At 70.4% G+C, this 230686-nt stretch carries 180 protein-coding genes, 1 tRNA gene, 9 pseudogenes and 1 riboswitch (1 of these 191 running past the window's edge); of the genes and pseudogenes, 86 read left to right on the top strand and 104 right to left on the bottom strand.

Annotation, left to right across the window (positions count from 1 at the left end; translation table 11 throughout):
• From JNO44_RS42210 to JNO44_RS42195, 4 genes are all read left to right on the top strand, one after another.
• Positions 1 to 9101, top strand: the 3' portion of a protein-coding gene (locus JNO44_RS42210; RefSeq protein ID WP_205369207.1) for a type I polyketide synthase. The gene continues 1726 nt to the left of window position 1, outside the view; the window shows 9101 of its 10827 coding nt (coding positions 1727-10827); the start codon falls outside the window, past its left edge; it ends in the stop codon at positions 9099 to 9101.
• A 5-nt stretch (positions 9102 to 9106) separates the two neighbouring features.
• Entirely contained in the window at positions 9107 to 13684 is a 4578-nt protein-coding gene (locus tag JNO44_RS42205) for a type I polyketide synthase (RefSeq protein ID WP_205369206.1), read from the top strand.
• Positions 13685 to 13767: 83 nt separating this feature from the next.
• Positions 13768 to 15006, top strand: a complete 1239-nt coding sequence (locus tag JNO44_RS42200) for an MFS transporter (RefSeq protein ID WP_240167906.1) — start codon at positions 13768 to 13770, stop codon at positions 15004 to 15006.
• Positions 15007 to 15207: 201 nt separating this feature from the next.
• Positions 15208 to 16401: an MFS transporter gene (locus JNO44_RS42195; protein WP_205369204.1), complete on the top strand. Its 1194-nt coding sequence runs from the start codon at positions 15208 to 15210 to the stop codon at positions 16399 to 16401.
• Between the two features lie 64 nt (positions 16402 to 16465).
• Here the strand turns inward: JNO44_RS42195 and JNO44_RS42190 are convergent, their stop codons facing one another.
• On the bottom strand, positions 16466 to 19300 hold the full coding sequence (locus tag JNO44_RS42190; RefSeq protein WP_205369203.1) for an ATP-binding protein: 2835 nt from the start codon (positions 19298 to 19300) through the stop codon (positions 16466 to 16468).
• A gap of 543 nt (positions 19301 to 19843) precedes the next feature.
• On the opposite strand from JNO44_RS42190, the gene JNO44_RS42185 reads away from it, so the two are divergent.
• Positions 19844 to 20548 (top strand): AfsR/SARP family transcriptional regulator, encoded by a 705-nt coding sequence (locus JNO44_RS42185; protein WP_240167905.1) that lies wholly within the window; start codon positions 19844 to 19846, stop codon positions 20546 to 20548.
• 313 nt (positions 20549 to 20861) lie between these two features.
• On the opposite strand, the gene JNO44_RS44285 is transcribed toward JNO44_RS42185, so the two are convergent.
• Both JNO44_RS44285 and JNO44_RS44280 read right to left on the bottom strand, forming a co-directional pair.
• Positions 20862 to 21329, bottom strand: a complete 468-nt coding sequence (locus JNO44_RS44285; RefSeq protein WP_275695794.1) for an HNH endonuclease family protein — start codon at positions 21327 to 21329, stop codon at positions 20862 to 20864.
• A gap of 227 nt (positions 21330 to 21556) precedes the next feature.
• Positions 21557 to 21820: a hypothetical protein gene (locus JNO44_RS44280; protein WP_240167904.1), complete on the bottom strand. Its 264-nt coding sequence runs from the start codon at positions 21818 to 21820 to the stop codon at positions 21557 to 21559.
• A 400-nt stretch (positions 21821 to 22220) separates the two neighbouring features.
• Here JNO44_RS44280 and JNO44_RS44275 point away from each other — a divergent pair, with 400 nt between their 5' ends.
• From JNO44_RS44275 to JNO44_RS42140, 9 genes and pseudogenes are all read left to right on the top strand, one after another.
• Entirely contained in the window at positions 22221 to 22373 is a 153-nt protein-coding gene (locus JNO44_RS44275; RefSeq protein ID WP_240167903.1) for a DUF427 domain-containing protein, read from the top strand.
• A 304-nt stretch (positions 22374 to 22677) separates the two neighbouring features.
• Positions 22678 to 22854, top strand: coding sequence for a macro domain-containing protein (locus JNO44_RS45435; RefSeq protein WP_420882731.1), 177 nt, complete (start codon positions 22678 to 22680; stop codon positions 22852 to 22854).
• A complete protein-coding gene (locus JNO44_RS45430; protein WP_420882777.1) occupies positions 22818 to 22940 on the top strand; it encodes a macro domain-containing protein in 123 nt (40 codons plus the stop codon). The genes JNO44_RS45435 and JNO44_RS45430 overlap by 37 nt, the downstream gene beginning before the upstream one ends.
• Before the next feature lie 342 nt (positions 22941 to 23282).
• Positions 23283 to 23507 (top strand): annotated as a pseudogene (locus JNO44_RS42165) (DUF475 domain-containing protein); the annotation flags it as partial.
• Between the two features lie 71 nt (positions 23508 to 23578).
• Positions 23579 to 23751: riboswitch (M-box (ykoK) riboswitch) on the top strand.
• Positions 23752 to 24095: 344 nt separating this feature from the next.
• Positions 24096 to 25442, top strand: coding sequence for a magnesium transporter MgtE N-terminal domain-containing protein (locus JNO44_RS42160; protein ID WP_205369201.1), 1347 nt, complete (start codon positions 24096 to 24098; stop codon positions 25440 to 25442).
• Positions 25439 to 26743 carry an NRAMP family divalent metal transporter gene (locus tag JNO44_RS42155; protein WP_235094786.1) on the top strand — a complete coding sequence of 435 codons (1305 nt, stop codon included), beginning with the start codon at positions 25439 to 25441 and terminating at the stop codon, positions 26741 to 26743. The genes JNO44_RS42160 and JNO44_RS42155 overlap by 4 nt, the downstream gene beginning before the upstream one ends.
• A gap of 47 nt (positions 26744 to 26790) precedes the next feature.
• Positions 26791 to 27255, top strand: a complete 465-nt coding sequence (locus JNO44_RS42150; protein ID WP_240167902.1) for a macro domain-containing protein — start codon at positions 26791 to 26793, stop codon at positions 27253 to 27255.
• 107 nt (positions 27256 to 27362) lie between these two features.
• Positions 27363 to 28835 carry a DNA-3-methyladenine glycosylase 2 family protein gene (locus JNO44_RS42145; RefSeq protein ID WP_205369200.1) on the top strand — a complete coding sequence of 491 codons (1473 nt, stop codon included), beginning with the start codon at positions 27363 to 27365 and terminating at the stop codon, positions 28833 to 28835.
• A gap of 8 nt (positions 28836 to 28843) precedes the next feature.
• Positions 28844 to 29407 carry a methylated-DNA--[protein]-cysteine S-methyltransferase gene (locus JNO44_RS42140; protein ID WP_205369199.1) on the top strand — a complete coding sequence of 188 codons (564 nt, stop codon included), beginning with the start codon at positions 28844 to 28846 and terminating at the stop codon, positions 29405 to 29407.
• A 50-nt stretch (positions 29408 to 29457) separates the two neighbouring features.
• On the opposite strand, the gene JNO44_RS42135 is transcribed toward JNO44_RS42140, so the two are convergent.
• A complete protein-coding gene (locus tag JNO44_RS42135) occupies positions 29458 to 30117 on the bottom strand; it encodes a TetR/AcrR family transcriptional regulator (protein ID WP_205369198.1) in 660 nt (219 codons plus the stop codon).
• 145 nt (positions 30118 to 30262) lie between these two features.
• Here JNO44_RS42135 and JNO44_RS42130 point away from each other — a divergent pair, with 145 nt between their 5' ends.
• The gene (locus JNO44_RS42130) at positions 30263 to 30898 is read left to right on the top strand and encodes an NAD(P)-dependent oxidoreductase (RefSeq protein WP_205369197.1); all 636 of its coding nucleotides are present in this window, start codon (positions 30263 to 30265) and stop codon (positions 30896 to 30898) included.
• Between the two features lie 227 nt (positions 30899 to 31125).
• On the opposite strand, the gene JNO44_RS44270 is transcribed toward JNO44_RS42130, so the two are convergent.
• The gene (locus tag JNO44_RS44270) at positions 31126 to 31335 is read right to left on the bottom strand and encodes a hypothetical protein (RefSeq protein ID WP_240167901.1); all 210 of its coding nucleotides are present in this window, start codon (positions 31333 to 31335) and stop codon (positions 31126 to 31128) included.
• A complete protein-coding gene (locus tag JNO44_RS44265) occupies positions 31332 to 31721 on the bottom strand; it encodes a lipoprotein (protein WP_240167900.1) in 390 nt (129 codons plus the stop codon). Before JNO44_RS44265 ends, JNO44_RS44270 begins: the two co-directional genes overlap by 4 nt.
• A gap of 258 nt (positions 31722 to 31979) precedes the next feature.
• Here JNO44_RS44265 and JNO44_RS42120 point away from each other — a divergent pair, with 258 nt between their 5' ends.
• Positions 31980 to 33020: an aldo/keto reductase gene (locus tag JNO44_RS42120; protein WP_205369196.1), complete on the top strand. Its 1041-nt coding sequence runs from the start codon at positions 31980 to 31982 to the stop codon at positions 33018 to 33020.
• 38 nt (positions 33021 to 33058) lie between these two features.
• On the opposite strand, the gene JNO44_RS42115 is transcribed toward JNO44_RS42120, so the two are convergent.
• Both JNO44_RS42115 and JNO44_RS42110 read right to left on the bottom strand, forming a co-directional pair.
• The gene (locus JNO44_RS42115; RefSeq protein WP_205369195.1) at positions 33059 to 33874 is read right to left on the bottom strand and encodes a nucleotidyltransferase domain-containing protein; all 816 of its coding nucleotides are present in this window, start codon (positions 33872 to 33874) and stop codon (positions 33059 to 33061) included.
• A gap of 245 nt (positions 33875 to 34119) precedes the next feature.
• Positions 34120 to 34617 (bottom strand): NUDIX domain-containing protein, encoded by a 498-nt coding sequence (locus tag JNO44_RS42110; protein WP_205369194.1) that lies wholly within the window; start codon positions 34615 to 34617, stop codon positions 34120 to 34122.
• Between the two features lie 209 nt (positions 34618 to 34826).
• On the opposite strand from JNO44_RS42110, the gene JNO44_RS42105 reads away from it, so the two are divergent.
• Positions 34827 to 35951 (top strand): glycerate kinase, encoded by a 1125-nt coding sequence (locus JNO44_RS42105; protein ID WP_205371415.1) that lies wholly within the window; start codon positions 34827 to 34829, stop codon positions 35949 to 35951.
• A gap of 180 nt (positions 35952 to 36131) precedes the next feature.
• Here the strand turns inward: JNO44_RS42105 and pssA are convergent, their stop codons facing one another.
• The 10 genes from pssA to JNO44_RS42055 form a co-directional block, all read right to left on the bottom strand.
• Positions 36132 to 36992, bottom strand: a complete 861-nt coding sequence (gene pssA, locus JNO44_RS42100; RefSeq protein WP_174717860.1) for a CDP-diacylglycerol--serine O-phosphatidyltransferase — start codon at positions 36990 to 36992, stop codon at positions 36132 to 36134.
• Positions 36979 to 37626: a phosphatidylserine decarboxylase gene (locus JNO44_RS42095; protein ID WP_067345825.1), complete on the bottom strand. Its 648-nt coding sequence runs from the start codon at positions 37624 to 37626 to the stop codon at positions 36979 to 36981. Before JNO44_RS42095 ends, pssA begins: the two co-directional genes overlap by 14 nt.
• A gap of 170 nt (positions 37627 to 37796) precedes the next feature.
• Positions 37797 to 39002: an acyl-CoA dehydrogenase family protein gene (locus tag JNO44_RS42090; protein WP_205369193.1), complete on the bottom strand. Its 1206-nt coding sequence runs from the start codon at positions 39000 to 39002 to the stop codon at positions 37797 to 37799.
• Positions 39003 to 39006: 4 nt separating this feature from the next.
• Positions 39007 to 39531 carry a MaoC family dehydratase gene (locus JNO44_RS42085; RefSeq protein WP_020963637.1) on the bottom strand — a complete coding sequence of 175 codons (525 nt, stop codon included), beginning with the start codon at positions 39529 to 39531 and terminating at the stop codon, positions 39007 to 39009.
• Between the two features lie 5 nt (positions 39532 to 39536).
• On the bottom strand, positions 39537 to 40502 hold the full coding sequence (locus tag JNO44_RS42080; protein WP_205369192.1) for an HpcH/HpaI aldolase/citrate lyase family protein: 966 nt from the start codon (positions 40500 to 40502) through the stop codon (positions 39537 to 39539).
• Positions 40499 to 42520, bottom strand: coding sequence for a protein meaA (locus JNO44_RS42075; protein WP_205369191.1), 2022 nt, complete (start codon positions 42518 to 42520; stop codon positions 40499 to 40501). The genes JNO44_RS42080 and JNO44_RS42075 overlap by 4 nt, the downstream gene beginning before the upstream one ends.
• Before the next feature lie 13 nt (positions 42521 to 42533).
• Positions 42534 to 43979: a crotonyl-CoA carboxylase/reductase gene (gene ccrA / locus JNO44_RS42070; protein ID WP_205369190.1), complete on the bottom strand. Its 1446-nt coding sequence runs from the start codon at positions 43977 to 43979 to the stop codon at positions 42534 to 42536.
• 418 nt (positions 43980 to 44397) lie between these two features.
• Positions 44398 to 46893: an NB-ARC domain-containing protein gene (locus tag JNO44_RS42065; RefSeq protein WP_205369189.1), complete on the bottom strand. Its 2496-nt coding sequence runs from the start codon at positions 46891 to 46893 to the stop codon at positions 44398 to 44400.
• 79 nt (positions 46894 to 46972) lie between these two features.
• Positions 46973 to 47782 carry a TetR family transcriptional regulator gene (locus JNO44_RS42060; protein WP_205369188.1) on the bottom strand — a complete coding sequence of 270 codons (810 nt, stop codon included), beginning with the start codon at positions 47780 to 47782 and terminating at the stop codon, positions 46973 to 46975.
• A 145-nt stretch (positions 47783 to 47927) separates the two neighbouring features.
• Positions 47928 to 49760: a 3-hydroxyacyl-CoA dehydrogenase family protein gene (locus JNO44_RS42055; RefSeq protein ID WP_205369187.1), complete on the bottom strand. Its 1833-nt coding sequence runs from the start codon at positions 49758 to 49760 to the stop codon at positions 47928 to 47930.
• A gap of 441 nt (positions 49761 to 50201) precedes the next feature.
• On the opposite strand from JNO44_RS42055, the gene JNO44_RS42050 reads away from it, so the two are divergent.
• Positions 50202 to 50882 (top strand): HEAT repeat domain-containing protein, encoded by a 681-nt coding sequence (locus tag JNO44_RS42050; RefSeq protein ID WP_073444735.1) that lies wholly within the window; start codon positions 50202 to 50204, stop codon positions 50880 to 50882.
• Positions 50883 to 51362: 480 nt separating this feature from the next.
• Here the strand turns inward: JNO44_RS42050 and JNO44_RS42045 are convergent, their stop codons facing one another.
• Positions 51363 to 52400, bottom strand: coding sequence for an Rv2578c family radical SAM protein (locus JNO44_RS42045; RefSeq protein WP_205369186.1), 1038 nt, complete (start codon positions 52398 to 52400; stop codon positions 51363 to 51365).
• Between the two features lie 175 nt (positions 52401 to 52575).
• Between JNO44_RS42045 and JNO44_RS42040 the strand changes: the two genes are divergently transcribed.
• The 4 genes and pseudogenes from JNO44_RS42040 (at position 52576) to JNO44_RS42025 (ending at position 57984) form a co-directional block, all read left to right on the top strand.
• On the top strand, positions 52576 to 53019 hold the full coding sequence (locus tag JNO44_RS42040; RefSeq protein WP_067345800.1) for an SRPBCC family protein: 444 nt from the start codon (positions 52576 to 52578) through the stop codon (positions 53017 to 53019).
• A 252-nt stretch (positions 53020 to 53271) separates the two neighbouring features.
• Positions 53272 to 55755 carry an MFS transporter gene (locus JNO44_RS42035; protein ID WP_205369185.1) on the top strand — a complete coding sequence of 828 codons (2484 nt, stop codon included), beginning with the start codon at positions 53272 to 53274 and terminating at the stop codon, positions 55753 to 55755.
• 124 nt (positions 55756 to 55879) lie between these two features.
• A pseudogene (locus JNO44_RS42030) lies at positions 55880 to 57305 on the top strand (PAS domain-containing protein); the annotation flags it as partial.
• A complete protein-coding gene (locus JNO44_RS42025; protein ID WP_205369184.1) occupies positions 57268 to 57984 on the top strand; it encodes a methyltransferase domain-containing protein in 717 nt (238 codons plus the stop codon). The pseudogene JNO44_RS42030 and the gene JNO44_RS42025, both read left to right, overlap by 38 nt.
• Positions 57985 to 58056: 72 nt before the next feature.
• Here JNO44_RS42025 and JNO44_RS42020 read toward each other — a convergent pair whose 3' ends face one another.
• The 3 genes from JNO44_RS42020 to JNO44_RS42010 form a co-directional block, all read right to left on the bottom strand.
• Positions 58057 to 58797, bottom strand: coding sequence for a Clp protease N-terminal domain-containing protein (locus JNO44_RS42020; protein WP_205369183.1), 741 nt, complete (start codon positions 58795 to 58797; stop codon positions 58057 to 58059).
• A 120-nt stretch (positions 58798 to 58917) separates the two neighbouring features.
• Positions 58918 to 59826, bottom strand: a complete 909-nt coding sequence (locus JNO44_RS42015; protein WP_205369182.1) for a serine hydrolase — start codon at positions 59824 to 59826, stop codon at positions 58918 to 58920.
• Between the two features lie 401 nt (positions 59827 to 60227).
• Complete coding sequence (locus JNO44_RS42010) at positions 60228 to 61910, bottom strand: glycoside hydrolase family 13 protein (protein ID WP_205369181.1); 1683 nt, start codon at positions 61908 to 61910, stop codon at positions 60228 to 60230.
• Between the two features lie 540 nt (positions 61911 to 62450).
• Here JNO44_RS42010 and JNO44_RS42005 point away from each other — a divergent pair.
• The 4 genes from JNO44_RS42005 to JNO44_RS41990 all read left to right on the top strand — a co-directional run bounded on the left by JNO44_RS42005 (position 62451) and on the right by JNO44_RS41990 (position 67472).
• On the top strand, positions 62451 to 62957 hold the full coding sequence (locus JNO44_RS42005; RefSeq protein ID WP_205369180.1) for a PadR family transcriptional regulator: 507 nt from the start codon (positions 62451 to 62453) through the stop codon (positions 62955 to 62957).
• 142 nt (positions 62958 to 63099) lie between these two features.
• Positions 63100 to 63933, top strand: a complete 834-nt coding sequence (locus tag JNO44_RS42000) for a M55 family metallopeptidase (protein ID WP_205369179.1) — start codon at positions 63100 to 63102, stop codon at positions 63931 to 63933.
• Positions 63926 to 65314: a M20/M25/M40 family metallo-hydrolase gene (locus JNO44_RS41995; RefSeq protein WP_205369178.1), complete on the top strand. Its 1389-nt coding sequence runs from the start codon at positions 63926 to 63928 to the stop codon at positions 65312 to 65314. The genes JNO44_RS42000 and JNO44_RS41995 overlap by 8 nt, the downstream gene beginning before the upstream one ends.
• 367 nt (positions 65315 to 65681) lie before the next feature.
• On the top strand, positions 65682 to 67472 hold the full coding sequence (locus JNO44_RS41990; RefSeq protein ID WP_205371413.1) for a CocE/NonD family hydrolase: 1791 nt from the start codon (positions 65682 to 65684) through the stop codon (positions 67470 to 67472).
• 103 nt (positions 67473 to 67575) lie between these two features.
• Here the strand turns inward: JNO44_RS41990 and JNO44_RS41985 are convergent, their stop codons facing one another.
• The 3 genes from JNO44_RS41985 to JNO44_RS41975 form a co-directional block, all read right to left on the bottom strand.
• Positions 67576 to 67770: a ferredoxin gene (locus tag JNO44_RS41985; protein WP_039631207.1), complete on the bottom strand. Its 195-nt coding sequence runs from the start codon at positions 67768 to 67770 to the stop codon at positions 67576 to 67578.
• Positions 67771 to 67819: 49 nt separating this feature from the next.
• The gene (locus JNO44_RS41980) at positions 67820 to 69007 is read right to left on the bottom strand and encodes a cytochrome P450 (protein WP_205369177.1); all 1188 of its coding nucleotides are present in this window, start codon (positions 69005 to 69007) and stop codon (positions 67820 to 67822) included.
• A gap of 227 nt (positions 69008 to 69234) precedes the next feature.
• A complete protein-coding gene (locus JNO44_RS41975) occupies positions 69235 to 69912 on the bottom strand; it encodes a TetR/AcrR family transcriptional regulator (protein ID WP_205369176.1) in 678 nt (225 codons plus the stop codon).
• A gap of 52 nt (positions 69913 to 69964) precedes the next feature.
• On the opposite strand from JNO44_RS41975, the gene JNO44_RS41970 reads away from it, so the two are divergent.
• The 4 genes from JNO44_RS41970 (at position 69965) to JNO44_RS41955 (ending at position 73572) form a co-directional block, all read left to right on the top strand.
• Positions 69965 to 70900, top strand: coding sequence for a DUF2867 domain-containing protein (locus JNO44_RS41970; RefSeq protein WP_205369175.1), 936 nt, complete (start codon positions 69965 to 69967; stop codon positions 70898 to 70900).
• Between the two features lie 32 nt (positions 70901 to 70932).
• Positions 70933 to 72375, top strand: a complete 1443-nt coding sequence (locus tag JNO44_RS41965) for a CoA transferase (RefSeq protein WP_205369174.1) — start codon at positions 70933 to 70935, stop codon at positions 72373 to 72375.
• 148 nt (positions 72376 to 72523) lie between these two features.
• Positions 72524 to 73138 carry a GNAT family N-acetyltransferase gene (locus tag JNO44_RS41960; RefSeq protein ID WP_205369173.1) on the top strand — a complete coding sequence of 205 codons (615 nt, stop codon included), beginning with the start codon at positions 72524 to 72526 and terminating at the stop codon, positions 73136 to 73138.
• Between the two features lie 80 nt (positions 73139 to 73218).
• Complete coding sequence (locus JNO44_RS41955; RefSeq protein ID WP_174717953.1) at positions 73219 to 73572, top strand: glyoxalase superfamily protein; 354 nt, start codon at positions 73219 to 73221, stop codon at positions 73570 to 73572.
• Positions 73573 to 73600: 28 nt separating this feature from the next.
• Here JNO44_RS41955 and JNO44_RS41950 read toward each other — a convergent pair whose 3' ends face one another.
• Positions 73601 to 73936, bottom strand: coding sequence for a DUF6204 family protein (locus JNO44_RS41950; RefSeq protein WP_205369172.1), 336 nt, complete (start codon positions 73934 to 73936; stop codon positions 73601 to 73603).
• 138 nt (positions 73937 to 74074) lie between these two features.
• Here JNO44_RS41950 and JNO44_RS41945 point away from each other — a divergent pair, with 138 nt between their 5' ends.
• The 4 genes from JNO44_RS41945 (at position 74075) to JNO44_RS41930 (ending at position 79022) form a co-directional block, all read left to right on the top strand.
• Positions 74075 to 74980, top strand: a complete 906-nt coding sequence (locus tag JNO44_RS41945) for an arginase family protein (RefSeq protein WP_205369171.1) — start codon at positions 74075 to 74077, stop codon at positions 74978 to 74980.
• Between the two features lie 108 nt (positions 74981 to 75088).
• Positions 75089 to 77128, top strand: a complete 2040-nt coding sequence (locus JNO44_RS41940) for a DUF5107 domain-containing protein (protein ID WP_205369170.1) — start codon at positions 75089 to 75091, stop codon at positions 77126 to 77128.
• 129 nt (positions 77129 to 77257) lie between these two features.
• Positions 77258 to 78178: an NADP-dependent oxidoreductase gene (locus JNO44_RS41935; RefSeq protein ID WP_205369169.1), complete on the top strand. Its 921-nt coding sequence runs from the start codon at positions 77258 to 77260 to the stop codon at positions 78176 to 78178.
• A gap of 43 nt (positions 78179 to 78221) precedes the next feature.
• Positions 78222 to 79022 carry an IS5 family transposase gene (locus JNO44_RS41930; RefSeq protein ID WP_240167899.1) on the top strand — a complete coding sequence of 267 codons (801 nt, stop codon included), beginning with the start codon at positions 78222 to 78224 and terminating at the stop codon, positions 79020 to 79022.
• A gap of 148 nt (positions 79023 to 79170) precedes the next feature.
• Here the strand turns inward: JNO44_RS41930 and JNO44_RS41925 are convergent, their stop codons facing one another.
• The 4 genes from JNO44_RS41925 to JNO44_RS41910 all read right to left on the bottom strand — a co-directional run bounded on the left by JNO44_RS41925 (position 79171) and on the right by JNO44_RS41910 (position 82718).
• Positions 79171 to 79581 carry a RidA family protein gene (locus JNO44_RS41925; RefSeq protein WP_205369168.1) on the bottom strand — a complete coding sequence of 137 codons (411 nt, stop codon included), beginning with the start codon at positions 79579 to 79581 and terminating at the stop codon, positions 79171 to 79173.
• Positions 79582 to 79773: 192 nt separating this feature from the next.
• A complete protein-coding gene (locus JNO44_RS41920) occupies positions 79774 to 80127 on the bottom strand; it encodes a VOC family protein (RefSeq protein WP_205369167.1) in 354 nt (117 codons plus the stop codon).
• 112 nt (positions 80128 to 80239) lie between these two features.
• The gene (locus JNO44_RS41915; RefSeq protein ID WP_205369166.1) at positions 80240 to 81055 is read right to left on the bottom strand and encodes a methyltransferase domain-containing protein; all 816 of its coding nucleotides are present in this window, start codon (positions 81053 to 81055) and stop codon (positions 80240 to 80242) included.
• Positions 81056 to 81230: 175 nt separating this feature from the next.
• Positions 81231 to 82718 (bottom strand): bifunctional phosphatase PAP2/diacylglycerol kinase family protein, encoded by a 1488-nt coding sequence (locus tag JNO44_RS41910; protein WP_205369165.1) that lies wholly within the window; start codon positions 82716 to 82718, stop codon positions 81231 to 81233.
• A 196-nt stretch (positions 82719 to 82914) separates the two neighbouring features.
• Here JNO44_RS41910 and JNO44_RS41905 point away from each other — a divergent pair, with 196 nt between their 5' ends.
• From JNO44_RS41905 to JNO44_RS41895, 3 genes are all read left to right on the top strand, one after another.
• Positions 82915 to 83364, top strand: coding sequence for a GNAT family N-acetyltransferase (locus tag JNO44_RS41905; protein WP_240167898.1), 450 nt, complete (start codon positions 82915 to 82917; stop codon positions 83362 to 83364).
• Positions 83365 to 83621: 257 nt separating this feature from the next.
• Positions 83622 to 84893, top strand: a complete 1272-nt coding sequence (locus tag JNO44_RS41900) for an aminotransferase class I/II-fold pyridoxal phosphate-dependent enzyme (protein WP_205369163.1) — start codon at positions 83622 to 83624, stop codon at positions 84891 to 84893.
• A 368-nt stretch (positions 84894 to 85261) separates the two neighbouring features.
• Complete coding sequence (locus JNO44_RS41895; RefSeq protein WP_205371411.1) at positions 85262 to 86290, top strand: MBL fold metallo-hydrolase; 1029 nt, start codon at positions 85262 to 85264, stop codon at positions 86288 to 86290.
• A 94-nt stretch (positions 86291 to 86384) separates the two neighbouring features.
• Here JNO44_RS41895 and JNO44_RS41890 read toward each other — a convergent pair whose 3' ends face one another.
• Together JNO44_RS41890 and JNO44_RS41885 are read right to left on the bottom strand one after the other, a co-directional pair.
• Positions 86385 to 87059 carry a DedA family protein gene (locus tag JNO44_RS41890; protein ID WP_205369162.1) on the bottom strand — a complete coding sequence of 225 codons (675 nt, stop codon included), beginning with the start codon at positions 87057 to 87059 and terminating at the stop codon, positions 86385 to 86387.
• Positions 87060 to 87105: 46 nt separating this feature from the next.
• Entirely contained in the window at positions 87106 to 87906 is an 801-nt protein-coding gene (locus tag JNO44_RS41885; RefSeq protein WP_205369161.1) for an MBL fold metallo-hydrolase, read from the bottom strand.
• Positions 87907 to 88257: 351 nt separating this feature from the next.
• On the opposite strand from JNO44_RS41885, the gene JNO44_RS41880 reads away from it, so the two are divergent.
• The 3 genes from JNO44_RS41880 to JNO44_RS41870 all read left to right on the top strand — a co-directional run bounded on the left by JNO44_RS41880 (position 88258) and on the right by JNO44_RS41870 (position 92553).
• Positions 88258 to 90351 (top strand): phage holin family protein, encoded by a 2094-nt coding sequence (locus tag JNO44_RS41880; protein WP_205369160.1) that lies wholly within the window; start codon positions 88258 to 88260, stop codon positions 90349 to 90351.
• A gap of 144 nt (positions 90352 to 90495) precedes the next feature.
• Positions 90496 to 91935, top strand: coding sequence for an amino acid permease (locus JNO44_RS41875; RefSeq protein WP_205371409.1), 1440 nt, complete (start codon positions 90496 to 90498; stop codon positions 91933 to 91935).
• A gap of 216 nt (positions 91936 to 92151) precedes the next feature.
• Positions 92152 to 92553, top strand: a complete 402-nt coding sequence (locus tag JNO44_RS41870) for a nuclear transport factor 2 family protein (protein ID WP_205369159.1) — start codon at positions 92152 to 92154, stop codon at positions 92551 to 92553.
• A 7-nt stretch (positions 92554 to 92560) separates the two neighbouring features.
• Here the strand turns inward: JNO44_RS41870 and JNO44_RS41865 are convergent, their stop codons facing one another.
• On the bottom strand, positions 92561 to 93373 hold the full coding sequence (locus tag JNO44_RS41865) for a helix-turn-helix domain-containing protein (RefSeq protein WP_205369158.1): 813 nt from the start codon (positions 93371 to 93373) through the stop codon (positions 92561 to 92563).
• Between the two features lie 193 nt (positions 93374 to 93566).
• On the opposite strand from JNO44_RS41865, the gene JNO44_RS41860 reads away from it, so the two are divergent.
• Entirely contained in the window at positions 93567 to 93878 is a 312-nt protein-coding gene (locus JNO44_RS41860) for a 4a-hydroxytetrahydrobiopterin dehydratase (RefSeq protein ID WP_205369157.1), read from the top strand.
• A gap of 43 nt (positions 93879 to 93921) precedes the next feature.
• Here the strand turns inward: JNO44_RS41860 and JNO44_RS41855 are convergent, their stop codons facing one another.
• Entirely contained in the window at positions 93922 to 94842 is a 921-nt protein-coding gene (locus tag JNO44_RS41855) for a YihY/virulence factor BrkB family protein (protein WP_205369156.1), read from the bottom strand.
• A gap of 190 nt (positions 94843 to 95032) precedes the next feature.
• Positions 95033 to 96109, bottom strand: a complete 1077-nt coding sequence (locus JNO44_RS41850) for a DUF1266 domain-containing protein (protein ID WP_205369155.1) — start codon at positions 96107 to 96109, stop codon at positions 95033 to 95035.
• A gap of 131 nt (positions 96110 to 96240) precedes the next feature.
• Between JNO44_RS41850 and JNO44_RS41845 the strand changes: the two genes are divergently transcribed.
• Positions 96241 to 97251: a class I SAM-dependent methyltransferase gene (locus JNO44_RS41845; protein ID WP_205369154.1), complete on the top strand. Its 1011-nt coding sequence runs from the start codon at positions 96241 to 96243 to the stop codon at positions 97249 to 97251.
• 90 nt (positions 97252 to 97341) lie between these two features.
• On the opposite strand, the gene JNO44_RS41840 is transcribed toward JNO44_RS41845, so the two are convergent.
• The 4 genes from JNO44_RS41840 to JNO44_RS41825 all read right to left on the bottom strand — a co-directional run bounded on the left by JNO44_RS41840 (position 97342) and on the right by JNO44_RS41825 (position 102484).
• On the bottom strand, positions 97342 to 98127 hold the full coding sequence (locus tag JNO44_RS41840) for a VOC family protein (protein WP_205369153.1): 786 nt from the start codon (positions 98125 to 98127) through the stop codon (positions 97342 to 97344).
• Positions 98128 to 98434: 307 nt separating this feature from the next.
• Entirely contained in the window at positions 98435 to 99268 is an 834-nt protein-coding gene (locus JNO44_RS41835; protein ID WP_205369152.1) for an aldo/keto reductase, read from the bottom strand.
• A gap of 133 nt (positions 99269 to 99401) precedes the next feature.
• Positions 99402 to 101228 (bottom strand): AMP-dependent synthetase/ligase, encoded by a 1827-nt coding sequence (locus tag JNO44_RS41830; protein ID WP_205369151.1) that lies wholly within the window; start codon positions 101226 to 101228, stop codon positions 99402 to 99404.
• A 392-nt stretch (positions 101229 to 101620) separates the two neighbouring features.
• Entirely contained in the window at positions 101621 to 102484 is an 864-nt protein-coding gene (locus JNO44_RS41825) for a LysR family transcriptional regulator (RefSeq protein ID WP_205371408.1), read from the bottom strand.
• A gap of 171 nt (positions 102485 to 102655) precedes the next feature.
• Here JNO44_RS41825 and JNO44_RS41820 point away from each other — a divergent pair, with 171 nt between their 5' ends.
• A complete protein-coding gene (locus JNO44_RS41820; protein ID WP_205369150.1) occupies positions 102656 to 103798 on the top strand; it encodes a bile acid:sodium symporter family protein in 1143 nt (380 codons plus the stop codon).
• On the opposite strand, the gene JNO44_RS41815 is transcribed toward JNO44_RS41820, so the two are convergent.
• Both JNO44_RS41815 and JNO44_RS41810 read right to left on the bottom strand, forming a co-directional pair.
• Positions 103739 to 105676 (bottom strand): sialidase family protein, encoded by a 1938-nt coding sequence (locus JNO44_RS41815; protein WP_205369149.1) that lies wholly within the window; start codon positions 105674 to 105676, stop codon positions 103739 to 103741. The genes JNO44_RS41820 and JNO44_RS41815 overlap by 60 nt on opposite strands.
• Positions 105677 to 105896: 220 nt before the next feature.
• A complete protein-coding gene (locus tag JNO44_RS41810) occupies positions 105897 to 106838 on the bottom strand; it encodes a quinone oxidoreductase family protein (protein ID WP_205369148.1) in 942 nt (313 codons plus the stop codon).
• 151 nt (positions 106839 to 106989) lie between these two features.
• Here JNO44_RS41810 and JNO44_RS41805 point away from each other — a divergent pair, with 151 nt between their 5' ends.
• A complete protein-coding gene (locus JNO44_RS41805; RefSeq protein WP_102925677.1) occupies positions 106990 to 107433 on the top strand; it encodes a MarR family winged helix-turn-helix transcriptional regulator in 444 nt (147 codons plus the stop codon).
• A gap of 33 nt (positions 107434 to 107466) precedes the next feature.
• Here JNO44_RS41805 and fdhD read toward each other — a convergent pair whose 3' ends face one another.
• The gene (fdhD, locus tag JNO44_RS41800; protein ID WP_205369147.1) at positions 107467 to 108342 is read right to left on the bottom strand and encodes a formate dehydrogenase accessory sulfurtransferase FdhD; all 876 of its coding nucleotides are present in this window, start codon (positions 108340 to 108342) and stop codon (positions 107467 to 107469) included.
• A 176-nt stretch (positions 108343 to 108518) separates the two neighbouring features.
• Here fdhD and JNO44_RS41795 point away from each other — a divergent pair, with 176 nt between their 5' ends.
• Both JNO44_RS41795 and JNO44_RS41790 read left to right on the top strand, forming a co-directional pair.
• Positions 108519 to 109202, top strand: a complete 684-nt coding sequence (locus tag JNO44_RS41795; protein ID WP_205369146.1) for a GntR family transcriptional regulator — start codon at positions 108519 to 108521, stop codon at positions 109200 to 109202.
• A 172-nt stretch (positions 109203 to 109374) separates the two neighbouring features.
• Positions 109375 to 109761 carry a chorismate mutase gene (locus JNO44_RS41790; protein ID WP_205369145.1) on the top strand — a complete coding sequence of 129 codons (387 nt, stop codon included), beginning with the start codon at positions 109375 to 109377 and terminating at the stop codon, positions 109759 to 109761.
• Between the two features lie 163 nt (positions 109762 to 109924).
• Here JNO44_RS41790 and JNO44_RS41785 read toward each other — a convergent pair whose 3' ends face one another.
• The 5 genes from JNO44_RS41785 to JNO44_RS41765 all read right to left on the bottom strand — a co-directional run bounded on the left by JNO44_RS41785 (position 109925) and on the right by JNO44_RS41765 (position 116935).
• Positions 109925 to 110209 (bottom strand): hypothetical protein, encoded by a 285-nt coding sequence (locus JNO44_RS41785; RefSeq protein WP_073444770.1) that lies wholly within the window; start codon positions 110207 to 110209, stop codon positions 109925 to 109927.
• A 184-nt stretch (positions 110210 to 110393) separates the two neighbouring features.
• Positions 110394 to 111797 (bottom strand): OFA family MFS transporter, encoded by a 1404-nt coding sequence (locus JNO44_RS41780; RefSeq protein WP_205369144.1) that lies wholly within the window; start codon positions 111795 to 111797, stop codon positions 110394 to 110396.
• Positions 111798 to 111877: 80 nt separating this feature from the next.
• Positions 111878 to 114013, bottom strand: coding sequence for an acetate--CoA ligase family protein (locus JNO44_RS41775; RefSeq protein ID WP_420882730.1), 2136 nt, complete (start codon positions 114011 to 114013; stop codon positions 111878 to 111880).
• A gap of 35 nt (positions 114014 to 114048) precedes the next feature.
• Complete coding sequence (frc, locus tag JNO44_RS41770; RefSeq protein WP_205369143.1) at positions 114049 to 115278, bottom strand: formyl-CoA transferase; 1230 nt, start codon at positions 115276 to 115278, stop codon at positions 114049 to 114051.
• A 13-nt stretch (positions 115279 to 115291) separates the two neighbouring features.
• The gene (locus JNO44_RS41765) at positions 115292 to 116935 is read right to left on the bottom strand and encodes a thiamine pyrophosphate-binding protein (RefSeq protein WP_205369142.1); all 1644 of its coding nucleotides are present in this window, start codon (positions 116933 to 116935) and stop codon (positions 115292 to 115294) included.
• 770 nt (positions 116936 to 117705) lie between these two features.
• Between JNO44_RS41765 and JNO44_RS41760 the strand changes: the two genes are divergently transcribed.
• Positions 117706 to 117790: transfer RNA gene (locus JNO44_RS41760), tRNA-Leu, on the top strand.
• A gap of 573 nt (positions 117791 to 118363) precedes the next feature.
• Positions 118364 to 118621, top strand: coding sequence for a hypothetical protein (locus tag JNO44_RS41755; RefSeq protein WP_205369141.1), 258 nt, complete (start codon positions 118364 to 118366; stop codon positions 118619 to 118621).
• 287 nt (positions 118622 to 118908) lie between these two features.
• On the opposite strand, the gene JNO44_RS41750 is transcribed toward JNO44_RS41755, so the two are convergent.
• The 8 genes from JNO44_RS41750 to JNO44_RS41715 form a co-directional block, all read right to left on the bottom strand.
• Positions 118909 to 120555, bottom strand: a complete 1647-nt coding sequence (locus tag JNO44_RS41750; RefSeq protein ID WP_205369140.1) for a PfaD family polyunsaturated fatty acid/polyketide biosynthesis protein — start codon at positions 120553 to 120555, stop codon at positions 118909 to 118911.
• On the bottom strand, positions 120552 to 122723 hold the full coding sequence (locus JNO44_RS41745; protein ID WP_205369139.1) for a 3-hydroxyacyl-ACP dehydratase: 2172 nt from the start codon (positions 122721 to 122723) through the stop codon (positions 120552 to 120554). Before JNO44_RS41745 ends, JNO44_RS41750 begins: the two co-directional genes overlap by 4 nt.
• Positions 122724 to 122869: 146 nt before the next feature.
• Positions 122870 to 129088, bottom strand: coding sequence for a type I polyketide synthase (locus JNO44_RS41740; protein ID WP_205369138.1), 6219 nt, complete (start codon positions 129086 to 129088; stop codon positions 122870 to 122872).
• A 534-nt stretch (positions 129089 to 129622) separates the two neighbouring features.
• A complete protein-coding gene (locus JNO44_RS41735) occupies positions 129623 to 131755 on the bottom strand; it encodes an MMPL family transporter (protein ID WP_205369137.1) in 2133 nt (710 codons plus the stop codon).
• 476 nt (positions 131756 to 132231) lie between these two features.
• Positions 132232 to 132849 (bottom strand): hypothetical protein, encoded by a 618-nt coding sequence (locus tag JNO44_RS41730; RefSeq protein ID WP_205369136.1) that lies wholly within the window; start codon positions 132847 to 132849, stop codon positions 132232 to 132234.
• Positions 132850 to 134149: 1300 nt separating this feature from the next.
• Entirely contained in the window at positions 134150 to 134611 is a 462-nt protein-coding gene (locus JNO44_RS41725) for an SUKH-3 domain-containing protein (RefSeq protein ID WP_205369135.1), read from the bottom strand.
• Entirely contained in the window at positions 134608 to 138447 is a 3840-nt protein-coding gene (locus tag JNO44_RS41720) for an RHS repeat-associated core domain-containing protein (protein WP_205369134.1), read from the bottom strand. Before JNO44_RS41720 ends, JNO44_RS41725 begins: the two co-directional genes overlap by 4 nt.
• Positions 138444 to 139175, bottom strand: a complete 732-nt coding sequence (locus JNO44_RS41715) for a WXG100 family type VII secretion target (protein WP_205369133.1) — start codon at positions 139173 to 139175, stop codon at positions 138444 to 138446. The genes JNO44_RS41720 and JNO44_RS41715 overlap by 4 nt, the downstream gene beginning before the upstream one ends.
• Positions 139176 to 139295: 120 nt before the next feature.
• On the opposite strand from JNO44_RS41715, the gene JNO44_RS44720 reads away from it, so the two are divergent.
• The 4 genes from JNO44_RS44720 (at position 139296) to JNO44_RS41700 (ending at position 142633) form a co-directional block, all read left to right on the top strand.
• Positions 139296 to 139430: a hypothetical protein gene (locus tag JNO44_RS44720; protein WP_268826591.1), complete on the top strand. Its 135-nt coding sequence runs from the start codon at positions 139296 to 139298 to the stop codon at positions 139428 to 139430.
• 370 nt (positions 139431 to 139800) lie between these two features.
• Positions 139801 to 140160: a hypothetical protein gene (locus tag JNO44_RS41710; RefSeq protein ID WP_205369132.1), complete on the top strand. Its 360-nt coding sequence runs from the start codon at positions 139801 to 139803 to the stop codon at positions 140158 to 140160.
• The gene (locus JNO44_RS41705; protein ID WP_205369131.1) at positions 140157 to 141251 is read left to right on the top strand and encodes a WXG100 family type VII secretion target; all 1095 of its coding nucleotides are present in this window, start codon (positions 140157 to 140159) and stop codon (positions 141249 to 141251) included. Before JNO44_RS41710 ends, JNO44_RS41705 begins: the two co-directional genes overlap by 4 nt.
• The gene (locus tag JNO44_RS41700) at positions 141248 to 142633 is read left to right on the top strand and encodes a hypothetical protein (protein ID WP_205369130.1); all 1386 of its coding nucleotides are present in this window, start codon (positions 141248 to 141250) and stop codon (positions 142631 to 142633) included. The genes JNO44_RS41705 and JNO44_RS41700 overlap by 4 nt, the downstream gene beginning before the upstream one ends.
• A 324-nt stretch (positions 142634 to 142957) precedes the next feature.
• Here JNO44_RS41700 and JNO44_RS44255 read toward each other — a convergent pair.
• Positions 142958 to 143134: pseudogene (locus JNO44_RS44255) on the bottom strand (DUF5713 family protein); the annotation flags it as partial.
• A 928-nt stretch (positions 143135 to 144062) separates the two neighbouring features.
• Between JNO44_RS44255 and JNO44_RS41695 the strand changes: the two are divergent.
• The 4 genes from JNO44_RS41695 to JNO44_RS41680 all read left to right on the top strand — a co-directional run bounded on the left by JNO44_RS41695 (position 144063) and on the right by JNO44_RS41680 (position 158006).
• A complete protein-coding gene (locus tag JNO44_RS41695; RefSeq protein ID WP_420882729.1) occupies positions 144063 to 154358 on the top strand; it encodes a LamG-like jellyroll fold domain-containing protein in 10296 nt (3431 codons plus the stop codon).
• Between the two features lie 31 nt (positions 154359 to 154389).
• Positions 154390 to 155010 (top strand): SMI1/KNR4 family protein, encoded by a 621-nt coding sequence (locus tag JNO44_RS41690; RefSeq protein ID WP_205369129.1) that lies wholly within the window; start codon positions 154390 to 154392, stop codon positions 155008 to 155010.
• Positions 155011 to 155058: 48 nt separating this feature from the next.
• Positions 155059 to 155640 carry an SMI1/KNR4 family protein gene (locus JNO44_RS41685; RefSeq protein WP_205369128.1) on the top strand — a complete coding sequence of 194 codons (582 nt, stop codon included), beginning with the start codon at positions 155059 to 155061 and terminating at the stop codon, positions 155638 to 155640.
• A 713-nt stretch (positions 155641 to 156353) separates the two neighbouring features.
• Positions 156354 to 158006 carry a lytic transglycosylase domain-containing protein gene (locus tag JNO44_RS41680; RefSeq protein ID WP_240167895.1) on the top strand — a complete coding sequence of 551 codons (1653 nt, stop codon included), beginning with the start codon at positions 156354 to 156356 and terminating at the stop codon, positions 158004 to 158006.
• A gap of 229 nt (positions 158007 to 158235) precedes the next feature.
• On the opposite strand, the gene JNO44_RS41675 is transcribed toward JNO44_RS41680, so the two are convergent.
• The 6 genes from JNO44_RS41675 to JNO44_RS41650 form a co-directional block, all read right to left on the bottom strand.
• Positions 158236 to 162090: a wHTH domain-containing protein gene (locus JNO44_RS41675; RefSeq protein WP_205369127.1), complete on the bottom strand. Its 3855-nt coding sequence runs from the start codon at positions 162088 to 162090 to the stop codon at positions 158236 to 158238.
• A gap of 893 nt (positions 162091 to 162983) precedes the next feature.
• Entirely contained in the window at positions 162984 to 163424 is a 441-nt protein-coding gene (locus JNO44_RS41670) for a hypothetical protein (RefSeq protein ID WP_205369126.1), read from the bottom strand.
• Positions 163424 to 163708 carry an MDR/zinc-dependent alcohol dehydrogenase-like family protein gene (locus JNO44_RS41665; protein ID WP_205369125.1) on the bottom strand — a complete coding sequence of 95 codons (285 nt, stop codon included), beginning with the start codon at positions 163706 to 163708 and terminating at the stop codon, positions 163424 to 163426. Before JNO44_RS41665 ends, JNO44_RS41670 begins: the two co-directional genes overlap by 1 nt.
• A 325-nt stretch (positions 163709 to 164033) precedes the next feature.
• Complete coding sequence (locus JNO44_RS41660) at positions 164034 to 164477, bottom strand: DUF2267 domain-containing protein (protein ID WP_205369124.1); 444 nt, start codon at positions 164475 to 164477, stop codon at positions 164034 to 164036.
• Between the two features lie 62 nt (positions 164478 to 164539).
• The gene (locus tag JNO44_RS41655) at positions 164540 to 164935 is read right to left on the bottom strand and encodes a DUF2267 domain-containing protein (protein ID WP_205369123.1); all 396 of its coding nucleotides are present in this window, start codon (positions 164933 to 164935) and stop codon (positions 164540 to 164542) included.
• Between the two features lie 101 nt (positions 164936 to 165036).
• Positions 165037 to 165468, bottom strand: a complete 432-nt coding sequence (locus JNO44_RS41650) for an Hsp20/alpha crystallin family protein (protein WP_205369122.1) — start codon at positions 165466 to 165468, stop codon at positions 165037 to 165039.
• Between the two features lie 128 nt (positions 165469 to 165596).
• Between JNO44_RS41650 and JNO44_RS41645 the strand changes: the two genes are divergently transcribed.
• Positions 165597 to 166226, top strand: coding sequence for a type III effector protein (locus tag JNO44_RS41645; RefSeq protein WP_205369121.1), 630 nt, complete (start codon positions 165597 to 165599; stop codon positions 166224 to 166226).
• 31 nt (positions 166227 to 166257) lie between these two features.
• Here the strand turns inward: JNO44_RS41645 and JNO44_RS41640 are convergent, their stop codons facing one another.
• Together JNO44_RS41640 and JNO44_RS41635 are read right to left on the bottom strand one after the other, a co-directional pair.
• Complete coding sequence (locus JNO44_RS41640) at positions 166258 to 166479, bottom strand: Tn3 family transposase (protein WP_205369120.1); 222 nt, start codon at positions 166477 to 166479, stop codon at positions 166258 to 166260.
• A gap of 60 nt (positions 166480 to 166539) precedes the next feature.
• Positions 166540 to 167883, bottom strand: a complete 1344-nt coding sequence (locus tag JNO44_RS41635; RefSeq protein WP_240167428.1) for an IS630 family transposase — start codon at positions 167881 to 167883, stop codon at positions 166540 to 166542.
• Positions 167884 to 168015: 132 nt separating this feature from the next.
• Between JNO44_RS41635 and JNO44_RS41630 the strand changes: the two are divergent.
• Positions 168016 to 168450, top strand: a pseudogene (locus tag JNO44_RS41630) (helix-turn-helix domain-containing protein); the annotation flags it as partial.
• A 326-nt stretch (positions 168451 to 168776) separates the two neighbouring features.
• On the opposite strand, the gene JNO44_RS41625 reads toward JNO44_RS41630, so the two are convergent.
• Positions 168777 to 168947, bottom strand: a complete 171-nt coding sequence (locus JNO44_RS41625) for a hypothetical protein (protein WP_205369119.1) — start codon at positions 168945 to 168947, stop codon at positions 168777 to 168779.
• Between the two features lie 185 nt (positions 168948 to 169132).
• On the opposite strand from JNO44_RS41625, the gene JNO44_RS45425 reads away from it, so the two are divergent.
• The 3 genes from JNO44_RS45425 (at position 169133) to JNO44_RS41610 (ending at position 171317) form a co-directional block, all read left to right on the top strand.
• Positions 169133 to 169741, top strand: a complete 609-nt coding sequence (locus JNO44_RS45425; protein ID WP_275695792.1) for a glycosyltransferase — start codon at positions 169133 to 169135, stop codon at positions 169739 to 169741.
• 528 nt (positions 169742 to 170269) lie between these two features.
• On the top strand, positions 170270 to 170812 hold the full coding sequence (locus JNO44_RS41615) for a TetR/AcrR family transcriptional regulator (protein WP_205369118.1): 543 nt from the start codon (positions 170270 to 170272) through the stop codon (positions 170810 to 170812).
• Between the two features lie 49 nt (positions 170813 to 170861).
• Complete coding sequence (locus JNO44_RS41610) at positions 170862 to 171317, top strand: DUF6463 family protein (RefSeq protein ID WP_205369117.1); 456 nt, start codon at positions 170862 to 170864, stop codon at positions 171315 to 171317.
• A gap of 82 nt (positions 171318 to 171399) precedes the next feature.
• Here JNO44_RS41610 and JNO44_RS41605 read toward each other — a convergent pair whose 3' ends face one another.
• Together JNO44_RS41605 and JNO44_RS41600 are read right to left on the bottom strand one after the other, a co-directional pair.
• Complete coding sequence (locus tag JNO44_RS41605; RefSeq protein ID WP_205369116.1) at positions 171400 to 171579, bottom strand: DegT/DnrJ/EryC1/StrS family aminotransferase; 180 nt, start codon at positions 171577 to 171579, stop codon at positions 171400 to 171402.
• A 123-nt stretch (positions 171580 to 171702) separates the two neighbouring features.
• Positions 171703 to 172386: a Gfo/Idh/MocA family protein gene (locus tag JNO44_RS41600; RefSeq protein ID WP_205369115.1), complete on the bottom strand. Its 684-nt coding sequence runs from the start codon at positions 172384 to 172386 to the stop codon at positions 171703 to 171705.
• 206 nt (positions 172387 to 172592) lie between these two features.
• Here JNO44_RS41600 and JNO44_RS41595 point away from each other — a divergent pair, with 206 nt between their 5' ends.
• Positions 172593 to 173252, top strand: a complete 660-nt coding sequence (locus JNO44_RS41595; protein ID WP_205369114.1) for a hypothetical protein — start codon at positions 172593 to 172595, stop codon at positions 173250 to 173252.
• Positions 173253 to 173672: 420 nt separating this feature from the next.
• On the opposite strand, the gene JNO44_RS41590 is transcribed toward JNO44_RS41595, so the two are convergent.
• Complete coding sequence (locus JNO44_RS41590) at positions 173673 to 174653, bottom strand: GlxA family transcriptional regulator (RefSeq protein ID WP_205369113.1); 981 nt, start codon at positions 174651 to 174653, stop codon at positions 173673 to 173675.
• 71 nt (positions 174654 to 174724) lie between these two features.
• Between JNO44_RS41590 and JNO44_RS41585 the strand changes: the two genes are divergently transcribed.
• The 4 genes from JNO44_RS41585 (at position 174725) to JNO44_RS41570 (ending at position 177823) form a co-directional block, all read left to right on the top strand.
• Positions 174725 to 175399, top strand: coding sequence for an HD domain-containing protein (locus tag JNO44_RS41585; RefSeq protein WP_205369112.1), 675 nt, complete (start codon positions 174725 to 174727; stop codon positions 175397 to 175399).
• 47 nt (positions 175400 to 175446) lie between these two features.
• Positions 175447 to 175869, top strand: coding sequence for a Rid family hydrolase (locus JNO44_RS41580; RefSeq protein ID WP_073449814.1), 423 nt, complete (start codon positions 175447 to 175449; stop codon positions 175867 to 175869).
• Positions 175870 to 176052: 183 nt separating this feature from the next.
• Positions 176053 to 177012 carry a hypothetical protein gene (locus tag JNO44_RS41575; protein WP_205369111.1) on the top strand — a complete coding sequence of 320 codons (960 nt, stop codon included), beginning with the start codon at positions 176053 to 176055 and terminating at the stop codon, positions 177010 to 177012.
• A gap of 37 nt (positions 177013 to 177049) precedes the next feature.
• Positions 177050 to 177823: a glycosyltransferase family 2 protein gene (locus JNO44_RS41570; protein ID WP_205369110.1), complete on the top strand. Its 774-nt coding sequence runs from the start codon at positions 177050 to 177052 to the stop codon at positions 177821 to 177823.
• Between the two features lie 240 nt (positions 177824 to 178063).
• On the opposite strand, the gene JNO44_RS41565 is transcribed toward JNO44_RS41570, so the two are convergent.
• From JNO44_RS41565 to JNO44_RS41545, 4 genes and pseudogenes are all read right to left on the bottom strand, one after another.
• Positions 178064 to 178489, bottom strand: a complete 426-nt coding sequence (locus JNO44_RS41565; RefSeq protein WP_205369109.1) for a hypothetical protein — start codon at positions 178487 to 178489, stop codon at positions 178064 to 178066.
• Positions 178486 to 179259 (bottom strand): hypothetical protein, encoded by a 774-nt coding sequence (locus tag JNO44_RS41560; RefSeq protein ID WP_205369108.1) that lies wholly within the window; start codon positions 179257 to 179259, stop codon positions 178486 to 178488. The genes JNO44_RS41565 and JNO44_RS41560 overlap by 4 nt, the downstream gene beginning before the upstream one ends.
• 230 nt (positions 179260 to 179489) lie before the next feature.
• Positions 179490 to 180196 (bottom strand): annotated as a pseudogene (locus JNO44_RS41555) (IS5 family transposase); the annotation flags it as partial.
• Positions 180133 to 180339, bottom strand: a complete 207-nt coding sequence (locus JNO44_RS41545) for a hypothetical protein (protein ID WP_205369106.1) — start codon at positions 180337 to 180339, stop codon at positions 180133 to 180135. The gene JNO44_RS41545 and the pseudogene JNO44_RS41555, both read right to left, overlap by 64 nt.
• A 564-nt stretch (positions 180340 to 180903) precedes the next feature.
• Between JNO44_RS41545 and JNO44_RS41540 the strand changes: the two genes are divergently transcribed.
• A complete protein-coding gene (locus JNO44_RS41540) occupies positions 180904 to 181179 on the top strand; it encodes a hypothetical protein (protein WP_205369105.1) in 276 nt (91 codons plus the stop codon).
• Between the two features lie 226 nt (positions 181180 to 181405).
• Here the strand turns inward: JNO44_RS41540 and JNO44_RS41535 are convergent, their stop codons facing one another.
• Entirely contained in the window at positions 181406 to 182071 is a 666-nt protein-coding gene (locus JNO44_RS41535) for a nitroreductase (protein WP_205369104.1), read from the bottom strand.
• 94 nt (positions 182072 to 182165) lie between these two features.
• On the opposite strand from JNO44_RS41535, the gene JNO44_RS41530 reads away from it, so the two are divergent.
• The 3 genes from JNO44_RS41530 (at position 182166) to JNO44_RS44710 (ending at position 183838) form a co-directional block, all read left to right on the top strand.
• On the top strand, positions 182166 to 183068 hold the full coding sequence (locus JNO44_RS41530) for a sigma-70 family RNA polymerase sigma factor (protein ID WP_205369103.1): 903 nt from the start codon (positions 182166 to 182168) through the stop codon (positions 183066 to 183068).
• A gap of 182 nt (positions 183069 to 183250) precedes the next feature.
• Positions 183251 to 183661, top strand: coding sequence for an HNH endonuclease family protein (locus tag JNO44_RS41525; RefSeq protein ID WP_240167893.1), 411 nt, complete (start codon positions 183251 to 183253; stop codon positions 183659 to 183661).
• A gap of 51 nt (positions 183662 to 183712) precedes the next feature.
• Entirely contained in the window at positions 183713 to 183838 is a 126-nt protein-coding gene (locus JNO44_RS44710) for a hypothetical protein (RefSeq protein ID WP_275695791.1), read from the top strand.
• Positions 183839 to 184142: 304 nt separating this feature from the next.
• Here JNO44_RS44710 and JNO44_RS41520 read toward each other — a convergent pair whose 3' ends face one another.
• The 5 genes from JNO44_RS41520 to JNO44_RS44250 all read right to left on the bottom strand — a co-directional run bounded on the left by JNO44_RS41520 (position 184143) and on the right by JNO44_RS44250 (position 189171).
• Complete coding sequence (locus JNO44_RS41520) at positions 184143 to 184955, bottom strand: ALF repeat-containing protein (RefSeq protein ID WP_205369102.1); 813 nt, start codon at positions 184953 to 184955, stop codon at positions 184143 to 184145.
• A gap of 118 nt (positions 184956 to 185073) precedes the next feature.
• Positions 185074 to 186528 (bottom strand): phytoene desaturase family protein, encoded by a 1455-nt coding sequence (locus JNO44_RS41515; protein ID WP_205369101.1) that lies wholly within the window; start codon positions 186526 to 186528, stop codon positions 185074 to 185076.
• A complete protein-coding gene (locus JNO44_RS41510; protein WP_205369100.1) occupies positions 186525 to 188225 on the bottom strand; it encodes an ABC transporter ATP-binding protein in 1701 nt (566 codons plus the stop codon). Before JNO44_RS41510 ends, JNO44_RS41515 begins: the two co-directional genes overlap by 4 nt.
• Positions 188222 to 189013, bottom strand: coding sequence for a class I SAM-dependent methyltransferase (locus JNO44_RS41505; RefSeq protein ID WP_235094865.1), 792 nt, complete (start codon positions 189011 to 189013; stop codon positions 188222 to 188224). Before JNO44_RS41505 ends, JNO44_RS41510 begins: the two co-directional genes overlap by 4 nt.
• Entirely contained in the window at positions 189010 to 189171 is a 162-nt protein-coding gene (locus JNO44_RS44250; protein ID WP_235094866.1) for a hypothetical protein, read from the bottom strand. Before JNO44_RS44250 ends, JNO44_RS41505 begins: the two co-directional genes overlap by 4 nt.
• On the opposite strand from JNO44_RS44250, the gene JNO44_RS44705 reads away from it, so the two are divergent.
• Positions 189170 to 189298: a hypothetical protein gene (locus tag JNO44_RS44705; protein WP_268826603.1), complete on the top strand. Its 129-nt coding sequence runs from the start codon at positions 189170 to 189172 to the stop codon at positions 189296 to 189298. The genes JNO44_RS44250 and JNO44_RS44705 overlap by 2 nt on opposite strands.
• A gap of 10 nt (positions 189299 to 189308) precedes the next feature.
• Here JNO44_RS44705 and JNO44_RS41500 read toward each other — a convergent pair whose 3' ends face one another.
• From JNO44_RS41500 to JNO44_RS41485, 4 genes are all read right to left on the bottom strand, one after another.
• Positions 189309 to 189920: a hypothetical protein gene (locus JNO44_RS41500; protein WP_205369098.1), complete on the bottom strand. Its 612-nt coding sequence runs from the start codon at positions 189918 to 189920 to the stop codon at positions 189309 to 189311.
• The gene (locus JNO44_RS41495) at positions 189917 to 191806 is read right to left on the bottom strand and encodes an alpha/beta fold hydrolase (protein WP_205369097.1); all 1890 of its coding nucleotides are present in this window, start codon (positions 191804 to 191806) and stop codon (positions 189917 to 189919) included. The genes JNO44_RS41500 and JNO44_RS41495 overlap by 4 nt, the downstream gene beginning before the upstream one ends.
• 139 nt (positions 191807 to 191945) lie before the next feature.
• On the bottom strand, positions 191946 to 192107 hold the full coding sequence (locus tag JNO44_RS41490) for a hypothetical protein (RefSeq protein WP_180990269.1): 162 nt from the start codon (positions 192105 to 192107) through the stop codon (positions 191946 to 191948).
• A 115-nt stretch (positions 192108 to 192222) separates the two neighbouring features.
• Positions 192223 to 192423 carry a hypothetical protein gene (locus JNO44_RS41485; RefSeq protein ID WP_205369096.1) on the bottom strand — a complete coding sequence of 67 codons (201 nt, stop codon included), beginning with the start codon at positions 192421 to 192423 and terminating at the stop codon, positions 192223 to 192225.
• Between the two features lie 239 nt (positions 192424 to 192662).
• On the opposite strand from JNO44_RS41485, the gene JNO44_RS41480 reads away from it, so the two are divergent.
• Genes JNO44_RS41480 through JNO44_RS41465 form a run of 4 tightly spaced genes read left to right on the top strand, consistent with a single transcriptional unit; the run spans position 192663 to position 196190 of the window.
• On the top strand, positions 192663 to 193616 hold the full coding sequence (locus JNO44_RS41480; protein WP_205369095.1) for an ABC transporter ATP-binding protein: 954 nt from the start codon (positions 192663 to 192665) through the stop codon (positions 193614 to 193616).
• On the top strand, positions 193613 to 194380 hold the full coding sequence (locus JNO44_RS41475) for an ABC transporter permease (RefSeq protein WP_205369094.1): 768 nt from the start codon (positions 193613 to 193615) through the stop codon (positions 194378 to 194380). The genes JNO44_RS41480 and JNO44_RS41475 overlap by 4 nt, the downstream gene beginning before the upstream one ends.
• A complete protein-coding gene (locus JNO44_RS41470) occupies positions 194377 to 195588 on the top strand; it encodes a sensor histidine kinase (protein ID WP_205369093.1) in 1212 nt (403 codons plus the stop codon). Before JNO44_RS41475 ends, JNO44_RS41470 begins: the two co-directional genes overlap by 4 nt.
• Positions 195585 to 196190 carry a response regulator transcription factor gene (locus tag JNO44_RS41465; protein WP_205369092.1) on the top strand — a complete coding sequence of 202 codons (606 nt, stop codon included), beginning with the start codon at positions 195585 to 195587 and terminating at the stop codon, positions 196188 to 196190. The genes JNO44_RS41470 and JNO44_RS41465 overlap by 4 nt, the downstream gene beginning before the upstream one ends.
• A 559-nt stretch (positions 196191 to 196749) precedes the next feature.
• Here the strand turns inward: JNO44_RS41465 and JNO44_RS41460 are convergent.
• The 5 genes and pseudogenes from JNO44_RS41460 to JNO44_RS44245 form a co-directional block, all read right to left on the bottom strand.
• Positions 196750 to 197148 (bottom strand): hypothetical protein, encoded by a 399-nt coding sequence (locus JNO44_RS41460; protein ID WP_039631487.1) that lies wholly within the window; start codon positions 197146 to 197148, stop codon positions 196750 to 196752.
• Positions 197145 to 197989 (bottom strand): annotated as a pseudogene (locus tag JNO44_RS41455) (IS5 family transposase). The gene JNO44_RS41460 and the pseudogene JNO44_RS41455 overlap by 4 nt, the downstream one beginning before the upstream one ends.
• Positions 197990 to 198198: 209 nt before the next feature.
• Positions 198199 to 199005: a HalD/BesD family halogenase gene (locus JNO44_RS41450; protein ID WP_205369091.1), complete on the bottom strand. Its 807-nt coding sequence runs from the start codon at positions 199003 to 199005 to the stop codon at positions 198199 to 198201.
• A 191-nt stretch (positions 199006 to 199196) separates the two neighbouring features.
• On the bottom strand, positions 199197 to 199844 hold the full coding sequence (locus JNO44_RS45420) for a hypothetical protein (protein ID WP_420882728.1): 648 nt from the start codon (positions 199842 to 199844) through the stop codon (positions 199197 to 199199).
• Between the two features lie 304 nt (positions 199845 to 200148).
• Positions 200149 to 200447, bottom strand: a pseudogene (locus tag JNO44_RS44245) (leucine zipper domain-containing protein); the annotation flags it as partial.
• 166 nt (positions 200448 to 200613) lie between these two features.
• On the opposite strand from JNO44_RS44245, the gene JNO44_RS41440 reads away from it, so the two are divergent.
• Positions 200614 to 200991 (top strand): nuclear transport factor 2 family protein, encoded by a 378-nt coding sequence (locus JNO44_RS41440; RefSeq protein ID WP_205369089.1) that lies wholly within the window; start codon positions 200614 to 200616, stop codon positions 200989 to 200991.
• Positions 200992 to 201248: 257 nt separating this feature from the next.
• On the opposite strand, the gene JNO44_RS41435 is transcribed toward JNO44_RS41440, so the two are convergent.
• The 4 genes from JNO44_RS41435 to JNO44_RS41420 are packed head-to-tail and all read right to left on the bottom strand — an operon-like array spanning position 201249 to position 209717.
• Positions 201249 to 202517: a TIGR02679 family protein gene (locus tag JNO44_RS41435; protein ID WP_205369088.1), complete on the bottom strand. Its 1269-nt coding sequence runs from the start codon at positions 202515 to 202517 to the stop codon at positions 201249 to 201251.
• Entirely contained in the window at positions 202514 to 206794 is a 4281-nt protein-coding gene (locus JNO44_RS41430) for a TIGR02680 family protein (protein ID WP_205369087.1), read from the bottom strand. Before JNO44_RS41430 ends, JNO44_RS41435 begins: the two co-directional genes overlap by 4 nt.
• Entirely contained in the window at positions 206791 to 208167 is a 1377-nt protein-coding gene (locus JNO44_RS41425; RefSeq protein WP_205369086.1) for a TIGR02678 family protein, read from the bottom strand. The genes JNO44_RS41430 and JNO44_RS41425 overlap by 4 nt, the downstream gene beginning before the upstream one ends.
• On the bottom strand, positions 208164 to 209717 hold the full coding sequence (locus JNO44_RS41420; RefSeq protein ID WP_205369085.1) for a TIGR02677 family protein: 1554 nt from the start codon (positions 209715 to 209717) through the stop codon (positions 208164 to 208166). The genes JNO44_RS41425 and JNO44_RS41420 overlap by 4 nt, the downstream gene beginning before the upstream one ends.
• Before the next feature lie 675 nt (positions 209718 to 210392).
• On the opposite strand from JNO44_RS41420, the gene JNO44_RS41415 reads away from it, so the two are divergent.
• On the top strand, positions 210393 to 210905 hold the full coding sequence (locus JNO44_RS41415) for a hypothetical protein (RefSeq protein WP_240167892.1): 513 nt from the start codon (positions 210393 to 210395) through the stop codon (positions 210903 to 210905).
• 52 nt (positions 210906 to 210957) lie between these two features.
• Here the strand turns inward: JNO44_RS41415 and JNO44_RS41410 are convergent, their stop codons facing one another.
• The gene (locus tag JNO44_RS41410; RefSeq protein WP_205369084.1) at positions 210958 to 211350 is read right to left on the bottom strand and encodes a helix-turn-helix domain-containing protein; all 393 of its coding nucleotides are present in this window, start codon (positions 211348 to 211350) and stop codon (positions 210958 to 210960) included.
• A 452-nt stretch (positions 211351 to 211802) separates the two neighbouring features.
• On the opposite strand from JNO44_RS41410, the gene JNO44_RS41405 reads away from it, so the two are divergent.
• Positions 211803 to 211946 carry a hypothetical protein gene (locus JNO44_RS41405; protein ID WP_205369083.1) on the top strand — a complete coding sequence of 48 codons (144 nt, stop codon included), beginning with the start codon at positions 211803 to 211805 and terminating at the stop codon, positions 211944 to 211946.
• A 104-nt stretch (positions 211947 to 212050) separates the two neighbouring features.
• Here the strand turns inward: JNO44_RS41405 and JNO44_RS41400 are convergent, their stop codons facing one another.
• A complete protein-coding gene (locus tag JNO44_RS41400) occupies positions 212051 to 212713 on the bottom strand; it encodes a DUF4097 family beta strand repeat-containing protein (protein WP_205369082.1) in 663 nt (220 codons plus the stop codon).
• A gap of 565 nt (positions 212714 to 213278) precedes the next feature.
• On the opposite strand from JNO44_RS41400, the gene JNO44_RS41395 reads away from it, so the two are divergent.
• The 3 genes from JNO44_RS41395 (at position 213279) to JNO44_RS41385 (ending at position 214893) form a co-directional block, all read left to right on the top strand.
• Positions 213279 to 214220 (top strand): ferritin family protein, encoded by a 942-nt coding sequence (locus JNO44_RS41395; RefSeq protein WP_205369081.1) that lies wholly within the window; start codon positions 213279 to 213281, stop codon positions 214218 to 214220.
• Positions 214221 to 214494: 274 nt separating this feature from the next.
• Complete coding sequence (locus JNO44_RS45415) at positions 214495 to 214662, top strand: ATP-binding cassette domain-containing protein (RefSeq protein WP_205369080.1); 168 nt, start codon at positions 214495 to 214497, stop codon at positions 214660 to 214662.
• Between the two features lie 75 nt (positions 214663 to 214737).
• Entirely contained in the window at positions 214738 to 214893 is a 156-nt protein-coding gene (locus tag JNO44_RS41385; RefSeq protein ID WP_205369079.1) for a hypothetical protein, read from the top strand.
• Between the two features lie 97 nt (positions 214894 to 214990).
• Here the strand turns inward: JNO44_RS41385 and JNO44_RS41380 are convergent, their stop codons facing one another.
• Positions 214991 to 215848, bottom strand: a complete 858-nt coding sequence (locus tag JNO44_RS41380; RefSeq protein ID WP_205369078.1) for an SDR family oxidoreductase — start codon at positions 215846 to 215848, stop codon at positions 214991 to 214993.
• A 113-nt stretch (positions 215849 to 215961) separates the two neighbouring features.
• Here JNO44_RS41380 and JNO44_RS41375 point away from each other — a divergent pair, with 113 nt between their 5' ends.
• Positions 215962 to 216375 (top strand): winged helix-turn-helix transcriptional regulator, encoded by a 414-nt coding sequence (locus tag JNO44_RS41375; RefSeq protein WP_205369077.1) that lies wholly within the window; start codon positions 215962 to 215964, stop codon positions 216373 to 216375.
• A 144-nt stretch (positions 216376 to 216519) separates the two neighbouring features.
• Here JNO44_RS41375 and JNO44_RS45410 read toward each other — a convergent pair.
• From JNO44_RS45410 to JNO44_RS41345, 8 genes and pseudogenes are all read right to left on the bottom strand, one after another.
• Positions 216520 to 216726, bottom strand: a pseudogene (locus JNO44_RS45410) (CPBP family glutamic-type intramembrane protease); the annotation flags it as partial.
• Between the two features lie 176 nt (positions 216727 to 216902).
• A pseudogene (locus tag JNO44_RS44240) lies at positions 216903 to 216989 on the bottom strand (IS5/IS1182 family transposase); the annotation flags it as partial.
• 204 nt (positions 216990 to 217193) lie between these two features.
• Positions 217194 to 218015, bottom strand: coding sequence for a polyphosphate polymerase domain-containing protein (locus tag JNO44_RS41370; protein ID WP_240167891.1), 822 nt, complete (start codon positions 218013 to 218015; stop codon positions 217194 to 217196).
• A complete protein-coding gene (locus JNO44_RS41365) occupies positions 218012 to 218644 on the bottom strand; it encodes a DUF4956 domain-containing protein (protein ID WP_205369076.1) in 633 nt (210 codons plus the stop codon). Before JNO44_RS41365 ends, JNO44_RS41370 begins: the two co-directional genes overlap by 4 nt.
• A 654-nt stretch (positions 218645 to 219298) precedes the next feature.
• The gene (locus tag JNO44_RS41360) at positions 219299 to 220762 is read right to left on the bottom strand and encodes an amino acid permease (protein ID WP_205369075.1); all 1464 of its coding nucleotides are present in this window, start codon (positions 220760 to 220762) and stop codon (positions 219299 to 219301) included.
• A 64-nt stretch (positions 220763 to 220826) separates the two neighbouring features.
• Positions 220827 to 222344: an MFS transporter gene (locus JNO44_RS41355; protein ID WP_205369074.1), complete on the bottom strand. Its 1518-nt coding sequence runs from the start codon at positions 222342 to 222344 to the stop codon at positions 220827 to 220829.
• 57 nt (positions 222345 to 222401) lie between these two features.
• Positions 222402 to 223007, bottom strand: a complete 606-nt coding sequence (locus tag JNO44_RS41350; RefSeq protein WP_205369073.1) for a flavin reductase family protein — start codon at positions 223005 to 223007, stop codon at positions 222402 to 222404.
• A 205-nt stretch (positions 223008 to 223212) separates the two neighbouring features.
• Positions 223213 to 224433, bottom strand: coding sequence for an acyl-CoA dehydrogenase family protein (locus tag JNO44_RS41345; protein ID WP_205369072.1), 1221 nt, complete (start codon positions 224431 to 224433; stop codon positions 223213 to 223215).
• A gap of 340 nt (positions 224434 to 224773) precedes the next feature.
• Here JNO44_RS41345 and JNO44_RS41340 point away from each other — a divergent pair, with 340 nt between their 5' ends.
• Positions 224774 to 226222, top strand: coding sequence for a pyridoxal phosphate-dependent decarboxylase family protein (locus JNO44_RS41340; RefSeq protein WP_205369071.1), 1449 nt, complete (start codon positions 224774 to 224776; stop codon positions 226220 to 226222).
• A 24-nt stretch (positions 226223 to 226246) separates the two neighbouring features.
• Here the strand turns inward: JNO44_RS41340 and JNO44_RS41335 are convergent, their stop codons facing one another.
• Both JNO44_RS41335 and JNO44_RS41330 read right to left on the bottom strand, forming a co-directional pair.
• Positions 226247 to 226924 (bottom strand): LuxR C-terminal-related transcriptional regulator, encoded by a 678-nt coding sequence (locus tag JNO44_RS41335; protein WP_235096156.1) that lies wholly within the window; start codon positions 226922 to 226924, stop codon positions 226247 to 226249.
• A gap of 234 nt (positions 226925 to 227158) precedes the next feature.
• Positions 227159 to 227740, bottom strand: coding sequence for a TetR/AcrR family transcriptional regulator (locus tag JNO44_RS41330; protein WP_205369069.1), 582 nt, complete (start codon positions 227738 to 227740; stop codon positions 227159 to 227161).
• 279 nt (positions 227741 to 228019) lie between these two features.
• Here JNO44_RS41330 and JNO44_RS41325 point away from each other — a divergent pair, with 279 nt between their 5' ends.
• The 3 genes from JNO44_RS41325 to JNO44_RS41315 all read left to right on the top strand — a co-directional run bounded on the left by JNO44_RS41325 (position 228020) and on the right by JNO44_RS41315 (position 230560).
• The gene (locus JNO44_RS41325) at positions 228020 to 229264 is read left to right on the top strand and encodes an MFS transporter (RefSeq protein WP_205369068.1); all 1245 of its coding nucleotides are present in this window, start codon (positions 228020 to 228022) and stop codon (positions 229262 to 229264) included.
• A 67-nt stretch (positions 229265 to 229331) separates the two neighbouring features.
• Positions 229332 to 229544 (top strand): hypothetical protein, encoded by a 213-nt coding sequence (locus JNO44_RS41320; RefSeq protein WP_205371469.1) that lies wholly within the window; start codon positions 229332 to 229334, stop codon positions 229542 to 229544.
• Complete coding sequence (locus JNO44_RS41315) at positions 229541 to 230560, top strand: hypothetical protein (RefSeq protein ID WP_205369067.1); 1020 nt, start codon at positions 229541 to 229543, stop codon at positions 230558 to 230560. Before JNO44_RS41320 ends, JNO44_RS41315 begins: the two co-directional genes overlap by 4 nt.
• The last annotated feature ends 126 nt before the right edge of the window (positions 230561 to 230686 follow it).

Below are 230686 nucleotides of genomic sequence, written 5' to 3'. Positions count from 1 at the left end.
GGTTGGGGATGGGGCGGGAGTTGTATGAGTCTTCGCCGGTTTTTGCGGAGGCTTTTGATGAGGTGTGCGGTTTGTTGGACGGGCAGTTGGGCTGTTCGTTGCGTGCGGTGGTGTTTGCGGAGCCGGGTTCTTCCGAGGCCGAGTTGTTGGGGCGGACGCGTTATACGCAGGCGGCGTTGTTCGCTTTGGAGGTGGCGCTTTTCCGGCTGATGGAGCATGGGGGTGTGCGTCCTGATTTTGTGTTGGGGCATTCCATCGGTGAGGTGGTTGCGGCGCATGTGGCGGGGGTGTTGTCGCTGGCGGATGCCTGTGTGTTGGTGGGGCATCGTGGGCGGTTGATGGGGTCGGTGGACGAGCCGGGTGCGATGTTCGCTGTGGAGGCGAGTGAGGAGGAAGTCCGCGGGGTTTTGGTGGAGGGTGCGTGGGGTCGGTTGGGTGTGGCGGCGGTCAATGGTCCCCGGGCGGTGGTGGTTTCGGGTGATGTGGTGGCAGCGGGGGAGTTGGCTGCGGTTTTCGCTGAGCGGGGGCGGCGGACGCGTCGTCTGGCGGTCAGTCATGCGTTTCATTCGTGCCACATGGATGCGGTGTTGGCGGAGTTCGAGGGAATTGTTGCCGGGTTGACGTTGCGGGAGCCGGTGATTCCTGTGGTGTCGAATGTCACCGGTGAGGTGGCGACGGCGGCGGAAATGTGTTCGGCGGGGTATTGGGCGCGGCACATCCGGGAGGCGGTGCGGTTCGCCGACGGGATCCAGTGGCTGTACGACAACGGGACCCGGACCTTCCTCGAACTCGGCCCCGACAGCGCCCTCAGCGCCACAGGCCAGATATGCCTGGCCGAGCGGTCAGATGTACAACTCCTGTCCCTTCTGCGCCGCCAGGGGGACGACGGCGCCACCGCGGCCCGCGCACTGGGAGCGCTGCACGTACGCGGTGCGGTGGTCGACTGGCAGGCGCTCTTCTCCGCATCCCGCGCGCATCGCATCGAGCTCCCGACTTACGCGTTCCAGCGCCGGCGCTACTGGCTCGACCCCGCCCCTGGTGCGGTGGGCAGGCAGTCCGGCCTGCTGCCGGTCGAGCACCCGGTGCTCCTCGCCTCGGTCCGCGTGGCCAATGACGACGGGCTGCTGTTGACCGGCCGGATCTCGCTCAATGACCAGCCGTGGATCGCTGACCACGCCATCGACGGGACCGTGCTGCTGCCCGGCACCTCCTTTGTCGAGCTCGCCGCCTACGCCGGCGAGCAGGTCGGCTATGGAACCGTCGCCGACCTGACCATCGAAGCTCCGCTGCCCCTCGTGCCCGGCCCGGGAGCCGACCTGCAGATTTCCGTCGGACGGCTGGACGACGACGGGAACCTACCGGTCAGCATCCACTCCAGGTACCTCGGTGACTCCCAGGAAACGGACCTCGGCGAGGAGTGGACCTGCCACGCCCGCGGCAGCCTCGCTCCCTCGCCCGCTGCTGTGCCGACCGCCCGCACCGGGTCGTGGCTGCCGCACGGCGCGCAGAGCCTGGAGACCGATGCCCTCTACGACCGGCTGGAGGACATTGGCTACCACTATGGTCCAGCCTTCCGGGGCGTGCGCGCGGCCTGGCGACTGGGAGACGAACTCTACGTCGACCTCGCCGCCGGCGGCGGTGGCGAGGACGGGGAGACGGGGGCAGGGTTCGCTGTCGATCCCGCACTGCTCGACGCCGCCCTGCATGCAGTCGCCCTGAAGGAGGGAGCGCTGGCCGACGACCGGGTGAGCGTCCCCTTCCACTGGGCGGGAGTGCGACTGTTCCCCACGGCGGGGCGGCCGGCGCACGCGCGCCTGAAGTTCGCCGACGACGCCACCCTCTCTCTGCTCATCACTGACTCCACCGGGGCCCCGGTGGCCGCGGTGGAAGCCCTGACGCTGCGCAACATGGCGCTGTCCGCCGCACAAGCCGGTTCCCCCGTACCGCCGCTGTACCGCGTCGACTGGTCGCGGCTGCCCGAATCCGGTCCGGCCGGCGAACCTGGGGACGCCGCCCCCATCGCCGTCCTCGGCACCGACGATCTCGGCATCCCCGGCGCTCGCACCTACGCCGACCTGCGTGCCCTGACGCAGGCGGTGGACGCCGGCCTGCCCACCCCCAGCTGGGTGCTCGCCACGTGCGGTGCACGATCCGAGGTCGGCGAGGGGGCCGCCGCCGAGGACGGTCGCGCCGTGGCCGAACTCGCCCTGGACCGGGTGCGCGAGTGGCTGATCGCCGACGGATTGGCGGCGGCCCGCCTCGTGCTGCTCACCGAGGACGCCCTGGCGGTGCGGGACGGCGATCGGGTGGACGGGCTCGCCCAGGCGCCGGTGTGGGGACTGGTACGCAGTGCGCAGAACGAGCATCCCGACCGCCTGGTCCTGCTCGACACCGATGCGGACACGGCATCTCGACAGCGGATCGCGGCAGCCCTGGCGCTCGGCGAGCCCCAACTCGCCCTGCGCGGCGGATCCGTGTACGTACCGCGGTTGGCACGGATGGCCCCCCACCGAGGAGCTGCTGCGGACACCGCCGCAACGACGGCCGGCCCGGCCGCCTTCGATCGCGACGGCACTGTGCTCATCACCGGTGGTACGGGCGCCCTCGGCGCCCTGGTGGCCCGACATCTGGCCACCGCACACGGCGTGCGACACCTGCTGCTGGTCGGCCGGCGGGGAGACGACGCGCCGGGCGCCGCGGAACTAGTCCGCGAGCTGGCCGAGTGCGGTGCGACGGCGCACATTGTCGCCTGCGACGTGGCGGACCGTGACGCGCTCGCCGGTCTGTTGGCCTCGGTCTCCGCGGACCGGCCGATCAGCGCCGTTATCCACACCGCTGGCGTGGTCGATGACACTGTCGTCTCCGGGCTCGACGCGGAACGGCTGCGGCGCGTACTGCGCCCGAAGATGGACGCCGCCTGGAACCTCCACCGCCTCACGGCGGAGCTGGACGTCAAGGAGTTCATCCTGTTTTCCTCGCTCGCCGGAGTGATCGGCAACGCGGGCCAGGCGAACTACGCGGCCGGCAACGCATTCCTCGATGCCCTGGCGCAGCACCGCAGGGCCCGCGGGCTACCGGCCACTTCAATGGCCTGGGGCTTGTGGAGCCGATCCAGCGGGCTGACGGGAAACCTCGGCGCTGCCGACCTCGCCCGGTTGGAGCGCAGCGGGCTGCCGGCACTCTCCGACCACCAGGGCACGGCGCTGTTCGACGCGGCCCGCGCCACCGTGGAGCCGCTGCTGATCACCGCGCGGTTCGACGTCGCCCGGATACGCGCCGCAGCCGAGGCCGTCCCGCCGCTCCTACGCCAACTGGCCGGCGGAGCACGGGCCGACGCAGGCGGCGGGACGGCACGCGTTCCGCAACTCGCCGATCGACTGCGCGCGCTGGATCCCGAGCAGCGGAGGCGGGAACTGCTTGCCCTGGTGCGTTCGCGGGTCGCCGAGGTCCTCGGCCACGAGACGCTGGAGAGCGTGGCGGCCGACCGCACCTTCCGTGACGCCGGTTTCGATTCGCTGACCGCGGTCGAACTGCGCAACCGGCTGAACACCGCCACCGGGCTGAAGCTGCCTGCGACCTTGGTCTTCGACCACCCCACGCCTTCCGCACTCGGTGCGTTCCTCCACGCGACGCTCTTCGCTGACGAGGAGTCAACAGCCACCCCTGAGACCGGTCGCACCGGCGTCGTCGATGCTGCGGAGCCGATTGCGGTGGTGGGGATGGCGTGTCGGTTCCCGGGTGGGATTGCGGGGCCGGAGGATTTGTGGCGTTTTGTTGTGGGTGGTGGTGATGCGGTGTCGGGGTTTCCTGTGAATAGGGGGTGGGATTTGGGGGGGTTGTTTGATGCGGATCCGGATTGTGTGGGGACGTCGTATGTGCGTCATGGTGGGTTTTTGCATGATGCGGATGAGTTTGATGCCGGGTTTTTTGGTGTGAGTCCGCGTGAGGCGGCGGCGATTGATCCGCAGCAGCGGTTGTTGTTGGAGGTGGCGTGGGAGGCGTTTGAGGGTGCGGGTATTGATGTGGGGGGTGTGCGGGGTTCGGATACGGGTGTTTTTGTTGGGGTGATGTACAACGATTATGCGTCGCGGTTGCGTCCTGTTCCGGCGGCGTATGAGGGGTATATGGGGACGGGTAGTGCGGGGAGTGTGGCGTCGGGGCGTTTGGCTTATTCGTTTGGTTTTGAGGGGCCGGCGGTGACGGTGGATACGGCGTGTTCTTCGTCGTTGGTGTCGTTGCATTTGGCGGCGGGGGCGTTGCGTGGGGGTGAGTGTTCGCTGGCGTTGGCGGGTGGTGTGACGGTGATGTCGACGCCGAATACTTTTGTGGAGTTTAGTCGGCAGCGGGGTTTGGCGCCTGATGGTCGTTGTAAGGCGTTTGCGCGGGGGGCGGATGGTACGGGGTGGTCTGAGGGTGTGGGGTTGGTGCTTTTGGAGCGTCTTTCTGATGCGCGGCGGCGGGGGCATCGGGTGTTGGCGTTGTTGCGTGGTTCTGCGGTGAATCAGGATGGTGCGAGTAATGGTTTGACTGCTCCGAATGGTCCGTCGCAGGAGCGGGTGGTGCGTTTGGCGTTGGCGTCTGCTGGGGTGTCGGCGGGTGAGGTCGATGCGGTGGAGGCGCATGGTACGGGGACGGCGTTGGGTGATCCGGTTGAGGCGCAGGCGTTGTTGGCGACGTATGGGCGGGATCGTGAGCGGCCGTTGTGGTTGGGGTCGGTGAAGTCGAATCTTGGGCATACGCAGGCCGCTGCGGGGGTGGCGGGTGTGATCAAGATGGTGATGGCGATGGAGCGGGGGTGGTTGCCGGCTTCTTTGCATGTGGATGAGGTGTCTGAGCATGTGGATTGGTCGTCGGGTGCGGTGCGGGTGTTGCAGGAGGGGGTGGCGTGGCCTGAGACGGGTGGGCCGCGGCGGGTGGGGGTGTCCGCGTTCGGGATCAGCGGGACGAATGCGCATGTGATCCTTGAACAGGCGCCGTCGGAGGAGCTGGTCGGGGGCGTGGCGGAGCCGGAGCGGGCTGGCCTGGTGGGTGAGTTTCCCTGGTTGTTGTCCGCGCGTTCGGAGGCGGCTTTGCGTGCCCAGGCCGCCCGCCTCCTCACCCATCTCGACACCCACCCGGAAGCCAACCCGGCCGACATCGGATACTCCCTCGCCACCACGCGCACCGCACTTGACCTGCGCGTCGCAGCCGTGGGCCGGGACCTGGCCGACTTCCGACGTGGCCTGGCTGCCCTCGCAGACGGCGAGCAACAGCCGACCGGTACGGTGCGCGGCACCGCCGACCCTGCCGCCAAGCTTGCTTTTGTGTTCAGTGGGCAGGGGAGTCAGCGGTTGGGGATGGGGCGGGAGTTGTATGAGTCTTCGCCGGTTTTTGCGGAGGCTTTTGATGAGGTGTGCGGTTTGTTGGACGGGCAGTTGGGCTGTTCGTTGCGTGCGGTGGTGTTTGCGGAGCCGGGTTCTTCCGAGGCCGAGTTGTTGGGGCGGACGCGTTATACGCAGGCGGCGTTGTTCGCTTTGGAGGTGGCGCTTTTCCGGCTGATGGAGCATGGGGGTGTGCGTCCTGATTTTGTGTTGGGGCATTCCATCGGTGAGGTGGTTGCGGCGCATGTGGCGGGGGTGTTGTCGCTGGCGGATGCCTGTGTGTTGGTGGGGCATCGTGGGCGGTTGATGGGGTCGGTGGACGAGCCGGGTGCGATGTTCGCTGTGGAGGCGAGTGAGGAGGAAGTCCGCGGGGTTTTGGTGGAGGGTGCGTGGGGTCGGTTGGGTGTGGCGGCGGTCAATGGTCCCCGGGCGGTGGTGGTTTCGGGTGATGTGGTGGCAGCGGGGGAGTTGGCTGCGGTTTTCGCTGAGCGGGGGCGGCGGACGCGTCGTCTGGCGGTCAGTCATGCGTTTCATTCGTGCCACATGGATGCGGTGTTGGCGGAGTTCGAGGGAATTGTTGCCGGGTTGACGTTGCGGGAGCCGGTGATTCCTGTGGTGTCGAATGTCACCGGTGAGGTGGCGACGGCGGCGGAAATGTGTTCGGCGGGGTATTGGGCGCGGCACATCCGGGAGGCGGTGCGGTTCGCCGACGGGATCCAGTGGCTGTACGACAACGGGACCCGGACCTTCCTCGAACTCGGCCCCGACAGCGCCCTCAGCGCCATGGTGCAAAACGTCCTCACCAGTCCGGAGGACCAGATAGCGGCTGCAGCGGCGCTGCGGCGCGATAAACCGGAGCACCGGACCGTGGCAACGGCTCTGTCCGAAGCCGCACTAGGCGGCCGAGAGTTGAACTGGGACAAGGTGTTCCCCGGGGCCCGCGTCGTCCCTCTGCCGACGTACCCCTTCCAGCGCACCCGCCACTGGCTGGACGCGCCTGCCCCGGCCATCGGGGCTGGCGCCCTGGGGCTCGACACCGTCGACCATCCGCTGCTGACCGCCGCACTCGACCTCTCCGACGAGGGCAGAACGGTGCTGACCGGCCTGGTGTCCCTCGACACCCACCCGTGGCTCGCCGACCACTCGGTCGCCGGCACGGCCCTCGTCCCGGCCTCCGCCCTGCTGGACCTCGCCCTCTGCGCTGGCGACCGCGTCGGCTGCCCTTCTGTAGACGCCTTGCTCCTTGAGGAGCCGCTGCCGCTGCCGGAACGAGCAGCCGTCCGGCTGCGCGTCACCGTGGGGCCGTCTCAGGACAACGGGGCGCGCGCGGTCGCGGTTCACTCCAGCAGCCGCGAGGGTGAGTGGACCCAGCACGCCACGGGCACGCTCGCCCCGCTGCCGCAGCCGGCTTTCCACGCGACGGAGACCTGGCCGCCCGTCGACGCGGCCCCCGTCGACCTGACTGGCCTGTACGAGCGGCTTGCCGACCGGGGTTACGAATACGGGCCGGCCTTCCGCGGACTGCGTGCCGCGTGGCAGCTCGACGACGCGTACTACGTCGAGGTGACCGCGACCGAGGAGCGCGACCGCCCGGCTGTCTTCGGCGTGCATCCTGCGGCACTCGACGCGGCACTGCACGTGCTCGCGGACGCGACCGCGGGCGGTGCGGAGGAAAACCTGCGGCTGCCCTACTCGTGGTCCGGGGCCCGGCTCTGGTCCGCCGGGGCGACGAGCCTGCGGGTGAGGCTCACCACGGGTGGTGACGAGATCTCCTTGGAGATCGCCGACGAACAGGGTGAACCGGTCGCCTCCATAGCGTCGTTGTCGCTGGCGGAGGTGCCTGCCGAACGACTGAGGCGGCTTACCCGGGCCGGTACCACCGGCCTGCTGCTTGACTGGCAATTGGCCGAGCCGGCGAACGGTAGGGGCGGTTCCGATTCCGGGTACACCGTGCTCGGCGACGACCCCCTCTCACTCGCCGAACGTGCCGACGGGCCTGTTGCACGGAGCGCGTCGCTGGATGACGCCCCGAACTCGGGGATACTGATGGTCTCGTGCGTGTCCCCGGGCACCACAGTCGAAGACCCGATCGCCCCGATGCACTCCACCGTCCGCCGCACTGCCGAGCTGTGCGCGCGTTGGCTGGCCGACGACCGACTGTCGGACACCCGCATGGCGGTGGTCACCCGGCGCGCCGTCGCCGGCGCATCGGAGGAGGACGTCGAGGACCTGGCGGCCGCAGCTGTGTGGGGGCTGCTCCGGTCCGCCCAGAATGAACACCCTGGCCGCCTCGTCCTGGTGGATACCGACGAGGGCTCGCTGGACGCGGTGCCCGCCGCGCTCGCCACGGGCCGTCCGCAGATGGTGCTCCGCGACGGCCGGGTGCGTGTACCCCGCCTCGTGCGCCCGGACTCCTCGGGAAACGGCCGGCAGCGGATCACCTCCGACGGCACCGTCCTGATCACCGGCGGCACCGGTGCCCTCGGCGTACTCCTCGCCCGGCATCTGGTGAGCGAACACGGGGCACGCCACCTGTTGCTTGTGAGCCGCCGAGGGCCGGCGGCTCCGGGCGCGGAAGAACTGGTCCGTGACCTCTCCGAACTCGGCGCCCAAGTGGATGTCGCTGCCTGCGACGTTGCGGACCCGGATGCCCTGGCCGCTCTGCTGCGCCAGATACCCGACGAGCGACCGCTGACCGCCGTCATCCACGCGGCCGGAGTCGTCGAGGACGCCACCGTCGGGTCGCTGCGGCCGGAGCAGCTTGACCGGGTGCTTCGGGCCAAGGCCGACGCAGCGTGGCACCTGCACCGCCTCACTGAGGGCCTGCCGCTGGAGAGCTTCGTCCTGTTCTCCTCCTTCGCGGCGATCGCCGGAAATCCTGGCCAGGGCGCTTACGCGGCGGCGAACGCCTTCCTCGACGCGTTGAGCCAGCGACGGCACGCCGCCGGGCTGCCCGCCGTGTCCCTTGCATGGGGCGTATGGGCTGGCGAAGGCATGGCCGAGCGGCTGGGCGACGACGACCTCGCCCGGCTGAGCCGGACCGGGCTGCGGCCCGCCGAGACCTCCGACGCGCTCGCCCGCTTCGACGCCGCGCTCGGCGCGTCCACACCACACCTGGCTCCCGTCGAGCTGGTACCGAGGGCACTGGCGTCGCTGGCCGAAGCGGGCCAATTGCCGGAAATCTTCCGACAATTGACGCCCGCCGTACGCCGGCGGACTGGCGACACGAGTGGCGTCCTGAGCCTGCCGCGCCGCCTGGCTTCGTTGGAGACCAGCGCCGAACGCGAGGCGCTGCTGCTCGATCACGTCCGATCGATCGTGGGGATGGTGCTCGGCTACGCCACGACGCATCCCGGCCCTGAACCCGACCGCGCCTTCAGCGAACTCGGCTTTGATTCGCTGACCGCCGTCGAGCTGCGCAACCGGTTCGCCGGCAGCACGGGCCTGGAGCTTCCCGCCACGCTCGTCTTCGACCATCCAACACCAGCCGCGGTGGCCGGCTACCTGAGGGACCGGATGGCCCCCGCGGAACCCGAACCCGTCGTGGCTGCGGCGCCCACCGCGCTCAGCCGGGCCCCCCGCCCGCCCGTCGACCAAAACGACCGGGCGGAGGCGTCTGTTGAGGTCGCCGACCTCATCCGGGAGTCCAGCGTGGCGGGCGTCCTGGAATTCATCGATCGGCAATTGGGACGCGCCACTGAGATCGCGTCGCACACTGCCTCCGCGACCGAAGGGAGTTGATCCGCATGACGGACACGGATCAGGAGCAGATCGTCGAATACCTGAAATGGGTGACCACGCGGCTCCACGACACCCAGCAGCAGCTGGCGGATGTCGAGGCCGCGCGCCACGAGCCGATCGCCATCGTGGGCATGGGATGCCGGTTCCCCGGAGGCGTGAGCCACCCCGACGACCTGTGGCGCGTGGTCGCCGGGCAGGTGGACGCGATCTCGGCTTTCCCCTCCGACCGCGGCTGGAACACGGAGACCCTCTATCACCCCGACCCCGACCATCCGGGGACCTCCTACGTCCGCACCGGCGGCTTCCTGTACGACGCGGCCGACTTCGACGCGGCGTTCTTCGGCATGAGCCCCAGGGAAGCACTGTCGACCGACCCGCAGCAGCGACTCCTGCTGGAGACCGCGTGGGAAGTTCTCGAATCGTCCGGCCTCAACCCCGAGGAGATGCACGGCAGTTCCACCGGCGTGTTCGTCGGCCTGATGTACAGCGACTACGGCACGCGGCTGCAGCAAGTACCCGAGGAGTGCGAGGGGTTCGTCGGCAACGGCACCACCGCGAGCGTCGCCTCGGGCCGCATCGCCTACACCTTCGGCCTGGAGGGCCCGGCGGTTACGGTGGACACCGCCTGTTCCTCCTCACTGGTCTCGCTTCACCTGGCCGCCGCCTCACTGCGCCGCGGCGAATGCTCCCTGGCCCTGGCCGGTGGTGCCACCGTCCTGTCCACGCCGACGCTGTTCACCGAGTTCAGCCGGCAGCGCGGACTGTCGCCCGACGGTCGGTGCAAGTCCTTCTCGGCGGACGCTGATGGTGTCGGCTTCGCCGAGGGCGTCGGGTTGCTGGCCCTCGAACGGTTGTCGGACGCTCGCCGCAACGGGCATCCCGTCCTCGCGGTCATCCGGGGCACCGCGGTGAACCAGGACGGCGCTACCAACGGCCTGACCGCACCGAACGGTGCCGCTCAGCAGCGGGCGATCCGGGACGCTCTCGCCGACGCCGGACTCGAACCGGACGACATCGACGCGATCGAGGCGCACGGCACCGGCACTCCGCTCGGCGACCCGGTTGAGGCACAAGCCCTCCGAGAGGTGTTCGGTGCGGGACGCACCCGTCCGCTCTGGCTGGGATCGGTGAAGTCCAACATCGGGCACACCCAGGCCGCCGCCGGAGTCGCCGGCGTGATCAAGATGGTGATGGCGATGCGCCACGCCACCCTGCCGGCCACGCTGCACTGCGCGCGGCCATCCGCGCACCTCGACTGGTCCACCGGCCCGCTGTCGCTCCTCCAGGAGCCCGTCCCCTGGCCGGACGGCCAGGGCATGCAGAGGGCAGGCGTCTCGTCCTTCGGCATCAGCGGGACCAACGCCCACCTCGTGCTGGAACAGGCCCCACCGAAGGCCGAGGAGCCGGCTGGCCGCGAACCGGCTGTCCACACCTGGGCGTTGTCCGCACGCGACATCGGCGCCCTCCGCGCTGCGGCGCAACGGCTTGCGGCTGAGGTCGAAGGCCACCCCGAGCTGCGCGCCGTGGATGTCGGATACTCGCTGGCCGGCCGGCAGGCACTGCCGGTGCGGGCCGTGGTGGTCGGCGAGGACCGTGCGGAGCTGTGCTCCGGTCTTCGGGCCGTGGCTCATGGCAGGACCGGCAGCGGTGTGCTCACCGGCCAGGCCCGAAGCAGTGGGCGGACCGCCTTCCTGTTCTCCGGCCAGGGCAGTCAACGGATCGGTATGGGGCAGCAGCTGCACCGTGAACTACCTGGGTATGCCCAGGCGTTCGATGAGACGTGCAGCTTGCTGGACCCTCATCTGGAACTTCCGCTGCGTGAGGTGCTGTTCGCCGAGGCCGGCTCTCCGCTCGCCGCGCTCCTGGAAGGGACGCTGTATACCCAGGCGGGTCTGTTCGCCGTGGAGGTCGCCCTCTTCCGGCTGGTGGAGCGGTGGGGGCTGCGGCCCGACTATCTGATGGGGCACTCCATCGGGGAGATCTCCGCGGCGCATGCCGCCGGGGTGCTGTCGCTGCCCGACGCTGCCGCGCTGGTCGCCGCCCGGGGCCGGCTCATGCAGAGCACGCCGACAACCGGAGCTATGGTCTCGATCCGGGCTGGCGCCGAGGAGGTGGAAGAGTCACTGATCGGCCTGGCGGACCGGGTCGCGATCGCCGCCGTAAACGGCCCCGCTTCTACCGTGGTCTCCGGGGACGAACGAACGGTTATGGAGGTGGCTGCCCTGTGGCGTTCTCGGGGACACCGTGCCAAGCGGCTGAAGGTCAGCCATGCCTTCCACTCCCCGCACATGGACGTCGTACTGGAGAGCTTCCGTGAAGAAGTCTCCCGACTGTCGTTCCATCCCCCGGCCATCCCGGTGGTGTCGAACGAGACCGGCGCCGTGGCTGCCGTGGAAGAACTGCGTTCGCCGGACTACTGGGCGCGCCATATCCGGGGCACCGTGCGCTTCAGCGACGGCATCGCCTGGCTCGCCGACCACGGCGTCGACACCTTCCTCGAACTGGGCCCGCAGGCCGTCCTTACACCGCTGGTGGAGGAATGCCTGGACGCGGCCAGGGTGCGCGAACGCAGTAACGGGCGGCCGACGCGGCAGTTCCGGACCGCGGCGACCCTGCGTGGGAACCAGCCCGAGACACGCGCGATGCTGACCGCAGCGGCCACGCTGCACGTCGCCGGGACACCGGTGCGCTGGCCCGCGGTGTCCGAGGGCAGCGGGGCCCGGCGGGTCGAGCTGCCTGGCTATCCGTTCCAGCGTCGCCGGTACTGGTTGGAAGCCCCCGAAGCGGCACCGGTGCCTTCGGAAGAGCGCCGTTTCTGGGAGGCGGTGGACCGGCAGGACGTCGGTGATCTTGCGCGCACGCTGGGCATGGGCGCCGGCGCCGAATCCTGGCTGACCGCACTCCTGCCCGCGCTCGCCGGTCTGCGCGGCCGGGGCCGTCACTGGTACCGGTCGGTGTGGCAGGCCATATCAGAGGGCAACGGCATCGTCCCACCCGGTACCTGGCTGGTGGTGGCGCCCGAGGGGCGGGATGGGGATACGGCCGCGGCTGCCGTCAAGGCGTTGGCCGACCGAGCCGAGCGCGTGATCCGCGCCGACATCGACATGGCCGCCGCCGAGGGCCTGTTGCTGACCGAGCGGCTCGCCGGAGCTTTGGGCGGCGAGCGCCCCGCGGGCGTACTCTCGCTGCTGTCCCTGGCTGGCACCGCGTCCCCCATCGACCCGACCGCGGCGCTGGTCCGGGCTCTCGCCGACGCCGGGGTGTCAGCGCCCACGTGGGTCCTCACCCGTAACGCGGTGGCGGTGGAGCCGGCTGAGGCCGCACTCCTGGACCCCGTGCAGGCCGGGCTGTTCGCCCTGGCCGGGTCACCGGCCGGAGAAGCCGTGGCGACCGGTGGCGGTGTGATGGACCTGCCGCCGGTCGTCGAAAGCCGGACCTGGCGGCGGGTGATCGACGTGCTGACGGCATCGGGCGGCTCGCCGCGGTGTGCGGTACGGCCGTCGGCGACGTTCGTGCGGCGACTCGCGAAAACGGACGGTGGGGACGTGACGGACTGGTCGCCTACTGCAGCGGTGCTGCTCACCGGCGCCGACACGCCCCTTGGAGAGCAGGCTGCGCGCTGGCTGGCCGGCGGAGCCACACGACTGATTCTCGCGGATAGTCCGGGAACGGCCGAACTGCAGGCGGAACTGGCGGCACTTGGCCTTCACGTGGAGACGCTCGACGGTGTCCCGGGGCCCAAGGCGGAGTCAGCCCTGGCTGCGGCACTCGGCGGAGAACCGCTGACCGCGGTGGTCCATGCCGCGGCCTCCCGCCCTTGCCAGGACGCTGCATCGGTGTGCGCAGCCGTTGAGGGCCTGGATGCCCTGGTCCGCGACCGGACACTGTCCGCCTTCGTCATCCTCACCGGCCTCCCGGAGACGCTGGACAGCCCGCTGCGGAACTCCTGTGACGCGCTCGTCCGGCGGCGGAGGGCCACGGGCCGGCCGGCCCGCCTGGTGAGCTGGGCGTCGGCCCTCGACGACGCGGCGCGGGAGGCCGGGCTGCGCCCGCTACCGCCGACGGTGCCGCTACTTTCCCGAGCCCTGAGCTGCCGGGAGGAAAGCCTGATCGTGGCGGACGTGGACGCGGAGCGCCTCGTCCGGTGCTTCCCGGACCTGGCAGCCGAGTTGGACGGCACCGGCGTGGAGCAGGGCGCGCTGCGCCGCGTCGGGACGACGACCACCCCGGCCCCCGAGGAGGAGGCAGCCGCGCTGCGGGGCCGGATCGTGGCCGCCGCCGAGGCGGACCGCCCCGGAATCATGTTGGATGTGGTGCTGGACCGTGCCTGCCGGGTGCTCGGACTCGACGCCGTGCCCCGCAGCGAGGCGGAAGCCGAATTCCTGGCCATGGGCTTCACATCGTTGACCACGCTGGAACTGCGCAATGCGCTGTGCCAGGCCCTGGACCTCGACTTGCCGCTGACAGCACTGCTCGACCATCCCACCCCCGCCGCCCTTGTCGACCACCTGCTGAGCGTGGTGGGAGAGGACGGCGAGTCCCCGACCGCAAGCCACCGACCGGTCGAGAGAGCCCATTCATGACGACACGACAGTCGGTGCGGGGCGCCACGGAACCTCGGACGTGCACGCACCCCGCTGCTCCCCGCTCGCGTACACCGTGGGTCATGGCCGGGCTACTGTTCGGCTTCACCTTGGTCGCCTACCTGGACAAGGTGGTGCTCGGGCTGGTGGCCCAGCCGGTGATCCACGAACTGCACCTGTCCTCCACCCAGTTTGGGTTCATCGGGACCGCCGCGGGCCTGCTGGGCCCGCCGGCGGCGCTGCTCTACAGCTTCGTAGCCGACAGGCTTCCCACCAGAGCGGCACTGTGCGTGCTGGCGGTGCTGTGGTCCCTCACCCAACTCCCCCTCTACTTCGCCGGGTCGGCGACCGTGCTGCTCGCTACGCGGTTCGCCCTCGGGGCCGGTGAGGGGCCGGGCTTCCCGGCCGCTCACACGACCCTCTACACCTGGTTCCCCAACGAGCGGCGCGGGTTGCCGGCGGCCCTGTTGACCTCCGGCGCCTCGGTATCCAAGCTGGCCCTCGCTCCCCTCCTGACCGTGGTCATCATCGCTTTCGGGTGGCAGACCGGCTTTCTCGTCGTCGGCTTGGCGGGGCTGGTATGGGCCGCCGTGTGGGCGTTGGCCGGCCGAAGGGGGCCGTACGGGCACGAAGTCACGCATCGGCAGGGAGCCGCCGGCCCGCTCGCCGGGCCGCGCGCGCCGCTGCGGACCATCCTGCTCACCCGGACCTTCATCGGCAGTGTGATCGGCCTGTTCGTGTCCAACATGCTCATCGCGGTCGTCCTCACCTGGCTGCCCTCCTACTTCCAGACGACGCTCGGCTTCTCCGAGGCCACGGCGGGGTCCCTCTTCGGCCTTCCGAATGTCGCCGGGCTGGTCTTCCTGTTCGGACTGGGGTGGTGGAGTGACCGCCGACTGCGGAGGGGAACGCCCTCCCGAGGCAGTCGCGGGCTGGCCGGTGGGGCGGTGCTGCTCGCTGGGGGAGTGCTGCTGGCCTTGATCCCCCTGTCCGACACCGTTCCCATGGCGCTGCTGCTGGTGGTCCTCGGCTACGGACTGACCCTGGCGATTCAGAGCGTGGCCAACCCCGCCGCAGCGGAGATCGCACCGGTCGGCCAGCGGGCCCGGGTGCTGGCGGTGGCGCTCGCCTTCGGAGCCGTGGGCGGCATTCTGAGCCCCTGGCTGAGTGGTGTCGTGCTGGACGCCGCCAAGACTCCCGCTGAGGGGTATTCCCACGCCTTTCTGCTGCTCGGTGTGGTGATTTCCGCCGGTGGCCTTCTTTACGGGTTCCTCGTCGACCCGGACCGGGATCGCCAGCGCGTCATGGCCGCCGCGACGTAAGTACCCGTCGAGTCACGTTTCCGGCACCACGGCGGACGGAAACGAGGCTATGTACTACCGCCGGTGTACGTAATTTCCACTGGACGTACGGGAATTCACGCACGCGATTAAGCATGGCGCACCGGCCGGCACTGCCCTAGCATCTCCCTCGCCCGCGGACTTTCCTTTTCTAGTCCCCCAGCCTACGGAGCAAGTACTGGCATGATTCGCCGCCTCCTTCCCCTTACATTCGCCGTATTCGCGATCGGCACGGACAGCTTTGTGGTGGCCGGAGTTCTACCGGACGTCGCACACACACTTCAGGTGAGTGTCGGCTCGGCCGGACAATTGGTGACGGCATATTCCCTTGCCTACGCCGTATGTTCGCCACTCATCGCCGTTCTGGCCGCCAACTGGTCCCGTAACCGTGTCCTGCTGACCGGCTTGGCCGTCTTCGTGGTGGCCAATGTCTGCACCGCCCTGGTGCCCAATTTCACCCTGGTGATTCTTTGCCGGATCTTGGCAGGTATCGGGGCCGCGGCGGTGACCCCGGGGGCGACCGTCGCCGGCGCCTCGCTCGCGCCCCCCGAGAAGCGGGCGGCGGCACTCTCCATCGTGACCGCCGGTCTGTCCGTGGCGACGGCTCTGGGAGCCCCGCTCGGCACTGCCATCGGCAGCAACTACGGATGGCGTTCGACGATGTGGTTCGTCGCCGCCGTCGGCGCCGTCGCCGGGATCGGCATCGCCCTCTTCCTGCAGAAGATCCCGGCGCCTCCCGCGGTGCCGTGGACCCGCCGGTTGGCCCCGCTCGGCAACCCGCGCCTCGCCCTCACCCTGGGCAGCACCCTGCTGTTCTTCACCGGGAACTACGTACTCAACACCTACATCAGCCAGACCTTCGACCGGGCGACCGGTGGGGCGGGGAGCACGCTCGCCGTCCTGCTGCTGGTCTCCGGCATCGCCGGTGCCATCGGCAGCTTCGGCTCCGGGCCGCTGACGGACCGCTACGGCAACCGCCGCATCATCGTTATCGCGGCGACGGTCGCGGCCATCGACTTCGCGGTCACCCCGTGGTCCGGCGCTCTCCTCTCCACCGCGTTCGCGGCGGTAGCGGTCTGGGGACTGTCCGGATTCTCGCTGGTGGTGCCGTTGCAGCACCGGCTGATATCCATCTCGCCGCAGGACGCGCAGCTGTCGATCTCTCTCAACAGCTCGATGATCTTCATCGGTGCCTCGCTGGCCGGAGTGGTCGGCGCCGCGGGGCTGGATCTGATCGGCGGGAGGTACCTCGGAATCATCGGCGGTGCTTTCTTCGCTGTCGGCCTGATCGTCGCTGAGCTCACCCAGCGCTTGATCCGGAGGCAGGCCGCCGCTCAGCAGGAGGCCGTGTCGGAGCCACAGGCCGCCCGCACTTGAGTCCGACGCCGCAGTTCCGTGGCCCGCCGCACAGCCATCTGTGCGGCGGGCCACGGTCGTACGGCTAAGGGAGGACCGCCAGCAGACCGGCCAAAGCCACCCGCGACTTGACGCCGAGTTTGCGATAGACACGGGTGAGGTGGACGTCGATGGTGCGCGGACTGAGCGTCAGTCGCTCGGCTATCTCACGGGTCCGCACACCGGAAGCGGCTAGTTCGGCGACCTCGCGCTCTCGGGTGGTCAACTCCGCGAGTTTCTCCAGGACCGACGCTCCGCCGACGGCCGGCAGCCCCTCCAACTGTCGGCGTCGCTCACCGACTTCGAGCGTGAACCGCGAGGACTCGCACTGCCCCGCCACGTACTCGGCCTCGGCGAGCAGCTCTATTGCATCCTCTGGTCGACTGTCCTCTGCTGCGCACTGTGCCGCCGGCAGTAGTGCACGAGCCTGTGCGCACAACATGCCCGCCGTGGAGAACAGCGCGGCCGCATTGCGATAGAGCACTGCCGCCGTCCGGTAGTCCTGGCTGCCCTTGGCCACATGGGCCTGCGCCAGAAGCACATGGGCGCGGTGGTTCGACAGTGTCGTCGACATCCGCGCGTCCGCGCTCCACTGCGGCACCGGCACCTGGATGTGCAGCGACGCAGCTGTGAGGGCTTCGAAGGCGATGGGGAGCAATGCAGTGGGCAGCTCCGGAAGGTCGGGGCCGCCGCCCGCGCGCAGGACCAGAGCAGCGCTCGGCTCGAAGCGTCCGGCCAGCCGTGCCGCATCCGCCAGGCACAGCGCCGCCAGCCGGTTCCAGTCGGACGACTGAGGGTCGATCGCACCGGCGGCCTCCCCATGACCGGTGGCATCCTCCGGGCCAATGTAGTGCGCACCCTCCGCCAGGACGCCGACACGCTCCTTCAACGCCGTGGCCAGGGTCCGCTGAGGCTCAGCGGCGCAGGTTTCGAACACCTCCTGATGGCTGACCAGCACCTTCCGGGCCTCGATCAGCCTGCCAATTTGCTGATAGGCGTAGCTCAGGCCGTTGATGACCACGGGCAGCAGGTGACTACCACCCCGCTGACGCATCACCGCAGCGCTGCGGGAGAGATGCCGCAGGGCATCGTCGAACTGCCAGTTGAGGATCTCTGACCAGCCGAGGATGGCGAGGTACTCCGGGTGCGCGGCCAACGTGATGTCGGGGGAGGCGTCGAGGATGGCTCTACCGGGAGCCAGCGCCCGCTCGGCCTCGTCGATCTCGTTGTTGAGGATGTGGTAGAAGCCGCGCAACACCAGCGCCCCGGCTTCAGCCACGGACATGTGGTGCTTACGGGCCAGCCGCAGCGCGATCGCCAGATCGTCCGAGTCGTCGAGGCGGCCGCTAAGGAAGGCGACCGTGCTTCGGGCCAGCAGCAGGGGCACCACTTCGGCCTGCTTTTCGGCGGGCAGCGTGTCCAACTCGACGACGAGTTGGTCACTGGCAGTGGAATCGTGCCCGCACGCGGCTTCCAAGATGGCGCAGAAGGCGATGACTTCGACCCGGACCGGGCAGGACGCGCACCGTGCCCGTTCGATGATGTCGTGCACCAACTCCAGTGCCGGACCGGTGCGGCCGGCGGAGATGTGGGCGCGTGCCAGCGCGACGAGCAACTCGACGCGTTGGTCGTTGCTGTTGCCGGAGCGGGGCAACCGGCGGAGCGCGGCCTTGAGCCAGCGGGCCGCGGAATCGGCGTCGGACGACATCCGTTCTGCGGCTGCCTGCGCGAGCACGGCGACATCCTCGGCGTCGGCCACGGCCGGGCCGCGCTCGATGTGCCAGGCACGTTCGGCGGCGGTTGCCCCTTGGACAGCCAGCATCGTGCCGACCCTGCGGTGGGCATGGGCTCGCCGGTGCCAGCCGATCTGGTCGTACATCAGCCGCCCGATGAGGGGGTGGCGGAAGCGCAGGCTCGCCGGGTCCTCCGCCGGCCGCAGTAGGTCGCGGTGGCAGAGACCGTCGATCGCCTGGCCCGTGACCTCCGGGCTCAACTGAGCGACATGAGCCAGCATGTCCAGATCGAATCGGTCGCCGAGTACGGAACCCGCATGCACGACCGCCGTCTCCTGCTCCGTGAGCGTCTCGATCTCCGGCATCAGCCGGGCAGCGAGCCGGTCGGCGACCTTGCGGGGCAGCATGCCGTCGTACGGCACATCGGCAAGCAGTTGCAGATACAGCGGGATGCCGTGGCTCTCCCGGTGCAGCCGCCCGGCGCGTTCGTCACCGGCGGTAAGCCCTAGCAGTTGGGCGGACTCGTCTGGGCTGAGTGGCCCGAGTTCGATGGTGCGTACGTACCCCAGCCCTGCACGGTCGGCGATTGACCCGCGTAGGCGGAATGACGCCTGGCGCGGCCGCTGCGCGATCACGAGGTGCAGTGGGGCGGTATCCATCGGTCGGCGCAGCAAGTGATCGACGATCTCCCTGGACCCCGCGTCGGCCCAGTGGAAGTCGTCGAGGAGTACGACCAATGGCTGACGGGACCATTCATGCAACAGCGTGCGGACGGCAGCCGGCAGTCCCTCTCGCCCGGCCGGGCCGCTCCACTCGGCGGCGGACGGGGCGGTGAGCTCTCCTAGTACTGGCAGCGCGTCCGCACGTACCTCGGCAGGCATGGTGTCGAGACCGGTGGAGATGACCTGGGTGAAGAGATCGAACATCTTGGCGCGGCCGAACTCGGTGCCTCGCGCTGTCAGTGTCTGGATCCCTCGTGACTTCGCCTCGCCGGCGAGGTCAGCAAGCATCCGAGTCTTGCCACTGCCGGGATCGCCGACTAGCTCTGTGATTGAACCAGCCCCCGCGGCCAGGCTATGTAACAGAACGTCAACTTCCTTACGCCGCACGCCGCTGGGTCGTACGTACACCCCGTTCGTCACATGCATCTGCGCCGCAGCTCCCTCCGCCGTTGTGCCCTGCAGGCTCTCGCACTCGACCACTCGACGCACTGATCACAGAGCTAGGAGCCTACTCCTCGCCTGTTGTTCCCAGCAGTTGTGACCACGATCACGTCCGCATATTTGACCTACGTATGAACTGTTGTTTGTGCCTCGACGTCCTCGCTGACCTGGGCCTTCGGTATCGCCGGGACGGCTCTGCGGCAAGGGCTGCGCGAAGCGCGTAAGCGGTTTCCCTGATGTCCCCTCTGCAGGGGCTGGAACATACTTGGGGAACTGAGTCGAAGATTTCAGTTTTTGCGCATGCTCGGAGGGGGTGTGCGCTAAGCAGTTAACTAGGGGGAATCCGGCCGCCGCTTACGGCGAACCGTTCTCCAGTTGACATAGGTGGTGCTCCGGCCCGCAGGCAAGGCCGGAACGGGCAAGTCGGCCCAACGGGGGGTATTCGTGAAGTATTGTCTGCTCGGTCCGCTCTGGGTAGATGGAATGGAAGGCGTCGGCTCTCCTGCAGTGGAGAAGGTGCCTCGCAAAGTGCAGGTCCTGCTGGCCACCTTGTTGGTCCAGAGAAATCGTGTGGTCTCCGCAGAGCGGATCATCGAGGAGATTTGGGGGGAGAGCCCGCCGCGCCGAGCCACCGCCGCACTGCACGTCTACATATCGCAGTTGCGCAAGTTGCTGGCCGTGGCGGACGGTGGGACTCATCCAGTTGTCACGAGAGCTCCCGGCTATCTCATGCAACTCCACGGCGAGGAGACCGATGTTGAATTCTTCAGCGGGCTGCTGAGTCGAGGGCGGGCGTGCATGGCGGTCGGCAACCATCAGGAGGCGTCCGAGCGCTTTGAGGCAGCGTTGGGTCTCTGGCGCGGTCCTGTGCTCAGCGGTCTGCGGGAGGGCCCCATCGTCAACGGCTTCGCCGCCTGGGCCGAGGAGCTTCGGCTGGAGTGCGTTGAACTACTCGTCGAGGTCAACTTCATGCTGGGACGTCACCGGGAGTTGGTCAGTTTCCTGCAGTCCGTGGTATCCGAGCATCCGCTCCACGAGACGTTCTACCGGCAGCTCATGCTCGCGCTCTATCGCTGCAACAGACGTGCGGAGGCTCTGGAGATCTACCAGCGGGCGCGTAATACCCTCAAGGCGGAGCTGGGGTTGGAGCCGTGCCGCGCCCTGCATGATATGCACAGCGCCATTCTGACTTCCGACGACCGACTCGAAGCGGGGCAGCCGGTCGCCTTCTGACCGCCGGGCCCATGTCGGGGAGTGGACCGCCAGGGCGCACTCTTTGACACGTGAGCAGGAAGCCGCCGATCTGCTCGGCGCTGGACGCTCAGGTGGTATCCCGGCCGTCCCAGCGATCCCGGAACCACGGCAGGGTCTCAGCAAGCAGTTCGCGGTTGTGGTCCTTCTAGCAGTGACAGGCGGAAGCTGGGACGCAGCTCCAGCTAGCCCTCCTGGATGTCGACCCCCTGCCCGTTGGTTGAGGCGCTTGAGGAGTTCGACACGCAGCAGGCGGTCGGTGAACGGCTCGCGTGCGGCGGAGGTGCTTGGAACATCACCTCCGCCGTCCCACCGCGCCGCTGCCCGAGCAGAGCGCCAGCGGCCAGATGTGGCGGCCCGGCGCGCCGGCCGCGCCGAGCATGAGGAACGCGTTGGTGATGACATGTCTCGCCCCGTAGCCGATCCAGCCGCCGAGCTCATCCCAGCGGGCGAAGAGCGCACGTACCGCCTCCACCGTGTCGAGGGAGTCGCCCGTGGCGAGCTGGCGGAAGAACTGCTCGGCGCGCGTCTCCTCGCCCTGGCCTACCAGGCTGTGCTGCGCCGTGTCTTCGCCGTCCGTCTGGTCGTCGTCGGCCCCAGAGACCAGCAGGGCGAGGTCGTCGGCACGAGCGCGGATCTCTTTCGCGCCCCAGCGCTCGGTGGCGGCAATGCGGCGGTTCATCTCCAGGTGGCTGCCCTGCAACAGGTCCTGTTTGCGCTCGAAGGGCTGATTGGACAGCTTGGAGCTGATCGCGGTGAGCATCAGGTTCCCGAGAGTGTGCTGCAGCTGGGCGGGCGTGCCGGTCCTCCGCGCGTGCACCGTCGACCGCGTCTTCGTGCCGCATCCCGAGTCACTCGCCGCCGGGCGGCTGCGGCATGACATGCTCGATGGTGAGCTGAGCGGCGGTAAAGTCCACCGGCTCGGCATGCTCGTAGCTCTCCTCCAGCCGCTGCAGCACCATGTTGCGCTGGTGCCAGCGCTCGTACTGGTTAGAAGGGCGCCGTCTGGATCTTCTTGCGCAACTCGTCGTCGGGCCAGAAGCGGTTGTCGGCGGAGAGGAGCTGGTGTAGGCCGTCGGCTACGGGCACGTCGAGCGGAAGCTGTTCGGGAACGGCCTGGAAGATCCGGTTGCGGTTGTTCGTCGGCACCCGGCAGATCATCCGGCGCACCAGGAAGTTCTCGATGTACGACATCGCGCGGGCAGTGTCCGCGGAGTCGAGCTCCCCGCGCTCGCGCCGGTCGAGCAGCAGCATCGGGGCGGAGTAGGTGACCTGGGCCTGCCAGGTGTCCAGACGGTGCAGATGGGCGCGGACTGCTGCGTCTGACCAAGCACTCGCTGCGCGGCGGGCCCCAGCGCGCTCCCGTCTCCCTGGCCGCGACCCGCATGCTCCGCTTCGCCTGCAGACTGGCCACCACCCCCGGCACCCAGGCGGACCTGGCCCGTGAGCCCGACAGGCTCCGTCCATCGAGCCCGCGCCCGTACCGCCCTACCGAAACGGCGAACGGCAAGGAGTGAGCCGCGATAATGCACGCGATGTGGAACGGCATGGTACTCGCTCGGACGCCCCGCACGAAGGTGGTGGCCCCCCGGAGTCGCTGCACCGCGAGTGCTTCAGCGACAGTCCGACCAAGTCCGTGTAACCGTGGAGGGGCATGGCCCGCTATTACCCGGTCACCGTCGACGGCGTACTCAACCCCCACGCTGCCTGGTACTACCCTCACCCCACCTTCCTCGCCCGCCGGATCAAGAACCATGTCGCCTTCTGGAACGGTGTCACCGTCGAAGGCACCCTGGAAAAGAAGTGACTGAGCGTGGGGCGGTTGCCTTTACCCCCCGTTAGCGTAGATGTTCCCGGGGTGCTGCCCCGGCCTGCCGCGAAAGCCACACTGCCACCGACCAAGGGTGCCTCCGCACAACATCTGGAACACCTGGACGCCGCTCAATCGTGCTGACGCCGTATTGGCTCGGAGGGCGACGGCCCGTCGTCGGGAACGCCGGGTCAGGAGCTACCGCAGAGCAGGGACTACCGTGCCGTCCGCGACCGGCATGGTGTCCTTGCGGCACCATCGGTAGGTATGCACCAGTCAGAGTGGAGGAACCCTTCACGCCGTGGGTCCGCGTTTTACCCACGAGGAGGACAGATCGGAGCTGCTGGCCTCCTGCTATCGGGAGTCGCTGCGGGTCGCGGATGAACTCGGTGCCGTACGGTCGCGTTCCCTGCCGTCTCCGCCGGTATCTACGGGTGGCCCTTGGAGGACGCCGCCCGGATCGCGGTGGAGACGGTGAGGGGTGCGGAGACGGCCGTCGAAGAGGTCCGGTTCGTGCTCTTCGACGAGCGGGCGTACGAGGCGTTCGCCGCACAACTCCGATAGCGAGCCACGGTTCCGGTTTGCCTCAGGTGCCTGAGTCCCCAGCCTTGCAGCGCCCGGTGTACAGCCGTCTCTTCTGAGGCGCCCGTACACCGGGCGTGAATGTCCGGCTTCATGGACGTGTTTCCGATGACGCATCATGTGGAGTGCGTCGCATCCTTGAACGTCCGTGAAGGGGTCCTGACCTGCGCCTTTGCGAGTGTGCGTTATGTGCGCTGTGGGCGTTATGGAAGGTAATCCGACGCTGTAGTGACGCTCGTGACGCCTATTTGACGCTCATTCTGATGGGGTGTCACCTGTGAGCAGGTGCAGACGGTGAGTGAGTATCGGGAGGCGGGCTCGAACGGCACCCTCGACGACCACGCCTACCCGGAGCGCGGCGTCCACTGCGCCATCGGCGCCCTGGCCGTGATCCTCATGGTCGCCATCCAGTACGAGATCAACGAGGTCATCACCGGCCTGGTGGGCGTCGTGCTGATCGCCTGGTCCTTCTGGTCCTCTGCCCGCCGCAACCGCGCACTCGCGGCGCATGCCGGGGAGACGGAGACGGCCGAGACCGTCACGGCCTAGTGCCGTAGGTCAAGGACTGGTCATGGATTAGGGCCACGGTGCGCGCGGGCGTACTCTTTGGACGGTTTGAACGGACACCTCGTTCGGTGAGGCGTCTTCACGGACACAGGCCACTGATCCCACCCGTCGAGAGACGCTCCGGATCAGGACAGGTCTCCCCGGCCCAAGGGGTGACCCCAAGTGGCTTCCCCCGCAAGGGGATTACGCCGTGGAGTGCCAAAGCTCTGACGAGTTGGGGTGTGCCGGGAGCGAACATGCCCGGCTGCCCCTTGCCGCACGACCGCGACGCCCAGTGCGCGGCTGGACCGGGAGGAGGTGACATGGACAGTAGTCCGGGCCATAGTCGGCCCCTCTTCGTGTTGTCCGCGTCGTCCTTCCGTGGCCCGAGGCAGCCCGCTCTCCCTTGAACCGCTCGGCTCCTAAGTCGGCGGTTCGCCCAGCTCACCGGCCTCGGCGGGCCGCGCACCGGCGTATGCGCGGTGGGCCTGCCGCCGCCGGTTCGGGGAGGAAGTGCGCCGCCGTGGGCCGCTTGATGCCCCGCCATGCCGGGGCAAGGGGGTGTTCACCTTGGCTGCCCACACTCTGCTCATGTCCACCACCGCTCGCCTGCGCGACCGCCGGGTCGACCTGGAGCGGCGTGTAACCGCCTCCAAGGCGGTGCGCACCTCCCTGGTCTCGCTCGCTGGCCTGATCGGCGGCCCCGTCACGAACCAGTCCGGCGACGAGGTCGGCCGTGTCGTCGATGTCGTGGCCCGGCTCTACGGAGCGGACTCGTACCCCCCGGTCACCGGCCTGATCCTGCGCATCGGCCGACGCCGTACCTTTCTCGCCTCGGACGCCATAGGCAAGGTCCATGCAGGGCACGTGCGGCTGAGCACCGCCCGGGTCGACCTGCGCGACTTCGCCCGCCGCCCCGGCGAGGTGCTGCTGGGCAAGGACGTGCTCGACCATCAGCTCGTTGACGTGGACGGCGTCCAGGTCACCCGGGCCGCCGATCTGTATCTGGCGCCGCTGGTCGACAAGGTGGTGCTGGTCGGCGTGGACGTCTCCCTGCCCACGCTGCTGCGCCGGCTCGGCCCGCGCCGGTGGCAGGCTCGGCCCACTCCGGAGCGGGTACTGGACTGGCAGGCGGTGGCCCCCTTCGCCGAGCAGGCGACCGAGGGCCCGCCGGAGGTACGGCTGCGCGCCTCTCGGGCCGCGCTGCACCGGCTGCGTCCGGCTGATCTGGCCGACATCCTCGAAGACCTGGGCCGTGCCGAGCGGCAGCAGCTGCTGGGCTGGCTGGAGCCGGAGCACGCCGCCGACGCGCTGGAGGAGATGGAACCGGCCGAACTGGAGAACCTGCTGCGCGAGGCGAAGCCGGAGCACGCGGCCCGGCTGGTCGACGAGATGGAGCCGGACGAGGCCACCGACGCGCTGCGCGACCTCACCCGTGAGGAGCGTGAGGCGCTGCTGACACGCATGCCGTCCGGCGAGGCCGCGGAGCTGCGGCGGCTGCTGGCGCACCGGGAGGGCACCGCGGGCGGCGCCATGACCACCTTGCTGATCACCGCCGGTCGGGACGAGACCGTCGCTCAGGTGCGGGCCCGGCTGGCCGAGCAGGCCGAGCACCGCACCGAGATCGACGCCGTCGCCGTCGTGGACGAGGAGGGCCGTCTTGTCACCGACATCGCGCTGTTCGACCTCGCCGTAGCGGAGGACACCACCCTTGTGGCCGACCTGGCCGCCTGGCGGGCGCAGTTCGGCCCGCCCATCACCGTCCGTCCGGACACGGCGCTGGCCGCTGCCGCCGATGAGCTGGTCGCCGCCCGCGCCTCCTCCCTGCTGGTGGTCGACGACACCGACCGCCCGCTCGGCCGGATCCTGGCCGACGACCTGCTCGACAACCTGCTGCCCGAGCGCGGGCGGCTGCACTTCCGGAGGTTCCTGCAGTGACCCGCGACCTCGACACCACCGCGGGGACTCCGGCGGCTCCCACGGCCACTACAACCCCCGCACGCCGCACCGGTTGGCGGCGCATCACCATGATCGCGGCGATCGCCGGCCCCGGCCTGGTCGCCGCGAACGCGGGCAACGACGCCGCCGGCATCGCTACCTACGCCTCGGCCGGATCGCAATTCACGTACGGCACGCTGTTCTTCATGGTGCTGGTCACCATCGCACTGGTGATGGTGCAGGAGATGGCCGTACGCCTGGGCGCGCACACCGGTAAGGGCCTCGGGGCGCTGATCCGCGAACAGTTCAGCCTGCGCCTGACCGGACTCGCGGTGTTCTGCCTGCTGCTGGCCAACACCGGCCTGGTCGTCAGCGAGTTCGCCGGCATCGGCGCCGCGTTCGAACTCCTCGGCGTGCCCAAGTGGGCGGTCATCCCGCCGGCCGCGATCCTGCTGTGGTCACTCGTTCTGTTCGGCTCCTACCGGTGGGCCGAACGCATCTTCCTGATCATGTCGCTGGCGTTCTTCGCCTACCCGATCGCGATGATCCTCGGCCACCCGCACTGGGGCGAGGTCAGCAAACACCTGGTCGTCCCGCACGTCGAGCCGAGCAAGGACTTCATCCTCCTCGCGGTCGCCCTGATCGGCACCACGGTCAGCCCCTACATGCAGTTCTACGCCGCCGCCGGGGTCGTGGACCGCGGTGCCAAGCCGGAGGACTACCGGCTGATCAGGCTGGACGCGGTGACGGGGGCGGTCTTCGCCTGCATCATCAGCCTGACCATCATCATCGCCACCGCCTCCGCCATCGGCGGCACCGGCCCGCTCGACTCCGCCGCCCAGGCCGCCGAGGCCCTCAAACCGGTGGCCGGCCAGAACGCCGAACTCCTCTTCGCCCTCGGCCTGATCGGTGCCTCCGCTCTCGCGGGCGCGGTGGTCCCGCTGTCCGCGAGCTACGCCATAGGCGAGGCCGCCGGCGTGGAACGCTCCGTCTCCCGCAGCTTCCGCGACGCGCCCCTGTTCCTGGGCCTGTTCACCGCCCAGATCGTCCTCGGCGCGGTGGTCGCCATGACCCCGGTCGACGTCATCCAGCTCCTCATCGGCACCCAGGTCCTCCAGGGCCTGATCAGCCCCATCGTCCTGGTCTACCTGCTGGTCCTGACCAACCGCCGATCCGTGCTCGGCGCGGCGGCCAACGGCCCGCGCTATCGCATCGCGGCCACCGCAGTGGTTGTCGGCGTGGCCGCCATGTCCACCATCCTGCTCGTCCAGACGGTCCTGGGCTGGTTCGGCCTCGCCTGAACACCCCCCATGCCACGTCAGACACCTGGCTACCGGGCGTCCTCGCCGTGAGTAAGGAGGATCCACGCCGTGTTCAGGCGGTTGAGGCTGGGCGCGTCCTCGCCCAGCAGGTACGGGCGTACGGCCTCCATGGGGAAGCCGTCCAGCGTACGGGCCGTGAACCACGAGTCGTCGACCGTCTCGTACAGGCGCTGCCGGGCCTGTCGGGACGTGGGTCGATCCTTCACACCGTCGGCCCCGTCCACTCCACCTGCGAGGACCGCAGCGAACTCCTGGCCTCCTGCTACCGCGAATCCCTACGGATCGCCGAGGAACTGGGCGCCCGCACCCTCGCCTTCCCCGCCATCCCCACCGGCGTCTACCGCTGGCCGATCGACGGCGCCGCCCGCATCGCCGTGGCCACCGTCCGCGCCGCGCTCGCCGCCGCCCCGGACGCCTTCGACGAGATCCGCTTAGTGGACTTCGACAACCGCGCCCGCACCGCCTGTGAGGCCGCCCTCGCCGAGGAATGAACGCGCCGCCCGGGCCCGCCGAGGTCGCGGACGTCCGGGCTGATGAGCCGAGGTTGATGTCGGATTTCCGCCAGCCCACCCCGGTCGGCTGAGGAATCCTGGAGGACATGCACACCGACACCGAGCGCTGTCTGCGCGCCGTGCAATCCAAGGACGCCCGCTTCGACGGATGGTTCTACATCGCCGTCGTCACCACCGGCATCTACTGCCGACCCAGCTGCCCGGTAGTGCCCCCCAAGCCCCAGAACATGCGCTTCTACCCCAGCGCCGCAGCCGCCCAGCAGGCCGGATTCCGGGCCTGCAAACGCTGCCGCCCGGACGCCAGCCCCGGCTCCCCGCAGTGGGACGAACGCGCCGACCTCGTCGCGCGCGCCATGCGACTGATCGCCGACGGCATCGTCGACCGCGACGGCGTCCCCGGCCTGGCCGCCCGCCTCGGCTACAGCCCCCGCCAGATCGAACGCCAACTGCGTGCCGAACTCGGCGCCGGACCCCTCGCCCTGGCCCGCGCCCAGCGCGCCCAGACCGCCCGGCTCCTGATCGAGACCACCGCACTCCCCATGGCCGAGATCGCCTTCGCCGCCGGCTTCGCCAGCATCCGCTCCTTCAACGAGACCGTCCGCGAGGTCTTCGCCCTCTCCCCGACCGAACTCCGCGGACGCGCCCGCCCCGGCCCCCGCCCCACCACCCCCGGCACCCTCACCCTGCGGCTCCCCTTCCGGCAGCCGCTCAACCCTGACAACCTCTTCGGCCACCTCGCCGCCACCGCCGTCCCCGGCGTCGAGGAATGGCGCGACGGCGCCTACCGCCGCACCCTCGACCTCCCCTATGGCCACGGCATCGTCGCCCTCGCCCCCCGCCCCGACCACATCGACTGCCGACTCTCCCTCACCGACCTCCGCGACCTGGCCGGCGCCATCGCCCGCTGCCGCCGGATGCTCGACCTCGACGCCGACCCGGAGGCCGTCGACGGCCTCCTGCGCACCGACCCGCAGCTCGCCCCGCTCGTCGACAAGGCCCCCGGCCGCCGAGTGCCGCGCACCACCGACGCCGACGAGTTCGCGGTCCGCGCCGTCCTCGGCCAGCAGGTCTCCACCGCCGCCGCCCGCACCCACGCCGGCCGCCTGGTCCGCGCCCACGGCGAACCGATCGACGACCCCGGCGGCGGCCTCACCCACCTCTTCCCCACCCCCACCGCGCTCGCCGCACTCGACCCGGACACCCTCGCCATGCCCCGCACCCGCCGCGCCACCCTCACCGGCGTCGTCGCGGCGCTCGCCTCCGGCACCCTCCAGCTCGACGTCGGCAGCGACCGGGACGAGGCCCGCGCCCGCCTCGCCGCGCTCCCCGGCATCGGCCCCTGGACCGTCGAATGCATCGCCATGCGCGCCCTCGGCGACCCTGACGCCTTCACCCCCACCGACCTCGGCCTGCGCCGCGCCGCCGCCGGCCTCGGCCTGCCCGCCACCCCCGCGGCCCTGACCCGGCACTCCGCCCGCTGGCGCCCCTGGCGCGCCTACGCCGTCCAGTACCTCTGGGCGACCGACGACCACCCCATCAACCACCTCCCGACGAATTGAGCCCCACGATGCCCACCCGCACCACGGCGACCACGGCCACCAGGGTCCCCACCGAGTCCGTCACCCACACCGTCCTCGACGACACCCCCGTCGGCCCGCTCACCCTCGTCGCCCGCGGCGACGCGCTCAGCGGCCTCTACATGACCGATCAGCGCCACCGCCCACCACAGGAGACCTTCGGCACCCCCGCCGACCCCGACGAACCGCCCTTCGCCGCAACCATCGCCCAGCTCCGCGCCTACTTCCGGGGCGAACTGACCACCTTCGACCTGCCGCTCGCCCTGCACGGCACCCCGTTCCAGCGCCGTGTCTGGGCCGCCCTGTGCACCATCCCGTACGGCGAGACGCTCTCCTACGGGCAACTCGCCGAACGGCTCGGCAACCCGACCGCCTCCCGCGCCGTCGGACTGGCCAACGGCCGCAACCCGATCGGCATCATCGTCCCCTGCCACCGCGTCGTCGGCGCCAACGGCAGCCTCACCGGCTACGGCGGCGGCCTCGACCGCAAGCGCCGCCTCCTCGCCTTCGAACGCACCGCTGACGGCCTCTTCCCGCCGGAGGCATGGGCCTGAGACCACCCAGGGACGCGGCGAGCGCCACCGCCCCGGCGCCCGCCGACCCGTCAGGCGCCGCCCGACGGCGAGAGTCCGCCCAGCAGCGCCCGCACCGTCTCCGCCACGAACTCCTGCTCGCCCGCCGGCCGCAGCCCACCCGCGGGCGCCTCCCCGTCGAAGAACAGGTCGAGGAACGCCCGGTGGAAGCAGGCCCCGATCAGGAGATTGGCCGCCGCGTCTGGATCGGCCCCGGCGGAGATCCGCCCCAACTCCTGCTCCGCTGCCAGATACGCAGCCAGCTGCCGGCTCGCGTTGTGCGGCCCGAGGCCACCCAGCGCGTCCAACTTGCGCCGATGCGTCGCCAGCAGCTCCGGACTGGCGAACAGCGACGCCGCGATCGGGAACGACCGCCGGTAGAACCGCAGGGCCGAGCGCACCACCTCCTCCAGGTGCCCGGCCGGGCCGCGTTCGTCACCCGCCCGATCCGGCAGCTCCGCCAGCGCGTCCGCGAACTGCGGCACCCGCTCGTGCAGCACCTGCACGAAGATCTCTTCCTTGCTCCGGAAGTGCTTGTACAGGGCGGCCTCGGAGCATCCCGCCTCCTTGGCGATCTGCTTGGTCGTCGTATGCGTCAGCCCCACGCTGGTCATGAGCGCGGCGGCGGCGTCGAGGATGCGGGAGCGCGTCAAGGCGCCTCCGGACAGCGGGGCGGCGGCTTCGTGGCTCATGGGACGACCCTACATTGACAGGTGAGTGAGCACTCACCCACACTGCTGGGTAAGTGCTCACTCACCCCTGTTCGTCGCGGTGTCCCGCTGCGTTCCACGGTGCTCCGCCGCGCGGGGGTGGCCAGGAAGGATCACCGGAGGAGCCATGAACATCACCGTCGTCGGAGCCTCGGGAGGCATCGGCCGGCACCTCGTCGGCCAGGCACTCGCCGACGGGCACGACGTGACCGCCGCACTGCGCAGCCCCGAGAAACTGACCGTGCGTCACCCGCGCCTGACGGTCGTCCGCGTCGACGCCCTCGACGCCGCCTCCCTCAAACCCGCCATCGAGGGCGCCGACGCGGTCCTCTCCGGCATCGGCCAGTTGGGCCGCCACGACCCGCTGCGCCCCGCCTCCACCTCGGCCCGCGCAGTGACGGAGGCCATGGCGGCGACCGGCGTGCGCCGCCTCCTCGTGGTCAGCGCCGGCCCGCTCAACCGCACCGGCGCCGGCCAGCCGTTCCTCACCCACCGGGTCTTCGGCCCCCTGCTCTGGGCCGTCCTCAGGGAGCTCTACACCGACCTGGAACGCATGGAGGCCGTCCTGCGCGCGACCGACCTCGACTGGACCTCCGTACGCCCGCCCCGCCTGCTCGACAAGCCGGGCACCGGCCGCTACCGCCACGCCGTCGAAGGCGGCCCGTCCGGCAGCTCCGTTCCCCGCGCCGACGTCGCCCGCGCCATGCTCGACCTCATCCCGGACCCCCGCACATACGCCCACGCGGTCGGCGTCAGCAGCTAGGTGGTGCCCGCAAAGTCTCGTCGTCCGCCCGGCAGGCGGGACTTCGCGGACCCGCCCCAGGCCCTGTCCACAGGGTGGGTCGGTGACGAGCCGGGCCGCCGCCCCTTCAGGGCCGTGTAGGACGCGGCGATCCGGCCGAGTCCGAACGGGGGCGACGGGAGCCGCACTTGCCCCAGAACGCCGGTCGGGGCGGACGGGGGAAGGACCGCCGACAGGTCGTCAAAGGGTCAGGAGGCAAACCGGAGGGAGGACTTCACCCGGTCGTAGAGCGCGCGGGTGCGCTCGTCGGCGCCGGGGTTGTCGCCGCCCACCCCCACCATGATCGTGGCGTCGGGCGTGACCACGGCGAACATCCGCCTCCGGAAGGACTCGTCGTGGGCGGTCGGCGGGCTGACCGTGTAGCCCATCTCCGCGGCGGGGTGCCCCGCGATCGTCAACCGGTTCTCGTACTCGCTGCCGTAGTACTCGCGTAGTTGGACATGCCCTGGCCGTCGTAGTCGAGCAGCGCCTTGAGCGGATCGGCGCTCGTCTTTGTCCTGCCCTTGTCGTAGACGTCGACCCAGAAGGCGAGCGCCGTCTTCCCGGTCCCGAGCTCAAGGCGGCAGCGGGCGTACCGGGACCGCTTCTTGTCGGCCGCGTCCTCGTCCAGCGACTTCTTCCACGGCGTCGGAATCTCCAACGTCACCGGCAGCTCGCACGCCGAACGGGCACCGCCCACCGACACGACGTGCTCACCCTCGTCCCGTGCACAGCCCAGGACCGCCCCGGCCAGCAGCGCGGCACCCAGCACCCCCGCGGTCCGTCGTCGTATACGGCTCGGCACCCGGATCCCCCTCCCTCTGGTTTCGCCGAGCCGTAGCCGACTGCCGGGACCGGCGGCCGGGAGACGACCCCACTGATGCGGCACAGGGGAGAACAACGCATCGCGCCCGCGGCAGTGGCTGCCCGCCGACCCGTCGGACGCGACCTGGTCATGGCGTGCCTAGGCAGAGCCGAGCACTGCCCGCCCCGGCGTGCATCGCCGAAAGTCGAATCCGCCGGAACGGTTCCGGCTTTTCCGATTCACAGGAGCGCATCACTCATGACTGTCACGCTTGGCCGTACCGGCATGGAGATCACCCGGTTGGGCTTCGGTTCGTGGGCCGTGTCCGGCTCGGGCTGGACCTTCAGCTGGGGTGCCACGGACGACGCCGAGTCGGTCGCCGCGATCCGCCACGCGCTGGACGCGGGCGTCAACTGGATCGACACCGCCGCGGTGTACGGCCTGGGCCACTCGGAGGAACTGGTCGGCAAGGCCATCGCCGGCCTGCCGCAGGCCGACCGCCCGTACATCTTCACCAAGGTCGGCCTGGTCTGGGACCCGGAGAATCCGGCGGCCGCACCTCGGCGGATCATGAAGCCCGCCAGCGTCCGCCGCGAGGTCGAAGACTCCCTGCGACGGCTGGGCGTCGACCACATCGACCTGTACCAGGTGCACTATCCCGACACCGGCGAATCGCTGGAGTACGCCGGTGGCGGCTTCGGCGCCGTATCACCCAACGCCACCCCGCTGGAGGAGTACTGGCAGGTCATGGCCGACCTGAAGGCCGAGGGCAAGGTCCGGGCCATCGGGCTGTCCAATCACACGCCGGATCTGCTCGACACGGCCGAGCAGATCGCCCATGTCGACGTCATCCAGCCGCCGTTCTCGGCGATCAACCGGTCGGCCGCCGCTGAGATCGCCTGGGCACACGCCCACGAGACCGGCGTGATCGTCTACTCGCCACTGCAGTCCGGCCTGCTCACCGGGGCCTTCTCCACCGAGCGTGTGGCCGGCCTGCCCGCCGAGGACTGGCGGACCGCCCACCACGACTTCACGACCGGCCTGACCGCCAACCTCCAACTCGCCGAGGCGCTGCGGCCGATCGCCGAACGCCATGGGCGCAGTGTGGCCGAGGTCGCCATCGCCTGGGCGCTCGCCTGGCCCGGCATCACCGGGGCGATCGTGGGCGCGCGCAAGTCCGCCCAGGTGGACGGCTGGATCGGCGCGGGCTCGCTGGAGCTGACACCGGCCGACATCGAGGAGATCGCCACCGCCATCACGGTCTCCGGTGCGGGCAGCGGCCCGGCCCGCCATGCATGAAGGAGGCCGGCCCATTGCGCCTCCGCCCTCCCCTCGTGTCACCGCTCCCCAGTGACCACCCCCTGTACCTCCGCCACCAGGTGTTCCGCCCGGGTGACGGAGGAACGCAACTGGGCCTGGGTGCGGCCGAGTTCGCCGAGCAGGGCGCTGGCGCGGGCGGCGAAGTCCGGTGGGGTGTGGGCAAGGGTGGCAGCCGTCGCCAGGGCGCCCTTCTCGTTCAGGCACCAGACGCGGTGGTGGGCGTGCAGGGCCTGGACGAGGGCGCCTATGGCCCGGGAAAGACACAGGGAGGCATGCAGGACGTCCGTGGCCGCGGACGACTTGGCCGCCAACGCCACCGAGAAGCCCGCGTCCCAGACGGCGGCAGCGGTCAGTGCCTCGCGCAGCGGCTCGGGATACGTGCCGGTCGCCTCCTTGAGGCGGCCCAACTCCCCGGAGCCGTCTGCCAGGATCTGGCCGAGGGCCACTTCGCCCGGATAGGCGGGGGACCAGAAGCCCAGGGGATGGCCGGCCTGTATGCCGGTCTCGAAGCGGCCGGCGCGGCAGTCCTCCCACACCCGCCGTACCCGGTCGATGTCCCGGAAGATCCAGTCCACATGGCTGCCGTCGGGCAGGACTAGCCACGCCCCGCCGTTCACCCAGGGGCCCCAGGCGCCCGGTGGGTGTATCTCGACCGGGCCGCCGGTCACGTCCGCCGCCAGCGCCGCCAGTGCGGGCAGGTCCGGTGTGCCTCGGTAGTAGACGCCCAGGTCCCAGTCGGAATCCGGGCGGTTGGTTCCTCGTGCGCGGCTGCCCCCGAGCATGACCCCGACGACTCCCGGCACCCGCGCGATGCGTGCCGCGATCTCTTCCATGGGAACGAGGCTAGGGGGCGGGCGGCGGCAAGGAATCAACCCACGGTTCTCACACTGAGGGTTGAGGTTGAGAAACCGTGCTGCGGTCTGCGGTCTGCGGTCTGCGGTCTGCGGTCTGTGGTCTGTGTGGCGTGCGACGGGAGCGAGTCGGATTCCGGGGAGGGGCGGTGGCAGGAATCGGAGGCGGGTCGGCCCCGCTCGCCCTCTCCCTCCTCTCCCTCCTCTCCCCATCCGGCGCCGCCCGGTCAGGCCGGTGGCAGGCCGTCCTCCAGTTCCGCCGGGCCGTGGCCGGCTTCCAGGACGTCCAGGGCGGCGCGGACCCGCAGCCGCAGGTCCTTGGCCAGCAGCGTTTCGGCCTCGTCCCAGTGGGCGAGGCGCCAGGACAGGAGTTCCTCCTCCTGCACGCGGATCGCCGCGAGCTGGGCCGCGTCCAGCACTCCGCCGTCGAAGAGGTAGGACACCAGCGGGGGCCGCGCCTCGCCACGCACCCAGTCGACGGCGAGCAGTCGGCTCGGTGCCACGTCGAGGCCGATCTCCTCCAGGGTCTCCCGGCGGGCGGCCTGGCGGGGAGATTCGCCGGTGTCGGATTCGATGGTGCCGCCGGGCAGGACCCAGGTGTCGCGGTAGTTGGGTTCCACGAGCAGCAGGCGGCCTTCCGCATCGCGGAAGATGACTCCGGCGCCCGCCAGCACACGGGGCAGGCCGGCGATGTAGGTGGCGTAGTCGTCGTCCATGGTCGTCACGGCGCGAGCCTAGGGGGTGCCCGGCAGGAGGGAGAAGCACGTCCAGGGGGCGGACTGGTGCAGACGGGTGCGGACCGGTGTGGCGGGGTGATCCTCTGTCGCTCTGTTCGGCGGGGGCGTCGTGCGGATAAGGTCGCAGCGGCGCGACTGCCAGTTCGAAAGCAAGGGGAAACACGGTGGCGGACGCAGCAAGGACACACACAGCACATGTGCTGATCGCCGCGGACAAGTTCAAGGGCTCGCTCACGGCCGTCGAGGTCGCCGAGCACGTCACGGCCGGTCTGCGGCGCGTGGTCCCCGGCCTGGACGTGGCGGCAGTGCCGGTCGCGGACGGCGGCGACGGGACGACGGCGGCGGCCCTCGCGGCCGGTTTCACCCGGCACGAGGCGCGGGTCACCGGGCCCACCGGCGAGCCGGTGACGGCCACCTTCGCGCTGCGCGAGGACGGCACGGCGGTGGTGGAGATGGCCGAGGCATCCGGCCTCCAGCACCTCCCGAAGGGCGTTTTCGCGCCGCTCACCGCCACCACGTACGGCACCGGTGAGCTGCTGCTCGCGGCGCTGGACGCGGGGGCGACCTCGATCGTCTTCGGCGTCGGCGGCAGCGCCACGACGGACGGCGGCGCGGGCATGCTGGCGGCGCTGGGCGCGCGGTTCCTGGACGCCGGCGGGGCGCCGGTGGGGCCGGGCGGTGGCGGGCTGCGGGAGCTGGCCACGGCCGATCTGTCAGGGCTCGACCCGCGGCTGGCCGGTACGGACATCGTGCTCGCCAGTGACGTCGACAATCCGCTGACCGGCCCCAAGGGCGCGCCGGCGGTCTACGGGCCGCAGAAGGGCGCGAGCCCGGAGGACGTGGCCGTCCTGGATGCCGCGCTGGCGCACTTCGCCGAGGTGCTGGAGCGCGCCGTCGGCCCGAAGGCGGCCGAGCACGCGCTGGCCCCCGGGGCCGGGGCCGCGGGCGGCATCGGCTATGGCGCGCTGGTCGGCCTGGACGCCGCGTTCCGGCCGGGCATCGACGTGATGCTGGACGTGCTGGGGTTCGCGCCGGCGCTCGCCCGGGCCACGTTCGTGATCACCGGCGAGGGGTCGCTGGACGAGCAGACCCTGCACGGCAAGGCGCCGGCCGGGGTCGCTGCGGCGGCGCGGGCGGCCGGCATCGAGGTGGTCGCGGTCTGCGGGCGGCTGCAGCTGCCGCAGGAGGCGCTGGCCGCGGCCGGTATCCGGCGGGCGTATGCGCTGACGGACCTGGAGTCCGATCCGGCCCGCTGCATGGCCGAGGCGGGCCCGCTGCTGGAGCGGGCGGCGGAGAGCCTGGCGCGGGACTTCCTGGTCTGACGACGTCGCGGCGGGGTGCCGCGAGCCGCCCGCGAAGGGTCCCGCCGCACACGACGGTTTTCGCCGCACACCACGGCTCCCGTCACAAGCAAGGCTTCCGCCGCATGCGAAGAGGCCCCGAGCGGAACGTTCCGCTCGGGGCCTCTCGGCGTTCTTCGTGGGCGCCGCCGCCCGGGTCCGCTAGGGCTGGTGGGCGGCGCGCGACTCGGCGCGCGACTCGCGGCGGTTGTCACGGAAGGTGTTGACCCTCCGGGCCGTCGCGAAGACCGGGATCATGGCGCCCAGGACGATCTGCAGGGAGCAGCCGGTCTGGAGCAGCAGCTGGCCGCCGGGGGCGTCCAGCGCCCAGGCGGCGAGCATGCCCATGCTGAGCACGATCCAGCTGAGCATCGCCACCGCGAGTCGGCCCCGCGGCTTGGGGTACTCGACCCGGCTCACCATCAGCCAGGCCACCCCGATGATCGCCAGCAGCGTCGGCAGGAACGGCAGCTCCAGCAGGACGATGGCGACGACGGTCAGGGCGCCGAAGGGACTCGGCATGCCCTGGAAGATGCCGTCGCGCAGCGTGACGCAGGAGAAGCGGGCGAGTCGCAGCACGACCGCCAGCAGCACCACCACCGCTGCGACCACCGACACCCGCTGGTGTGCGTCCTGGGCGACCATGCCCCAGGTCACGACGAAGTACGCGGGTGCCAGCCCGAAGCTGATCAGGTCGGAGAGGTTGTCGAGCTCGGCCCCCATCGCCGAGGCCCGCAGCTTGCGCGCCACCAGCCCGTCGAAGAGGTCGAAGACCGACGCCAGGAGCATCAGGATCACGGCCATCGCCGCGCTGTGCCGCGCCATCCCGCCGTCCTCGGTCCCCGTCAGGTGGGGGATGAGGACGCCGGTGGTGGTGAAGTACACCGCCATGAAGCCGCAGATGGCGTTGCCGAGCGTGAGGGTGTCCGCTATTGACAGCCGCGTCGACAGCGGCATGTCATCGTCGTCCTCGTCGTTCTCCGGCGCCCAGCCCGCCTGGGTCTCGGGATCAATCACGGTCAAGGCGAGTCACCCCCGCGGTAGTGGCCTGGCCGACCTCGACCGCCGGCTCGACACCCTCCGGGAGGTAGACGTCCACCCGCGAGCCGAAGCGGATCAGGCCGATGCGCTCGCCCTGCTCGACCTTGGTGCCCTGGGGCACGTAGGGGACGATGCGGCGGGCGACGGCGCCGGCGATCTGCACCATCTCGATGTCGCCCAGCTCGGTGTCGAAGTGCCAGACGACCCGCTCGTTGTTCTCGCTCTCCTTGTTGAACGCCGGGACGAATCCGCCGGGGATGTGCTCCACGGACGTCACCGTGCCGGCCAGCGGCGCGCGGTTGACGTGGACGTTCAACGGGCTCATGAAGATCGCGACGCGGGTGCGACCGTCCTTCCACGGCATGATGCTCTGCACCACGCCGTCGGCCGGAGAGATGACACGCCCCTGAGCGATCTCTCGCTCGGGGTCGCGGAAGAACCACAGCATGCCCGCCGCGAGTGCGGTGGTGGGCACGGCGACGGCGGCCCAGCGTCCGGACCGGCGGGCACGGGCCAGGCTGACCGCCGCCGTTGCCACGGTCGGGAGGAGCCACGGCGATGCTCCGCGCGCGAGGCGGACGCGACCGCGTTGTGCAGAGGATTGGCTGTGGGGCATGAATGACCTTCGTAGCGGAGGATGCCGCGTATGGATACGGGGGACGGCGGCTTTCCAGGGATGCTATCGGTTGCGAGCGGCAACTGGCCAAGAGCCAGAGCCAATCCGTGGCCGAAGAACGATGACGCGGTGTGATCTTTATCTACCGGTAAACGACCCAAAGGGGACGTTCAGTCCTGGATCCGGTACTCCTCAAGTAGCCGGCGGCCGATGATCATTTTCTGGATCTCGGCCGTTCCCTCGCCGATCAGGAGCATCGGGGCCTCCCGGTAGAGGCGCTCGATCTCGTACTCCTTGGAGAAGCCGTAGCCGCCATGGATACGGAAGGCGTCCTCGACCACCTCCTTGCAGTACTCGGAGGCCAGGTACTTCGCCATGCCCGCTTCAAGGTCGTTTCGTTGTCCGGAGTCCTTTTTGCGTGCTGCATTAACCATCATGGCATGGGCCGCCTCCACCTTTGTCGCCATTTCGGCAAGTTTGAACTGGATCGCCTGGTGCTGGGCGATCGGCTTGCCGAAGGTCTGCCGCTGCTGCGCGTACGCCACGCCCAGCTCGAAAGCACGCTGGGCGACCCCGCAGCCACGCGCGGCCACATTGACCCGGCCCACCTCGACGCCGTCCATCATGTGATAGAAGCCACGCCCCGTCTCGCCGCCGAGGACCCGGTCCGCCGGAATGCGCAGACCGTCCATGATCAGCTCGGTGGTGTCGACCCCCTTGTAGCCCATCTTCTCGATCTTGCCCGGAATGGTCAGGCCCGGCCGGACCTCGCCGAAGCCCGCCTCCTTCTCCACCAGGAAGGTCGTCATCGACTTGTGCGGAGCGGTGCCCTCCGGGTGGCCCTCTTCCGTCCGGCACAGCACCGCCACGAGGGTGGACGAGCCGCCGTTGGTGAGCCACATCTTCTGGCCGGTGAGGACGAATTCCTCGCCGTCCCGCACGCCCTTGGAGGAGATGGCCGAGACATCGGAACCCAGCGCCGGTTCCGACATCGAGAAGGCGCCGCGGATCTCGCCCGCCGCCATCTTCGGAAGGAAATAGTCCTTCTGCTCCTGCGTGCCGTGCTGCTTGAGCATGTACGCCACGATGAAGTGCGTGTTGATGATGCCGGAGACGCTCATCCAGCCGCGGGCGATCTCCTCGACCGTCAACGCATAGGTGAGCAGCGACTCGCCGAGCCCGCCGTACTCCTCGGGAATCATCAGCCCGAACACGCCGAGGTCCTTGAGGCCCTCGACGATCTGCGTGGGGTATTCGTCGCGGTGCTCCAGCTCCGTGGCGACCGGAATGATTTCCTTGTCCACGAAGTCGCGGACGGTGGAGAGGATTTCCTGCTGGATGTCGGTCAGACCGTCGGTCTGTGCGAGACGCGCCATCAGGTCACTTCTCCTTCCGGGCCGCGGGGGCCTTGAGCTCGGGGCGGCCGGGCTGCTCGCCGCCGCGCTCCTCGATGTACGTGGCGGTGGGAACCATCACCTTGCGCCGGAAGACGCAGACCAGGGTCCCGTCCTGCTTGTAGCCCTTGGTCTCGACGTGGACGATGCCGCGGTCGGACTTGGACTTCGACGGCGTCTTGTCGAGCACGGTGGTCTCGCCGTAGAGCGTGTCGCCGTGGAACGTCGGCGCCACGTGCTTCAGCGACTCGATCTCCAGATTGGCGATGGCCTTTCCGGAGACGTCCGGCACCGACATGCCCAGCAACAGGGAGTAGATGTAATTGCCGACGACCACGTTCTTCCCGAAATCGGTGGTCCGCTCGGCGTAGTTGCTGTCCATGTGCAGCGGATGGTGGTTCATGGTCAGCAGGCAGAAGAGGTGGTCGTCGTATTCGGTCACCGTCTTTCCCGGCCAGTGCTTGTACACATCGCCGACGGTGAACTCTTCGTAGGTGCGGCCGAACTGCATCGTGCTCATGCCTCCGGGGCTTCGAAAGTGGTGGTACGGGCCATGCCGGCTGCCCGGCCCTTTCCGGCGATGACCAGCGCCATTTTGCGGCTCGCCTCGTCGATCATCTCGTCGCCGAGCATCGCCGAACCCTTCTTCCCGCCCGCCTCGGACGTGCACCATTCGTAGGCGTCGAGGATCAGCTCGGCGTGGTCGTAGTCCTCCTGGGACGGCGAGAACACCTCGTTGGCGGCCTCCACCTGGCCCGGGTGCAGCACCCACTTGCCGTCGAAGCCCAGCGCGGCCGCCCGGCCGGCCACCTCGCGGAACCCGTCCACGTTCTTGATCTGGAGATAGGGGCCGTCGATGGCCTGGAGGTTGTGCGTGCGGGCCGCCATCAGGATCCGCATCAGGATGTAGTGGTAGGCGTCCGCCGGGTAGCCGGGCGGCTGCTCGCCGACCACCAGGGACTTCATGTTGATGGACGCCATGAAGTCCGCCGGACCGAAGATGATGGTCTCCAGGCGGGGCGAGGCGGCGGCGATCGCGTCGACGTTCACCAGGCCCTTGGCGTTCTCGATCTGCGCCTCGATGCCGATCCGGCCGACCTCGAAGCCCATGGTCTTCTCGATCTGGGTCAGCAGCAGGTCCAGGGCGGTCACCTGCGCGGCGTCCTGCACCTTCGGCAGCATGATGCAGTCGAGGTTCGGGCCGGCGCCCTCGACGACGGTGACGACGTCCCGGTAGGTCCACTCGGTGGTCCAGTCGTTGACCCGCACCACCCGCGTCTTGCCCGTCCAGTCGCCCTCGTTGAGGAACTTGACGATGGTGTGCCGGGCCTCCGGCTTGGCCAGCGGCGCGCAGGCGTCCTCCAGGTCCAGGAAGACCTGGTCGGCCGGCAGGCCCTGGGCCTTCTCCAGGAAGCGGGGGTTGCTGCCCGGCACCGCCAGACACGAACGGCGCGGACGCAGCCGCTGCACGGGCGCACTCATGCGGGGACCTCCAGGGGGTCGAGTTTGTTCGCGGTGCGGATCTCGTCGACGATACGGCCGATGATCTCCGTGATCCCGAAGTCCTTCGGGGTGAAGACGGCGGCGACGCCGGCCCGGCGCAGCTCCGCGGCGTCCGCGGACGGGATGATGCCGCCGACGATGACCGGCAGGTCGGGGGCCCCGGCGCGACGCAGCCGCTCCAGCACGTCCGGCACCAGCGCGGCGTGCGACCCCGACAGGATCGACAGCCCCACGCAGTGCACGTCCTCCGCGACCGCCGCCGCCACGATCTGCTCCGGGGTGAGCCGGATGCCCTGGTAGACCACCTCGAAGCCGGCGTCCCTGGCCCGCACGGCGATCTGCTCGGCGCCGTTGCTGTGCCCGTCCAGACCGGGCTTGCCGACCAGCAGCCGCAGTCGGCCGCCGCCCAGATCGGCCGCGGTCCTGGCGACCTTCTCGCGGACCACGGCGAGCGGCGAGCCGGTCTCCGCGGTCACCGCGACCGGCGCGCCCGAGACGCCGGTGGGAGCCCGGAACTCGCCGAAGACGTCCCGCAGCGCCCAGGCCCACTCACCGGTCGTCACCCCGGCCCGGGCGCACTCCAGCGTCGCCGGGAAGAGGTTGGTGTCGCCCGCCGCGGCCTTCTTCAGGGCCGAGAGCGCGTCCTGGGCCCGCACCTCGTCGCGGTTGTCCCGCCAGTCGTGCAGGGACCGTACGACGCGGTCCTCGTTGGCCGGGTCCACCGTCATGATCGCGGTGTCCAGGTCGGCGGTCAGCGGATTGGGCTCGGTGCCCTCGAAGCAGTTGACGCCGACGATCTTCTCCTCGCCGGACTCGATCCGGGCCCGCCGCTCGGCGTGCGCCGACACCAACTGCGACTTCAGGTAGCCGGACTCCACGGCCGCCATCGCGCCGCCCATCTCCTGGATCCGGTCGATCTCGGCCAGGCAGTCGGTCACCAGGGCGTCCACCTTGGCCTCGATGACGTGCGACCCGGCGAAGATGTCCTCGTACTCCAGCAGGTCCGACTCGTGCGCGAGGACCTGCTGGATGCGCAGCGACCACTGCTGGTCCCAGGGGCGGGGCAGCCCCAACGCCTCGTTCCACGCGGGAAGTTGGACGGCGCGGGCGCGGGCGTCCTTGGAGAGCGTGACGGCCAGCATCTCCAGGACTATCCGCTGGACGTTGTTCTCCGGCTGCGCCTCGGTCAGCCCCAGGGAGTTGACCTGGACGCCGTAGCGGAAGCGGCGCTGCTTGGGGTCCTCGATGCCGTAGCGCTCGCGGGTGATCTTGTCCCAGATGCGGCCGAAGGCGCGCATCTTGCACATCTCCTCGACGAAGCGGACGCCCGCGTTCACGAAGAACGAGATCCGGGCCACGACATCGCCCCGCCGCTCGTCGGGCACCTGGCCGGAGGCGAACACCGCGTCGAGCACGGCGATCGCGGTGGACATCGCGTACGAGATCTCCTGCACCGGCGTGGCGCCCGCCTCCTGCAGGTGGTAGCTGCAGATGTTGATCGGGTTCCACTTGGGGATGTGGTTGACCGTGTACGTGATCATGTCCGTGGTCAGCCGCAGCGAAGGGCCCGGCGGGAAGACGTGCGTCCCGCGCGAGAGGTACTCCTTCACGATGTCGTTCTGCGTGGTGCCCGACAGTTTGGCGATGGCCTCCTCGTCGAGACCTTGCTCCTCTGCGACCACCTGGTAGAGCGCCAGCAGCCACATGGCGGTGGCGTTGATGGTCATCGAGGTGTTCATCTGCTCCAGCGGGATGTCCTGGAACAGGCGTCGCATGTCACCGAGGTGGGACACCGGGACCCCGACCCGGCCGACCTCGCCGCGGGCCAGGACGTGGTCGGGGTCGTATCCGGTCTGCGTCGGGAGGTCGAACGCGACCGACAGGCCGGTCTGGCCCTTGGCGAGGTTGCGCCGGTACAGCTCGTTGGACGCCTCGGCGGTGGAGTGCCCGGCGTACGTCCGCATCAGCCACGGACGATCCTTCTGACGCTCAGTCATGTAGTCCCGATCCTCAGGCGTTCCGGTCCGGCGCGCCGGCGTGCGGCGCCGCGGTGTCGCGGCTGGCCTTGTTGGTCCGCTCCGCTGGCGCGTCGCGGCTGGCCTTGTCGGTCCGCTCCGCTGGCGCGTCGCGGAACAGGTTGATCGCGTCGATGTGCTTCGCGCGCTTCTCCTCGTCGCGTACCCCCATGCCCTCCTCGGGGGCCAGGCACAGCACGCCGACCTTGCCCTGGTGGAGGTTGCGGTGCACGTCGTGGGCGGCCTGGCCAGTGTCCTCCAGGCGGTACGTCTTCGAGAGCGTCGGGTGGATCTTGCCCTTGGCAATCAGCCGGTTGGCCTCCCACGCCTCCCGGTAGTTGGCGAAGTGCGAGCCGACGATCCGCTTCAGCGACATCCACAGGTAGCGGTTGTCGTACTCGTGCTGGTAGCCGGAGGTCGAGGCACAGGTGACGATGGTGCCGCCCTTACGGGTGACGTACACCGAGGCGCCGAAGGTCTCCCGGCCCGGGTGCTCGAAGACGATGTCCACGTCCTCGCCGCCGGTCAGCTCGCGGATCCGCTTGCCGAAGCGCTTCCACTCCCGGGGGTCCTGGTTCTGCTCGTCCTTCCAGAACTTGTACCCCTCGGCATTGCGGTCGATGATCGCCTCGGCGCCCATCTTCCGGCAGATCTCCGCCTTCTGGTCGCTGGAGACCACACAGATCGGGTTGGCGCCGCCGGCCAGCGCGAACTGGGTCGCGTACGAGCCGAGGCCACCGCTGGCGCCCCAGATCAGGACGTTGTCGCCCTGCTTCATCGCCGCGCCGTTCTGCGAGACCAGCTGCCGGTACGCGGTGGAGTTGACCAGACCCGGCGCCGCCGCCTCCTCCCAGCTCAGGTGCTGGGGCTTGGGCATCAGCTGGTTCGACTTGACCAGCGCGATCTCCGCCAGGCCACCGAAGTTGGTCTCGAAGCCCCAGATCCGCTGCTCGGGGTCGAGCATGGTGTCGTTGTGGCCGTCGGAGGACTCCAGCTCCACCGAGAGGCAGTGCGCGACGACCTCGTCGCCGGGGTGCCAGGCGTTGACGCCGGGGCCGGTGCGCAGCACCACGCCGGCCAGGTCCGAGCCGATGACGTGGTACGGCAGGTCGTGGCGCTTGGCGAGCGGCGAGAGCCGCCCGTAGCGCTCCAGGAAGCCGAAGGTCGACATCGGCTCGAAGATCGAGGTCCAGACCGAGTTGTAGTTCACCGAAGAGGCCATCACGGCCACCAGCGCCTCGCCCGGCCCGAGTTCGGGCACCGGCACGTCCTCGACGTGCAGCGATTTGCGCGGGTCCTTCTCTCGGGTGGACAGGCCGGCGAACATCTCGACCTCGTCCTTGTGCACGGTGACCGCGCGGTACGACTCGGGGAGGGGAAGGGCGGCGAAGTCTTCGCGCGTACTGTCCGGCGCGAGGATCGCATCGAGTATGTGGTTCACGGTATGCCTCCGGCGAAGCACGTATGGAACGGCTTGAGGGAACGTCGGGGGTGGTGCGAGGAGGTGCCGTCGGTTCGGCCGGTGGTGCTCGGCATTGCGCGGGTGGGCGCGGTTTGGGGTACCCCCGGCGGTGGCTGGGGGGAGTGCCTGTGACGCAGGCGTCCGGGCGCACAAAGTGATTGCGGGGACAGTCGGCACGCCCACGGTTGGATGGGTGCGCCGGCCGCCCGGACACCCCCAACGTATGACACCGCGTGCCAGCCGACAAGACACTGAGTGCCAAGAATTTCTCTCAGATGTCATTTGGTCGGCACGCATGAGCAACGGGTGGGCCGATGGGGGGAGGGTTCGTTCCGGTGCGTGGTGGGTTGTGCGCGGGTGGTGTGCGCAGGGCCGATTACGCCATTCGGGTGAGGCGTCAGGCGGATCCCGGGCGACGCAGGCGGAGCCGCCGGGTCCGGAACGCCGGCCACAGTTGCGCGGTGGAGTGCAGTGCCAGCAGGGCCACGGAGCCGGCAGCGGCCCACTGTGTGCCGGCCCGGGCCCCCAAGGGGAGCAGGCCGGCGGCCGCCACTGCGTGCCACCGGTGAGCCATGAGCGCGATGAGATCACCCAGCCGTCTGCCCTGGTCGCGCAGCCACACCCGCCGGGCGGCCCATGCGGTGACTCCGGCCAGCGCCAGCTGCGTCAGGCATAGGGCGACGGCGCCTGGCCTGCCTCCGGGCACCACCACCGCGAGGCACCCGGTGGCCCACAGAGCGGCACAGAGCGGGAGCGCGAAGAGCCGGACGAGTACCGGACGGACGTGGCGCGAAGCGTGGTCGATGGGGGGAGGGGGGACCTCGGGCGGAGACGGCGGGCCGGACTTGTTCCTGCGGGCTGCCAGCTCTCGCACGCCCTTCTCGTCCGCAGCCAGTTTCCGTCGCTCCAGCTCTCTTTCGAGCAGCGCGTCGTGGAGCAACGGAAGCTGGTTCTCGTCGGCCAGGCCGAGGGCCTCGTGCAACAGGGGTGCAGCCTCCGCCAGCTGACCCGACTCGATCAGCGTGGTGGAGGCCAGGACCAGCGCTTCGACCGTGATGCGGGCATCCTTGGCCTCGCGCGCCGAGCGCAGGCCGCGCTCGCTCAGTTCCAGGCGGTCGGCGTGCGTGGCGGCAAGGGGGGCGAGCTTCAGGCACGTCCTTGCCTCGACCGTGGCGTTTCCCGTCGCCTCGGACATCACCATCGCCGACCAGTACAACTCCACCGCTTCGTCCGACTGCCCCAGCTGCGCCAACGCGTCCCCCAAGGCACTCAGGGACGCTGCGGCCCGCTGCCCGTCGCCGTGACGTGACCACCGAGCCGTCGCTCGCCCGAGGTGGTGCGCGGCCCCCGCGAAGTCTTCCCGCTCCGCCGCCTGTTCCCCCAGGTCGTCGTCGAGCTCGGCAGATCGCATGCCGGCCCGGATTCGTGCCAGATGGCCTGGCTCCTGGCAAGCCGCGGCCTCTGCCGGCCGTCCCACCGCGCGGTACTGGTGCCGCATCTCCCGCAGTAGCTCCGCTTCCTGGCCGGCATCCCCGCGCAGCTGCGCGGCCAGTGCTCCATATCGGAGGGCGATCAGCGCGTCCACTGCTCGGCCGCGGCGGCCGAGCGAGTTCCCCAACGGTCCCGCGACCGGCCCCACCTGTCGGTGCAGCCCGTGTTCCACGGCTTGTTCCAGCGCGGCCGTCAGCGTCGACCGTTCCTGGAGGAACCAGCCGTCGTCGGCTTCGGCGGCGCACCGTCCGTAGTGGTCCAGCAGCCGCCCCAGCGCCGCCGAACGGGCGGACTCCGCTTCTCCGGCGGCCAGTTCGCCTGCGTAGAGCCGAAGCAGGTCGTGGAAGCGGACCCGGCCCTCCGGTCCGGCGGGGCGGAGCAGGTGCGCCCGGGCGAGGCGGCGCAGCGCACGGTCGGCGTCGGCCTCCGGGACGCCGGCCAGGGCTGCGGCGGACCCGGCGTCGATCCGGGTACCGGGGTGCAAGCCCAGATGGCACAGCATCCGCCGGTCCTCGGCGCCCAGTGCCTCGTATGAGGCGGTGAACGCCCTCAGGACAGGCTTGAGTTCCTCCAGCCGTTGATCCGGCGGCCGTAACGAGGCCAGCACCCGGCCGGCGCCGTCGGAAGGGTCCCGCAGCCGGCCCGCCACGACGTCCAGGGCGAGTGGCAGGTGGCCGCACAACTCGGCGATTTCGGCGAGCTCGGCCGGCGGCACCGGGGCGGCGGACGAGGACGCCAGCAACTCCAAGGAGTGCTCCGGGGCAAGGGAGTCCAGCGGCAGGACGGTGACCGCCCCCGCGGTGGGTGCGGCGCGGAGCGTGACCAGCAGGCGGTGGCGGCCGTCGGACGGTATCAGCGGGGCGAGGTCGTCCTCGGTCACGGCGTCGTCGAGAAGGAGCAGCACCGGGCCGGCCGCCTTGCGCAACGTGTTGCGGAACTGGGCCTGCAGGCCGCTCAGGTGTGGCGCGAACTGATCGTCGGGGATGCCGAATTGACGCAGATAACTGCGCAGCAGTTCCTCGGTGCTCAGCGGAGTCCGACCACTGTGCGCGCCCACGTCCTCGGCGAGCACCCCGCCGGGGAAGAGCGCCTGTGCCTCATGGGCGACGAACGCCATCAGGGCGGACTTGCCGATTCCGCCCTCGCCGGTGAGCGCGAGGACCTGGACGGGCTCGTTGGGCTGCCCGGGCGTCAGCCGCTCCAGGAGGACGGCGACGGCATCGCGGCGTCCGTAGAAACGGGTAGGGCGGGGCGGCAGCGAGTCGGGGGGTGTGGAAGGAGCGGGAGCGGCACCGGAGGAACCGATGAAGATCTGGTCGGCCTGGTAGACGTTCCGCGCCCACCCGCCACTGAACCTGTTGTGCGTGCCCGGAGTTGGCCCCGCCCCGCTCGCGTCCTCCACGTTCCCGTGGATAGCACGAGCGGGGCGGGGGCGTCAGGCGCTCCGCGGATCTTGCTCGGGGCGGCCGGTGCGGGCCGGGTCAGTGCCGTTGATCCTTGAGGGCCTTGCGGATGGTGCGCATGACCTCGTCGAGCGGCGCGTCCGTGCGGGCGACCGCCACCAGGACCTCGCCCTGCCGGGAGACCGTCGCCGGCGCCGCGGACTCCCCGGTGGCGGCCCGGCCCGCGCCGATCCCCGCGCCGAAGGTCTCCCGGACGATCTCGAAGGCATGGTCGAGCTGGGCCTCGACGTCGCCCTCCGCGCCGGCCCGCAGCCAGCGGCGCAGCACGTGGTTGTGCGCGGTGACCACGGCGGACGCGGCGACCTCGGCGAGCAGCGGATCGTCGTCGCCCTCGCGGTGTGCGCCCTCGTCGAAGTGGCCCAGGAGATAGCGGGTGAACAGTCGCTCGTAGCGGGCCACCGAGGCGATCTCGGCCTCCCGGAGGGTGGGTACCTCGCGGGTGAGGCGGTAACGGGCCACGGACACCGCCGGAGCGGACGCGTACATCCGCATGACTTCCTTGATGCCGCGGCAGACCGTGTCGAGGGGGTTCTCGTGCGGCGGGGCGGCGTCCAGGACCGCCTCGGCGCGTACCAGCGTGTCGTCGTGGTCGGGGAAGATCGCCTCTTCCTTGGAGCGGAAGTGGCGGAAGAAGGTGCGCCGGGCGACGCCCGCGGCGGCCGCGATCTCGTCGACCGTGGTCGCCTCGTAGCCCTTCGTCGCGAACAGCTCCATGGCGGCGGCCGACAGTTCGCGGCGCATTTTGAGGCGTTGGGCGGCCGCCCGGCGGGTGCCGGGAGTGGGCGGGTCGGAGGCGTCGGAGGACTGCGGGCGAGCGGGCTGGGACATGTGGGGAAGGTACTGCATATTCTCGCGGCCCGCGGCATGAGGTACCGCTCCGGCCCCGGTGACCTGGGGCGGGCTGCTGAAACCACCGTGCGACGGCTCCAGCAGCCCGCCCCAGCCGCCCCCGGCCCCAGGACGCCGCCGCGCGTCAGCGCCGGGCGTACTCACGGAAGCCGCGGCCGGTCTTGCGACCGAGGCAGCCGGCCGCGACGAGGTGCTCCAGCAGCGGCGCCGGCGCCAGCCCGGGGTCGCGGAACTCGGCGTGCAGCACCTTCTCGATGGCGAGCGAGACGTCCAGGCCGACCACGTCCAGCAGCTCGAACGGCCCCATCGGGTAGCCGCCGCCCAGCTTCATCGCGGCGTCGATGTCGTCCAGCGAGGCGTAGTGCTCCTGGACCATCTTGATCGCGTTGTTCAGGTACGGGAACAGCAGCGCGTTGACGATGAAACCGGCCCGGTCGCCGCAGTCCACCGGGTGCTTGCGGACCTTGGCGCAGACCGCGCGCACCGTGGCGTGCACGTCGTCGCCGGTGAGGACGGTGCGGACCACCTCCACCAGCTTCATGGCCGGCGCCGGGTTGAAGAAGTGCATCCCGATGACGTCCTGCGGGCGCGAGGTGGCGCGGGCGCAGGCGACGACCGGCAGCGACGAGGTGGTGGTGGCCAGCACGGCGCCCGGCTTGCAGACCTTGTCCAGCGTCCGGAACAGCTGCTGCTTGACGGCCAGGTCCTCGGCCACCGCCTCCACCGCCAGATCGACGTCCGCGAAGGCGTCCAGCGAACCGGCCGGGGTGATCGCGGCCAGCGTCGCGTCGCGCGCCTCGGCGGTCAGCCGGCCCTTGTCCACCGAGCGGGCCAGCGACTTGGCGATCCGGTCCTTGGCCCGCTCCGCCTTCTCCTGGCTGCGGGCGGCCAGCACGACCGTGAAGCCCGCCTTGGCGAACACCTCGGCGATGCCGCTGGCCATCGTCCCGGAGCCGGCGACCCCGACGCTGCGGACCGGCCGGCCGGCCGCCGCGCCGTCGCCGGTTCCCTCCGCCGGGGTCTGGGCGTCCGACACGACCGTCGCGGAGCCGGGCGCCTCATAGGTGTAGAAGCCGCGACCCGCCTTGCGGCCGGTCAGCCCCGCGTCCGCGAGCTGGCCCAGGATCGGCGCGGGGGCGTGCAACCGGTCGCGGGACTCGGCGTACATCGCCTCCAGGACCGTGCGGGCGGTGTCCACGCCGATCAGGTCGAGCAGCGCCAGCGGGCCCATCGGCAGGCCGCAGCCGAGCCGCATCGCGGCGTCGATGTCCTCACGGGTCGCGTACTTCGACTCGTACATCGCCGCGGCCTGGTTGAGGTAGCCGAAGAGCAGGCCGTCGGCGACGAAACCGGGGCGGTCGCCCACCGCGATCGGGTCCTTGCCCAGCTCACGGGCGAGGTCGGTGACGGCGGCGACCGCGACCGGCGCGGTCAGCACCGACGAGACCACCTCGACCAGCTTCATGGCCGGTGCCGGGTTGAAGAAGTGGACGCCGAGCACCCGCTCGGGGCGCTGGGAGTCGGCGGCGAGCCGGGTCACCGACAGCGCGTTGGTGCCGGTGGCGAGGATGGTGTCCGGGCGGACGATGCCGTCCAGCGCGACGAACACCTCCCGCTTGAGTTCGTAGTCCTCCGGCACCACTTCGATCACCAGGTCGGCGTCCCGGGCCGCCGCCAGTTCGCCGAACGTGCGGAACCGGGACAGCGCGTCCTGGCGCTCCCGCTCGGTGATCCGCTCGCGCCGCACGGCGCGGGCGGTGGAGGCTTCGAGGGCGGCGCGGGCCCGCCGCACCGCGGCCTCGTCGATGTCGATGCCGACGACCTCGCGGCCGGCCAGGGTCAGCACCTCGGCGATACCGGTGCCCATGGTGCCCAGGCCGACGACGGCGATGGTGGAGAGCGCCGGGGAGGCGGCTGCGGATGCAGTGGAGAGATCGGGGGTGGACTGACGGCCCATCGCGAGACTCCTGAAGGTGTTCCCCTGAGGGCAGGGGAGAACGTGACGACTGAGGGGTTGACGCACGTGCGGGGCTGCGGCAACGCGCGGCCGACCGGCGGCGGAAGGGCCGCGGCGAGCCACGGCACTGCGGGCAGCGCCTGCGGTGGAGGAGCGCGGCGGGCCCTGTCCCGGGGCCGTGGCGCTTCCCCCCTGAGGGGCGTGCTGTGAGGATGTCGCCACACGGGGCTGCGGTGCCCGTGCGGCGGTGGTGCTGGGTGGTGTGCCGAACCGACGTCACACTCCGGCGGCTGCGTCACCAGGCCGCCCGAGCAGGGGTGCTGCTCGTTCCAGCAGGTTAACCGGTGGGTAACCGAAGCGCCAGGGGTAAGGCGGGTCATTAGGTTGTGGTGCCGGTCATGCCCTGCGAACCAGGGCGGCCGGCAGGGAGGGGAGCGGCAAATGGAAGACGAATTCCACGAGTTGACGGACCGGGTGCGGGCCGAACTCCGCTCCCCGCAGGATCTCGTCGCCTACGAGCGGCTGCTCGGACTGGCCCGCAAGAACACCCCCGCCGGGCGCGAGGAACTGGCCCGGATGCTGATCGCGGTGGAGCGCCCCCTGTGGGCCCGGGAGATCGCCGCCTTCATCCTCGGCTGCGCTGGCGACAAGCGCGCCTTCGAGACCCTGGTGCTCCTGCTGAACTACCGCGAACCGGTCCGCTGCGCCACCGCCGCGCACGCGCTGGGCAGGCTCAACGACCCGCGCACCGCCCGCGCCGCCGCCGCCCTCGCCACCAACCCGCTGCGCACCGCCTACGCCCTGCACCCCGTCCGCCTGCTGGTCGAACTCCGCGCCCCGCAGTCCGTCCCCGCCCTGATCGCCACCCTGGAACGGCTGTTGACCCCGCACACCCCCTACTGGCGGGTGGCGCTGGCCTGTGTGGAGGGGCTGGGTGCACTCGGCGACAAACGGGCGGTCCCGGCGCTGCGGGCGGCCGCCGTCCACCCCCGGCTCGCCGCGGCGGCCGCCGCCTCGCTGGCCCGGCTGGGCGTCCACGAGGACCCGCCCGCGCCGGCCGAGGACGGTGCGCCGGCCAAGGGGGCGAGGGGGGACGGCAGCGGCACCGGCCCGGCGGGCTGACGGGCCGGGCGCGGACCCGACGACAGGGCACGACCGGCGCCGGCCGGCGGACGGGACTTCACGGACACGCCCCAGGGCCGGCGGCGCGCGAACCGCTCCCGGTGCTGCCGGGCGCCCTCCACCGCGCCCATCGCGTCCAGATACGCCTGCGGCATGAGCCCCGGGTACGCCGCCTGCCAGCCGCGGACCCGCACCGCCGCGACCGCGTCGATATCCGCCTCCATCATCTCCCGTATGCCAACTTCGTACGACGGCTGCTCGGCGGTCCCCCCGAAAGCGCCGTCCGTTCCCCGTGCATCGGCTCCTGTCATATCCGCTCCCCGGTCCGGTTCCCATGGCAGAGGGCCGGATCCGTTGTGGACACCGGTCAACCGGGTTCCCCACGGGATTTCCCCCCGGCCGATCACCCTCCGGGCGGGGGCGGTGAGCGATCGGTGATCGCCCGGACGGCGACCCGGTCGTCGCCGCGCCGCCCCGTCCTCACAGCAGCGTCAACTGGGTGGCCCCCGGGCCGGGTTCGGCGGTGGGAGCGGGCGTGGCGGGCTCGGCGGGCCGCGGCGGGATCCGGCGTGCCCGGCCCGGCCGGAACGGCCCGAGGTCGTACTCGGCGGCCAGCTCGTGGACCTGCCGGGTGATCCGGCGCTGGTACCACGTCGGGGCGTAGGACCCGCCGGCGTAGAGCGCCTCGTAGCGGCGCACCAGGTGCGGATGGTGGTGGCTCAGCCAGGTGAGGAACCACTCGCGGGCGCCGGGCCGCAGATGGAGCACCAGCGGGGTGACCGAGTCGGCGCCCGCCTCCGCGATGGCCCGGACCGTGGCCCGCAGCTGCTCCGGCGCATCGGACAGGAACGGGATCACCGGCGCCATCAGTACCCCGCAGGGGATGCCGTGGGCGGTGAGGGTGCGCACCACGTCGAGGCGCCGCCCGGGCGCGGGCGTGCCGGGCTCGACGGTCCGCCACAGCGCCTGGTCCAGGAAACCGACGGAGACCGAGATGCCGATGTCGGTGACCTCGGCCGCCTGCCGCAACAACTCCAGGTCGCGCAGGATCAGCGTGCCCTTGGTGAGGATCGAGAAGGGATTGGCGTGGTCGCGCAGGGCCGCGATGATGCCGGGCATCAGCGCGTAGCGGCCCTCGGCCCGTTGGTAGCAGTCGACGTTGGTGCCCATCGCGATGTGGTCGCCGCGCCAGCGGGGCCCGGCCAGCTCTCGGCGCAGCAGGTCCGGGGCGTTGACCTTGACCACGATCTGGGAGTCGAAGTCGAGGCCGGTGTCCAGGTCGAGATAGCTGTGTGTCTTGCGCGCGAAGCAGTAGACGCAGGCGTGACTGCACCCGCGGTACGGGTTCACGGTCCATTCGAACGGCATGCGGGAGGCGCCCGGGACGCGATTGACGATCGAGCGGGCCCGCACCTCGTGGAAAGTGATGCCGCGGAATTCGGGGGTGTCCACCGTTCGGGTGACGGCATCCCTGCCGAACAGCGCGGATGGGCTTTCTCCCAGATTGTCCCAGCGCATCGGGCCTCCTGTTGTGATCCTGTCGAGCCCCCACCTCGACAATAGAACACCTGTTCGCATCCGGGGTGTCAACCCGGATTTGGGTGCACTGCCCAGTGGTGGTTGGCTTGGCCGCGCGCACCGCAGGTTGGCGGCGCACCCAGGTCCGGCAGCCGACTACTGGAGGAAGACACACATGGGGCAGGTAGAGGCCACCACGCAGCGCGAGATCGCGGCGGATCCGGAGGACGTGTTCGACGCGCTCGCCGACTACACCGGCACGCGTCGGCAGCTGCTGCCCGAGCACTTCAGCGAGTACGAGGTCCGCGAGGGCGGCGACGGCAAGGGCACCCTCGTCCACTGGAAGCTCCAGGCCACCAGCAAGCGGGTGCGCGACTGCCTGCTGGAGGTGGACGAGCCGACCGACGGCCAGCTGGTGGAGAAGGACCGCAACTCTTCGATGGTGACCACCTGGGTCGTCACTCCGGCCGGGGAGAACCGCGCCAGGGTCGTCGTCACCACCACCTGGCAGGGTGCCGGCGGCATCGGCGGGTTCTTCGAGCGGACCTTCGCGCCCAAGGGGCTCGGCCGCATCTACGACGCGATCCTCGCCAACCTCGCGGCCCATATGGAGAAGTGAGGGAGCGTCGTCCCGTAAACCGTTCGGGGCGCCGACATGCTCACCGATTCGGGTGGTTTTCCTTACGCGGAGATGTCCGGTCCTCCGGGCGGCACACCGTCGGAAACCCCTGATGGGAGCCCAAGAGGCGCCCCTGGCACGGCACTTGACGTCCGTTCCCGCCCACCCTGTTCCGATTCACCTCGCTTGATCGCCGTTGTCGCCCGGTGCGAGAAATGGGCGCCCGCAGCAGCGTGACGAGGGGAGCAGAACGTGGGCGGGACCACCCTGAGCGAACCGGACCGACCGACCGGGCCGCCCGCCGTCGAAGCGGTCGCGGACCCGGATCCGGAGCCGGCCGAACCGGCACTCCCCGACGAACCGGCACTCCCCGACGAACCGTCCGTCCCACCCGGCCCCCGCCCGGTGCGGCCCGCCCTCCCGGTCCTGCTGGCGGCACTGCTGGCCGCGGCCCTCGGCCAGACCGCCGCCCTCCCGGCGCTCCCGGCGATCGCCGCCGAACTGCCCGGAGGCCCCCCGGTTTCCTGGGTGGCGACCGCCCACCTCGTGGCGTCGGCCCTCGGACTGCCGCTCAACGGGGCGCTCGGCGACCGCATCGGCCGCAAGGCCGGCCTCCTCCTCGCCCTGCTGGTCTTCACCGCCGGCGCGGGACTGGCCGGAACGACACATTCCCCGACCGCCCTGGTGGCCTTCCGGGCCGTCCAGGGCCTCGGCGCCGGCGGCCTGCTGGCCGGCGTCCACGCGCTCCTCGCCGAGTCCGCCCCGCCCCGGGCGCGCGGCCGACGCACGGCCGCGGCCGGTGCGACCTACGCCGCGGGCCTGCTGGCCGGCCCGCTGGTGGGCGGCTACTGCGTCGACCACGGTGCCTGGCGCTGGTGCCTGACCCTCGACGTCCCGCTCGGCCTGCTGGTCCTCTTCGCCGCCGCGGCCACCCTCCGGCTGCCCCGACCCGCCGCCCGCCCGCGGCCGGACCTCGCCGGCGCCCTGCTGCTCGCCGCGTTCGCCACGTGCCTTGCGCTGCCGGCAGGTTGGGGTGGCGGCCGCTATGCCTGGGACTCCGCGATGATCCTCGGGCCGGCCGCCGGCGCGCCGGTCGCCGCGGCCCTCTTCGTCCTCGTCGAGCACCGCGCCGCCGCACCGCTGATCCCGCCGCGGCTGCTCCGCGAGGTGCTCTTCGGGCGCACCGGACTCGTCGGCGCCGCTCTGGCCCTCGCCCTCTACGGGGCGGTGCGCCACCTCCCGGCCTTCGTCCAGGCGGCCGGTGGCGCCACCGCCACCGCCTCCGGGCTGTTGATGCTGCCTCTGGCGGGGACGCTGGCGCTGGCCGCGCTCACCACCGGCGGGCTGATCCACCGCACCGGCCACGTCACGGTCTTCCCGATCCTGGGCTGCGTGGTGGCCGCGCAGGGCATGTGGCTGCTGTGCCACCTGCGGCCGGACACCGCCCGCCCGGTCTTCGCCCTCTGGACCGGCATCCTCGGGCTCGGCCTCGGACTGGTGCTGCCGGTGCTGGTGCTTGCCGTCCGGGCCTGCGTACCCGTCCCGGACCCGGCCGGCGCGATCGCCTGCCTGCGGCGGCTCGCCGGCAGTGTCGGCGCCGCCCTCGCCGGCGCGCTGCTCGTCGGCCACCTCGCCGCCCGGTTGCCGGACCCCGGTCCGCTCGCCCCACAGGTGGTCGCGGCGCTGCCCGCCGCGCTGCGGCACGCCCCCGCCGCCTACGCGCAGGCCGTGCCGGGGAGCTGCCTCTTCCTCGCGCCGGTCCTCGTCCTGGGCTCCCTGCTCGCCCTCTTCCGGAAAGAGAACCTCCTGGTGCCCGATGCCCCGCAGGCCCCGCACCCGCCGTACGGCGACCAGGCCGCCCCCACCACCGTCCCGCCGGCCCGCGCCACGCCCGACCCCGCAGGCAACGCCCTTGCTGTCATGGAGTGTTGTGCCACCGAGCCCGTCCCCTGCGCCGCGCCGGCCGCGCCCGCCCCGGGCGGCGTCCCGGTGTGCGGCACGGTCCGGTACCACGACGGCAGCGTCGTGCCGCGCACCGCGCTCACCCTCATCGACGCCGCCGGCCGGCAGGTCGGCCGCGGCGCCACCGGGGAGGACGGCCGGTACGCGCTGAGCACCCCCGGAGTCGGCGCGTACGTCCTGATCGCGGCGGCCGGCGGGCACCAGCCGCAGGCCGTCACGGTGACCGTCGGCGAACGCCCGGTGGAGCTGGACGTGGTGCTCGGCGGCGCCGGGCGCCTGGTCGGCACGGTCACCACCGCCGAGGGCACGCCCGTCCGGGATGCGACGGTCACCCTCACCGACGTCCGCGGCGAGGTGGTGGCGACCGCCCGCAGCGGACGCGAAGGCGGCTATGCCATGGGGGAGTTGGTGGCCGGCGAGTACACGCTCGCCGGCAGCGCCCCGGCCTTCCGGCCGGTCGCGCTCCCGGTGGCCGTCCAGGCGTCCCGCGAGATCCGGCAGGACGTCGAACTCGCCGGCGGCGCGGTGCTGCGCGGCACCGTGCGGGCCGGCGACGGACACCGCGTCGAGGACGCCCGGGTCACCCTCCTCGACGCCGGCGGCAACGTCGTCGACACCGCGACCACCGGCACCGACGGGCTGTTCCGCTTCGTGGACCTCTCGGCCGGCGAGTACACCGTGATCGCCGCCGGGTACCCGCCGGTCGCCACCGTCCTGCGGCTGGCGGGCGGCGGTCGGACCGAGCGGGATCTCCAACTGGGGTACGAGGACTGACGCGCCATCAGATGGGGAGTGCGCCCGCGCACGCCCTCTTGGCGCATTGCCGCCCGCCGGGTCCGCCCGCGGTCGTACCGTGGTAGCGGTGGCGCCACATCGGTGTACGAAGGAGCAACCGCCCATGGAGCGTGGCCCGACGCACGGCGATGACCTCTCCGGCCCGGTGTTCCGGGCGTCCGGGCCACGGGCGGCGGTGCCCGGACGGATCCCGCTCGCGGTCGTGGTGGTGGACTCCCGAGGGCTGGTCTCCCACTGGAGCACCGGCGCACGCCGGCTGTTCGGTGCCGCCCGCGAGGAGGCGGTGGGCGCCCCCGCGGTCGATCTGCTGCCGGTCGGCGGCGGGCCCCGCCGGCCGGCAGCGCCACGCGCCCGGTTTCGCGCTGCACACCGACTTCCCCGGAGCCGGGGAGCTGGCCCGCCGCCTGCCCGAGATCCTGCCGAGCATGAGCCCCCGGGAGAGCGCCCGGATCGTCGCGCAGGTACTCGAACTCGGCTATCCCGTACTGGAGATCAGCCAGCAGGAGCGCGTCCCGGTGACCCCGGACTGGGGCGTGCCGCGCCGGGTGGAGCGGCGCGCCCGGCTGCTGCGGGCGGTGCGGGCGGCGGAGCACGACCCGCGGGCCGCCGCGGCGGCCGCCGCCGACCTGGAGTCGGACCTCGAATACGCCGCGGTCCGCGAACGCCTGGAGTTCCTCAACGAGGTCAGCGGCCGGATCGGCTCCTCGCTCGACCTGACCCGGACGATCCAGGAGGTCAGCGAGGCCGTCGTGCCCCGCTTCACCGACGTCGCCGGCACCTATCTGCGCGAACAGGTCGTCGCCGGCGAGGGGTTCCCCGACGGCGCCCCGGACGCCACCACCGTGGCACCGGGTCGCGGTCGAGCACAACGACGAGCCGGGCCGCTGGGACGACGTCGTCCCGGTCGGCGAGTCGATGCCGTTCCCCGTCCACACGCCGTTCTTCCAGTGTATGACCACCGGGCAGCCGGTGCTGATCCCGCGGCTCACCGAGGAGTTGGGCAACGCCATCGCCGCACAGTTCGAGAAGCGGGACATCAGCCCGCTGATCAACGACCGGTCGCTGCTGGTCGTCCCGCTCAAGGCGCGCACCGTGGTGCTCGGCTTCATGATCCTGCTGCGGCATCCGGAGCGCGCGGAGTTCAACGACATGGACCGGGTGACCGGCGCGGAACTCGCCGCCCGCGCCGGGCTCGTACTGGACAACGCCCGGATGTACACCACCCCGCGGCCTCGATGGACGACGCCTGCGACGCCGTCATCCGGGCGCTGAACGTCACCGACGACCGCAAGGACGACGTGGCGCTGCTGATGGCCCGGCTCAACGGCATCCCGCCGGAGTCGGTCGCCGAGTGGCGGTTGCGGCTCGATCCCCGGGAGGTCGGCCGGGCCCGCCGGCTGGCCGCGGGGCAGCTCACCGCCTGGGGCCTGGCGTCGGCCGTCGAGACGGCCCGGCTGCTGGTCAGCGAGGTTGTCACCAACGCCGTGCAGCATGCGCACACCGCGGGCGTGGGAAGGCTTCTGGCGCGCGGCGCCGACCGGCGCGGGCCAGGTCTTCTGGGACGCCGACCCGGCACTGACCGCCGCGCGCCACCTCCCGCTCCTCGTCGAACACGCCGACACCGGGCTGCCGTTGGTCGATCTGGGCTGCCGCAACGGCACCCAGACCCGCTATCTGGCCGGCCACTTCGGGCGCGTGCTGGGCCTGGACCTCTCCGCCGCGGCCGTTGCCCGGGCCCGGGCCGAGGACGTGGCCGGGGTGGCGGAGTTCCGTCGGCTGGACGCCGCCGACGGGGCGGCCGTCGGGGCGCTCCACGCCGAACTGGGCGACTGCAACGTCTACCTGCGCGGGGTGCTGCACCAGTGCGCCGCCGGCGAACGGTTTCGGATCGTCGGGCACATCGCCGCGCTGCTGGGTGCCCGCGGCCGGCTCTTCGCCGTCGAACCGTCCGCGTCCGCGAAGGAGGTGCTGCGCACCCTGGCGCAGGGCCCGGCCGGGCCGCCGGCCACGGTGCGCGCCGTCCTCGCCCACGGCATCACCCCCGGCGAGCTGCCCGACGCCGAGGTGCCCGGGCTGGTGCGCGCCCACGGGCTACGGATCGCCACCTGTGGCCAACTGCCGCTGGCCACAACGGAATACGGGCCCGACGGGTCCCGCCTCGACCTGCCCTCGCGCTGGGGGGCGGGCCCGGACGCGGAGACCGGCTGAGGGGCGGCGGGTCGGTGGCCGGACCCCGCGGCTCCCGCCGTCGAGCCCGGCCCCGCCCCTCCGGCCGCCCCGCTACTGTTGCTGCTGGGCGGCGAGGATCTTGGCCAGCTCCTTGCCGATGAACGCCTCGGTGGCCGTCTTGTCGATGCCGAGGGCGGTGAGCGGCCCGGAGCCGTTCTCCTGCTCCAGCAGGGCCAGCAGGATGTGTTCGGTGCCGATGTAGTTGTGGCCCAGTCGCAGGGACTCGCGGTAGGTGAGCTCCAGCGCCTTTCGCGACTGGGCGTCGAACGGGGTGAGGGCGGGCAGGGAGTCGACGGCGGGCGGCAGCAGCGCGGTCACCGACTCGCGGAGCGTCTCCGCGGTCACGCCCTGGGCGACGATGGCCCGGAGGGCCAGCGCCTCCGGCTCGCGGAGCAGACCGAGGATCAGGTGCTCGGGGCGGATCTCGTCGTTCCGGGCCGTGTGGGCCTCGTTCTGGGCCCCTATCACGACGTTCCGGGCCCGTGCGGTGAACCGGCTGAAGCCCTGGTTGGGGCTCAGGTCGGAGCCGCCGCCCGGGTCCTTGGGGACGAAGCGCTTCTGGGCGGCCTGCTTGGTGACCCCCATGCTCTTGCCGATGTCGGTCCAGGAAGCGCCCGAACGCCGCGCCTGGTCCACGAAGTGCCCGATGAGGTGGTCGGCCACCTCGCCGAGATGGTCCGCGGCGATCACGGCGTCGGAGAGCTGTTCCAGGACGTCCGAACGGTTGTTCTTGATGGCCTCGATCAGATCGTCGAGGCGGACGGGATGCGTCATACGGACGGGTTCTGTCATGCGTCAACCATAAGTTGACGATCTCGCGATCGTCAACCATGGGTTGACGATGGGGTGCCGTTTTTCGCCCGGCTGCGCGCCCGCCGCCGGGCCGCTCGGCCCGCTCGCCCCGGCTGGCCCTTATGTGGCATCACCGGCCGCCGCCAGGTCCCGATGGATGACCTTGGCCGCTGCCTCCACCGTGGCCACCCCGTAGCCCATGGTGTCGCTGCCGCTGGAGAGGACGGCCATCGCGTAGTCGGTGCCGCTGCCGTCGAAGGTGCCGACGCTGTGCACCCGCCAGCCCTTCTCCGCGCGCGGCAGCCAGCCGTTCTTCAGGTGGGCGGTCGTCGAGGCGGGCGCCCCGGCCGGCACGCCCCACCGCTGCTCGGGGACGACCCGCTGCATGAGGTCGAGGGCGTAGTCCCGGGACTCCTGGTCGAGCGCGCCGTTCTCCGCCGTCAGCAGCCGCATCAGGGTGAGCTGGTCGGCGGCGGTGATCTGGGTCAGGCCCCAGGCACCGCCGGGCCCGGGCACCGTGTTCCGCATGCCGGCCAGGTCCAGGAAGTGCTGGATCCCGCTCCGCCCGACCTGATGCCACAGGGTGTCGGTCGACGCGTTGTCCGACTTGGTGATCATGTCGGTGGTCAGCTTGACCTCCTGCGACGTCAGCGCGCGGTGCGCCTCCTCGGTCTGCCGCAGCAGCGCCCCGAGGACGGTGACCTTGACCACGCTCGCGGAGTCGAAGGGTGTGCCCGCCTGGAACGTGCAGTTGGTCCCCGAGGTGCGGTCGTAGAGGGCGAGCGCCGAGGTGCCCTGGCGCCCGTTGAGCGCCGCGGCGATGTCGTGGGACAGGGTGGGGGCCAGGCCCGGCCGGGCGGAGGTGCAGACGACCTTGGCGTCGCCCACGGTGTCGCCGCCGGTGCTCGCCGGGTCGTCGGTGCCGGCCGCGGCGGGGGGCGCCGTGCTCCATACGGCGAGCGCCGCTCCGGCGGCCACCAGGGCGGCCAGTCCGCGACGGGTGCAACGTGTCGTGCGTGATCCGTGCATGAAGGTGCTGTCCTGTCCCACTGTGCGCGCCGCCCGCCTGGCATCCACAGGGGAGCCCGTCCGGTATCCCACCGGCTACGGCGATCAAGCGACGGCCCGTGCCCGCTCTCGGGCACTTCGGCAGAATATGGGGCCGATCGACCTATGGGAAAAGAGCGAACGGGTGTGATATTCGCCAAACGGGCATAGGTGCCATCCTGTTCGATGCCTCCGCCGGGCCCATGGGTTCCCGCGCCGCCGGCCGCCCCGTCCGTGCGCCCCCTCCGCGCTTCCCCTGCCCGAAGCGCGCCCACGCATCCGTGCACTGGCACGGTCGCGCTATCGGGGCAACGGCACACGCCACCACCCCGATACCGCTCGGCCCCCGCACTGCCCGGACACCGCGATGAACTGCCGCCCGCCTACGGCAACAACGGCTGCTCCGGGTCCATCCACCACGCGGCGGTGGCCCCCGGAAGCGTCCCGGCCGGACAGGCACCACTGGCAAGCAGCGGGTCACCGGCCACCGGTGCGGGCGCCGACTCGGTGCCGAAGTTCACCGCGCACACCAGGCCGTCACCGCGTACGAACGCCAACACCTGCGGCGGCGACTCCAACCAGCGCAGCGTGCCGTTCCCGAGCTGCGGCAGGCCCCGGCGCAGCTGGAGCGCCTCGCGGTACAGGTGCCAGAACGACCCGGTGTCGGCCACCGCGCGGTCGGCGGTGTGCCCGGCGAACGACGCGGGCTGCGGCAGCCAGGTCCGTGCCGCCTCCGCCGTGCTGAAGCCGTACGGGGCGGCGTCCCCGGACCACGGCAGCGGCACCCGGCAGCCGTCCCGGATGTGCTGCCGACTGCCCGTGCGGTGGAAGATCGGGTCGGTGAGCACCTCGTCCGGGAGGTCGTCGACCTCGGGCAGGCCCAGCTCCTCGCCCTGGTAGATGTAGGCCGCGCCGGGGAGCGCCAGCATCAGCAGTGCCGCGGCACGGGCCCGGGCCGGGCCCGAAGCGCCCTCCGGCGTGCCCGGTTCGCCCGCGTAACGGGTGACCGTCCGGACCTGGTCGTGGTTGTTGAGCACCCAGGTCACGGTGGACCCGGTGTCCGCGATGTCGGTCAGCGCCTCGGAGACGACCTTGCGGAAGAGGTCGATGTCCCAGCGCGCGGTCAACAGGTGGAAGAAGAACGCCTGGTGCAGCTCGTCCGGCCGGACGTACGCGGCCTGCTCGCCCGGGGTCCGCACCGAGACCTCGCCCACCAGCAGCCGGTCGTGGCCGTCCCGGGCGGTGTACTCCTCGCACAGCGCCCGCCAGTCCCGCCACACCTGGTGCACCTCGGGCTGGTTCCAGGCCAACGGGTTGACCGAGTCGCGGGTGCGCTCATCGGCCGCCGGGTCGGGGGAGTCGGGGAGCTCGGGGTGCTTGAAGAGCCCCGCGGCCACATCGATGCGGAAGCCGTCCACCCCGCGGTCCAGCCAGAAGCGCAGCACCTTGTCGAAGTCGGCCGCCACATCGGGGTTGCGCCAGTTCAGGTCGGGCTGCTCGGGCGTGAACATGTGGAGGTACCACTGTCCCGGAGTGCCGTCCTCCTCGGCGATGCGGGACCAGGCGGGCCCGCCGAACATCGCCCGCCAGTTGTTGGGCGGCAGCTCGCCGTGCTCCCCGCGCCCGTCCGCGAAGTGGAAGAGCCGCCGCGACGGCCCGTCCGGCCCTTCCTCCAACGCGGCCTGGAACCAGGGGTGTTCACTGGAGCAGTGGTTGGGGACGATGTCCAACAGGACCTTCAGCCCGAGCCGGTGGGCATCGGCCATCAACCGGTCGAACTCGTTGAGATCGCCGTACGCCGGGTCCACGTCGCGGTAGTCCGCCACGTCGTACCCGTGGTCGTGCTGCGGTGACGGGAAGAACGGGCTGAGCCAGATCCCGTCCACACCGAGCCTCTTGAGGTAGGGCAGCCCGGCACGGACCCCGGCCAGGTCTCCGGTACCGTCTCCGGTGGTGTCGCGGAAGCTGCGCACGTAGACCTGGTAGATGACCGCATCGCGCCACCAGCGCTGGGCCGTGTCCTGGGCGGGGGTCGGAAGGCCGCGATCTGCGGTGGCTGTGAACATCTGCCGGATCCACTTCTTACGGAGCAAGTCGGCGTGGCGCCTTGCGAGTTGCTGTGATGCATGCATGTTAGGTAGCCGTATCTTTTCGGTGTCAACAGAATGACGAAAGTCGAACGGTACGTGCCCGGATTTGTGGGGTATGGCGTCGGGATGCTGCACCGAACCGCGCCGGTGTCTGCCATGAATCGTCCGCCTGGATTCGTCAACTCCCTTACGAGGAAAGCGAGTACGGGCGGTAGCGAGTGGGTGATGGTGTGTGCGGGCGGCTGCGGACGACTGCGGGTGACCGCAGAACTACCGCAGAACGACTCCGGGCGAGCGCGGTCGAGTGGAGGAGTGCGGCTTGGCGAAGGTGATGACCCCGCCCTCCGCCCTCCCCATGTCCCGTTCGTGACCGCACCTTTGCGTACCTGTTAGCCATGCGGGAGTGGGGAAGTGGGGAGCCTGGAGAAAGGATTTCCCTACGAGGTCCCGAAGGTGGGGCCGCGACTGCGGACGACGGCATGCAACGGGCGACGAGGGCACAGGGAGAGGAAAGGCGTGCGGCTGCCACTCCTGGCGCTGCTGGTCGGCGCACCCGCGCACGGCTATGAGCTGAAACAGGCCCTGGAGGCGCTCCTGGGCGCGGCCTACCCCCGGCCGAACATCGGGCAGATCTACGTCACCCTGGGGCGGCTGGAGAGGGCGGGCCTCATCGAGGGCGAGGAGGTCGAACAGTCGGACCGGCCGAACAAGCGGATCTACCGGATCACCGCGGCCGGCCGGGAGGCGGTGGAGGCGTGGTTCGAGGAGTCCACCGTCGGGCCGCGGCTCCGCGACGAGTTCTTCATGAAGCTGGCGCTCGCCTCCCGGGTCGGGGCGGTCGACCGGACCCGCCTCATCAACAGGCAACGCCGGCACTACCTCAAGAGCATGCGGGAGCTGTCCAGGTTGGCGGCGTCCGAAGACCGGGGCAACCGGGTCGCGCGCCTGCTGGTGGAGGGCGCGATGCTGCATCTGCAGGCAGACCTCGAATGGCTGGAGCGCTGCCAGGAGGAACTGGAATGAGCGGGAGGGGCGACGTAAACGATCTTCAGTGGTCTGGACCTCCGGAGTTGTCCACAGCCCTGGCAGGGGCGTTCGCCGCCGCGTAACGTGACGGGTCGAGGGCCCTGCACACGCCCTCTCACCTGCGATGGGACTGATTGACGTGAAGATCTTGATCTCCGCGGACATGGAGGGTGCGACGGGAGTGACGTGGCCCGCCGATGTGCTGCCGGGCACACCGCAGTGGGAGCGCTGCCGCCAGATGTTCACCTCCGATGTGAACGCCGCCATCGCCGGCTTCTTCGACGGCGGGGCGGACGAGGTCGTCGTCAACGAGGCCCACTGGACGATGCGCAACCTGCTGCTGGAGCAGCTCGACGAGCGGGCCACGATGCTGACGGGGCGTCATAAGGCGCTGAGCATGGTCGAGGGCGTGCAGCACGGCGACGTCGACGGCATCGCGTTCGTCGGCTACCACACCGGGGCCGGGACGGAGGGCGTACTGGCCCACACCTATCTCGCCAACACCCTCACCGGCGTCTGGGTCAACGGCATACGCGCCAGCGAGGGGTATCTCAACTCCCTCGTCGTGGCCGAGTACGGGGTGCCCGTGGTGCTGGTGACGGGCGACGACCGGACCTGCGAGGATGCCAAGGGATACGCGCCGCGGGCGCCCGGCGTGGCGGTCAAGGACCATGTGTCGCGCTATGCGGCGGTGTGCCGGCCGCCGGCCCGTACGGCGGCCGAGATCCGGGCCGCGGCCCGCGAGGGCGCGGCGCTCGCGGTGCGTCACGATCCGGTCCGCGGCGGCCCGTTCCGGTTCGAGTTGGAGTTCGACGCCGAACACCTGGTGGGGGCGTCGACATGCGTGCCCGGCGTGGAGCGCTGCGGCGAGCGCCGCGTCGCGTATACCAGTCAGAACATGTACGAAGCCATCCGGTGTTTCAAGGCGGTCACCACGGTCGTCTCGTCCGCCGTGGAGGAGCAGTATGGCTGAGAGGGAGCTGGCGGAGCACGGGCCCGGCCCGGCCGCCGAGACGGTCGATCAGCAGGCGCTCGACGAGGTCGTGCGGTTCACCTCGGAGCTGATCCGCATCGACACCAGCAACGCCGGCGACGGCAGCTGCCGGGAGCGTCCGGCCGCCGAGTACGTCGCCGAGCGGCTGACCGAGGTGGGCATCGAACCGGTTCTGCTGGAGCGCACCCCGGGGCGGACGAACGTCGTCGCCCGCATCGAGGGCAGCGACCCGTCCGCCGACGCCCTGCTGGTGCACGGGCACCTGGACGTGGTCCCCGCCGAGCCCGCCGACTGGCAGGTGCACCCCTTCTCGGGGGAAGTCCGGGACGGTGTGGTCTGGGGCCGGGGCGCCATCGACATGAAGAACATGGACGCGATGATGCTCGCCGTCGTCCGGCAGTGGGCCCGCGGCGGGGCGCGGCCCCGGCGCGACATCGTGCTGGCATTCACCGCGGACGAGGAGGCGAGCGCCGAGGACGGCTCCGGCTTCCTGGCCGACCACCACGCCGACCTCTTCGAGGGCTGCACCGAGGGCATCAGCGAATCGGGCGCCTTCACCTTCCACGCTGGCGGCGGGATGCGGATCTATCCGATCGCGGCCGGGGAGCGCGGCACCGCCTGGCTGAAGCTGACGGCCCGGGGCCGGGCCGGGCACGGTTCGAAGGTCAACCGCGACAACGCGGTCAGCAGGCTGGCCGACGCGGTGTCCCGGATCGGCGCGCACGCCTGGCCGGTGCGGCTCACCCCCACCGTCCGGGCCGCGCTGCGCGAACTCGCCGCGCTGCACGGCATCGACATCGACCCCGAGCGGCCCGACTTCGACGTCGACGCCCTGCTCGACAAGCTCGGTCCGTCCGCCAAGCTGGTGGAGTCGACGGTCCGCAACAGCGCCAATCCGACGATGCTGTCGGCCGGTTACAAGGTCAATGTGATCCCGGGCTCCGCCGTCGCCCATGTGGACGGCAGGGTCGTCCCCGGTGGCGAGGCCGAGTTCCGCACGACCATGGACGAGCTCACCGGGCCCCAGGTCACCTGGGACTACCACCACGGAGAGGTCGCGCTCCAGGCCCCGGTGGATTCCCCGTCGTTCGCCGCGATGCGGGCCGCGATCGAGCGGTTCGACCCGGACGGCCACACCGTGCCGTACTGCATGTCCGGCGGCACCGACGCCAAGCAGTTCTCCCGGCTGGGCATCGTCGGCTACGGCTTCTCGCCGCTGAAGCTGCCCGAGGGGTTCGACTACCAGGCGCTCTTCCACGGCGTGGACGAGCGGGTGCCGGTGGAGGGCCTGCACTTCGGCGTCCGGGTCCTCGACGACTTCCTGCGCGGTGTGCCCGGCCGCGGCCGGCCCGCCGTCTGACGACGGGTGCCCGGGCCGGCGGGCGCCGGCCGGGACACGGCGCACGGGGCGAGTGGGCGCGCGGGGTGACTGGGCGCGCGGGCGCACGCCGCGCGGTCGGACGAGCCGCGACGGTGCGGGTGACGAGGCGTGGCCATCGGTCGGACGATCGGCCCTACGGCGTCGTCCGAACGGACCCTCTCGCCCCCGTTTCCCGGTCGACCGAGGTGAACTGACGTCCTATCAGCGACTCGTGTCATGAGCGTTGACATGCTAGTTACTCGTGTCACAACATGAGCGCGCCGTTACCGACTGGTTGGTACGACGTGTCCTTGTGGAGGTCTGCGTGCTCAGCGTGTCCCGAGTCGTGTCCCGCCCCGTGCTCCGCATGTCGCTGGCCCTGCTGACCGGCACCGCCCTCACCGCGCCCCTCGTTCTGAGCGCCCCCGCTGCCGCCGTGGGCGACGCCGCCGAACCGTACACGGTCTCCGCGCTCAAGGTGAGCGTGCGGGCCGGCGACCGCAACTGCACGGTGGACGCCGACCTCTACCGCCCGCGGGGCGTCGACGCCGCGCACCCGGCGCCCGCCGTGCTGACCACCAACGGCTTCGGCGGCAGCAAGGCGGACGGCTCGACCGACGCCACCGCCCGGGCACTCGCCACCCGAGGCTATGTCGCACTCGCCTACTCCGGCCTGGGCTTCGGCCGGACCGGCTGCCCGATCTCGCTCGACGACCCCGCGATCGACGGCCGGGCGGCAAGCCAACTGATCGACGTGCTGGCCGGGTTGCGGGCCGCCGACGACGGCACCCGCGTCGACTTCGTCGCCGAGGACCGGCCCGGCGACCCCCGGGTCGGCATGATCGGAGGGTCGTACGGCGGGGCGATCCAGATGGCCACCGCCGCGGTCGACCATCGCGTCGACGCGCTGGTCCCGCTGATCACCTGGAACGACCTCGCGTACTCCCTGACCCCGAACAACATCGGCCGCACGGACGGCGTCGGCGGTGCGGTTCCCGGGGCGTACAAACACCAGTGGACGAACGGCTTCTTCCTCATCGGCGAGGCACAGGGGCTGCTCCATCCGAGGCTGGACCCGTCCCGGGCCGGGGAGCTCGGCTGCCTGCACTTCGTCGCGCGGGCCTGCCGCACCAAGCGACTGCTGGAGTCCCGCAAGTACCCGGCCGACGAGACCCGGGCGATGCTCCAGTACGCACGCAGCGTCTCCCCGGTGTCCTACCTGAAGTCGGTGAAGGCGCCGACCCTGTTGGTCCAGGGCCAGGCCGACACCCTCTTCAACCTCAACGAGGCCACGGCCACCTACCGCACGCTCGCCGCCCAGGGCACGCCGGTCAAGATGATCTGGCAGTCCTGGGGCCACAGCGGCGGGATGAAGGACCCCGTGAAGGGCGAACTCGACCTGGCGCGGGGCAACTTGGACACCAGTTACGTGGGGCGCAGGATCCTCGCCTGGTTCGACCGGTATCTGCGGCACCGGTCCGCCACCGACACCGGACCGGCCTTCGCGTACTACCGGGACTGGGTGACCAGTGGTCCCACCTACGCCACCTCGTCCGCCTTCCCGGCGGGCGGCAGCCGCCGGCTCTATCTCTCCGGGGACGGCAGGCTCGTGGACAGCCGTGCCGAAGTGGTCCGCGGGACCCGCGCGTACCGCAATCTGCGGGTGCCGACCAGCCACTCGGAGAGCTCGCTGGCCAGCCTTGTCGGGGTGCCCGACTTCCAGCCCTACGACATCAAGGGCACCTACCTGGACTGGACCTCGGCGCCGGTGAAGGGCGGGCCGCTGGACGTGGTCGGCGCGCCCAAGGTCACCCTGAGGGTGCATTCGCCCCACGCCGAGCGGGAGCAGAACTCCTCGGACGCGGCCGACAAACTGGTGCTCTTCGTCAAGCTCTACGATGTCGCGCCGGACGGCCGGAAGGCACTGGTGCACCGGTTGGTCGCCCCGGCCAGGGTGCCCGACGTGACCCGTGCGTTCACCGTGGAACTGCCGGGTATCGTGCACCGCTACCAGCCGGGGCACCAGTTGCGGCTGGTGATCGCCGCGAGTGACACCGCCTATGCGGGCAACCACGGGGTGAAGGGGGTGTCGGTCACCAGCGCGCCCGAGGACGGAGGAGTCCTCGAACTCCCCGTCACCCGGGGGGTCGTGCCGTAGCGGATGGGGTGGATGCCGTGGGTATCGACGTCAGGGGCGGCACGTGTCGGGCCTGCCGCGACCGCCCGGCGGCACCGGCCGGTCGGGGCGGGGTGTTCCGGCGTCACTCCTCCGTGATCTTGATGGCCTGCACCGGGCAGGCGCGGACGGCTTCCCGCACCAACGGGTCGCCCCCGCCGTCCTCCCGGCCCGGCAGCAGCGCGCTGAAGCCGTCGTCGTCCTGGGTGAAGACCGACGGCGCCGTCAGCGCACACTGGCCGGCGCCGATACAGACGTTCGTGTCAATGGTGATCCGCATTGTCGGGCCCCTTTCGTGGGCGTACCGCCTCCGGTGGCGCCGATCGGTGCTACCAGGCAAGCGGCAGTTCGATCATTCCTTGGAGAGTGTGCCCCGGCTTGAACGGAATCTCGGCAGCCGGCACGGCGAGTCGCAGATCGGGGATTCGCCTGAAGAGCGAGCGTAGCGCGATCTCCATCTCGGCGCGGGCCAGATTCTGCCCCAGGCACTGGTGGACGCCGAAGCCGAACGCGACGTGGTGGCGGGCCGAGCGGTCGAGGTCCAGTTCGTCCGGGGCCGGGTAGGCGGCCTCGTCCCGGTTGATCATCGACGTCGAGAACATCACGCCGTCGCCGGCGCGAATGGTCCGGCCGGCGATCTCGATGTCGTCGGTCGCCACCCGCAGCATGCCGTCGGCGATGGACAGGAACCGCAACAGCTCCTCGACCGCGGTCGGGATCAGGTTGTCGTCGGCTTTCAACTGCGCCAGCTGGTCGGGGTGTTCGAGCAGGGTGAAGGTGCCGAGCGAGATCATGTTGGCGGTGGTCTCGTGGCCGGCGACCAGCAGGACCATGGCCAGCCGGACCAGTTCCTCGTGTCGCAGCGAGCCGGTCCGCAGCCGCTCGGTGATCAGCTCGTCCAACAGGCCGTCGCCCGGGGTCTTTTCCTTGGTCGCGATCAGCCCTGCCAGATACCCCTCCAGTTCGAGCCGGGCCTCCTCGCTCTCTTCGGCCGACCGCCCGCGCAGCAGCCGATGGGACCGCTCCTCGAAGAACTCATGGTCCGCGTAGGGGACGCCGAGCAGCAGGCAGATCACCATCGAGGGGACCGGCAGGGCGAACGCGGAGACCAACTCGGCGGGCGGCCCCTGGGCCAGCATCCGGTCCAGCAGCTCGTCCACGATCCGCTGGATCTGCGGCCGGAGTGCGATGGTCCGCTTGACGCTGAAGCTGGGGATCAGCATGCGACGCTGGGTGTTGTGCTCCGGGTCGTCCACGCCGATCAGCGGGGTCCGCACGCGCCGCACGGCCTCGAACCGCTCCAACGTGATGGGGAACGCGGGATTCTGCCGGTCGGCCGACAGGCGCCCGTCGACCAGCAGTGCCCGTGCCTCGGTGTGGCCGGTCACCGCCCAGATCCTGCGGCCGTCGTAGAGGGCGACGTGGGAGAGCGGGCCGGACTCGCGCAGCGGCCGGTAGTTCGTCGGCGGGTGATAGGGGCAGGTGCGGTCCTGGGGGAAGGAGATGGTCTCGGTCACGGTTCCTCCCGTGCGGGTGGGGTGAGTTGCTCGTCACGGGGACGTCACCGGTGCCTGCCGTGTGACATGCCGCCCCGGCGGCGAGCCGTGTGCGCCGCGCTGATCTCCGTGGGTGTGCGGTGTGCGTGAGGTGTGCGTGAGGTGTGCGTGAGGTCTGCGTGAAGTGTGCGGGGTGTCACCACGCCAGGTCGCTCAACAGGGCGAGGCTGCCGTCCGGTTGGGTGCGATCACCCCCTCTCGGCCGCGGGTTCCGTAACTCGTCGCTGCGGGTTCGCTTGTCGAACGTCCGGGCCCGCGCCGGGCGTTCCCGCCGGACGCAACAAGGTTTCCAGCAGCGTGTCCAGATGCCGGTCGCGGGCGGGGCCGGCCGGCAGGGACCGCGGAACCGCGTGGCTGAGCTGGGTGTGCCCCAGATAGGCGGTGTACGCGAGCAGGCCGCGGCGGTGCGCCTCGTCCTCGGGGAAGCCCAACTCGGCGAAGAGCGCGGCGATATGGCCGATCCGGCGGTCGGTCACCCGGGCGAGCGCGGCGGCCACCCGCGGATCCGCGGCGGAGGCCAGCAGCGAGACCTCCAGTGGATCCTCGGCGGCCCGGCGGGTGGCACGCAGGAACAGCCGGCGGAGCCGCTCGCCCGGATCGGGCTCGTCGGCCAGCTCGGCGATCACGGTTTCGGTGCGGGTCTCGGCCCAGCGGTCCAGGGCGGCCTCGATCAGTGCGTCGCGGTTGGTGAAGTGCCAGTAGAAGCTGCCCTTGGTGGTGCCCAGGCGGACCGCCAGCGGCTCCACGGCGACCGCCGCCAGGCCGCCTTCCCCCATGGCCGCGAGGGCCGCGTCGGCCCAGTCCTGCACGGTCAGTCGCTGCCGTGCGGTACTGCCGCCGGTCTCCTTCGTCCGCTGTCGCACCATGACCGTACGCTACCGTACGGTAAAAACATACGCCACCGTATGGAGGTGCCCCGTGCACACGGTCCGCGACGCCCATACCCGCACCGTCCAGGCCCCGGCGGAGGTCGTGGGAGCCCTGATCGACCGGCTGGGCGGCCAGTCCGACCCGCTCTTCCCGACGCCCGTATGGCCACCCATGCGCTTCGACCGCCCCTTGGGGGTCGGCGCGGACGGCGGTCATGGATTCGTCCGCTACCGCGTCGCCGCCTACGAGCCGGGCCGCCGCATCCGCTTCGCCTTCACCCCCGGCCCGTCCGGCGAGGACACCGGTCACCACGAGGTCACCGTCCACCCTCTGGGAGCGGACCGCTGCCGGGTCGACCACGTCCTGGAGTCCCGGCTTCCCCTCGCCCGACGGGTCGCCTGGCACCTGGCGATCCGCGCCGTCCACGGCACCGTCGTCGAGGAACTCTTCGACAACCTCGAACGGGCCGCCACCGGTCGCCTCGGCGCCCCCGTCCGCCGGTCGCCCCGGGTGCGGCTGCTCAACCGCCTCCTGTGGGACCGGCCGACGGCCGTCGCCCTACCGGAAGGCGCGCATCTGGCACGCAGTGCCTTCTCGCGTACGGACTTCCAGGACGCCTGGCAGATGCCGCTGCGACCAGGTATGCCGCGCGAACCGGAAGCCTGGGAAGGGGTGTTGCGCGGGGCGTCGTTCCCCGTGCTCGCGCGGCGGGGCGGGGAGATCCTGTTGGGCAAGGACGCCGGTCACCTCGATTTCCGGGCCTCGCTCCTGGTCGCCGACGACCGGATCACGCTCGGCACCGTCGTGCGCACCCACCACCGCGGAGGGCGCCTCTACATGGCCGTCATACGCCGGATCCACCCCTTCGTGGTGCGCGGAGCACTGCGCCGGGCCCACCGCGAACTGGCGCTGGCGGCGCCCGGCGCGGCGGAGCGGTGGCGGCCCGCCGCCCTGGAGGAAGGTCGAGAACAGCCGTCCTGCTAGCCATAGATGGCACTCAGTGCCAGACTCGGCTCATGAAGCAACGAGACGACACGGGACGGCGGCAGAACCTCGGCACGGACCAGGCGTGGGCGGCGCTCGGCGGCGACCCCGGGCTCACGGAACGCATCTCCTACGACGGGCCGCCCGGCCTGCTGTCGGCCCGCCTCCCGGTCATGGCCCTGGCCCGCTCCACAGTGGCCGTCTGCGCGCTCGCCGCGGCCGAGCTGGCCGCACAGCGCGACGGCGGCCCGCTGCCCGCCGTACGGGTCGACGACGGAGCCGTGGCCACCGCCTTCGTCAGCGAACGGCATCTGCGGATCGACGGTCGCGCCCCCTCGACCTTCGCCCCGCTCTCCCGGTTCTGGCGCACCGCCGACGGCTGGCTGCGCACCCATGCCAACTACCCGCACCACCGCGCCCGTTTGCTCGGCGCGCTGGGCCTCCCGGACACCGCCGGGCCCGCGGACGCCGAGGCCGTGATCGCCGCACGGCGGGCCGAGGAACTCCAAGAGGCCGTCTACGCGGCCGGCGGGCTGGCCGTCGCCGCCCGCACCCCCGAGGAGTGGGCCGCCCACGAGCAGGGCGCCGCCCTCGCCCGGAAGCCACTGCTGACGCGCGAGCACCTGGGCGCCGGCACCCCGCCCCGGGTACTGCCGGCCCGAGCCGGCGACCCGGTGCTGCCCGCCGCCGGGCTGCGCGTGCTGGACCTGACCCGAGTGCTCGCCGGCCCGGTCGCCACCCGGACGCTGGCCCTTCTCGGCGCGGACGTCCTGCGCATCGATGCACCGCAGCTGCCGGAGAGTCAGGACGCCCACAGCGACACCGGTTTCGGCAAGCGCTCCACCGCGCTGGACCTGGGGTCGCCCGGTGGGCGCGCGTCCTTCGAGGCGCTGCTGGCCGAGGCGGACGTGGTGGTGACCGGCTACCGCCCCGGCGCCCTCGACCGCTTCGGGCTCACCCCCGAGGCCCTGGTGGAACGCCGCCCCGGGCTGGTGGTGGCCCGGCTCTCCGCCTGGGGCGACGACGGCCCCTGGGGCGGCCGGCGTGGCTTCGACAGCGTCGTACAGGTCGCGACCGGCATCGCCGCCGTCGAGGCGCACGACGACGGCACCCCGGGCGCGCTGCCCGCGCAGGCACTGGACCACGGCACCGGGTACCTGCTGGCCGCTGCGGTGCTGCGGGCACTGACCGAGCAGGCCCGGACCGGCGGTTCGCACCTGGCGACGCTGGCGCTGGGCCGTACGGCACGCTGGCTGGTGCACGACCTCGGGGACACGCCCGGCCGGCCCGCCGTCGAGGCGGCGACGGGGCCCGCCGTCACCACGGGCTACGACCCCGCCCACCACCTCCGCGAGACCGACAGCCCCGCGGGGCGACTGCGGCACGCACTGCCCCCGGTGTCCTTCGAGGGCGGACCCGTGAACTGGGCCGCACCGTCCGGGCGTTGGGGAACCGACGCGCCCGTGTGGCGCTGACGACCCCGCGCTCCCGTCCACCACGGGACGCACCCGCGGACTCAGGGCCGGCCGGTCAGCACCCGTCCGGAGCCCGCGGGCGGCCTGGCCGTCGGGAAACGGGGCAGTCGGCCCTCCCGCACGGCCCCCTCCCTCGTACGATCTGCCGATGACGAGCACCGACCACTACCTCGCCCGTGGCCCCAGGGTGGGCATCCGGCGCTTCACCGCCGACGATCGGCAGGAGTTCACCGCCCTCGTCCGGCAGAGCCTCGATCTGCACCGACCCTGGCTCTTCCCACCGGGCACCGACGCCGCGTACGACGGCTACCTGGCGCGACTTCAGGAACCCCTGCGCGAGGGCTTCCTGATCTGCGAGCACGACAGCGGACGGATCGCGGGCTACCTCACCGTCAACAACATCGTGCACGGCGCCTTCCTCAGCGGCGCCATCGGCTACGGCGTGTTCGCCCACGCCGCCGGCCGGGGCCTGATGAGTGAGGGGCTACGGCTGGTGCGCCGCTACGCCTTCGGCCCCCTGGGTCTGCACCGCTTGGAGGCCAACATCCAGCCGTCCAACGAGCAGTCGATCCGCCTGGTCGAGCGCGCGGGCTTCCGTCTGGAGGGCTTCTCGCCGGACTTCCTCTTCGTCGACGGCGCCTGGCGCGATCACGAACGCTGGGCCCTCACCCGTGAGATGGTCCACGAGGACGAAGAAGACCAGGCGGACCAGGAAGGCGACCGGGCGGACCGGGGCGCCCGGAGAGGCGGCGAGGCGGAGTGAGCGACCCCAAGGAGACGGGCAGGACCAACGGGGGCGACGGCACCCGGTCGGGGGAGGTCGTCGTCCGGAGCGCGGTACCGATCTTCCGGATCTTCGACGTGGCCAAGGCACACGAGTTCTACGTGGACTACCTCGGCTGCACCCTCGACTGGGAGCACCGCTTCGCACCCGGAATGCCGCTCTACACCCAGGTGTCCCGGAGCGGCCTGGTCCTCCACCTCTCGGAGCATCACGGCGATGCGACCCCGGGCTCGACCGTGTACGTCGAGCTGACGGGGGTGCGCGCCCTGCACGCCGAACTGACCGCCAAGGACTACCCGTACCTGCGTCCCGGCCTGGAGGAGGACGAGTTCGGCACCTGCCTCACCCTCACCGACCCGTTCGGCAACCGGCTGCGCTTCAACGAGCCGCTCCCGGAGGGACGGCAGGGATAGCGCGCGCCATCGGGCGGCCCGCGGCCCGCTACCGGTCCTTGTGGTTGATCTTCATGGTGTCCATGTCGGTGGCGGTGGCCCGCAGCTCCCGGTAGCCCAGTCCCGCGGCCTGCAGCGCGCCCTCCGCCTTCTCCTCGCCGAGCGCGGCGGCCATCTCCTCGCCGAGCGCGGCGTCCGAGACGATGACGTAGCGGTAGCTGAAGGCGTGCAGGGCGGCGTCGTAGGCCAGCGAGCCCTCGGGCGTGAACCTCATCTGGGCGAGTCCGTGGTCGTCGACCTCGGCGAGCAGCTGCGCCCGGGCCTCCGCAGTGAGGTGGTCCCACTTGCCGCGGACGATCACTCGGTAGGTGTGCTGCGTGGCCATCTCCACCGCTTCCGTTCTGGTCTGCGTTCCGGCGTGCAGCAGTAGAGGCTATGCGTGCGGACCCCCGACCGCCCGCGGTTTTCCCTGCAACCTCCTGCAACGACCGGCCGTTTACCGGCCGCCCGTTACGATCGCCGTATGCGCCGGAACGTGCTCATCGATGCCCCCTCCAACCTGGGACTGCGGCCGCCCGCACCCGGTGCGGTGCCCGGTTGCTACAAGCTCGCCGGAGCGCTGCGGGAACAGGGACTGCTGCGGCGGCTCGGCGCACTGGAGGGCGGGGTGGTGGTGCCGCCCCGTTACGGCCTGGGGGACTGGCGCGAGGGAGACGGGGACTTCCACGCCGCGGCGATCGCCGCCTACAGCGCGCGGCTCGCCCGCCGGGTGCAGGGCCATGTGCGCAGCGGCGACTTCCCGGTCGTCCTCGGTGGCGACTGCAGCATCCTGCTCGGCGCGGTGCTCGCGCTGCGGCGACTGGGGCGGTACGGCGTGGCCTATCTGGACGGACACGGCGACTTCCGGCATCCGGGGAACACCGAGGTGACCGGCCCCGTCGGCGCCGCGGCCGGAGAGGGCGTCGCCCAGATCACCGGCCGCGGTCAGGCCGGTCTGACGGACATCGAGGGGATGCGCCCGTATGTCCGCGACGAGGACGTGAGCCTCCTCGGGGTCCGCGACGCGGACGAGGACCAGGAGGAGCTCGCCCGACTGGGCATCAGCTGCACCAACGTCGGCGAGATCCGGCGGCGCGGCCCCGAAGCGGTCGCCCGGGCGGCGCTGCGGCACCTCCAGAACTCCCCGCTGGACGGCTTCTGGATCCATCTGGACGCGGACGTGCTGGACCCCTCCGTGATGCCCGCGGTGGACAGCCCCGACCCCGACGGCCTGTTCACCGACGAACTACGGTCGCTGCTTTCCCCGTTGGCCGCCTCCCCGCGCTGCGTGGGGATCACCGTGGCGATCTACGACCCGGACCGCGACCCCGACGGATCCGGGGCGGTACTGCTGGCCGACCTCCTGGAGGGCGTCTTTGCGCAACCCTGACCCCACCTGGCCAACAGGTGCCCTGTTCAGACGGCCGATCACGTTGTTCCATGGTCAACAGCGGGCCGCCGTAGCCGAGGGGGTCCGGTCCGATCCTGCGAGGCAGCCGTGGCCACGAGTGTGCGACGCACCACCCTGACCCTTCCCCTGGCCGCCTTCGGCCCGGACAACCCACTGCCCGCGCTGCGCGGCCCCGAAGACGCGCACCGCATCGAGATCCCCCGGGACACCGCGCTGCCGGCCGAGATGGCGCGGCAGATCGGCTATCGGCCGCTGCGCTCGATCCTGCCCACCCGGATGCGCGACGGCTACGGCCGGGACCGTCGTCGCACCGACCTCGACGCGCTGGTCATCGAGAACGACAAGCTGCGCGCCACCGTCCTGCCCGGCCTCGGCGGCCGGGTGTACTCCCTCCACCACAAGCCCACCGGCCGCGAACTGCTCTACCGCAACCCGGTGGTGCAGCCCGCCGCCTTCGCACTCAACGGGGCGTGGTTCTCCGGGGGCATCGAGTGGAACATCGGCGCCACGGGGCACACCACCCTCTCGTGCGCTCCGTTGCACGCCGCCCGGGTCCCGGCTCCCGATGGCGGCGAGATGCTGCGGCTGTGGGAGTGGGAGCGGCTGCGCGACCTGCCGTTCCAGGTGGACCTGTGGTTGCCCGACGGCGCGGAGTTCCTCTACGTGGGCGTGCGGATCCGCAATCCGCACCACCACACCGCCCCGGTGTACTGGTGGTCCAACACCGCCGTCCCCGAGGACGAGCACACCCGTGTACTGGCTCCGGCCGAGGCGGCCTGGCACTTCGGGTACGAGCGCACGCTGCGGCGCGTGCCGGTGCCGGAGTCCGCCGGAGCCGACCGGACCTACCCGTTGCGCAGCGAGTTCCCCGCGGACTACTTCTACGACCTGCCCGAGGACGCCCGCCCCTGGATCGCCTCCCTGGACCGGGACGGCCGCGGGCTGGTGCAGACCTCCACCGCCGCGCTCTCCGGCCGCAAGCTCTTCCTGTGGGGCGCCGGTCGGGCCGGACGGCGCTGGCAGCACTGGCTCACCGAACCGGGCACCGGCGGCTACGCGGAGATCCAAGCGGGCCTGGCCCGCACCCAACTGGAGCACGTCCCGCTCGACGCCGGTGGGGAGTTCAGCTGGCTGGAGGCGTACGGGCCGCTGGACGCCGACCCCGCCCAGGTCCACGGCGCGGACTGGACGGCGGCGCGCGGCACCGTGGAATCCCGGCTGGCGGCGGTGCTGCCCCGGGACGAGGTCGATGCGGCGTACGCGGCCTGGCTCCCGTACGCGGACGTGGAGCCGAAGGAGCAACTGGCCACCGGCTCCGGCTGGGGTGCCCTTGAAGTGGCCCGCGCGGGCCTGGACCTCCCCGGCACACCGTTCGCGCCGGCCACCCTGGGTGCCGAGCAGCAGCCCTGGCTGACGCTGATCAGAACGGGGGAACTGCCGGCTGCCGGCCCGGTCCCCGGACCCGCCCCGGTCGCCCCGGCCTGGCGCGACCTGCTGGAGTCCGCCCGTCCGGGGCCGGCCGTCGAGTATCACCTCGGGCTCGCCCAGTGGCACGCCGACGACCGCGCACAGGCCGTCCGCAGCTGGGAGCGCGCGCTGGCGCACGGCGCCGGCTGCCTGCCGCTGTACTGCCTGGCCGTCGCCGAGTCCGTGGCGGGCGAGACCGCGCACGCCGCCGACCGGTTCACGCAGGCTTTCGACTGTGCCGTCGGCTCGGCCGGGTCCGACGATCCGGCGGTGGCCCGGCCCTGGCGGGATGCTCTGCCGGCCCTCGTCCGGGAGGCGGTGCCCGTGCTGCTGGCGGTGGACCGGGCCGACGCCGCCGCCGGGATGCTGGCGGCGCTGCGCCCCGCCGAGCGCGCGGGCGGCCGCTTCCGCCTCCTGGCGGCGCAGGTCCTGCTCGCCCAGGGACAGCCGGCGGCGGCGCGCGAGATCTTCGACGAGGGCTTCGAGATCGCCGATCTGCGGGAGGGCGCCGAGGTCCTGAGCGACACCTGGTACGCCATCGCCGAGCGGCTGGTGGCGGGGGACGGTCCGATCACCACGGAAACCGCGGCCCGGGCCCGCGCGGAGCATCCGCTGCCGGAGCGGTACGAGTTCCGGATGCGGCCGGCGGAAACGGCATAGCGCAGGCGGGGCGCCCCGGGCAGGGAGGACGGCACCGCCCGGGGCGCCCCTGCGCAGGTTGGCATATGCCAGTTGGAAAAGATCGCAAGGGCGCGGAATCCTCGCGGATCATCACGCGTTGTGGCGAACATGAAGGCAATTACCGCGAACAGTTACGGCGGCCCTGAGGTTCTCACCTACTCAGAGCAACCCGACCCCAAGGTCGCGCCGGACTCGGTGCTGATCAGGGTGCACGCCGCCGGCGTCAATCCGGTCGACTGGAAGGTCGTCGCGGGCTATCTGGACGGCATGATGCACGTTCACTTCCCGCTCATTCCCGGGTGGGACGTGGCCGGAGTGGTCGAGGCGGTCGGCGCCGACGCGACCGAGTACGCGGTGGGCGACGAAGTCATCGGCTACGTCCGCAAGGACGAGGTGCAGCACGGCACGTACGCCGAGCTGGTCGCCGCGCCGGTGCGCACCCTGGCCCGCAAGCCCGACACACTCGGCTGGCAGCAGTCCGCCGGGCTCCCGCTCGCCGGGCTGACGGCCTATCAATCACTCAAGCGGGCGCGGACCAAGGCGGGCGATCTGGTGCTGGTGCACGCCGCCGCGGGCGGCGTCGGCTCGCTGGCCGTCCAGATCGCGGTCGCCGAGGGGGCCCGCGTGATCGGCACGGCCAGCGAGCGCAACCACGCCTTCCTGCGGTCCCTGGGCGCCGAACCGGTGACCTACGGCGACGGGCTCGCGGACCGGGTGCGCGCCCTGGCGCCCGAAGGCGTCGACGTCGCCCTGGACTTCGTCGGCGGCGGGGCCGTGGACGTCTCGCAGGAGGTGCTCAAGGACCGCAGCCGGGTGGTGTCGATCGCCGACGGCGAGGTCCGGGCGAAGGGCGGTCACATGGTGTGGGTCAGACCGGACACGGCCGACCTGACCGCCCTGGCCATCCTCGCGGACGCGGGGAAGCTGACCGTACCGGTCGATACGGCGCTCCCGCTGGAGGAGGCCGCCGAGGCGTTCCGGCTCAGCATGGCCGGCCGGACCCGAGGCAAGATCGTCCTGGAGGTGTGAGGGCCTGTCCGACGGATGTTGTGACCGTCGCGGTCTCGGGTCGTTGGCATGGTCACGGGGCGGGGAGAACTGTCGGACGCAGAGTGGTTCCGGGTGGTTCCGGCTGAGGCCGCACCTGCCGACGTCTGGGAGGCGCGGGGGCCGTTGGGTCAGCCACCGCAGGATCATCAATGGGGTCTTGTGCCGGCAGCGCACCGGGGCGCCCTGGCGGGATCCGCCCGCGCGTTTCGGTCCCTGGAAGACCGTGTACCAGCGGCACAGACGCTGGTCGGCGGACGGCACGTGGGACAGGGTCTTCGCGGCCGTCCTGGCCGACGCCGACGCGGAGGGCCGGATCGACTGGTCGATGGTTGAGTGTGGACTCCACCTCCTGCCGGGCCCACCAGCATGCCGCCGGGGCCCGCAGAACAGCGCCGCGAGTGCGGGGAAAAGGCACACGCGCACGCCCCGACAGCATCGCACTGACGAGGGACTCGGGGACTCGGACGTTCCCGGGGGCCTGACCTGCAAGATTCATTTCGCCGGTGAGGGCGGGTGCCGCCCTCTGGCGCTGCTGATCACTCCGGGCCAGTGGGGCGACGCCCCGCAGCTCATCCCGGTCATGGAACGCATCCGCGTCAGTCGCCTGGACGGCGGGCGTCCGCGCACCCGGCCCGACCACCTCGGTGGCGACAAGGCGTACTCGTCCCGCCGCAACCGTCGTTACCTGCGACGACGCCAGATCAAGCACACCATCCCCGAACCGAAGAACCAGCGGGCCAACCGCCAACGCCGGGGCAGCAGCAGGGGCGGCCGGCCCGCCGGCTTCGAACAAGACGATCTACAAGCGCAGGGTCGAAGTTGAGCGGACGATCAACGCGTTGAAGAACTTCCGGGTGGTGGCTACGAGGTTCGGCAAGAGGGCCTACACCTTTCATGGCACCGTGACCGTCGCAGCAATTCACCTGTGGCTTGGCTCTTGAACCCGCCGAAGAGCCTGTGAGTACCCGGCATCACCGGACGAGTCCGATGGCCTCAATCTCGATCATCCACTCAGGGTTGGCGAGTGAGGAGACCTCTACGAACGACTCCGCGAGGTGAGGCTTGTCCGGGAAGTGTTCCGCGCGCAACTTGGCAAAGATGTCCTGCTGCGCTATGTCCGTGACGAACACGGTCGCCTTGACCACGTCAGCGAGGCTGGAGCCCGCGTTGGTGAGGACCGTCGACAGATTCGCGAGCGCCTGACGGGCTTGCGTCTCGAAGTCCCCGGCGCCGACCGTGGCTCCCTGGGCATCGATCGGTGCCTGCCCTGACGTGAAGACCAAGTTCCCGACCCGGACGCCGAGCGAGATACCGGCCGACTCGTACCAGTCGGGATCCGCGGAGACGCGCACGCGCTCGGCGTCAGGCTGTGTAACGGACATGTTGCTGACACTCCCTCAAAACTGCACAAGTGGAGCCGGGCAGCTGTGATCACCCCGGCTTGATCGACAACCACGAGATACTGAGATTCATTCCCGACGGCTTGCAAGTTCGCCTCGGCGCAGCTCGGGTGACAGTCGCCCACCTGCGCGAGCGTGCCGCATCCCAGACGTGATCCGCAGAACAGACCCTGGCTAGGCGCCCTGTGCGCGATCGACGTACTCGAAGACCGAACCGTCGGGGTGACGGGCGATCAGATTGCGTCCGACGGGGGTGGACAGTGGCCCGGCGATGATGTCCGCGCCGACCGCGGTGAGGTCGGCCACCGCTTGGTCGACATCCTTGACGGCGAGGGTCGCGGTGATCTTCCGCAGCACCGACAGCTCCGCCTCGGGGCCGCTCATCAGGAAGAAGCATCCCACCGCGGCGACCGCCACCCCGCCGCGCTGGAAGCGGATCGCCTCGGCGCCGGTCAGTCGTTCGTACACCGTGACCGCGGCATCGAGGTCGCCGACACATACCCGAAGTGAGGTCCCCAGAATGTCCATATGAACCAGCCTAGTTGGGCTGCCGATGGCTGCGCGAACCTTGACCGTGGTGTGACTGCGATGTGCCGGCGCGGTGGAGGCGGGGTGGCGGAAGTATCGAGCTGACGCTACGTCAAACCCGGCACAGGATCTCGCCGTGCAGCATGCCGAACCAGCCGTCCTCCTCGGCGCCCCACTCCCGCCAGGCCGCGGCGATGCGGGTCAGGTCGTCCTCGGTGGCGTATCCGCCGTCGATCGCGATCTTGGCGTAGGAGGAGGCGACCGTGCGGTCCGCCCACAGTTCGGACCACCAGGAGCGCTCCTCGGGGGTCTGGTAGCACCAGGTGCCGGCCTTCGCGGTGATGTTCTCCGGCGCGAAGCCGGCCTGGCGTGCCCAGGCATGCAGTCGGCGCCCGGCGTCCGGCACGCCGCCGTTGCCGCGGGCCACCCGGCGGTAGAGGTCCAGCCAGTCGGCCATCCCCGCCACCTCCGGGTACCACGTGAAGGTGGCGTAGTCCGCATCGCGGACGGCGACGATGCCACCGGGCTTGGTGACGCGGCGCATCTCGCGCAGCGCCTGCACGGGATCGCCCACGTGCTGCAGGACTTGGTGGGCGTGCGTCACGCAGAAGGTGTCGTCGGGGAAGTCCAGTTCATGGACGTCGCCGACCGTGAAGCGGACGTTGTGCACTCCGCGGGCGGCGGCCGTCGCGCGGGCCTGCTCCAGGATGCCGGGCGTGTGGTCCAGGCCGATGACCTGACCGTCCGGTACCAGGGCCGCCAGGTCGGCGGTGATGGTGCCGGGGCCGCAGCCGATGTCGAGGATCTGCATGTGGGGCAGCAGTGAATCCAGTAGGTATCCGGCCGAGTTGGCGGCGGTGCGCCAGGTGTGCGAGCGCAGTACGGACTCGTGGTGGCCGTGGGTGTAGACGGCGGATTCCTGCGGCATGGATCGGCTCCTTCGCGGACATCGGGGGCTGCCGCACGAGGCCACGTCGGAACGCGGCCGGGGTGCGGATGCCCTACGGCGTACTGCCTCACACGGTACGCCGCTGTCTCGTATCGCGAGAGATGTGTCTTGCGATGTGGACGTGAGGTGTGGCTCCTGAAGGGTGTGGGGTTGGTCAGTTGGGGAGGAGGCGGTAGACGGTCAGGGCCTCGTTCCTCTTCTCCAGGGTCAACTCGCCGGGGACGGCGCTCACTTCGCCGTCGTAGGCGAGCGGGGTGCCGTTCGGGAGGCCGCCGATGCGCAGACGGGGGAGCCGGGCCTCGCCCACGAGCGGGGAACTGCGCGGGGTGCCCAGCAGGGCGGCGGTGAGCAGCCGGATGCCGGCCAGCCGACCGGCGTGCACCACGCGGACGTCGAGCACGCCGTCGGCCAGGTCGTGGCGCCGTACGGGCGCGGTGCCCAGGCCGCGGTACTGGCAGTTGCCGACGAACAGCAGCCAGACGGCGTGCCGTTCGCCGTTGATCTCGATGCTCAGAGGCGTGGAGGAGCGCAGCACTTCGCAGGCGGCGAGGATCCCGGCGGGCCAGGCGCCGATCCGATGCGCCCACCGCTCCCGGATCCGGACCAGCTCCGGATACGCGCCGACGGAGAAGGTGTTGAGGAAGTACTGGCCCTCTTGATGCGGCCCGACCCGGAAGCGCGCCAGGTCGACGGCCACGGCCTCGCCGCTCTCCACGGCACGCGCCGCGTCCGCGTAGGTCTCGACGCCCAGGTCGTAGGCGAAGTGGTTGAGGGTGCCACCGGGCAGGACCGCGAGCGGCAGTCCGTGGCGCACCGCGACCGTGGCCGCCGCGTTGACGGTGCCGTCGCCGCCGAGCACGCCCAGCGCACCGCCCCGCGCCAGGGCCTGCTCGGCCGCCTCCTCCAGCGCCTTGTCCATCGGCATGCCCTCGGGTCCGCCGCAGACCACCACCTCGGCCTGCGGGAGCGCTCCGTGCACCTCCGCGACCCGGTCGGGGCGCGGCCCCGAGCGTTGTCCGGAGGTCGCGTTGGCCACCACGTACAGTCCGCGTCCGCGGGGCAGTGCGGGCGCCTCGGCGCGGGGCCGGGCGGGCGGGGCCAGTTGGGCGCGGGTCGGCGCCATGCCGCGGACCGCGAAGGCCGCGCCCACGCCGAGCGCGGCGCCGGCCAGCACGTCACCCGGATAGTGCACACCCGTATAGACGCGGGAGAACGCCACGGAGGCGGCGAGCGGGGCGAGGGCCAGGCCCCACCACTTGTTCTCGAACCCGACACCGGTGGCGAAGGCCGCCGCCGAGGCCGCGTGCCCGGACGGAAAGGAGGAGGTGAAGGGCTGGCGGCCGAGCTGACGCATCAACGGGACAGCGTCCAGCAGCGGTCTGGCGCGGCGTACGGAGCGTTTGCCGAGGGTGTTCACCGTCGCGGACGCCAGGGCCAGCGAGGCCATACCGCGCAGGGCGGCCCGACGCGCGGGCCGCCCGCCCAGGGCCGCCGCCCCGGCCGCCACGCCGAACCACAGCAGCCCGTGATTGGCGCTGCGGGTCAGCCGGGGCAGTACGCGCTGAGCGCCCGGCCATTCGCGCGCGGCGATCCGATCGAAGGCCCACCGGTCGAGGTGCGGGAGGAGTTTTCGGCTTCGCATGGGTCACGTGTACCCGGGGAGGGGCGAGGCAGGCAGGGGGAGACACTGATGGTCGTTGTTCGTTGGCCGTTGCGGGCGTTGCGGGCGTTGCGGGCGTTGCGGGCGTTGCGGGTGGGGAAAGTGAGGGGTGGGAGTGGTGGAGGAACGGGAGGCGTGGGTGGTTCGGAGGCGGGGGGATGCTGATCTCGGTGCCTGTGTGGCGGTTCTCGCCGAGGTGCATGCCCACAGCGGCTACCCCCACCACTGGCCCGAGGAGCCGGGCCGGTGGCTCACCCCCGACGGGCTGACCGCCGCGTGGGTCGCCGAGGCGGGAGGCGCGGTGGCCGGCCATGCCGCGCTGTGCGGACGTGAAGTGAGCCGCCTTTATGTCGCGCCCGGCGCGCGGGGGCACGGCCTCGGCGCGCGGTTGATGGCCGCCGTCGAGGCGGAGGCCGCGGCCCGGGGGGTGCGGCCCGTCTTGGAGGTGAAGACGTCCGACACCTCGGCGGTCGCGCTGTACGAGCGCTGGGGATGGGTGCGGCGCGGCACCGAGCGCCAGGTGTGGGGCGCGGCAGGGGTGGAGGAAACGGTGGAGGTGCATCGGTACGAGGCGCCAACGGGCGGGCGGAGGGCGGAGGCGGCAGCCGAGGCGGAGGCGAAGGCGTAGCGGTCCGAGGCCGCGCGGCCGGGCGGGCGCGGTGCGGGGACGGTGCGGGGTCGGCGGGGTATGGCGGCGGGCCGGGGGAGGGCGCCCGGTCGGCGCCGTTCGGCCGGGCGGGCTCCGCGTTGGCCTCAGGAGGCAGTGGTCACCCTCCGCTGACGTGTCGCCCCCGGTCGCCACTCCCGTGATCTGCGAAGGTGGTCGGGGCCGTTCATCATGTGATGGGCCCACGATCGACCGGCCGCCGTGGAGTGGAGGTACGGATGCAGCGGACCGCCCCGGATCCGCAGCGGGAGCCGGATCCGGCCCCGCCGGTGGGCCTGCCGGTCCTTCCCGAACTCGCCGCGTACCTCTCCGCGGCAGCCGGCCGCACCGCCCCCGAACCCTCCGGCGGCTCCGCGCCGCTGCGCACCGCCGCCTGCGGCTACTGGGAGCGCCGCGGCCTGTTCACCCCCGCCGATCGGGTGCTGGCCGCCCCCGGGGCTGCCGCCCTGCTGCTCGCCCTTTATGCCGCGGTCGACGGTGCGGTGCTGCTGACGCGGCCGTGCGCCGAGTGGTACGCGCCGCCCGCCAGGTTGCTGGGGCGGTCGGTCCACCTGACGCCGGTACCGGCCGAATCGGGCGGGCTGCCGGACCCGTTCGCGCTGCTGGAGACCGTACGGCGAGCCAGGATGCACGGCGACACCCCGCGTGTCCTGGTCCTCTCCGTCGCCGACGACCCGACCGGCACCTGCCCGCCGCCGGAGCAACTGCACGAGGTGTGCGAGGCGGCGGCCGAGGAGGGGCTGTGGGTCGTCAGCGACGAATCGAGCCGGGACCTGCTGCACGACCCGCATGACACCGTGGTGCTCAGCCCCGCCGAGATGCTGCCGGGCGAGGTCGTGGTGCTGACCGATCTGCGGGCCGCGCTGCTGCCCGCCTCCTGGCCCGTCGCGCTGGCCCGTTTTCCGGGCACCCGTCGGGGCGCCCTCCTACGGGACGCGGTCCTGCAGACCCTCACCCGGATCCACACCCCGCTTCCCGGGCCGCTCGCCTGTGCGGTCACCCATGCGCTCGCCGAGCCCGACGCCGTACGGGAGCGGACCGCGGCCGCCGCGCGGGTGTACGGGGCACTCACCGGGGCGCTGTACCGCACGCTCACCGGGGCCGGTGCGCTCTGCCGTCCGCCGCATGCCGGCAGCTCCCTCTACGCCGACCTCGAACCGTTGCGGCGGTCGTTCGGCGCCCGTGCGCCCACCGGATCGGCGGCACTGGAAAGGGAGTTGGCGTCGTGGGCGGCCCGCGGCGCCCATCGTTTCGAGGACGATCCGGAGGCTCTACGGGTGCGGCTGGGAGCGGATGCCCTGCTCGGCGCCGACATGGAGCTGCGGCAGCGGGTGTTGAACACGGCTGACCCACTCCAACTTCCGCATGTGCGGGCGGGGTTGGGTGATCTGGATCGGGCGTTGGCCGAACTGGGCGCGGCTCCGGCGCGACTCGCCCGCCCGCCTCGTGACTCCGGTTCTGCCCGGCCCTCGAATGGAGCCCCTGGATGACCGAACAGACCGAGCGCTCTCTCGCCGGGCGCCCCCTCGATGAGACCTCTCTCGATGAGACCTCTCTCGATGGGACGTCCTTGGACGACACCTCATTGGAGGAAACGTCCCTGGACGAGACCTCCGTCGACGAGACCCTTCTCGATGAGACCTCCCCTGCCGAGACCTCCGGCGCCGAGCGGGGTTCACATGCCGACGACCGACGCGTTGGAGATCGTCACGACGGCGATCGTCACAGGGGGAGCGGCAGTGAGCGCGAGGGCGGGGGCGGGGGCGGCGGTGTTGCGGGCGGCCGTAACACCGTTGCAGAGGAGGTTGGTGGTGGCGCGGTCGCGGGCACGGTAGGCGGGCGTCTTGCCACCGCGGCGCTGCCGGAGACCGCGCCGCCCTCGCACCCGCTGGCCGAACCGCACCCGCTGGCCGAACCGCGCCCCCTGGGGGAGCCCCGTACCTGGCCCCGTGACTTCACCGACCGGTTGACCGCGCCGCTGCCCGGCGTTCGCGCGTTGGCCCGGATCGCGCGGGAGGGCAAGCTCCGCCCGGCGGCCGAGACGCTCCGGCAGATCCAGCAACTGCCCTTCGAGCCCGGCCCGATGCCCGAGGCCAGTCCCACGACCGTCGCGCTGACCTGGGCCGGGCACGCCAGTTGGGTCATCCGGATCGGTGGACTGACGGTCCTCACCGACCCGGTCTGGTCCCGCAAGATCCTCGGTACGCCCGCCCGGGTCACCCCCGTGGGGGTCCGCTGGGAGGACCTGCCACCGGTCGACGCCGTCGTCATCAGCCACAACCACTACGACCACCTGGACGCGCCGACGCTGAAGCGGCTGCCGCGCGACGTTCCGCTGCTGCTTCCCGCGGGACTGGCGCCCTGGGCCCGGCGGCGCGGCTTCACCCAGGTCACCGACCTGGACTGGTGGGAGGCGGTGGAGCTGGCCGGCCCCGCCGGCCCGGTGCGGATCGACTTCGTGCCCGCGCACCACTGGAGCAAGCGGACGCTGACCGACACCTGCCGTTCCCTGTGGGGCGGTTGGGTGCTCACCGCCCCCGACGGGCGGCGGATCCACTTCGCGGGGGACACCGGTCACGGCCACTGGTTCGAGGAGATCGGCCGCCGCTACCGGGACATCGACCTGGCGTTGCTGCCCATCGGGGCGTACGACCCGCGCTGGATGCTGCGGCCGGTGCACACCGACCCGGAGGAGGCGGTACGGGCCTGCCAGGACCTGGGGGCGCGGTGCCTGGCGCCGATGCACTGGTCGACGTTCCTGCTGTCGGCCGAGCCGCCGCTGGAGCCGCTGCACCGCATCCGGGCCGCCTGGGCGGCGACCGGCCGTCCGCGGTCGGACCTGTGGGATCTGCCGGTCGGGGCGTCGCGGGTGCTGGCGGAGCGCTGAGGCCCCGCCCGCACACCCACCGCCCTCTGCCCTTGCCCCTCTGCCCTTGCCCCTCCCGCGCGTCACCCCTCCGGCGCGTCACCCCTCCTGTCCGTTAGCCCTCCCCTTCCGCCGTCCGTTCCTCGCCGTCCGCCGGCGACGGGCGGAGGCGGCGCCACGCGACCGGGGCGGCACTGAAGAGCGCCGTCAGGCCGATCGCAGCGGCCACGCCCTGCCAGGGTTCGCGGAAGAGGGAGCCGCCCAGCAGGCCGATCAGCTGGTACGTGGCCGCCCAGGCCAGGCAGGCCGGGAGGTCGCCGCGGGCGAAGCGCCGGGGCGGCATCTCGGCGAGCAGGCAGGCCAGCATGACCGGGATCCGGCCGGCCGGAACCAGGCGGGAGAGCACCAGCACCAACACGCCGTGCTCCCGCAGCCTGTGCCGCGCCTGCGCCAGGCGTTCCGGTGCGGCGCGATCACGGAGCCGGGCGAGCCAGCGCGAGCCGTTGCGGGAGTGGACGCCGCGTCGCCCGAGCCCGTACAGGCCCAGGTCACCGAGGAACGCGGCGCCGGACGCGACCACGAAGACGAGCAGCAGGGCGAGCGGCGAACTGTGGTGGAAGGCGACCGCCGCCGCCGAGCTGACCACCGCACCGGTGGGCACCACGGGCACCAGCGAGCCCAGCACCACCAGCAGGAACAGCGACGGGTACCCGACCGCCTGCTGGGTCGATTCCGGCGGGACATGGGTGAGCACCTGGTGGAGGCCGTCGGCCAGCGTCGTACCGCTCATGGCCGTGCCGTTGATGGTCGTGCCGGCCGGCGGGGACCCGTGGGCATCACCGGGTGGTCCTCGGGTGCACCGACTCGCCGTGCCCGAGCCGGTGCACGGCGACCTTCGGCGCGAGGAGCCCGGCCTGTCGCTCGAACTCCTGACCCGGCGCGTGGAACTCGTGGGGCCGGACGGCGTCCAGACCGATCGGCCAGTACGTGCCGTAGTGGACCGGTACCGCGCTGCACGGTGCCAGGCGGGCCGCCGCCACCGCGGCCCGCCGGGCGTCGAGGTGGCCATGGCCGAGGAACGGTCCCCAGCCGCCCACCGGCAGCAGCGCCACTTCGCACGGCCCGACCTCGTCCGGCAGCTCCGGGAACAGCCCGGTGTCGCCGGCGAAGTAGGTGCGGGCCGTGCCACTGATGACGTAGCCGAGGGCGGGGACGCGGTGCGGTCCGCAGGGGAGTCGACGGCCGTCGTGGGCGGCCGGCACCGCGCGGACGGTCAGGGCGGCGGCGTCCCCGGGCGGTCCGATCCGGCACTCCTGGCCCGGCCGCAGCTCGCTCACCGGCAGGCCCCTGGCCGCGGCCACCCGGCGCAGTCCCGGTACGGCGGCCGGCGCGCCGTACGGCACGATCAGCCGGGTCCCGGGCGCGAGCCGGGCCAGCGAGGCCGGGTGCAGATGGTCGGCGTGCAGATGGGAGATCAGGACCGCGTCCGCGTGGGCCGCCTCGGGGGGTGGCAGTGCGCCGCGGCGGCGCCGCAGGTGGGCGAGCCGGGCGACGAACAGCGGGTCGGTCAGCACCCGCACCCCGGAGTCCTCGACGGTCACCGTGGCATGTCCCCACCAGGTGACTTTCACCGACATGCTCGGTCCACCTCCTTGCCCGGCCGGGCATCGCCCGACCGGGGCGCTCCGGCCGCGACGCCCTGCCCGGGCCGGGCAGGGGCGCTCATCGTCCAACCGTCCTGCCGCGTACCCGTTCCGATCGTTACCGATCCTCCCTCATCCGCCCCGCAGGCAGGTCCCGGGGACGCGTGCAGCGAGCGCCGGGCACATGCCCTGCCCCCTGCCCCCCTGCCCCGTCCACTCTCCCCGCCCACCATCCCCGCCCGCGCTCCGCGCCCGCTTTATGACACCCGCCCGCTTTGATGACACCCTTGGCCGGAATGCCCGCCCGGCTGGTGCGGCGGGCCCGAGCGGGGAGGACGGGACGGCGTGCGGACCGCGCGGTGGAAGGCCCTCGGCGGCGCCCTCCTGAGGGTGCTGGCCGTCTGGGCGGTCTCCAGCCTGACCCTGCTCGCCCTGGCCGCGGTGCTGCCCGACTTCCGACTGCAGGCCGTCGGCGGCGAGAGCCTCACCCGCACCGCACTCACCGCGGCGCTGGCCGCCGGCGCGTTCGGCCTGCTCAGCGCCCTGGTGTGGCCGCTGCTGGTGCGCGCGCTGCTGCTGGTGCCGGCGTTGGTGCTGGGGCTGCTGGTGTTCTTCCTCAACGGGTCGTTGCTGCTGGTCGCGTTGGACGTGGTCCCGGCGGGGCGGGGGCAGACCACGCCGGAGACCGCGGTGATCGTGGCGGCCGTGATGTCGGCGGCGTCCTCGGCGACCTCGACCTTCCTGGCGGTGCGCAACGACGAGGCGTACCGGCGTCGGCTGGTGCGGCTGGCCGGCCGGCGGGGGAGGCGGGCCGGCGCGGACCGCGGGCCGGCCACGCCCGGGACGGTCTTCCTGCAGCTCGACGGCGTCGGCCATGAGGTGCTGCGGGAGGCGACCCGCGGCGAGCGCCCGCTGATGCCGACCCTCGCCCAATGGATCGGCACCAGTCACCGGCTCGCCCCGTGGCGCACCGACTGGTCCAGCCAGACCGGCGCCAGCCAGCTCGCCATCCTGCACGGCAGCAACGAGGACCTGCCCGCCTTCCGCTGGTACGAGAAGGAGACCGGAGACCTCATCGTCAGCAACCGGCCCAGCAGCGCCGCCGAACTCCAGCGCCGGGCCGTCGCGCGCACCGGCGACGGCGGGCTGCTGGCCCACGACGGCGCCAGCCGCGGCAACCTCTTCAGCGGCGGCGCCGGCCAAGTCGCCCTGGTGATGTCGGTGGCCGCCCGGCGGGGCCGGTACAACCGCTCGCGGGCCGGCTACTTCGCCTACTTCTCCGACCCGGCCAACGCCACCCGGACCGCGGTCTCCTTCGTCGCCGAGGTCCTGCGGGAGATCGGCCAGGCGCTGCGCAGCCGCTGCCGCCGCGAGCGGCCACGGGTCAGGCGGGGCGGCCTCTACCCGGTCATCCGGGCCTTCGCCACCGTCGTCGAGCGCGATGTGGTGGTCGCCGCGGTGCTCGGCGACATGCTGGCCGGCCGCACCGCGGTCTACGCCGACCTGGTCGCCTACGACGAGGTGGCGCACCACTCGGGGCCCGTGCACCGCGACACCCGCCAGGTGCTGCGCCGCCTCGACCGCTGCATCGAGCTGATCGCCGAGGCCGGCCGGTACGCGCCCCGGCCGTACCGCATCGTGCTGCTCTCCGACCACGGCCAGAGCCCCGGCGCGACCTTCCGGGACCGCTACGGGCTGACCTTGAGCGACCTGGTCCGCGCCGGGTGCGGGCTGCCGGTCCGGCGGCGGGCCGGGCGCACCGTCAGCGGCGCCGAGGCCCGGGAGGCGGCGCGGGCGGCGCTGGGCCGGCCGGAGGGGACGGCGGACGCGGACCGGCCCGGCGCGCAGCCGGTCGTGCTGGCCTCCGGCAACCTCGGCCTGGTCTCGTTCCCGGACGTCCCCGACCGGATCACCCGTGAGGAGCTGGACCGCCGCCACCCGGCGCTGCTGGACACCCTCGCCGGTCACCCGGGCATCGGCTTCGTCCTGGTCCGCTCGGTCGCGCACGGTGCGGTGGTGCTGGGCCCGGACGGCGGCGAGCACCACCTCGACACCGGACGGGTCGTGGGCGCGGACCCGCTGGCGCCCTTCGGGCCCGGTGCGGCCGAAGCGGTCCGCCGCACCGACCGGTTCCCGCACGTCGCCGACCTCATGATCAATTCCGCCGGTGATCCGGCGACCGGTGCGGTGCACGCCTTCGAGGAGCAGATCGGCTCGCACGGCGGGCTGGGCGGCCCGCAGAGCCGGCCCTTCCTCCTGTGGCCCGCGGAGCTGTCCCCGCCGGTCCCGGACGGGACACCGCTGACCGGCGCCGAGCAGGTCCACCAGGTGCTGCGACGCTGGCTGCGGGAGGCGGACGGTCCGCAACCGCCCGTCGGCCCGGGGGCACAGGAGCCGTACGGGCGGCTCGGGCCGCAGGCGGACGACCTGCGGCGCTAGGCCGGGCAGCCCGAAGGTTTTTCCGGTCGCCTGACCCCTGGCGGGACAAAAACCGGTGATTTTGCGGGGGCCCTCCGGTCGCCCACCATGTCCTGGCCCGGCAATCCCGGGTGCACCGCGCACGACGAGAGGGCCCACCACGCCATGCACGACCGGCACACCCGCCGTTTCGGTCTGGGGACCGCTACCGCCCTGGTGATGGGGAACATCATCGGCGGCGGAATCTTCCTGCTGCCGGCTTCGGTCGCCCCCTTCGGCACCGTCAGTCTGGTCGCCTTCGGCGTCCTCACCCTCGGGGCGATCGCCCTGGCCCTGGTCTTCGGGCGGCTCGCCGAGCGCCATCCGGACACCGGCGGGCCCTACGTCTACGCGCGCGAGGCGTTCGGCGACTTCGCCGGCTTCCTCTCCGCCTGGTCGTACTGGACGATGACCTGGGTCAGCAACGCCGCGCTGGCGGTGGCCGCCGTCGGCTACGTCCATGTGCTCTTCCCCGGCCACGCGTCCCGGGGCGTCGATCTGATGGTGGCGCTGGGCGCGCTGTGGCTGCCGGCGCTCGCCAACTTCGCGGGCACCCGGTACGTCGGTGCCGTCCAGATGGTCTCCACGGTGCTGAAGTTCGTGCCGCTGCTGTTCATCGCGGTCGTGGGGCTGTTCTTCTTCGACCCGCACAAGCTCGGGGCGTTCCACGAGGGCGGCGGCAGCACCCTGGGCGGGCTGTCCGCGGCGGCCGCGATCCTCCTCTACAGCTACGTGGGCGTGGAGTCCGCCGCGATGAGTGCCGGCGAGGTCCGCGACCCCGAGCGCAACGTCGGTCGGGCCACCGTGCTGGGCACCATCGGTGCCGCCGTCGTCTACCTGCTGGGCACCCTGTCGGTGTTCGGCACCGTCGCCCACGACAAGCTGGTCAATTCGAAGGCGCCGTTCTCCGACGCGGTGGACGCGATGTTCGGCGGCCACTGGGGCGGCACGGTCATCGCGGCCGCCGCAGTGATCTCCATCATCGGCGCGCTCAACGGCTGGACGCTGATGAGCGCCCAGTCCCCGTACGCCGCCGCCAAGGACGGCCTCTTCCCGGCGGCCTTCCTCACCAAGCGGCGCGGGGTGCCGACCTTCGGCGTGCTGGCCGCCGCCGTGCTGGCCTCCGCCCTGACCGTGATCAACTACTTCCTCGGCACCGGCGGCGTCTTCGAGATCCTGGTCCTGATCACCACCTTCTCGGCCACCGTCCCCTACCTGCTGGCCGCCGGCGCCCAGATCTACTTCCTGCTCTCCGGCCGCCGCGACAAGGTCCGCCCGGCCCGCTTCGCCCGCGACCTGACCCTCGCGGTGCTCGCCTTCGGCTTCACCTTCTGGCTGGTGGCGGGCGCCGGCTACGCGGCGATCTACCAGGGCGTGCTGTTCCTGTTCGCCGGGATCCTGGTGTACGCGCTGATGGCGGCCCGCCGCGGGCGCCGGCCGGCCGTGTCCCAGGACGCGACGGAGGACGCGACGGAGGGTGCCCAGGGCGCCGGGACCGCTTCTGTGGAGGCGGCCGGGAACGCTTCGGCGGACGCGGCGGTGCCCCCCGTCCCCGCGGCGAGCTAGCCGCCCGCCCGCCGACCCCGATGCCCCCGGCCGCCTCGCTGCGACCGGGGGCATTACCTTGCGCGTAATCGACCCTCGTCCGCCGCTCCGGCAGAGTCGAGGCATCGGTTCACGGGCCGGCGCACTCCGGCCCGTGAACTGTTGCTGACGAACCGTCAGTCACCTGGCGGCCCGGGCCCCACCGGCCGCCGCGACGGATACCACGAGGAGTTCGCGATGTCGCAGAACGTGCAGCAGGGCGCCGCCGAGCGGACCGTCGACCACGCGGCCGCCGCCGAGCGGTACCTGGCGGCGTGGAACGCCACCGAGGAGGGCGCCCGGGCCAAGGCCGTCGCCGCGGCGTTCACCGAGGACGCCACCTACACCGACCCGCTGGCCGAGGTCGCCGGGCGCGACGGGCTGGCGGCGGCGATCGCCGGCGCGCACCAGCAGTTCCCGGGTTTCGCGTTCCGGCCGCTGGGTGTGGTGGACGGTCACCACGACATCGCCCGGTTCGGCTGGGAGCTGGTCGCGCCGGACGGGTCGGCGCCGGTCGCCGGCTTCGACGTGGTGCGGCTGGCCGAGGACGGTCGGATCCGGTCGGTGCTCGGCTTCCTGGACCGCGTACCGGCGAGGTGAGCCGCCCTCACTCCGCCGCTTTGCGCAGATGCTCGGCCGTTTCGGGGTCCGCGGGCAGGAACGCCTCCAGCGCCAGCTCCGAAACGGTCACATCCATCGGCGTGTTGAAGGTGGCGATGGTGGAGAGGAAGGAGAGCACCGTGCCGCGGTGCTCGATCACCAGCGGCAGGGCGAACGGCGGGTGGTCGCCCGGGGGCGCGGCCTCCCGCCCGGCGGCCGGCAGCGGGTAGGAGCGGAGCTCGTCGTGCAGTGCGCGCAGCGGTGCGGACCGCATCAGCGCCAACTGCCGGTCCAGCTGGGCGAAGAGGTGTTCCCGCCACTCCAGGAAGTTGCGGATGCGAGGGGCCATGCCGCGTGGGTGGAGCGTGATCCGCATGGCGTTCATCGGCGGCCTGAGCAGTTCCGGATCGACGCCGTCCAGCAGCACCTCGACGCCCCGGTTGGCCGCCAGCACGCGGTACATCCCGTCGACCACCAGGGCGGGGTACGGCTCGTAGCCCGCCAGCAGCCGGTCCATGCCGGCCCGGAGCTCGGACATCGACGGGTCGTCCAGCGGGGTCTCCGGGAAGGCGGGGGCGTAACCGGCCGAGATCAGCAGGGCGTTGCGCTCCCGGACGGGTATGTCGAGGTGCTCGGCCAGTCGCAGCACCATCTCCTGGCTCGGGCGGGCGCGGCCGGTCTCGATGAAGCTGATGTGGCGGGCGGAGGAGTCGGCGCGCAGCGCCAGTTCCAGCTGGCTTATGCGGCGCCGGTCCCGCCATTCTCGCAACAGGGTGCCGACACCCGTGGTTTCCGGCGCGGACGCCGTGGCAGTCGTCATGCCGGGGACGCTAGCCGACCGGCCAGGTATTACCTACGGTAACTTCTGGGTTCGCGGTGGCCCGGACGGGCCCTGGCCGCACCGGCCGTCCCCATTCGCCCCGCGTGGACGGGCGCGCGACCGCCCCGACGTGACAGGCTGGGACCGCCGCGCCCAGCGGCGGCGACCGGTACCCGGCGGGAAGGCGAGCGCGATGAACGCACAGGTGGCACCACTCGACGACGCGGAGATCGCGGACCGCCTCATCGAACTGCCGGGCTGGACCGTCGAGGGCGACCACCTGCACCGCCGCTACCGCTTCGACCGGCACTTCCAGGCCGCCGCGATGGTCGTGCACATCTCCCAGATCCAGGAGGAGTTGGGCCACCACGCCGAGCTGACCCTGGGCTACAACCACCTCGGCGTCTCGGTCAACACCCACAGCGTCGGCGGCCGGGTCACCCATCTCGACTTCGGCCTGGCCCGCCGCGTCGAGGAGATCGCCGCGGCGCACGGCGCCCGCTGACCGGCCCCGCCGTCGCCCGTTCCGGAGTCGGCCCGGTACGACGTCAGCTCGGGCGGCGCGGTCGGATGACCCGCCCGGCGCGCGCCAGCTCCACGTTGAACTGCGCCCCGGACAGCAGCGACAGATTGGAGAACCACAACCAGATCAGGAACACCACCGGGCCGGCCAGCGAGCCGTACAGCCGGTTGAAGGTGCCGACGTACGAGGCGTAGAAGGCGAAGCCCGCCGACGCCACCAGCCACAGCAGCACCGCCAGCACCCCGCCCGGCCCGGCCCGCCGTACCCCGCGCGAACTCGGCGGCCCCGACCGGAACAGCACCATCGCCAGCACGGTCGCCAGCACCAGCAGCAACGGCCACTGGAGCAGGTTCCACAGTGTCTCGCCCGCCTCGCCGAACCCCAGCGCCCGGCCCAGCGCGGTCGCCACCGGCCCGCTCACCAGCAGCGCCACCGCACTGCAGATCAGCAGCGCCATCAGCAGCAGCGCGGTCACCAGGATCCGCGGCGCCTTCCGCCACGGCGGCCGGTCGTCCTTCGTCCGGTGCATGGCGTGCAGTGCCCGCCGGAACACCGCCAGATAGCTGCACGACGACCACAGCGCGCTGACCGCCGCACCACCGACCACCACCCAGGCGGCCGTCCGTTGGTGCGCCATCACCACCAGCGCGTGCCGGACCGTCGCCCCCGACTCGGCCGGCGCGATCGAACTGAGGTGGTTGATCAGCTGCTCGGTGCCGGCCGGGTCGGCGAGCCCGATCAGTGAGATGGTGACGATCGCCGACGGAAGCAGCGCCAGTACCGAGTAGTACGTCAGGCTCGCTGCGTAGTCCGTCAGGTCGTCGTGCCAGACGGACAGCGGTGTACGGCGCAGCGCCGTGCGGTACCGCTGCCAGACCCGGCGGCGGGGCGGACGCTCCGGCCCGGTCCGCGCCGGGGCCACGGACGATGCGGTCTCAGCCTCCATGCCGGACCCCCGCCGTCCTGGCCCATCGCCGCGCGACGCTCCGCATACCGCTCCCGCCCATGTCGTATCCGTCCCCTGTGCCGTACTGGTCCGGCATCGTCCCGGTCCCCGGGCTGCATCATGCCCCGGCGCGGCCGGCGTCCGCGAGGGGCGGGTGACCGGCCCGCCCGGGGGCGGAGCCACGGGCCCGTCAGCCGAACGACAGGCCCCGCCAGGGGGACGCCGGGTCCTGCGTCAGCACCCGGTGGAGGTGCGCCGTCTCGGCGTAGGCCGGCCCGAACCAGCCGTTGTCGTACGCCAGTGCCCGCCCGAGCGCGTAGCCCGCGGCGAACTCCTCCCACGAGCCGTAGACCTCCTGCGCCCGCGCCGCCACCCGCATCACCGCCTGCTCCGCCTGCGGCGGCGCGCACAGCCGCGCGCCCAGGCCCCAGCGGACCAGGCCCACCGCGTGCGCCAGGTCCAGTGCGACCAGCGACACCACCCGGCCGTCGGCCGGCAGCAGCCCGTCCGTCCGGAACCGTTCCTCGTACCGGTCCACCAGCTCCGGAACCGCGGTGGGCGCACCGTCACCGGCCCCGGCGGGGGACCCGTCCTCGGACGTGCCACCGGACTCCCCGCCGGACGCCGTGGCCCGGGCGCGCAGCGCCGTCTCCGTCTCCGCTGGTACGAACTGCCCGTCGAGCAGCTGGTCGAACCGCTGCTGCCAGCTCACCGGATCGGCCACCGACCACTGCGCGCGCAGCGTCTCGGCGTCCTCCGAGTAGTCCAGGAACGCCGTGCCCAGCTCGTTCCACGGCACGCTGTGGTGCACCGCGAGCGGCGCGCCACAGGCCAGCCCCTGCGCCACCGGACCGTGCAGCGGCCCCACGTAGGAGGTGACCAGCAGCCCGCCCGGCCGGACCCCGACCTGCGCCCGGACCCGCAGCCAGGCCGCGCGGTGGGCCGGCGAGGCGGGCAGGTACGCGGCGAACGGCGTGCCCGGGTTGATCGCCAGCCGCCACTTGTCGTTGGGCCAGTCCTGCGCCAGCTCCTCGATCGAGACCCGGTCGAAAAACCGCTGCGGTTCCCACGGCGGCAGCATGCCGCGCGTCAGCACGGGAATGCACTTACCGCCCGCCGTCGGATCGTCGTAGACGGGCAGTGGTTCCTGCCCCTGCTGCGGCACCGCCAGATACAGGTCCTCGCCGGCGATCGCCGCGACCTGTCCGTCCCCGTCCCCACGTGCCGTTGCCTCATACAGCCGCCGCTCGGTCTCCGTCGGCGGCATCCATCCCGGAGTACCCACAGGCCAAGACCCTACGGTGACCCCGCCCCCGGTCCGAACCAGGGGCCGTGCCGGGGCCGCCGGACCGGCCCCGCCGCTTGCCGGCGCCCACCCCGTATCGGAGGCTCGATGCCATGAGCAGTGACGACCGCCCCGTGCCAGGGGAGCCTTCGCCCGGCCCGCGGCCCGGTTCCCCCGGCAGGCACGCCCACACCGGGGCCGACCACGGCGGCGCCATCGACTGGGAGGTGCTCGGCCCGTTCCTGGAACGGGGCGCCGAGATCCAGACCCCGCTGTACGAGCAGGCCGCCGCCTGGCTCCGCGCACTGCTCGCCCCGGAGGGCCCCGAGGGCGGGGCGGGCGGGGCATCGGGGGCCCCGGCACCCGGCGCCGGGTCCCGCGCACCGACCGTCCGCCGCATCCTGGACGTCGGCAGCGGCCCCGGGGTCGTCAGCTGCCTGTTGGCGCGGGCCTTCCCGGACGCAGAGGTGTGCGCGGTGGACGCCACCGAGGCCCTGCTGGCCCGCGCTCGCGCCCGGGCCGACCGGCTCGGCCTGGCCGACCGGATCCACACCCACTGCGCCGAGGTCCCGCACGGCCTGGACTCGCTCGGCGGCGCCGACCTCATCTGGTCCAGCAAGGCACTGCACCACGTCGGCGACCAGCGCGGTGCGGTGGCGGCGCTCGCCGGCCACCTGCGTCCCGGCGGCCTGCTCGCGGTCTGCGAGGGCGGCCTCGCCCCGCGCTTCCTGCCGCGTGACATCGGCGTCGGCCGCCCGGGACTCCAGGCCCGTCTGGACGCGGCGGCGGAGGACTGGTTCGCCGAGATGCGGGCCGCCCTGCCCGACACCACCGACACCCTGGAGGACTGGCCCGCCTTCCTGGCCAACGCCGGACTGCGCACCCCGCGCACCCGCAGCTTCCTGCTGGACCTGCCGGCCCCGCTCGCCGACGACGTCCGCCGCTACATCCAGGCCAACCTCGGCCGCGCCGCGGAGGAGTACGGCGACCGGCTCGACCCCGGCGACCTGAGCACCCTCACCCGCCTCGTCGACCCCCACGACCCCGCCGGCATCACCCGCCGCCCGGACGCCTTCCTGCTCTCCGTGCAGACGGTGCACACCGCCCGCGCCCAGGAGCAGTAGCCATGGCGGCCGCCCACCACGCCTCAACCAAGGGCGTCACGTCAACAAAGGCTGCCACGAGCTAAATTGACGGCACGTCAGTATTTCGGGTCACTCCATCGCCTTCGGGTGGATCAGTGCGAAGACCGCGCCCTGCGGGTCGGTCACCATGGCGATCCGGCCGGCGATCATGTCGAACGGTTCCATGATCGCGCTGCCGCCGGACGCGGTGACCTTGGCGACCGCCGCATCGGCGTCCGCCACCGCGAAGTACGTCAGCCAGTGGGAGGGCGTGTCGGCGGGAAGTTGTTCCGGCATCGGCTGCATGCCGCCCACGTGGCGGCCGTCCACCTGGAGCCCGTAGTAGTGCTCGACGCCCTCCATCGTCGTGGACTCGATGCCGAAGGCGGCCCGGTAGAAGGCGGAGGCGGCGGACCGGTCGGTGGTGTTCAGCTCGTTCCAGATCAGTGCGCCGGTCTCGTTGACGACGCCCGCGCCCGGGAAGTCGACCGGCTGCCAGACGCCGAAGACCGCCCCCGTCGGATCGGCGGCGATGAACATCCGGCCCAGGGACATCACATCCATCACGGGCATCAGCACGGTGCCGCCGGCGGACTCCACCGCCCGCTGGCTGGCTTCCGCGTCGGCGCTGGCCAGATAGGTGGTCCAGACGGTCGGCGGAGCGGGCTGGTCGCCCATCGCGACGGCGGCCATGATGCCGGCGACGGGCTTCCCGTTCAGCTGGCAGACGGCATAGCCGCCGGTCTCCGGAGGACCGATCTCCCCGGTCCAGCCGAGGAGGCCGGCGTAGAAGTCGATGGCGGCCTTCTGGTCGGGGGCCGCGAGATCGACCCAGCAGGGCGTCCCGGGCGCGTAGGGAGTGGTGACGTCGGGCATCGGTGCCTCCTCGGAGCGGAGTGGTGGCCGCCCAGCGGCAGCCGACCGCGGCGGCCGGCGCCGCTGCGCGACCGCCCCCCCCGTTCCACATTTCCCGCCGCCCGCGGAGCCCGCCACTCGGGGCCGCGGCCCGGCGCCCCGCGCTCCGGCGGAACGGCCCCCTCGGGAAGCGCCCCGACATACGGCGGCGCCGCCCGCCCCCGAGGGGACGGACGGCGCCGCGGCGCACCGCGCACACGGCCGCGGGCCGTGCCCCGGACGACGCCCGGACCAGCGGGCCCGGGCCGTGACGCGAGCGGTCGGGCCCTCAGGCCACGTCGAACGTGGCCGGGTCCGGGCCGAGGCGGGTGCCGGAGTCCAGGCCGGCCACGGCCGACAGGTCCTCGCCGTCCAGCTCGAAGCCGAAGACGTCGAAGTTCTCCCGGATCCGCGAGGGGGTGGCGGACTTGGGGATGACGACGTTGCCGACCTGGAGGTGCCAGCGCAGGACCACCTGGGCCGGGGTCCTGCCGTGCTTGTCGGCGATCTTGGCGATCGTCGGGTCCGTCAGCAGCCCCTTGCCCTGGCCCAGCGGCGACCAGGCTTCGGTGGCGATGCCGTGCCGGGCGTGGAAGGCGCGGGACTCGGCCTGCTGGAGCTGCGGGTGCAGCTCGATCTGGTTGACCGCCGGGACGACGGAGGTCTCACCGAGCAGCCGCTCCAGGTGGGCGGGGAAGAAGTTGGAGACGCCGATGGCCTTGGCGCGGCCCTCGGAGTAGATCTTCTCGAACGCCTTGTACGTGTCTACGTAGGTGTCGCGGGCCGGCAGCGGCCAGTGGATCAGGTACAGGTCGACATACTCCAGCCCCAGCTTCGCGAGCGAGGCGTCGAACGCGCGGAGGGTGGAGTCGTAGCCCTGCTCGGAGTTCCACAGCTTGGTGGTGACGAAGAGGTCCTCGCGCGCGATGCCAGAGGCACCGAGGGCCTTGCCGGTGCCTTCTTCGTTGCCGTAGATGGCCGCGGTGTCGATGCTGCGGTACCCGGCCTCAAGGGCGTGGCTGACGGCGGTGAACGCCTCGTCATCGGGGATCTGCCAGACGCCGAAACCGAGCTGGGGCATCGTGACGTCGTTGTTGAGCGTGATGGACGGAACCGTGCTCACGGGGGATTCGATCCTTACGTCGACTGTCGTGTTCGGGGACGTCAACGATCATCCGTCCCCGGACATTCCCGTGCACGCCGAGAAAAACCGCCTGTTCACCGTCATGTCCGGCCGGCCCGCGGACCCACCGCTCTCACCCCCGGTACAGCGCGTCCACCTCCGCCGCGTACGCCACCTCGATCGCCTTGCGCTTGAGTTTCAGCGAGGGCGTCAGCAGGCCGTGCTCCTCGCTGAACTGGTTGGCCAGTATCCGGAACGTGCGGATCGACTCGGCCTGTGAGACCAGCGTGTTCGCGGCGACCACGGCGCGCCGGATCTCGGTCTCCAGGTCGGGGTCGCGCACCAGGTCGCGCGGCGGCATCTCCGGCTTGCCGCGCATCGCCAGCCAGTGCGTGACCGCCTCCGGGTCCAGGGTGACCAGCGCCGCGATGAACGGGCGGTCGTTGCCGACGACGATGCACTGGGCGACCAGCGGGTGCGCCCGCACCCGCTCCTCCAGCGGCACCGGCGAGACCGACTTGCCGCCCGAGGTGACCAGGATCTCCTTCTTCCGGCCGGTGATCGTCAGATAGCCGTCCTCGGCCAGGACGCCGAGGTCCCCGGTGGCGAACCAGCCGTCGTGCAGCACCGCGTCGGTCGCCTTGGGGTCGTTGTGGTAGCCCTGGAAGATCTGGCCGCCGTGCAGCCAGACCTCGCCGTCCTCGGCCAGGTGGACGCTGGTGCCGGGGACCGGCGTGCCGACGGTGCCGAAGCGGGTTCGCTCCGGCGGGTTCGCGGTGGCCGCCGCGGTGCTCTCCGTCAGGCCGTAGCCCTCGAAGATCCGTACGCCGGCGCCGGCGAAGAACAGGCCCAGCCGGCGCTCCATGGCCGAGCCGCCGGACATCGCGTGCCGCACCCGGCCGCCCAGCGCCTCGCGGACCTTGCTGTAGACCAGCTTGTCGAAGACCTGGTGCTGCATCCGCAGCCCGGCGCCGGGGCCGGGGCCGGTGCCGAACGCCTTGTGTTCCAGCCCTTCCGCGTAGCGGACCGCGATCTCGACGGCCTTGTCGAAGGGGCCGACCTTGCCCTCGGCCTCCGCCCGCCGGCGGGCCGCGGCGAACACCCGCTCGAAGATGTAGGGCACCGCCAGGACGAAGGTGGGCCGGAACGCCTGGAGGTCCGGCAGGAGCGCCCGGGCCGAGAGCTCGGGCTGGTGGCCGAGCTTGACCCGGCCGCGGACCGCCGCGACCTGCACCATCCGGCCGAAGACGTGCGCCAGCGGCAGGAAGAGCAGGGTGGCCGCCTCGTCGCCGGGCTTGGAGCGGAAGACCTTGTCGTACCGCAGCACGATGTTGTCGGCCTCGGCCATGAAGTTGGCGTGGGTGATCACGCAGCCCTTGGGGCGGCCGGTGGTGCCGGAGGTGTAGATGATCGTCGCGACGGCCTCCGGGGTGACCGCCATCCGGTGCCGGTGCACCACCTCGTCGTCGAGGTGCGCCCCGGCCGCGGTCAGCTCGGCGACCGGGTCGGCGTCCAGCTGCCACAGTTTCCGCAGCTGGGGGAGTCTGCCGACGACCGAGCCGACGGTCATCGCGTGGTCCTCGTGCTCCACCAGGCACGCCGAGACCTCGGCGTTGTGCAGCATCCAGAAGACCTGCTCCGCCGACGAGGTGGGGTACAGCGGGACGGACTGGGCGCCGATCGACCACAGCGCATAGTCGAAGAGCGTCCACTCGTAGCGGGTGCGGGACATGATGCCGACCCGGTCACCGAACCGGACGCCCTGCGCGAGCAGGCCCTTGGCGAGTCCGATCACCTCGTCCCGGAACTGTCCGGCGTCGACGTCCCGCCATCGCCCGGCGGCGTCCTTACGCGCCAGAGCGGTCCGTCCGGGGTCGGTCTCCGCGTTGTCGTACACCGAGTCGGCCAGCCCGCCGACCCGGGGCGCGGTCGCCAAAGGAGGGACGGTGAACTCGCGCAATGACCCAGCTCCTCGTGGTGCTTCTCACAAGGCCGCGACCGTACCCCACGGGGACGGCCGGTGGGAGGGCGCTACCACGCCGCGACGGCGCTGCCACCGTAACCGGCCAGGACGGGAAATCGGGTTACTTCGGGTAACGGTGGACATTGCTCGACTGGTTCACCGCTGGACGAACACTGTGCCGGGACTGGATCTGCACCAAATCTCTGCATCTGTCGCGGTGTCAGAGCACGTCGGAGGCATATTCCGGGGTGCCGCGACGTTCCCCGGGAGGTTCTCGGGAGATCCCGGGCAGGCCCGCGGAGGCCGCCGGCGCCGCCCGGCGCACGGCGCCGGCGGGCTCAAGCGGTACGGCGGATTCCGGGTGCCTCCTCGGGCACCGAGACGGCCGCCTACGGGAGGTGCAGCCGGTCGCCGCCCGCCAGGATCGCCTCGGCCAGTGCCTCCGCCGGGCCGCGCGCCGCCCCCGCCCGCTCCCCGTGCAGCAGGACGAAGTCCACCCCGCCCAGCTCCGGCAGCCCGGCCCGGGACGGTATCCGCACCAGGCCCGGCGGGATCATCCCGAGCGTGTGCGCCATCACGCCCAGCCCCGCCCGGGTCGCCGCGATCAGTCCGCTCAGGCTTCCGCTGGTGCAGGCGATCCGCCACTCCCGGCCCTGCCCCTCCAGCACCTCCAGGGCCCGCGCCCGGGTCACCGCGGGCGGGGGGAAGACCACCAGCGGGACCGGCCGCTGCGGGTCCAGCCGCAGCCGCTCGCCGCCCACCCACACCAGCCGGTCCCGCCACACCAGCCGCCCCTGCGGCCCCTGCGGCCGACGCTTGGCCAGGACGAGATCGAGCCGGCCGGCCGCCAGCAGCTCGTGCAGGGTGCCGGAGAGTTCCACGGTCAGTTCCAGATCGACCTCAGGGTGGTCGCGCCGGAAGCCCTCCAGTACCTCCGGCATGCGGGTCAGCACGAAGTCCTCGGACGCGCCGAACCGCAGCCGCCCGCGCAGCCGGGTCCCGGCGAAGAAGCTCGCCGCCCGCTCGTTCGCCTCCAGGATGGTGCGCGCGAACCCCAGCATCGCCTCGCCGTCCTCGGTGAGGTCCACGGCGTGCGTGTCCCGTGCGAACAGCCGCCGCCCGGCGGCCTCCTCCAGCTTCCGCACGTGCTGGCTCACCGTGGACTGGCGCAGCCCCAGCCGGTGCGCGGCCTGGGTGAAGCTCAGCGTCTGCGCCACGGCGAGGAAGGTGCGCAACTGCGCGGGTTCGAACACGGACGACGCCTCCCGACGGTGCTCCCGGTGCTCATCGTGGCTCATGGTCATCGTGCTTCATGATGGCAGTCACCACGGTAAGAGGGGTTCCCGATTGCCGTTCCGCCCGGCAGTCTGGAGCGGGCACCGTCCATGCCACCGCCCGTGAGCCGTCGAACCCGAAGAGAGACCATGCGCCGCCCTGTGTTCCGCCTGCCCGCCTGGCTCCCCGTGGATGGTTACATCCTCGCGTTGCTCGGTACGGTCGGCCTGGCCGCCCTGGTGCCCGCCCGCGGCGCCGCCGCCACCGTCGCGGACGGCGCCTCCACCGGAGCCGTCGCGCTGCTCTTCTTCCTCTACGGGGCCCGGCTCTCCACCCGGGAGGCGATGGATGGACTGCGCCACTGGCGCCTCCACCTGACCACGCTGGCCTGCACGTTCGTGGTCTTCCCGGTGTTCGGTGTGGCCGCCCGGTTCCTGGTGCCCTTCGTGCTCCCGCCCGCCCTGTACACCGGACTGCTCTTCCTGTGCCTGGTGCCCTCGACGGTCCAGTCCTCCATCGCCTTCACCTCCATCGCCCGCGGCAATGTGGCGGCGGCGATCTGCGCCGGCTCGTTCTCCAGCATCGTGGGGATCGTCGTCACCCCGCTGCTGGCGGGGCTGGTGCTGCACGGCGACGGCGGCGGCTTCTCCGCGCACTCCCTGGTCTCGATCGTCTGCCAGCTGCTGCTCCCGTTCGTCGCCGGGCAGGTGCTGCGGCGCTGGTGGAGCAAGGGGGGCCGCGCGCAGCGCGTCGGGCAGGGCGGTGGCGGGCGACGGGAGGGTGCGTTCCTCACCCGGCACAAGAAGGTCCTCGGGTATGTCGACCGCGGCTCGATCCTGCTGGTCGTGTACGCCGCGTTCAGCGCCGGCGTGGTGCAGGGCATCTGGCACCAGGTCTCCCCGCTGCGGCTGCTGTGCCTGCTGGGCGTGGAGGCGGTGCTGCTGGCGGCCATGCTGACGGTCACCTCGTACGGCTCGAAGAAGCTCGGCTTCCCGCGCGGCGACCGGATCGCGATCACCTTCGCCGGCTCGAAGAAGAGCCTGGCGGCCGGGTTGCCGATGGCCAGCGTCCTCTTCGGTGCCCAGGCCGGGTTGGCGGTGCTGCCGCTGATGCTGTTCCACCAGATGCAGTTGATGGTGTGCGCGGTGCTGGCGAAGCGGTACGCGGCGCGGGCCGACGCCGAGCCGCCGCCGGCGGTCGGGCCCGATGGCTCCGGGCCCGACCGGGGCGGTTCAGCGGTCGGCGTCGACCCGGTCCAGCGGGAGTCCGAGCACCAGCGGGCCGGCCGCTGAGGCGTTGCGCTCGCGGACCCGGGAGAGTTCGGCGTCGGTGAGCGCCCGGCGGTAGACGCGCACCTGCGCCAGGGCGCCGGTGAACTGCGCCCGGCCGTCCGGCCGTTGACCCAGGTGGACGCCGAACACCGAGGTGCGGCTGACCGATCCGGGAACGTCCGCGGCCGAGGTCGTCGCGGTGCCGTCGACGGTCAGCAGCAGCCGGCCGCCGGTGCGGCGCAGCGCGAGGTGGTGCCAGTCGCCGTCGTTGTGCGCGCCGGCGGTGGCGACCTGGGCGGTGGCGGGCGCCCGGGCGCCGTCGACGGCCGTGAGGAGCGCGGTGATCCGGTGGTGCGCGGGATCGCCCTCCAGGGCGACCTGCGGGGAGCGGCTGCCCACCCCGCCCATCCACAACAGCGGCTGCTCGCCGGCGGCGGCGCGGTAGCGGAACCACAGGGTGCAGGTGAAGTCCCGGCTGCCCAGCGGGAGCGAGTCGCGGTAGGGGAGGCGGACGGCGTCGTCGGTGCCGTCGAAGGACAGGGCATGGCCGAAGGGGCCGTCGGTGAGCCGGGCACCGCCCAGGACCAGGGCCGGCCGGGCGCCGGGGGCCCGGTCGGGGGTGGTCGGGTCCGGGCCGCGGCGCGGTCCGAGCCACTGCTCGGTGAAGCGGGCGAAGCGGATCTCGTCCCGGGCGTCGGCGGTGCCGCCCTCGTAGAGCAGACCGGTGACGGTGGGGGAGACGGCGACCAGGTCGGAGTAGCCGGACCAGTCGGCGCTGACCCGGGCGCCCCGGTCCACGCCCTCCCAGGTGCGACCCTCGTCGTACGAGGAGCGGATGGTCATGGTGCGGCGGCGGTCCGGGTCGGCCGGCGCGGCCAACAGGGTGCGGCCGTGGCCGCCGTCGCCGGACGAGCGCGGCAGCCGCAGCGCGGACGCCTGCACCATCGGGGTGTAGAGGTCGGGGATCGTGCGGAACGGCGCGGTGAAGGAGTCGCCGCCGTCCCGGCTCACCGCGGCGGTGCGGTTGCCGAGGTCGGTGCCGTCCTGTTCGCGGCCGTTGACGTAGATCGAGCCGTCGGAGCGCTCCAGGAGGGTCATCTCGGACGGCTTCTGCCGAAAGGTTCCGTCCGGGGCGATCGGCCAGGTGTCCAGTGCGCCCACCCGCCAGGTGGTGCCGCCGTCGTCGCTGTGGACGAGCGCGGCGTGGTTGGCGGTGATCCGGGCGCCTGTGTGGCTCTCGGCGTTGACGCCGAAGACCAGCCGCCCGGCGTGCCGTCCGTGGGCGAGCTGGATGCCGTGCACCGGGCCGGTGGCGTACCAGGAGTTCCACCGGCGGGGGCGGATGCTGCGGGTCAGGTCGCGGGGTGCGGACCAGGTGGCGCCGTCGTCGTCGCTGTACTGGAGATGCGGGGTGCGGTCGCAGGGGACGTCGCAACTGAGGCCGTCGGTACGGCCCTTGTTGTAGGTCTCGGCGAGGATGATGCGGCCGGTGCGGCGGTCCACCAGGGGCGCCGGGTTCCCGTGGGTGTCCCCGTCGCCGTGGTTGACGACCTGGAGGGGGCCCCAGGTCCGGCCGCCGTCGGTGGAGCGCTTGAGGACGAGGTCGATGTCGCCGGCGTCCCCGCAGTCGTGCACCCGGCCCTCGGCGAAGGCGAGGAGGGTGCCGCGGACGGTCCGCACGATGGCGGGTATACGGAAGCAGAAGTAGCCCTTCTCGTGCGCCGCCTTGAACAGCACCTGCTGGTCGAAGCCGCCTGAAGGGGCGTCAGCGGCGGCCCGGGCCGGGGCCGCGGCCAGGGCGGCGAGGGCGGTGGCGGCCAGCGCGACGGCGGCGGCCAGGGCACGGCGGTGCCGCGGTCTGCGGCGGAGGCGGGGGTGCGCGCGGAGATCTGACGTCATGGTCCGGCCTGCCCTTCGAGGCATCGGGTCGGGTCATCAGGACATCCAACGTCCTATGTGCAGATGTGACGGAAGCTACTGCCGTGCGGGAGGTGCGACAAGGAGCCTGCGTCGGTTCTCCGCGCCCGACCCGGAATTCACTCTCCCGGGCCGGGCGCACTGCGCCGTGTGCGCCGCCTGGGGCCGGTGGGACGACCGCGTTCCACCGGGCCGCGGCGTCTCACGGCCGCAGCACCACCTTCCCGAGGTTGGCCCGCGCCTCGATGATCTCGTGGGCCTTCGCGGCGTCCGCCAGCGGCAGTTCGGCGTGGATCGCGGGCCGCAGCCGGCCGTCGCCCGCCAGCTCCCACAACTGCGCGCGGTGCCGTGCGTACAGCTCCGGGTGGACGGCGACGAAGCGCCGCATGGTCAGCCCGGTGATGGTCTTCGCGCCGGCCAACAGCTCGTAGGCCGGGACCGTGCCGCCGCCGGAGTTGAAGAAGATCAGCCGCCCGCCGGGCGCGACGGCGGCCAGGGCGCGCGGCAGCAGCTCCCCGCCGACCCCGTCCAGCACGATGTCGACCGGCTCGCCCCAGGACTCCTGGTCGTACGTCACGACCTCGTCGGCGCCCAGCCCGTACAGGAACTCCGCCTTGGCCGGGGAGCCGACCGCGGCCACCACCCGCGGGACGCCCCGGAGCTTGGCCAGTTGGACGGCGAGGTGGCCGGTGCCGCCGGCCGCGCCGGTGATCAGCACGGACTCGCCGGCGGCCGGCGCCGCGGTGCTCAGCGCGGCCAGCGCGACGTGCCCGCCGCGCACCAGCGCCACCGCCTCGACCGCGCTCGCGCCGTCGGGGATGCGGCTGGCCAGGGCGGCCGGGGCGAGGGCGAGTTCGCCGTAGGAGCCGGAGAGGGTGATCGAGGTGACCCGGTCGCCGATCGCGAAGTCGGTGACGCCCGGGCCCAGGGCGATCACCTCGCCCGCGATCTCGCCGCCGACGACGCCGGGCAGAGGATCGCCGCCGCCCTTGCCGTCCCCGCGGACCCGGCGCACCGCCGGCAGGCTGACGCCGATCGCCTCGGTGCGGACGAGGAGTTCGCCGGGTCCCGGCGTCGGGTCCGCGGTCTCCTCCAGTCGCAGGACCTCGGGGCCGCCGTAGGTGTGGAATCGCACCTGGCGCATGGGCCGTCACCTCCGTGGGAACGCGCCGCGAGCACCGCGGCCGGTTTCATTGGGTATCCCAACGATAACCACGAAATCATTGGGAAGTCCAACGGTATTTCCCTGGTGCTTACGTTGGTGGGACCCACGGTTCCCTGGGTACGGTGGCCTCATGGCCGACACCCCCTACGCCCCCAGCCGTATCCGCGCCCTCCCCAGTTGGCTGTTGGGTCGCGCCGCCGCCCGCGGGCACCGGCTGGTCGCCGAGGCGCTGGCCGCCGAGGGCATGCGGATGATGCACCATGCCGTGCTCTGCGCCGTCGCCGAACTCGGCCCGGTCTCCCAGGCGGAGCTCGGCCGGACCGTCGGCATCGACCCCAAGGACATGGTCGCGATCGTCAACGACCTGCAGAAGGACGGGCTGGTCACCCGCACCCCCGACGCCAAGGACCGGCGGAAGAACGCCATCGAGATCTCGGCCGAGGGAAAGCGGCGGCTGCGCCGCACCGAGCGGCTCGGCGACGCGGCCAACGCCGAACTGACCGCCGCGCTCAGCGACGAGGAACGCGCCCAACTGGTCGCACTGCTGACCCGGATCGTGACACCGGGGGAGTGAGGTAGGGGGAGCGGGGCGGGGAGGCCGGCGGCGTCAGCCCGCGGCGGCCGCCGCGTCCAGCCCCAGCCGGTGCGCGCCCGCGTAGACGTTCATCGACCGCCCGCGCAGGAAGCCGACCAGCGTCAGCCCCGTCTCGGCCGCGAGGTCGACGGCAAGCGAGGACGGCGCGGAGACCGCGGCCAGCACGGGTATGCCGGCCATCACCGCCTTCTGCGCCAGCTCGAACGAGGCCCGTCCGGAGACCATCAGCACACCGGACGACAGCGGCAGTCGCCCGTCCTGCAGAGCCCGCCCGACGATCTTGTCCACCGCGTTGTGCCGCCCCACGTCCTCGCGGACGTCGAGCAGTTCGCCGTCCGCGGTGAACAGCCCCGCCGCGTGCAGACCACCGGTCCGGTCGAAGACCCGCTGGGCGGCCCGCAGGCGGTCGGGAAGGGCGGCCAGGGTCTCCGGGGTGAGCCGGACCGCGGGATCCGGGGCGTCGTCCAGCCGCCAGCGGGCGGTGGTCCGCACCGCGTCCAGGCTCGCCTTGCCGCACAGCCCGCACGAGGACGTGGTGTAGACGTTGCGCTCCAGCGTGAGGTCCGGGACGACGACCCCGTCCGCCAGCCGGACGTCCACGACGTTGTAGCTGTTGCCGCCGCCCCCGGGCTCGGCTTCTCCGCCGCGCGTGGCCCCCGCGCAGTACACGATGTTCGCCAGCTCGTCCGCGCTCCCCAGGACGCCCTCGCTGACCAGGAACCCCGCCGCCAGCGCGAAGTCGTCACCGGGGGTGCGCATGGTGATCGCCAGCGGCTTGCCGTTCAGCCGGATCTCCAGCGGCTCCTCGGCGACCAGGGTGTCCGGCCGGCTGCTCACCGCGCCGTCGCGGATCCGGATGACGCGGCGTCGCTCGGTGACCCGTCCCATGTCTGATCAGCCCCGGTTCTGTCTGTGGTGATGGCCCGTCCATTGTCCGGTACGGGCGTTCGTCCGGCGCCGCCGGTGCGGACCGTGGCCGGCCGGCGGATCGCCGCGGCGGCCTGTGGGGGAGCGGGGACGCTCGGTAGACTGTAGACGATAGCCAATGACGGAGGGGGACCTCGATGCTGTCCAGAGGCTTGCCGCAGGGCACCGTGCCCAAGCTCGAACGCCCCGGCCCGTTGCGCGAGCGCGTCTACGAGGCACTGCTCGAACTGATCACCACCCGCGCGCTCCGCCCCGGCCAGCACCTGGTCGAGAGCGAGTTGGCGGGCCACCTGGGGGTCTCCCGCCAGCCGGTCCGCGAAGCACTCCAGCGGCTCGACACCGACGGCTGGGTCGATCTGCGCCCCGCCCAGGGCGCCTTCGTCCACGAGCCCACCGAGGAGGAGGCCGACCAGCTGCTGACGGTGCGCACGCTGCTGGAGGCCGAGGCCGCCCGGCTCGCCGCGGTCCACGCCGACCCGGCCGGCATCGCCGAGCTGGAGCGGCTCTGCGACCAGGGCGAGCGCGCCGTCCAGGAGGACGACGTGGAGACCGCGGTGGCGCTCAACGCCGCGTTTCACGCCAAGGTCACCGAGCTGGCCGGGAACGCCGTCCTCGCCGAGTTGGCCGCGCAGGTCGGACGGCGGGTGCGCTGGTACTACACCCCGGTCGCACGCAAGCGCGGCAAGCGGTCCTGGACCGAACACCGCGAGCTGATCGCGGCGATCGCCGACGGCGACGAGGCCCGCGCCACCTCCGTCATGCGCGCGCACACCGAGCACACCCGGCGGACGTACCACGAACGCGACGGCGAGGACGCCTGACGCGGCGGCGCCCTCGCGGGTGGCCGATCCTGGCCCCCGCCGGCCCACCTCCCGTCCGATCCGCGAGACCAGCGGAGATGACCGGCCCACCGCCGGGTAGGGTGCAGGCGATCATGCACCACCTGATCACGGACGAACCACCCAGAACCCGACCAGAAACGGCGAGACGCACATGAGCGAAGGGACAGCACCGGCGGCCGGCGAGGCGGCCTCCGTCGCCGACGAGGCGGCCAGGGAGCGGCTGCTCTATCTGCGCGGCAGCATCGACAACCTCGATGCCGCACTGGTGCACCTGCTCGCCGAGCGGTTCAAGTGCACCCAGCAGGTCGGCGAACTCAAGGCCCGGCACAGCCTGCCGCCCGCCGACCCGGCCCGTGAGGCCGCCCAGATCGCCCGTCTGCGCCGCCTGGCCGAAGACGCCCGCCTGGACCCGGCGTTCGCCGAGAAGTTCCTCAACTTCATCATCGGAGAAGTCGTCCAGCACCACCGCGCCATCGCCGACCGGGCCGTGACCAGTGGCGAGGCGAGGGCCGAGCAGTCCCGCACGACCGCCGGCTGATCATCGGGGAGACAACCGGGAGAGAACCGGGAGAGAACCGGGAGATTCGCTTCCCAGGGAGCCCCCGACACCGGAGGACGCCCCGTCCCTGCCGTGGCAGGAACGGGGCGTCCGGCATTCCGTCATCGCTCCGTCCGACAAGCGCCGGCCGGCGGTGCGGCCGTCAGTGGCGCGGGCGCGCGGCCTTGCCGATGGTGGTCTTGCCGACCGGGAACTTGCCGGCGTCCTGCGTCGTCTTCAGCTTGTCCGCGGTCTTGGCGACGGCGTTGACGACGGCGTCGATGTTGACGGGGGGCTTCTTGACGACGTTCTTGGCCACCGGGCTGCTGTCGAGCAGGTTCTTGGCATCCGTCGCGACCCCCCGGTGGCCGTCGGCGAACGCGGGGGCGGCGACGCCCAGGGCCATTACCGCGCCGGCAACAACCGCAGCGGCCTTGGAGTACGTCATGGTGGACAGTCCCTTTCTGCTTCAGAGATCAAGCGGCGTCTACCGCCGGCCAAACGGCCGTGGCGCGCGCGCTCTGCCGCTCGCGGCACGTCTTCCGTCGGCACACACCCAAACGGCCCCGCCGCTCCCAGGACACGGCGCCGATCCCCGCTGAAGGGGAATGCACCCGAACGTGTCGTCCCGCTCAGGTCATTTCCCTACTGATCGGCCGGGGGTTGGGCGGCACGTCGCGCAACCGGGTCCGACCCGGCTGGTGCAGCAGCAGGGTGAACGCCGCAGCCACCAGGGAGAGGCCGCCGGCCAGCAGATATGCGCCGTTGTAGCCCCAGGCGCTGACCACCATCGAACCCAGTCCGCCGCCGAACAGACCGCTGATCAGCTTGCCGCTGTAGACCAGTCCGTAGTTGGAGGCGTTGTAGTTCTCGCCGAAGTAGTCGGGGGTGAGCGCCGCGAAGAGCGGATAGAAGGCGCCACCGCCGAATCCGGACAGAAAGGCGAAGAACAGGAACAGCCACTGGCTGTGGATGTCCCCGGCCCACAACACCCCGAACTGGGCCAGCCCCAGGACGACGATCACGAACACCAGGGTCGTCTTCCGGCCCCACAGGTCCGACAGCCAGCCCACCACGGCCCGGCCGACGCCGTTGACGACGGACATCACCCCCATCGACGAGGCCGCGACCAGCGGGCCGAACCCCACGTCCTTGGCGAAGTCCACCTGGAACGAGATCCCGAAGATCGAGACGCCGGCGGTCAGCACCACGCTCACCCACATCAACGGGAGCATCCCGCTGCGCACCGCCTCCTTGGGCGTGAACTGCCGCACCGCCGGCGGATTCTTCGCCAGGAATGCCGCGCCCTGCCCCGACCCGCCGGCCTTCAGCGGATCCGCCTCGACGGGCCACCAATTCTTCGGCGGATCCTTGAAGAACCAGGCACAGCCCGCCACCACGACCAGTACGTAGATCCCGATGCCGTCCAGTACGTCCTGGAAATCCCCGATGTCGAAGGCGTAGTTGAAGACGAAGATGAACGGGAGTGCGCCATAGGCGAATCCACCGTTGACGAATCCGGTCTTCGCGCCGCGCCGCTCCGGAAACCATTTGCCCACCATGTTGATGCAGGTGGCGTAGACGAGCCCGGAGCCGATACCGCCGACCACCCCGAAACCGCAGATCGCCGCCAGCACATCGTCCAAGTGGGCCAGTGACGCGAAACCCACCAGGCTCAGCACCGCCCCGAGGAACATGGCCCGGCGCGCGGTGAGGATGCCGCGTTCCCGTAACCAGCCCGCCGGAAAGGCGATTCCGGCCTGGCAGAAGACCCAGACGCTCAGAATCCAGAAGGTGTCGCTCTGCGTCCACCCATGTGCGTGCGACAGCGTTCCCTCGGCCGAACCGTAGGCGTATTCGGAGACGCCGATGGCCATCATCGCGAGCCACGGCAGATACACCATCAGTTTCCGCGAGTGGCCGCCGAGAAGTTCCCGGTCGGATTCGCCGACCCGGTAGACCCGGCCCTTGCCGTCGACGATTTCCTGATAGATCGTTGCGGTTGTTTCCGTGCCGTCCCGTTCGCTGCGGTCCATACCCTTCACCTCGGAATCGAAAATCCGGTCAGCGCGCCCTCTGTCCGATCTCTCCGTGCTCCTTGAGAAGGCGACACGACCTAGGTCCGCAGCAGCCCCGCGGCCCGCGCCCAGCGGTACTTCGCGCCGAGCACCGCCACCGGCTTCTCGGTCGTATAGGGATAGGCGACCACCCCGCGCGCGAAGAGCCGGGCCGCCGCCTCCTCGACCTCAGTGTCGCCGGCCAACGACGCCACCACCGGCTTTTCGATCCCGCGCGCCCGGAACTCCGCCACCACCCGCCCGGTCAGCTCGGCGAAGACCGCCGGCGGGGTGACGATGGTGTGCCAGTAGCCCAGCACCAGGGCATGGATCCGGGGATCCGACAGGCCCAGCCGGAGCGCCGCCTCGTAGGTGGCCGGCGGCTCCCCGCCGGTGATGTCGATCGGGTTGCCGGCCGACCCGAACGGTGGGATCAGCCGGCGGAACGCCGCGTCGAGGTCGGGTGGGACGTCCATCAGCCGCAGCCCGTTGTCGACCAGCGCGTCCGACAGCAGCACCCCGGAGCCGCCGGCGCCGGTGATCACCACCACGTTGTCACCCCGCGGGACGGGCAGCACGGGCAGCGCCCGGGCGTACTCCAGCAGGTCGTTCAGGCCCGGCGCCCGGATCACCCCGGCCTGCCGCAGGATGTCGTCGTAGACCGCGTCGTCGCCGGCCAGTGCGCCGGTGTGCGACCCCGCGGCCCGCGCCCCGGCACCGGTCCGGCCCGCCTTGAGCACCACCACCGGCTTCTTCGGCACCGTCTCCCGGGCCGCCGCGACGAACGTCCGGCCGTCCTTGAGGTCCTCAAGGTGCATGGCGATGCAGTCGGTGTGCGGGTCCTCGGCGAAGTAGGTCAGGAGGTCGTCCTCGTCCACGTCCGCCTTGTTGCCGAGCCCGACGATCGCCGAGACGCCGGTCCGGGTGGTCCGGGCGAAGCCCAGGATCGCCATCCCGATGCCGCCGGACTGCGAGGTCAGCGCCACCCCGCCCTTGACGTCGTACGGGGTGCAGAACGTCGCGCACAGGTCCTGCCAGGTGGAGTAGTAGCCGTAGATGTTGGGTCCGAGCAGCCGGATGCCCCACTCGGCCCCGATCGCCACGATCCGCTGCTGCAGGGCGTGTTCACCGGTCTCGGCGAAACCGGACGGGATCAGCACCGCGTTCGGGACGCCCTTGCGACCGGCCTCCTCCAGCGCCGCGGGCACCAGCGGCGCGGGGATGGCGAACACCGCCACGTCCACCTCGCCCGGCACGTCCCGCACCGAGCGGTACGCCTTGCGGCCCAGGATGCCGTCGGCGGTGGGATGCACCGGATGGATCTCGCCGGGGAACCCACCGTCGAGCAGGTTGCGCATCACCGAGTGGCCGATCTTCCCCGGCGTGCCGGAGGCCCCGATGACCGCCACTGACCGGGGGCGCATCAGCCGCCGCATCGCCGCCAGGATCTCCTCCCGGGTGTGCCGCGGACGCTCCGGCGGCGCGCCCTCGCTCAGCAGGATCCGCACGTCGACGGCCGTCGCCCCGCCCGCCGAGGCGATCACCGGATTGAGATCCACCTCGGCGATCTGCGGGAAGTCCGCGGCCAGTCGGGAGGTGCGGACGATCAGATCGACGAGCGCCGCGCGGTCCACCGCGGGCGCACCGCGCACCCCGCGCAGCACCTCCGCCGCCCGGATGCCGTCCAGCATCGACGCGGCGTCCTCGGCCGAGGACGGCGCGAGCCGGAAGGTGACGTCCTTGAGCACCTCGACCAGGACCCCGCCCAACCCGAACGCCACGACCTTCCCGAACGTCGGATCGGTGACCGCCCCGACGATCACCTCCTGCCCCTCCGGCACCATCTGCTGCACCTGCACACCGTCGATCCGGGCCCGCGGCGCATACGCCCGCGCGTTCGCGACGATGGTGGTGAACGCGGCGCGCACCTCGGCCGCCGAACCGAGACCGGTCCGCACCCCGCCCGCGTCGGTCTTGTGCGGGATGTCCGGCGAGACGATCTTGAGCGCCACCGGGAACCCGATCCGGTCCGCGAGCGCCACCGCGCCCTCGGCGTCCTCCGCCAGTCCCTCCGCGGGCACCGGAATCCCGTACGCCTCGGCGATCAGCCTGCCCTCGGGCGCGGTGAGCACACGCCGCCCGGCAGCCCGAGCCTTGCCCAAAACCCCTTCCACGACCCCCCTCTGACGCCTCATCCCATCCATCCCATCCACCGGATCCATCAGCTCCATCAGATGACCCCCTCCGTCTTCAGCAGTCGGAGCTCCGCGCCGTCCAGCCCCAGTTCGTCGCCGTACACCTCGGCGTTGTGCTCGCCCAGCAGTGGCGAGCGATGGACCTCGACGGGGGAGTCGGAGAGCTTCAGCGGCGAGCCGACCGTGGTGAAGGTGCCGCGCTGCGGATGCTCGACCTCGACCACCATGCCGTCGGCGGCCAGCGAGGCATCCTCGATGATCTCCTTGGTCGACAGGATCGGCCCGCAGGGGATGTCGTGGGCGGTCAGCCTCTCCAGCACCTCCCACTTGGGGAGCGTGCTGCTCCACTCCTCGATCAGCTGGAACATCTTCGACAGCTTGGGCAGCCGGCTCTCCGGCGTCGCCCAGTCCGGATCCTCGGCCAGCTCCGGCCGGCCGATCAGCTCGGTGAGCGGCCGCCAGCCGACCGGCTGCACGATCACATAGACGTAGTCGTTGGGACCGCCGGGCGCGCACTTCACCGCCCAGCCGGGCTGCCCGCCGCCGCTGGCGTTGCCGCTGCGCGGCACCTCGTCGCCGAAGCCCTCGTTCGGATACTCCGCCAACGGCCCGTGTGCCAGCCGCTGTTGGTCCCGCAGCTTCACCCGGCACAGGTTGAGCACCGCATGCTGCATGGCGACGTTGACCCGCTGGCCGCGGCCGGTACGGGTACGTTGGAAGAGCGCGGCGAGGATGCCGGCGACGCAGTGCACCCCGGTGCCCGAGTCGCCGATCTGCGCGCCGGTCGCCAGCGGCGGCCCGTCCTCGAACCCGGTGGTCGCCATCGCCCCGCCCATGGCCTGCGCCACCACTTCGTACGCCTTGAAGCCGGTGTACGGGCCCTCACCGAAGCCCTTGATGCTGGCGTAGACGATCCGCGGGTTGATCTCCTGGATGCGCTCCCAGGTGAACCCCATCCGGTCGACCGCACCGGGCCCGAAGTTCTCCACCAGGACGTCGCTGCGGCCGATCAGCTCGGTCAGCAGCTCCTTTCCCCGCGGTGTCTTGGTGTTCAGGGTGATGCTCCGCTTGTTGCAGTTGAGCATCGTGAAGTAGAGCGAGTCGGCATCCGGTACGTCCCGCAACTGACGGCGTGTGATGTCGCCGCCGACCGACTCCAGCTTGATCACGTCCGCCCCGAGCCAGGCGAGCAACTGCGTTGCAGAAGGCCCGGACTGAACATGCGTCATATCGAGGACGCGAATGCCGTCGAGTGCCTTGGACACGGCTGACTCCCTCCTACTTGTACATGGTCTGGTTCATCGTTCCGGGGGCGTAGGCGTCCGGATCGATCCACACGTTGATCAGCGAGGGCTTCCCCGACTCCCGCGCCCGCCGCAGCGCCGGCCCGATGTCCGCCGGGTCCCGGACCTCCTCGCCGTACCCCCCGAGCAACTGCGCGAACTTGTCGTAGGGCACATCGCCGAGGGTGTTCCCGACCCGCTCCCGCTCGGCGCCGTACTTGGCCCGCTGCCCGTAACGGATCTGGTTCATCGAGGAGTTGTTGCCGACGACGCCGACGAACGGCAGGTCGTAGCGGACCAGCGTCTCGAAGTCCCACCCGGTCAGGCTGAACGCGCCGTCACCGAAGAGCGCGACCACTTCCTTCTCCGGCCTGGCCTGCTTGGCCGCGAGCACGAAGGGGATCCCGACGCCGAGCGTGCCGAGCGGACCGGGATCCATCCAGTGCCCGGGCGCCTTGGGCTGGACGACCTGACCGGAGAAGGTGACCACGTCCCCGCCGTCCCCGATGTAGATCGAATCCTCGGTCAGGAACTCGTTGATCTCGCTCACCAGCCGGTACGGATGGATCGGACAGGCATCCGACCGCAACTGCGGCAACCGCTTCTCGACCGCCGCCTGCTCGGCCGCCCGCAGTTCGTCCAGCCACTCCTTGCGCTTGGCGGCACCCCCGTTGATCCGCCCGGACGCGGCCTCGGCGACTCCCTTCAGCACCAGGCCCGCGTCACCCACGATCCCCAGGTCGACGTCCCGGTTCTTCCCCACCGTCCGGTAGTCCAGGTCGATCTGGACCACCGTCGCGTCCGGCGACAGCCGCTCGCCGTACCCCATCCGGAAGTCGAACGGCGTCCCCACGATCACGATCACATCGGCGTTGGCGAACGCGTACCGCCGCGACAGCTGGAAGTGGTGCGGATCGCCGGGCGGCAGCGTCCCGCGCCCGGCCCCGTTCATATACGCCGGGACGTTCAGGGCCCGGACGAGTTCCACCGCGGCCTCGTTCCCGCGCGTCGTCCACACCTGGCTCCCCAGCAGGATCGCCGGCTTCTCCGCGCGGACCAGCAGATCGGCCAGCCGCTGGACGTCGTCGGGGTCGCCGGCCGAGCGGGTCGAGGCGCGGTAGTGCCCGGCCCGCGGGACCCGGGCCGCGTCGGCCGGCACCTCGGCGTCCAGCACATCGCGCGGGATCTCCAGGAACGACGGGCCGGGCGCACCGTGGAAGCACTCCCGGAACGCCATCGAGACCATGTCCGCGGCCCGCGCGGTGTCCGGCACGGTGGCCGCGAACTTGGTGATCGGCGTCATCATCTCGACGTGCGGCAGGTCCTGGAGCGACCCCATCTTGTGCTGGGTGCGCGCCCCTTGGCCACCGATCAACAGCATCGGCGACTCGGCCCGGAAGGCGTTGGCGACGCCGGTCACCGCGTCCGTCGTACCGGGCCCTGCGGTGACCACCGCACACCCGGGCCGCCCGGTGATCCGCGCATACCCGTCCGCGGCATGCGCGGCGACCTGCTCGTGCCGCACGTCGACCACGTCGATCCCCTCGTCGACGCACCCGTCGTAGATGTCGATGATGTGCCCCCCGCACAGGGTGTAGATCACCTCCACCCCCTCCGCCTTGAGCGCCTTGGCAACCAAGTGCCCACCGGAAACGAGACCGGGGCCGCCACTCCCGGCCCCCCGGGCACCCCCGCCCTCCCGCCCACCCCGAGCGAGACCCGCGTCCTGACCGTCTTCCGCCATGTACATCGCTTCCCTTCGACTCAACTCTCGGTCGCACCGATCACCTGCACGCGCACTCCGTGCAACTACTGCAACTCATGCGGCGCGTGTGACGCGTGAACTGCTGTGGCTCGCGCGGCACGTGAACTGATGTGACTGGTGTGGCTCGCGAGGCTGATACGACTCGTGCGGTTTGTTCTGCTCCTCCGGCTCCTCCTGTTCCTCCTGCTTCTCCCTCTCGATCTGCATCTGCTCTCCATCTCCATCTCCATCTGCGTCTGCGTCGATCGCCGCTCATGCATACAGAACTCAGAAGACTGTATACAGTCGCCAGTCGACAAAAGCTGCATGAACCCGTTATCCCGCATCCCCTGACCGTTGTCCAGGGGAGGCGCGGGGAAGTGTGAGGAACGGCAACGATCACGCCACCCGTCCGCCGGCCGGCCAGCGTCCGTCCTGGGTCGTCCCTCGCGTCTGCCTCTGCCCCCTGTGTTCGCCGTCTCCGGGTGCGGGTCCGCAACGGGTGCACTCTCCGGGCGCATGCGGCCCAATCGCCTCGCCCGCCCGTCCCTCATCGCCCATAAGCGCGCCTTATGTCCGGCGCGGATATGCAGGTGAAGGGCACTCCGAAACCTTGGTATTGTTGTCCATGTCGCCGCGGGGAACGCCCCGCGAAGACCACCTAAGTCCGGGTGGCGGAATGGCAGACGCGCTAGCTTGAGGTGCTAGTGCCCTTTATCGGGCGTGGGGGTTCAAGTCCCCCCTCGGACACACACGCAAAGAGCCTGGTCAGCGCGCTGACCAGGCTCTTTGTGTATGGAGGGCGGATGGGTGGTCGAAATGGGTGTGCGGGTTCTTGGTGGAGCAGTGCGCTGACCTGGGGTTTCTCCCGAGCCCAGGCGTGGGGGTTCGGGCCGGGTTCATGTGGAGATCGTGTGTGTTCGGGGCATGTGGCCTAGTGGTCTCAGGGCTGTGACCTGCTCCGTTGTCAGCACGTGGCGTGGGGGTTCACATCGGCCTGGGGAACACGACTCGGATCCGCCCTCCTCCTACCGGGTGTGGTTGGTACCGCGCACGGACTCCGTCATGGAGATGTCTGCGCATTGAGCGGTGACGCGTCCGGGGTTCAAGCTCCAAGACAGGATGCGACGCAACGAAACGGGAGGCATGGCGCCGCGCGCCACATGGGGATCGGCAGCGGCCGAGCTCGACCGGCCGTCACTAGGCTCACAGCCTTCATCAGTGGTCGGACGCTGACCTTTGAATCTGTCCCGGGCAGCATGGGCTGTGCCGTGGGTGCCGCCTGCGGGGGGCGACATCTGGCCCCTGTGCACGGTGCAGTTGATGACCCTCTACGCCCATCAGGCCCTGGAGTTGGAGCGGGTGGTGCTGCAGATCAAGCCAGGCAACGCCCCCCTCAGCATCGCCGCCGCCGAGGCTGTGGGCGTCCAGCCGGAGGACGATCCACCTGAGACAGTGGAGGGAAAGGGCGTCTGCTACGTCCTGCTGACGTGGAGCACCGGGCGCCGACCGGCCCGTAGAGCAGGGGCTCTGTCGTCCGGCACTCGACGAGAAAACATACGGCCCGAAGCTGACCGGTGAGCGTCCCGTGCGTGATGACGAGTCCGTCCTGTGGGGAGTTGGCGTGTTCGGCACTTCATCGGCCCGTGTCCGCCATCGGGGAAAACCAGGGTCCGCCCACGTGGGACCGCGTCGGCGGAGCCGAGCCGATGTCGAGAGCCGGTCTGCAGGCTCTTCTCACCCAGCACGAATGCAGCACCCCGCCAACCAGGGCACAGTCTGAAGGACCTGGCCGGCCATCGGCGATGCGCCGGCGAATTCGGGTCCAGCCGTAACGTCTTCAAGACCTGGGCTTGCGTCGAAGTCGATCAGAGGGCAGTCGGGATGACGGGGATGGGCTCAGGCGCCTTGTGGCGCGGGCGGCCACCTTCCCCGCCGACGCCTGGGTCCGCGGGGGAGGGTGACGGCAGACGGTATTCGGCGCAGGAGGCCGGGAGGCGTACACCGGCCAGGCGCAGCTGGCTGACCCGGCTGTGGAAGGCGGCGCCGCGCAGGAGGTGTTCGGCGATGGTGGCTACCTGGCGTCGTTCCGGGGCGGCCAGCACGCTGCCCGCGGTCCAGGCGTTGAACGCGCCCATCGCCGGGCCGCACCAGACCTGCCAGTCGCCGGAGCGATCGGTCTGTCCGGAGGTGGCCCAGCGTGAGGCCATTGCCAGATACCAGCGGAAGACGAGGGCCATCCGGTATTTCGGGTCCCGCTCGGCGCGCGGAAGCTGGTCGGGTTGATGGGCCTTCAGGTAGGCGGTGCACTCGTCCATGACCTGTTCCAACGGACTGCGCAGGATGCGCTCTTGGAGCGTACGGCGTTCGTCGGGCGGGAGGTCGTCCAGGCTGGCGTAGTCCCGGTAGAGGCGATAGAGGCGTGCCGCGTTGCCGGGGAACAGCGTTCCGCGGGCCAGGACCTGTACCTGTACGCCCTGCTCGAACATGTCGGCTGCCGGGGCCATGGTGCAGTCTGCCAGGCCGGCCTGTGCAAGCAGGCGTTTCACGCCGGGTGAGGTGCCTGCCTCGGTGGTGGCCTGGTTGACCGAGCCGGTGACGACATAGTCAGCGCCCAGGGCGAAGGCGGCCGCCACGGCGTGCGGGGTGCCGATGCCGCCGGCGGCGCCGATGCGTACCGGAGTGCCGTGCGGGTGGGGGCGCTCGTGGGCGATCCGGTCGCGCAGCTGGATGAGAGCGGGCAGCAGGATGGCCAGCGGGCGGCGGTCGGTGTGTCCGCCGGAGTCCGCCTCGGCCGTGATGTCGTCGGCCATGGGGACGGAGCGGGCGAGTTCGGCTTGTTCGGCGGAGACCAGGCCGCGGGCCGTGAGGTCAGCGACGATCTCGTGGGGGGCCGGCCGCAGGAACAGTTCGGCGATGTGCGGGTGGGAGACCTTGGCGATCAACCGGTGTTCGGCCTGGACCCCGGTGGCCGGGTCGCGGCGCAGTCCGACCACCCGGTAGCGCACCAGGTCCGGGGTGAGCTGGACGAAGGCGGATGCCTCCAGGCAGCGCACCCCGTGGCGCAGGCACGCGTCCACGCATGCCTTCTCCATCGCGGGCGCGAGGGGGTTGTGGAGGAGATTGCAGGCGAAGGGCCTGCCGGTGGCGCCGAATTCACCCGCCAGGTGGCCGAGGGCTTGGTCGATCCGGTCCTCGGGTAGTCCCGCCGAGCCGAACGAGGCCAGGTGTCCGGTGCGGGCCAGCGCGGCGACCAGCTCCACGGAGGCGATGCCGCCGGCCATCGCGCCCGCCATGTAGGCGTAGCGGACGCCGTGGCGGCGCCGGAACTCCGCAGAGCCGATTCCCTGGGGGGACAGCGGCCCCACGGCGGCGAGCAGGGTGGTGCCGGAGCCGGGTGCGGGGGGATGGTGGGTGGCGCCTGGCCGGCCCCCGCTGCTGACGATGTAGCAGGGGCGGTCGAGTGCCGAGAGCACCTCGTACAACCCTTCGGGGTCGTGCCTGACGGCCGTCATCCCGCTTCCCCCTTGTTGCCCCGTCGCGCGGAGGTGACCTGTACGGCGATGTTGTCCACCTGGTAGATGCGCAGGTCGTCTCGCCAGACGCTGCCGTCGGCCAGGAGCCGGACGACTTCGCCTTCCCGGCGCACCTCACGGATGTGTACTTCGCCGCGGACCTGTTGGTGCTCGCGGAGGATCTGTCCGCGGTAGGTCCACCGCACCTCCTCGCCGACCGTGATGCCGAAGTGCGGCTGTGACAGGAGGTGATCCACCAGACCGGTGTGCAGCGCGTAGGCGTGCACGGCCTGGTAGAGCATCTGCACCCCCGCCGAGCCGGGCATCACCGGGTCCTGGAAGAAGTGCTGTTCAAAGTACCAGTCGTCTGGATGCACCGGTTTGGTGCACAGCAGATAGCCGGCGCCGTGCGCCCCTCCGCCGGGGACCAGGATGGCGTCTTCCAACAATGCCATCCGTCCGTGGCCCAACCGCGTGTCCTCGCGCAGATCCAGGTGGCGCAACTGCGCCGGCGGCGGTGGGCAGCGGTCCAGCCAGGGCGGGACGAGGCGTCCGCCGTCCAGACCCTGCTGCTGGGCCAGCAACTCACGGGTGAAGTACCCGTGCACGGTCTTGCCCGTGTAGAAGGGTTCGCCGCCGGTGCTCAGCGTGAAGTCGTAGCGGTGCATGAGGCCGCCGGGCAGGGCGGTGTGCGAGGTGAGGGTGGTGCGCTGCTCGACGGTCGCCCCGCGCGGATCGACTTCGCGCAGTAGCCGGGCGGTGCCGTCGAGATTGCGGCAGGTCAGGTCCTGGTCGGGGTACTCCCCCAGGACACCGAGGAGCCCACTGAACATGCCTGGGGGCTGTAGCGCGATCTCCATGAGCGCCAACTGCGGCAGGGCCCCGCTGCTCTCACGGACGTACCATGGATCCTCCGGTACGTCGTATTCGCTGGCCAGCCAGCTGCCGGGCCGGTAATCGCGCCAGGCGCCGGTCTCCGCTTGGCGGCAGCGGTCCAGCATGAGCATGTCGCCGCGGGGCAGTCGCGGGCGAACCTGCGCCGTGCCGTGGAGGTCGGGGACGTCGTGGAGCGTATGGGCTCTGTAGTTCCCCTCGGCGGCGACGGCCGGGACCAGTTCACTGCACACCGCCCACCGTCCGTCCGCGCTTCTGCGGCAGCCCTCCCGCTCCAAGCCGAAAGCCAGATCGGCTCCCGGCCTCTCCCGGAGCGCGATGCCCAGGTCGCGCAGACGGGCGACCAACTGCCCGCCCACGGTGATGCGGCAGTCGCCGGTCAGGAACGGCCGCGGGATCATGCCGAGTTCGGTCACCTCCATCTCCAGGCGGAGTTCGGCCTGCTGTGGCGTGGGGGTGTCAAACAGCTCGACAAGGGCGGGACGGTCGGTTAAGGGGGTGGTCCTGGCACCAGGGAGGCACAGGTGGAACCCGCGGTGGAAGGCGTAGACCCGCAGGAGATCGCTTGCCGTCGCGATGAGCCGCGGCCAGACGGCGGTGCCCTCGTCCGCGGGCAGATGCGCGGTGGCCCGCAGGAGTCCCTGTGCGTACGCGCCACCGCGGGGCTCGATGGCGGTGACCTCGGCCAACAGCCGGGCAGGCCAGGGCGCGGGGAGCGCCTCGGGCGGCAGGCCATGCTGGTCGAACGCGGCACCGAAGACCGACGCGAACTCACCGCCGGCCAGGGCGTCCAGCTCGGCGGCGGAGAGCCGTTCCACCGGGGTACGGGCCAGGGGGCGCGGATCGCGCGGGTAGTGGGGGACTGGCCGTCGTGGCCACGGCGGGGCCTGCGGGTGCCTGGCAACGACGGCGATGACCCGGTCCCCGTCGCGGATGTGCCACCGTGACGGCAGGGGCGGTCCGCCGGAGCCGGGGGTGGGATGGGCGTCCAGTGCCGTGGGCCCGTCCGGCGCGGTGCTGCACCAGGTCACCTCGATCGCGCCGGTGCCGTCGCCCGGGAGCGCGTCGGCCGCCGTCCCGAGGACCGCTGCCGTGCCGTCGTAGACCTCGTGCCCGGTGAGCGGCGCCGGGCCGTCGTCGGTGGGGTACGGGCCGTTTGCGCGGAGGACGTCCTCGGTTCCGGTGAGCGGGACCGTGCGGGCGAGTTGCCAGGCACTGATGGCCCGATGGGCATCGAGTACGGAGGCGTGGGCCCGCTGGAGCTGCTCGGCCATCGTCGCGGCCAGCGCCGCGGGAGGGACGGGGACGGGCCTGCTGCCGGGCCGCACTGCAGGCGGCCTGGTCGTCTGCTGAGCCGGCGGGGGGCCGGGCGGTGCTGTGAGTTCGCCTAGGGGGACTCCCTCGAAGCTGAGTTCTTCCATCATGACGTCCCGGAAAGTACCTGGCTGTAGATGGGGGAGCCGGCCCGGGCGGCGGTGCCGCGAACGGCGGTTTCCGGTTCGATCCACAGGGCGCGCACCCCGCTCCAGCGCTGGTGGATCCGTCCGTCGGGCGTGCAGGCGGTCAGCGTACCTGTGGCGAAGAGCGGGTTGTCCCCGGAGTCGACATCGGAGATGATCACGAACGGCTCGTCGTTGGGCAAGGGGGAGAACAGTTCCACCCGTTCGACGCTGACCGGCAGCGGGAGGAGACCGTCGCCGCCTTGCCGTAGCAGGTCCAGCAGCGCGGCCTGGAGCAGCAGGTCGGTCAGGGCCGGACTGTAGAGACGGCCCCCGAACGCTCCCTTGCAGAGCGGCGGGTCGGGCATCCGGGCGGTCACGATCAGCCGGTCGGACTCGTCCACACGACCGTTGCGCAGACCGGCAAGGTTCGGGCCGTGGAAGAGCCTGCCGTCGTCGTAACCGGGGTGCAGTTCCTCGGCGATCTCGTAGGAAGGCAGTTGCTCGCGTGGCGCCTCCGGTGGGCGCTCCGCCCGTCGGAAGACACCTGCGTAGTGCAGCTGTTCGTCCGCGGCGGTGACGCCGTGGACGGTCGCCCGTACGGTGTCCGGACCTGCTTCCGGATCCGGTACGAGTTGGACGCGGTACCGCTCCGGGTGTCCTTCGGGGAAGAAGATCCCTCGGGCGATACGGAAGTCGCGGAACTCGACCACCGGTTGACTGCCACCGTGTGCGCGTTCGACCATGTGCAGGCCCCAGCCCGCGGCGGCCGTCATGGGCAGTACCGGCACGTCGCCGATGCGGTGGTCGCGCAGGACCGGTTCGCCGCCGAGGCCGGTCAGCATGCGGTAGGCGGTGATACCCGCAGGTGGCAGTTGGTCCACCCGGCGGTACGGCGGCCCGAGCGGACCTGCGACGGTGACCCCGGACGCGTCGCGGTCCGGGCCGCTCATCCGCGCCAGGAAGTATGCGCACCCGGCTTCCCGGGTCAGCACGGGCACTCCTGCTTCCTTGAAGAGCTGCTGCATAGGGGTCGCCATGCCGCCGGTCCATGGTCCCCAGGCGATCGGCACGACCCGGCACCGGGGGTGGGCGGCCTGGAAGGCGCAGCCGAAGCGGGTCAACGCCTCGCTGGCCAGGGCGTAGTCGGCCTGGCGCAGATTGCCCCAGATGCCGGCTACCGAGGAGAAGAGCACCAGGTGCCGGAGGCGGTCTGTGCCCAGCGCATCGAGTACGTGCTGGAGACCGCGGAGCTTGGTGTCCACCACCGGTGCGATCGACTCCGCGGTCATCTCCGCCAGCGGCTTGTCGCCCAAAACGCCCGCACCATGGACGACACCGGTGATGTGCGGTGCGTACGGGGCGAGAGCCTGTGCCAGCTCTTGGGCGTCGAGAACGTCTGCGGCCACGTACTCGGCCTCGACGCCCTGCGCGCGCAGCTCGTCGAGCGCGCGGCGGATCCGCCGCTGACGCAGCAGCTGCTCGGCACGCTCTGCGATCCCTGTGCGGGTGGTGGGATCGTCCGGGGCCTCGCCCGCCTCGAGTGCCCGGGCCTGAAGAACGGCGCGCAGATCCTCGGCGCTGTCCACCCCGGCCGCCCAGTCCGGTTCCCCGGTCAGTGGGGTACGGCCGAGGAGGAGGTAGCCGCACCGGTGCTCGCGGGCGAGCGCGGCCACGCACCACGCGGTGATCCCGGAGGCCCCTCCGGTGACCAGCAGCAGATCCTCCCCGGTCAACGTCGCCATCGCACCGGCTTCCCCCGCATCGGCCGGCTCCGCCTCCCGCGGCGCGGGCAGCGACGGGGGAAGGTACTCGGGCGGGAACGGCGTCCCGGACAGGAACGGTGTGCGGCGGTCCGTCCCGTCCCGGGCGACCTCCCGCAGGTCCGTGGCGATGTCGGTGATCTCCGCGATGAAGGCATCGCCCACGCTCTGAGCAGACAGCCCGGGTGCGAAGTCCAACGCACGACAGAACAGGCTGGTTTCCTCCAGGGCGACCGTCTTGACCAACCCGCTCAGGCCACCTGCCAGAGCCAGGGCCAGGTCGCCTCCGGCCCCGGCGTAGCCGAGGGCCCCATCGAGCTGCGTCACCGTCATCAGCCCGGCCCGCTTCCCGCCCGCAGCCGCCCTCCGCAGAGCTCGACAGACGTGCTTGGCCACCAGCACGGCGTGCCGGAGTCGTTCGACCACCTGGGCGGCAGGCAAAGCAGAGGAAGGACTGATCGGGAGGACGCACAGATCGAGACGGGGCTCATCGGCCAAGATCTCGGCAAGGCCAGTGGAGAGCGTGGCTTCCTCCCAGTCTCCCAGCCTCCAGGTGCGGGTCTGCCCATCAGTCGTGCCGAGTGCGGCGTGGGGGACGTACAGGCGGCTGGTCCGCCAACCACGGGAGCGCAGGGCCGCGTCGAGCGTGCCGGACAGGTCACCTCCGTCGTCCAGCAGCACGGCGTGCGGCTGGTCCGGATAGGCGTCCGGCCACACATCCGGCTCGGGCAGCTCGCGCAACGCGACGAAGGCGCGGCCCAGTTCGCAGTCGCCGAAGGACAACTGCAGCTGGGGCCGGGAGCTGGCGAGGACCTCGTGCAGCTTCTCGGTCAGCTCGCGCACCGTTCTGGCTTCGCTGAACTGGTACAACTCGCTCCGGCTGATCACCGGGTAGCGACGCCACATCTCAGCGCCGATCTCCACCTGCTTCAGCGAGTCGATGCCCAAGTCCGTTTGGATGTCCATGTCGGGCTCGATCATGTCGACGTCGTAGCCCGTCTTCTCGGCCACGATTTCACGGAAGACCCGTTCCAGCTCCGCTGGATCCAGGTCGCCGATGTCCACTGGCGGCCGTTCGTCTTCGACGTCGCCCCTTTCCACAGCCCATAGTTGCGCCAACGCCGACTTGGCCGAGCTCTGCGACGTACCCGAATCGGCGGGCGGCTCTCCGGCTGGAGGGGCGGCCGGTGAGGGCCTGTCGTCGTCCGCCTCCCGGGGGCACGGCAGCTCCGGTGGTGCATCGCCGTGCGGGTACGGACCCAGCAGCGGCACCTGGCCGTTGGCGGGCAGTCGCAGCAGGCTGGTGACGACCTCCCCGGCCCTGGTGTGCGCATTCCCCAGTGCCAGGCTGTGCTCGGCGACGGCGCTGACCGCGGCAGCCAGTGACACGTCCACCCGCCCGTCCGCGGCGCTCTGGCTCAGCAGGCGGGTCAACTGCTCCGCCGTGTGCAGCTGGCCGTCCAGGTAACGGGTGTGCGCGGCCAGATGCTCGGCGGCGGCACGGGAGAGCGGGTCGGTTTGCCACTCGCGTACGGCGGGGCCCGCAGCGACAGCGGGCGTCGAGGTCTGTTCCTGGGACGGGGCCCGGCGCTCTTCTGCGCTGGGACGAGCCCCTTCCTCGGCGAGCAGCCTCTCGTAGGTGGGGCGGCGGGACACGGTCGCGAAGAGCGGACCCTCCAGGGTGCGGGCGACCTTCGAAGGGACGGGGCGTTCGGCCCGCGGCGGGGCGTCGTAGCGGCCGATGCCGCTCAGCGGCAGCCCCAGAACTGCAAGTCGGACAGCGGCCTGCTTCAAGGCCGCGCAACTGTCGGCGGCACCGCCGATGTCGCAGGCGACCGCCGTCACGCCGCGTTCGCCCAGGGTTCGTTCCACCAGACCGGTCAGGATGTGCTTGGGCCCGAACTCCACGAAGATCCGGAAACCGTCCGCGTACATTTCCTCCAGTCGGGCGGCGAAGTCGACCGGTCGACGAAGCTGCTCGACGAGGGTGCGGCGGTTGGCCTCTGGGTCCTGGCCGTAGGCGGCGCCGGGCGTGTTGGCATAGACCCGCAGGGTGGGGGACACGAACGCGGTCGCGGCACAGGCCGCGCCGAACGTCTCGACCGCGTGCTGCACGTGGGAGGTGTGGAAGGCGGCGGCGACCGGCAGCCGCTGCGCCGGGACCCCCCGGGTGATGCATTCCCGCACAAACCGCTCCACGGCGGGGACCGGGCCACCGACCACGTACTCGTTCGGGGCATTACGGTGACAAACCGTCAGATCGGCGTGTTCGGACAGCGCCTGCCGGATCTCCGGCTCCGGTGCCCGGACCGCCGCCAGGGTGCCGGCGTCGCCCTCCCGGCCCGGCGGGGGCTCCATGGCCCGCCCACGCGCGTGTGCCAGCGCCAGGAACGCCTGGTCGTCCCAGACGCCGGCCGCCCACAGTGCGGTCAGTTCCCCGAAGCTGTGTCCGAGCAGTCCGTGCGGAACGAATCCCAGCTCCCGCAGGTAGCGGTACTGGCCCATGGACAGTGCACCGATCGCCGACTGCGCGTAGGCCGTGCGCCGCAGCCGGTCCTCACACGCCCGCTCCTCCCGGTGGCCGGGTGGCGGGAAGACCGCGCGGGCCAGACTGTCGGAGGAGGGGAAGAGCGCGTTGGCGGTGTCGAAGGCGGCTCGCACTGGGGGCACGGCCATCGCGGCATGCAAACCCATCTCCACGTACTGGCTGCCCTGGCCGGAGAAGAGCGCGCCGACCTTCGCCTCCGGCGGCAGGGCCCGTCGGCGGTAGTGGATGCCCCGAGTGTGGCTCCAGCTGTCATGGCCGGAGTTCACCCGTAGCTGCTGGATGGCCGTGGCCAGCAGCGCGTCGCGGTGCTCCTGCCCGGTGGCCACGAAACCGACCCGGGCGTGCCCGGCCGGTACCGGACCGTCGTCCGCGGCATCGCCCTGCTCCAGGCGCTCGCGTAGCTCGTCCGGGTCGACGGCATGCCACAACAACGCCTCCGGAGTGCGGTGCAGCGCATGCTCCAGGTGCCCCGCCCCACCGGGATGCTCCTCCAGGACGGCGTGATAGTTCACCCCTCCGAATCCGAACGCGGAGACGCCCGCCCTGCGCACCCCCCGGGAGGCGTCACGCACCCAGGGGCGAGCGGTGGTGTTGAGGTAGAGCGGGCTGTTCTCGGCGGTGGCGGCCGGGTTGGGGGTGTCCACATTGATGGTGGGCGGCAGCACCTTGTGATGCAACGCCAGCACCGCCTTGATCATCCCGGCCACCCCGGCCGCGGCCTTGGTGTGGCCGATCTGCGACTTCACGCTTCCGACAGCGGCGAAGCGGCCCCCGCCTGGGGTGGCCAGCAGCTCGCTGAGCGCGTTCAGTTCGACGCTGTCGCCGGCCGGGGTGCCGGTGCCGTGAGCCTCGATCAGCTCCACCGACCGCGGCGCGCAGTCGGCGTCCTCGTACGCCCGTCGCAGCGCGACCAACTGGCCCTCACCGCAGGGCGCGTAGATGCTCTGCGCCATCCCGTCGCTGGAGCTGCCCAGGCCCCGCAGCACCGCGTAGACCCGGTCCTCATCCCGCTCGGCGTCGCCCAGGCGCTTGAGCGCCAGCATCCCGACGCCCTCGCCCACCAGCGTGCCGTCCGCCTCCGCGTCGAAGGGCCGTACCCGTCCACTCGGTGACAGCGCGGGCGTCTTACTGAAACACATATAGGGAACGATCGAGTTGTCCGCGTCGCAGCCTCCAGTGAGCATCAAGTCGGCCCGACGGCTGAGGAGTTCATCGACAGCTGAGCGCAGCGCGGCCAGCGAGCTGGCGCAGGCCGCGTCAACGGTGTGGTTGGCGGCCCGCAGGTTCAGCCGGTTGGCGATCCGGCCGGAGACGATGTTGCCCAGGACTCCGGGGAAGGAGTCCTCGGTCCAGGGCGGCAAGCCGGCCAGACGCGTGCGCATGACCCGGCGTGCCTGCTCCTCGGGGATCCCGAAGGCGACCATCGTCCGCACCATCTCGGGAGCGAGCAGCCGGGAGGCGAGTGGGATCAAGGTGGAGTTGGACCCACATACCCCGAGCACCACCCCGGCACGCTCCGGATCGAGCCAGTCCCGACGCCCGCGGGCCGCATCGGCCAGCACCTCCTTGGCCACCATCAAGCTCAGCAGTTGCACCAGGCCCACGGAGTCGACGCTGTTCGGCGGCATCCCGAACTCCCGCGGATCGAACACCACCGGAGCCAGGAACGCCCCGCGGCGGCAGTAGGTCCGGTCCTCGGCGAAGGGGTCGGGGTCGTAGTGGTCGTCCGTGCTCCACCACGCCTCGGGGACCTCCTCGGAGCAGTCCCGGCTCGCGACAATGTTGTCCCAGAACTCCTGTACGTCCCGGGCCTTAGGGAACTTCCCGGCAACGCCCACGATCGCAATCGGATCGTGAGCCAGGCGGCGGTCGACGGCATCGGTTCGCACCACTGGGCACCCCACTCAGACAGCGACCAACGGAAGAAGCAGCCGAAACCCATTGCCGCCTCCGCGGGAACGGGATTATTGGGCGCTCTTTGTGAGGCTAGCGCCTTTGCCATTCCCCCGGTAGATGCCAACTGGGATCGCCCGTTTACCGGGTATTCAGCTGTCCGACCGGACAGCGATCGACGCCGCTGGATCGGCTTCGCCAAGAAAGCCGACTGCTAACGGCCCGATCGTACGTGCCATGAAACTCTGCCCGAAAAAAAAGCGCATCGCATTCCTGCCATGGAGTTTGGCGGCGAAAACTGTACGAGCATGGTTGAGCGCCCTTCACTTACCGCCTGGTTATTCGCCGTTCCGCGGAGCGGACTCACGCTCGCCAGGCGCTGCACGGGCAGTGGCGACGAATGGGGCCAGCGACCGGCGGCCGTGCGACCGCGTTCGAGCACCGCGGGCGTGTCTGCCAGTGCCCATGACGCTTCGGGGCTGAACTCAACCTCATCCGTGTTCTTCGCTGCCCCTGGTGTGTTTCCGTGGTCAGGACACGAGCCCGCCTGATGTACCGGATGCTTGGGACCGAGGTTTGCGTGTTCCGGGTAGCCACCAGTTGGCTCGCCCCAGCATCCGCATGATGGCCGGAACGAGCAGCGCCCGGACGAGGCTGGCGTCCAGCGCGACAGCGATGAACACGCCCATGGACAACTCCTTGACCAGAATCACGCCGTTGGTGGTGAAGATCGCGCTGACGACCAGCACCACCGCCGCGGAAGCGGTGATCATGGGAGCGGACCGCTGTAGCCCGGTCGAGACCGCAACGGCATTGTCGCCGGTGGCGTCGTACTGCTCGCGGATGCGCGACAGGAGGAGGAGCTCGTAGTCCGTCGAGAGGCCGATCAGGAGGATCAGCATGGTCACGGGCTGGGTGACATCGATATAGCCGGTGCGGCCTGCACCAACCAGCCATGTCAGGTGCCCGTCCTGGAAGATCCATACGAGTGCGCCGAAGGAGGCGCCGATGGACAACGCGTTGACGAGCAGCGCCTTCGCCGGCAGGACCACCGACCGCAACGTCGTCAGCAGCAACACATAGGTGAAAGCCGCGATGGAGAGCAGGACCCACGGCAGTCGTCGGCCCAGCATCTGGAGGGTGTCCTGGGCCATGGCCGACAGTCCGCCGACCAGCACTTGTCCGCCGTCCGGTGGGTGCAGCGCGCGGATGCGCTGCACCAGTGTGCGGGTGGCCGGGTCCTCGGCGCTGCCGTCGTGGGTCAGGTAGATCACTGCGCTGTGCTGGGACGTCGCGGCGATGAGCCCGGCACCCGCGCCGGGCAGATGGATGAGTTCGTTGCCCCAGGCTGTGAGTGTCCGCTGTCCGGTGCGGGTGTCGAGTCGGTGCGGGACGGTGACCACCACCTGTACGGCGTCCAGTCCGCCGAGTGCGAAGTCGCGTTGCAGGGCTTCGGAGGCCAGGCGGGCCGGCGCGTCGGCGGGCAGGGTTCGCTGGTCGGGGAACCCGAGGGTGATGTGTGCGAAGGGTGCTGTCAGGACGAGCAGGGTCAGTAGGACGCCGATCGTGTAGTGCCCTGGCCGGGCCATCACCGCCCCGGCGAGTCTGGCCCAGGGCCCCTCTCCCTCGGCCGCACGCTTCCACCGTGGCGGGCGGAGCCGTCGAGCGATAAGGCGCGGGCCCAGGAGGGCCAGCGCGGCGGGCAGCGCGGTGACGCTGAGAACGGCGCTGACGGTGATGACGATGGCCGCGGCGACACCGATCGACCGCAGGATGCCGACAGGGAAGAGCAGGAATCCCAGAGCGATGCCGCTCATGGTCGCCCCGGAAAAGAACACCGTGCGGCCGGCGGTCGCGCAGGCGGTGGAGACCGCGTCCGACACGCTGTCACGGCCGGCGAGTTCTTCGCGGAACCGGCCGACGACGAACAGGGCGGCATCCACTCCCAGGGCCAGCCCCAGCGCGGTCACCAGGCTCAGGGTGATGGCCGAGATCTCCACCACGTCGTTGAGCAGTACGAGTACGCCCAGCGTGATGCTGATGCTTAGCCCACCGATGACCACCGGCAGCAGGGCGGCCAGCAGATTTCGGAAGATCAGCAGGAGCAGAGCAAACACCAGGGGAAGCGCGATGAGCCGGGCCCGGTTTACATCCGCCAGGCCCCTCTCGGCGACCCCGTCGACCAACGCGATCGGCCCGGTGTACTGAATGCGGAAGCCCGCCGCCCGCAACGCTGGGCGCAGCCGGTGATAACTGGCCGTGCGGCTGGTGTCGTCCGCTCCAGCGAGCATGATGAGGACGGCTGTCGCATGGCGGTCCTTCGAAGCGAGCAGGGGCAGTTCGCGCGACCAATACGACATCGTGGAGACGATGGTCCCCTTCGGCACGGACGCCAGCGAACCCTCCACTGCCCGGCGGAACACCGTCTCCCCCACCGTATGGCGGGGGTTGCGGTAGATCGCGATCACGTCCGCGCCACCTCGCCCAATGCGTTCCCGGACCGCTATGGCGGCCCGGTTCGACTCGGCGTCGCGCGCGATGAATCCCCCGTAGCTGAGCCGGTCGTGGATGTCTGACGCCGCAACCGCCGCCAACGCGGCCAGCACCAGGGGCACCACGAGAAAGACCCACCTGCGGCGGGTGGCGGCACGGCCGAGCGTCACGAACACGCGTCCTCCCAGATCGGGCACGTAGGGGCGGTAGGCGAGCGTCTGGAATTCGAGCTCGCCACGTTGACGGCAACCGCGACGATGCGGACGCCGCGTCGCCCAGTCCCGTCAGTCTCCGAAATCGACGATGTGCCGGCCCTTGCCAGCGGTCAGTTGCTCGGCTGCTTTGATGAAGCTGACCGGGAGTTGGCTTGTACCCAGCCCCAGGTGGCGCACGCGCACCGTTGGCGTGCGGCCGCTGGCTGTGCAGGGCGCACCGCATCAGCTCCGTCAGGAGACCGACTTCGGTCGCAGGAAGAGGTCGGTGGAGAACGTGAATGCGGAAAGGATGGAAGAGAGCCTGCCCGGAGAATCTCCGTCACGGAGCAGGGGCTGATCGCTGCCGTTGTCAACGGTTACCGAGATCCTTTTGCTGGAGCTTGCGCCAGGGGTATGTAACGCCCGGCGCAAGCCCGTTGAACCCCTCAGGTTCAGGTCACTGCCCCGCTACCGGAGCCGGTGGCCCCGGCGAAGGTCCCGCTGGAAATGCAGTCGAGCCGAACCTGCTCAGGAGCGATGCCGTCACCCTTCACCATCGCGCCCGTGAAGGCGCCGCCCGTGATCGAGCCGCTGGCGATGCTGCCCGAGAGTCCGTGGCCGGCAGTGGCGGTCCACACCACAGTTCCCGCGCCGGTACTGGTTTGCCCATCGGGCCAGGTGACCTTTGCCGTGACGTTCGTCGTTGCGCCCGCGCAGTTGTTCCGCGGGATGGAGAACGTTGCCGTGCCGATGGCGATGCCGTTCTCCGTGCCTGTGACGTCGCACGACCCCCTTGCCTGGTACTTGACCGACTCGCCCGGCTCCGAGGGGTCGTCGGTCTTCGTCACGCCTCCTGTGCCGCTCTTGCAGATGATGTTGACGGCCGTGATGCCGGCCGTCCGCGACGGCGCGGCGGGCGCGGCCGTGGCCATCACCGCGGTTCCGGCCAGAGCCGCGAACAGTCCGTAGACACCGAGACGGATGAGACGGCGGCGCCACGTCGACGACGTGCCCGCAATCTTCCCGACGTCTTCCTCCAGGCTTCCCTGGACACTCTTTTCAGTGCACATGCCTCCTCCTTCCGAGAGGAAATAGATCTACACCGGGACAGGGACAATCCCTACGCGAAAAAAATACTCAAGACAGGGTTGCATGAGCCCGAATTAAGGCACTTCATCACTCCGTGAATCCGGAAAGAAGCCACGGTTTCGCAGCAGGGGTGAGTGAGTTCCGGGTAAATGAGCTTAACGAAATAGTGCGCCTACGCGCGCTGCACGCAGGGCAGAGTGATTGCCCGCCCAAGGTCACTCCCCCCTTACGCGAATCGTACAGCGATGCGCGTCGCAGGGGAAGATGCCGGAACGCGTTAATCTAACTGCTCTGCCGCAACGCCGCCATGGCGGGGTGAATGCCCTTCGCGCGTCACTTCGATAAAACATATCAACGAAATGCACGCATTCGATATTTGGTCGAATGTGAGATTCGGGTGTGGCGAGGGCGCCCCTAGTGGCTCGTGATCCCGCTCGCGTCGCTTTGTATTGTTCGCGACGAGCTTCCTGATGTTGCGTTGTGTCAGGCGGGCTCTCGCGAGGATCTGGTTGGTGGTGGCGGTAGCGGTCCAAGTGAAGGGTTTCGTCCGCGTTCCAGGAGTTGATCTGGTCGGGGATCTCGTTGACCAAGAGGCAGGCGGCGGCCACGGTCGTCATTGGACGCTCGCGGGATGCCGGGATGCCGGGATGCCGGGATGCCGGGATGCCGGGATGGCCAGGGCGCGAACCGTCTGCTGCTTGCCGCCTCCCCGAGGGTCAACCGTGTCCAGCGGGGGGGGGGGGGGGAGTTGCCGGCCTGCCTGACCGAGGTGTGCCCGGGCCGTTCCAGGCCCCCGCTACGGAAGACGCCGATGCGCGGAGGGACGCGAGCCCAGGCCGCTGCGCCAGCACGGCGGGCCTGGACCGGTAGATCATCTTGCGTGATGTGAGTGCAACTGGCTGACGAGGGCCGGGTGTTCAGCGAGCCGTACCTGCCGATCGGCATGTACGGTCCGTACCGCGCGTGACTGCGGCACTACAACGGGCATCGACCTCACCCGGCCCGAGATCAACGCCCCGTCACGCCTCCGGGCAGCCCGCCACCGTCCACGACCTCGGCTGCTGTCGACTCCTGTGCACCCGCATCCTCGGCGGCGCCATCAACGAGTACCGGTACGCCGTTTGACGTCGGCGATGTCTTTTCGGGCCCCCTCAAGCGAGACTCGGCCGGCATCGCGACAGAGAGACGAATCTCCTGAGCCGCAGCTTCCTGCCGTCGTTTCGGTGAAACGAGTGACGGTCCCTGGTGGCCAGGGCAAGGGCCACCAGGGACGGCACCGGTTCAGAAGAATGTCCTGTCCCAGTTGCCCGTAACGAGCGCTCGTACTGCATTCTCGAAGCCATTCGCGATCCGCTGGTATCCGGCGTCTCCGACGAACAGGACATCGCCGTTCTCTGCCAGCAGCACAGCCTCCTCGGTCACGAATGCGGTGCCGACCAGCGAGACCGGCTGACCAAGCTCTTTGGCGAAGATGCGAACGTTCCGGGGCGTAGCGTGTGTGCTCTCCAGGGTCCGTTCAACGGATGTCGTGAGCTCCATCTCCGAGTTCTGGAACCTCAGGACCATGGTGAGCTCGCCATAGCTCTCCAGGAATTCTCGGAGCTGGTCAGTTACCTCGTACCCGTCTTCTGTGTACCGCTGGCAGGCTTCCTCGATGTCCAGCGGGTGGACCTCGAAAGTAGCAGGTCCCGAAAGGGCGTCCCGCAGTTCCTGTAGCGCCCGCCTCTCTGGGGTGCCGTTCATCCTGTCAGGACCTCTCCTCCGAAGCCGGGAACCCATGTCCTGCAATTTTCGCACATCTTGAATTTTCCCCCCTTGGGGTTGACGGTCACGAGATCAATGTTCTTGGGGTCTGCGCCGTCCTTGATCGCATTGGTGAACATCCGAGGCTCAGCACACACGCCGGGCGGGCGATTGTCTGTCTCCTTGCGTTGAGATTCCTTGGGCATTGCATCGATCACAGCCTTTTCGTGCCCCGTTTCCGGGCCGCTGTCACCGTAATAGATTTTTCCGGTGGTCCGATCCTTGCCCACGGCGTAAGCCCCGGGAGGCCGTTCGTCCTCGCCCAGACTGTCGGCGACGTGCTGGACTCGTTCCTTTCCCAGACCCATCAACTCCTTCTTGAGCGGGTTGCCCTGGTTCTTCGGCATGAGACCGAGCGGGTCGCACCACGTGTGAGGGTTGTGGACGTAGGCATCAGGATTGGGAGCGGGACTGAGGCCGAGCGGGTCGGGAGTGACGTAGCGGGCGGTCTCGGGGTCGTAGTAGCGGTTGAGGTTGTAATGGAGGCCGGTCTCGGGGTCGAAGTACTGACCGGGGAAGCGCAGCGGTGTGTTGGTCGTACTGCCGGCCGCCCAGCTCGTGTTGCCCCAGAGGGTAGGGACGGTTCGCCAAGCGATGGTGTCGGTTGCCGTGTCGACGAGTTCGGTCGGGGTGCCGACGAGGTCGGTGACTATCGCGAAGAACCGGCGGTCGATCTGGTCCTGCGAGATGTCGGTTGTTGCCGTCTTCGTGATGGTCTCGGTCTGGGCAAGGGGGTGCAGACCGCGATAGTCCCAGCTCATGCTGTAGGGGCCGGGTAGGGAGGGCGCGTACGTCGTCTGCTCGGCGAGGTTCGAGCCGTCCCACGTGAAGTAGGTTCGCTCTTCTGCGGTGCTCCCGTCCGCGGCCAGGCGCTCCTTGGATATGCGCCGGCCGAACGGGTCGTAGACGTACCGCCAGCGGGCGCCGTCAGGAGCGGTGACGTGGGTGAGGCGGTCTTCGGCGTCCCAGGTGTAGTGCCAGGTGGCGGGCTTCTTCGACAGGCGGGTGATCTGGCGGAGAGTGGTGCGGCCGGCAGCGTCGTATTCGTAACGTACCCGGCCCGCGGTGGTGAGCTGCGTGCCCTCGTACGCCCGGGTACCGAGTGCCGCCGCGTGGAGACCGGTCGCGGGCCAGTTCGCCTCGGTGAGGTTGCCGGCGGGGTCGTAGGCGTACCGCTCGGTCCATGAGGCAGCCCGTACGGCGGTGACGCGACCGACGGTGTCGACGTCGAAGGCGCGAGGACCGTTGAGCTGGTCGTCGATGCCGGTGAGGATGCCGTCGGCGCGGTAGGTGTAGTCGCGGCGTTGCAGCACCGACTGCCCAGACCTGAAGATCTGGCCGGTGAGGCGGTGCTCGGTGTCCCAGGAACTGGCCAACGTGAGGTGGTCGCCGAGGCTGCGCTCAACCTCGTGGCCGGCTGCGTCGTAGGCGAACGTGAGGCGGCCGGCGGCGGTGGACAAGGAGGTGCGGCGATCGGCCTGGTCGTAGGTCCAGGTGCTGGAATGGCCGCCGGGAGTGGTCCGCCCAGTGCGTCGGCCGAGGTTGTCCCGGGTGTGGGTGAGGGTCCGGCCGTTGACGGTCTCGGTGACCAGGTTGCCGAGACCGTCAACGGTGCGGAGCAGAGTGACGTCGGGGCTGGTTGCTCGGCGCAGGTGTCCGGCGAGGTCGTAGGTGTAGCTGGTGACGGCCCCGTCGGCGTTCTTCTCCACCAGCTGACCGAGTACGTCGTAGCGGAACCGGATCTGCTGGCCCAAGGGGCTGGTTCGCGAGATGAGCTGACCCGCGGCATCCAGCTGATAGCTGACGCTGCGGCCGTGAAAGTCGGTCTCCGATATCAACTGGCCGGCGGCGTCGTAGACGTACTCCCAGGTCTGCCCGAGAGCGTTGGTGACGCCCACGAGCCGCATGTCGGCGTCGTAGCTGAAGGTGAGACGGGTGCCGTCGGGGTTGGTGCGGGCAGCGAGGGTCTCGAAGGGCGTGTACTCGAAGGTGGTGACCAGGCCGAGCCGATCGGTGTGCGCGAGGAGGTTGCCCTCGTCGTCGTAAGCCCAGGACTCGGTGCTCCCGTCAGGAGCCGTGTAGGACGTGAGACTCCCTTCGACGCTCCAGGCCAGCCGGGTGACGCCGCCCAGCTGGTCGGTGATGGCGGTGACCCGGCCGAAGGCGTCGCGCTCGTACCGGCTGGTGGCTCCGGCCCGGTCGGTCACCTCGATGGGCAGACCGGCCGGGTTGCAGCGGACGCGGGTGGAGTTGCCGAGAGCGTCGGTGACGGAAGCCAGGTGCCCGGACTCGTCGTAGCCGTAGCGTGTGGTGACGCCGATGGGGTCCGTGAGAGAGGTGCGCCGGCCGGCCTCGTCAAAGGTCTGCTGCCAGGTCAGACCACCCGGCCTGGTAATCAGCGAAGGCAGACTTGAATCGCCGAAGTAGGACGCGGTGGACTGCTCACCGTCCGGACGCGTGACATTGACGAGACCGCCCGTGTCGTCGTACTCGAAACGGGTCGTGCGCCCGAGCGGGTCGGTCTGGGACAGCAGGTTGTCGTACTCGTCCCGTTCGAAGAACGTGGTGTTTCCGAGCGGGTCCGTCTCGGCGACGACCTGGGCGTGCTCATTGATCTGATAACGGGTGGTGTGGCCAAGCGCGTTGGTCTCGGAATGAACTTTGAGACCGGTGACCGGGTCGGGATCGCCGTACTCGAAGTGAAACCTGAGCGAGCCGTCCGCTCCGCCTTCTTCCACGACCCGGTCGAACTCGTCGTAGGTGTAGAGGTATCGGGTGCCGTTCCGGTCGGTCCAGGAAAGGATCCGGCCCTGCGCGTCGTTGGCGAAGAGCAGGGGACGGCCGGAGGAGTTGTAGACCTCCGTCAAGTGGCCGTCGGTGTAGCCGTAGCGCGTCAGGAGGACTTCCTGACCGTCTTCGCCCGCGCCGGCCAGGTGCAGGGCGGTGATCCGGCCCGCTTCTGTGGTGACCAGGAGCCGGTAGCCGCCGGAGTGAGTCATGCACAGCGGGGCGCCGTGGGCGTCGTAGGCGAAGTCGACCCGGCGGTCTGCCCGGTCACGTATCCCGGTCAGCAGGGCCGTCTCGCCGTCGGGCTGACGGGTGAACTCCCGGACCAGCCCCGTGGTGACGTCCGTCAGGGCGTAGTCACCAGTCAGCTCGTCGACGTCGAGGTCGAGGCGGGCACCGGCCGATGCCTGGGCGGGCTCACCGGCGGTCGGGTGCGGATACGCCTGCGCTGTGCGGTCGGCGCTGAGGTAGACCACACCCTCATCGTCGATCTCCAGCCGCTCGTCGAAGGTGCAGACCCAGCGCGGTCCCATCCAACGCCCGGCCTGGTAGCCCGACTCGAAGGAACGCTTGAACAGCAGCGGCAGAGAGCCAGAAAGTGAGACATCCATCTGCTCGATGAACATCCGCCCCGTCGCCATGTCGACCGGTTCACCGCCCTGGCAGACGGAGTCCTTCGGGCGACCGGCTTCACGCGGGTTCGCCACCTGTTCACGGCCTTTGCCTCCAGCGGACGTATTGCTGCCGGGGCGGCCGCCGGTGCCCGTGGTGCGCGGGGCGCGCGGCAAGTCGTGCTTGTTGCCCTTGAGGAGCTTGTCGAGTTCCGCAGCGTGTTTGGCGTCGTTCTCGGCGTGGTTGGTGGCGACCTTCTTCAGCCGGCCCCCGGCATCGTGGTAAAGATCCTGGATGGCCTTGCTCGCGTCCTTGGCCAGGGTCTTGCCCAGCTTTTCTGCGCCGTGTTCCAACGCCTTGACGATCCGGTTGCTCATTCGAAGCTCACCCCCGCAGCCTTCGACTCGAACTCAGCGGCGTGCGACGCCACTGTCCGCGCATGCCCGCGCAACAGCTCGGCGCGCGCGTGCAACTCCTCCGGATGGATCGAGAAACTCTCCCCCGCACCGCCCCCGCCGCCGGCGGAGACACCGAGCGCGGACTGGGTTGCCTGGAAAACCATGCCGCTCACCGCCTTGCCGACCACCTCCACCAAGGGGTTGATCGCCGCTTCGATGACCTGGCCGATGATGTACTGCTCCAACTGCTGCTCAAGGAAGTTCACGAGCTTCTTGCCAGCCGCTATGACCAGTGCCTCGGCCGCCTCCGCGATCCCGAGGGTGGCGACCGCTGCCGCCTGGTCCGCTATGAATGTGATGGCCAGCACGATGAGTTCGGCGATCGCCTCCATCTTCATCGCCACGATGGTGTCCGCTGCGATATCCAGAGCACTCGCCACCGTGTGACAGGCATTGACCAGCTCCGTCATATGGCTGCCTGACAGCTGGGCCCACTTGGCCAGCAGCGCCTCATAGGACGCGCCCTGGTACACCTCGGCCATCTGGTGGATCGTCGCGGTGGAGTCCTTGTGCGTGTCGTCGATCTTCTGCGCGAAGTCCCTCACGTGGGAAGCGAATTCGCGGACCTTGTCCTCGTTGACGTTCGGCCAGTTCACCCCGATGAACTGAAGGAACGACACCACCTCTTCAGGCAGCTCAATCGCCATGCTCATCCCCCCTGGTCATATCTGCGACAGCCCATCAGACTCTGCCCAAGGTGCAGCAATGAAAGGATAAAGGTGGGCCCATGGGGTCGCCATGGATGCCTCAACCAACAAGGAATCCTCGTGCGCCTCGGTCGCGGCATCGACCTGACCATGCTGGCCGAGGAACCGCAGGCCAGCGACATTGCCTTGGAGCTCCTCACCGGCGAACTCCAAGACTCACACGGCCCCTCTGGCGCCGTGTTCACCGCGCTGTAGGCCATGTCCGGCATGGAACGTGGAACGCGAGTACATCCGCGCCGCTCCCTCGAAGGCCGCGAGTCCGCCCGCCGGCATGGCCCGGAGCGCGGGCGTTGGGCCGACGGTCAGAGACCCCGACGCACTGGCCTGGTCGAGACTCGGATGGTGACACATGCCGGTGATGCGGGGCGAATTAACCAGTCGGCCAGCGGCTCGGAGGCCGCCTCGCCGGGCCCACTTGACGTCCGCTGCTCGCCACGCTGATCCCCTGGCCCGTATTAGGGGTCCGACAAGATCGCGACAAGGAGGAGCCCTGAGGGCCCTCTTGCCAATCACTGTGTCTCTAGGATTTTGGCGCCACCCTCGTACCTCGGTACCCATACATTCGGTGGACATCGGAGAGGACAGGAGGAGACTCGTGCCCAAAGGCGAGTCGTTAGTGGACGTAGAGGCTCTGTCCAAGTTAACGAAGAGCTTCGAAACCTACGGAACGGACCTGGAGAGCTATACCAAGGAATTCCGAGCGAAGACCGATGCCGAGGTGATTGACGACGGCTTCGGCGTCCTCACGGAGTCCGAGGAAGTCACCTCCGCATACACCGAGATATCCAATGACATGGTGGAGTCGCTGCACGCACTGCGGCAGCACCTCGACCACATCAGCCAGGGCCTGCACACGGTCCAGCAGAACGCCACAGGCACGGACACGTCCGTGGCCACCAGCTTCAGCCACGGGCGTGGCGCATGAGCGGTGACGAGTCCGTAGCGGAACAGGTCTACGAGGCCGGCCTGGAAATCATCAATCCCGGCGGCGATCCGGACGCCCTGCGCTCGGCCGCCAAAGGCTGGCGGGACCTCCACGAAAACCTCCAGACCATGTTCCGCGATCTGGACCGCGAGGTACAGCGGACCCTGGAAACCGGGTGGCGCGGGCCGGCCGCGGATTCCTTCGCGGAGCACTGGAAGAAACTCAATACGGCAATGGGAAAGACCCTGCCGCAATTACCCGAGGCGGCACACAGCCTCGACAAGGCTGCAGACGCCATTGAGGACATCAACAGGGAGATACACGAGATCTACCTGGAGATCGGCATCTCCATCGGTGTCTCCGTCGGTATGTCCTTTCTGACCATGGGCTTCTCGGCGGCTGCGGGGGCTGCCCGAGCCGCCCAACTTGCCGCTCGTGCAGCCAAACTCGCCAAGACACTCGGCACCATCCTGCGGAAGGTCAGCGAGGCCTTCAAAGTCATCTCCCGGCTGGCGAAGGAACATCGGTTCCTCAAGAACGTACTCGTCAACTGGGCCAGCAATACCGGTGGCACCGTCATCACCAACGCCCTCACCGGACAGGACACCAACCTGGGCGACGTTACCTGGCAAGGCGGGCTCTCCGCCGTCGCCGGTACCGGACCCGGGCTCGCCGTCGCCCGTAAACTAGGGAAATTGGGTCGGCCGTTGGCGGGTGACCTACTGGGCGGCGCCGCCGGGAGCATCACCGGTGGGCTCGCCGTCGATGGGGCGAAGAACCTCGACGGCAACCCGCAGGACCACGTCAGCGGGCTCGACATGCTCTGGGACGCCGGAGTCAACGGGGCTGGTGGCGCAGTGGCGGGCGGTGCCGTGCACGGCGCGAACAGGCACCTGCCACCCGGGCGGGAGGGCCCGCATTTCCCGATCGAGGGCCCGGCCCAGGGAATCATCTACGGCGGTGCCGGGGCCATCGCCAAACCGCTGCACGACGTCATCCTTCCCAACGGCGGACAGAGCGAGGCCACCGGTACACCACAAGGGCCGAATAAGGATCCGAAGGAGGGATCAGTGAAGGACGTATTCGGGTGAGGGAACGCGATGCGGGGACCACTCTGGCCACGGCGGTGGCCTGGGGCGGTGCCGCTGCATTCCTGATCTGTCTGCTGGTACGCAAGGTGGCCCCGTATCCCCGCTGGGATCTGCTGGCCTGCCTGGCGGTGTCCGCCGGAGCGGTCCTGGTGTGGTGGCTGCGGGCGAGTAGACGCCCGGTACCCGCCGGCCTGGCGAAGCCGGACCCGGACCGGCCTGGCCCGGCGGGACGGCGACGGACCCGTTGGTGGCCCGAAAGACGCCTCGAACTTGTCCTGCTCGCCCTGACGGCATTGCCGCTGCCGCTCGTCATGCTGCTCCTCTCCATGACGGCGAGCACACCCCAGGTGGCCACGATCCTCGCTCACCACCCGCGCATCTCGGATACGACGGTCAGGCAGGTCCACCACTCGTACCTGAAGAACGGCAGGAACTACAGGTACTACGAGTCCGCGGTCACGGTCACGATCGTGGCCACCGCCCGATCCGGGGAAGAGATGCCACAGCTCAAGGGAACGGTGCAGACCCCCCAACCGCCGCACCCGGGCGACCGGTTCCCGGGCCTGTACGCCGCGGACGCCCCCACCGCCGGGGTAATCCTGGACAGCCGCGCTGAGCTGCGCGCAGTCCTCGGCGGGCCCGCGGGGTCGCGTGACCTGGTGATACTGGCCATCTACAGCCTCATTCCCCTGGGGACTGCCGTAGCGGCCCTACGCACCCGGGCCGCCCCACAAGCCTCGGACGGAGTGTTCGACAACAACGACGAAACCCGAATGCTCCGGGTCCGGATCGCCGGGGCCAGCGCCGGCAACCATCTCAGGCGCCCCACCATCCGCGGCACCCCGAAGCAACCAGGGTCAGTCCTGAAGCCCTCACTGCGCCTTGCCGCACCGAGCGGAAACCGTGACCTGCTGCTCGACCGGTGCCTCGACCCCGTCCCGCTCGCGGACACGCTCAAAGATGCCCAAGGCCACGTGTATTGGACCCCCAGGGTGGAAGACCGCCCGGAATGGTCCACCCCTGCCCTGCTCATCCTGGACAACGGTCGATACGTGCGGGGAGCAATGCCCATCGGTACACCCGGGGAAGCCCCGCCGGGTGTACCGGTCACCGGCCCCCTCCCCGATCTGGAGACGAACAGCCCGGTCGGCCCCTACGTACTGTGGCAGCCGCACATACACAAGCCGGGAGTCATCTGCTTCGGGGCCGCCTTCCTCGCGGTGGTCCTTCTGGCGTCAGGAGTGGGATCCGGCGACGGGTTGATGCGCACCGCCTGCCTACTTGTCGCCGCGGCCGGGCCGTTCGTGGGTGTCCTGGCCATCGAGCGTCGACGCGAGCACTATTTGCGCGATCTCCTGCAGCAGAATCATCAGCCGCCATGACGGAGAGGGCCGTTGGGGGCGTAGCAGTCGGGACATAGAAGGGGATGTTCGCGGGTGAGTGGTCGTCAGCACGACTCGGCTGCGTGAAGGCAGACCTTGCCAACCTTCTCAACGAGGACGAACGGGCTGACACGGCTGCGGAACTCCACGGCCACGTCGGAAGGAGTCACGATCCCGCAGACTCGGTGGGCGTCGTCGCGGACGAGCAGGTAGCCGTGCTTCTCGATGTGCGGCAGACATCGAGAAGGTGCTCGCTGGCTGCCGCCTCAGGGGCTGGGATCACCGCGTCCGACAGTCGTGCATCGGGGTTGATGAGAAGCGCCTGGCCTGGGTGAGTGCATACAGGGCCTCCAGATCCGACGGCCGCTCAGCCTCAATCCGCTCGCACAGTCGCAGCAGGATTGCCCTGCCCTGGTCGACGACGTGATCGGGGAAGTACGTGTCTGTGTACATCTGCCGCAGAAACGCGTGCCCTGCAACCTGCTGGTTTGTGGGCGGCATGGCGCTTCCCCATCCCCGTAGAAGAACTGACGCGCCGATCATGCACCACGCCACTGACAACGACCCCGCCCACGCATGCCAGACCGCGTGGGACCAGCGCTTTCACAACAGGCCCTCTGGTCGAGGGTGCCCCAGCGCCCGGCTTTGTGGCACGCCATGTGGGTGCAGGTGTGCAGGGCGACAGCCGACCGGATAGGTGCTGACGATCACGTCAGGGCAGGTCGCGTAGCAAGCCTTTGTCACCGCCACTGCAGCGACCCTGACCATCCGGATCCGTGCATGACCGCCCAGACAAGCTCTGGGCAATCACCTGAACCGGATTGGGTGCAGCCCGCAAACCAAGGTGGTCACCGCAATCCCTCCCGTGCCTGGTCGTGCGCTCGCATCGAGCACGTTGCAGGGCGCCCGCACCCCCGCCCGGTGCTCGCGCTGAGAGGGGCGGCGCAGCGAAGAAGCGGGGCACCTCTCGTCTCATTTGGTCACTTTGTCAAGTGATGGGGCGTCACGGTGTCGTAAAGATCCGTAAGGTTCCCGTTCTGACTTTCTGTGAGATTTGCAAAGAAGCCTCCAAGTGTCATAGACATTGATCGTTTTTGGCTTTCTGTGGGGGCTTTCTGTGCGTTGTGTGCGCTATGTCGCAACTCTCCTTGTGTTCGTGCTCGCCGTGCTGTGTGGCACGGAGCAGGCCGCGTTGGCGTTGGCCAAGTGGGATCGGACTCGTTCGTTGTTCTCGGATGTGCCGGAGCAGCGGTGGGGTTCGGCTGACGGCAGGGGACACCAGGCGTCGGCTGCGGACACCCGCGCGCATGCCGGCGGTGGTCGTGCCGGGGCGTTGGAGGCCCCTGGCCAGCTGCCGGCAGAGCAGAAAGCTCCTGGCAAAGACATGCTGACCGGCAAGAAGCTAGGAGCTACCGCCGCGCCGCCTGCCATGGATCCCGCCGAGCAAGTCGAGGCGCCTCCCGTGCCCGAGCCCAAGGGGTTTGATGCCGCGTCGAGCCAGGAGGTCGTGGACGAGCGGGCGCGCCAGCAGCGTACGTACCGCAATGAGGACGGTACGTACACGACGCGTTTCTACGACGAGCCGGTCAACTTCCAGACGAGGGACGGGAAGTGGCAGGAGATCGACTCCACGCTGACCCGCCGTGAGTCCCCGGCAGGACCGCGAACCATGAGTGCCGAAGCCCCGGGTTGGCAGACCCGGTCGACGGAGACCGGCATCGCCTTCGCCGGTCATGCGGACGCCGCGCCGGTGTTGACGATGGATGTCGGTGAGGGACACGCGATCGGCTACGGGGTCGAAGGTGCCGCGCACCACGCGGGCGCTGTGGACGGTGCGCTGGTCGCCTATCGCGACGTGCGGCCGGATGCGGACCTGGAGTACCTCGCGAGCAGTGACTCGGTGAAGGAGACTCTTGTCCTCAAGGGCAAGGAGGCGCCTACCGAGTGGCGTTTCCCTCTGGACACACGTGGGCTGACTGCGAAGCTGGACGAGCATGGCGGGGTCGCGTTCACGGACAAGGACGGTCGTGAGCGGGCCTGGATGCCGCCGGGCTGGATGGAGGACTCAGCCCTCGACGAGCATGGGAACCAGGGTGAGGTCTCCTCCGGTGTGCACTACGGTCTGGAGGACAAGGACGGCCGACAGACTCTGGTTGTCTCCCTGGACAAGGAGTGGCTGACCGCACCGCAGCGGGTCTTCCCGGTGAAGGTCGACCCGTCGGTCAAGGCGCTTGCCGCCACGTCCGGTACGTATGTGCAGTCCCCGTACGACCAGAACTTCTCCAGCGACACCATCCTCAAGGTCGGAACCTACGACGGCGGTAAGCACAAGGCGGCGTCCTTCCTGCGCTTCAACGGTGTGGAGTCGGAGCTGAAGAACGCCTGGGTGCTCGGCGCGCGGCTGTCGCTGTACAACACCTGGTCCTACTCGTGCAGCGCACGTCCGGTGACAGTCCATCCCATCACCTCCAACTGGGAAGAGAAGAGCACCAAGAAGTACCCCGGGCCGGCCACCGGGCCGTCGCTGGCGTCGCAGAGCTTCGCGCATGGCTGGCGACCGGCAGGGACCAACAACTGGGCGTGTGGTCCGGCTTGGGAGAGCATTGACCTGGGAACAGCCGGCAGCAGGCTCGTGGACGACTGGACACACGGTCGCAAGAAGAACTATGGGCTGGCGGTCAAGGCGTCGGAGTCCGACTCCCGGGCGTGGAAGCAGTTCGGGTCGGACAACTACCCCAACGGCAAGCCCAGCCTCGACGTGACGTGGGACAAATACGGGGCCGCGTACAAGGCCGGCGCCTTCACCAAGCCGGTGACCGCCACCTCTGAAGGCGCGATGAAGGTCACGGTCACCAACCAGGGGCGTGACACCTGGGGCAGGACCAGCAAGTACAAGCTGCGCTACGACCTGTTCGATGCCAAGGGCAAGCGCCTCAACGACGATGCCAAAGTCCGCTGGACCGCGATGCCCCGTGACGTCAAGCCGGGGGAGAGCGTGACACTCGACGCCGCGATCGCCCCGATGGCGCCCGGGACCTACACGCTCGTGTGGACGATGGAGGACGTCGGCACCATTCGCTTCACCGATCGGGGTGTGCCGGGTGTCGCCATCAAGTTCTCCGCCGCCAACATCCCGCCGCAGCTCACAGCCGAATCACCGGGAAGTGGGGGCATCCTGCCCTCGCTGACGCCCACGCTGTGGGCCGCGGGCAAGGATCACGACCACTATCCGAGCGGCTCGCTCCAGTACTCCTTCGAGGTGTGCGAGGTCGAAGGCAAGGACGCTCGCAAAAACTGCCGTACGGGACCGCGTGCTGCCTCCCAGCAGTGGTCGGTCCCCGGCGGCTGGCTGTCCTGGGGCAAGAACTACGCCTGGTACGCCTACGTCTATGACGGCAAGGACACCTCCACTCGCCCCAATCCGGCGTTCTTCAGCACCCAGGTGCCGCAGCCCGCTGTGACTGGTTACCTCGGCGGCGACGCCGGCCGTGAATTCGGCGCGCGTGCCGGTAACTATTCGACGGCCGCGACCGACGCCGCGGTGTCCACCGTCGGGCCCGAGCTGGCGGTGACCCGCACGTACAACTCCCTCGACCCACGCACCGACAACGTCTTCGGCGCGGGCTGGTCGACCCGCTGGGACATGCGGGCTCTGCGCGAGGACACCGGTGACGTGGTCGTCACGCTCGCCAACGGCAGCCGGGTGCGGTTCGGCCGCAACACCGACGGCAGCTACGCCGGTCCGGCCGGAGGCAAGGGAAGCCTCACCCAGACCAAGGACGGCGGCTGGGTACTGCGGGACAGCTCGGCCACCCTGTACTCCTTCGACTCCGCCGGACGTCTGACGAAGATCACGGACGGCGCCGGGCGGGAACAGCACCTGACATACGCCGACGGCAGGCTGGCTCAGGCCAAGGACGCGCTGTCGGGGCGGGCTCTGGCCTTCACCTGGAAGGACGGCCGGGTCGCCTCAGTCACCACGAATGAGGTCGGTGGCGGAAAGCCCGGTCTCACCTGGACCTACAGCTACTCCGGAGGCCGCCTGGAGAAGGTCTGCGCACCGGATTCCGGCACCAAGTGCACGGTGTACGAGACCGCCGACGGCTCGCTGTACCGCAGCGCCGTCCTGGACCGTAACCCCGTCTCGTACTGGCGACTTGGTGAGACCGAGGGTTCGGTTGCCAAGAGTGCGGCACCCTCACGTACGGGGCTCAACGACGCCCTCTACCGAGACGTGCGGCTCGGCAAAAGCGGTGCGCTGGCTGCCACCAGCGACGTGGGTGCGGAGTTCGACGGTGACAACTCCTACGTCGAGTTGCCCGAGGACACCCTGCGGACCTCCACCTTCCTGACCACCGAGCTGTGGTTCAAGACGACCAGCCCCGGCGTGCTGGTCGGCTTCCAGGACGGACGGCTCGACGAAGGGCAGTCCGGTGACTGGGTACCGCCGTTGACGATCGACAGGGACGGAAAGCTGCGCGGACAGTACTGGACCGGCAAGGTCGAGACGATCGTCAGCAAGTCCGCGGTCACGGACGACGCTTGGCATCACGCGGTACTGACCGGCGCGGGCACCACACAGTCGCTCTACCTCGACGGCGAGCTCGTCGGTTCGCGCACGGGTCCGATCGACCACCGGAACATGTCGTACGCCTACCTGGGTGCCGGCTTCTCCAGCCCGGGCTGGGGAACGTCCGACGGCGTGCACCACTTCAGGGGCAGCATGGACGAGGTCGCCATCTACCACCACGCGCTGGACGCGGCAGCAGTGGCCGAGCACTACGCGGCCCGCAAGGCCGTCGGCCAGATGACCAAGGTCACCTTGCCGTCGGGCCGAGTCCACGCCAAGGTCGCGTACGACAGCGGCACCGGGCGGGCGACCGAGATCACCGACCGCAACGGCGGTACCTGGAAGGTCTCAGCTCCGGCCTACTCCGCCGGCTCGACGGCTTACGCCGCTGCCGTGCGCAAGTCAGGACCGGCCGGCTACTGGAGGCTTGGCGAGCGCAGTGGCGCCAGTGCCACCAATGAGATCGGCGATGGCGGCGACGGCTCCTACGTCGACGGTGCCAAACTGGGCGGAGCCGGAGCCTTCGCAGACGGCGACGACGGTGCTCTGACCCTGGACGGCACCCGAAGCGCGGTGGAACTTCCCACGGACGCCTTCCAAAAGGGCGGCCCGATGTCGATCGAGATGTGGTTCCGGGCGGAGCAGCCAGGCGTCCTGTTCGGCCTTCAGGACAAGGAGCTAGGGCAAACGCCCTCACAGTGGAACCCCAGCCTGCTGGTCGCCGCTGACGGCAAGCTGCGGGCGCAGATATCGGGCGGTGGAAAGAACGACCCGATCGTCTCCCCACAGAAGGTGACCGACGGTAAATGGCACCATGTGCTCCTGGCTGTCCAGGACTTCGGACAGGTGCTCTACCTGGACGGTGAGTCCGCCGGCTTCAAGAACGGAGCCGTGAAGCCGCAGACAGCGAAGTACGCGTACATCGGTGCCGGTTTCTCCAGTCCGGGCTGGGACGGAATAGAGGGCAACAAGACCCGCTACCTCACCGGTGAGGTGGATGAGGTCGCCTTCTACTCCTACGCCGTACCCCGGGTGGAGGTGACCGGGCACTACCTGGCCCGCAACGGTCTGGTATCCGGCAGCGGTGCTGCATACCAGGGGATCGTCACCGCGGACACGCCCAGTGCCTACTGGCGACTGGACGAGATGGACGGGGACAAGGCGCACAGCCGCACGGCGGTGCACGATGGCACCGGCCGCTACATCAACGCTCAGCAAGGCGTCTTCGGCATCTTCGGTACCGCCGACAACTACGGGACCCGTCTCTCGGGCAACGGTGCAGTGGAGGTTCCCTTCGAGCGGCTGGTCAAGGCCCCGGACATCTCGGTGGAACTGTGGTTCCGCACGGACAAGCCGGGAGTGCTGTTCGGCTTGCAGGACAAGAAGTTGGGCGAGACCCCGTCGAAGTGGAACCCCAGCCTGCTGATCGACCCGCAGGGCAAACTGCGCGGCCGCCTGTGGACCGCCGCGTCGCCGACCGGCATCATCTCGCCCGGTGCGGTCACCGACCGCCAGTGGCACCACGTCGTCCTCGCCGGCTCGGGCAACGGCCAGTCGATGTACCTCGACGGCACCAAGGTGGGCTCGCTCGACGGCGAGGTCAAGCCGCAGTCGACGAACTACGCCTACTTCGGGGCGGGCTACTCCAACAGGGGCTGGGACGGCCAGGACAAGGCCGGCACCCAGTACTTCACCGGTGAACTGGACGAGATCGCGGTCTACCCCAAGACGCTGACCGAGGACCAGGTCGCCCGGCACTACCAGGGCCGGCAGCTCTCCGGCTTCTCCGCGCTGACGTCGACCGTCTCGGTCACCGACCCGCAGGGTCGCACCAGCAGCGTTTCCTACGACGCCCTGCGCGGCCAGCGCCCGGTGTCTGCCGTAGACACCGACGGCGGACGCACCACCTACGCGTACGACACCGGCGGCTTCCTGCACACCGTGACCGACCCCAACGGGCACACCACGGTCACCGGTCACGACGTGCGTGGAAACACCGTCTCCAGGACCACCTGCCGAGACGCCGACTCCTGCTGGACCTCCTTCACCGACTACTACGTCAACGATCAGGACCCGCTGGACCCGCGCAACGACAAGGTGGTGGCGGTACGGGACGCCCGTTCCTCCACCGCCAAGGACGACCGCTACAAGACGGCAATCAGTTACACCGGGCACGGCCTGCCCGACAAGACCGTGTTCGCGGACGGGCGGACCTCGGCCACCACATACACCACCGGCAAGGAAGCGGCCGAGGGCGGCGGCACCATACCTGCCGGTCTGGTCGACAGCCAGACCGCCCCTGACGGCGGGGTCACCCGCTTCGGCTACTACGCCAACGGTGATCTGGCCCAGTCCACCTCGCCGTCCGGCCTGATCACCCGGTACGCCTACGACGGGCTCGGCCGCAAGCTCTCCGAGACCCAGATATCGGACACCTTCCCCAAGGGCGTCACCACGACCTACGCACACGACAACCTCTCGCGCGTGGTGTCGGAGACGGGCACCGGCGTCAAGAACGAGATCACCGGCGTCACCCACACCGCAAGGGTCAACCGCACGTTCGACCCGGATGGCAAGCTGCTGACCGAGTCCACCGAGGACACCACGGGCGGCGAGGCCACCCGCACCACGACCCACCACTACGACACACACGGACGCCTGGAACGCACCACCGACGCCGAGGGGAACGACACCACCTACGCGTACGACGCGTTCGGGCGGATCGACCAGCAGCAGGACGCGGTCGGCACCACCTTCGCCTACACCTACACGCCACGTGGTCAGCACGCCGCCACCGTGCTCAAGGACTGGCAGGGTGACCCCTCCGGCAAGCCGCGCGACCTGACCGTGGTCTCCAACTCCTACGACCCGGCAGGCCGACTGGCCGAGACCACTGACGCGATGGGTGCCACCACCGCGTTCACCTACTACGACGACGACCTGCCCGCGGCCGTCACGGCCAAGGACGTAGTGCAGGCCGACGGCAACAAGCACGACATCGTCTTGGAGAAGAGCCACTACGACGGCGCGGGCAACCTCACCGCACAGATCACTGGCGGCGGCCGGACCACGGTCACCCGCGAGGTGGACTCCGTGGGCCGTACCACCCGCAGCGTGCTCGACCCCAAGGGCCTCAACCGCTGGACCACCTACGGCTACGACCAGGGCGGTCGACTCGTCGAGGAGAAGACCCCGCTGGCAACCAAGCGCGTCACCTACGACACGGCGGGCAATCCGGCGACCGAGACCGTCGACGACGGGAAACGCCAGGTCACCAGCCGGTACGCCTATGACCAGCGTGGTCTCCTGGTGTCCTCGGTGAGCCCGCGCGGCTCGGAGGAGGGCGCCAAGGCCGAGGAGTTCACCACCCGCGTCCGCTACGACGAGCTGGGCCGCCCCGTGGAGAGCATCTCCCCGCAGGTACAGGCCGAGCAGGGCGGTGCGGCGGCCAAGGCCGTCAAGCCGACCACGCTCACCGGCTACAACGCCTTCGGCGAGGCCACGGCGACCCGCGACCCGAACGGCGCAGTCACCCGCACCGAAGTCGACCGGCTCGGTCGTGCCACGGCCGTCACGCTGCCCGACTACACCCCGCCGGGCGGCCAGAAGATCACCGCGGTCCAGCGGACGGCATACGACGGCGTCGGTCGTATCACCTCCACAACCGACCCATTGGGGCGGGTTATCGGGTACGCCTACGACCAGTTCGGCCACCTCACCGGCAAAACCCTCCCCATGCAGCAAGCGGTCGCCGGTCTGCCGCAACTCAACGACAAGAGCAGCTGGTTCAAGTCGACCACCGGCGGTCTGCCGCAGATACCCGAAAAGGCAAACTGGTTCACCTGGACCCCCACCGGCCTGCCGCTGTCGGCCACCGACCCCAACGGCGCACGCGTAGAGGCCACCTACGACGGGCTCGGCCGCAAGCTGACCTCGACCGTCGTCGAACGCAGCGCTCCCGAGCACAACCTGACAACCCGACTTGCTTGGGACGACGCGGGGAACCAGACCGCATCCACCAGCCCGGCGGGCCGCACCACCAAGGCCACCTACAACACGGCCGGAGAGCCGGTGGAGATCACCGATCCCGCGGGCGGCACGACGAAGTTCGGCTATGACGCACTGGGGCGCCGGAGTGAGACCACCGACGCCACCGGCCGCAGGAGCACCACACAGTACGACGGCCTGGGCAACGTCACCGGCACCACCGACTACGGCACCGGCACCCAGCCGGTGCGTTTGACTAGCGCCCAGTACGACGCCGACGGGAACCGTGTCGCCGTCACCACGGCGTCCGGCAGCACGAGCAAGTTCGCCTATGACGCGCTGGGCCGAATAACCAGCCAGACCGAACAGACCGCTGACGACAAATCGATCAACACCGGCTTCGGCTACGACGCGGCCGGCAACCGCACGCGCATGACCGACGGCCGCGGCAACACCACCACGTACACCTTCACCTCCGTGGGGCTGCCCGAGTCCACCATCGAGCCCGCCACCAAGGCCCACCCCAAGGCAACCGACCGCACCTGGACCACGGTCTACGACGCGGCAGGCCAGGACATCACCGAGTTGCTGCCAGGCGGCGTGGCGCGACACCGCGCCTTCGACCTCTCCGGACGACTGATCAAGGAGACCGGTCAGGGAGCGGAAGCCACCACCAACGACCGCATCCTGGAATACGACCTCGGCGGACGCCTCACCGCTGCGGGCACCGGCGATGGGCAGGACCGCAACACCTACAACTACAACGACCGCGGTCAACTCCTCTCGGCGGAAGGCAAGGGCGGCAAGTCCACCTACGCCTACGACGCCGACGGCAACATGATCTCCCGCATCGACGCTTCCGGAACGACCGCCTTCACCTACGACAGCGCAGGACGGCTGAGCCTGACCCAGGATGCCTTGACCGGTGCACGATCCCAGGTGTCCTACGACGCCGCAGGGCGCATCACCCAGGAGCAGTTCGCCACGCGTACGCCTTCCTCCGGTGACAACTGGACCGACGGCGCACGCCGCAGCAACAGCTACGACGTCCTGGGCCGACTGACCGAAGACAAGATCACTGCGCCCGATGGCAAGAGCGAGGTCATTGCTACGAGCTACGGCTACGACCTCGAAGACCGTCTGACGGCAAAGACCACTCGCGGCATCGCAGGCGCCGGCACCAACGCCTACGGCTACGACAAGGCAGGCCGCCTGACTTCCTGGACCGCGAGTGGCACCACCACCTCCTACACCTGGGACGCGTCGGGCAACCGCATCGCGGCGGGCGGAAGCACAGCCACGTACGACGAACGCAACCAACTGCTCACACAAGGAGACACCGCCTACGGCTACACGCCCCGCGGCACTCTCAGCTCCGTCAACTCCGGCAAGGGCACACCCCGTCACCTCACCCACGACGCCTTCGAACGCCGGATCACCGACGGCGACACCGAGTACGCCTACGACGCACTGGACCGTGTCACCCGGCGTGGAGACACTGCCTTCACCTACGACGGCGGTTCCAACAACCTGGTCGGTGACGGCGCCCACGTCTACAGCCGCACCCCGGGCGGCAACTTGCTGGCCACATCCGACGGCAAGACCGAAGCTCAACGTGCCTTGACCGACCGTCACACCGACGTGGTTGCGGGCCTCACCCCGGACGGTTCGAAGGTCACCGGCTCCGCCTCCTACGACCCCTTTGGCACCGTCACCGCCAAGGCCGGCACCGCCTCCTCACTCGGCTACCAGTCCGGCTGGACCGACCCCACCAGCGGCGACATCAACATGGCCGCCCGCTGGTACCAGCCCGGCACCGGCGCCTTCGCCTCCCGCGACACCTGGCAGCTGGACCCCACACCGTCGGTCAAGGGCAACCGGTACACGTACGGCGATGCCGATCCGCTCAACTCCACCGACCCGACAGGCCACTTCATTCCGCTCGTGATCGGCGGCGGCATCGCGCTGGGAGACGCCATTGGCTGGGGAGTCCTAGGAGGCGTCGTCACCGGCGGTGTGGCCGTGATCACCGACCAGTGGTCCCGAAACCACACGCCCGGCGTCACCGGCAGCTACCGCCCCACCATGGCCTGGGACACCATCGCCTCCACCAACCCCCTGGCCGGACAGGCCGACTACTGGACCCAGTGGTCTCGTGGCCACGAATCCATCGTGTCGACCCCCGGCTACAGGGGCGGTTACGCCACTACGTACCCCGGATCTCGTCGCTGGCGCTCCTGGAGCAACTACGGGACACGTGGCCGCACCATGCTGCGGACCAAGGCCCGCCCCGTCCGCCCGCCGCGCCCGCCGATCCCGCAGAACCCCAACCGCGGCAAGCACCCCAAGCCGGCCCCGAACCGCCCTACTCCGAAGCCGGATTGGGACCCCGGCAGTGGTCAGTGGAAGCCGGGCGACGGCTGGAACGTCGTCCTCGGCGCCCTCCAAATGGTCGACATGCTGGGCGATCAGCAGTACACGCCGGACGCGCTGCCCAGCCCCCAGCCGGCGCCGGGTGCAGGCCCCGGTGGTGACGATTCGAGCCGTGACCGACGCGACTGCCGCAGAGCCGGCAGTGGTTGGATCGACCCCAGTCCCCTGGACTCGGCCAATGGAAACCGTGCTACCGGTGTAGAGGCGTGCCTGGACTCGGCGTACATCGCCGACCACCCCGGATCTAGCACAGCGCCGAAGCAGATAGCCCCTCCCGGATACACCTGGGCCAGGAGTACGGCTGGATACCTTGGGAACCGACCTCCTAGTTCGTGGGTCAACGCCTGCCACCTGATTGCCGCTCAGCTCGGTGGTGACGGGAAGGATCTGCGGAACCTGTCGACGTGCGCACGTTCGGCAAACGCGACCCGGGTCGCCGCGGACGATCCGGGCAATCCGGAACGCATGAGCACATACGAGCACTTGATCAACAAGGCGATCAATAATGAAGGGCAGGTCGTGCACTATCAAGTCACGCCGGATTACGCTGGCAATCGAACCGTGCCCACGGGATACAAGATGGTCGCTCGGGGAGTTAAACCGGACGGCACCCCGGGCATATATTTGAATAAGTTCGTACCCAACGAGATGTTCAGCAACAAATTTGGGGACTGGCGAAACATCGGGCGAATCTCTCTCGGTGGTAATCCAGTTCCTGTTGGTGCAATCCCGTGACGAAGATGCAGATGGGCGGAATCGTAACGCTATGACAGATAATTCTTTTCAGCGGTTGACGGAAATCATGCCACCGCACGCTGGCGCCGGCGACGTGGTTGACTGGGTAGCCGCTCAGGCCGTGCTGGGAATTTCACTTCCGCAAGATTATCGAGATTTCGTTACCACGTACGGTGCGGGTGCGATCAGCGACGCCTTGTTCGTCTTCAGCTCTCTGCCAACAGAGCCGAAATCCCGAACCGTGGGTCGATTGCCGGATTCTGCTTTGCAGGCCCCCGAGATGCATGACTGGCAGTCGCCCGGAGTGGGCGCCCGCCATCGCCTGACGGACATGCTCGTGTGGGGAGAGACCGATGGAGCGGACGCACTGTGCTGGCTAACCGTCGGAGACTCGCCGGAGGAATGGCCGGTGGCTGTGTGGGCCCGGCATGGTGGTGGATGGGAGATCTACCGCTGCGGCATGGTGGCGTTCCTGCTGAAGATCTTCCGGGCGGACTTCGCTGAATGCCCACTGAGCAGCACATCATTGTGGGGTGACTCCGCGCCGCACTTCCTTCATTGGCGGGAGGAAGACCGTCTTCGCGAAGCCGGACTCGACCCTTGGACCGGTGAACCGGATCCGTTTGCTGGAATGGATTTGGAATTCGACTGACTGTTCCTGGCGACTGTGCGGCCACAGAACGAAAACCAATGCCTTGAGATGGTGTTCGCCATGCTGGGGGAACCTGCGTGGTGCTACGCCGACCCCGAGGCGTGGGCAGCTTTGGAGGAAGAGCTGGGCGTCGCGCTACCCAACGACTACAAGCGCATCATCGACAGCTACGGACCGGTTGAGCTCAACGGCCATCTCAGTCTTGAGCACCCGGCCACGGAGAGGTGGAACCTCGCGGAACAGATGCGCGGCACCGCACAGGTGTGGTCCGAAGTGTCATGGGAAGACGTCGACCTAGAGCCTGATCCGTGTTCTTCTCTGGGCATACCAGAAATTCGGTTCGGGACTCCTGATGGGCTGATTCACGCGGTGAGCACGAATGGCGGTGAGGCCGTATTCCTGGGTAAGGGAGTGATCAGGCGGAATTGGCGGATCTTCGTTGCACTGGATGACGAGTTCTACGAATACGACATGTCGTTCTCCGAGTGGCTGTATCGCTACCTCATCGGCGAGAACATGACCGGTCCCTACAGTTCAGCCCCCGTTCCGGGGCCTGTAAAGCTTGAGAGTCTGCCCATGAGCGCTGATGACACTCCGATCACCTGGTATGGACCGCACAGGGGAATGTGATCCGAGGTCGGTGGGCCCCGCCTGGCCGACAATAAAGGTGGACCTGGCGCTAGGCGGGGTTGGTCGCTCGATTGCTGAGCTGCCCTCCGCTCCAGTCCTCCTGCCCTTCGTGTTGGAAGGGGACGGTAGATGAGGCGTTACGTTACGCCGATCCGTCTTCCCGTACCCGGAAACCGGACTTTCGGCCCTTCGCCCACTCTGCATTTTTGTTGTCCTTTGTGGAATTTCTCGTCCGCCGAGTGGCGCACTCCTCGGAGGCGGAGTCGCAAGTCAGATCCAATAGAAGTGATCCCCGTGCTCAGGCGTGAAAGGTTCCTTGGGGGCGCCCTGTGAGAATTTCGAAAGGTGAATGTAATCTGCGATAAGGGAGTGAGTGACTCTAGAGTGCTTTAAGCGTGATAACTTCTTGAAGCGCCCTTTTGGGCTATTTCTCTGCGACCGTGTTGTCGCCGCATGTCTGTTGTCAAGGAAGTCCTGTTGATGCTTGAGGCCCGCAGAGCGTCGGCCACTCGCAGTAGCATCGCGGCTACCGCCTCTGGGGCCCTCAACTCTCCTTGCATCACCCCGAGTCGAGGACCCGCTTACCTGTGAAAACGCCGTCCGCTCTGTCATCCATCCTCTCCGTGTTGATGGCCCGTCGGGTGCGTCAGGGGCTGTGCGTCTGTGCCCTGGCCGCTGGCCTGACTACCGCTTCTGCGATCAGCCCGCTTCCGGTGGCCGGCCCGCCGAGTGCCGATGCCCGCGATTCCGGTCCCGATGCGAACGCGCCACAGGCCCAGCCCCGTGGCGTACCCGACCTCGACCTGCCCAACCGTCCACGTAAGGGACAAGAAAGCCCTGCGCAAGGGCCAGAGGCCGAGTTCGGCACCGAGGGGAGTACGGGTATACCCGCCACTGCCCTGGACGCTTATAAGAAGGCCGAGCAGACGCTGAGCAGCGCCCGTCCGACGTGCCATCTGCCCTGGCAACTGGTCGCCGGCATCGGCCGTGTCGAGTCGGTCCACGCCTCCGGCTATGGTCTGCGTACCGACGGTTCGACCGCGAAGCCGATCCGCGGTCCGCGGCTGGACGGGAAGCAGTTCGCGCTGATCCGCGATACGGACGGCGGTCGTTGGGACGGCGATGCCGAGTTCGACCGGGCCATCGGCCCGATGCAGTTCATCCCTTCTACCTGGGCGACCCAGGGAGCGGACGGCAACGGTGACGGCGTCAAGGACCCCAACAACATCTACGACGCGGCGCTGGCCACCGGCCACTACCTTTGTGCCGGCGGCCGAGACCTGAACCGCTCAGCCGACCTGGACAAAGGGATCCTCAGCTACAACAACTCCCGTGAGTATGTGAACGCCGTACGGGAGTGGATGCGCACGTACCAAGGCCGCGAGGTCACCGCAACACCGGATGACGCACCCGCCGTTCCTCACCGTCCCGACCCGGCAGAGCCCAGCGCTCCGGCGATCAGGAAACCGCTCCGCAGGGCCGAGATGGAAGGTACCAGTCGCCCCCAGGCCCGAAGGGAACACATACCGGAACGGTCGATAACTCCCGGCCCCAGCAAGCCCGTTCCGCCGCACCCGACCATCAAGCCTGCCAAGAAGCCTGCCCCTGCACCGGGCCCGGACACCGGAGCGGACCACCGCATGGTCATCCGCTTGGAACGCATCGGAGACGAAAGCCTGGGAGAGCGGATGACAGGCGAGACGTTCGCGCGGCGGCCGCAGGTGCGGGCCCTCGACGCCCACGGACACCCCGTCGCCGGCATCAAGGTGACCTATCGCGTCACCGAAACTGGCGCGGCGCACTTCGCGGACCACGCCACCAGCACAACCGTCAGCACGGACGGTCGAGGCATCGCCACTGCGCCCGCCGTATGGGCCGGTGACCGCCCCGGACGCGCCCTCCTCACCGCAGCCGTCCCCGGGAAGCAGAGCCCCGCTGCCATCACCTTCATCGCGATCGTCTGGCAAGCGGCCGAGCCTATGGCCGACCGTCTGGAGCTCCTTCCCCCCAAGCCTGTACCGGCCAACACCAACGGCCGGTTCCCCGATCTCCCACAGGTGCGGGCGACGGCCCGCAACAAGCCAACCCCGGGTATCCGCCTCACCGCCACCCTGCTCCACGGCGCCCTCGAGCAGGAACAGGCCCAAGAGAGCACGTACGGCCCCTACTTCAAGAACGAGCACGGCGACCCCGTCCGCACCCTCGTCCTCCCGCCTACCGACTCCGCGGGCCGGCTCGACCTCCCGCAGCTCTTCACCGACGAGCACCCCGGGAACTACACGCTCCGCCTCGCCACCCCCGAGGGCGTCACCTTGGACATCCCCCTCACCGTCGGAGCAACAGGTACTGACGGGCTCGCGACCTGAGACGGATGGGAATCCGGTGCTACCGGATTCCCACTTCGTCCGCATGTGGCGATGTCGCCCGTGGAGGAAGCACGTCGTACCGCATGCCGACCGTCAAGACCGGTTCCGTTGGCGGAGCCGCTGCACGCAGTGTGCGCTGCTGCCATTGCGTGCTCTACCTCAGAGAGCGCATGGGACCTGGTGAAGTATGGAGGGGACGGAACCATCAGGGTGCATTATTCAGCCGCTGTCACGTGTCCCGGAGCGGCCGGGGAACACGGGCCAGGGCGGACCGGAGGATGTCCGCCAGGGCGGGGACGGGAAGGCCGAGTTCCTGCAACCAGTAGGCCACCTGCGCGATCGGGGCCTTCATGGCCTGAGCCTTCTCGATGAGGTGGTGCAGGTCGATCTCACAGTCGATGGTGAGGAACTGGTCTTCGTACTCGCCGATCCTCAGCAGCTCGAGGGCCGAGGCGAAGGACAGACCTTCCGGGATGTCTGGGCAGGAGACCGCGATGCCGTAGCCGGTGAGCCGTTCCACCAGTGCCGAGGGAGTCTGCAGCAGGTCGCGGGCCGCCACCATCACCTGGGCGAACGGCATGGCGTCGTCGGTGGTGACCCCGACCCAACCGAGAGGGGCGTCCCGACGCAGCAACTCCTCGTCCAAGGGGTCGCAGTGGCGCGGCGGATTGAGGGGGACATCGAACCCGTAGGCGCGCAGCCGATCGGCCGCTTGCCACAGAGGCCGGTTCTGGTGCCGCGCCGCGTCGAAGATGTACACGTATGGCACCGGCCCGTCAGGGGACAGCGCCCCATACCTCTTACTGTGTAGCAGGGCGTCATCGATGGGGTCTGCGTCCTCGGGCCACACTGGGGGAGGAGTGAATCCCAGCCCTTCCAGCGCGACCAGGATCTCGCGCGGTGCACGCCCCAGCGCCTGAGAAGCGACCAGCACATGCCCTGGCGGTACCCCCTTCGAGCGGCTCAGCCAGGGCCACAGGCCGTCCGCCCGGCTGCTGAGCAGCACGGCCACCTCGGCACCCGGCCGCTCCGGCAGCCCCGCGGCATCGACCCGCAGCCCGTACGCGGCGAGGCGTGCACAGACCTCGCTCACCGGGAGTCCGAGGATCAGGGCGGCCTTCGCGACGTGACCGGGTGGGACGTCCTCGTCGGGGTCCACCCAGCCGAGAGCCCCTGCTCTCTGTCCGAGATGCCGCTGGAGCAAGGGGTCGTGTGGTGCCGCAGTGGCCAGTCCGACGTATGCCTCCGGTACGTGAATGCCGTAGTTGCGCCACTCGGCAGCGAGGGATCCGGCGTCCCGGAACAACGTCTCGGACTCCTCCATCAGCTCTTCGAAGGTGGCCGATTTCCGGTGCGGTAGGGCCCCCAACTGCCGGGCACGGCACACCAGGCCGGGTAGCGCCGCTCCTGTGGTCTTGGACAGGTGACCCAGGTGTTCCGTGATGAAGCGGGAGTCCGAGGACCACCCCCAGAACAGCTCCTCCCCGTCGAGAGCCGGGGCCGTCAGCAAGTCCCTGTCAGAGGGCATGGCAGGCAGCACGGACATGACCTGGGCAATCTCGGGGCATGCCGCCTCCAGTTGGTTCAGCAGTGTGCTGGGCCGGTGGGCGAGCAGGCGCCACAGAAGGATGTGGTCGGGAGCGTGTCCCCGGGGGGTCTTCCAGGGATCAGATTTCCGCGAACGGCCGCCTCGCCGTTCCCCGAAGAGCTCCGGCAGGACCTTGGGATCGGCGAGGAAGCATCCGGTGCGTGCTACGTCGAACGCCCGGTTCGCGAACTCCAGGGGGCGTCCGGCCCTGACGGCCGCCGCGGTCAGCAGGTCGCTCAGCATCATGCTTCCTTCGGCCACCCGGCAGATCCACGCGTAGTCCGGTAGCGGTCCATCGCTGGACATCAGCGCGGACGCGGCCTGTTCGAGCATGTCGTGGAGCGGCTCCGTCACGTCGTCGAGGAGCGTGCGCCGGTCGGCCGAGAGCTGCTCGGGTGACCAGACTCCGGTGAGGTTGATGACGGCACCCGTCAGTCCGGAGGAGTCAGACGACAGGACTCCGCGGCGGATCTCGGGCTGGACGACCAGGCCGTCCACCAGGACCCCGCCACCGTGCTCGCACCAGACCAGCTCCAGCCCGTCGGGTGCCTGCCGCCACGGCACCATGGCGCCGTGTGCGTTGAGACCGAACTGCTCGCGATCCGGCGCCTTCCTGGTCTTGAGCCGGTGCTCTTCCCATCGTGCGCGCCGGGACCCGTGGACTGCCTCTGTCGGGAACTCGGCGATGCCCAGCACGCGTTCCAGGGCATCGACGCACGACCAGGGAGTCTCCGTGTGTCGTTGCCGCAGATACAGCCGCACTTGCGTGCCGGCCTCGTCCCCGCGTTCCTGCAACCGGATGATGCGGAACAAGTGCTCCGGCCCACAGATTCGAGCTTCCAGGAGCGGCCCGAGTTCACCGTTGGCGTCCATCCGGCATGTCCGTACGCGGATTTCGTCGGCGAGCATGAAGTAGCTGAGCACCCCGATGCCGAATCTGCTGTTCGGGTGGAACTCCACCGGTGGCAGGGCCCGGTCCCACTCGGCGCGTTCGAGGGTGAAGCCCTGGTCTCGTACGAACTGCGAGCCGCCCTCGCTGAATACGCCGCGCAGCTGCTGCTCACCCATGCCGATGCCGTTGTCGCGGCACTCGACGTACTCACGCCCTTCCTCGTCCGTGCCCTGCTCGATGTGGATGTGGCCCTCGTAGGTGTAGGACGCGACACGGGTTCGGTCCAGGTACTGGGAACGGGCCCGGCGGTAGCGGCAGGCGTCCAGGGCATTCTGGTAGAGCTCGCGCACGGCGAGGTCAGGGTCCTTGTAGAGCTGGACGCCGGTGAAGTGGTCGCGAACGCGTCGTTCGTCGAAGCGGAAGGCCGCCCAGCTGGTGAAGACACCCTCCGCCGGCGCCACCCGGTCTGCGGAGAGACGGGAGGGCAGCGGCGGAACGGGCTGGTTGATGCGTTCGTGGACCGTACGGCGGACGGCGGCCAGGAGTCCGTCCGTTCGGGCCACGTATGCGCGCAGGCCCTCGACAACAGCCTCGTGCCGGCACTCCGCAGTGAGCACCGGCAGATCGGGGGAGCCGCCCCAGCGGGATGCAGCCAGGGTCTCCCGCACCTCTGCCAGGTCAACCGGGAAGGGGATCCCGACATGCTCCACCACGATCTGCGGCAAGGCAGTGATCTCGCGGCTCATGCCCTGCGCCAGAGCCAGCAGGAGGCCCAGGCGCTGGTATCGGATGCGCTGGAGTCCGCCCCGGCGGACGCGTGCCACGTCGTCCGCCGGGAGGGAACCGAGGTGTTCGGGGTCGCAGATGGCGGGGCCGATGCGCAGGCCGTGCAGCAGCCGGGCCACGCGGCGCGGGTCGAGCGTGTCGCCGAGGACTTCCGTGGGCGCGCCGACCTCCCGCAGGAGTCCTTGGAGGACGGTGGGGTCCGACAGTTCCTCCCGTAACGCGAGCCAGCGGTGGAACAACCACCAGCCGATGGGTCCGGCGGCGTCGGAGCGCCGGCGACCACGTTCGACGAGCAGGTCGTGGCTCGCGGCGAACGCTTCGAACCCGGCCCGCATGAGACTCGAGCCAGCCGTCCGCCCGTGGCAGGCAGGCTCGATGGCCGGGGCGAGCGAGGCCGTCAGGCGCAGACAGTTCACCCGGTGGAGGAACGGTACGAGTAGCAGCAGCGCTGCTTCAGCCGGGTAGAGATCCAGCGGTCGTGCGGGATCGGGCTCACCGAGCAACCACTCCACGGCTTCCACGAAGCGCTGTACGGCCCCGTCGTCCTGCCAGGGGTCGGCAGCCGCTTCGGACTGGGCCGCGTCCCGCAAGCGGGCCAGAGCTCCGACGGCCTCCCCAACGTGCTCTCGGAAGAACCCCGCGTTGCGGCCCTCCGGGACGTGCCGCCAGACGGTGGAGTCGGTGGCCAGGTCCACCCACGGGTCAGCCGGGGCAGAGGTGGGGCTGCCGGGCCGGAGGCCGCCGAAGTGGACGGCCTGCGCCTGAACCAGGAGGCCGACTGTCGCATCGTGCACCGAGTTCTGCGTCTTACCGTCCACAGTTCGTCCCTCCTGGACACCATCGGCTGCTATCCGACCGGGCGTTAGAGGACATGCGCGACAAACTGGCCGAGCGCTACAGCCGGACCCGACCGCAGCACATCCACGCCGCAGACTACTGTCCCCGAGGACATCGACGCGGTGCTCCGTGGCTGACCTTGATGATGCGACCGGCCAGGGCAGGAAGGCCCTCAGCCGCTTCGTCAACGTGAACGGCGCGCCCGCCCCACACCAGTAGAAACGGCACCGATTCCTGCCGGCTATGGCAGCCGCAACTCGCCCCGCATCACCGGCATGTGCCTATGGTTCAAGTCCCCCTCGGACACACTGTTGGCACGCGCTGCTCGGTTTTCGGGCAGCGGTCACTGGCGCCCGTTCTTGGCCTCCGGCCGGGAGCGGGTGTTTGTCGTGTCTGTCCTCCATTCGTTCGTGGGCGGATTGGGTGGGGCGGTGGGTGGCGTTAGCCGATGAAGTTCCTTTCTCTGGTGGGGTGCTGGCGGTGAGTGTCAGTCCTTACGCGGTCCACCGAACCAGCAACAGGACCACCCCGCGTTGCGGCGCGGGAGTTGCGCCCCGGTCCCGCAGTTCAATAGCTCAAGGGTGAGAGCGTCGGCCTGCCGGGTGGAGGGGCGCCGGCTCGATTCCAGCCGGGATCGCTTCAGGGGCTCCACGGTGACGCTGAGGTCGGAACCTCGCCGCTGCTGCCCCGGATTCCCGGGTTCAGTGCCTGACCTTTGCCGGGCGCCGGACGCGGGCTCCAGTGGCGTTGGCGCTGTCGTGCGCCAGGCTCGCACGCTACGCGCTCCCTTCAGCCATCTGGCCGGATGTAGGCGGTCCGCCCACAATCCTCACAGCGCGGACTTCACCGATCCGCTATAGGAGGTTGATGTGCGTCAGCTACGGCACTTGAGGACGCCTCTGGCAGCCCTGATGATCAGCGTCTTCGCAGCGGCAATGGGCCTCGCTCCACAGGCTTCGGCAGCTCCCGCGAATGCAACGGCCCTTCCCGGTCCGTGTACCCAGAACCTCGATGGCAGCGTCACGTGCTCCCTTGCCACCGGCGTGATCACCGTCCCAGGAGTTGGCACCGCCTCGTGCTCTGGGACCTTCACTGTCTTTCCCAACGGCAATCTGACGGGCAACGGCACCTGCTCCGGCAGCGGCGCCGCCAGCTCGCTCAGCGGCTCGTTCGCCACCATGGGCTCCGGCTCCATCAGCGCTGGCCCGCCTCCGGTCATCACCGGCAGCAGTACCACGACGAGCACAAGCTCCTCGGGCGGCACCCGCACGTGCAGCACCACCGTCAACAGCGGAGCCAATCCGCCGTTCACCATCACCTGTACCTAAAGGGGGCGATCTCCTCCGGCGGCAGCACGGCACTGACGGAACGCGAGACGTCGAGCCGGCCGAGGTGCACCAGGCGCACGAGCTCGTCCAAGTGCCGCTTGCGGTAGCCCAGGTGTCCGACGACGGTGTGCCGTGACACCGCAAACGCCGCCTCGGTCCCCACGTCGAGGGGATCGTTCGACACTCCGACCAGCACCAGCCGCCCGCGGTGGCCCAGCGCAGCGTTGGCCTGGCTCATCGTGCCGCTACGGGCCGCGACGTCGAAGGTCACGTCCAGCCCCGCCCAGATCCCCTCCAGCCAGCCCCGACCAGCCGGGCAACCTGCACCAGGTGCGTGCCCACGCCCCCCAGCCCCCAGACACCCACCGACTCGGCCGGCCGCACCCGGCCGGTTTTCGATCTTGTTCGGGCAAAGGACCGTTTGTGGGCATTACCGCCTGCGGCGATCGTCACGCACAGCTACACACCGGTTGGGCGCAGTGAGCGACAGGGCGGAAGTCCCCGATCGCGGCGGATCGGGGACTTCCGCCTTGACGGGCCCGGCTGGAGGGGATCTGGGCGGGGCCCTGCTGCCGCCCCGGGTGCCGGGTGCCCGTTTACGCGGCGGGGGTGAGTTCGGCGCGGCCGAACAGCAGGGCGTAGCCGGTGGGGAGTCGGTGCAGGATGCGGGTCAGGAGGTCGGGGCCGGCGTAGGCGGCGACGGCGGAGAAGACGGATCCGGTGTCCCAGCGGGTGGTGGCGAGGGAGGTGCCGGTGCGGGTGGCGAGGTCCTTGACGAAGGCCCAGCCGGTCAGGGGTTGGGTGTCGGGGATCTGCGTGGTCAGTGTGCGTGCGGCCTCGAAGGGCAGGCGGGTGGCCAGGTCGACGCGTTCGTCGCCGGTCAGCTGGCGTCCCAGTCCCGAAAGGACCAGGCGGACGGCTTCCTCGGCTTTCTCGCGGGTGGGGTAGGCGCCTTCGTAGCGGACTTTCTCCAGCATTTGCTCGTACGCCGTCGAGTACGGCTGCTGGTGCTCAAGCGGTCCGTGCACGTCGGTGATCACTGCGGTGCATGCCTTTCGTGGAGCCAGGGTCAGGTGGTGCCGGTGTGGCACCGAGGTGTGGGTCAGGCGGGCTGGGGGCGGCCGAAGAGGAGGTCATAGCCGACGGGGAGCTGGAGCAGGATCTGTCCCAGCAGGTCGTCGCCGGCGGTGTCGGCGACCGTGGACAGCACGGCGCTGACGTCCCAGGTCGCGGTCTGCTCGGTGGCGCCCTCGATCCAGGCCGCGGTCGCCCGCACGAACCGTTCCGGTGGCAGCGGTTCGGCGCTCTGCAGCGGGTTGAGCAGGATCAGGGCGAATTCCTCCGGCAGGCGGGCCGCGAGCTGGGCGCGGACCTCGCCGACCAGGTGCGCGCCGAGCAGGGCTAGCACTACCCGGGCCGCGCGTTCGGCTTCCTCCACGGTGTTGTACTCGCCGCGTTCGGTCACGTGGTCGAGGAACGCTTCGCGTCGCAGAGTCATTTCGTCCGCCACCCCGTTCTTCTTCGGATTGCCCATGGGGGTGCGGAGGACGGGGTGAGGGGGATTTAAGGTGCCCGTCCTCCGCACCCGTCCGGCTGGTGTCAGCCGGAGATCTCCTTGTGGCCGGATCCGACGCCGATGGAGATCTTGCGGGGCTTGGCGCGCTCGGCGATCGGGATGCGCAGCGTGAGCACGCCTGCGTCGTAGTCGGCCGTGATGTGCTCGGTGTCGAGAGTGTCGGCGAGCATGATCTGGCGGGAGAAGGCGCCCAGCGGCCGCTCGGACAGCTCCATCTGCACGTCGTCGCCCTTCGCTACCGGCCGGCGCTCGGCCTTGACGGTGAGCATGTTCCGCTCGACGTCGATGTCGATCGCGTCCGCGGTGACGCCGGGAAGGTCGAAGGCCACCACGTACTGGTCACCCTCGCGGTAGGCGTCCATCGGCATCGCCGACGGCCTCGACCACGTGCCCGGGCCCATCAGATGCTGGGTCAGCCGGTCCAGCTCACGGAAGGGGTCAGTGCGCATCAACATCGTGAAAACACCTCCAGCAAGTTCAGGCAGTTGCTGCCAATGCGCCTCACTGACACCGTTGTAACATGTCATCCAATGGATGACAAACACTGCGTCGTCCACCTGACGACAACCCTAGGGAGGTGCCCGTGACCCCAGCCAACCAACCGCCCTCGTCCAGCACCGACGCCCACAGCCCGGCATCGTTCCTCGCCGCCGCTGCGGCCCTTGACGCCATAGACGCCGCCCTGCGCACCGCCCGGCACGAGCCCCCCGACACCCCCGGCGCCGAGCCCGCCCCGGAGCAGGCCCTGGCCTCCCTGATGCTGCTGCGGCAGGTGCGCGAGCAGCTCGCCGGGTGGGAGACCGGCCTGATCGAAACCGCCCGTGATGCCGGCGCCAGCTGGGCCGATCTCGCCCACCCCCTCGGCGTCGCCAGCCGCCAGGCCGCCGAACGCCGCTACCTGCGCGGCCGCCCCGGCCCCGCCGGGACCACCGGCGAGCAGCGTGTCCAGGCCACCCGCCAGGCCCGGGCCGCCGACCGCAGCACCGCCGCCTGGGCCCGCCACCACGCGGCCGACCTGCGCCGCCTCGCCGGCCAGATCACCGCACTCACCGACCTTCCCCCCGCCGCCCGCCACCCGATCGGCGAGCTCCACGCGGCCCTCGCCCACGACGACCCCGCCGACCTCATCGCCCCCCTGACCGCTGCCCGCCCGCACCTGGCCGCCGCCCACCCCGACCTCACCGCCCGGCTCGACACCCTCACACCTCCCTGACCCCGCCCGGCGCACCGCAACAGCAACCCGGTCAACGTCCGCCCCCGGGCAGGCGAAGCGGGGCACCTGAGAGATAGCGCAGGAGCTGCACGGTGCGCATCACGCGGCCGACCTCGCGGAAGGAGATGTAGGTGGCGTTCTTCTTCGACCCCGACCGCAGGCGCTTGAGCAGGGTGGAGGAGGAGATCGCACCCTCACGGACGGAGACGGCCACCCGCATCAGGTGTTCGGAGAGCTCCTCGACTCCCTGCACGGCGTACCCACCCGAGCGCAGTCATCCTGACCTAGTGTGATGCGCCAGAAATCTGGTGGGTTAGTTCTTCTCTGTTTTCTGGCTGCTGGTGCCAACCTTGGTGAGGTAGTCGGCGAGGGAGTTGAGGATCTCGTCGGCGGTCTTGGTCCAGGTGAAGGGTTTGGGGTCTTCGTTCCACTGCGCGACCCACGCCTTGATATCGCTCTCCAGGGCCTTGACGGAGGTGTGGACGCCGCGGCGGATGAGCTTGTCGGTCAGCAGGCCGAACCACCGCTCGACCTGGTTCATCCAGGAAGATCCGGTCGGGGTGAAGTGAACGTGGAATCGGGGGTGTTTGCTCAGCCAGGTCCTGATCTCGGCGGTGTTGTGGGTGGCGTAGTTGTCGCAGACGAGATGGACGTCGAGGCCGTCGGGCACGGCCTTGTCTATCGTGATCAGGAACTTCTTGAACTCGATGGCGCGGTGGCGGCGGTGGAGTTCGCCGATGACAGTACCGTCGGCGATGTTGAAGGCGGCGAACAGGCTGGTAATGCCGTGCCGGTAGTAGTCATGGGTGCGCCGCTCGGGCATGCCGGGCATCATCGGCAGCACTGGCTGCGAGCGGTCCAGCGCCTGTATCTGGGCCTTCTCGTCGACACACAGCACCACCGCCTTCTCGGGCGGATTGTGGTACAGGCCGACGACGTCGACGACCTTGGCGACGAACTGCGGGTCGGTGGAGAGCTTGAACGCGTCCTGGAGATGAGGCTTGAGGTCGAACCGCTTCCAGATTCGCCCGATGGTCGATTTGGACAAACCGGTGCGCTTAGCCATTGATGCGCGTGACCAGTGCGTGTCCTTGCCTGGCGTGGACTCCAAGGTGGCCACGATGACCTCCTCGACCTGGTCGAGGAGGACCGAGGGCGGCCGGCCCGAGCGGGGCTCGTCATGCAGACCGTCGAGGCGTTTCGCAATGAACCGTGCCCGCCAGCGGTCCACCGTCGACCTGTCGATGCCGAGGTCGGCCGCGGCCTGCTGGTTTGTCCCGCCCTCCGCGCAGCGCAGCACGATCTTGGCTCGCAACGCGAGGAACTGGGCGGTCTTGGCCCGGCGCGCCCACTGCATCAGCTGCCTGCGCTCCGCCTCGTCCAGGACCAGGTCGGCCTTCGGCCGGCCAATCCAGCCGGCGTCCTCAAGCCCATCCATCCGCTCTGCGGCGAAAGCCCGACGCCACTTGCCGACCGTCCTGGCCTGGACGCCAATGATCCGTGCGACACCTGCGTTTGACATGCCATCAGCACACGCCAGGATGATGCGGGCCTTCTCGGCCGAGCGACGGTCCGGCATTTCCGTCCGGCGCACCAACTCGGCGCGCTCGGCCTCGGACAGCGTGATCTCCACAGCAGAAGGACCCGGATGCGACATAGCAACAGGGTACTTACTAAGCCACTGAATTTCTGGCGCATCACACTAGTGCCGCGTCAGGCAACGTTCGCCCTGTTGTGAGGTGTGGCCCGGTTGCTGAGCGGGGTGGTGCCGGAGGGCCAGAATGATCTCGTGGCTGAACGGGTGTGTGTCCGGGAGATTGATGACGACGAGGGCAGGCGGTTGCTGCGGATCATCCGCAGAGGTACCGGTTCGGTGGTGACCTGGCGGAGGGCCCAGATGGTGTTGTTATCCGCGCAGGGCATGCCGGTGGCGAAGATCGCCGAGGTGACGTTCACCAGTGCGGACCGGGTCCGGGACGTGCTCCACAACTTCAACGCCGATGGCTTCGACTCGCTCTATCCCAAGTACAAGGGTGGCCGACCAAAAACCTTCACCCTCCCGGAACGCCGGGGGATCAAGAAGATCGCCAGGTCCAAGCCGTCCGAGCACGGCTTGCCGTTTTCGACCTGGAGCCTGGCCAAGCTGGCCGACTTCCTGGTCGCCGAGGGGGTGGTCGACGACATCAGCCACGAGGGCCTTCGGGTCCTGCTCCGCCAGGAGGGCGACCGGCGTGGTCGGAGGCCCCACGGGGCCGGCGGGTTCGACTCCCGCCCGGCGGTGGCCTGGAATCCCGAAGACCGGATCGCGGCTGACCTGCCCGGCGCCCGTATCGCCCGCATTCGCCTGGACCGCCTCCGCCCGACCCGCACCGGCTACCGATACGTCGGCCAGGTCGACCAGTAACTCCGCTACCCAGCCGCCAAGCCCCGGCGCGGGAAGGGGCGGCCACCCCTTCCCGCTTCCCGCCCGCGTCAACCGGAAGGAGTACGTCATGGATCCGATGGATGTCCCGACCGAGGTCACGCAGCTCGTCCATGCCGGCTCGTCTGCTACAGGGGGCGGTGGGCCGCCTTGGGCAGGGGAACGGCCGCAGCGTCGCCGTCCAGGGCGAGGGCGCAGACTGCCGCCGCGTGCCGTACGGTCTCAATGGCCAGGTGCAGGTGCAGGTGCAGGTGCTCGTCGGTGTGGGCGGCGGTCGGGTAGAAGATCCCGCGCACCAAGGTGCCGGCGCCGATGGCCTCGGCGAGGAACAGCGCCTTGAGCTGCGGCCCGCTGACCTGCTTGTTCCCGGCGGTTTCGATGCCCAGGAAGCAGTCGTAGCCGGTCAGTTCGAGGTGGAGGCGCGGTTCCCGGAGTCGGCCGGGGTCCCCGCTCTCCTCCGCTCCTGGCCGGTCGCCTGCACGGGGTGAACACGCCCCAGCCGCAGACCTTCCGACTGGTCGTCACCGGGGGTGGCACCGGGGGTCACACCTACCCCGCGCTTACCGCGACCGGCGCATTGCAGGAGCGGTTGTCCGCCGGGGGCGGGACCTTGGATGTGCTGTGGATCGGCACTGCTGACGGACTGGAGGCGCGCGTCGCACCGGCCGAGGGGATCGCGTTCGCCACCGTCGCCACGGGCAAGATCCGCCGGTCCAGCAATCCCTTGCGGATGGTGTCGCCGGCGAACGTGCGGGACATGGCGCAGCGGGCCAGGGCACACGGACGGCCGGACGCGGCGGACAGGCTCGTCGACGTGATCCTGGCCGCCGGTCGGCTGACCCACTCCACGGGCGGCGCGCGTCGATGTGCAGGGCCGTGCCAGCTTCGATCAGCACCGCGACGTCGCGGAACACGTCGTCGCCCTGCCAGATGGGGTCCAGATCGCCCGGCGCGTGGTGAGAACGGCGGCGTCCATCGCCAGGACGCGCTCGGCCCACTCCAGCATCTCCAGGGTGACCTGCTGCCCCGGTGCGCGGGGAGGTCGTACCTGAGGCGCCGGGCAGCGTTGACCATGTCGGCATGGGCGGGCTGATCAGCGGTCACGGGTGCCTCACTTGCGGGTGACAGCGAGACTAGGCAGTGTCCCTTGTCGGCGATCCGCTGTCAGCCGAGCGCTCGGCACGACGCGACAGTTGTTCCCGGGGCTTGTGGCGGGAGCGTCGGTCAACCCAAGCGCTTGCGCGAACAAGATCAGTCGATATGGCATATCGATCCCCGCAGCTCGCAGTACTGCCCGGATGTCGCTGGCCACGGACCTTCCCGCCGCCGTGATCGCAGACCTCTTCGGCATGCACATCGTTACTGCTGTCCGCTGGGGCCGTCACGCCCGGAGGGATGGGGGCAGCTACCTCGCCGCCCGATCCGAGGACCTCAACCTCAACAGGAATACCGCAGCGCAGGAATAATTGATCTGCGCCAGCAAACTGGGCGCCCTTTGGGCGTGAACCTCCTGGAATGGGTGGGTGCCGGATCCTCCGGTGCCCACCCATTCCCTTTGCTTCGGGCGAGCCTGTTACCCTCCTGTCCATACCAAACCTTTTGGTATGGACAGGAGGGTCAGGTGAGCGCGGAGAGATCGGCATGGCTGGACCAAGGCTTGACGCTGCTGGCGGAGCAGGGTGCCCCGGCCGTCACGCTGGAGCGACTGTGCGAGCGCATGGGCATGTCGAAGGGTGCCTTCTACCACCACTTCGGATCGATGCCGAAGTATCGGACCCGATTGCTCGACCACTTCGAGGCCAAGTGCACCACGGCGATCATCAAGGGCGTGGAAGTGTCAGGCACGGTGCCGGCCCGGGAGCGGCTGGACAGGCTCATGGCGGAAGCGACCAAGTCCGCGAGTCCCTCGCTGGAGGTCGCGATGCGGGCCTGGGCGAAACAGGATCCGGAAGCGGCGCGGGTGCAGGAGCGCGTCGACGCAACCCGCATCGGATATCTGCGTGATCTGTGCGAACAGACCGGTCATGACAGACCGGACCAAATGGCCAAGCTGCTGTACCTGATGGTGGTCGGGGCAGAGCACCTCTTGCCCCCGCTCCCGAAATCGGAGTTGCGCGGCATGTATGAGCTCCTGATGCCCCTCCTGGACCGGCCGGCCTCGTAACTCCGCAGGCGACCGAGGTGGACCCCTGATCCGGAAGGAACACAGCGTCATGAATGCCTACGCAGGCCCGGAATCCCGTAAGCCCAACACCAGGGGCCTGCGCCTCTGGGTGCCCCGCCTGATACTCGCTGCGGCTGTAGTGCACATGATCGTGGGCCTCATCGCCGCATACTCGCACTGGAGCGGCATCGTCTCCGACGGGCTGTGGAACACGGTCCGCAACAACGACGATGCCCGCATGACGGCCCTGTGGTTCATGATCAGCGGGATTGCCTTCTTCGGTCTTGGGCTTCTTGCCAGGAGGTCTGTGATCGCCACGGGCACGATGCCCGCGGAGACCGGATGGATCCTGCTGACACTTGGAATCCCGGTGGCAGTGCTGGAACCGGTCTCGGGCGGTTGGTCGCTGATCGCCATTGGCGTGCTGGCCGTTGTGATGTCGCGGCGTGACCGTTTCACGGCGGGCTTCGACCGGTCGGCCGCTCAGTGTGGGCTGCGTCGGTGAGGTCGAGCTGCCCGCGGCTGTCGACGTCGGCGAGCACGGGGCGGGCGCCGAGGTGGAACAGGGGTTGCGGTCGCGTGGAAAGTCAGCGCCGGGACGACACCTCGTCCCCCGGTCCGATCCCGGCGGCGGCATACATCGAGTGCGGCGCGGCGGTGCCGGTGCAGGTCGTCACCACGTGTCGGACGCACAGGTAGGAGGCGAGCGCGTCCTCCAGGTCGGCGACAACGCCGGAGCGGTCCGGGATCGAAACGGCCGTCTCCATCTGGGCGGCGACCGCGCGGCGGTCGACGTCCTCGATCGACGTCCTCGATAGGCGGCCACGCGAAGTGCGGGCCCGCGGCGGTGACGGCCGGTTCGCCGCCGAGCAGTGCGAGCGGAGAGTCGTTCAAGCCAGGAACTCCGTGGGGTCCGCGGGGCGGGTGGTGGCGGCGGAGGCGTAGGCGGCGGCCAGGAAGGCGGCGTGCGGCAGGTGCTCGGCCGGCCCCGACGGGTTGGGGCAGGAACGGTCCAGGACGCGGCAGAAGCGATCGATCTGCACCGCGGGCGAGCACGGCCAAGCCGGCTCGCGCAGCAGCGGCTCGACCACCTGCCCCGCCGGATCCAGCAAACGCGCCGCGCCGCGCTCGATGAGCGGGGTGCCGTGCGGGCCGGTGATGGCCAGGTGCTCGGTTTTCGGGCCGGCCGAGCGGGAGACCAGCAGCGAGCCGTACAGGCCGCAGTCGTAGGCGAGGTGGACCAGGGCGGTGTCCTCCGCGTCGTACTCGGTGCCCGACACGGCGGCGGTCGAGGTGTCGGCCAGGACGCGGTCGGGCAGACCGAGGTACCACAGGAGAAGGTCGATCAGGTGGTAGCCCATGTCGGCCAGGCACCCGCCGCCCGCGAGCTTCGCCCGGCCGCGCCAGCCGGCGGCCAGGTCCGGGCAGTGGAAGGTGTACCGGCCCTCGACCAGGTACGGGGAGCCGATCTGACCCAGCAGATGGAGCGCGGCGGCGTAGACAGGAGGTGATCCTTCTGGGCCTGGCCGCCGAGTCCGATCACGGCGGCCCGTTTCGTGGTGTTCATCGCTCACACCTCGTTTCGCATGCGAGGGGTGGCCCGCCGACTGCGGGCCACCCGCCCTTTCGAGGACACCGCACCCGCGGCGCACGCAGCAGGGGCGCTGACCACGCGCACACGACCGGCAGCCACAGCACAGAGCACAGGGCGCTGCTGGCCCAGAGCTATCTACTGGCCACACGCATCCTGATCAAACTCGACGAGCAGCAGCTCGGCTGGATGGCCGCCGACCGCGCACGCCAGACCGCCGAGGCCGCCGACGATCGACTCCTGGTCGCCGAAGCCGCCCGCCAACTCGCGGTCCTCGCACGCAAGGCGAACTGGCACGACCAGGCGCTGTCCATCGTCCTGGCCGCCGCCGACCACCCCTACCTGCGTGGAGGCAGTCCGGACCACGCCGCCGAACGGGGCCTGCTCATCCAGTCCGCCGCCTACACCGCCGCCCGAGCCGGCGACACCGCCGGGATGCGGCAACTGGCCAATGAGGCCGCCACCATCGCCAAGAACCTCGGCGGCACCACCCTGCTGCGCGACCATGGCGGCGGCTTCATCCCCACCACCGTCCAACTCCACCGCATCTCCGCCGAGAACTCCGCCGGCGACCCCTCCACCGCTCTCGCCGCCGCCCGGGCCGTCGCCCCACACCACCTGCCGAGCATCGAGCGCCGCGCCCGCTACTACACCGACATCGCCGCCGCGCTCGGACGATGGGGCCGCCGCGACGAGTGCATCCGCGCCCTCCTGGCCGCCGAACACCACGTCCCCGAGGAAAACCACGCACGACCCGCAGTCAAGACACTCGTGTCCGGGCTGCTGGCCTCCGGGAAGAAGACCACCGAACTCCGCGGACTCGCCGCCCGCGTCGGTGCCCTCATCTGACCCACCGCCCTACGGTCGGCGGTCGTCGTCCTCCAGCCGCTGTCGCGATCGTCGTCACACAGAAGGTTGTTCACGATCGCTCCCTGCGCCTGTGGGCCGGCCCCCTCGCCGCCCTCGGGCTGGTCCTCAACGCCGTGGTGCTCTGGAACACCCGCTACCTGGCTGCCCCCCGTGGCCCGCCTCCACGCCGAGGGCCACGACATCAAGGACGAGGACATCTGCCCGGCTCTGGCCGGCGGGGGAGACCGGGCTGAGGCCCGCTGCGACCTCGTCGCCCGGACCAGGCCGGAGACGCTCACTGCTACTCCAGTAGAAGCTCGGTCTCGTGACGGCTCGGGCTCAACGTTTCCCCTTGTCTGCCCGGCAGCTTGGACGGCAGCGAACCGCCTCTGGAGCCTTTCAGTGCCGTGATGGCCTTTCTCAGTCCGCGCGCGGGACTGCTGGTGAACAGGCCGGACTGCGCGACGTCGAGCGTGCGAAGGTGCGGCGGTAGGCAGTGGGGGTAGTACCCAGTGCGCGCCGGAAGTGCAGCCGCAGGTTGGCGGCCGTGCCCAGCCCGCTGTCCCGCGCCACCTGTTCCACCGAGCGGTCCGTGGTTTCCAGCAGTTCCCGCGCCCTGCCGAGCCGGGCGTTGAGCAGCCACTGCAACGGGGTCGTGCCCGTTTCCTCGGCGAACCGCCGCATGAAGGTGCGCTGCGAAAGGCCCGCGTGTCGGGCAAGCACGCGCAGCGTGAGCGGCTCGCCGAGCCGGTGCAGGGCCCATCCACGGGTACCGGACAGCGACGCCTGACCGGTCACCGCGACGGGAGCCGGCACGTACTGGGCCTGCCCGCCGTCTCGGTGGGGGGCGGCGACCAGGCCGCGGGCGATCTGGTTGGCCGCCTCCGCTCCCAGGTCGCGGCGCACGATATGCAGGCACAGGTCGATGCCGCAGCACACCCCGGCCGAGGTGAGCACGTCGCCCTCGTCGACGTAGAGCACGTCGCGGTCGACCGTGACGGCCGGGAAGCTCCGCTCGAACTCGTCGATGTGCTTCCAATGGGTCGTGGCGTGCAGTCCGTCCAGTACGCCTGCCGCGGCCAGCGCAAAGGCGCCCGTACAGATCGACACCACACGCTTACCTCGTTCGCGGGCTTCGGCCAGTGTGTCGAGCACGGCGTCCGGCAACGGGAGGATCGGTTCGAATCCCGGCACGATCAGGGTGTCGGCGGTGCGCACCTGTTCCAGGGTCCCGTCGGCGACCAGGGCGAAACCCGCGGTGGTTGCCACCTTCGTCTCCAGCGCGCACAGGCTCATCTCATAAGGGGTTTCCGGCCGGGTGGTGAAGATCTGCGTCGGGATCGCCAGGTCGAGTGGGGTGACCCCGTCCAGCGCCAGCACCGCTACTCGATGCACTGCCATGGCAAGATTCTAACGAAGTTAGGAATTTTTGCCTCTCACCAGGTCAGGGCGGTCGCGGCCAGGCTGAAGACATGACCCGACCTACCCACGAGGCGACCGACGACCTGATCACGCTGCCCGGCACACCACTTGCCGACGCCGTCATGAACCTCATCCGACCGGTGGAAACACCGTCCGTCTTCAACCACAGCATCCGCAGCTACCTGTTCGCCCGGCTGGTTGCCGGCCGCCTCGGCCTGACCGCCGGCCGCGACTACCACGACGACCTGTTGTTCGCCGCGTGCGCGATGCACGACCTCGGCGTGGCCTCGGACGGTCCGCACAGCCAGCGGTTCGAGGTCGAAGGCGCCGACCGGGCCGCCGCATTCCTGATCGACCACGCAGTACCCGCAGCCGACGCCGACCAGGTCTGGCAAGCCATCGCCCTGCACACCTCCCCGGGCATCGCGGAACGCCGCGGAACGCTGTGCGTACTCGTCCGCGAAGGCGTCGCCCTCGACTTCGGCGGCCCACTGGGCGCCGACCACGTCGACGCCGTCACCGACAAGCAGGCCGACGCCGTCCACGCCGCCTATCCACGGCTGGACATGATCCGCTCACTCACCGACGCGATCGTCGCGCAAGCCGCGAAAGACCCGAAGAACGCACCCCGCTACGCGATCCCCGGCGAATTCCTCCGCGAACGCGAGACCTTCGGACGGACCCGGCTGGAGCACGCCTGCCGTTCGTCCCGCTGGGGCAACTGACTCCACGGACTCCACGACCCCCTCAACAGAGAAAGGGCAGCACCGCAATGACCATCCACACTGTCGAGGTCCCCGAGGACAACGCGGTCTTCGGGCAAACCACCAGCGCCTTCGCAAGCTTCGGCTATTCCGCCGCGGTCCGCGCGCACGGCCTCCTGTTCATCGCCGGAACGATCGGTCGCCGCGCCGACGGAACCATCCCGGACACCATTGAAGAGCAGACCGAGATCGCCATCTTGAAGATCGAAGAGATCCTTCGGCTGGAGAACCTCGACACGTCCGCCCTCGTCGACGTCACCAGCTACCACGTCGACATCCGCCAGCACCTGCCCGGCTTCATCGATGCCAAACAGCGCCTCGTCAACGCGCCCTACCCGACCTGGACGATCATCGGGGTCAGCGGACTCGCCAGCCCCGGACTCCTCATCGAAATCCGCGCGACCGCCGCGTATCCCGACGCATCCCGGTAGACCGCCGCCCCTGGGCCCGCTCTCCGGCCCAGGAGCCCGTCACGGCGGACGAGAGGTTCGCTTCTGTACCAACCGGCCGTCACAGCGGGCGGATTCTCAACCGAACTGCCAGCTCCGTCACCTCGAAGCGCCCGAGTCAGTAAAGACGGCGATCCCAGGGCACCTGGTCGGGGTGCCGTCGCGGTGCTGTTCACCGAGCCGGTGGCCAGGCTGACGCTGGCCGACCTGCTGGCCAAGGGCCCGCAGCAGACCGGCGAGCTGATGACCCGAGCGGTGGTCGAGCTCGCCGGGCTCCAGCAGCCCGCCGTCGCCCGCGCCGTCGATGCGGCGGCCATCGCCGAGCGGCGCATCGGCTCCACCTTCGACCGCAAGTTCAACGGCATCAGCGGCCCCACCTACCTGCGCAAAGCCGGACAGGCCGGGGAGGCGCTGAGCACGGTGGTCCTGCGGCTGCGGCTGCGGCTGCGGCTGCGTCGGCTTCGGCCCGCTCCGACGGCCGGGCATCTGCTGCCGGTGATCTACGGTGCCCTCAAGCCCGACCACGTCGTCTTTCCCGTCGGCGCCGACGGGCGGCCGGTCTTCCTCGACCCGGGCCTGGGCCGGGGACGGCCACAGACCGATGCGGCCAAGCTGATCTCCCGGACCGTACTCGGCCTGATCGCCGCCTCACCGGACCTGGCGGCAGCCGACGCGACGGCGCCCGGGATCGAGGAGTTCGCCGACACCCTCACAGCCACTCGCCCCGGACGAGCGGGCCGAGTGGCTGCAGCACCTGGCGGTGCTGTGGCTCATGGACACCACCAACATCCTCAGCACCTACCTCACCTGCCCGCCCGACCTGCCCCTGCCCGAGCTCGCCGGAAAGCTCACCGCCCACGCGGAGATGGTGTGCGGCCTGCTGGAGACCACGACCGCTGGCCTTGTTGCTGGGACGGACCCGCGGGCGGTGTGGCGGCTCGCCCTGGCCGACGTCGTGAAGGCGGCGACGGCGCTCAGTTCCTCGTAAACGGTGGTGAGTTCGTCGCGCAGATCTGCGGAGGCGGAGAGGCTGGCAACCACACGGAGCGGCCAGGGGACGCCCTACGTAGCCCTGACCAGCGACAACTATCCGCATGGCAGGTCCTACTCGACTGCGGTGCTTGAATGGACCGCCGTTCCTGGTCTGGCAAGGAGAAGCGCTGTGCCCCTGGTGTCTGTCGTGATGCCCGTGTACAACTCGGCAACCACCCTCGGCGCAGCCGTCCGATCGGTGCTCACGCAGACCCACAGCGACCTGGAGCTGCTGGTCACCGACGACCAGTCCTCCGATGGCTCCATGGATCTGCTCCGCGAGTTCGCCGAGCAGGACGAGCGCGTCCTGCCGGAGTCGGCACCCGAACGGGGTGGTGCGGGCCGGGCCCGCAACTTCGCGATCGAGCGGGCCCGCGGGGACTACATCGCCTTTCTCGACAGCGACGACATGTGGCTTCCGGAGAAGACCGAGAAGCAGCTCGCCTTCGCTGCGGAGGCCACTGCGCCTTTGACGTTCACCTCGTACTACAGGATGGACGCCGACTACGAGGGCGAGAGCACCGACTGGGTCCCGAATGGGCGGGTGGTCCGTGCGCGGGAGCACGTGGACTACCGCGCGATGCTGGTACGAGACCACATCGGTGCTCTCACCGCCATGTACGACCGCAATATCCTGGGCACGAGGCTGATGCCGGAGATGCGCAAGCGCCAGGACTACGCCCTCTGGCTGTCGATCATGCGGGACGGCGCTGACGCCCGGGGCCTGGCTGAGCCGCTCGCGGTGTACAGAGCCCACCAGGCGGGATCACTGTCCTCCAACAAACTCTCGCTCGTGCAATACAACTGGGCCCTGTACCGCGAGCACGAACATCTGTCAGTCCCGCGATCGACGCGGGCACTGGCCGGCGCTGTGTGGCAGTCACTGCGCAACTCGCGCATCTAGAGCGTGTTCGTAGTTGCGATCACGAGTTGGTGGATTCGGCCGAGCTGTGTCCCGTGGTCTGGTCGGCCAGGGGCATGGCGCGTGGCGATCTGACGGTTGATGAGTGGGCCCTGGTCGAGCCGCACCTCCCACCGCTGGGGGAGATCGCGGGGGGGGGGGCGGTGCTGGGGCGGGTGGCGCGGCGGTTGGGGTGGCCGAGTGATTCCGGGGTTGGTGAGCCCCAGAACGGGTGGGCGGTGGTTATGGCCGCCAGATCACCGCCGTGCGCGTGGAGCTTCCCGGTGTCGGGAAGGTGATCCGGACGCCGACGGCCACGCCGGCGTTGTTGATGGACGTGGCGTAGGAGTTGCTGCCGTCCGGTGTCACGTTCAGTTCGGTCAGGCTCCCGTCGGCCTCGAAGAGGAGGGCGAAGCGGTGCTGATCGGACGGGACCTTGACCCCGGTGTACCCGACGGAGACACCGGCGTCGTTGACGGCGACGGCCGTGGTGTACTCGTACGCGGAGCCGATCGCCGTGGCGGTGCCGTCGGGGCTCCAACTCGTGGCGGTGTAGTCGATGTTGTCCGCTCCGAGCTGCCTACCTACCACGGTGCCCGAAGCGTTGATGGCGTTCGCGCTGGAGTGCGGGCCCAGGTCCGTAACGGTGCCGTTGGCGCCCCATGTCACGGAGCGGGACTGGTCGATCGTGCTACCGGTCGGCACGGCCCCCGCGCGAGCACGGTGCCGGCGTCGTTGATCTGGACGACCCATGCGGTGGAGTAGGCCGAGGTCGGGTCGAGCGGGACGGGAGTGCCGTCCGGGTTCCACTTCACGGGGTGGTAGGCGTTGTAGTCCGAGAAGGACACACCGGCGACCGTGCCCGAGCTGTTGACCGAGAGGGCGAAGGTGAGGGTGTCACCCTTGAGCGGAGCGAGCTGGACGGCCTGGCCGTCCGGGCGCCACTTCACTGCGTGGTGGGTCCCGCCGAGCGCGGACTCTCCCACCGCGATACCGGTGCGGCTCATCGCGCGGAAGTCGGCGCTGGTGTCGCCGGGCAGCGGCTGCAGTTGGGTGACCGTGCCGTCGGGCGCCCAGCGCACCGTGTGGCTTCCCGACCAGCCGGCGGCGGTGCCGTCGTCGCTGATGGCCTCGACATAGCCCATCGGGTCCCCGGGCAGCAGCGGGAGTGTCGTGGGGCTGCGGTCCGGGTTCCAACGGACCGGAGACATCTGGTTGTTGGGACCGTTGGTGTAGCCGACGATCACCCCGTTGTCGTTGATTGCGGCGGGGTAGCTCGAGGTGGCGCCGGGCGGGAGGGGCAGGTCGGCGGCCGCGTTGGCCGTCGGGCCGGTGTCGGCCGACGCGCTGCCGGCCGTGGCCGGCGTGAGAGTACAGGCGGTGGCCAGGGCGATGGTGGCGGCGCCCGCGGACCGCAGGGCTCTCATGCCTATGCTCATGACGTGCGTTCCTCGTCTCGTGGACTTCATCGGAATGGCACTGTGGTGATGCTGTGTCATGTTTCGCGTGGAGAGATCCTGTGCGCCACACTGTTCGACACACAGGAACTTCACTCAATCTTCACGAAGTTCGGCACGGGAGCAGCGGAATCCGGATGCCTGCGCGGGATCCGCCGGTGAAGCACGCATGACGCCCGATGACACCTAGGGCGTCTTCGTAGTTCGGATCTTTAGGTTGGTTGGAGGCTGCGGATCCACAGGATCGCCCCGCGCAGAGGGAGTCCGGCGAGGTAGCTCTCGGGCGTCTTGTCGTAGCGGGTGGCCGGCCCGCGCCACTCCTTGATCTTGTTGATGCAGCGTTCCACCGTGTTGCGCTCCCGGTACAGCATGGTGTCGTGGGTGACCGGGCGGCCGCCGCGAGAGCCCTTCTTCTTGCGGTTGGCAGCCTGGTCCGCCTTCTCCGGGATGGCCGCCTTGACCTTCCGGTTGCGCAGGTAGGCGCGGTTGGCGCGGGACGAGTACGCCTTATCCGCAGCGACGGCGTCCGGACGGGTACGCGGCCGCCCGACGGGGACGCGGACTTTGCTGCGCTCCACCACGGCGCGAAAGCGCGGGCTGTCGGCGGCCTGGCCGGGGGTGAGCACGAATGGCAGCGGGCGGCAGCGCCGGTCGGCCGCGAGGTGGACCTTGCTGGTCAGCCCACCGCGGGAACGGCCGAGTGCGGCAGTGGTCAGCCGGGCCGGGTAGCGCCCTCGCTGCCGTCTGCGTTCGGCGCGGCCCGCTTCTTCGGCGGCGTCACCGGGCTCGTGGTGAGGCGTTCGTGCCGTTCACGCACCCCCTTTTCCTCCTCGGCGGCCTTCTCCGGCTCCGCCATCAGCTCGGCATCCAGCCGCATCCCGGCGGCATGGTGGTGGGCATGCGGCGTGGTGGAGTCCACGCGGCGGCGCGGGCGCGCCAGTCCAGGACCTGGTCGTGGGTCAGGTCCTCAAGGATCAGCTCCTGGTCGTCTTCGACTTCCTCGATCTCCGGGGCCGGGGCGTCGGCGGCCGGGCGGGGCGCGGGCAACACAACCGGAGCCACCGGCGGAACGGCCGAGACGCTACCCTCGGACCGCGCGGCCGCAGCTTCAGCACGGCCTGCAACGACCACCTACCCGGCGCGGACCCGTGCCCGCTCCCGCCCACGCCCTGCCCGAAACCTCCCGGTGCAACGGCCGCTGCGCCTCACGGGCCCAGGGCATGGCGGCCGAGGCCCTCTTCCTTGTGCGGGGCCTGGTCGGCCACCCACTTGTCGACCACCACCTTCCTCCAATGACGCGGACGCGCGGTCAAGACTGCTGCCGCAGATCATCGAATCCCGCGAACGACGACACACCCGCGTACTCCATGTCTGCCCTGTTCTTCGCCCGCGATGGCCGGGAACAGCGCCAGGGTGGGCCGTCGCAACCCCTGTCGACGATGCCGCGCTGACGTCAGACAGCATCGGGGAAGAAATGGGACATTGTTCGGGATTGGTAACTTACAGCGCGCCCAAGGGGCTTGGGCAGGCTTGATCGGAAGGATTCCCTTTGCCGGTGACCAGCCGGCAGATCCGTGTCGTGATCGGCGGGGCTCTCGCCGTATTGCGCGAGGAAGGGAATCGTTCATGTCCTACAGCAAGCGCATCGCCGCCGCCGTGCTCGTGGCTGGCGCGGTCCTCGGAGTCGGCGCACTTCCCGCCTCCGCCGCGGACCGTGGCTACGACCACGGCCATCACCGCGGCTACCACGGCCGTCACCTCGGCTACCACGGCCGTCACCTCGGCTACCACCACGACCGTGACGGTTGGCGGCACGGCGGTGAGGGTTTCCGGGGCGAGGGATGGCGGCACGACCACGAAGGCTTCCGCGGATGGCGGCATGGCCGCCACAACTGGAGGTAGGCCGAAAAGGCGTCGGGAGCTGCGCAGTGAGCCGATGCGGGCCAGGTGATGAGGATCCGCGGATGTGAGCGGGTGCCGTCAAAGGCTTGACTCGGATTCGGCTGGGCCGCCGGCCCTGGGCACCGCGAACCGGGCGTGGGGCAGGCCCGCCGGTTCACTGTTCAGGGCCGGCGGGGCGGGAAGAGCGGCGATCCCGCCCCGCTACCGGACTGACGGCAGGAACGCCCTAGCCGTCGATGAAAGTGACCGTCTCGGCGAGCGGGGCCCGGTCGATGCGGTCGTGACACGCGGTCGGGGCCTCGAACCCGATGGACACGCCGCAGAACAGGATCAGTCCCGGTGGGGGCAGCACGGCCCCCGCGACGGTCCGGCAGTACACCGACCACGCCATCTGAGGGCAGCTGTGCAGCCCCTCGGCACGCAGCAGCAGCATGACGGTCTGCAGGTACATGCCGAGGTCAGCCCATTGGGCCGGTCCCATGTCGCGGTCGATGTAGCAGAACAAGGCCGTGGGCGCACCGAAGCAGTCCCAGTTCGCGGCAACGGCCGCCTCGCGCGACCGCCGGTCCTCGCGTGAGATTCCGAGCGCGGTGTAGCGCTGCTCGGCGGCTGCGGATCGGCGCTCGCGGTACGGAGACTTCAGTTCGGACGGGTACATCTGGTACTCCCGCTCGTCCCCGGGGTCGCCTGCGGCCACCCGCTCGGCGGTGCGTTTCTTCAGCTCCGCCAGCGGCGCGCCAGTCAGCACGTAGACGTGCCAGGGTTGGAGGTTCGCCCCGGACGGTGTTCGGGCTGCGGCGGACAGGACACGTTCCAACGTTTCCCGGGGGATCGGCTCCCCGCTGAACCGGCGCACCGCCCGTCGGCTCGCAACCGCTTCGTAGACGTCCAAGACAAGCTCCCTGCATATCGACTCTGGCCCCGCCAGCCACCTGGTGTCGGGACCCTCTACGGTGGTGACGGTCGGCGACGGGGAGAGGTGACCGGTGAGCGCGCACGACGGCCTTGCAGAGGGCTTCGAGACGCACCGCAGCCGACTGCGCGCGGTCGCCCAGCGCATGCTCGGCTCGCACAGCGAGGCGGAGGACGCCGTCCAGGAAGCCTGGCTGCGACTGGCCCGGACCCAAGCCGACGCCGTGCACAACCTGGGCGGATGGCTCACGACGACGGTCTCCCGCATCTGCCTCGACATGCTGCGGGCCCGCGCATCACGGCGGGAGGACCCCGCAGGCCACCCAGTGCCCGATGAGGACCCAGATCCCGCTGCGAGTGGCCACCCAGAACAGGAGGCAGTGCTGGCCGACTCGGTGGGCCGCGCCCTTCTGGTCGTGCTCGACAGGCTGGGCCCCGCCGAGCGCGTCGCGTTCGTGCTGCACGACATGTTCGCAGTGCCGTTCGACGAGATCGCCCCCGTCGTGGACCGCTCCCTCTCCGCTGCGAAGCAACTCGCGAGCCGGGCCCGGCGCAAGGTACGGGGCGCCCCCGCCGTCCCCGGAGCGGAGCTCGCCCGGCAGCGGCTCATCATTGAGGCGTTCCTGGCGGCGGCGCGAGCGGGCGACATCGACGCGGTCCTCGCGGTACTGGCGCCCGACGCCGTACGACGTGCGGACCGCGCGGCCCTTCCAGAGGGCAGACCGCTCGAGGTGCGCGGTGCGCGGGCCGTGGCGGAGGAGATCGTCGTCTTCGGACGGAACGCGCACGTCGCGGAGCCGGTACTCATCGGCGGCGCCGTGGGGATCACGGTCGCACCATACGGACGACTGCAGCTCGCCCTTACCGTCACGACCGCCTGCGAGAGGATCACCGGGTACGAACTCATCGCCGACCCGAACCGACTTCAACAGCTTGATCTGACACTCCTCGACGAAGCCATCCCCCTCGGCGGTTAGGGCAACCGCCAAGTGGCATAGCGATCAGGTGTCGCCATCGTTTGCCGCCGAGTTGGTCCTCAGCCACCCGAGAAACGTCTTGGCGAAGTGGAGCGTCCCCTACGGGTGATAGCCCCCATGTGGGCAGATGGCCGAGGGTAGAGCTCTCGTCGTGAGATCTCTCCCGCACCAGCGTGCTTCTCGTGCCGTCCCTACCGCGGTTCTGCTCGTTGGCGGCTTCGAAGGCCGGCTACGACCGGGTGAAGAACTTCGGGGCCGCGTGGACGGACAACACAAGTGCCCCTGGCGGACACAACCACTGTGACACGCGCGACGACATCCTCAAACGCGATCTCAAAGACGTGAAGTTCGAGGGCACCTCGAAGTGCCTGGTCGCCTCCGGCACCGTCGCCGACCCCTACACCGGCAAGAACATCGCCTTCCAGCGCGGCCCGAAGTCCTCCGCCGTGCAGATCGACCACCTCGTCGCCCTGTCCGACGCCTGGCAGACCGGAGCCCAGCAACTCCTCCAAGACCACAACGACCCGCTGAACCTCGTCGCCGCCGACGGCCCGGCGAACATGGGCAAGGGCGACAAGGACGCCGCCTCCTGACTCCCGGTCAACAAGGCCTTCGACTGCACCTACGTGGCCCGGCAGATCGTCGTGAAGCAGAAGTACCACCTCTGGGTCACCCCAGCCGAAGCCACCGCGATGGAGAAGACGCTGGAGACGTGCCCTGCACAGAAGCTCCCGACTGAGTCCTCGCCCGGCGTCGTGCTCAAGCCCTGAACCCCTCCGGCGCACGCGGGCCGGCGCCGTCGGGAGCCGGAGGTGCCGCGTTCGGTTGGTCGCTGGCAACGGCCTGCTCGCGGCGCACGGTCGAGGACGTAGTCGCGGTCACGGATGGCCGGGAGCGCCGTGCCGAGCGGCGAAGTCTTCGAGGGTGCGGAAGCGGTGGTGCCGACTGCTCCGGTGCGCTCGTACTGCTCGCCAGGTCCCTTGCTGAGCATGGCCAGAACACCGATTTACGTGATCGAAGAGAAAGGGCCTGGTGGAGGCGTGGCTGCCGACTCGCGGTTGTCGGCTTTCGGTTTCAGTTCTCGGTGGAGGTGCGGCGGCGGGAGGCGAGGACCAGGCCGGCGCCGGTGGTGAGGGCGATGGCGGTGCCGCCGATTGCCCACGGGGTGGCGGGGCCGGCGCCCGAGGCGGCGAGCTGGGCGCCGGTGTTCTGGGACGGCTTGGCGGTGTCCTGGCCGGGCGCGACGGCCGGCTTGGCGTCGGCGCCGCGGTCGCCAGCGTTGTGGGTGTGCTGCTCGCTGGTGGCGGGCTTGTCCGCCTCGCCGTGCTTGCCCTCGGTGCCGGGCGCGTGCTTGTTCTTGGCAGCGTCCTTGGCCGCTTCCTCGGCTACGTCCTTGGCCGCTTGCTCGGCGAACCTCTTCGCATCGGCCTTGTCCTTGGCGCGGGCCTCGTACTGGCCGACCTCCAGGAAGTAACGGATGTCCTCCATGGTGCCGTCCAGCGCCTTGTTGGCGGCTTCCTTCACCTTGGGGCCGCCGTTGTGCAGGATCTGCGAGGTCCGGACCCGGTCGTCGACGTCCTGAGCCTGCTGGCGGCCGACGCCGAGGAAGTGGACCCGGTCCTCGGGAGTGCCGTTGAGTGCCGCCTCGGCGGCCTTCCGGACGCCGGGGCCGGAGTTCTGGTCGGAAAGGATCTTGAGGATGGCGAAGCGGTTGTTCTTGTCGGCCTTCGCGTTCCCTTGTGTGTCCGGCTTGGCGTCCGGTGCTGTGTCAGGGGTGGAGCTGGCCGGCGGCGTAGCGGTATCAGCAGCGACCGCCGGAGAGGCGAACAGGACGGCGGGCGCTATCGCGGCAGCCGCGACGACAGTTGAAATACGGGACAGCTTCACGCGTACCCTCACTTTCTCGGGAAAGTGGTAGTAAATAACTCGCAAACTATAGATGGGTGAGGATTACCGCTGTAAGGGGGGTGCTGTCGCCTTGGGCTGGACAGGGCCTGGCGAAGTGTCACAGCCGATGCGCGAGCGCAGGGGCTTCGTGGATGCCGAATTCGCGGCGTAGTGCCGAGCGGGCCGCAAGGTAGCCGCACATGCCGTGCACGCCGGGGCCGGGGGGAGTGGCGGCGGAACACAGGTAGAGGCCGCGGAGCGGGGTGCGGTACGGGTCGGTCTGGGGGACGGGTCGGGCCAGGCTCTGCTTGAGCGTCATCGCTCCTGCACCGATGTCCCCGCCCACGTAGTTGGGGTTGTACTCCTCGTAGGCGGCGCCGGTGATACTGCGGTGGGCCAGGATGGTGTCGGTGAATCCGGGGGCGTACCGCTCGATCTGGCCCCGGATCAGGTCGTAGGGATCGGTGGTGCTGCCGTGCGGCATGTGCGCGTACGCCCATATCGGGCGCTTCCCGTGGTGTGCTCTGCCGGGGTCGGCGACCGCCGGGTCGACGAGCAGGACGAACGGTTCGCCGGTGGCGATGCCGCGGGTGGTGAGGGTCTCCTGACGGAAGATGCCGGCCTGGGTGCCGCCGAGGTGCACGGTGGGGGCCCTGGCGGTCTCCGGGGCGGCCCACGGGACGGGGCCGGATACGAGGAAGTCGACCTTCGCGGCGGCGGGCCCGTAGCGGAACCGTGCCAGCCGGGCGCGGTAGCGGGCCGGCAGCCGGTCACCCGCGATCTGCAGCAGGCCCTTGGGGGCGACGTCGAGCAACACGGCTCGGGCGGGCGGTAGTTCACGCAGGTCCACGATGTGCCGGCCGGTGTGGAACACCCCGCCCTGGGCGGTGATGTCGGCAGCGAGGGCATCGGCGATCCGTGCGCTGCCACCGCGCGGCAGCGGCCAGCCGGTGGTGTGTGCCAGATGGCCCAGGAGCAGGGCGACGGTGGCGCCGGCCAGGGTGGGGAGCCGGCCGACCGCGTGGGCGGCGACGCCGGCGAGGAGGGCGCGGGCGGGTTCGCCGGTGAACTGGCGGGTGGCCAGCGGGGTGCCGTGCGCGAGGAGGCGGGGGGCGAGACGGAGCGCGGTCGCCGCTGCTCCCGGCAGGGCCCGTGGGCCGGAGAGGATCAGATCGACCAACTCGCCGCTGTGGCCGAGCAGTGGCCGCATCAGGGACCGCCAGCGGGCCCCGTCCGGGCCGAGTTCCGCGCAGGTGCGTTCGACGTCGTGGTAGGCGACGGCGCTGCGGCCACCGGGGAGGGGGTGGGCGTAGCCGGCCTCGGCGCGCAGGAGGTCCACGTTCCGGGTGGTCAGGTCGAATTCGGTGAAGAAGGGGGATGCGGCGGCCATCGGGTGCACCGCGGCGCAGATGTCGTGGTGGATGTCGCTGTCGAAGAGGGGCTTGGTGCGAAGTCCGCCGCCGATGGTGCCGTGTGCTTCGTACAGCTCCACCTTGAGTCCGGCGCGGGCGAGGGTCACGCCTGCCGCGAGCCCGTTGGGGCCGGTGCCCACGATGACGGCGTCGGGTGTCATGCCGGGGCCTCCTGGGCTTCGGCGAGCCTGCGGTAGAGGCCGTTGCCCGCGTGGAGTTCGGCGTGGGTGCCGCTGGCCTGCACGCCGCCGCCGGCCAGGACAATGATTTTCTCGGCCTGGGTGATGGTGGAGAAGCGGTGGGCGATGGCGACGACGGCGCAGTGGCGGGCGATGATGTCGATGCTGTCGCGCAGCGCCGCCTCCGACTCCCCGTCGAGACTGGCGGTCGCCTCGTCCAGCAGGACGATCCGGGGCCGTTGCAGCAGCGCACGGGCGATGGCGAGGCGCTGGCGCTGCCCGCCGGACAGGCCCGCGCCGCGCTCGCCGAGCTCGGTGTCCAGGCCGTCGGGAAGGGCTGCGATCACGTCCGTGAGATGCGCCTTGTCGAGGGCATCGGCGATCTCGCGGGCGGTGGCGTCGGGGGCGGCGTAGGTGAGGTTCTCGCGTACGGTGCCGCGCAGCAGGGTGTGGTCCTGGTCGACGTAACCGACGAGGGAGCGCAGTTGGCCGAGCGGCAGGGAGGCGATGTCGATGCCGCCCATGCGGATGGTGCCGGACGTCGGCGCGTAGAGGCGCTCGATGAGTTGGAACACCGTGCTCTTGCCCGCGCCGGAGGGGCCGACGACGGCGGTGAGGCCGCGCTCGGGGACGGTGAAGGACACGCTGTCGAGGACGGTGGTGTCGTTGCCCGGGTAGGCGAAGGACACCTTCTCGAAGCTGATGCCGTGCTCGTCGAGGGTTATGTCGGAGCCGGGGCCGGTGTCCTCCTGGTCGAGGGTGCCGAGCTCGGCGATCCGGTCGATTGAGGCCCTGCCCTGCTGGAACTGGGCGACGGACATGAACAGCATCACCAGCGGTGACACCAGGTAGAAGAGGTACATCATGAAGGCCGTCAGGTCGGCGGGTGCCATGTCGCCGGTGGCGACACGGGCCATGCCCCAGGCGATGACGACGGTCAGCGCGAGCTGGGTGCCCACATTCATGGCCGGGGTGAGCATCGCCGACAGGGCGGAGACCCGGATGCCGGAGCGCCGGGCCTGCCGGGCGAGAGCGGAGACGTGGTCGCTCTCGCGCCCCTCCGCGCGCGACGCCTTGACAGTCGGCAGGGCTCCCAGGACCCGCAGGAGGGCGGAGCCGAAGGCACTGGTGTCCTCGCGGTTGGTCACCGACACCCGGCGGACCTGGCGGGCGAGGAGCAGGGAGACCACGCTCGCGAGACCGAGACAGCCGAGGGTCGTGACGAGCAGCAGCGGATCGAGCCGGCCCATCATCGCGATTCCGCCCAGGACCATGAAGGCACTGGTGACGATCTGGGCCAGCGCCTGCGTCAGGCAGACCCGGGCCAGGGAGGTGTCGGTGACCATCCGGGTGAACACGTCGCCCTGGTCCCAACGGCGGTACGACTGCAGCCTGGAGCGCAGCAGGCGGGCGGCGAGGGTGTGCCGGATGTCGTAGACGACGTTCTCGCCGGCGCGGCCGATGGCGTAGGCGTGGGCGGTGGCGAGGGCCGCGTCGGTGGCGAACAGGGCGACGGCCAGGAGGACGGGGCCGGTCAGCGGCAGATCCGCCGCCACGGACTTGATCATCTCGCCGATGACCAGTGGCTGGGCGAGGGTCGCCGCCGCACCCGCGACGCCGAGGACCGTCCCGGTCAGCAGCAGGGCGGTGTGTCCGCGGGCGATCTCCCAGACGTTCACACCGCTGCCTTGACGTAGGTGGTGACGAACATGGGGGATTGTTCCGTGTACGGGGTCCCGTGCCAGTCGGCGCTACGGCTCTCGGGCCGCAGGCCGGCGGCCCGGGCGTAGCCGTCGACCTCTTCCGGGGTGGTGAGCCGGGAGAGTTCGGTGCCGACGCGGGTGCGGCCGTCGGACTCGTACCAGATGTGCGAGCAGTGCCACAGGCTGCCCTCGGTCAGCAGGACGGAATGTGTCTGGAGACCGGTGCCGGGTTCCGGGTACGGGGTGAAGTACGTGGTGCGGGTGCGGCCTTCGTGCAGCGCGAGGATGGCGGCCTTGTTGTGGGTCTCCACGACGAGGCGTCCCCCGGGCGCGAGCAGGTCCGCGGCACGGTGGATCGCCCGCTGCTGGTCGTCGGGGTCGAGCAGCATGGACAGGGTGCCGCAGACGCAGTAGACGAGCCCTGCGGTGTGCTCCGCCGTGTGGGTGCGGATGTCGCCGTGCACGGGCTCGACGGGGGTGTCGTCGTCGAGGGCGGCGCGCAGGGCGGCGAGCATCTCCGGTGAGGAGTCGATGCCGGTGATCCGGCCGACGCGTCGGGCCAGCGGCACCGCGATCCGGCCGGTGCCGACGCCGAACTCGACGGTTCCCGCGGCCGGTTCGGGGTGCAGGCCGGCCAGTCGCTCGGCGGTGACGGTGGCGGACTCGTCCTTGGGGAAGAGCCGGTCATACCAGCCGTCGAACTGCCGCCCGTAGCCGATGTCGTCGACGGCGCCGGCCGGCCCGGGGGTGGCGATCGCGTTCACCGGGTGGGCTTCTTCCGCTTGATCTCCACGCCGGCCGCGATGAAGAGGGCGACACCGGCGCCCATCGCGATGGGGATGTTGACGGTGCCGGTGGCGGTCAGGAAGCCGAGTACGGCGAGCCCGACGGCCAGGCATCCGGCGACTGCGGACTTGTTCATGACGTTCTCCTTGCTGCCGTCCCGGACGGTCTGTCCAGGCGGCCAGTACGGCTTTGCGGACTACTTCTTGAGGAGGCCGAGGGCGATGACGGCGGCGATCACGACGCCGACGGCGATGATGATGTAGGGCGCCATCCTCATGCCTCCACCGTGGTCCCGGCCCTGACGGCCGGTGGGGAGACGGCCGCCCCCGGGTCGAACGGGATGTACGGCGAGACGAACACCATCTCGGGGGTGTGCGTGGTGTCGTAGCCGGTGGCACGGGCCAGTGCGAACTGGAAGCCCTTGATCTCGCGGGCACTTGTGCCCCGGTCCAGGAGGGTGGCGCGCAGGTGCTCGGTGAGGGTGCGGTATCCGGCGGTGCGGGTGACGACGGCGAAGCCCTTGTCGATGACGTGCAGGATCTCGCTGCAGATGTCGAAGACCGCTTTCTCGGGACGCCGGGTCGGGAACCAGGCGATCTGCCAGGGCTTGCGGCCCTCGATCACGTCAAGGCCCTGCCACCGCGAGGTGGTGCCTTCCGTGCCGAGGGTGCGGTACACGAAGTGATAGTCGTGCGTCGCCGGAGTCGGCGCGAAGAAGCGCCAGTTGGGCAGCATGGAGAAGGTGTCCTTGAGCTGCAACCGGTTGAACATGGGGTTCGGATGCTGGACGGCGAGGGTACTGACCAGCATGGCCGCGCCGGCGATGCGCCAGCCGGCACCCTTGCCGGTGAACAGGTCCGCGGCGGCGGTGCGCGGGGTGGTCACTTGCCGGGCTCCATTCCTGTGGTGGGTTCGGCCGCCGTGCCGGGCGCGCCGGTCGTGGTGATTCCGAAGAACTCGGTGATGCAGTCGGCCACTTGGTGGGCGTAGCGGCCCATGGTGAGGACCGTGTCGTGGCCGGCGCCCTCGATGACGACGGTCTCGGTCCGGCCGTCGCGGTGGGCGTCGGCGAGTTCCTTGTGCATCAACAGTTGGTCGGGGTCGCGGTCGACGGTCTGTTGGGCGGAGACGACGAGGCCGTGTGCCCCGTGGATGGGGGTCAGTGCACCGGAGAAGGCCCGGAAGTCGGCTTCCACGGCGTTCCATTCACGGCGCCCCGCGTCCCACATCCGTACGTCGGCGTACTGGGCGAACACCTTCTTGCGGTAGGCGACGGGCAGCGACTCCAGCCAGTCCGGACGTGCCATGAGGATGCCGGTGCCCAGCCTGAGGTACCAGGTCATCTGGGTGAGCGCGGTGCGCAGTTTGCCGGCGGTGTCACGTTGCTGCTGCGAGCGGTTGAGCTCGTCGGGGTGCGAGGCGTCCAGGTAGACGACACCGTGCAGACGGTCGCCGAGCTGCTGGGCTGCGCGGCGGGCTATTTCGCCGCCGAGGGAGTGGCCGACGAGGATCACCTTGCGGTGTGGGGCGACGGCCCCGTTGACGAGGTCGACGAGATCGTCGACGGACTGCCCGAGGGTGAAGCGGCCGGGCGAGCGGTAGCGGCTGCCGGCGTACCCTGCGCGGGCGTAGGTGAGGACGCCGTGCTCGGTGTCCTGGGCCAGGCGTTCGGTGATCCAGGCGAAGTGCTCGCTGGTGGAGACCATGCCGGCGGCGAACACGAAGACCGGCTGGGTGCCGTCGCCCGGGGACAGCACCTCGTACTGGAGCTCGTTGCCGTGGCGGGTGGTCAGCACGCGGGAGGTGTGCCATCCCTCGGTGGCGCGCAGCCGCCGCTGCACGGCGGTGCCCATGGCGGCGGCGGTGGCCGCGGCGAGAAGGGCCAGCGCGGCGGGCAGCGCGCGGTCGTCCCGACCGGCGGCGGCCGGGTGGCTGCGCGGGGTCGAGGTGTAGGCGACCATCGGGTGCATGGCGGTGAAGGCGGTCACGAAGCGGCCGAGCCCCATGAAGTAGCCGTTGGCCAGGTGGAAGGCGGCGGCGCTCGCGATGAGGGGGCGGGCCAGCCGGCCGCCGCAGGCATAGGCGAGCGGGAAGAGGCACTCCAGTGCCAGCACGCCGTGGGTGAGGTACTTGGCGGCTTTGGGGTGGTCCTGGGTCCAGCGGAACATGCCGGGGTGACCGTAGGTGCGGGTGCGCATGACACCGCCGAGCGCACTGGCGTCGCGCCAGGGCTCGCCGATGAGTTTGACCCAGCCGGAGATGAGGTACGACAGGTTCGCCTGTAGCGCGACGTACCAGAGCAGGGCGTCCTTGGCCGGCGCGGAGCGGGTCAGCCGGGCGGCACCGGTCGCGGTCTGTACGAGGATCGCGACCTGGTCGGAGCCGTCGGTGCCGTAGCGGTGGCGCGGGTAGAGCAGGGCGGAGCTTGCGCCGAGGAAGATGTTTCCGGCGCCGCGCCAGCGGGAGTTGCCGGGCAGCAGCATGCCGGCGGCGACGGTCGCGCGGGTGAGGTGCAGGGCGGTCGTGGTCCTCGGCCCGCTGACGGCGTTCAGCAGGCGGCGGACGACTGGTGTGGATTGGGCCTGGACGTCCTTGACGATGTTCCAGTCGTTGAGGCCGCCTTGGCGTATCTCCTTGCGCTGCGAGAGGTATTCGAGGGACGACGTCAGCGTGGTGACGGCGGTGAGCCGTTCGGACAGGCCGAGGGCGCGGTCCCGGCTCACCGGCGCGGGGGCGAATACCGCGGCGGCAATCTTCTTGACGAACTTCACGTGATCTCTTTCGCAGTGCCCGTGGCACGGACGGACTGGGGGCGCCCGGTGGGCGCATCTGTGTCTGCCGGGCCGGGATCCGCCGCTGGCCCGGCAGACAGCAGATGCACCTGTTCCGGTCAGGGAACGGTGGGAGTTGTTATCCGTTGCGGCCGGCCTCGAAGGCGCCGACGACGGCGGAGGAGATCGCGATGCCCCCCATGAAGGCGGCCGGGGTGGCCAGCACCGGAGTGGCCATGGGGAAGATGGCGCCCTCCTCCGGGATCTCCATCTCGTTCGCTGCGGCGGCGACGTCGATCATGTTCGTGTCCTTTCGGGTGGCCGGGGCCGGTGCGGTGCCCGGACGCGGCCAGGGTGAATGCGGTGGTGCTGCGGAAAGGGAGCCGGCCGGGCCGGCAGGACCGGTGCGGCCCCGGTCAGCCGACCGCGCGGCCGAGGGCGTAGGCACCGCCGACCACGGTGGCGCCGCCGACGAAGGCGCCGACGGCCTTGGCGCCGCCGATGGCCGCGAGAGCGGCGGCGGGAGTCGCCAGGACCGGGGTCTGGTCGGAGTGGGCCTCGCCCGTCTCGATGGCTCCGAGGTCCAGGCCGTTGACGAAGGAAACGATCTCGGTCATGCGAATGCTCGCTTTCGGTGTTCTGGGATCCAAGCCGCCTGACGGATCGTCAGGAGTGTCTGGCGGCAGGGGGATACAAGCACCCATGTGCAGAAATGAGGTATGGCGCAGGTCACAGGAAAATGCGGAGCGCGCCTTAGTGATCACTGACAGTTGTCACGTGTGGCCGTGACAGGTGTCATACGAACCCATGAGGCTGTTCACTATGCAAAGAGTCTATAAATGGCAAAGATTGAGCCATGGAAGTCAATGAACAGCAAAATGTGATCGACGCCATAGGGCTCTGGCGCCGGTACGGAGGCGAGGGGGAGCGCGGATTCGACGCGGTCCGCGGCATCGACCTCACCGTCGCGCAAGGCGAGCTGTTCGCCCTGCTGGGCACCAACGGGGCGGGCAAGACCTCCACGGTCGAACTCCTCGAAGGACTGGCACCGGCCACCAAGGGCACGATCAGACTGTTCGGCAACCTCGACCCCGTACGCGACCGGGCAAGGGTGCGCCCCCGCACCGGCGTGATGCTGCAACAGGGCGGCTTCCCCAGCGACCTGACCGTGGCGGAGACGATCCGGATGTGGGCGTCCTGCACCACGGCGCCCCGCCCGGACGCCGAAGCGGCCGCCATGGTGGGCCTGACCGGACGCAGGGACGTCGCGGTCAAGAACCTCTCCGGCGGCGAGCGACGGCGCCTCGACCTGGCTCTCGCCACACTCGGCCGGCCCGAGCTGCTGTTCCTGGACGAGCCCACCACCGGGATGGATCCCGAGGGCCGCCATGACACCTGGCGGACCATCGAGGAGCTGCAGGCCGAGGGCACCACCATCGTGCTCACCACGCATCACCTCGAAGAGGCCGAGCGGCTCGCCGACCGGCTGGCGATCATGCACGCCGGGCAGATCGCGGTGACCGGCACGGTCGCCGCGATCGTCGCCGCCCATCCCTCCACCCTCGGCTTCCGCCTCCCACCCGGCCTCACCCCCGACGACCTGCCGCACTCCGCCGTACTGCAGGCGGAAGTCACCGTCGCCACCGACCGCGTCGAACTCCTCACCGACCAGCTGCAACACACCGCGACCGAGGTTCTCAACTGGGCCCGGGACAGGCACCTCGAACTGGAGGAGCTGCACGCCAGTTCCGCCTCGCTGGAGGAGGCGTTCCTGCGCATCGCCCGGAAGGAAACGAAGGAACCCGTATGAGCAACGCCACCACGCACCTCGCCGCGCTCTCCAGGGTCGAACTCACCCTCTTCCTGCGCAGCAAGAGCAACCTGTTCAACGTCCTGGTGATCCCCGCCATGATCACCATGGGCACCACGACGGTCATGAAGCAGTTCGACCTCGAAGGGGCCGGGCTCGCCATGGGCCAGGTCATGATCTCCACCAGTGCCGGAATCGTCCTGGTCATGGCCTTGTACGCGCCGCTCGTCGGGACCTATGTACTGCGCCGCGAGGAGCACGTTCTCAAACGCCTGCGCACCGGAGAAGTCAGCGACCTCGTCATCCTGGCCAGCCCTGCCGTGCCCATGACCATGGCGGCCGTTTTCCAGTTCGCCCTGATAGCCACCGCGGTTTCGGCCATCGCCGGGCTCGGCGCACCGGCCGCCCCGCACCTGGTCCTGCTCGGCGTGCTGCTCGGCGCGGTCCTCACCGCCGCCATCGCCGCACTCAGCACCGCCGCCGCCCGCACCGCGGAAAGCGCACAAGGCATCAGCACCATCGGCTTCCTGCTGCTCCTGCTCACCTCCGGCACACTCGTTCCGCTGGAGGTGCTCCCCGACGCCATGGGCGACGTACTGCGCTTCTTCCCGCTCACCCCCGTCACCGAACTGGTGCGTTCCGGTTGGACGGGGCAGCACGCCGGCCCGGCCGACACATTGATCGCAATCGTGACGCTACTGGCCTGGACGGCTCTCGCCGCCTGGGGCGCACACCGCAACTTCCGTTGGGAACCGCGCACGTGAGTACGGCATCGGGTGCTGCGCAGGCCCGCCACCAGATCGACGTGAAGCGGGCCACCGCGCACACCCGCTGGATGCTGTGCCTCATTCCGTGGCTGCTGCTCGCCTCCCTGCTCTGGCCGCTCCTCTCCCACCTGGACCATGCGGACGCCGACCGGCTCCCGCCCGCCATCGGCTGGGCCATCGCCACGCTCACCGCGCTGCAAGGGCTCGGCGCCACCACCGCCGTCGCCTACAGCATCGGCCGGGCCAGACACTCCGCCACCCTCATCGGCGCCATGGCGGCCGTGACACTGCTCGAACTGGCCCTGCTTCCCTGGGCCCACGACGTCGGCCTGCTCGACAGCACCCGCAGCCTGATCCCGGCCTCCATCATGGTGGCGCTGCCCCTGTCGTTCGCCCTGTCCTCCGCCATGGGGCGCCGCGCCTACACGGCGGTGGCCGTCGGCGAGTCGGTCCTGGCCGGCGGCGCAGTCCTGGTCGCCGACCGCGCCGCCGCCCCCGCCGTCCTGGCGTTCACGGCGGCCACCTGGGTCGTCATCGGAAGCCTGATGCGGTCCTCGATGTGGTTCCTCACCGTGCTGTGGCAGTTGAACGCCGCCCGCGAGGCGCAGACACGGCTCGTGATCGCCGAGGAGCGCCTCCGATTCGCGCGAGACCTGCACGACGTCATCGGCAGCGACCTCTCGGTGATCGCTCTGAAGGCCGAACTCGCGGAGCGCCTCGCGCAGGCCCCCGAGGCCCGGTCCGAGATGGCCCACGTGCAGAGCCTCACCCGCGGTCTTCACCACGAGATCAGAGAAGTGGTCAACGGATACCGCACCACCGATCTGACCACCGAGTTGCAAGGGGCCCAAGCCGTGCTGGAAGCCGCGGGCGTCTCCTGCCGCATCCACCGGGAGGGCGATGTCCCTCTGCCACAGGAAGCCCAGACCGCCCTCGGCTGGGCCGTCCGCGAAGGCGTCACCAACGTGTTGCGCCATGCGCAGGCGAGTACCTGCACCATCCGGCTCACCGGGACCGGGCACGGCCCCACCCGCCTGGACATCATCAACGACGGAACCGGCCAGCAGACCGCGTCCGAGCGCGGCAACGGCCTGGCCGGGCTCGTCGAACGACTGGCACCGCTCGGCGGAACCGTGAGCCACGGCCGCGAAGCCGGCCCCACCTACCGACTCACCGTGCACCTTCCGAGACAGGACAACCGATGATCCGCATTCTCCTGGCCGACGACGAGCACCTCATCCGAGGCGCCTTCGCCGCACTGCTCGCCCTGGAGGAAGACCTCGACATCGTCGCCGAGGCGGCCACCGGCCCCGAAGCCGTCACCATGGCGCTGCGCCACAAGCCGGACGTCGCCGTGCTCGATCTCCAGATGCCGGGCAAGGACGGCGTGGCCGTCGTCGAGGAACTCACCACATCCCTCCCGGACTGCAAGACCATGATCGTCACAAGTCACGGCCTGCCCGGCCCCCTCAAACGCGCCCTGACCCACGGCGTCAAGGGCTTCGTCCTCAAAACCGTCTCCGCCCACCAACTCGCCACCATCATCCGCACCGTCAACGCCGGCAACCGCTACATCGACCCGATACTCGCCGCCGACGCCATCAGCGCAGGAGCGTCCCCGCTCAGCGCCCGCGAGGCGGACATCCTCTCCTTGGCAACCGACGGCGCCCCGATCGAGGAGGTCGCCGAACGAGCCGCCCTGGCACCGGGGACCGTCCGCAACTACCTGTCCTCCGCCACCACCAAGCTGGGCGCCGAGAACCGACATGCGGCAGTGCACGTAGCACAGCAACGCGGGTGGATCTGACGCATGTGATGCATGTGATGCAAGCCCGTAGGCGCCCGCAGGCAAATGAGGCCGGCTCCCGCTGCCCACGGCCAGGCACACAGCCCACGCCCGGGACCGGCCGCAGGCCCGTAGGCCCCAGGCAGTGGGATGGGGCTGCTGTGCCGGTCTGTCCGGCGGACGCTGCGTCAGGCGAGTCGGTTTGTCGTCGGGCTTGCCGCTGCTCGACGCGTCAGGAGAAGCCGGCGCCCCGCCGAAGCCGGCGCAGCGCGCGCCGATCTACAAGGACCAGCGCATCACGCTGCCCGAGCCCAGCATGCAGCAATGCGGCCTGTTCTCAGTCGACTTCGACACACCGCGCGGGCATGAGGACTCGGACATCAGGAAGGCGGATTCGGTGACGTCACCGCAGAGCGCGATTCCGCCAGGTAGGCGTGAACAGCGGGTTCGGGAACTCGGACGGACCGGCCTACGCGGATTGCGACGCGCTCGGGAGTGAGGGACCTCTTAGTGGGCGGTTCGTGAGTTGATGTCCGTTTCGAAGTGAGGCTTGGGACAGGTGTGGTGGCCGCGGTGCCGGCTACTGTCGCCGGGTAAAGCAGCCGGTGTCGGCTTCGGTGAGGATGCCGAGTTTGACCAGGCGCTTCAGTTTGGCCCGGGTGCCTTCGACGTTCTTCGGCAGCAGTTCATGGCCAAGGGCCTGGCAGACGTCCTTGGCTCGCAGGGGGCCGGTCGACTCGTTGAAGGCGGCGAGGATGCGCGGGTAGTCCGGGTGCTCGGGCAGTTCGGGTGGGGGTGCGGGGAGCTGGTCGGCGAGGCTGGTGACGGTCTTGCGGGTGATCGCGAGGTGCTCGAGGTGTGTCTCGGCCTCCCGCAGCCGGGTCTGCAGGTCGTCGATCTGCGCGCGAAGGTCGTCAGCCAGGGCCCGGGCGGCTTCCTCTTGCAGGTCCAGTGCCTCAAGGAGGGGGCGAACGTTCACGCGCTTACCGCCTCCTCGCGCCAGGTGGAGGTGTTCGTGCCGGTGAGACGGCGGATCATGACATGGGACATCGCCCAATAGACGCGGGAGGCGGACGAGGCGGTGCGGTGCTCGTAGTCACGGACCAGGCGTCGGTGCAGTATCAGGATGCCGTAGGTCTGCTCGACTCTCACCGCTTCGGTTGCGGCAGGAATCCCCGGTAGCCGGGGTCGCGTTCGACGATCTCGACGTCGATGCCCAGGCCGGCGCCGTGTTCGACGACCTGGTTCTTGAAGCCCTGGTCGACCAGGGCTTTGCGGACGGTGTCGCCGGTGTGCTCGGCGACCTGGTCCAGCAGGGCGATGCCCGCGGTGTTGTCGTGGACGTTCGCGGCGAGGACGGCGACCGCGATGACCAGGCCGAGGACGTCAACTGCCACGCCGCGTTTGCGGCCCGGCACTCGTTTGGCCGGATCGTAGCCAGTCGTGGCGGCGGGGACCCCGACGGCCGCGTGGACACTCTGGGTGTCCAGCACCACCAGAGTCGGGTCCTCTAATCGGCGGGCGCGTTCACGGACCTGGCAGCGCAGGAGTTCATGAATGACCTGGTCGGTTCCGTCGTCCCGCCAGGCGGCGAAGTAGTAGTACGTCGCACTCTTCTGCGGCAGGTCGTGCGGAAGATAGGCCCACTGACAACCGGTCCGCCCCTGATAGAGGATCGCGTTCACGATCTCCCGCATGTCATAGGCGCCCTGATGACCGCTGACCGAGCGGTGCCGGTCCTTCCACGCAGCGATCACCGGCTCGATCAACGACCACTGCTCGTCCGATAAGTCGCTGGGATATGGCTTGCGTTCACTCACCCCGCCAACCCCAGCAGACCCCACACCACGGACCCGCCGATTCCGCCCCCGCCTCACACCATCAGGCGACCGCAGAACGACTCAAAGACTCACGAACCGTCCACTTAGAGATCAGTCCGTGCTCGATCGGGTCGAGACAGGAATTGCCGGTCACCTTCGGTACTCAAGTCGGCGGCATTTCTCAACCTTGAACGCCGGTAGGGGGCTGGCTACTGGGGCCGGCCGAAGTACAGGCTTCGGGTGTACTCGTTGAGCTGTCCGCCGGGTGCCGAGTTGTAGGACATGGTGGCGCTGATCCGTGGTGTCGTGCCCTCTACAGGGGTGACGCGGTGCATGGAGTTCCTGCCGGAGTGCAGGACGAGCGTGCCGGGGACAGTGGGCAGCTCGTGGATCAGCGGATGCCGCTCGCCCCCGGCGATGGCGCGCAGTTCGGCCTGGTCCTGTTCGGCCCGAGCGCGCGAGCGGGGCACGTATTCGAGTACGCCGCCGCTCTCGGGCGCCAGGATGTGCAGGACGATCGTGTACTGCGACACATCGAAGTGCCAGTCCTGCTCGTCACGGTCGTGGTGCACGTGGACGGTCATGGCGCCCAGCGGATCGGCGGAGCGGTACACCGGTTCGCCCACGACCCGGCGGACGAACGCGAGCACCGGCTCGCTGCGGTAGAGCGCCTTGAGCGGTGAGGACTCGTCGATGCGGTCGTAGGCGAGGGTCGTCTTGGTGTGCTCGCGGCCCACTTGTCCGTGCACCGGGGCGGCGGGCTCGCCCGTGCCGAGGAACACGTCGTTGCTACCGGTGAACCGGAAGCCGAGGCTCTCCGCGTCCTTGAGCGACCGGGTCGCCACTTGCCGGACTGCCTCCGGCCGGAGGAAGTCGTCCAGGACCACCAGACTGGTGTCGTTGAACGATGCCCGTGCCTCGTCGACCAGCGCTCGTCCGGCCGAGCCATCCAGTTCCGAAACGGGATACTTCTCCAGATTGACCCAGGGAGCCAGCTCCGTAGCGACGTGCGTCATGAGAACCTCCAGCCGTCGGCGCAACGCCCGGCCGTTCCATACCGGGGTCTCCTGACTGCTCCACGCAAGTACCGCATGCCTCTACCCCAGCCACCCCCCTGTACTCCGCATGGGTGCCTCGTATTCCGGCCGTGCGTCACACTTCGGACAGGCGTGCTGTTCGACGTCGCCGGCATCCGACCGGTCCCAGGTCAGGATGTCTGTGCTCGGGTGGGTACGCCGTGCAGGGAGTCGAGGAGTTCTCCGAATGTGATCCTCTCTTCGTCGTATGGGAAGGACATGGCGGCGGCGAGTGCCGTCCACCGGTCGGTGCTGCGTCCGCAGTGGTCCAGCAGCATCTTCAGTACGACCTCGGGTTCGTGGCGGCAGAGGATCTCGTCGGCGGGGATCTGGCGCAGATGCTCCGGGGTGTGGTGGCGGGATTTGACGACTGCTCGGTAGATATCGGAGCGGGAGAGCATCTCATCGGCGGCGGGGAAGTCGAGCCAGGACTGCAGGACGGCTGCGGGGTCGGGGTGCTTGCCGAGCTCGTCGTCGCTCAGCAGCCGCAGCACACCGTCGTCTTCCTCCTCTGCGGCCGGGACGGCCGCCGCCGTGTTGATGAACCAGTCAGGGCTTTCGACCTTCTCGGCGATCCAGACCAGCTCGGCGGGGTGCAGCACCTGGAGGACGTCACCGACGGCGGCGTGCGGGGTGTGAGGGTTGGCGGCGAGGGCGGCCAGGGTCTCGGCCCGGCGGTGCTCCGAGTGGCGCTCCAGGAGCCGGGCTGGACGGTCGTAGTCAGGGTCAAGGTTGTCGTCGACGACGCGGATCAGTGTCCGGCTCGGCGCGGGGGACACGACCGTCGGCGGGTCCATGGAGGCGAGCTGAGCGCAGGCTTCTACGAGATGGTCGGGGTTGGCGCTGAGGAGGGCCAGGTCCTCGGCGAGACGCAGGATCCGCCCGTTGAATTCGTAGTCGTCGGCCTGCTTTTCGGGTAGGTGGAGCAACTGGCCCCTGGTCACGAGCGTGTCGGTGGCCGCGTGGAGCCGGCTGGCGGCAAGGTCGCCCAGGCGTGGGATGTTGCGGACGCGGTGGGCGATGTGGTGCAGGGTCCTGCGTGCCGTCACCTGCGGGTTGGGCAGCTCGGCCAGCTCGGGCAGGCACAGAGCCGGGAGGCAGGCCCGCGATGCGGGCCGGGCCCACCGGCGCAGGAGCCGGACTTTGATGATCCGCCGTTCGGTGCGGGTCGGGGTTCGGTGCGGGCTGCGGTGCGGGCGGCTGGAGTGGTCGGCCATGCCCGCCTCGCCATGCTCTCGGTAGCGGTCTGACCATCGCTGGGCGGTGGTCGGGGAGACCTGGAAGCGTTCGGCTGCCCGGCGCAGGGGCCAGCCGTCCTCGACCACGCAGCGGGCCAGGCGCAGGCGTCCGGTCTCGGTCAGGGGTGCATTACGGTGGGGCACGAGGGCCTTTCTGTTGGTGTAGACGTCGCAATCCACACCGAACCGGAAGGCCCTCACCCGTTCAAAATCCAGCGGCCGAGACCTCACTCACCCGTCCACAACCTCACCGTGATCGGAAGGCGGCTCGCGGGACGAGCGCACGCGCAACGGCTGGTATTACTGGGGCATGCAGGAAGAGATTGCACGCTCCGCGATCGACACGTTCATCTCCGCGTTCAACGCCTCGGACGACAGCTATGTGACTGCCTTGCTCTCCCAGGCCCTGACCTCAGACGTGGTCTTCTGGGGGCCGTTGGGTCGCAGCGAAGGAATCGCGGCGGTCGAGCGGTTCGTGCTGGACATCCGGCGCCACCCGGCGGGGACCGGCACGATGGTGCGCTGCTCGGCGGTGGACATGCCTGACGAGTGGGCCCGGTACCAGTGGGTCTTCACCACGCCGGATGGAGGCCCCCGCCTGGCGGGAACGGACGTCGTCCATCTGCGGCGGAGCCTCATCGACCAGGTCATCGTCTTTGCGGGGGACATCGAGCCGTCCGCCTCCTGAGCCGTCCTTCTGTCGCTGTCCTTCTCGTGAACTTGTCCCTTTCGGCACTCCGGGGCTGCGGTTCGCGGTCGGTCAGGCTGCGGCGTTGAGGGGGCGTCCGCCCCAGCGGATGCCCTTCTCGCCGGCTACGGCAGCCGCAACTCGCCCCGCATCGCTGGCATGTGCGTAAGGTGCAAGTCCCCCCTCGGACGTTCACTCCAACAGCCCAATCGCGTACCAACCAGGAACACCGTCCTGGCGTACCCCTCTTGGGGTGTTCATTGCTGTCCTCGCGCCGGCCGAGTGGCATCGGCCAGGTCCTCCAGGAGCACGTCGGCGATCAGTTCCTCGACTACGGCGATACCGTGCTCCGCCATCGCCGTGGTCAGCTCCGGGTCCCAGGGAGCCGCGGTCAGACGGCCGGGAGGGGGGCCGTGCGGCGTGCGGGCGGCTGCGGTGCGGTAGTCCGCTGCCGTCATGCGCCAGGGCCGGGCGGGCGTCTTGTCCAGGACGTACGCGGCGATGCGGATGCCTTCGCCGTCGAAGTCGCCGTGATAGCGCAGGGCCGCATCGTGGTCCGCGAGCAGGCGAAGGAGGCTGATGGCAGCGCTGTTGGGCCATCCCGACGTGCAGACGAGCGGCGGGCAGAGCGGCCCGAAGCGGCGTAGGGCGAGGGCCAGCACGCTGGGGTTCTCCACGATGTGGACGACCGGCGTGGCCCCTGTGGGGAAGGCGAAGGTGCCTGGGGCGCGCAGCTGGGCGAGGGTGAGGCTGGCCGCCTGCTCGGCCTCGGCGCACGCCCGTGTCACGCGGGCGAGCGGCCCGTCGCCGACGGGCCGCAGCCCGGCGGCGAGGACGGTGGCCGACAGCTCGTCGTCGGCGATGCCGGCACGGCCCCACAGGGCGCGCCGGTCCTCCGCGGACTGTGGTGGGTCGGTGGAGTAGAGGGCCGCCAGGGCACGCAGCACGAGGGAGGAGAGGCGGGTGCCGTCGTCGAGGGCGTGGGAGTCGCCGTTCAGGACCCGGGCGGCGAAGGCGGGCAGTGGCTCTCCTCGGGCGGGGAGCGCCGTCAGCACTGCGAGCGCGTCGGTGAGCAGGGCGCGGGTTCGCTCCGGTGAGCCGCCGACCAGGCCGGCGGCTCGGCAGGAGGCGGCCCAGTCGGCGAGTGCGGGCTGAGCCCGTACGGTGCTGTGGCCGTCCAGCCATACCCAGAGGCCGGCCCGTTCGTCCTCCGCGCGGCGCCGTTCGGACGCTCGGTCCCTGAGCGGGCCGATCAGTTCGGCGACGACGTCGCGTACCGTGTGGCCGCAGCTCTCGGCCACCGCCTCTTCCAGGCGGGACAGAAGGACGGAAGGGCGCGCGTCCGGCAGGCGGTCCAGGCCGAGGAGGTCGGCGAGGGCTTCTCGTTGGGGGTCGTCGAGGGGACCGGGGCGCACGCGGGTGACGGGCCGGCCGGAGGAGAGGCGGTCGTGGACCGCCTGCCACAGTGGGCGCAGTTCGGTGCGGGCCAGGGCCCGTGCGCCCCGGGGCGTTCCGCTGTGCGTCATGGCGCCGGCTCCGTCGTCACGCTTGACGGCGCGTCCTGCTCGTCGGCCGTGGTGGCGGGCTGTTGTTCCCACGGCCGTTCCCACGGCCGTTCCGGCGACTGTTCCCGCGACGCCGGTGCGTCCTGGTGCGTCTCCAGGTCCGTCCCGTTCCACACGAAGCGGGCGCTGGTGACCGCGTCGTCGTCGGCGCCGGTGAGGAGCTGGTGGACGGCGATGCCGGGCAACTCCCCATAGGTGCACCACTCGTGGTCGGAGGTCAGCATGAGGTCCAGGTCGAGCGCGGTGAGCAGGGCGAAGACCTGCCCGCGGTTGACGGTGTCGACGCCGACGAAGACCTCGTCCAGCAGGATCAGCCGCGGTGCCTCGGGTACCGCCTCGTAGTGGGCGGAGACGGCGGCAAAGAGCGGCAGGTGGAGGGCGATGGCCTTCTCCCCGCCGGAGAGTGCGCCGTGCAGCTTCTTGGTGAGCGGTTGCCAGCCCGCCCCGTTCGCACGGTCGAGGCGGACGGTGAACTGGTGCCAGGCGGTGTAGTCGAGTACCTCGCCGAGCTGCTCCTCCCAACTCGCCGCCGTGTCAATTCCTTTGGCCTCCTCGATGCGGGAGCGGAAGAACGCGTGCAGTGCCTCCCGGTCGCCCTCGGTGACCCGCCCCGGGTCCTTGAGCAGCAGCTCGCGGGCGGTGCGGGTGCCGTCGGGAAGGTCCGGACGGATCTGCCACACGAGCTGGACCGCGACGTTGGAGGCGGTGCGGACGTGTTCCAGGTGGCCGTTCATCCGGTCGACGAGTTCGCCGGCCTGGCGGATGCGGGCCGCGAGATGGCGGCGGATGTCGCCGGTGAGGATCTGGTCGAACAGGCGGCGTTCCGCGGCGGTGATGTCGTCCCGGCTGCGGTCGCGCTCCTGCGTCAGCGCGCCGAGCAGGCCCGCCGCCCCGACGCGTACGCCGTCCAGGCTGGCGCTGAAGAGCTGAACGTCCTCGTCGGCCTCCAGAGCCAGGTCGGTGCGGGCTCCCAGGTGCTGACGGGCCTGATGAACCGCCTCGGACAGGCGGGTGGCGGCGTCGCCGAGGTTGCGTGGTGCGTGCGGCATGTCCGGCCACTTCGCCGCGGTCGTGCGGGCGGCCTCCAAAGTGGCCTTGGCCCCGTCCTCGGCGCGGAGCTCCAGCGTGCTGCCGGCGTCCTCGGCCAGGCCGGCCAGGCACAGGTGGCGGAAGCGGCGTGCCGCACTGTCCCGGGTTGCGACGGCCTGCTCCCGACGCTCGGCGTCCCGTTCGCTGGTGGCTCGCAGTTCCCCGATCCGCCGCTCCAGACGGAGCAGGTGTTCGCTCGCGTGCCGTGCTTCGTCGCGGCAGCGGCGCAGTGCGTTCCGTGCCTCGGCGACGCGCGCGACGACCTGCCGATAGTCCTCGCCGACGGTGGACTCCACCGCCGTCAGACGCGCCCGCAACCCCTCGGCCTCGGCCTGCGCGGCCGCCGCTTCCTCGGATCGTTCGCGGGCGGTCTGATCCGATCGGGCCGCCTGCGTGGCCAGCTGCCCGGCGCCGCCGGCCGCCGCGACGGCGTTCAGACAGGCGTCGGCCCAGGTGTCGGCGGTGTCCCGGAACGCATCGACGGCGGTGGACAGTTCGCGCAGTCGGCCGCGGTCGGTGGGCAAGCCGTGTTCCGCCGACTGCCGGCTGAGCGCGCGCAGCATGGCCGCCACGTCGTTCTCGCGCTCCTCCAGGCGTACCGCGGCGTCATGGACGGAGTCGTCCCGGGCGGCCACTCGTTCCTCGGCGCGGTCCCGGTCACGGCGCCGGGCGTCGAGCTCCCGGTGGTCGGGGCGGGTCGACAGGTCGGCGTCCAGCCGGGCGCGGCGGGTGGTCAGGGCGCGCAGCTCATCGTCGAGCAGGGCCAGTGAGGCGTTGGTCCGGCTGATGCGGTCGGTCAGTTCACCGATCCGGCGCTGCCTGGCCCGCTGCCGGGCGAGGGCACCGATGTGGGCGGGCTCCGGCTTGCCCCAGGTGCCCGTCGCGGGCGCGAGCCGCCAGGCGCCCTCCGCGGAGACGGCCGCCGGATGGCCGTCGGGCAGACGCGTGCCGTACGCGATGCCTGCGAGGAGGCGGGTGACGGTCCCGACCGGGACCGGGAGGTCCTCCTCCGGGCGCAGCACCTCCAGCAGGCTGGTGCCCGGGGCGGACACGGCCAGGGCCTCATCGGCCCGGGTGTCGTGGCCGGGCAGCCTGACGCTCTCGTCAGGGCCGACCCAGGCGTCCAGAAGACCGGACGCCTCCAGGGCGGCCTCCACTCCGGCCTGGACGGCGACGGGGACGTCCTCGCGGAAGGCGATCAGCCGCCACAGCGGCGCGCCGGCCATCGTCGATCTGTCCGCGGTGCGGGTGGGCGGGGGCGAGGGCGGCAGGTCGGTCTCTCCGCGCAACCGCTCCACCTCCTCCACCAGGCCGTTGCGCTCGTCCAGCAGGGCCCGGCGCCCGCCCCGGGCCGCGGCCTCGCCCTCGGTGATCTCTCGCTCCACCGTGCGCGCGGCGGCCTCCACTTGGGCCGTCACCTGGGTCTCGGAGGCCACCTTGGCGACCAGTTCCTCAGGGTCGGTGATCCGGAGTTCCGTACAGCCCTCGGCCCAGACGCGCAGCCGCCCCGCCAGCGCGGCGAATGCGTCGTCCCAGGCGCGAGCTGCTTCGTCTCGCCGGCCGGCGGCTTCGGCCAGCCGGGTGCGGGTCTGTTCCAGCGTCTCCTCGGCGGTGCCGCGGTCGCGCACCGCCCGCTCGTACGCCTCCATGGCCTCGGCGACGCGTGTGATCTGCGCTCGCCGGGCGGTGACCGCGCCCCGGAGCAGCTGCCGGACCCGCCGGGCCCGGTCCTCGGCCGTCGTTCTGTCGGGCGGTGCGTTCTCGGTCGTGCCGGTGCCCCTCGCCGACATCGTGCCGTCGGCGGGCGCGCGTACCTCGTCGAGGAGTGCCTTCGCCTCGTGGTGGACGGACTCCAGGCCCGCCGTCCGAGCGGACCGGTGGGCCTCCTCGGCGGCCTGGTGGGCGTGGTCGTCGAGTGTGCGGACACGGCGCACCGCCTCGTCGGCGCGCCGCTGGTCGTCTTCCGCCCGGTCGCGCGCGGTCTGTGCGGCGGTACGCAGCCGCCCGGCTGTGGTGGCCGCTTCCTCAGTACGGCGGCGCAGCCGGTCCAGTTCCTCGCCCTGCCGGTACGCGTCGCTCTCCCGCAGGCCCTCGATGGTCTCCTCCAGGGCGTGCCCGCGCCGCTCCTGTTCCTCCCGTTGCACCTGGGCCGACTCCCGCCCTTCCAGGGCCCGTTCGTGTTCCTGGGCACTCTGGCGGGCGACACGGGTGAGGTTGTCCATCTCGGTGGTCGCCGAGATCAGTGCGGCGGAACCGGCACGCAGCACACGTCGGGCGTAGCTACGCTGGCGGGCCGCGACGGTCTCGGCCGCCGCCACCTCCTCGTCGAGCTGCTTGAGGTGTTCGCGCTGGCGGTCCAGCCGTTCGAAGCCCTCGGCGAGTTCGGCGACCTCGGCCTCGCCCAGCGGGGGCAGGGCGCGGGACAGCAGGGTGGAGAGCAGTGACGGGTCGAGCCGCTCGGACAGTTTGGGTTGGCGCAGTTGGAGCAGGGCGGTCAGCAGTGACTCGTAGCGCTGCTCGCTCATGCCCACGAAGAGCCCTCGCCGTACCGCGGTGCGGTAGTCGGCGGACGAGGCGTGCACCGCGCCGTGGTCACGCACGGCCTCGGCGAGGGTGGCCCGGGTCAGCGGTTGGCCGGACTCGTTGGTGAGGGACAGACCGTCGGGGTGGGCGATCCGGCCCGTGGTGGTGAAGTAGTCGGCGTGCACCCCGCTGGTGTGCACGCTCGCCTGCAGCCGCGCCCCACAGCCGAACCACTGCTCCGTGCCGTCCTCGCCGATGCGGCGGAACTCCATCCACACGTACCCGACGCGGGTCTTGCCGGAGGCGCCCTCGCCGAGCAGGTTCCAGTGCATGGTGCGCTCCGAACCACCGAAGGTGGACAGCCTGTTGGGGCGCAGGCTGGCGTCGAGGAGGTAGGGCAGCAGCAGCTCCAGGGCCTTGGACTTGCCGGAGCCGTTCTGGCCGCGGAGCAGCAGGCGACCCTGGTGGAAGGTGAAGGTCTCGTCGTAGTAGCGCCAGACGTTGAGAATGCCCGCGCGGTACGGCTGCCAGCGGCCCCGGGCCACGTCCGCCGCGTCCCCGGGCGACTGGGGCGGGCCGGCGGGCGCCTCCGGTGTCCGTGGCAGCGGAAGTTCCGTCACGCTCACTGCTGGTCTCCTTCGTCCGGTCCCTCGAACGCGGGCGTCGTACTCTGCGTCGCAGGCGGGTTCGGGCCCGCCCCCGGAGTGTTCCTGTGCCTGCGTCTCTGCCTGTCGTCCGCATCGGTGCTCGTCGTCTCGGCGAGGCGGTAGCGGTAGGCCGCCGGGCGGGCGACGACGCGGCCCCCGGTCCGTCGGACCAGCCCGACGTCGCACAACACCCGCACGGCGTCCTCGACCAGCCGCACCGCACCGTCCGCGGACTGGTACGCCTTCGCCCAACGGGGAAAGCGACGGAGGAGATCGGCGCCGGCCTCGGCGAACTGTTCGGGCAGCATTCCCCCGGGCGAGGAGCAGACCGGCTCCAGAAGCAGGAGCGCGGCAACCCTGGCGGTGGACGCGTCGTCGGGGAAGCGGAGGTCGGTGGCGAGCGCGTCCGGATCGACGAGCAGGAACCCCTCGGCCCGTTCCTCCAGGACGAAGCCGGCCTGCTCGACCGAGCGGCGCAGGATCTGGCGTCCGGTCAGGGAGGTGACGTAGGCCAGCTCCTCGTCGGTGAGGTCCACGCGGTAGAGGACGGGGTCGTCGAAGAGGCGGCGCAGGACCGAGTGGCGCAGCCACAGGTTGCGCTGCGTGTCCGAGGCAGCTGCGGGCTCGTTGCGTACTTCCTCCCGCTCGCCGCGACCGGCCGCTTCGGGGGCGCCGCCATAACGCCGCTCCCGCACCAGCCCGGCCAGCAGCTCCTCGAACCGCAGCGGCACCTCGTCCGGCGGCACGGCCAGCCGAGAGGCTCCGACAGGAGCCGTGGGAAGCCTCATCAGCAAGGTGGTGTCCACTCGGTAGAGCACCTTGGCCTCCGCCGACGCCACGTACGCCTCGGTCGCGCCGTCCACGGCCCGCAGCACGCCGTACGCCTCCAGCAACTTCAGGACGTCGACGAACGCCATCCGTTCCGGCCGGTGGACCGGGTCGAAGGCGGGCAGCGCCCGATCTGTCGCCGTGGCCTGCACGACGCGATCGGCGAGCAGGCCGATGGTCGTCATCGGCATCGACAGCAGCTCGGCGGCGGTGACGCACAGCAGCACATAGCGCCGGCGGTCGAACGGCGCCCGGCCGGAACGCGCCCTGCGGGCCGGGCGGGAGGCATCGACACCGGCGCGGACCTTGGCCAGCCGCGCGTACCCGCGGCGGGGCTCCACGACCAGGCTCCAGCCACAGGTGTAGTCGAACCACTTGGCCAGCGGCTCGCGGCGGCGCCGCACCAGATCGAAACCGGGCGGGTCGGCGGCCTCGGTGAGCAGGGGGCGAGCCAGCAGCAGGCGGATGCCGCGGGCCACCTCTTCCCGCTCGGCGGCGGCCAGTTGATTGGCGAGCGTGCTCATCCCGCCACCTCCTGTCGTGCGGCGCGCGGAGCCGGGAACGCACCCGCTCCACCCGCCGCCGTGATGCACACGACGTAGTCCGGTCCGGCCAGCACGCCGCGCTCCGTCCGCAGCACGGCGGTGCGGCTGTCGGGAGGAGAGGACAGGGCGATCTCCACCCGGCCGTCGCCGGTGGTCGCACGCCGCACTCCCATGGCATCCGGCAGGGTGGACATGGCTCGACCCAGGAGGTCGAGCAGCCGGGCGAAGACGGCGGTGTCCAGCTCCTGGAAGGAGGACAGCCGCACCGGTCCGTCCGTCGCCAAATCCGCCCATGCGCGGGCGAGTTCGACGCGTTCCCTGCGGGCCTGCTCGGCGCGCTCCGCCTTGACCGCCGCGACATCCCGCACCTTGGCCGTACGTGTGAACCGCTCGGTCCTGCCGCTGGTACGCAGCAGTGCCGACACCTCCACGGGCGGAGCCTGGGACCACGGCAGCGACGACGGGACCAACTCCGGGTCGGGGTGGACGAGGTGGGCGTGCCGCGCCGAACCCAGGCCGAACGCCGTCGACCACAGCCGGTGCAGATCTTCCTCCCCCGGAGCCGCCGCGAACCAGTGCGCCAGCTCCCGGAAGTCCTGCACGGCACTGGAGGAGCGGCGCCGCGCTTCGTTGATCCGCTCCAGGACCTGCAAGAGGGAGACGATGGCCCGCCGGGCGATGTCGTGCAGCTGCTCGATCCGCGGCCGCGCGCCCTCCTCCGGCAGGAACCAGGACCGCAGGCCCGCCCAGCGTGCCCGCCGGCTCTCCAGCCAGCCGGCCGCGGGATCCTCACCTGCCATCGGCGGCAGCTCGGCTCCCCGCAAGGCCCGCTCCCGCAGCATGGCTATTCCTTGGACCTCCACCCGGGCCACGGCAGCGGCCACGGCCTGACCGCGCCGGTCGAGGTTGACCAGGAACTCCTGCAGATACGCGACGGTGGCGGCCTTCACCTCGCGGAACACCTCCAGGTCCGCGCCCTCGGCGCGCAGCAGCCGCTGCAACTCACCGTTGAACGCCTTGGTGTTCTCCACAAGCGCCTCCAGGTGCCCCTCGAGCTCCCGCAGCGTGCTGAAGATCCGGCGATCGGCCGAGGCGGGCTCACCGGTCAGGAGGCACAGCTCGTCGAGACGATCCGCGATCGCCTCCAGCACGGCCGTCTGTAGTGCCCCCGTCGAGGCGAGGACCTCCAGGGCGTGCCGCACCCCGGCGAGCGCGGCCTCGCCTCGACGGGTCAGCGAATACTGCAGATTGCGGCGTTCGTACTCCTCGGCGGTGCGGTAGTTCTCCGCGTGGTTCTGGACCACTTCCAGCAGCCCCCAGCGCCCCAGCTGCTTCAGCGCCTCGTGCAAGTCCTCGTCCTCGACCGCCGCCAGCCACCCCACCGCGCGCAGCCCCTCCCGTACGGCGTCGAGCCCCAGTGCCGTTTCCAGGTGCTCGCCGGCCGTACCGAAGGCGTCCAGCACCGCCCCGTACAGATCGGACCTCTCACCCGTGGTGAACCGGAACATCTCCGGTGGAACCCTGCGCACGCCCCTCGCCCTCCTCCGTCACTGGCTCGGCACTGCTCGGCAGCATGTGATCTCCCACCGTAGAGGTCCGCACTGACATGCAGACGTGGGTCCCGGAACAGTCGGATCCGTGAACAGGTAGGTCCCGGTCGAACCTCGGTGCGTGCCCTGCTCTGGCCCGCCATCACCGGTCGAGGCGTTCCGCACGACGGCACGACCGGCCCGAGGAAGCCGTGACCGGACAGCGATGCTGACCGACACCTCATCGTCCACGGGATGCGAGCAGGAGGAAGCGATGGCCAAGGCCCAGCTCAACGACCGGCAGAGGGAAGCCCTTCGCTGGATTGTCGGAGGCTGCCCCGCGGGGGCATGGGGCAAGGACGACTTCAGCTACAAGGCGAGTGCGCAGGCGCTGCAGAACCGCGGCCTGGCCAAGGTCAGCAAACGTGGCGGCGGGTGGAGTGCCGAAGCAACGGTGGCGGGTCGCCACTACCTGGAGCACGGGACCTGTCCGGTGTCCGCGGCAGGGCGGGAGCGCAACCCACGCAATCCCGGGGCCGGAGCGCGGTCAACGGTCGTACGCCCCGCCTCATCGCAGGACCCCGCTCCCGGCACGCCCCTCGCTGCCGAGAACGAGGCGAGTGCCTGGCCGACGCCGAGCGGTACTCCTGGGCCAAGATTCCCATCTACGACCACGTGCCCTCCGACCGTCTCACCATCACGCTGAACGGAGGGACCACTCACCGCCAGTCGACCTGGAGAGACATCGCCGGCCGCCCGCTGGAGGACCAGCTGCCGGAGCTCCTTCAGGAAGTGGACCTGCGCGGACTGGCCGCCGCACGTGAGCGAGCCGAGCGAGAGGAGCAGAGCAGGCTCAAGCGCCGTCGATGGGAAGCGGCGACGGCACAGGCTCATGCCGATTGCGCCGAGGCGTTCCGCGTCCGTGTGCTGGAGCAGCAGGAGAATGCGTGGCGGCGGGCGGCGAGACTCTCCGCCCACCTGGCAGCGGCCAGCGACCGGATCGACGCCATGCCGGAGGGGGCAGTTCGCACGGCGGCCGAGGCGTGGCTGTCCTGGGCGAAGGCCCATGTACGTGCGCTTGATCCACTCAGCGGGCCGCTTCGCCTGCCCGAGGTGCCCGAGCCCCGGCACGATGACCTCAAGCCCTTCCTGAACGGATGGAGCCCCTACAGTCCCCACGGCCGGTGAGGGGGAGAGCCGCCTGACCGGCGCGAGGTCTGCCGATGTTCAAGAAGTGTTGTCAGAGCTGGCCGGAGCGGTTTCGCGTGTTGGCCTCGACGAAGGTCTCCATCGCCTTGCGGCTGATCATTTTTCTGTGTCCGAGAGGTAGATGGCCGATCTCTCCCGTCCTGACCAACTCGTACATCACCGAGCGCGACACGCCGAGATGAGCCGCGGCTTCCTTGACGGACATGACGAGCGGGCCGCCTTCATCGACGGGATCGGTCGCCTTGCCGAGATTCTCCTCGCACTCCTGGACATCCAGGTTGGTGTCTTTGGTGCACCAAGTGCCCACATGCCCGTAGGGGCGGTCCAACTCCTCCTGGACTTTCTTGGCGGCGGTGTCGCGGTCCGCGGCTCGGATGAAGCGCTCGCAGAGCTGGATACGGGTGGCAGTTACCTTGTAGCGCACGGGTGAGTTCCTTCCTCCCGGCGTCGACTGAATCCGCAGTGCCGCCGAGCGACGCGCGACCGCAAAGGAATCGGTGCATGTGAGGGGCAAGACCCCGTTCCCCGTCGTGGGGCGGAAGGGGACGGCCACCACTACTCCAGCAACGACACCCGGTCGGCCACCGGATTGCCCGATTGCCGAGTTATTCGCCCGGTGGTCGAAGTGCTCGCGAAGCATCAAGTTGCGTGCACGGCAATCGCCGACTGTGACGCAAGCAAACCCAGTCGGACAGATTGGGGGAAAATCGAACCGGGTGTCCAGCTTCTCCGGCTGTCACGGTCTTATGTCATGGGTGCGGTTTCCTGAGATGCCAAAGTGCCGGCTAACGGAAGTGCATCGAGAGTCTTGCACCCTGACGGACCGTCTGTCGCATCTTCCGTCGTGACGAGAAAGCCGCGAGGAGAATATCGGCGATGCCAAACGCCATGAACCTTTCGCTCCTGGACGCAATCGAATCGGCCTTCCAGCTCCTTTCCGCAGAACCGGATCCGCTCGCTTTCGACGGTACCGAACTCGGGCACGGCCTGCCCACAAGACCCATCGCGGTCAACGAGTGACATGGTGGTGTGCTCCTTTGATTGAACGGACGTGAACGGACTTGATCGGACGAAGGGGGAAGGCGGTCCTGCCAGGCACGCAGCGGTCACACCTGTCGTGGCGTTCAGAGGCTGTGGGCGGTGATGTCGCCGTTGGAGGTGGTGGCGCGGATGTCGAGTTCGGTGGTGCCGTTGTTCTTCAGGGCGTTGCTGATGCGGCCGTGGCCGGTGCCGGCGTCCAGGGTGGCCGAGACGCCGGTGGCGGCGCCGACGGTGATGTCGCCGGACTGGGTGGTGAGCACGACCGTGCCGCCTGCGGCCTCGGTGATGCGGATGTCGCCCCGTGCGGTGCTGATCTCCGCCGCGCCGCCCAGCCGGCCGATCTCGACGTCACCGTCGACCACGGACAGGCGCAGGCTCGCGGTCTCGTCCAACTTGACCTGGCGGTAGGCGCCTTCGAAGATGACGTCGCCCAGGCGGCCGAGGGCGCGCAGTTCGGCGCTGGCGGTCTTGGCCTCGACCCGTGAACCGGCGGGCAGCTTGACCGCCACCTCGATCGCCCCCGAGGGCCCGAGGTACTGATCCTTGACCGAGGACACGACCCGCAGGACGCCGTCGGCGTATGCGACGGTGGTCTGCTCCACGGCCTTCACATCACGCCCCTTCGAGGCGTTCGCCGGCAGGATCTCAACGGTGGTGTCGGCACGGTCGGCGGCGATGAGCCGGACGCGCCCGGCGGGGATGTCCAGGACGACGGCGATCGGGGCGGGGGTGTCGAACTTCTGCATGGTGCTCTCCCTGTGAATGTGCGGCTCGCTGTTTCCGGCGACCCGGTGTTTCCGAACGATGGAAAAGCTACGTTGCTTTCTGATTTCCGGCAACAGTACCTTCCCTTGCGGATTGCATAAATGCAGGTAGATGAGGGGTAATCATTGCAACGCCCTCTCGATTAACGCAACGACGCCACGGCCGATCGTTGCAATGCGTTGAGGGTGAACGCTATGGGGGAGACGTTGGGGAACACCGGGCACGCGCCATGGAGCACCCGTGGGGAAGGAAGGGGTCGTGATACCGGGAGGGGTGGCGTCCTTCGCCCGGCGTCGCGGGCGGGGGTGCGGCCGAGCGCGACGTCATGCCGCCGGCAGTACGACCTGAGTCCGGCGGCGGTCGAACGGCCCACGCTGCGGATTCGGTTGCGGCAGACTCCGGCGCTCGGCCGCGCCCCTTCTCGCCTGCGGACCATCACGGTCGGTGACGGGGTGGGTCACTCGATTGCCACATGGTGATGGCTCATCGTGTCACTCGTTGGTGTGATGCATTGGGGGGTTCACCGGTCCGAGTACGGAGGTCCGAATGATCCCTTTCTCGATGCGTGTCCGGTCGATGGGCATCCTGGCCCTGATGGTCTGCGTACCCGCTGGTGCCACCGCAGCGGTGGCGCCCGAGGCGGCTTCCGCCTTGCACGCGCAGACCCGCGCCGATCTCGACGCGGCGATGCACGGCGAGGCGTACGCCTATGCCACCTACTCCTTGTTCGCCGACCAGGCAGGCGCCCAGGACCTGCCGTCCGTGCGACAGCTCTTCCAACGCACGGCCAAGGTGGAGCTGGGTGAGCATTTCGCGGAGGAGGCCAAGCTCGACGGTCTGGCCGGCAGCGACGCGGCCAACCTCCAAGCTGCCATGACGGGCGAGGAATACGAGTCGCACACGATGTACCCCACCTTCGCCAAGCAGGCCCGGCAGGACGGCGACACCGCCGCCGCCGGCCTCTTCGAGGAGATCGCCAAGGACGAGTCGGCCCACCACACCGCGTTCGCCAAGGCGTTGGAGGTCGTCCGCACCGGCAAGGGCACCGTCCCGGCACCGCCCGGCGTCACACCCGTGACCGTCCAGGCCGGGGTGCCCAGGGTCCGCGCGGCCCGGACGAAGCAGAACCTGGACACCGCGCTGCACGGTGAGGCGCTGGCGTCGGCCAAGTACACCCAGTTCGCCCAGGCCGCCACCGCGCACGGCAACCAGGCACTGGCCCGCCTGTTCACGGGCACCGCCGACGTCGAGCGGCGCGAGCACTTCGCCGGCGAGGCGCAACTGGCCGGCATCGTCGCACCGACGCGCCAGAACCTCACCACCGCGATCAACGGCGAGCAGTACGAGTCCCGCATCATGTACCCCACCTACGCCCGCCAGGCCAAGACAGCCGGCGACGCCAAGGCCGCGAAACTGTTCGCCGACAACGCCAACGACGAGGCCGGTCACGCCCGCGCCTTCGAGAACGCGCGCAACCAACTCCACTGACCGCACGACCGGAAGACGGTGCGACGGCCGAGTGGGCACTCGCAGGCACGGGGCCCGCTCCGCCGTCGGTCAGCCCTGCTCACCGAGGTCTACCTGTGCTGACCCTGCTCGTTGTCGGGAGGAGGTGCGGTCACGGTCGAGCGGCATGAAGGGGCGGCACCAAGGGGCGGCATGGTGCGTGGCGCACTGTTCGCCCTGGAGGACGTGACGGGCGGCACGGCAACGCGGCGCTCCTCGGGCAGGTGACCTGCACGGTCGGCGCGTCGACGCCGGGATGTGCACGGCGCTGGTCGGTCCGTCCGGTGCGGGGAAGCCCACGCTGCCAAGGCTGCTCAACCGGACGGCAGAACCCGCCAGCGGCCGGGTACTGCTCCACGGCCGACCGCTTCCGGACCGGGACGTGCCGATGCTGCGGCGCCGTGTCGGCCTGGTCGGGCAGTAGCCGGTCCTGCTCCCCGACCACGTCGTCGACGAGCTGCGGGTCGGTCGCCCGGCTCTGAGCGCAGACGAAGCACGCGTGCCGCTGATCAAGGTCGGCCCGCCGGTCACCCTGCTCACCCGGCCGACAGCCGGGCTTTCCGGCGGGGAGGCACAGTGCCTGTGTCTCGTCAGAGCTCTGGCCGTCCGCCCCGAGCGCTCGGCGGCCGAGGCAACGGGCGGTGACCTCGTGTGAGTGGCGGATGACTCGGCGGCCCGGTGCGCCTGTCGGCCCGCGGCACCGCCGACGCGCCCCGCCCGCCCGGCCTCGTTCGCACCGGCGCGTCGGCTCCTCAGATATTCAGCGCCGCAGCGATCGCGTCGGTGAGCGGGGTGCTCGGGCGGCCGATGAGGCGGCTGAGGTCACCGCTGCCGCCCCGGAGGAGGCCGCGACGGATGCCGGAGGTGTCAACGTCAACAAGGATCTCAGCCAACGGCTGTGGCACGCCAGCGCCGGTCAGGGTGGAGAGCAGGGTCGGGGTTGGGACGTCCCGATAGGTGATGTCCTTGCCGGACTGGCGGGACAGTTCGGTCGCGTACTCGGCCAGCGTGAACGCCGTGTCGCCGCTCAGCTCGTACGCCTTGCCCTCGTGGCCCTCGGTGGTGAGGACGACGGCCGCGGCGGCGGCGTAGTCGGCACGGGTGGCGGCGCCGATGCGGCCCTCGCCCGCGGCGCCGACCAGGCCGTGCTCCAGTTGGAGGGGGATCTGGGCGGTGTAGTTCTCGGTGTACCAGCCGTTGCGCAGGAAGGTGTAGGTCAGGCCGGAGTCGAGGACGGCCCGCTCGGTGGCCTTGTGCTCGTCGGCCAGCATGAAGGCGGCGGCGGGGCCGCCCAGTATGCCGGTGTAGACGAGACGGGCCACGGCGGCCGTCTTCGCGGCATCGATCACGGCGGTGTGCTGCCGGATGCGACGCCCGACCTCGTTACCTGAGACGAGCAGTACCACATCGTCCGCGCGGAAGGCCCCGGCCAGCGTCGTGGGCCTGTCGTAGTCGGCGACGCGCAGTTCCACCCCCTGCTCGGCAAGTGCGGCAGCCTTGGTCTTGTCGCGGACGACGGCGGCGATCTGGCCGGCCGGCACGCGAGCCAGCAGCTCCTCGACGACGAGACGGCCGAGCTGCCCGCTGGCTCCGGTGACGACGACGCTCATGTACGGACTCCCAAGGTGTACGGAGGTAGGTGTGATGCGGCGTATGCGCGCTTCGCCACCGTACGGGAGACGCTTTCTCTGGGTAAGTACCCACTTTTGAGTAAGCTAGTGGCATGAGCGTAAGCAACCAGGCGCAGCGGCAGCCGCGCGAGCCGGTGACGACAGTGGCGGATGTGAATACCGCCGACTGCCCCTCGCGGGGGATCCTTGATCACGTCACGAGCCGCTGGGGCGTGCTGGCGCTGGCCGCGCTACTGGAGGACACCCGCCGCTTCAGCGAACTGCGCCGGGTGATCGGCGGGGTCAGCGAGAAGATGCTGGCGCAGACTCTGCAAGCGCTGGAGCGCGACGGATTCGTGCATCGCGAGGCGTATCCCGTGATCCCACCGAGGGTGGAGTACTCACTGACGCCGCTGGGCACCGAGGTGGCCCGGCAGGTGTGGGCGCTGGCCCGCTGGACCGAGGGGCATGTCCACGAGGTCCTCGCGGCGCGCGAGACCTATGACGCCGCCAAAGCCGCGAGGTAGGGCCGCGTCCGCGGCCACCGATCGGTTTCCCCGCCCGGTGGCGACCACCACGCCGAGGGCCGGTAGCGCTGTGAGGCCGCCGACGATCGCCGGAGTGCGGTCGAGGTCGTAGTGCGGTACCAGCGCGGCACCGACGTTGATCGTCGCGTGCAGGCACATCGCGGCCAGGACGCTGCCGCCCGTACGGAGATACAGCCGGACCATGACGATCCGCGCGGCGACCGTGCCCACGAACCAACCCGCTATCCAGACCGCGCCGTGGTGAGCCTGGAGCAGCGGCACTACATGCCACGCGCCCCAGAACGCCCCGAGTAGCAGCCCCGCGACGAGCGGGCCACAGCGACGCAGCATCGGCGGGCTCTGGGGTCCCCGATGCGGCTTGGTGTCTCGGGGGATCTGGACGGCAGCGGCTCCGGCGCCCGGGGGCGGTCCTCGATGGCCAGCTCCACGGTGGCCTGTCCGTGATCTCCGGACGTTTCAAGGTGTCTCCGGCGGCGCTGGGTTGCTCGGTGAGCCGGTGTCCGCCCGGGCTGACGCTGGACGATTTCGACGTCGATGCCGTGGCGGGCGCCGTGTTCGACGACGGCGTTCTTGAACCCGGCGTTCACCCACGCCGTGGTCATGTCCCGCCGGAGCCATGGTGGTCTTCGGTATCGCGCTCCGTGCGTCGTGGGCTGCTCGCAGGCTGAAGCCCCCCTGCTGCGGAGGCGAGACTCCGTAACACAGCACCGGCGAGTTGCCCGGCGCGCCGCCCCGGCGGCTGACGGGACGCCCACGCGCGCCCGTCGGCCGCCGTCACCGTGGGACGGGAGACACGGTCACCCTGTTCCAGGCCCGAAGGCTCGCCGCGCCGCGCGGCGCCAGCGGTTGGCGGGGAGCGACGGGTGCAGGGCGGCGAACGCGCCGCAGTACTTGGTGAAGACGGCGGGCTGTACACCGTGGGCGTGCAGTACGCGGTCCGCGTCGGTGAGGTGCCCGGTTGATTTCGTCTCGACCAGCACGAGGTCGGTGTCGCAGTGCACGGCCTGTTGCGTCCTCAGGTCGACGCAGACCAGTCCCGCGTCACAGGTGATGCGCTCGCCGTCGCCCACGAAGGTCGCTCGGAGGTAGTCCGTGCTGAGGGAGGGACGCAGTGCGGCGGGAGCGGCGATCGCGTAGGCCCGGTCCAGGGTTGCCGCGAGGAAGGCTTGTTGGGCGGGGGCGAGTGGGGTGTCGGTCCCGGTGAGGGGCCGGCGGTGCTTGACGGTGTCGCCGCGGCGGCCCTTGAGCTTGATCTCGTACTGCCGCTCGCCGGTGTCCTGGTAGACGCGTTCACGGATCTTGAAGCGGAGGCGGCGGCCTTGGCGGTGATCGTGGAACGACCGGAGGTCGGGGGTGTCGTAGTAGACCGAGTGGTAGCGGAACGCGCGTCGGCCGTCGATGGCCAGGGCCCGTAGCGGCCCGCCGCGGCGCTGCGGCGCGGTGAGCCGGCCGACCACGTGGGCGAACGTTTCTGCCGGTACCAGGTAGCTGCGGTCGAAGCGCGTGAGCAGAGCGGACCGCTCGTTGACCTCGGCCAGCGAAATGGGTTCGGCGTCGTGGGCCGCCTCGTCGATGGCCTGTACGGCCGCCGGGGCGAGCACTGCCGTACCGGCCGTCACGCCGCGTCCAGGACGGGCGCGGTCGGACGCACGCGCTCGGTCACGGCGGGCTGTTCGCCTGCGGCTCTCGGCGCGGCTTCGCGGTAACGGACGTCGACGACCATCAGATCGCGTACGAAGTCCACCTCCATGACCGTCCAGTGCAGTGGTTCGCCCAGGCGCCGCTCAAGGTCGGCCCGGAGCGGGGCGGGGTCGCTGTGGACGGTGTCGAGGGTGACGACCGCGCGACGGGTGCGGGCGAGCAGTCGCGGGTGATCGGCTGAATAGACGACCAGCAGAAGTACGGCGCTCAGCACGGTGGCAAGGCCGAACGGCAGCTGCGGGAGCGCGCAGATGAGACCGAGGACGAGCGTGGTGAAGTAGTAGGCGACTTCCTCGTGTTGGACGGAGTCGGAGCGGAGCCTGATGATCGACAGGACACCGAAGAGGCCGAAGCCGACCGCCATGCCTCCCTTGCCGCCCACTGCGGCGAGCGCCGCGACGACGGTGAACAGGGCGACGTTCAGGGCCAGATACGCCGGCACGAGGTCGCGGCGTCGGTGCCGGGGGTAGTAGATCGCGAACGCCAGCAGGCAGATGGCGGTGAGGTCGAGCCCCAGGTGAGCCACGAGGTGACGTAACGAGTCCATGGTTCCACTCTCTGTGAAGAACGGAGGAGATCTGAACTGTAGAGAAACGCAAGCTGAACGGTCCCCCCTTCTTGATGGATATTGCGCAACCCTGATCGTTACTGTTGGTAAGTGTCTGGTAACGCATCACGGCTGGCGTGTTCGGCGTTCTTGCCGCGATGTCCCCGTGTGTACGGGTCGCGCCCCGGTCGTGTGCGGCGCTCGCGGCGGCAGGCGTCCGGTCGAGCAGTCGCCGGCATGGGCATCTCGCGCAAGCTCGCCGCGTTCTCCCCCGACGGGCTCATGGGCGCCGGCCCAGCGCGCTGCCCCCCCCGCGGGCAGTGTGCGCAGCGTGGAACCGTGCGTTCGGCTTGAGGCCCGAGTCGGGGCGGTCCGGCGGACCGGCTCCCGGCCTCGAACCAGCGGCTACGGCAATCGCAATACGGCCCGCATCACCGGCATGTGCCTAAGGTTCAAGTCCCTCTCGGACGCAGCTCGTTAACCAACGTCCGATGCGCTCGACGATCGGGGCGGCGGCGGGGGATCTCCGACCGGTGCACTTGTTTGCCGTCACTGGCCTGGTGGTTCGGGGTGAGCCCCGGTGTCCCCACGCAGTGGTGGCCGTAGGGCGGTCGGTCGCTGAGGAAGCCGCCTTGCGGCCGGGAAGCGTGTGCCTCAGCGTGAAGGGTGCCTCGGGTGGCGTGTGCGGAGGTGGCGGGTGCAGCGGCGGGCTGCGTAGGCCGTCAGTACGGTTCCCAGGCTGATCAGGCTCATGAGGAGTTGGGGGCGGGTGCCTGGGAGGAGCGCCATGGAGAGCAGGATCGCCAGGAGCGTGGCGATGGTCAGCCAGGTCAGGTAGGGGTAGCCCCACATGCGGAACGTCAGGCGGTGGGGTTCCGTGCGCTCGGCGCGGGCGCGGAGGCGTAGTTGGGAGACGGCGATCGTGATGTAGAGGAAGATCAGCACGGCTCCGGTGGAGTCGAGGAGGAAGCCGAACGTCCGGTCCGGTTGGAGGGCTTGGGCGCCGATGGACGCGTAGCCCATGACGGTGCCGAGGAGGATGGCACGGGAGGGGGTGCCACGGCGGTTGGTGTGCGCGAGTCCGCGTGGTGCTTCCCCGTGTCGGCACAGCGTGGTGAGCATGCGGGACGAGGCGTAGAGGGTGGAGTTGAGCACGGAGAGCAGGGCGGCGAGGATGACCGCGGTCATGACGGTGCCGGCGAACGGGATGCCCATCCGCGTCATGGCGACGGCGTACGGGCTCTCCGGGCCCACCAGGGTGTCCCACGGCACGATCGCCACCACGAGGAAGATCGAACCCAGGAAGAAGAGGAGCACGCGCCAGAACACCTGACGGGTGGCCCTGGTGACGGCGGTGCCGGGGTCGGGGCTCTCGGCCGCGGCGATGGTGACGATCTCGGTGCCGCCGAACGCGAAGATGACGACCACCGTCGCGGCGAGGGCGGCACCGGGGCCGTTGGGGAGCAGGCCCCCGTGATCCACGAAGTGGCTGAGGTGCGGGCTGCCGTCGCCGGGCCAGAAGCCGCAGACATAGGCGGCGCCCAGAGCCAGGAACCCCAGGATCGCGCCGATCTTGACGATCGCCAGCCAGAATTCGACGCTGCCGAACGAGCCGGCGGAGCAGAGGTTCACCACGGCCATGGCGGTGAGCAGCAGCACGCTGACCGCCCAATCCGGCACCGCGGGCAGCCAGTCGTGCACGATCCGGCCGCCCGCGATGGCCTCGATGGCGACGATGGCGACGAACGCGTACCAGTAGAGCCAGCCGATGGTGAACCCCGCCCAGTTGCCGAGGGCCAGGCGCGCGTAGTCGGCGAAGGAGCCGGACATCGGGCGGGTGACGACCATCTCGCCCAGCATCCGCATGACGAGGATCACCAGCAGGCCCGCGAGCGCGTAGGAGAAGACGGCGGCGGGGCCGGCACTGTGGATGGTCTGCGCGCAGCCGAGGAAGAGGCCGGTGCCCACCGCGCCGCCCAACGCCATGAGGGTGAGGTGCCGTTGTTTCAGGGCGCGTCCAGCGGGTGCCGGATCAGCGGGACGGTGGTCTCCCGGACCGTCCGGGAGATGGCTGCGGTCGGGTGCGTCCGCCGGTCGTCCGGATGCGGACACGGTCATGCTGTCTCCCCCTGGGTGGATGCTCATGGGCGGGTGCTCATGGGTCGGTGCTCATGGGCGGTGCTCAGCGAGCAGTCCTGACGGTTTCCGGTTGAACTGCCCCGGTGGGTGTGGCTGCGGCGGGCCCTTCGGTGGCGGGCACGCTGCGACCCTTCCGGAAGTTGGCGCAGATCAGGATCATCAGGACCATACCTGCGGCGGCGGCGAGCACCGCGGCGCGTACCCCGTCGCTGGTGGCGGTACGCAGCTCCTCACCGGTGAGCCCGCGGGTGCCGGCGTTGGCGAGGGCGACGAGGACGGCCAGGCCGACGGCGCTGCCGACCTGCTCACCGGTGCTGGCGATACCGGACGCGATGCCTTGGTCGCCTTCGTCCACGCCGGTCATCGCCGCCGCGTACATCGTCGTGTAGACGACGCCCTGGGCCAGGCTGAGCAGGCTCAGGCCCGGCAGGAGTGCGGTGAAGGAGGCGTCGGGGGAGAGCGACAGGGCGAAGGCGACCGTACCGGCGACACCCAGGACGAGGCTGCCGATGAGGGTGGCGCGCATGCCGAAGCGGGTGGCCAGCCGACCGCCGACGGCCGTACCGACGAGGACCCCCGCGCAGGGGACGACGAAGGCGATACCGGTCTGCATGGCGCTGAAGCCGTGCACGTTCTGGAAGTAGAGGGTGAGGAAGTACGCCAGCACCCCGAAGGTGGCCATGAAGGTGAAGGTGACGGCGGTGCCGGTGCTGAGGTTGCGGTTGCGGAACAGGTGCAGGGGCATGAGCGGGTTCCGGCCCCGCCGCTCGATCACCAGGAAGGCCAGCAGGAGCACGATCGCCGCGGCTCCGCTGATCAGGACGGCGGGGGCGGTCCAGCCGGACTCGGGCCCCTGGACGAGTGCCAGTACGAGGAGGGTGGCCCCCGCGGTACCGGTCAGGGTGCCGTACAGGTCGAACTCGGCGAACACCCGGCCGCGTCGGAAGGTTCCGTCGGCCGGGATCAGCGGGGCGGCCAGTGCGATGCCGAGGGCGGCGAGCGGGACGTTGACGAGGAAGACGGCCTCCCAGCCGAAGGTCTCGGTGAGCACCCCGCCCAGCAGCGAGCCGAGCACCATCCCGCACCCGGCAGCCCCGCCCCAGACGGACAGCGCCCGGTTGCGTTCCCGGCCTTCGGCGAAGAGGGAGGTGACCAGGGAGAGGGTGGCCGGGGTGAGGAAGGCGCCGCCGATGCCCTGCCCGGCCCGGGCGGCCACGAGCAGCCCGGGCGTGGTCGCGAGCGTGCCGGCGAGGGAGGAGACGGCGTACAGCACGAGGCCGAGGGTGAACATCCGGCGCCTGCCGAAGAGATCGCAGGCCCTCCCGCCGAGCAGCAGGAAGCCACCGAAGGCCACCGTGTAACCGCTGACCACCCACTGCAAGTTCTGGGCCGTGAAGTCGACGTCGGCGGCGATCCCGGGGAGCGCCACGAACACGATGTTGTAGTCGAGGCCGATGATCAGGTGGGCGAATGCCAGGAGGGCGAGGGTCAGTCGGGTCCGACGGCCGCGCGGTGCCGCCGGTGGGGCGTCGGCGCGGGCGTCGTGGGGTGCACAGGACATGGGGGCGTTCCTTGCGGGAGGGCCGGGGGAGGGCTGGGGAGGCGGCGGCCGGGTGGGTCAGGCCGCGGCGGCGGGCCAGGAGGCGAAGGTGCGCATCCCGTAGAGCAGCGGGTCGGCGTCCTCGGGGCGGTCCTGTTCGACGCGGAAGATCTCGCCGAAGATCACCTCGTGGTCGCCGACGCGCAGGGTGCGGGAGACCCGGCAGTCCGCGACGGCGTGCGCGTCGCGCACCAGGTGCGGGCCGCCGAACTCCGCGGAGTTGGCCCACTCCACGGAGTCGAAGCGGTGCGGGTCACCGGAGGCGAAGAGCGTGGCGGCCGAACGGGCCCCGGCGTGCAGCAGGTTGACCGCGAAGGTGCGCCGCTCCAGGACACTCTCCAGGGTCCTGCTGTTGCGGTTCAGGCAGACCAGCAGGGTCGGCGGATCGAGGGAGACGCTGCTGACCGAGGAGACGGTCAGACCGCGGGGCTGGTCCTCGGGACCGCCGGTGGTGACGACGGCGACGCCGGTCGGGAACGTCGACATCAGGGCGCGGAACTGGGCCGGCGCGATGGTCGCGGGGGTGGCTTCGTGGTTCGTGCGCAGGGTGGAGGCGATGGGGGTGGCGGGGGCGGTGAGGGCAGTGGGGGCGCTGGCGGAGGTGAGTGTGGTGGTGTCCGTCATGACGGGGTTCGCATCTCCTCGTGTATGTCGTAAACGCTGTGGGTGCTGTGGGTGCTGTGGGTGCTGTGGGTGCCGTGCATGCCGTGGAACCGGCGGGTCCGGTGGAACCGGCGGGTCCGGCGGGTCCGGTGGGTCCGGCAGGTCCGGTGGGTCCGGTGGGTCCGGCGAGGTGGTGTGGGCGTCGGGCGAGTGGTGCCCGCGCCGGTCACCACAGCAGGGTCTTCTGCGGGATCTGGCCGCCCAGCAGCAGCTCCCCGGCCGCCTTGAGGTTCTGCACCCCGGCGTCCACGTGCTGGCTCATGGTGCTGACGTCCCGCAGCCAGCGGTCCATCGGCGACCGCTTGCGGTAGATGGCCGAACCGCCCACGAGGGTGTAGAGCCGGTTGACGATCGACCGGGCGACCTCGAACGCCTTGTAACGGGCCAGCGCGGTCGCCACCCGCTCGTCCGGCGTCGGCTGCTGGCCGCGCTCCAGCCGGGCCCACTGCTCCGCAAGGCTCGTGTACACCGCGTAGCGGGCCGCGGCGAGGTCCATCTCCGCCTCGGCGATCGCGGTGGTGAAGCGGTAGTGCGCGGACCACGGGGTGCCGGTGGACTTGTCGGTGCGCGTGGCGGCGAGCTCACGGACGTGGTCGAGGGCGGCCCGGGCGACGCCGAGCGGAACCCCCGGCATGGTGCGGAGGATGGCGTCCGGTGCCGCGTGCAGGGTGCCGGTGCGCTGCGGCTCCAGCAGGCTGAAGGTGTGCTCCTCCGGTACGAAGAGGTCTTCGGTGGAGTAGTCACAACTGCCGCTGCCGGCCAGGCCGGTGGTGTACCAGCTGTCGTGGACGCCGAAGTCCTCCCGGCGGGCGATCACGATCCGCCAGTGGACTCCGTCGCCGTCGGGGGCCGACTCCGGCGCCCCGTCGCGATGCACCACGCAGCCGGCGAGCAGCAGGTCGCTGTGGGTCATACCGCTGCCGAAGTGCCACTTTCCGCTGACCCGGAAGCCGCCGGGGACCCGGTCGGCCCGCCCGGTGGGGTTCACGAAGCCCGCCGTGATGGTGTCCAGACGGGGGAAGAGGGCGCGGGCCACCGCGTCGTCGAGGTAGCCGGAGAAGATCCCCGAGTCGGAGCCGATCATCGCGCACCAGGCGGCCGAGGCGTCTCCGGTGGCGATGGCCTCGATGACCTCGGTCTGCTGAACGGATGTCATCTCCGGACCGCCCCAGGAGCCGGGTGCCGCCATCCGGAACACGCCGGTGTCGCGCAGGATTTCCACCACGTCACGCGGCAACTGCCGATTCTGCTCGATCTCTTCGGCGCGTTCCCGCAGCACGGGTGCGGCCTTGCGGGCGCGCTCCAGAATCTCCTGCGCATCGAGCCGGTCCGCATCGGAGATGGCCTGGGACGGGCCGGCGGCAGGCATGCCGGTGGCAGTGCTCATGAATTCACTCCGGTATCGGTGAAGGGAAGGGAATGGGCCGTGCGCGAGGGAATGAGGATGCGCTCGCTGAAAAAGGGAACGTAAACAGCCTCGGCCCGATCGACAACCGAAGGCTATTTCCGTGCGGTGGGATGCCGCATCCCTCCCCGGCCAGCAATCTCGGATACTCCCAGGGGATACACTTTCGCCCCTCGTGTCACCCCGGGGAGACAGTCGCACGAGCGCTGCCGAGGTTCCTGTACACCCAAAGTTGACACTGCCGGTCGTACCCTTCTGAGCTGCTGCTTTGTGGGGTTTCTCGGGGGTGGTCGGGCGCATTCGCGTCGCTACGATGCGAGGCATGCGTGAATACCCGTTGGAACCCAGTGGCCCCGAGATGCGCGCCATGAGCGAGGCGGCGATGCTCGTCGTCGAGCAGTTCGTCAACGACCTCCCCGAGGCGCCCGCGAAAGACCTCGATGGCGCTTTGGAGTTGGCCGAAGAACTCCGCGAGGAGGCACCGGAAATCGGCACCTCCTTCGAAGGGTTGCTCAACACCGTCGCGGTCTGCTCGCAGAAGGCGGTCAACAACTCGGGCCCCGGTTTCATGGCCTACATTCCGGGTGGCGGCCTCTATGTATCTGCTCTCGCCGACTTCCTCGCGGCAGGCTTCAACCGATATGTCAGCCTGGCCGCGAAAGCCCCCGCGCTGGCTCAGATCGAGGCGACCGTGGTCCGCTGGCTGTGCGACCTTTTCGACTATCCGCCCGAGGCCCGGGGAGTGCTCACCTCCGGCGGATCGATGGCGAACTTCTCCGCGGTGATAACCGCCCGGAAGGCGAAGCTGGGTGAGAACTTCTCGACCGGCGTGCTCTACACGTCCGAGCAGGCGCACGCCTCCTGCGCCAAGGCCGCCTACCTCGCCGGCTTTCCCCGGGAGCGCATCCGCATGGTGCCGACGGACGAACGCCTGCGCATGGACGCGGACGCGCTGACCGCCATGATCGAGGCGGACCGGGCAGCGGGACTGCGGCCCTTCATGGTCACCGCGTCGGCCGGCACCACGAACACGGGCTCCGTCGACCCCATGGCGCGCGTCGGCGAGGTGGCCCGGGCCCACGACATGTGGTTCCACGTGGACGCGGCCTACGGGGGCCCGTTCCGCATGACCGAGTACGGCCGTCGGCTGTTCCAGGGCATCGAGTCGGCCGACTCGATCACGCTCGACCCGCACAAGGCGTTCTTCATCCCGTACGGCACCGGTGCGCTGATCGTGCGCGAGGGATTCCGACTGCGTGTGGCCCACCATGTGGAGGCCGACTACCTCCAGGACACCGACGGCCTGGACGAACAGATCCCCAGCGCATCGGAGTACGGCATGGAGCTGTCCCGCGACTTCCGCGGCCTGCGCCTCTGGCTTCCGGTGAAGCATCACGGACTGGCCGCGTTCCGCGCCGCGTTGGAGGAGAAGCTGGAGCTGACCCGCTACCTCTACGACGAACTGCGCACGACCCCGGGCTTCGAGGTCCCCCTGGACCCGGACCTCACCGCCGTGCCCTTCCGCTATCTGCCCGAGCGCGGCGACCCGGACGCCTTCAACCGCCGGCTGCTGGAACGGATCAACGACTCCAAGCGCGTCTTCCTCTCCAGCACCCTGCTGGACGGCCACTTCATCATCCGGGCCTGCATCGTCTCGCACCGGACACACCGCGACCGCGTCGAGGAGGCGGTGCGCATCATCCGCTCCGCGGTGCAGGACCTGCTCGCCCTGGACGCCGCCGCGCCGCTGGAACAACCGGTGGCGCGGTGAGGCCGGTGGCCCCCTGACGGACGTTCAGGGGGCCACCGGCATACAGGCATGTGCGGCGAGCCCGCTCTCGACCGCCACCAGCGCCAGCTGCACCCGGTCACGGGCGCCGAGCTTGGCCATGATGCGGCTGACATAGGTCTTGGCGGTCAGCGGGCTGAGACTCAGCCGCTGTGCGATCTCGGAGTTGGTGAGCCCCTCGCCGATGAGGGCGAGCACCTCGCGCTCCCGATCGCTCAGCTCCGCGAGCGCCGGCCGGTTGACGGCGGAGCCGTCGTACAGGCGGGGGACGTACCGCTCGATGACCTTCTGGGTGTGCCACGGATTGAGGAACGAGGCGCCCGCGGCCGTCGCGCGAATGCCCTCCAGAAGCTGTGCGGGCTGGGTGTCGACGGGCAGGAAGCCGGCCGCCCCCATGGCCAGCGACTTGAAGAGGTGTTCTTCGTCGTCGTGAATGGTCAGCATCAGCACCCGGACGTTCCGCAGCGCCGGATCGCCGGTGATCTGCCGGGTCGCCTCCAGGCCGTCGGGCTCGCGCAGATGCGTGTCCATGAGCACGACATCGGGCGCGGTGCTGCGCGCCAGTGCCACGACGGACTCCCCGTCGGCGGCGTCGCCGACCACCTCCATGTCGGGCGCAGAGGAGACGAGCAGACAGAAGCCGGCGCGGGCGGCCGCGTGCGCATCGGCGACGAGGACGCGGATCCTGCTGGGCTCGCGGGGCCTTCTCGGCCCGTGGCTCGCTCTCGGTTCCCTCTGGCTGGACAAGGTCGTCCCCCCTGCGTACGACTGCATCCATCGGACCCAGGGGTGTCCGTCCCGGGCTGTTCTACGGTCAACCTTACCCTCAGGGTTCCGCGGATTACGAGCCTAATCGGGCTAAAATGTTGCGATTCGTTGATGATCACGCTTCAACACCTTGCGAACCACGGAATTTCCTCACCGTCCAGCGGGGAGAAGTTCACGCAGCATGGCCTCGAAATCCGCCACCGTCGTGGGCTCGTCGCCGAGCAGCGCCTTCAGTAGCAGGCCGTCGTAGGCGTGGGTGAAGAGGGTGATCCGGAGCTGGTCGTCGGTGAAGAGTCGGGCGAAGTCGGCGAGCGTGGCCGTCCAACGGCTGGTGGTGTCGCGGAGTTCCGGGCGCCGGGCCGCGCGCAGGCAGAGCTCGAACTCGGCCAGGAGGTGCGACCGGTCGGCGAGCTGGTCGGCCATGAACAGTGCCAGGCCCCGGATCCTGTCGGTGCCGTCGGTCGCCGGGGGTGCCTCGATCAGTTCCCGGACGCGCGCGGAGTCGGCCTCCATGCAGCTGGTGAGGGCCGCGGTCAGCAGCGCGTCGATGCTGTCGAAGTAGTAGGTGGTCGCCGTGGTGGGCAGGCCGGCTTCCTGGGCGACCGTTCGATGGGTGGCGCCGGCGGCGCCGTCCCGGGCGACCACCCGTACCGCGGCCTCCAGCAGGGCCCGCCGTCGGCGAGCGCCCTTGGCCTTGCGTCCGTCGGTGATGGGCTCGTCGGGGATCGACATGTCGGGCAACTCTCCTGCCTGGGGGTGGGCGCCAGCACCATAACCCGGCCCGTCGGCGCCCCGCGGGCGCAGTGGTCCCGAACCGCTCCCGACGCCAACTGCGAGGCGTCATGAGGACTCCACGGGCCGACCCGGTTTCCCCGCTCCAGAAACTGGGACTATAGTCCCAATTGTTGTTCCGTCGTCTGCTCGGTGCCCTCATGCGTGGCGCGCGGCGGCAGGAACGTCCCTGCCTGTTGCCACCGCCCGCACGGGATCACCCCAACCTCTGGACGAAACATGGCAAACCCCTACAGCGAAATCTTCTCCGCTCCCGGCGCGAAGGCGTTCAGCGCCGCCGGCCTCCTCGCCCGACTTCCCCTGCCCATGACCCACATGGGCATCCTGACGATGCTCTCCGAGACGACCGGCCAGTACGCCCTGGCCGGTCTGGTGGCGGGCACCTTCACGTTCTCCATGGCCTTCCTCGGGCCACAGGTCTCCCGGATCGTGGACCGCCGCGGGCAGGGCCGCGTACTGCCGGTCGCCACCGGAATCAGCGTGATCGCGCTGGGCGCCCTACTGCTCTGTGCCACCACCGGCGCCCCCACCTGGACCCTCTTCGTCTTCGCCCTGCTGTCGGGCCTGATGCCCAGCATGGGCGCGATGGTGCGCGCGCGGTGGACGGAGATCTACCGCGGCCGCCCGCAGCTGAACACCGCCTACTCGATGGAGTCGGTGGTCGATGAACTGACCTACGTCATCAGCCCGGCGCTGGCGGTGACGCTGTCCACGGCGCTGTTCCCCCAGGCCGCGCCGCTCGCCGCGGCCGTCCTGCTCGCCGTCGGCGTCGCACTGTTCGTGCCGCAGAAGCGCACCGAACCGCCCGTCAAACCGCGCACGGAGACCTCCAGCGGCGCACCGGTGGTCTTCTCCGCCCCCGTACTCATGCTCGCTCTCACCCTCCTCTTCGGGGGCGCCATCGCCGGCATGGTCGACACCATGGGCCTGGCCTTCGCCGAACAGCAGGGCAACAAGGCACTCTCCGGCCTCGTCTTCGCGGTCTACGCCCTCGGCTCCGGAATCTCCGGCCTCGCCTTCGGCGCCCTGAAGCTCCGCATCCCGCTCCCGCGGCTGCTGGTCGTCGGCGTGACCGGAACCGCCCTGACCACCCTGCCCTTCCTCCTGGTCGACAACATCGCGGGAATGGCCGCCGTGGTCTTCGTCGCTGGAGTCTTCTTCGCCCCGACGATGGTGGTCATCATGGGCATCGTCGAGCGAACCACCCCCGAGCACCAGCTCACCGAGGCCATGACGTGGATGATCGCCGGCCTGCAGAGCGGCGTCGCGCTCGGCGCGGCGGTGTCGGGAGTCGTCGTCGACGCCTACGGCACCCGCTGGGGCTTCGCCGTCGCCATCGGTGCCGGCGCCGTCGCCCTCCTCCTCGCCGTCACCAGCGCCCCCATGCTGCAACGCCACCTGGTGCAACGGGAGGGTCTCCCCGGCACTGAGCCCCATCGCTCCCAGGTCCCTTCGGGCAACTGACAACGCCGGGGGCGCGTACGGCGCCAAGCGGATCACCGCCTGTCATCGGGCCGGCATCCGCCGGTCCATGGGAGCCGTCGGCACCTCTGCGGACAACGCCGCCGCGGAGTCGTTCTTCGCATCGCTCAAGCGGGAGATGGTGCCCGACCGGCGTGGCCGGCCGACCGAACAGGCGCGCCAGCGCTCTGCGGCGACCACGACGTGGTGCGCGTTCGCGACCCATTACGCTGACGAACTCGCCGCCGCGGCGGCGCAGAACCACGGGAGGACTGCCGCATGAGCGTGCGTTTCGACGCCAACCGGGAGCGGGCCATCGTCCGCTGCGATCAGTGCCCGGGCCAGCCGACCCTGCCCACCCACCGCGAGGAGACCGACCCGCGCCGGTGCGTGCGCTGCCAGGGCGAGCACCGCTGGCTGCCGCAGCCCCACCCCGAGGACCATCTGTGCCAGGTGTGCCGGCGCGAATGCCCCACCTGCCAGGCCCCCACCCGCGACGGGCAACGCTGCCGGACCTGCCGAGGGATGTGCCGGACCTGCTCCACGCCGCTGCCGGACCGCGGTTCCCCGGCCGACCAGGTCGTCCACGTCGCCCCGCAGCGCCGCAAGGACCACCGTCACCGATGGGCGCTCACCTTCTTCCCGCGGACGTGGGACTGGGACCAGTGCGACGCCTGCCAGGACGCGGGCACGGCGGGCGACCCGGTGCGCGCCGTCCTGGCGGCGCTGCCCGACAAGGTGATCCGCGCCTGCGGCGGCGCCGTCCCGCCCACCGTCATGGACACCATCCACACCGAGCTGCAAAACCGCACCCCGCGGCAGTTGGCGGCACGGGTGGAGCGGCGCTGGTGGGGGAGTTGGGCCGGACGCCCCCTCCAACGTGCGGCCGAGGCGAACCAGGAGGGATATCGGCCCGACGACGTCGCCGTGTGGCTGCTGGCCCCCACCGTGTGCGCGGGCCGGTGCGAGGACGGCTGGCACCTGGCCGACCAGCCAGGCCGCGACGACGCACCGTGCACCGTCTGCCGAGGCGGACGACTCCTTGCGCCACGGCGCGAGCCGGACGACGCCGAGGAGCTGGAGCCGGGCTCGGCCGCGAACCGCACCACCGCCGAGGCCGTCGCCTACCGGCCGCCGATGCGCGAGTGCACCGGCCAGGACGGTGCCTGCGGCGTACCCGTCGCCGCCCCCCACACCCGGTGCCCAGCCTGCGCGGACTGGCCCTGGTGCGCCTGCCACCGACGCCGCTACGACCCCCACAAGACCACTGCCTGCAGTGCCTGTTCGACGCGGCAGTGAATCCACGGCAGTGGGCTGTGGCGGCCCATGCCACGAGAAGTGGTCGCCGGCGGGATGCTGGAGGCGGGAGTGCGAAGGAAGCCGCTTGTGTGGCCTGTCTCTTGAGACGATGACGGGCCAACCAGA

It is taken from the genome of Streptomyces noursei (genome assembly GCF_016917755.1).
GTDB classification, from domain to species: domain Bacteria; phylum Actinomycetota; class Actinomycetes; order Streptomycetales; family Streptomycetaceae; genus Streptomyces; species Streptomyces yunnanensis.
Note: the sequence above shows the minus strand (reverse complement) of the source record. Positions and strands in the feature narration are given on the sequence as shown.

What these genes read in the sequence shown, in the direction of transcription:
- JNO44_RS42205 (WP_205369206.1), top strand. Translation starts at nt 9,107, where the DNA reads ATGACGGACACGGATCAGGAGCAGATCGTCGAATACCTGAAATGGGTG.
- JNO44_RS42200 (WP_240167906.1), top strand. Translation starts at nt 13,768, where the DNA reads ATGGCCGGGCTACTGTTCGGCTTCACCTTGGTCGCCTACCTGGACAAG.
- JNO44_RS42195 (WP_205369204.1), top strand. Translation starts at nt 15,208, where the DNA reads ATGATTCGCCGCCTCCTTCCCCTTACATTCGCCGTATTCGCGATCGGC.
- JNO44_RS42190 (WP_205369203.1), bottom strand. Translation starts at nt 19,300, where the DNA reads ATGCATGTGACGAACGGGGTGTACGTACGACCCAGCGGCGTGCGGCGT.
- JNO44_RS44285 (WP_275695794.1), bottom strand. Translation starts at nt 21,329, where the DNA reads ATGCTCACCGCGATCAGCTCCAAGCTGTCCAATCAGCCCTTCGAGCGC.
- JNO44_RS44280 (WP_240167904.1), bottom strand. Translation starts at nt 21,820, where the DNA reads ATGCTGCTGCTCGACCGGCGCGAGCGCGGGGAGCTCGACTCCGCGGAC.
- JNO44_RS44275 (WP_240167903.1), top strand. Translation starts at nt 22,221, where the DNA reads ATGGCCCGCTATTACCCGGTCACCGTCGACGGCGTACTCAACCCCCAC.
- JNO44_RS42160 (WP_205369201.1), top strand. Translation starts at nt 24,096, where the DNA reads ATGTCCACCACCGCTCGCCTGCGCGACCGCCGGGTCGACCTGGAGCGG.
- JNO44_RS42145 (WP_205369200.1), top strand. Translation starts at nt 27,363, where the DNA reads ATGCACACCGACACCGAGCGCTGTCTGCGCGCCGTGCAATCCAAGGAC.
- JNO44_RS42140 (WP_205369199.1), top strand. Translation starts at nt 28,844, where the DNA reads ATGCCCACCCGCACCACGGCGACCACGGCCACCAGGGTCCCCACCGAG.
- JNO44_RS42135 (WP_205369198.1), bottom strand. Translation starts at nt 30,117, where the DNA reads ATGAGCCACGAAGCCGCCGCCCCGCTGTCCGGAGGCGCCTTGACGCGC.
- JNO44_RS42130 (WP_205369197.1), top strand. Translation starts at nt 30,263, where the DNA reads ATGAACATCACCGTCGTCGGAGCCTCGGGAGGCATCGGCCGGCACCTC.
- JNO44_RS42120 (WP_205369196.1), top strand. Translation starts at nt 31,980, where the DNA reads ATGACTGTCACGCTTGGCCGTACCGGCATGGAGATCACCCGGTTGGGC.
- JNO44_RS42115 (WP_205369195.1), bottom strand. Translation starts at nt 33,874, where the DNA reads ATGGAAGAGATCGCGGCACGCATCGCGCGGGTGCCGGGAGTCGTCGGG.
- JNO44_RS42095 (WP_067345825.1), bottom strand. Translation starts at nt 37,626, where the DNA reads ATGCCCCACAGCCAATCCTCTGCACAACGCGGTCGCGTCCGCCTCGCG.
- JNO44_RS42090 (WP_205369193.1), bottom strand. Translation starts at nt 39,002, where the DNA reads ATGGCGCGTCTCGCACAGACCGACGGTCTGACCGACATCCAGCAGGAA.
- JNO44_RS42085 (WP_020963637.1), bottom strand. Translation starts at nt 39,531, where the DNA reads ATGCAGTTCGGCCGCACCTACGAAGAGTTCACCGTCGGCGATGTGTAC.
- JNO44_RS42080 (WP_205369192.1), bottom strand. Translation starts at nt 40,502, where the DNA reads ATGAGTGCGCCCGTGCAGCGGCTGCGTCCGCGCCGTTCGTGTCTGGCG.
- JNO44_RS42075 (WP_205369191.1), bottom strand. Translation starts at nt 42,520, where the DNA reads ATGACTGAGCGTCAGAAGGATCGTCCGTGGCTGATGCGGACGTACGCC.
- JNO44_RS42060 (WP_205369188.1), bottom strand. Translation starts at nt 47,782, where the DNA reads ATGTCCCAGCCCGCTCGCCCGCAGTCCTCCGACGCCTCCGACCCGCCC.
- JNO44_RS42055 (WP_205369187.1), bottom strand. Translation starts at nt 49,760, where the DNA reads ATGGGCCGTCAGTCCACCCCCGATCTCTCCACTGCATCCGCAGCCGCC.
- JNO44_RS42050 (WP_073444735.1), top strand. Translation starts at nt 50,202, where the DNA reads ATGGAAGACGAATTCCACGAGTTGACGGACCGGGTGCGGGCCGAACTC.
- JNO44_RS42045 (WP_205369186.1), bottom strand. Translation starts at nt 52,400, where the DNA reads ATGCGCTGGGACAATCTGGGAGAAAGCCCATCCGCGCTGTTCGGCAGG.
- JNO44_RS42040 (WP_067345800.1), top strand. Translation starts at nt 52,576, where the DNA reads ATGGGGCAGGTAGAGGCCACCACGCAGCGCGAGATCGCGGCGGATCCG.
- JNO44_RS42025 (WP_205369184.1), top strand. Translation starts at nt 57,268, where the DNA reads ATGCGCACACCGCGGGCGTGGGAAGGCTTCTGGCGCGCGGCGCCGACC.
- JNO44_RS42020 (WP_205369183.1), bottom strand. Translation starts at nt 58,797, where the DNA reads ATGACAGAACCCGTCCGTATGACGCATCCCGTCCGCCTCGACGATCTG.
- JNO44_RS42015 (WP_205369182.1), bottom strand. Translation starts at nt 59,826, where the DNA reads ATGCACGGATCACGCACGACACGTTGCACCCGTCGCGGACTGGCCGCC.
- JNO44_RS42010 (WP_205369181.1), bottom strand. Translation starts at nt 61,910, where the DNA reads ATGTTCACAGCCACCGCAGATCGCGGCCTTCCGACCCCCGCCCAGGAC.
- JNO44_RS41995 (WP_205369178.1), top strand. Translation starts at nt 63,926, where the DNA reads ATGGCTGAGAGGGAGCTGGCGGAGCACGGGCCCGGCCCGGCCGCCGAG.
- JNO44_RS41990 (WP_205371413.1), top strand. Translation starts at nt 65,682, where the DNA reads ATGTCGCTGGCCCTGCTGACCGGCACCGCCCTCACCGCGCCCCTCGTT.
- JNO44_RS41985 (WP_039631207.1), bottom strand. Translation starts at nt 67,770, where the DNA reads ATGCGGATCACCATTGACACGAACGTCTGTATCGGCGCCGGCCAGTGT.
- JNO44_RS41975 (WP_205369176.1), bottom strand. Translation starts at nt 69,912, where the DNA reads ATGGTGCGACAGCGGACGAAGGAGACCGGCGGCAGTACCGCACGGCAG.
- JNO44_RS41965 (WP_205369174.1), top strand. Translation starts at nt 70,933, where the DNA reads ATGAAGCAACGAGACGACACGGGACGGCGGCAGAACCTCGGCACGGAC.
- JNO44_RS41960 (WP_205369173.1), top strand. Translation starts at nt 72,524, where the DNA reads ATGACGAGCACCGACCACTACCTCGCCCGTGGCCCCAGGGTGGGCATC.
- JNO44_RS41950 (WP_205369172.1), bottom strand. Translation starts at nt 73,936, where the DNA reads ATGGCCACGCAGCACACCTACCGAGTGATCGTCCGCGGCAAGTGGGAC.
- JNO44_RS41945 (WP_205369171.1), top strand. Translation starts at nt 74,075, where the DNA reads ATGCGCCGGAACGTGCTCATCGATGCCCCCTCCAACCTGGGACTGCGG.
- JNO44_RS41935 (WP_205369169.1), top strand. Translation starts at nt 77,258, where the DNA reads ATGAAGGCAATTACCGCGAACAGTTACGGCGGCCCTGAGGTTCTCACC.
- JNO44_RS41925 (WP_205369168.1), bottom strand. Translation starts at nt 79,581, where the DNA reads ATGTCCGTTACACAGCCTGACGCCGAGCGCGTGCGCGTCTCCGCGGAT.
- JNO44_RS41920 (WP_205369167.1), bottom strand. Translation starts at nt 80,127, where the DNA reads ATGGACATTCTGGGGACCTCACTTCGGGTATGTGTCGGCGACCTCGAT.
- JNO44_RS41915 (WP_205369166.1), bottom strand. Translation starts at nt 81,055, where the DNA reads ATGCCGCAGGAATCCGCCGTCTACACCCACGGCCACCACGAGTCCGTA.
- JNO44_RS41910 (WP_205369165.1), bottom strand. Translation starts at nt 82,718, where the DNA reads ATGCGAAGCCGAAAACTCCTCCCGCACCTCGACCGGTGGGCCTTCGAT.
- JNO44_RS41900 (WP_205369163.1), top strand. Translation starts at nt 83,622, where the DNA reads ATGCAGCGGACCGCCCCGGATCCGCAGCGGGAGCCGGATCCGGCCCCG.
- JNO44_RS41890 (WP_205369162.1), bottom strand. Translation starts at nt 87,059, where the DNA reads ATGAGCGGTACGACGCTGGCCGACGGCCTCCACCAGGTGCTCACCCAT.
- JNO44_RS41885 (WP_205369161.1), bottom strand. Translation starts at nt 87,906, where the DNA reads ATGTCGGTGAAAGTCACCTGGTGGGGACATGCCACGGTGACCGTCGAG.
- JNO44_RS41875 (WP_205371409.1), top strand. Translation starts at nt 90,496, where the DNA reads ATGCACGACCGGCACACCCGCCGTTTCGGTCTGGGGACCGCTACCGCC.
- JNO44_RS41870 (WP_205369159.1), top strand. Translation starts at nt 92,152, where the DNA reads ATGTCGCAGAACGTGCAGCAGGGCGCCGCCGAGCGGACCGTCGACCAC.
- JNO44_RS41865 (WP_205369158.1), bottom strand. Translation starts at nt 93,373, where the DNA reads ATGACGACTGCCACGGCGTCCGCGCCGGAAACCACGGGTGTCGGCACC.
- JNO44_RS41860 (WP_205369157.1), top strand. Translation starts at nt 93,567, where the DNA reads ATGAACGCACAGGTGGCACCACTCGACGACGCGGAGATCGCGGACCGC.
- JNO44_RS41855 (WP_205369156.1), bottom strand. Translation starts at nt 94,842, where the DNA reads ATGGAGGCTGAGACCGCATCGTCCGTGGCCCCGGCGCGGACCGGGCCG.
- JNO44_RS41850 (WP_205369155.1), bottom strand. Translation starts at nt 96,109, where the DNA reads ATGCCGCCGACGGAGACCGAGCGGCGGCTGTATGAGGCAACGGCACGT.
- JNO44_RS41845 (WP_205369154.1), top strand. Translation starts at nt 96,241, where the DNA reads ATGAGCAGTGACGACCGCCCCGTGCCAGGGGAGCCTTCGCCCGGCCCG.
- JNO44_RS41840 (WP_205369153.1), bottom strand. Translation starts at nt 98,127, where the DNA reads ATGCCCGACGTCACCACTCCCTACGCGCCCGGGACGCCCTGCTGGGTC.
- JNO44_RS41820 (WP_205369150.1), top strand. Translation starts at nt 102,656, where the DNA reads ATGCGCCGCCCTGTGTTCCGCCTGCCCGCCTGGCTCCCCGTGGATGGT.
- JNO44_RS41815 (WP_205369149.1), bottom strand. Translation starts at nt 105,676, where the DNA reads ATGACGTCAGATCTCCGCGCGCACCCCCGCCTCCGCCGCAGACCGCGG.
- JNO44_RS41810 (WP_205369148.1), bottom strand. Translation starts at nt 106,838, where the DNA reads ATGCGCCAGGTGCGATTCCACACCTACGGCGGCCCCGAGGTCCTGCGA.
- JNO44_RS41805 (WP_102925677.1), top strand. Translation starts at nt 106,990, where the DNA reads ATGGCCGACACCCCCTACGCCCCCAGCCGTATCCGCGCCCTCCCCAGT.
- fdhD (WP_205369147.1), bottom strand. Translation starts at nt 108,342, where the DNA reads ATGGGACGGGTCACCGAGCGACGCCGCGTCATCCGGATCCGCGACGGC.
- JNO44_RS41795 (WP_205369146.1), top strand. Translation starts at nt 108,519, where the DNA reads ATGCTGTCCAGAGGCTTGCCGCAGGGCACCGTGCCCAAGCTCGAACGC.
- JNO44_RS41790 (WP_205369145.1), top strand. Translation starts at nt 109,375, where the DNA reads ATGAGCGAAGGGACAGCACCGGCGGCCGGCGAGGCGGCCTCCGTCGCC.
- JNO44_RS41785 (WP_073444770.1), bottom strand. Translation starts at nt 110,209, where the DNA reads ATGACGTACTCCAAGGCCGCTGCGGTTGTTGCCGGCGCGGTAATGGCC.
- JNO44_RS41780 (WP_205369144.1), bottom strand. Translation starts at nt 111,797, where the DNA reads ATGGACCGCAGCGAACGGGACGGCACGGAAACAACCGCAACGATCTAT.
- JNO44_RS41775 (WP_420882730.1), bottom strand. Translation starts at nt 114,013, where the DNA reads ATGAGGCGTCAGAGGGGGGTCGTGGAAGGGGTTTTGGGCAAGGCTCGG.
- JNO44_RS41755 (WP_205369141.1), top strand. Translation starts at nt 118,364, where the DNA reads ATGACCCTCTACGCCCATCAGGCCCTGGAGTTGGAGCGGGTGGTGCTG.
- JNO44_RS41750 (WP_205369140.1), bottom strand. Translation starts at nt 120,555, where the DNA reads ATGACGGCCGTCAGGCACGACCCCGAAGGGTTGTACGAGGTGCTCTCG.
- JNO44_RS41745 (WP_205369139.1), bottom strand. Translation starts at nt 122,723, where the DNA reads ATGGCCGAGCAGCTCCAGCGGGCCCACGCCTCCGTACTCGATGCCCAT.
- JNO44_RS41730 (WP_205369136.1), bottom strand. Translation starts at nt 132,849, where the DNA reads ATGTGCACTGAAAAGAGTGTCCAGGGAAGCCTGGAGGAAGACGTCGGG.
- JNO44_RS41725 (WP_205369135.1), bottom strand. Translation starts at nt 134,611, where the DNA reads ATGAACGGCACCCCAGAGAGGCGGGCGCTACAGGAACTGCGGGACGCC.
- JNO44_RS41720 (WP_205369134.1), bottom strand. Translation starts at nt 138,447, where the DNA reads ATGAGCAACCGGATCGTCAAGGCGTTGGAACACGGCGCAGAAAAGCTG.
- JNO44_RS41715 (WP_205369133.1), bottom strand. Translation starts at nt 139,175, where the DNA reads ATGGCGATTGAGCTGCCTGAAGAGGTGGTGTCGTTCCTTCAGTTCATC.
- JNO44_RS41705 (WP_205369131.1), top strand. Translation starts at nt 140,157, where the DNA reads ATGAGCGGTGACGAGTCCGTAGCGGAACAGGTCTACGAGGCCGGCCTG.
- JNO44_RS41695 (WP_420882729.1), top strand. Translation starts at nt 144,063, where the DNA reads ATGGATCCCGCCGAGCAAGTCGAGGCGCCTCCCGTGCCCGAGCCCAAG.
- JNO44_RS41690 (WP_205369129.1), top strand. Translation starts at nt 154,390, where the DNA reads ATGACAGATAATTCTTTTCAGCGGTTGACGGAAATCATGCCACCGCAC.
- JNO44_RS41685 (WP_205369128.1), top strand. Translation starts at nt 155,059, where the DNA reads ATGGTGTTCGCCATGCTGGGGGAACCTGCGTGGTGCTACGCCGACCCC.
- JNO44_RS41670 (WP_205369126.1), bottom strand. Translation starts at nt 163,424, where the DNA reads ATGGTGAACGGCGGATTGGCTCCGCTGTTGACGGTGGTGCTGCACGTG.
- JNO44_RS41655 (WP_205369123.1), bottom strand. Translation starts at nt 164,935, where the DNA reads ATGACTCTGCGACGCGAAGCGTTCCTCGACCACGTGACCGAACGCGGC.
- JNO44_RS41650 (WP_205369122.1), bottom strand. Translation starts at nt 165,468, where the DNA reads ATGTTGATGCGCACTGACCCCTTCCGTGAGCTGGACCGGCTGACCCAG.
- JNO44_RS41635 (WP_240167428.1), bottom strand. Translation starts at nt 167,883, where the DNA reads ATGTCGCATCCGGGTCCTTCTGCTGTGGAGATCACGCTGTCCGAGGCC.
- JNO44_RS41610 (WP_205369117.1), top strand. Translation starts at nt 170,862, where the DNA reads ATGAATGCCTACGCAGGCCCGGAATCCCGTAAGCCCAACACCAGGGGC.
- JNO44_RS41605 (WP_205369116.1), bottom strand. Translation starts at nt 171,579, where the DNA reads ATGGAGACGGCCGTTTCGATCCCGGACCGCTCCGGCGTTGTCGCCGAC.
- JNO44_RS41595 (WP_205369114.1), top strand. Translation starts at nt 172,593, where the DNA reads ATGGCCGCCGACCGCGCACGCCAGACCGCCGAGGCCGCCGACGATCGA.
- JNO44_RS41590 (WP_205369113.1), bottom strand. Translation starts at nt 174,653, where the DNA reads ATGGCAGTGCATCGAGTAGCGGTGCTGGCGCTGGACGGGGTCACCCCA.
- JNO44_RS41585 (WP_205369112.1), top strand. Translation starts at nt 174,725, where the DNA reads ATGACCCGACCTACCCACGAGGCGACCGACGACCTGATCACGCTGCCC.
- JNO44_RS41580 (WP_073449814.1), top strand. Translation starts at nt 175,447, where the DNA reads ATGACCATCCACACTGTCGAGGTCCCCGAGGACAACGCGGTCTTCGGG.
- JNO44_RS41560 (WP_205369108.1), bottom strand. Translation starts at nt 179,259, where the DNA reads ATGAGCATAGGCATGAGAGCCCTGCGGTCCGCGGGCGCCGCCACCATC.
- JNO44_RS41540 (WP_205369105.1), top strand. Translation starts at nt 180,904, where the DNA reads ATGTCCTACAGCAAGCGCATCGCCGCCGCCGTGCTCGTGGCTGGCGCG.
- JNO44_RS41515 (WP_205369101.1), bottom strand. Translation starts at nt 186,528, where the DNA reads ATGACACCCGACGCCGTCATCGTGGGCACCGGCCCCAACGGGCTCGCG.
- JNO44_RS44705 (WP_268826603.1), top strand. Translation starts at nt 189,170, where the DNA reads ATGACGTTCTCCTTGCTGCCGTCCCGGACGGTCTGTCCAGGCGGCCAG.
- JNO44_RS44250 (WP_235094866.1), bottom strand. Translation starts at nt 189,171, where the DNA reads ATGAACAAGTCCGCAGTCGCCGGATGCCTGGCCGTCGGGCTCGCCGTA.
- JNO44_RS41490 (WP_180990269.1), bottom strand. Translation starts at nt 192,107, where the DNA reads ATGATCGACGTCGCCGCCGCAGCGAACGAGATGGAGATCCCGGAGGAG.
- JNO44_RS41485 (WP_205369096.1), bottom strand. Translation starts at nt 192,423, where the DNA reads ATGACCGAGATCGTTTCCTTCGTCAACGGCCTGGACCTCGGAGCCATC.
- JNO44_RS41480 (WP_205369095.1), top strand. Translation starts at nt 192,663, where the DNA reads ATGGAAGTCAATGAACAGCAAAATGTGATCGACGCCATAGGGCTCTGG.
- JNO44_RS41475 (WP_205369094.1), top strand. Translation starts at nt 193,613, where the DNA reads ATGAGCAACGCCACCACGCACCTCGCCGCGCTCTCCAGGGTCGAACTC.
- JNO44_RS41465 (WP_205369092.1), top strand. Translation starts at nt 195,585, where the DNA reads ATGATCCGCATTCTCCTGGCCGACGACGAGCACCTCATCCGAGGCGCC.
- JNO44_RS41450 (WP_205369091.1), bottom strand. Translation starts at nt 199,005, where the DNA reads ATGACGCACGTCGCTACGGAGCTGGCTCCCTGGGTCAATCTGGAGAAG.
- JNO44_RS41440 (WP_205369089.1), top strand. Translation starts at nt 200,614, where the DNA reads ATGCAGGAAGAGATTGCACGCTCCGCGATCGACACGTTCATCTCCGCG.
- JNO44_RS41435 (WP_205369088.1), bottom strand. Translation starts at nt 202,517, where the DNA reads ATGACGCACAGCGGAACGCCCCGGGGCGCACGGGCCCTGGCCCGCACC.
- JNO44_RS41425 (WP_205369086.1), bottom strand. Translation starts at nt 208,167, where the DNA reads ATGAGCACGCTCGCCAATCAACTGGCCGCCGCCGAGCGGGAAGAGGTG.
- JNO44_RS41405 (WP_205369083.1), top strand. Translation starts at nt 211,803, where the DNA reads ATGCCAAACGCCATGAACCTTTCGCTCCTGGACGCAATCGAATCGGCC.
- JNO44_RS41400 (WP_205369082.1), bottom strand. Translation starts at nt 212,713, where the DNA reads ATGCAGAAGTTCGACACCCCCGCCCCGATCGCCGTCGTCCTGGACATC.
- JNO44_RS41395 (WP_205369081.1), top strand. Translation starts at nt 213,279, where the DNA reads ATGATCCCTTTCTCGATGCGTGTCCGGTCGATGGGCATCCTGGCCCTG.
- JNO44_RS45415 (WP_205369080.1), top strand. Translation starts at nt 214,495, where the DNA reads ATGTGCACGGCGCTGGTCGGTCCGTCCGGTGCGGGGAAGCCCACGCTG.
- JNO44_RS41380 (WP_205369078.1), bottom strand. Translation starts at nt 215,848, where the DNA reads ATGAGCGTCGTCGTCACCGGAGCCAGCGGGCAGCTCGGCCGTCTCGTC.
- JNO44_RS41375 (WP_205369077.1), top strand. Translation starts at nt 215,962, where the DNA reads ATGAGCGTAAGCAACCAGGCGCAGCGGCAGCCGCGCGAGCCGGTGACG.
- JNO44_RS41365 (WP_205369076.1), bottom strand. Translation starts at nt 218,644, where the DNA reads ATGGACTCGTTACGTCACCTCGTGGCTCACCTGGGGCTCGACCTCACC.
- JNO44_RS41360 (WP_205369075.1), bottom strand. Translation starts at nt 220,762, where the DNA reads ATGACCGTGTCCGCATCCGGACGACCGGCGGACGCACCCGACCGCAGC.
- JNO44_RS41355 (WP_205369074.1), bottom strand. Translation starts at nt 222,344, where the DNA reads ATGTCCTGTGCACCCCACGACGCCCGCGCCGACGCCCCACCGGCGGCA.
- JNO44_RS41350 (WP_205369073.1), bottom strand. Translation starts at nt 223,007, where the DNA reads ATGACGGACACCACCACACTCACCTCCGCCAGCGCCCCCACTGCCCTC.
- JNO44_RS41345 (WP_205369072.1), bottom strand. Translation starts at nt 224,433, where the DNA reads ATGAGCACTGCCACCGGCATGCCTGCCGCCGGCCCGTCCCAGGCCATC.
- JNO44_RS41340 (WP_205369071.1), top strand. Translation starts at nt 224,774, where the DNA reads ATGCGTGAATACCCGTTGGAACCCAGTGGCCCCGAGATGCGCGCCATG.
- JNO44_RS41330 (WP_205369069.1), bottom strand. Translation starts at nt 227,740, where the DNA reads ATGTCGATCCCCGACGAGCCCATCACCGACGGACGCAAGGCCAAGGGC.
- JNO44_RS41325 (WP_205369068.1), top strand. Translation starts at nt 228,020, where the DNA reads ATGGCAAACCCCTACAGCGAAATCTTCTCCGCTCCCGGCGCGAAGGCG.
- JNO44_RS41320 (WP_205371469.1), top strand. Translation starts at nt 229,332, where the DNA reads ATGGGAGCCGTCGGCACCTCTGCGGACAACGCCGCCGCGGAGTCGTTC.
- JNO44_RS41315 (WP_205369067.1), top strand. Translation starts at nt 229,541, where the DNA reads ATGAGCGTGCGTTTCGACGCCAACCGGGAGCGGGCCATCGTCCGCTGC.